Source organism: Streptomyces sp. NPDC057950 (genome assembly GCF_042887295.1).
Classification (GTDB): domain Bacteria; phylum Actinomycetota; class Actinomycetes; order Streptomycetales; family Streptomycetaceae; genus Streptomyces; species Streptomyces kaempferi.
Window position 1 is genome coordinate 1 of the sequence record NZ_JBHVPP010000015.1, and the last position, 228,086, is coordinate 228,086.

191 protein-coding genes, 1 tRNA gene and 5 pseudogenes (1 of these 197 running past the window's edge) are annotated in these 228,086 nt (G+C 71.3%); 94 read left to right on the forward strand and 103 right to left on the reverse strand.

Translation table 11 applies throughout. From position 1 onward, the window contains the following. Positions 1–200 (reverse strand): transposase (locus ACFVTC_RS24075; RefSeq protein ID WP_390130539.1); only part of this gene is annotated, 200 nt, incomplete at its 3' end. Positions 201–739: 539 nt separating this feature from the next. On the opposite strand from ACFVTC_RS24075, the gene ACFVTC_RS24080 reads away from it, so the two are divergent. After that, on the forward strand, positions 740–1,102 hold the full coding sequence (locus ACFVTC_RS24080) for a DUF6009 family protein (RefSeq protein WP_390130187.1): 363 nt from the start codon (positions 740–742) through the stop codon (positions 1,100–1,102). Between the two features lie 379 nt (positions 1,103–1,481). On the opposite strand, the gene ACFVTC_RS24085 is transcribed toward ACFVTC_RS24080, so the two are convergent. Then, a complete protein-coding gene (locus ACFVTC_RS24085; RefSeq protein ID WP_390130189.1) occupies positions 1,482–4,028 on the reverse strand; it encodes a tetratricopeptide repeat protein in 2,547 nt (848 codons plus the stop codon). 17 nt (positions 4,029–4,045) lie between these two features. Continuing rightward, entirely contained in the window at positions 4,046–4,480 is a 435-nt protein-coding gene (locus ACFVTC_RS24090; protein WP_390130191.1) for a hypothetical protein, read from the reverse strand. Positions 4,481–5,376: 896 nt separating this feature from the next. On the opposite strand from ACFVTC_RS24090, the gene ACFVTC_RS24095 reads away from it, so the two are divergent. From ACFVTC_RS24095 to ACFVTC_RS24115, 5 genes are all read left to right on the forward strand, one after another. After that, positions 5,377–5,922: a GIY-YIG nuclease family protein gene (locus ACFVTC_RS24095; protein WP_390130193.1), complete on the forward strand. Its 546-nt coding sequence runs from the start codon at positions 5,377–5,379 to the stop codon at positions 5,920–5,922. Between the two features lie 115 nt (positions 5,923–6,037). After that, on the forward strand, positions 6,038–6,322 hold the full coding sequence (locus tag ACFVTC_RS24100; RefSeq protein WP_390130196.1) for a hypothetical protein: 285 nt from the start codon (positions 6,038–6,040) through the stop codon (positions 6,320–6,322). A gap of 529 nt (positions 6,323–6,851) precedes the next feature. Next, positions 6,852–7,310, forward strand: a complete 459-nt coding sequence (locus ACFVTC_RS24105; RefSeq protein WP_390130198.1) for a hypothetical protein — start codon at positions 6,852–6,854, stop codon at positions 7,308–7,310. A gap of 40 nt (positions 7,311–7,350) precedes the next feature. Beyond that, positions 7,351–7,563, forward strand: a complete 213-nt coding sequence (locus tag ACFVTC_RS24110; protein WP_390130200.1) for a cold-shock protein — start codon at positions 7,351–7,353, stop codon at positions 7,561–7,563. Positions 7,564–8,686: 1,123 nt separating this feature from the next. Then, positions 8,687–8,929, forward strand: coding sequence for a hypothetical protein (locus ACFVTC_RS24115; protein WP_390130203.1), 243 nt, complete (start codon positions 8,687–8,689; stop codon positions 8,927–8,929). 12 nt (positions 8,930–8,941) lie between these two features. On the opposite strand, the gene ACFVTC_RS24120 is transcribed toward ACFVTC_RS24115, so the two are convergent. Then, the gene (locus ACFVTC_RS24120; RefSeq protein WP_390130204.1) at positions 8,942–9,274 is read right to left on the reverse strand and encodes an RRQRL motif-containing zinc-binding protein; all 333 of its coding nucleotides are present in this window, start codon (positions 9,272–9,274) and stop codon (positions 8,942–8,944) included. Between the two features lie 37 nt (positions 9,275–9,311). Between ACFVTC_RS24120 and ACFVTC_RS24125 the strand changes: the two genes are divergently transcribed. Further along, positions 9,312–9,500 (forward strand): hypothetical protein, encoded by a 189-nt coding sequence (locus ACFVTC_RS24125; RefSeq protein ID WP_390130206.1) that lies wholly within the window; start codon positions 9,312–9,314, stop codon positions 9,498–9,500. 679 nt (positions 9,501–10,179) lie between these two features. On the opposite strand, the gene ACFVTC_RS24130 is transcribed toward ACFVTC_RS24125, so the two are convergent. Next, a complete protein-coding gene (locus ACFVTC_RS24130) occupies positions 10,180–12,174 on the reverse strand; it encodes a YncE family protein (RefSeq protein WP_390130207.1) in 1,995 nt (664 codons plus the stop codon). Positions 12,175–13,007: 833 nt separating this feature from the next. Between ACFVTC_RS24130 and ACFVTC_RS24135 the strand changes: the two genes are divergently transcribed. Together ACFVTC_RS24135 and ACFVTC_RS24140 are read left to right on the forward strand one after the other, a co-directional pair. Then, positions 13,008–13,430: a (2Fe-2S) ferredoxin domain-containing protein gene (locus tag ACFVTC_RS24135; RefSeq protein ID WP_390130541.1), complete on the forward strand. Its 423-nt coding sequence runs from the start codon at positions 13,008–13,010 to the stop codon at positions 13,428–13,430. A gap of 165 nt (positions 13,431–13,595) precedes the next feature. Beyond that, entirely contained in the window at positions 13,596–15,539 is a 1,944-nt protein-coding gene (locus tag ACFVTC_RS24140; protein WP_390130543.1) for an NAD-binding protein, read from the forward strand. A 180-nt stretch (positions 15,540–15,719) separates the two neighbouring features. Here the strand turns inward: ACFVTC_RS24140 and ACFVTC_RS24145 are convergent, their stop codons facing one another. Further along, positions 15,720–17,582: a S9 family peptidase gene (locus tag ACFVTC_RS24145; protein WP_390130209.1), complete on the reverse strand. Its 1,863-nt coding sequence runs from the start codon at positions 17,580–17,582 to the stop codon at positions 15,720–15,722. Positions 17,583–17,770: 188 nt separating this feature from the next. Between ACFVTC_RS24145 and ACFVTC_RS24150 the strand changes: the two genes are divergently transcribed. After that, positions 17,771–18,679 carry an SURF1 family protein gene (locus ACFVTC_RS24150; protein ID WP_390130211.1) on the forward strand — a complete coding sequence of 303 codons (909 nt, stop codon included), beginning with the start codon at positions 17,771–17,773 and terminating at the stop codon, positions 18,677–18,679. A 147-nt stretch (positions 18,680–18,826) separates the two neighbouring features. Here the strand turns inward: ACFVTC_RS24150 and ACFVTC_RS24155 are convergent, their stop codons facing one another. The 7 genes from ACFVTC_RS24155 to ACFVTC_RS24185 form a co-directional block, all read right to left on the reverse strand. Then, a complete protein-coding gene (locus ACFVTC_RS24155; protein WP_390130213.1) occupies positions 18,827–19,963 on the reverse strand; it encodes a hypothetical protein in 1,137 nt (378 codons plus the stop codon). After that, positions 19,960–20,631 carry a SigE family RNA polymerase sigma factor gene (locus tag ACFVTC_RS24160; RefSeq protein ID WP_390130215.1) on the reverse strand — a complete coding sequence of 224 codons (672 nt, stop codon included), beginning with the start codon at positions 20,629–20,631 and terminating at the stop codon, positions 19,960–19,962. The genes ACFVTC_RS24155 and ACFVTC_RS24160 overlap by 4 nt, the downstream gene beginning before the upstream one ends. Before the next feature lie 434 nt (positions 20,632–21,065). Further along, positions 21,066–22,121, reverse strand: a complete 1,056-nt coding sequence (locus tag ACFVTC_RS24165) for an aspartate-semialdehyde dehydrogenase (RefSeq protein WP_390130218.1) — start codon at positions 22,119–22,121, stop codon at positions 21,066–21,068. 101 nt (positions 22,122–22,222) lie between these two features. Next, on the reverse strand, positions 22,223–23,500 hold the full coding sequence (locus tag ACFVTC_RS24170; RefSeq protein ID WP_390130219.1) for an aspartate kinase: 1,278 nt from the start codon (positions 23,498–23,500) through the stop codon (positions 22,223–22,225). Between the two features lie 381 nt (positions 23,501–23,881). Beyond that, complete coding sequence (locus ACFVTC_RS24175; RefSeq protein ID WP_168529247.1) at positions 23,882–24,541, reverse strand: DUF5063 domain-containing protein; 660 nt, start codon at positions 24,539–24,541, stop codon at positions 23,882–23,884. Continuing rightward, positions 24,534–25,133, reverse strand: a complete 600-nt coding sequence (gene recR / locus ACFVTC_RS24180) for a recombination mediator RecR (protein WP_189773119.1) — start codon at positions 25,131–25,133, stop codon at positions 24,534–24,536. The genes ACFVTC_RS24175 and recR overlap by 8 nt, the downstream gene beginning before the upstream one ends. A gap of 58 nt (positions 25,134–25,191) precedes the next feature. Next, on the reverse strand, positions 25,192–25,536 hold the full coding sequence (locus ACFVTC_RS24185) for a YbaB/EbfC family nucleoid-associated protein (RefSeq protein WP_356016571.1): 345 nt from the start codon (positions 25,534–25,536) through the stop codon (positions 25,192–25,194). A 335-nt stretch (positions 25,537–25,871) separates the two neighbouring features. Here ACFVTC_RS24185 and ACFVTC_RS24190 point away from each other — a divergent pair, with 335 nt between their 5' ends. Continuing rightward, the gene (locus tag ACFVTC_RS24190) at positions 25,872–26,618 is read left to right on the forward strand and encodes an SLATT domain-containing protein (RefSeq protein WP_390130223.1); all 747 of its coding nucleotides are present in this window, start codon (positions 25,872–25,874) and stop codon (positions 26,616–26,618) included. A 25-nt stretch (positions 26,619–26,643) separates the two neighbouring features. On the opposite strand, the gene ACFVTC_RS24195 is transcribed toward ACFVTC_RS24190, so the two are convergent. Beyond that, on the reverse strand, positions 26,644–28,197 hold the full coding sequence (locus ACFVTC_RS24195) for a PstS family phosphate ABC transporter substrate-binding protein (RefSeq protein WP_390130545.1): 1,554 nt from the start codon (positions 28,195–28,197) through the stop codon (positions 26,644–26,646). 140 nt (positions 28,198–28,337) lie between these two features. Beyond that, on the reverse strand, positions 28,338–30,281 hold the full coding sequence (locus tag ACFVTC_RS24200) for a serine/threonine-protein kinase (protein WP_390130225.1): 1,944 nt from the start codon (positions 30,279–30,281) through the stop codon (positions 28,338–28,340). 335 nt (positions 30,282–30,616) lie between these two features. On the opposite strand from ACFVTC_RS24200, the gene ACFVTC_RS24205 reads away from it, so the two are divergent. The 6 genes from ACFVTC_RS24205 (at position 30,617) to ACFVTC_RS24230 (ending at position 38,788) form a co-directional block, all read left to right on the forward strand. Continuing rightward, complete coding sequence (locus ACFVTC_RS24205) at positions 30,617–31,972, forward strand: aspartate aminotransferase family protein (protein ID WP_390130227.1); 1,356 nt, start codon at positions 30,617–30,619, stop codon at positions 31,970–31,972. Between the two features lie 209 nt (positions 31,973–32,181). Continuing rightward, positions 32,182–32,880, forward strand: a complete 699-nt coding sequence (locus tag ACFVTC_RS24210) for a GntR family transcriptional regulator (protein ID WP_390130228.1) — start codon at positions 32,182–32,184, stop codon at positions 32,878–32,880. Further along, complete coding sequence (locus ACFVTC_RS24215; RefSeq protein WP_390130230.1) at positions 32,877–35,345, forward strand: glycosyltransferase; 2,469 nt, start codon at positions 32,877–32,879, stop codon at positions 35,343–35,345. The genes ACFVTC_RS24210 and ACFVTC_RS24215 overlap by 4 nt, the downstream gene beginning before the upstream one ends. 66 nt (positions 35,346–35,411) lie before the next feature. Further along, positions 35,412–36,062 (forward strand): hypothetical protein, encoded by a 651-nt coding sequence (locus ACFVTC_RS24220; protein ID WP_390130232.1) that lies wholly within the window; start codon positions 35,412–35,414, stop codon positions 36,060–36,062. A gap of 1,011 nt (positions 36,063–37,073) precedes the next feature. Beyond that, on the forward strand, positions 37,074–38,003 hold the full coding sequence (locus ACFVTC_RS24225) for a hypothetical protein (protein ID WP_390130234.1): 930 nt from the start codon (positions 37,074–37,076) through the stop codon (positions 38,001–38,003). A 119-nt stretch (positions 38,004–38,122) separates the two neighbouring features. Beyond that, positions 38,123–38,788 carry a class F sortase gene (locus ACFVTC_RS24230; protein ID WP_390130236.1) on the forward strand — a complete coding sequence of 222 codons (666 nt, stop codon included), beginning with the start codon at positions 38,123–38,125 and terminating at the stop codon, positions 38,786–38,788. Between the two features lie 91 nt (positions 38,789–38,879). Here the strand turns inward: ACFVTC_RS24230 and ACFVTC_RS24235 are convergent, their stop codons facing one another. Then, positions 38,880–40,712 (reverse strand): bifunctional metallophosphatase/5'-nucleotidase, encoded by a 1,833-nt coding sequence (locus ACFVTC_RS24235; RefSeq protein ID WP_390130238.1) that lies wholly within the window; start codon positions 40,710–40,712, stop codon positions 38,880–38,882. 193 nt (positions 40,713–40,905) lie between these two features. Further along, positions 40,906–41,337, reverse strand: coding sequence for a hypothetical protein (locus tag ACFVTC_RS24240; protein WP_390130240.1), 432 nt, complete (start codon positions 41,335–41,337; stop codon positions 40,906–40,908). Positions 41,338–41,452: 115 nt separating this feature from the next. On the opposite strand from ACFVTC_RS24240, the gene ACFVTC_RS24245 reads away from it, so the two are divergent. Both ACFVTC_RS24245 and ACFVTC_RS24250 read left to right on the forward strand, forming a co-directional pair. Further along, on the forward strand, positions 41,453–42,298 hold the full coding sequence (locus ACFVTC_RS24245; RefSeq protein ID WP_390130242.1) for a helix-turn-helix transcriptional regulator: 846 nt from the start codon (positions 41,453–41,455) through the stop codon (positions 42,296–42,298). After that, complete coding sequence (locus ACFVTC_RS24250; RefSeq protein WP_390130244.1) at positions 42,295–42,489, forward strand: DUF397 domain-containing protein; 195 nt, start codon at positions 42,295–42,297, stop codon at positions 42,487–42,489. The genes ACFVTC_RS24245 and ACFVTC_RS24250 overlap by 4 nt, the downstream gene beginning before the upstream one ends. 63 nt (positions 42,490–42,552) lie before the next feature. Here ACFVTC_RS24250 and ACFVTC_RS24255 read toward each other — a convergent pair whose 3' ends face one another. Further along, positions 42,553–43,839, reverse strand: coding sequence for an adenylosuccinate synthase (locus ACFVTC_RS24255; RefSeq protein WP_153289429.1), 1,287 nt, complete (start codon positions 43,837–43,839; stop codon positions 42,553–42,555). Positions 43,840–44,030: 191 nt separating this feature from the next. Between ACFVTC_RS24255 and ACFVTC_RS24260 the strand changes: the two genes are divergently transcribed. Continuing rightward, a complete protein-coding gene (locus ACFVTC_RS24260; RefSeq protein WP_390130246.1) occupies positions 44,031–44,933 on the forward strand; it encodes a diacylglycerol kinase in 903 nt (300 codons plus the stop codon). Positions 44,934–44,950: 17 nt separating this feature from the next. Here ACFVTC_RS24260 and ACFVTC_RS24265 read toward each other — a convergent pair whose 3' ends face one another. After that, positions 44,951–45,454 carry a GbsR/MarR family transcriptional regulator gene (locus ACFVTC_RS24265; RefSeq protein WP_390130248.1) on the reverse strand — a complete coding sequence of 168 codons (504 nt, stop codon included), beginning with the start codon at positions 45,452–45,454 and terminating at the stop codon, positions 44,951–44,953. Between the two features lie 117 nt (positions 45,455–45,571). On the opposite strand from ACFVTC_RS24265, the gene ACFVTC_RS24270 reads away from it, so the two are divergent. After that, the gene (locus ACFVTC_RS24270) at positions 45,572–46,489 is read left to right on the forward strand and encodes an ATP-binding cassette domain-containing protein (RefSeq protein WP_390130250.1); all 918 of its coding nucleotides are present in this window, start codon (positions 45,572–45,574) and stop codon (positions 46,487–46,489) included. After that, entirely contained in the window at positions 46,486–48,090 is a 1,605-nt protein-coding gene (locus ACFVTC_RS24275) for an ABC transporter permease (protein ID WP_390130251.1), read from the forward strand. Before ACFVTC_RS24270 ends, ACFVTC_RS24275 begins: the two co-directional genes overlap by 4 nt. A 155-nt stretch (positions 48,091–48,245) precedes the next feature. Here the strand turns inward: ACFVTC_RS24275 and ACFVTC_RS24280 are convergent, their stop codons facing one another. From ACFVTC_RS24280 to ACFVTC_RS24300, 5 genes and pseudogenes are all read right to left on the reverse strand, one after another. After that, positions 48,246–49,466 (reverse strand): cytochrome P450, encoded by a 1,221-nt coding sequence (locus ACFVTC_RS24280; RefSeq protein ID WP_390130253.1) that lies wholly within the window; start codon positions 49,464–49,466, stop codon positions 48,246–48,248. 102 nt (positions 49,467–49,568) lie between these two features. Beyond that, positions 49,569–50,243: a response regulator gene (locus ACFVTC_RS24285; protein WP_390130255.1), complete on the reverse strand. Its 675-nt coding sequence runs from the start codon at positions 50,241–50,243 to the stop codon at positions 49,569–49,571. Next, entirely contained in the window at positions 50,240–51,595 is a 1,356-nt protein-coding gene (locus ACFVTC_RS24290) for a sensor histidine kinase (RefSeq protein ID WP_390130256.1), read from the reverse strand. The genes ACFVTC_RS24285 and ACFVTC_RS24290 overlap by 4 nt, the downstream gene beginning before the upstream one ends. A gap of 127 nt (positions 51,596–51,722) precedes the next feature. Beyond that, a pseudogene (locus ACFVTC_RS24295) lies at positions 51,723–51,926 on the reverse strand (LuxR C-terminal-related transcriptional regulator); the annotation flags it as partial. 1 nt (position 51,927) lies between these two features. After that, complete coding sequence (locus tag ACFVTC_RS24300; protein WP_390130257.1) at positions 51,928–52,821, reverse strand: alpha/beta hydrolase family protein; 894 nt, start codon at positions 52,819–52,821, stop codon at positions 51,928–51,930. 183 nt (positions 52,822–53,004) lie between these two features. On the opposite strand from ACFVTC_RS24300, the gene ACFVTC_RS24305 reads away from it, so the two are divergent. Further along, entirely contained in the window at positions 53,005–53,613 is a 609-nt protein-coding gene (locus tag ACFVTC_RS24305) for a TetR/AcrR family transcriptional regulator (protein ID WP_390130258.1), read from the forward strand. Positions 53,614–53,691: 78 nt separating this feature from the next. Here ACFVTC_RS24305 and kynU read toward each other — a convergent pair whose 3' ends face one another. The 10 genes from kynU to ACFVTC_RS24355 all read right to left on the reverse strand — a co-directional run bounded on the left by kynU (position 53,692) and on the right by ACFVTC_RS24355 (position 64,484). Further along, entirely contained in the window at positions 53,692–54,879 is a 1,188-nt protein-coding gene (gene kynU, locus ACFVTC_RS24310) for a kynureninase (protein WP_390130259.1), read from the reverse strand. Continuing rightward, a complete protein-coding gene (locus ACFVTC_RS24315; protein WP_390130261.1) occupies positions 54,872–55,720 on the reverse strand; it encodes a tryptophan 2,3-dioxygenase family protein in 849 nt (282 codons plus the stop codon). Before ACFVTC_RS24315 ends, kynU begins: the two co-directional genes overlap by 8 nt. A gap of 159 nt (positions 55,721–55,879) precedes the next feature. Further along, entirely contained in the window at positions 55,880–56,293 is a 414-nt protein-coding gene (locus ACFVTC_RS24320; protein ID WP_356797148.1) for a DUF3151 domain-containing protein, read from the reverse strand. 94 nt (positions 56,294–56,387) lie between these two features. Continuing rightward, complete coding sequence (locus ACFVTC_RS24325; RefSeq protein ID WP_390130264.1) at positions 56,388–57,923, reverse strand: MFS transporter; 1,536 nt, start codon at positions 57,921–57,923, stop codon at positions 56,388–56,390. 74 nt (positions 57,924–57,997) lie between these two features. Beyond that, the gene (gene fbaA, locus ACFVTC_RS24330) at positions 57,998–59,020 is read right to left on the reverse strand and encodes a class II fructose-bisphosphate aldolase (protein WP_168529218.1); all 1,023 of its coding nucleotides are present in this window, start codon (positions 59,018–59,020) and stop codon (positions 57,998–58,000) included. 196 nt (positions 59,021–59,216) lie between these two features. Next, positions 59,217–59,765, reverse strand: a complete 549-nt coding sequence (pyrE, locus tag ACFVTC_RS24335) for an orotate phosphoribosyltransferase (protein WP_168529217.1) — start codon at positions 59,763–59,765, stop codon at positions 59,217–59,219. A gap of 10 nt (positions 59,766–59,775) precedes the next feature. Further along, positions 59,776–60,564 carry an aldose 1-epimerase gene (locus ACFVTC_RS24340; RefSeq protein WP_390130267.1) on the reverse strand — a complete coding sequence of 263 codons (789 nt, stop codon included), beginning with the start codon at positions 60,562–60,564 and terminating at the stop codon, positions 59,776–59,778. A 549-nt stretch (positions 60,565–61,113) separates the two neighbouring features. Further along, positions 61,114–62,001, reverse strand: a complete 888-nt coding sequence (locus ACFVTC_RS24345) for an SRPBCC family protein (RefSeq protein ID WP_390130269.1) — start codon at positions 61,999–62,001, stop codon at positions 61,114–61,116. Between the two features lie 87 nt (positions 62,002–62,088). Further along, positions 62,089–63,732 (reverse strand): polyamine aminopropyltransferase, encoded by a 1,644-nt coding sequence (locus tag ACFVTC_RS24350; RefSeq protein WP_390130271.1) that lies wholly within the window; start codon positions 63,730–63,732, stop codon positions 62,089–62,091. Between the two features lie 209 nt (positions 63,733–63,941). Continuing rightward, positions 63,942–64,484 (reverse strand): DUF2617 family protein, encoded by a 543-nt coding sequence (locus ACFVTC_RS24355; protein WP_390130274.1) that lies wholly within the window; start codon positions 64,482–64,484, stop codon positions 63,942–63,944. Between the two features lie 1,020 nt (positions 64,485–65,504). Between ACFVTC_RS24355 and ACFVTC_RS24360 the strand changes: the two genes are divergently transcribed. Further along, a complete protein-coding gene (locus ACFVTC_RS24360) occupies positions 65,505–66,695 on the forward strand; it encodes a pyridoxal phosphate-dependent aminotransferase (protein ID WP_390130276.1) in 1,191 nt (396 codons plus the stop codon). Between the two features lie 180 nt (positions 66,696–66,875). Continuing rightward, a complete protein-coding gene (locus ACFVTC_RS24365) occupies positions 66,876–68,078 on the forward strand; it encodes a hypothetical protein (protein ID WP_390130278.1) in 1,203 nt (400 codons plus the stop codon). Positions 68,079–68,104: 26 nt separating this feature from the next. Here ACFVTC_RS24365 and ACFVTC_RS24370 read toward each other — a convergent pair whose 3' ends face one another. Beyond that, positions 68,105–68,635, reverse strand: a complete 531-nt coding sequence (locus tag ACFVTC_RS24370; RefSeq protein WP_153289451.1) for a YbjN domain-containing protein — start codon at positions 68,633–68,635, stop codon at positions 68,105–68,107. Between the two features lie 346 nt (positions 68,636–68,981). Further along, entirely contained in the window at positions 68,982–71,579 is a 2,598-nt protein-coding gene (gene clpB / locus ACFVTC_RS24375; RefSeq protein WP_390130282.1) for an ATP-dependent chaperone ClpB, read from the reverse strand. A gap of 170 nt (positions 71,580–71,749) precedes the next feature. Here clpB and ACFVTC_RS24380 point away from each other — a divergent pair, with 170 nt between their 5' ends. Beyond that, the gene (locus ACFVTC_RS24380; protein WP_390130284.1) at positions 71,750–72,163 is read left to right on the forward strand and encodes a pyridoxamine 5'-phosphate oxidase family protein; all 414 of its coding nucleotides are present in this window, start codon (positions 71,750–71,752) and stop codon (positions 72,161–72,163) included. Positions 72,164–72,333: 170 nt separating this feature from the next. On the opposite strand, the gene ACFVTC_RS24385 is transcribed toward ACFVTC_RS24380, so the two are convergent. Together ACFVTC_RS24385 and ACFVTC_RS24390 are read right to left on the reverse strand one after the other, a co-directional pair. Further along, complete coding sequence (locus tag ACFVTC_RS24385; protein WP_168533875.1) at positions 72,334–72,630, reverse strand: (2Fe-2S)-binding protein; 297 nt, start codon at positions 72,628–72,630, stop codon at positions 72,334–72,336. Positions 72,631–72,670: 40 nt separating this feature from the next. Next, positions 72,671–72,922 carry a hypothetical protein gene (locus ACFVTC_RS24390; RefSeq protein WP_390130286.1) on the reverse strand — a complete coding sequence of 84 codons (252 nt, stop codon included), beginning with the start codon at positions 72,920–72,922 and terminating at the stop codon, positions 72,671–72,673. A gap of 143 nt (positions 72,923–73,065) precedes the next feature. Between ACFVTC_RS24390 and ACFVTC_RS24395 the strand changes: the two genes are divergently transcribed. Further along, the gene (locus ACFVTC_RS24395; RefSeq protein ID WP_390130288.1) at positions 73,066–74,049 is read left to right on the forward strand and encodes a helix-turn-helix transcriptional regulator; all 984 of its coding nucleotides are present in this window, start codon (positions 73,066–73,068) and stop codon (positions 74,047–74,049) included. Here ACFVTC_RS24395 and ACFVTC_RS24400 read toward each other — a convergent pair. From ACFVTC_RS24400 to ACFVTC_RS24435, 8 genes are all read right to left on the reverse strand, one after another. After that, a complete protein-coding gene (locus ACFVTC_RS24400) occupies positions 74,012–75,046 on the reverse strand; it encodes a LuxR C-terminal-related transcriptional regulator (protein WP_390130291.1) in 1,035 nt (344 codons plus the stop codon). The genes ACFVTC_RS24395 and ACFVTC_RS24400 overlap by 38 nt on opposite strands. A gap of 803 nt (positions 75,047–75,849) precedes the next feature. Beyond that, complete coding sequence (locus tag ACFVTC_RS24405; RefSeq protein ID WP_390130293.1) at positions 75,850–76,380, reverse strand: hypothetical protein; 531 nt, start codon at positions 76,378–76,380, stop codon at positions 75,850–75,852. A 114-nt stretch (positions 76,381–76,494) separates the two neighbouring features. Further along, positions 76,495–77,565 (reverse strand): sugar ABC transporter substrate-binding protein, encoded by a 1,071-nt coding sequence (locus tag ACFVTC_RS24410; RefSeq protein ID WP_390130547.1) that lies wholly within the window; start codon positions 77,563–77,565, stop codon positions 76,495–76,497. 819 nt (positions 77,566–78,384) lie between these two features. Further along, complete coding sequence (locus ACFVTC_RS24415; protein WP_390130296.1) at positions 78,385–78,831, reverse strand: heat shock protein transcriptional repressor HspR; 447 nt, start codon at positions 78,829–78,831, stop codon at positions 78,385–78,387. A 4-nt stretch (positions 78,832–78,835) separates the two neighbouring features. Beyond that, positions 78,836–80,023 (reverse strand): molecular chaperone DnaJ, encoded by a 1,188-nt coding sequence (gene dnaJ / locus ACFVTC_RS24420; protein WP_390130299.1) that lies wholly within the window; start codon positions 80,021–80,023, stop codon positions 78,836–78,838. Positions 80,024–80,056: 33 nt separating this feature from the next. Further along, entirely contained in the window at positions 80,057–80,719 is a 663-nt protein-coding gene (grpE, locus tag ACFVTC_RS24425) for a nucleotide exchange factor GrpE (RefSeq protein ID WP_390130302.1), read from the reverse strand. Beyond that, a complete protein-coding gene (gene dnaK / locus ACFVTC_RS24430) occupies positions 80,716–82,557 on the reverse strand; it encodes a molecular chaperone DnaK (protein WP_390130304.1) in 1,842 nt (613 codons plus the stop codon). Before dnaK ends, grpE begins: the two co-directional genes overlap by 4 nt. A gap of 95 nt (positions 82,558–82,652) precedes the next feature. Beyond that, on the reverse strand, positions 82,653–83,672 hold the full coding sequence (locus ACFVTC_RS24435; protein ID WP_390130305.1) for an MraY family glycosyltransferase: 1,020 nt from the start codon (positions 83,670–83,672) through the stop codon (positions 82,653–82,655). A gap of 233 nt (positions 83,673–83,905) precedes the next feature. Between ACFVTC_RS24435 and ACFVTC_RS24440 the strand changes: the two genes are divergently transcribed. The 5 genes and pseudogenes from ACFVTC_RS24440 (at position 83,906) to ACFVTC_RS24460 (ending at position 92,662) form a co-directional block, all read left to right on the forward strand. Continuing rightward, positions 83,906–86,188 (forward strand): (Fe-S)-binding protein, encoded by a 2,283-nt coding sequence (locus tag ACFVTC_RS24440; protein ID WP_390130307.1) that lies wholly within the window; start codon positions 83,906–83,908, stop codon positions 86,186–86,188. A gap of 169 nt (positions 86,189–86,357) precedes the next feature. Beyond that, a pseudogene (locus tag ACFVTC_RS24445) lies at positions 86,358–87,122 on the forward strand (FG-GAP repeat protein); the annotation flags it as partial. Positions 87,123–87,476: 354 nt separating this feature from the next. Then, positions 87,477–88,505, forward strand: coding sequence for a YIP1 family protein (locus ACFVTC_RS24450; protein WP_390130308.1), 1,029 nt, complete (start codon positions 87,477–87,479; stop codon positions 88,503–88,505). Between the two features lie 288 nt (positions 88,506–88,793). After that, a complete protein-coding gene (locus ACFVTC_RS24455; RefSeq protein ID WP_390130310.1) occupies positions 88,794–89,681 on the forward strand; it encodes a hypothetical protein in 888 nt (295 codons plus the stop codon). A 389-nt stretch (positions 89,682–90,070) separates the two neighbouring features. Next, a complete protein-coding gene (locus ACFVTC_RS24460) occupies positions 90,071–92,662 on the forward strand; it encodes a helix-turn-helix transcriptional regulator (RefSeq protein ID WP_390130312.1) in 2,592 nt (863 codons plus the stop codon). Positions 92,663–93,252: 590 nt separating this feature from the next. Here the strand turns inward: ACFVTC_RS24460 and ACFVTC_RS24465 are convergent. Continuing rightward, complete coding sequence (locus ACFVTC_RS24465; RefSeq protein ID WP_390130315.1) at positions 93,253–93,618, reverse strand: hypothetical protein; 366 nt, start codon at positions 93,616–93,618, stop codon at positions 93,253–93,255. Positions 93,619–94,068: 450 nt separating this feature from the next. On the opposite strand from ACFVTC_RS24465, the gene ACFVTC_RS24470 reads away from it, so the two are divergent. From ACFVTC_RS24470 to ACFVTC_RS24480, 3 genes are all read left to right on the forward strand, one after another. Next, the gene (locus ACFVTC_RS24470) at positions 94,069–94,437 is read left to right on the forward strand and encodes a hypothetical protein (protein WP_390130549.1); all 369 of its coding nucleotides are present in this window, start codon (positions 94,069–94,071) and stop codon (positions 94,435–94,437) included. Positions 94,438–96,155: 1,718 nt separating this feature from the next. Beyond that, entirely contained in the window at positions 96,156–97,379 is a 1,224-nt protein-coding gene (locus ACFVTC_RS24475; protein WP_390130551.1) for a beta-propeller fold lactonase family protein, read from the forward strand. 1,423 nt (positions 97,380–98,802) lie between these two features. Beyond that, positions 98,803–99,729 (forward strand): hypothetical protein, encoded by a 927-nt coding sequence (locus ACFVTC_RS24480; protein WP_390130318.1) that lies wholly within the window; start codon positions 98,803–98,805, stop codon positions 99,727–99,729. Between the two features lie 262 nt (positions 99,730–99,991). On the opposite strand, the gene ACFVTC_RS24485 is transcribed toward ACFVTC_RS24480, so the two are convergent. From ACFVTC_RS24485 to dcd, 3 genes are all read right to left on the reverse strand, one after another. Further along, positions 99,992–101,200, reverse strand: coding sequence for a Kelch repeat-containing protein (locus ACFVTC_RS24485; RefSeq protein ID WP_390130321.1), 1,209 nt, complete (start codon positions 101,198–101,200; stop codon positions 99,992–99,994). Positions 101,201–101,418: 218 nt separating this feature from the next. After that, positions 101,419–101,928, reverse strand: coding sequence for a phosphoribosyltransferase (locus tag ACFVTC_RS24490; RefSeq protein ID WP_390130323.1), 510 nt, complete (start codon positions 101,926–101,928; stop codon positions 101,419–101,421). Between the two features lie 10 nt (positions 101,929–101,938). Beyond that, a complete protein-coding gene (gene dcd, locus ACFVTC_RS24495) occupies positions 101,939–102,514 on the reverse strand; it encodes a dCTP deaminase (RefSeq protein WP_168529197.1) in 576 nt (191 codons plus the stop codon). A 513-nt stretch (positions 102,515–103,027) separates the two neighbouring features. On the opposite strand from dcd, the gene ACFVTC_RS24500 reads away from it, so the two are divergent. Continuing rightward, positions 103,028–103,101, forward strand: a tRNA-Gly gene (locus tag ACFVTC_RS24500). Positions 103,102–103,293: 192 nt separating this feature from the next. Here the strand turns inward: ACFVTC_RS24500 and ACFVTC_RS24505 are convergent. The 4 genes and pseudogenes from ACFVTC_RS24505 to ACFVTC_RS24520 all read right to left on the reverse strand — a co-directional run bounded on the left by ACFVTC_RS24505 (position 103,294) and on the right by ACFVTC_RS24520 (position 108,233). Continuing rightward, complete coding sequence (locus ACFVTC_RS24505) at positions 103,294–103,968, reverse strand: hypothetical protein (protein ID WP_390130326.1); 675 nt, start codon at positions 103,966–103,968, stop codon at positions 103,294–103,296. Between the two features lie 508 nt (positions 103,969–104,476). Then, on the reverse strand, positions 104,477–105,160 hold the full coding sequence (locus tag ACFVTC_RS24510) for a response regulator (RefSeq protein WP_390130328.1): 684 nt from the start codon (positions 105,158–105,160) through the stop codon (positions 104,477–104,479). A 12-nt stretch (positions 105,161–105,172) separates the two neighbouring features. Continuing rightward, entirely contained in the window at positions 105,173–106,354 is a 1,182-nt protein-coding gene (locus ACFVTC_RS24515) for a sensor histidine kinase (protein WP_390130330.1), read from the reverse strand. 105 nt (positions 106,355–106,459) lie between these two features. Then, positions 106,460–108,233: pseudogene (locus ACFVTC_RS24520) on the reverse strand (MMPL family transporter). Positions 108,234–108,540: 307 nt separating this feature from the next. Between ACFVTC_RS24520 and ACFVTC_RS24525 the strand changes: the two are divergent. The 6 genes from ACFVTC_RS24525 to ACFVTC_RS24550 all read left to right on the forward strand — a co-directional run bounded on the left by ACFVTC_RS24525 (position 108,541) and on the right by ACFVTC_RS24550 (position 120,836). Beyond that, on the forward strand, positions 108,541–111,591 hold the full coding sequence (locus tag ACFVTC_RS24525) for an FG-GAP-like repeat-containing protein (protein WP_390130332.1): 3,051 nt from the start codon (positions 108,541–108,543) through the stop codon (positions 111,589–111,591). Positions 111,592–111,872: 281 nt separating this feature from the next. Continuing rightward, the gene (locus ACFVTC_RS24530; RefSeq protein WP_390130333.1) at positions 111,873–114,026 is read left to right on the forward strand and encodes a PQQ-binding-like beta-propeller repeat protein; all 2,154 of its coding nucleotides are present in this window, start codon (positions 111,873–111,875) and stop codon (positions 114,024–114,026) included. A 163-nt stretch (positions 114,027–114,189) separates the two neighbouring features. Beyond that, complete coding sequence (locus tag ACFVTC_RS24535) at positions 114,190–117,231, forward strand: FG-GAP-like repeat-containing protein (protein ID WP_390130335.1); 3,042 nt, start codon at positions 114,190–114,192, stop codon at positions 117,229–117,231. A gap of 603 nt (positions 117,232–117,834) precedes the next feature. After that, entirely contained in the window at positions 117,835–118,608 is a 774-nt protein-coding gene (locus tag ACFVTC_RS24540) for a polysaccharide deacetylase family protein (RefSeq protein WP_390130336.1), read from the forward strand. A 217-nt stretch (positions 118,609–118,825) separates the two neighbouring features. Beyond that, a complete protein-coding gene (locus ACFVTC_RS24545; RefSeq protein WP_390130552.1) occupies positions 118,826–119,743 on the forward strand; it encodes a hypothetical protein in 918 nt (305 codons plus the stop codon). Between the two features lie 97 nt (positions 119,744–119,840). Then, positions 119,841–120,836, forward strand: a complete 996-nt coding sequence (locus ACFVTC_RS24550) for an NAD-dependent epimerase/dehydratase family protein (RefSeq protein WP_390130338.1) — start codon at positions 119,841–119,843, stop codon at positions 120,834–120,836. 56 nt (positions 120,837–120,892) lie between these two features. Here ACFVTC_RS24550 and ACFVTC_RS24555 read toward each other — a convergent pair whose 3' ends face one another. Both ACFVTC_RS24555 and ACFVTC_RS24560 read right to left on the reverse strand, forming a co-directional pair. Then, positions 120,893–121,312: a DUF5994 family protein gene (locus ACFVTC_RS24555; protein WP_390130340.1), complete on the reverse strand. Its 420-nt coding sequence runs from the start codon at positions 121,310–121,312 to the stop codon at positions 120,893–120,895. Positions 121,313–121,494: 182 nt separating this feature from the next. Then, positions 121,495–121,830, reverse strand: a complete 336-nt coding sequence (locus ACFVTC_RS24560) for a hypothetical protein (RefSeq protein WP_390130342.1) — start codon at positions 121,828–121,830, stop codon at positions 121,495–121,497. Positions 121,831–122,102: 272 nt separating this feature from the next. Between ACFVTC_RS24560 and ACFVTC_RS24565 the strand changes: the two genes are divergently transcribed. Then, entirely contained in the window at positions 122,103–122,495 is a 393-nt protein-coding gene (locus ACFVTC_RS24565; RefSeq protein ID WP_390130343.1) for an STAS domain-containing protein, read from the forward strand. Positions 122,496–122,638: 143 nt separating this feature from the next. On the opposite strand, the gene ACFVTC_RS24570 is transcribed toward ACFVTC_RS24565, so the two are convergent. The 5 genes from ACFVTC_RS24570 to ACFVTC_RS24590 all read right to left on the reverse strand — a co-directional run bounded on the left by ACFVTC_RS24570 (position 122,639) and on the right by ACFVTC_RS24590 (position 127,980). Then, positions 122,639–123,670, reverse strand: coding sequence for a chitinase (locus ACFVTC_RS24570; RefSeq protein ID WP_390130345.1), 1,032 nt, complete (start codon positions 123,668–123,670; stop codon positions 122,639–122,641). Between the two features lie 285 nt (positions 123,671–123,955). Then, complete coding sequence (locus ACFVTC_RS24575; protein WP_390130347.1) at positions 123,956–124,702, reverse strand: anti-sigma factor domain-containing protein; 747 nt, start codon at positions 124,700–124,702, stop codon at positions 123,956–123,958. Then, complete coding sequence (locus tag ACFVTC_RS24580) at positions 124,699–125,283, reverse strand: sigma-70 family RNA polymerase sigma factor (RefSeq protein ID WP_390130348.1); 585 nt, start codon at positions 125,281–125,283, stop codon at positions 124,699–124,701. The genes ACFVTC_RS24575 and ACFVTC_RS24580 overlap by 4 nt, the downstream gene beginning before the upstream one ends. Before the next feature lie 202 nt (positions 125,284–125,485). Continuing rightward, a complete protein-coding gene (locus ACFVTC_RS24585; RefSeq protein WP_390130350.1) occupies positions 125,486–126,148 on the reverse strand; it encodes a fasciclin domain-containing protein in 663 nt (220 codons plus the stop codon). A 173-nt stretch (positions 126,149–126,321) separates the two neighbouring features. Next, positions 126,322–127,980 carry a molybdopterin-dependent oxidoreductase gene (locus ACFVTC_RS24590; RefSeq protein WP_390130351.1) on the reverse strand — a complete coding sequence of 553 codons (1,659 nt, stop codon included), beginning with the start codon at positions 127,978–127,980 and terminating at the stop codon, positions 126,322–126,324. A 374-nt stretch (positions 127,981–128,354) separates the two neighbouring features. On the opposite strand from ACFVTC_RS24590, the gene ACFVTC_RS24595 reads away from it, so the two are divergent. Next, a complete protein-coding gene (locus ACFVTC_RS24595) occupies positions 128,355–129,164 on the forward strand; it encodes a L,D-transpeptidase family protein (protein WP_390130353.1) in 810 nt (269 codons plus the stop codon). 41 nt (positions 129,165–129,205) lie between these two features. Here the strand turns inward: ACFVTC_RS24595 and ACFVTC_RS24600 are convergent, their stop codons facing one another. Further along, a complete protein-coding gene (locus ACFVTC_RS24600; protein ID WP_390130355.1) occupies positions 129,206–130,735 on the reverse strand; it encodes a hypothetical protein in 1,530 nt (509 codons plus the stop codon). Positions 130,736–131,110: 375 nt separating this feature from the next. On the opposite strand from ACFVTC_RS24600, the gene ACFVTC_RS24605 reads away from it, so the two are divergent. Both ACFVTC_RS24605 and ACFVTC_RS24610 read left to right on the forward strand, forming a co-directional pair. Continuing rightward, positions 131,111–131,647, forward strand: coding sequence for a universal stress protein (locus tag ACFVTC_RS24605; protein WP_390130357.1), 537 nt, complete (start codon positions 131,111–131,113; stop codon positions 131,645–131,647). A gap of 167 nt (positions 131,648–131,814) precedes the next feature. Then, on the forward strand, positions 131,815–132,207 hold the full coding sequence (locus ACFVTC_RS24610) for a molybdopterin-binding protein (protein ID WP_390130359.1): 393 nt from the start codon (positions 131,815–131,817) through the stop codon (positions 132,205–132,207). 36 nt (positions 132,208–132,243) lie between these two features. Here ACFVTC_RS24610 and ACFVTC_RS24615 read toward each other — a convergent pair whose 3' ends face one another. The 3 genes from ACFVTC_RS24615 to ACFVTC_RS24625 all read right to left on the reverse strand — a co-directional run bounded on the left by ACFVTC_RS24615 (position 132,244) and on the right by ACFVTC_RS24625 (position 135,048). Next, complete coding sequence (locus ACFVTC_RS24615; RefSeq protein ID WP_390130361.1) at positions 132,244–133,434, reverse strand: NAD-dependent formate dehydrogenase; 1,191 nt, start codon at positions 133,432–133,434, stop codon at positions 132,244–132,246. 106 nt (positions 133,435–133,540) lie between these two features. After that, entirely contained in the window at positions 133,541–134,476 is a 936-nt protein-coding gene (locus tag ACFVTC_RS24620) for a LysR substrate-binding domain-containing protein (RefSeq protein ID WP_390130363.1), read from the reverse strand. A gap of 86 nt (positions 134,477–134,562) precedes the next feature. Further along, complete coding sequence (locus ACFVTC_RS24625; RefSeq protein WP_390130364.1) at positions 134,563–135,048, reverse strand: molybdopterin-dependent oxidoreductase; 486 nt, start codon at positions 135,046–135,048, stop codon at positions 134,563–134,565. Positions 135,049–135,222: 174 nt separating this feature from the next. Between ACFVTC_RS24625 and modA the strand changes: the two genes are divergently transcribed. Genes modA through ACFVTC_RS24640 form a run of 3 tightly spaced genes read left to right on the forward strand, consistent with a single transcriptional unit; the run spans position 135,223 to position 138,220 of the window. Then, complete coding sequence (gene modA / locus ACFVTC_RS24630; protein WP_390130366.1) at positions 135,223–136,062, forward strand: molybdate ABC transporter substrate-binding protein; 840 nt, start codon at positions 135,223–135,225, stop codon at positions 136,060–136,062. After that, the gene (modB, locus tag ACFVTC_RS24635) at positions 136,059–136,958 is read left to right on the forward strand and encodes a molybdate ABC transporter permease subunit (RefSeq protein ID WP_390130368.1); all 900 of its coding nucleotides are present in this window, start codon (positions 136,059–136,061) and stop codon (positions 136,956–136,958) included. Before modA ends, modB begins: the two co-directional genes overlap by 4 nt. Beyond that, on the forward strand, positions 136,955–138,220 hold the full coding sequence (locus tag ACFVTC_RS24640; protein ID WP_390130370.1) for an ABC transporter ATP-binding protein: 1,266 nt from the start codon (positions 136,955–136,957) through the stop codon (positions 138,218–138,220). Before modB ends, ACFVTC_RS24640 begins: the two co-directional genes overlap by 4 nt. A 33-nt stretch (positions 138,221–138,253) precedes the next feature. Here ACFVTC_RS24640 and ACFVTC_RS24645 read toward each other — a convergent pair whose 3' ends face one another. Continuing rightward, positions 138,254–139,270, reverse strand: a complete 1,017-nt coding sequence (locus tag ACFVTC_RS24645; protein WP_168529176.1) for an FkbM family methyltransferase — start codon at positions 139,268–139,270, stop codon at positions 138,254–138,256. Positions 139,271–139,584: 314 nt separating this feature from the next. On the opposite strand from ACFVTC_RS24645, the gene ACFVTC_RS24650 reads away from it, so the two are divergent. After that, the gene (locus tag ACFVTC_RS24650; RefSeq protein ID WP_390130372.1) at positions 139,585–140,007 is read left to right on the forward strand and encodes an ATP-binding protein; all 423 of its coding nucleotides are present in this window, start codon (positions 139,585–139,587) and stop codon (positions 140,005–140,007) included. A 367-nt stretch (positions 140,008–140,374) separates the two neighbouring features. Here ACFVTC_RS24650 and ACFVTC_RS24655 read toward each other — a convergent pair whose 3' ends face one another. Together ACFVTC_RS24655 and ACFVTC_RS24660 are read right to left on the reverse strand one after the other, a co-directional pair. Beyond that, positions 140,375–140,653 (reverse strand): SCO5918 family protein, encoded by a 279-nt coding sequence (locus tag ACFVTC_RS24655; protein ID WP_390130374.1) that lies wholly within the window; start codon positions 140,651–140,653, stop codon positions 140,375–140,377. 236 nt (positions 140,654–140,889) lie between these two features. Further along, the gene (locus tag ACFVTC_RS24660; protein WP_010986199.1) at positions 140,890–141,093 is read right to left on the reverse strand and encodes a cold-shock protein; all 204 of its coding nucleotides are present in this window, start codon (positions 141,091–141,093) and stop codon (positions 140,890–140,892) included. Between the two features lie 744 nt (positions 141,094–141,837). On the opposite strand from ACFVTC_RS24660, the gene ACFVTC_RS24665 reads away from it, so the two are divergent. Together ACFVTC_RS24665 and ACFVTC_RS24670 are read left to right on the forward strand one after the other, a co-directional pair. After that, complete coding sequence (locus ACFVTC_RS24665) at positions 141,838–142,101, forward strand: hypothetical protein (RefSeq protein WP_390130376.1); 264 nt, start codon at positions 141,838–141,840, stop codon at positions 142,099–142,101. Between the two features lie 106 nt (positions 142,102–142,207). Then, positions 142,208–143,035 (forward strand): hypothetical protein, encoded by an 828-nt coding sequence (locus ACFVTC_RS24670; RefSeq protein ID WP_390130378.1) that lies wholly within the window; start codon positions 142,208–142,210, stop codon positions 143,033–143,035. Between the two features lie 133 nt (positions 143,036–143,168). Here the strand turns inward: ACFVTC_RS24670 and ACFVTC_RS24675 are convergent, their stop codons facing one another. Then, complete coding sequence (locus ACFVTC_RS24675) at positions 143,169–143,447, reverse strand: ribosomal protein L7/L12 (protein WP_390130380.1); 279 nt, start codon at positions 143,445–143,447, stop codon at positions 143,169–143,171. A gap of 10 nt (positions 143,448–143,457) precedes the next feature. Continuing rightward, positions 143,458–143,934: a MarR family winged helix-turn-helix transcriptional regulator gene (locus ACFVTC_RS24680; RefSeq protein ID WP_390130554.1), complete on the reverse strand. Its 477-nt coding sequence runs from the start codon at positions 143,932–143,934 to the stop codon at positions 143,458–143,460. Positions 143,935–144,005: 71 nt separating this feature from the next. Between ACFVTC_RS24680 and ACFVTC_RS24685 the strand changes: the two genes are divergently transcribed. Beyond that, positions 144,006–144,809 (forward strand): alpha/beta fold hydrolase, encoded by an 804-nt coding sequence (locus ACFVTC_RS24685; RefSeq protein ID WP_390130382.1) that lies wholly within the window; start codon positions 144,006–144,008, stop codon positions 144,807–144,809. On the opposite strand, the gene ACFVTC_RS24690 is transcribed toward ACFVTC_RS24685, so the two are convergent. Then, positions 144,776–145,525 (reverse strand): L,D-transpeptidase, encoded by a 750-nt coding sequence (locus ACFVTC_RS24690; RefSeq protein WP_390130383.1) that lies wholly within the window; start codon positions 145,523–145,525, stop codon positions 144,776–144,778. The two genes, ACFVTC_RS24685 and ACFVTC_RS24690, sit on opposite strands and share 34 nt — an antisense overlap. After that, entirely contained in the window at positions 145,515–146,117 is a 603-nt protein-coding gene (locus ACFVTC_RS24695) for a SigE family RNA polymerase sigma factor (RefSeq protein WP_390130385.1), read from the reverse strand. The genes ACFVTC_RS24690 and ACFVTC_RS24695 overlap by 11 nt, the downstream gene beginning before the upstream one ends. A 670-nt stretch (positions 146,118–146,787) precedes the next feature. Here ACFVTC_RS24695 and ACFVTC_RS24700 point away from each other — a divergent pair. The 5 genes and pseudogenes from ACFVTC_RS24700 (at position 146,788) to ACFVTC_RS24720 (ending at position 152,524) form a co-directional block, all read left to right on the forward strand. Next, the gene (locus ACFVTC_RS24700; protein ID WP_390130387.1) at positions 146,788–147,393 is read left to right on the forward strand and encodes a SigE family RNA polymerase sigma factor; all 606 of its coding nucleotides are present in this window, start codon (positions 146,788–146,790) and stop codon (positions 147,391–147,393) included. Further along, positions 147,390–148,178, forward strand: coding sequence for a hypothetical protein (locus ACFVTC_RS24705; RefSeq protein ID WP_390130389.1), 789 nt, complete (start codon positions 147,390–147,392; stop codon positions 148,176–148,178). Before ACFVTC_RS24700 ends, ACFVTC_RS24705 begins: the two co-directional genes overlap by 4 nt. A gap of 401 nt (positions 148,179–148,579) precedes the next feature. Next, positions 148,580–150,223, forward strand: coding sequence for a transglycosylase domain-containing protein (locus ACFVTC_RS24710; protein ID WP_390130391.1), 1,644 nt, complete (start codon positions 148,580–148,582; stop codon positions 150,221–150,223). Further along, positions 150,220–150,441 (forward strand): hypothetical protein, encoded by a 222-nt coding sequence (locus ACFVTC_RS24715; RefSeq protein ID WP_101399314.1) that lies wholly within the window; start codon positions 150,220–150,222, stop codon positions 150,439–150,441. The genes ACFVTC_RS24710 and ACFVTC_RS24715 overlap by 4 nt, the downstream gene beginning before the upstream one ends. A 248-nt stretch (positions 150,442–150,689) precedes the next feature. Continuing rightward, a pseudogene (locus ACFVTC_RS24720) lies at positions 150,690–152,524 on the forward strand (alkyl/aryl-sulfatase). Between the two features lie 114 nt (positions 152,525–152,638). Here the strand turns inward: ACFVTC_RS24720 and ACFVTC_RS24725 are convergent. Next, positions 152,639–153,982 (reverse strand): helix-turn-helix domain-containing protein, encoded by a 1,344-nt coding sequence (locus ACFVTC_RS24725; RefSeq protein WP_390130392.1) that lies wholly within the window; start codon positions 153,980–153,982, stop codon positions 152,639–152,641. Between the two features lie 151 nt (positions 153,983–154,133). Between ACFVTC_RS24725 and ACFVTC_RS24730 the strand changes: the two genes are divergently transcribed. Together ACFVTC_RS24730 and ACFVTC_RS24735 are read left to right on the forward strand one after the other, a co-directional pair. Continuing rightward, positions 154,134–154,316 (forward strand): hypothetical protein, encoded by a 183-nt coding sequence (locus tag ACFVTC_RS24730; RefSeq protein ID WP_168529169.1) that lies wholly within the window; start codon positions 154,134–154,136, stop codon positions 154,314–154,316. Positions 154,317–154,537: 221 nt separating this feature from the next. Continuing rightward, a complete protein-coding gene (locus ACFVTC_RS24735; RefSeq protein WP_390130394.1) occupies positions 154,538–155,791 on the forward strand; it encodes an amidohydrolase in 1,254 nt (417 codons plus the stop codon). A gap of 129 nt (positions 155,792–155,920) precedes the next feature. Here ACFVTC_RS24735 and ACFVTC_RS24740 read toward each other — a convergent pair whose 3' ends face one another. From ACFVTC_RS24740 to ACFVTC_RS24750, 3 genes are all read right to left on the reverse strand, one after another. Continuing rightward, positions 155,921–156,988 (reverse strand): hypothetical protein, encoded by a 1,068-nt coding sequence (locus tag ACFVTC_RS24740; protein WP_390130396.1) that lies wholly within the window; start codon positions 156,986–156,988, stop codon positions 155,921–155,923. Positions 156,989–157,070: 82 nt separating this feature from the next. After that, positions 157,071–158,270: a PP2C family protein-serine/threonine phosphatase gene (locus tag ACFVTC_RS24745; RefSeq protein WP_390130397.1), complete on the reverse strand. Its 1,200-nt coding sequence runs from the start codon at positions 158,268–158,270 to the stop codon at positions 157,071–157,073. A gap of 39 nt (positions 158,271–158,309) precedes the next feature. Then, positions 158,310–158,945 (reverse strand): NAD(P)-dependent oxidoreductase, encoded by a 636-nt coding sequence (locus ACFVTC_RS24750; RefSeq protein WP_390130399.1) that lies wholly within the window; start codon positions 158,943–158,945, stop codon positions 158,310–158,312. Positions 158,946–159,049: 104 nt separating this feature from the next. Between ACFVTC_RS24750 and ACFVTC_RS24755 the strand changes: the two genes are divergently transcribed. The 4 genes from ACFVTC_RS24755 to ACFVTC_RS24770 all read left to right on the forward strand — a co-directional run bounded on the left by ACFVTC_RS24755 (position 159,050) and on the right by ACFVTC_RS24770 (position 164,135). Continuing rightward, positions 159,050–159,505 (forward strand): hypothetical protein, encoded by a 456-nt coding sequence (locus ACFVTC_RS24755; protein ID WP_390130401.1) that lies wholly within the window; start codon positions 159,050–159,052, stop codon positions 159,503–159,505. A 303-nt stretch (positions 159,506–159,808) separates the two neighbouring features. After that, a complete protein-coding gene (locus tag ACFVTC_RS24760; RefSeq protein WP_390130403.1) occupies positions 159,809–160,708 on the forward strand; it encodes a hypothetical protein in 900 nt (299 codons plus the stop codon). 431 nt (positions 160,709–161,139) lie between these two features. Further along, complete coding sequence (locus ACFVTC_RS24765) at positions 161,140–162,150, forward strand: endonuclease/exonuclease/phosphatase family protein (RefSeq protein ID WP_390130405.1); 1,011 nt, start codon at positions 161,140–161,142, stop codon at positions 162,148–162,150. Between the two features lie 38 nt (positions 162,151–162,188). Continuing rightward, positions 162,189–164,135 (forward strand): FUSC family protein, encoded by a 1,947-nt coding sequence (locus tag ACFVTC_RS24770; protein WP_390130406.1) that lies wholly within the window; start codon positions 162,189–162,191, stop codon positions 164,133–164,135. Between the two features lie 159 nt (positions 164,136–164,294). On the opposite strand, the gene snpA is transcribed toward ACFVTC_RS24770, so the two are convergent. Continuing rightward, positions 164,295–165,002: a snapalysin gene (gene snpA, locus ACFVTC_RS24775; RefSeq protein ID WP_390130407.1), complete on the reverse strand. Its 708-nt coding sequence runs from the start codon at positions 165,000–165,002 to the stop codon at positions 164,295–164,297. A gap of 186 nt (positions 165,003–165,188) precedes the next feature. Here snpA and ACFVTC_RS24780 point away from each other — a divergent pair, with 186 nt between their 5' ends. The 5 genes from ACFVTC_RS24780 to ACFVTC_RS24800 all read left to right on the forward strand — a co-directional run bounded on the left by ACFVTC_RS24780 (position 165,189) and on the right by ACFVTC_RS24800 (position 171,646). Beyond that, positions 165,189–166,130, forward strand: coding sequence for a LysR family transcriptional regulator (locus ACFVTC_RS24780; protein ID WP_390130409.1), 942 nt, complete (start codon positions 165,189–165,191; stop codon positions 166,128–166,130). 307 nt (positions 166,131–166,437) lie between these two features. Beyond that, the gene (locus ACFVTC_RS24785; RefSeq protein ID WP_390130411.1) at positions 166,438–168,366 is read left to right on the forward strand and encodes a VWA domain-containing protein; all 1,929 of its coding nucleotides are present in this window, start codon (positions 166,438–166,440) and stop codon (positions 168,364–168,366) included. A 184-nt stretch (positions 168,367–168,550) separates the two neighbouring features. Further along, positions 168,551–170,272, forward strand: coding sequence for a methionine--tRNA ligase (gene metG / locus ACFVTC_RS24790; RefSeq protein WP_390130413.1), 1,722 nt, complete (start codon positions 168,551–168,553; stop codon positions 170,270–170,272). Between the two features lie 116 nt (positions 170,273–170,388). Next, on the forward strand, positions 170,389–170,865 hold the full coding sequence (locus tag ACFVTC_RS24795) for a hypothetical protein (RefSeq protein WP_390130415.1): 477 nt from the start codon (positions 170,389–170,391) through the stop codon (positions 170,863–170,865). A gap of 142 nt (positions 170,866–171,007) precedes the next feature. Beyond that, positions 171,008–171,646 carry a DUF7003 family protein gene (locus ACFVTC_RS24800; RefSeq protein WP_390130416.1) on the forward strand — a complete coding sequence of 213 codons (639 nt, stop codon included), beginning with the start codon at positions 171,008–171,010 and terminating at the stop codon, positions 171,644–171,646. Positions 171,647–172,081: 435 nt separating this feature from the next. On the opposite strand, the gene aspS is transcribed toward ACFVTC_RS24800, so the two are convergent. After that, the gene (gene aspS / locus ACFVTC_RS24805) at positions 172,082–173,845 is read right to left on the reverse strand and encodes an aspartate--tRNA ligase (protein ID WP_390130418.1); all 1,764 of its coding nucleotides are present in this window, start codon (positions 173,843–173,845) and stop codon (positions 172,082–172,084) included. A gap of 152 nt (positions 173,846–173,997) precedes the next feature. On the opposite strand from aspS, the gene ACFVTC_RS24810 reads away from it, so the two are divergent. Further along, complete coding sequence (locus ACFVTC_RS24810) at positions 173,998–176,154, forward strand: SpoIIE family protein phosphatase (RefSeq protein WP_390130420.1); 2,157 nt, start codon at positions 173,998–174,000, stop codon at positions 176,152–176,154. On the opposite strand, the gene ACFVTC_RS24815 is transcribed toward ACFVTC_RS24810, so the two are convergent. From ACFVTC_RS24815 to ACFVTC_RS24825, 3 genes are all read right to left on the reverse strand, one after another. Next, the gene (locus ACFVTC_RS24815; RefSeq protein WP_390130422.1) at positions 176,121–177,170 is read right to left on the reverse strand and encodes an AI-2E family transporter; all 1,050 of its coding nucleotides are present in this window, start codon (positions 177,168–177,170) and stop codon (positions 176,121–176,123) included. The two genes, ACFVTC_RS24810 and ACFVTC_RS24815, sit on opposite strands and share 34 nt — an antisense overlap. A 129-nt stretch (positions 177,171–177,299) precedes the next feature. Further along, positions 177,300–178,271: a pirin family protein gene (locus ACFVTC_RS24820; RefSeq protein ID WP_390130424.1), complete on the reverse strand. Its 972-nt coding sequence runs from the start codon at positions 178,269–178,271 to the stop codon at positions 177,300–177,302. 117 nt (positions 178,272–178,388) lie between these two features. Next, positions 178,389–178,856 carry an SseB family protein gene (locus tag ACFVTC_RS24825; protein WP_168529151.1) on the reverse strand — a complete coding sequence of 156 codons (468 nt, stop codon included), beginning with the start codon at positions 178,854–178,856 and terminating at the stop codon, positions 178,389–178,391. A 331-nt stretch (positions 178,857–179,187) separates the two neighbouring features. On the opposite strand from ACFVTC_RS24825, the gene ACFVTC_RS24830 reads away from it, so the two are divergent. The 3 genes from ACFVTC_RS24830 (at position 179,188) to ACFVTC_RS24840 (ending at position 183,133) form a co-directional block, all read left to right on the forward strand. Continuing rightward, positions 179,188–181,014 (forward strand): acyl-CoA dehydrogenase, encoded by a 1,827-nt coding sequence (locus ACFVTC_RS24830; protein WP_390130426.1) that lies wholly within the window; start codon positions 179,188–179,190, stop codon positions 181,012–181,014. A gap of 446 nt (positions 181,015–181,460) precedes the next feature. Further along, positions 181,461–182,765 (forward strand): M18 family aminopeptidase, encoded by a 1,305-nt coding sequence (locus ACFVTC_RS24835; protein WP_390130428.1) that lies wholly within the window; start codon positions 181,461–181,463, stop codon positions 182,763–182,765. Between the two features lie 134 nt (positions 182,766–182,899). Then, the gene (locus ACFVTC_RS24840; protein WP_390130430.1) at positions 182,900–183,133 is read left to right on the forward strand and encodes a DUF6458 family protein; all 234 of its coding nucleotides are present in this window, start codon (positions 182,900–182,902) and stop codon (positions 183,131–183,133) included. A 7-nt stretch (positions 183,134–183,140) separates the two neighbouring features. Here the strand turns inward: ACFVTC_RS24840 and ACFVTC_RS24845 are convergent, their stop codons facing one another. Further along, positions 183,141–184,979: a thioredoxin-like domain-containing protein gene (locus ACFVTC_RS24845; RefSeq protein ID WP_390130432.1), complete on the reverse strand. Its 1,839-nt coding sequence runs from the start codon at positions 184,977–184,979 to the stop codon at positions 183,141–183,143. Between the two features lie 376 nt (positions 184,980–185,355). Here ACFVTC_RS24845 and ACFVTC_RS24850 point away from each other — a divergent pair, with 376 nt between their 5' ends. Continuing rightward, entirely contained in the window at positions 185,356–185,937 is a 582-nt protein-coding gene (locus ACFVTC_RS24850) for a dihydrofolate reductase family protein (protein WP_390130433.1), read from the forward strand. 79 nt (positions 185,938–186,016) lie between these two features. Here ACFVTC_RS24850 and ACFVTC_RS24855 read toward each other — a convergent pair whose 3' ends face one another. Continuing rightward, complete coding sequence (locus ACFVTC_RS24855; protein WP_390130435.1) at positions 186,017–186,406, reverse strand: cupin domain-containing protein; 390 nt, start codon at positions 186,404–186,406, stop codon at positions 186,017–186,019. A gap of 51 nt (positions 186,407–186,457) precedes the next feature. Here ACFVTC_RS24855 and ACFVTC_RS24860 point away from each other — a divergent pair, with 51 nt between their 5' ends. Continuing rightward, the gene (locus ACFVTC_RS24860; RefSeq protein ID WP_390130436.1) at positions 186,458–187,477 is read left to right on the forward strand and encodes a GlxA family transcriptional regulator; all 1,020 of its coding nucleotides are present in this window, start codon (positions 186,458–186,460) and stop codon (positions 187,475–187,477) included. Then, positions 187,474–187,968: an LURP-one-related/scramblase family protein gene (locus ACFVTC_RS24865; RefSeq protein WP_390130438.1), complete on the forward strand. Its 495-nt coding sequence runs from the start codon at positions 187,474–187,476 to the stop codon at positions 187,966–187,968. Before ACFVTC_RS24860 ends, ACFVTC_RS24865 begins: the two co-directional genes overlap by 4 nt. A gap of 73 nt (positions 187,969–188,041) precedes the next feature. Here ACFVTC_RS24865 and ACFVTC_RS24870 read toward each other — a convergent pair whose 3' ends face one another. Then, positions 188,042–188,836 (reverse strand): carbon-nitrogen family hydrolase, encoded by a 795-nt coding sequence (locus ACFVTC_RS24870; RefSeq protein ID WP_390130439.1) that lies wholly within the window; start codon positions 188,834–188,836, stop codon positions 188,042–188,044. Between the two features lie 144 nt (positions 188,837–188,980). Here ACFVTC_RS24870 and ACFVTC_RS24875 point away from each other — a divergent pair, with 144 nt between their 5' ends. Then, complete coding sequence (locus ACFVTC_RS24875; RefSeq protein ID WP_390130440.1) at positions 188,981–189,805, forward strand: maleylpyruvate isomerase family mycothiol-dependent enzyme; 825 nt, start codon at positions 188,981–188,983, stop codon at positions 189,803–189,805. 127 nt (positions 189,806–189,932) lie between these two features. Here ACFVTC_RS24875 and ACFVTC_RS24880 read toward each other — a convergent pair whose 3' ends face one another. Beyond that, the gene (locus ACFVTC_RS24880; RefSeq protein ID WP_390130442.1) at positions 189,933–191,237 is read right to left on the reverse strand and encodes a nitrate/nitrite transporter; all 1,305 of its coding nucleotides are present in this window, start codon (positions 191,235–191,237) and stop codon (positions 189,933–189,935) included. Next, the gene (locus ACFVTC_RS24885) at positions 191,234–191,917 is read right to left on the reverse strand and encodes a GntR family transcriptional regulator (protein ID WP_390130444.1); all 684 of its coding nucleotides are present in this window, start codon (positions 191,915–191,917) and stop codon (positions 191,234–191,236) included. The genes ACFVTC_RS24880 and ACFVTC_RS24885 overlap by 4 nt, the downstream gene beginning before the upstream one ends. Before the next feature lie 232 nt (positions 191,918–192,149). On the opposite strand from ACFVTC_RS24885, the gene ACFVTC_RS24890 reads away from it, so the two are divergent. Then, positions 192,150–193,046, forward strand: a complete 897-nt coding sequence (locus ACFVTC_RS24890) for a D-alanyl-D-alanine carboxypeptidase family protein (RefSeq protein ID WP_390130445.1) — start codon at positions 192,150–192,152, stop codon at positions 193,044–193,046. A 284-nt stretch (positions 193,047–193,330) separates the two neighbouring features. Beyond that, positions 193,331–194,287 (forward strand): Bro-N domain-containing protein, encoded by a 957-nt coding sequence (locus ACFVTC_RS24895; RefSeq protein ID WP_390130447.1) that lies wholly within the window; start codon positions 193,331–193,333, stop codon positions 194,285–194,287. Between the two features lie 107 nt (positions 194,288–194,394). On the opposite strand, the gene ACFVTC_RS24900 is transcribed toward ACFVTC_RS24895, so the two are convergent. From ACFVTC_RS24900 to pdhA (ACFVTC_RS24910), 3 genes are read right to left on the reverse strand one after another with little or no spacing between them, the layout of a single operon-like run. After that, the gene (locus ACFVTC_RS24900; protein ID WP_390130449.1) at positions 194,395–195,837 is read right to left on the reverse strand and encodes a dihydrolipoamide acetyltransferase family protein; all 1,443 of its coding nucleotides are present in this window, start codon (positions 195,835–195,837) and stop codon (positions 194,395–194,397) included. A 10-nt stretch (positions 195,838–195,847) separates the two neighbouring features. Then, positions 195,848–196,828, reverse strand: coding sequence for an alpha-ketoacid dehydrogenase subunit beta (locus ACFVTC_RS24905; RefSeq protein WP_390130451.1), 981 nt, complete (start codon positions 196,826–196,828; stop codon positions 195,848–195,850). A gap of 2 nt (positions 196,829–196,830) precedes the next feature. Further along, on the reverse strand, positions 196,831–198,078 hold the full coding sequence (pdhA, locus tag ACFVTC_RS24910) for a pyruvate dehydrogenase (acetyl-transferring) E1 component subunit alpha (RefSeq protein ID WP_390130453.1): 1,248 nt from the start codon (positions 198,076–198,078) through the stop codon (positions 196,831–196,833). Between the two features lie 407 nt (positions 198,079–198,485). Here pdhA (ACFVTC_RS24910) and ACFVTC_RS24915 point away from each other — a divergent pair, with 407 nt between their 5' ends. The 3 genes from ACFVTC_RS24915 (at position 198,486) to ACFVTC_RS24925 (ending at position 201,049) form a co-directional block, all read left to right on the forward strand. Next, entirely contained in the window at positions 198,486–199,148 is a 663-nt protein-coding gene (locus tag ACFVTC_RS24915; protein WP_390130454.1) for a response regulator, read from the forward strand. A 113-nt stretch (positions 199,149–199,261) separates the two neighbouring features. Continuing rightward, the gene (locus tag ACFVTC_RS24920) at positions 199,262–199,684 is read left to right on the forward strand and encodes a pyridoxamine 5'-phosphate oxidase family protein (RefSeq protein WP_390130455.1); all 423 of its coding nucleotides are present in this window, start codon (positions 199,262–199,264) and stop codon (positions 199,682–199,684) included. A 75-nt stretch (positions 199,685–199,759) separates the two neighbouring features. Beyond that, positions 199,760–201,049: a phosphotransferase gene (locus tag ACFVTC_RS24925; RefSeq protein ID WP_390130457.1), complete on the forward strand. Its 1,290-nt coding sequence runs from the start codon at positions 199,760–199,762 to the stop codon at positions 201,047–201,049. A 148-nt stretch (positions 201,050–201,197) separates the two neighbouring features. Here ACFVTC_RS24925 and ACFVTC_RS24930 read toward each other — a convergent pair whose 3' ends face one another. Next, positions 201,198–202,760, reverse strand: a complete 1,563-nt coding sequence (locus ACFVTC_RS24930; RefSeq protein WP_390130459.1) for a protein kinase — start codon at positions 202,758–202,760, stop codon at positions 201,198–201,200. Positions 202,761–203,148: 388 nt separating this feature from the next. Between ACFVTC_RS24930 and ACFVTC_RS24935 the strand changes: the two genes are divergently transcribed. Next, positions 203,149–204,783 carry a protein kinase gene (locus ACFVTC_RS24935; protein WP_390130461.1) on the forward strand — a complete coding sequence of 545 codons (1,635 nt, stop codon included), beginning with the start codon at positions 203,149–203,151 and terminating at the stop codon, positions 204,781–204,783. Between the two features lie 163 nt (positions 204,784–204,946). Here the strand turns inward: ACFVTC_RS24935 and ACFVTC_RS24940 are convergent, their stop codons facing one another. Next, a complete protein-coding gene (locus tag ACFVTC_RS24940; RefSeq protein ID WP_168529127.1) occupies positions 204,947–205,489 on the reverse strand; it encodes a bacterial proteasome activator family protein in 543 nt (180 codons plus the stop codon). Positions 205,490–205,654: 165 nt separating this feature from the next. On the opposite strand from ACFVTC_RS24940, the gene ACFVTC_RS24945 reads away from it, so the two are divergent. Together ACFVTC_RS24945 and ACFVTC_RS24950 are read left to right on the forward strand one after the other, a co-directional pair. After that, positions 205,655–206,077 (forward strand): hypothetical protein, encoded by a 423-nt coding sequence (locus tag ACFVTC_RS24945; RefSeq protein WP_390130463.1) that lies wholly within the window; start codon positions 205,655–205,657, stop codon positions 206,075–206,077. A 37-nt stretch (positions 206,078–206,114) separates the two neighbouring features. Beyond that, on the forward strand, positions 206,115–206,429 hold the full coding sequence (locus ACFVTC_RS24950; RefSeq protein ID WP_390130465.1) for a hypothetical protein: 315 nt from the start codon (positions 206,115–206,117) through the stop codon (positions 206,427–206,429). Positions 206,430–206,493: 64 nt separating this feature from the next. On the opposite strand, the gene ACFVTC_RS24955 is transcribed toward ACFVTC_RS24950, so the two are convergent. Together ACFVTC_RS24955 and ACFVTC_RS24960 are read right to left on the reverse strand one after the other, a co-directional pair. Next, a complete protein-coding gene (locus ACFVTC_RS24955) occupies positions 206,494–207,474 on the reverse strand; it encodes an NAD(P)H-quinone oxidoreductase (RefSeq protein WP_390130467.1) in 981 nt (326 codons plus the stop codon). A 10-nt stretch (positions 207,475–207,484) separates the two neighbouring features. Then, positions 207,485–208,258 (reverse strand): annotated as a pseudogene (locus tag ACFVTC_RS24960) (potassium channel family protein); the annotation flags it as partial. Positions 208,259–208,494: 236 nt separating this feature from the next. On the opposite strand from ACFVTC_RS24960, the gene ACFVTC_RS24965 reads away from it, so the two are divergent. After that, positions 208,495–209,604 (forward strand): potassium channel family protein, encoded by a 1,110-nt coding sequence (locus ACFVTC_RS24965; RefSeq protein ID WP_390130469.1) that lies wholly within the window; start codon positions 208,495–208,497, stop codon positions 209,602–209,604. 192 nt (positions 209,605–209,796) lie between these two features. Further along, complete coding sequence (locus ACFVTC_RS24970; RefSeq protein ID WP_390130471.1) at positions 209,797–210,408, forward strand: hypothetical protein; 612 nt, start codon at positions 209,797–209,799, stop codon at positions 210,406–210,408. A 149-nt stretch (positions 210,409–210,557) separates the two neighbouring features. Here ACFVTC_RS24970 and ACFVTC_RS24975 read toward each other — a convergent pair whose 3' ends face one another. The 5 genes from ACFVTC_RS24975 to pdhA (ACFVTC_RS24995) are packed head-to-tail and all read right to left on the reverse strand — an operon-like array spanning position 210,558 to position 216,657. Beyond that, positions 210,558–211,994: a molybdopterin molybdotransferase MoeA gene (locus tag ACFVTC_RS24975; protein WP_390130473.1), complete on the reverse strand. Its 1,437-nt coding sequence runs from the start codon at positions 211,992–211,994 to the stop codon at positions 210,558–210,560. Continuing rightward, a complete protein-coding gene (locus ACFVTC_RS24980; protein WP_390130474.1) occupies positions 211,994–213,022 on the reverse strand; it encodes an NTP transferase domain-containing protein in 1,029 nt (342 codons plus the stop codon). The genes ACFVTC_RS24975 and ACFVTC_RS24980 overlap by 1 nt, the downstream gene beginning before the upstream one ends. A gap of 25 nt (positions 213,023–213,047) precedes the next feature. Further along, positions 213,048–214,490: a dihydrolipoamide acetyltransferase family protein gene (locus tag ACFVTC_RS24985; protein WP_390130476.1), complete on the reverse strand. Its 1,443-nt coding sequence runs from the start codon at positions 214,488–214,490 to the stop codon at positions 213,048–213,050. Then, complete coding sequence (locus tag ACFVTC_RS24990) at positions 214,490–215,494, reverse strand: alpha-ketoacid dehydrogenase subunit beta (RefSeq protein ID WP_356271886.1); 1,005 nt, start codon at positions 215,492–215,494, stop codon at positions 214,490–214,492. Before ACFVTC_RS24990 ends, ACFVTC_RS24985 begins: the two co-directional genes overlap by 1 nt. Further along, a complete protein-coding gene (gene pdhA / locus ACFVTC_RS24995; RefSeq protein WP_168529119.1) occupies positions 215,491–216,657 on the reverse strand; it encodes a pyruvate dehydrogenase (acetyl-transferring) E1 component subunit alpha in 1,167 nt (388 codons plus the stop codon). Before pdhA (ACFVTC_RS24995) ends, ACFVTC_RS24990 begins: the two co-directional genes overlap by 4 nt. Before the next feature lie 174 nt (positions 216,658–216,831). On the opposite strand from pdhA (ACFVTC_RS24995), the gene ACFVTC_RS25000 reads away from it, so the two are divergent. Next, on the forward strand, positions 216,832–217,332 hold the full coding sequence (locus ACFVTC_RS25000; protein WP_194280624.1) for an Lrp/AsnC family transcriptional regulator: 501 nt from the start codon (positions 216,832–216,834) through the stop codon (positions 217,330–217,332). 2 nt (positions 217,333–217,334) lie between these two features. Here the strand turns inward: ACFVTC_RS25000 and ACFVTC_RS25005 are convergent, their stop codons facing one another. Further along, a complete protein-coding gene (locus ACFVTC_RS25005; protein ID WP_390130479.1) occupies positions 217,335–217,925 on the reverse strand; it encodes a TetR/AcrR family transcriptional regulator in 591 nt (196 codons plus the stop codon). Further along, entirely contained in the window at positions 217,922–219,436 is a 1,515-nt protein-coding gene (locus tag ACFVTC_RS25010) for a 3-hydroxyacyl-CoA dehydrogenase (RefSeq protein WP_390130481.1), read from the reverse strand. Before ACFVTC_RS25010 ends, ACFVTC_RS25005 begins: the two co-directional genes overlap by 4 nt. Positions 219,437–219,584: 148 nt before the next feature. Here ACFVTC_RS25010 and paaN point away from each other — a divergent pair, with 148 nt between their 5' ends. Continuing rightward, on the forward strand, positions 219,585–221,291 hold the full coding sequence (paaN, locus tag ACFVTC_RS25015; protein WP_390130482.1) for a phenylacetic acid degradation protein PaaN: 1,707 nt from the start codon (positions 219,585–219,587) through the stop codon (positions 221,289–221,291). On the opposite strand, the gene ACFVTC_RS25020 is transcribed toward paaN, so the two are convergent. Genes ACFVTC_RS25020 through ACFVTC_RS25030 form a run of 3 tightly spaced genes read right to left on the reverse strand, consistent with a single transcriptional unit; the run spans position 221,288 to position 224,270 of the window. After that, positions 221,288–222,127: a TrmH family RNA methyltransferase gene (locus tag ACFVTC_RS25020; RefSeq protein WP_390130483.1), complete on the reverse strand. Its 840-nt coding sequence runs from the start codon at positions 222,125–222,127 to the stop codon at positions 221,288–221,290. The genes paaN and ACFVTC_RS25020 overlap by 4 nt on opposite strands. Then, the gene (locus tag ACFVTC_RS25025) at positions 222,124–223,353 is read right to left on the reverse strand and encodes an HTTM domain-containing protein (protein WP_390130485.1); all 1,230 of its coding nucleotides are present in this window, start codon (positions 223,351–223,353) and stop codon (positions 222,124–222,126) included. Before ACFVTC_RS25025 ends, ACFVTC_RS25020 begins: the two co-directional genes overlap by 4 nt. Next, a complete protein-coding gene (locus ACFVTC_RS25030) occupies positions 223,350–224,270 on the reverse strand; it encodes a DUF5819 family protein (RefSeq protein WP_390130487.1) in 921 nt (306 codons plus the stop codon). Before ACFVTC_RS25030 ends, ACFVTC_RS25025 begins: the two co-directional genes overlap by 4 nt. 259 nt (positions 224,271–224,529) lie before the next feature. Here ACFVTC_RS25030 and paaA point away from each other — a divergent pair, with 259 nt between their 5' ends. The 5 genes in view from paaA to ACFVTC_RS25055 are tightly spaced (at most 26 nt apart) and all read left to right on the forward strand, a layout consistent with a single transcriptional unit that may run on beyond the window. Beyond that, entirely contained in the window at positions 224,530–225,573 is a 1,044-nt protein-coding gene (paaA, locus tag ACFVTC_RS25035) for a 1,2-phenylacetyl-CoA epoxidase subunit PaaA (protein WP_390130489.1), read from the forward strand. Continuing rightward, complete coding sequence (gene paaB, locus ACFVTC_RS25040; protein ID WP_148009329.1) at positions 225,570–225,857, forward strand: 1,2-phenylacetyl-CoA epoxidase subunit PaaB; 288 nt, start codon at positions 225,570–225,572, stop codon at positions 225,855–225,857. Before paaA ends, paaB begins: the two co-directional genes overlap by 4 nt. 26 nt (positions 225,858–225,883) lie before the next feature. Then, positions 225,884–226,642 carry a 1,2-phenylacetyl-CoA epoxidase subunit PaaC gene (gene paaC / locus ACFVTC_RS25045; protein WP_390130491.1) on the forward strand — a complete coding sequence of 253 codons (759 nt, stop codon included), beginning with the start codon at positions 225,884–225,886 and terminating at the stop codon, positions 226,640–226,642. Beyond that, entirely contained in the window at positions 226,639–227,181 is a 543-nt protein-coding gene (gene paaD / locus ACFVTC_RS25050) for a 1,2-phenylacetyl-CoA epoxidase subunit PaaD (protein ID WP_390130556.1), read from the forward strand. The genes paaC and paaD overlap by 4 nt, the downstream gene beginning before the upstream one ends. Continuing rightward, positions 227,181–228,086, forward strand: partial view of a 2Fe-2S iron-sulfur cluster-binding protein gene (locus ACFVTC_RS25055; protein WP_390130492.1) — the 5' portion only. Its footprint extends 159 nt past the window's final position; the window shows 906 of its 1,065 coding nt (coding positions 1–906); it begins with the start codon at positions 227,181–227,183; the stop codon falls past the right edge of the window. The genes paaD and ACFVTC_RS25055 overlap by 1 nt, the downstream gene beginning before the upstream one ends.

The following is a 228,086-nucleotide window of genomic DNA, read 5'->3' on the forward strand; positions in this document are numbered from 1 at the left end:
CCTGACGGTCCGAACGACGCCGTCGGCAACTGCTGCCACGTGCAGCCCGAGCTCGACACGAAGATGATCGCGGCGAGAACTTCGCGGTCACCGTGCCGACGCCGACCACCGCCCTGAGGCCGGGATGGTGCCTCCGGCACCACACGCTGGAACAACTCCCACAACTCATCCGGCACCAGCCGCTCAACAATCCCCACCACGACGGGCAGCTTACCCAACCAAATGAGATGACTTCTTAGGCTGGCCTAGCTGCTTGGCGATCCCTGGTCGCCGGCTCTCGCGGCCTGCTCGCTGCGGACTATGCGTGGACGAGGCCGCGGCATGCACCTAAAAACCGGCAGTTGACCGAACGAGGCGGACCGTTCTCCTGGGCTTCCGCTACAGCCGGAGAGACCTGGGAAACTGCCACGGAAGAGTGGCTTGGGAGGCAAGAGTGGCTGGTCAGAGGGAGCGAAGCCAGCCTGCTGCAAAATCTGCCGGGCCCAGAGCCGGGCCGTCCTCGGGCCGTGCGAGGGCAGCCGGCGACGGCTGACAACGGCCAGCAACGACCAACGGGGCGCGGCAGACTGCCGCGCCCCGTTGCTACATCCGCCCAACTAAACCCACGTATCCAGCCACATCCGCGGGCGCCACTGCTCTATCGGGATCGACGTACCCGTGTAGAGCGGCCAGAAGTAGATGCTGTGTCCGCTCGGTGCGGCCACACTGTGGCTCGGACTCCGAGACTGCGGGAGGAACGATGGGTGAGACCTCAAAGGCCCTTGAGCATGAGGACGACATCGTCTGGACGGAGAACATCGAGCGGTTCGACTATGTCAGGCAGTCAGTCGAGTTGTCTGTCTCCACTCGCCGCCGTCCGGTCCCGTGGAGCGGTAGCGGCCGACGCGTCGGCTACGCAGTGCTTCGCTCAGACGCCCCGGCCGGGGACGTGCCCGGCAAATTCATCCGGCGGGTCTTCTGGGTCAAGGCGTACGACAGGTCCGAGCAGCCGGACGGAACGTACGAGAACTCAGCACCCAGCGAAGCGGTCGATCCTCGAACAGTCGCCCCAGGTGTTTGGGGTGAGCTCACCGAACGGGCGTGGGGAGCGCCCCTGCCCTAGTACAGGGATGACGTGTGCGGATGGCAGCGCTGCGAACCCACCCCGCAACCTCGCCCATCGCTGTGGAGAAATCCTGGAGAAGTTCTTGAGATAGAGGGCTCGGGGGGCCACCGGATACCGAGCCATCCCGATGCTCTGACCTGCATCTATGGCGTGAGGCTCAGGTCTGTGATCCTCCAGAGCCTAATTCGGGACGAAGAAGTCCCCGCGGAAGATGCCACCTGTGCGCTTCGATCCTCAGGGCCTGCCCAGGTCGTGGTACACAGCGGAGCACGCGCGGGCCTGCACTGCCGTGGGGTAGTTCGCCCTGAAGTATGACCGTCACGAATGACCGTGTCCGCGAGCGTCCCGTGTGAGCGCTCGCGGTACCAATAGCCGGTCAGGCGCCTGGTGGCGACGCTTCGGCGTTCGAGCGAGATGCGACGGCCGCTTTGTTGTCGCCCGCGCGGGTGTAGGCCGTGGCGGACTGTTCCCATGCATTCCTAACGTGGGACGGTTCGGCACCGGACGCCGTCAGGGTGGTGGCGAGCTCCCCCCATGCCTCTCCAGCGCGCCCCCAGTCCTCCTGGTGCGTCAGCATTTCGACCGCTTTCTCTCCTGCTGCGATTGCCTCTATATGCCGCTCAAGGCCGCGGCTGGCCACCCCGAGGTTGTTCCAGACTGCGGCTTGACTGTGGGTGTCGTCGCTCTGCTGGAAGAGGGCGAGGCTGGTCTGGTGAGCTTCGCGTGCCTCAGTGTGACGTTGGAGCTTTTGGAGAGCATTGCCGAGGCCGTTCAAGGCATCGGCTTGGCCGTGGGTGTCGCCGGTCTGCTGGAAGAGGTCGAGGCTGGCCTGGTGAGCTTCGCGTGCCTCAGTGTGACGTTGGAGCTTTTGGAGAGCATTGCCGAGGTTGTTCCAGGCACCCGCTTGGCCGTGGGTGTCGCCGGTCTGCTGGAAGAGGTCGAGGCTGGCCTGGTGAGCTTCGCGTGCCTCGGCGTGACGTTCGAGCCTTTGGAGAGCATTGCCGAGGTTGACCAAGACGAGGGCTCGGCTGTGAATGTCGTCGGTCTGCTGGAAGAGGGCGAGGCTGGTCTGGTGAGCTTCGTGTGACTCAGTGTGACGTTGGAGCTTTTGGAGAGCATTGCCGAGGTTGGTCCAGGCACCCGCTTGGCCGTGGATGTCGCCGGTCTGCTGGAAGAGGTCGAGGCTGGTCTGGTGAGCTTCGTATCCCTCGGCGTGACGTTCGAGACCACTCAACGTGCTGCCGAGGTTATTCCAGGCGTCGGCTTGGCCGTGGGTGTTGCCGGTCTGCTGGTAGAAGTCAAGAGCGGTCTGGTGAGCGTCGAGTGCCTCGGCGTGACGTTCGAGCTTTTGGAGAGCACTGCCGAGATTTCTCCAGGCACCGGCTTGGTTGAGACTGTCGCCGAGTGCCTGACAGGCTTCAAGGGCATGGGCGCGGACGGTGATCAGGTCCTGAAACCGCCGTCGCCAGTTCAGGTAGTGGCCGAGGGCGAACCCGAGGTCCAGGGCCGTCTGGGTGCGGGCATGGGTGTGCGTGGTGGCGAGGAGGTTCTCGCGTTCGGCGTCGAACCATTCCAGCGACTGTTGCCGTCCGGCGAACTGCGGCGACACGGCGTCGCCGGGCGGCCGGAGGTGGGTGTCGGCTGCTTCTGCGTGGCGGACGTAGTGGTCGGTGAGCCGGGTGCGGGCCTGTTCGTACCGTCGGCGGGGGGCACGGTCGCGGTCCATGGTGAGACGGGCCTGTTCCTGCGCGTGAACGCGCAGGAGATCGTGCATGGACCAGCGGTCGCGCGACTGGCTGTTCTGGATGAGCAGGCGCGCCTGGACAAGCTGCCGCAGCAACGGCACGACTTTGCCGGCCGGCTGGTCGGTGAGGGCCGCGACGCCGGGGGTGGAGATATCCGGGCCGGCGTGGAGGCCCAAGAGGCGGTAGAGGTCGGCCTGCTGAGGGGTGAGGCGGGTGAGGCATTCGTCGAAGACGGCGGTCACGTTGCGCTCGCCGTCGTCGAGACCGCCAAGACGGCTCCCGGCGTCGGTGAGCATCCGCACCCGCTCGGACAGCGGCTGACCGGGGTCGTCCGCGAGGAGCGCGGCGGCGATCTGCAGGGCCAGAGGCAAGTAGCCGCAGAGCGAGGCGAGTTCCTCTGCGGCAGCGGGCTCGTCCTGGACGCGCCTGTCGTCGGGGTCGGCGACCTCCAGCCGCTGTTGCAGGAGGTCCACGGCGGCATCCGGCTGGAGAGGATGGAGGTCGAACAGGCGGGCGCCGAGTCCGGGCAGGGTGTGCCGGGAGGTCACGAGCACCGCGTGGTGACGTGCCGGCAGCAGGGACCGGACCTGGTCCGACGTTGAGGCATTGTCCGCCAGGACCAGAACCCGCTGCCCCATACGCGCCAGGGCGTCGAGTTGGGACCGGTACAGCCCTTCCCGTTCGTCCAGCGTGGGCGGGATGTGATCGGCCGCGACACCAAGAGCCCGCAGCAGCGCCTCCAGGGCGTCCTCCGGCGAAACGGGGGTCGGGTCGTAGCCGCGCAGGTTCACCATCTGCACACCCGTGAACCAGCCCTTGTCGAGCGCGGCATTCCCCACAGCATGAGCAAGCGTGGTCTTGCCCACGCCCGGCAGCCCAGCGACCGACCCCACCACCGCACCCGCACCGCTCCCGGGGTCGAGCAGGGACAGAACCTTGGTGATCTCGTGCTCGCGGCCGGTGAACTCCTGCGGCAGACCCGGCAGAGCGTTCAGCGCCGTCGGCACCGCCGCGTACGCCTGCACGTTGATTCTCGTGTTCTGCGTCCCGCTGCCGAGCACCTGACTGCGTTCGAACGACGCCCCCGCGAAACCAACTCCAGCCCGTTGCCGCTGCCCGGGACGCTTGTCTCTTCTGCCGCCGCCCTTGCGTTTGCCGGACGTCTTCTTCGCCCCCATGCTTGCCGCCCGTGCCTCTACCGGTTGATCGTGTTGTTCTGCGTGCCGCTCCCGAGAATCTGGCTGTCGGTGAACGTCGCATTGCTGAAGTCGTTGTGCGTGCTCTGCACCGGTGCCTGGGCCTGCGCCTGCTGGACCAGAGCCTGCAACTCAGCCGCCACCTGCTGACGCTCTTCTTCCGGAAGCTGCTCCAGAAGCATCTCCAGACGGGTCTGCCAGCGGGTCACCAGAACGGTCTGCACCCGCTCCGCCCCTGCGCCGTCACCGGCCGACTCCAGCTCGGCCCGGGTCTGATCGAGCCGCTCGAGCTCGGCCTGCTCCCGTCCTGCCTCGCCGCGACCGAGGATCCGCGCGACACCACAACGGATCCCCTCCCACGCGTCCGTCCCCGCGGCCTGCACGATCGCCCCGCCACCGGCCGCCGCCGCCGCGATCAGTCCCTCGACCAACACAACAACACCCCCACAAAACAACGGACAAGAAACTCAGCTTAGGACGAGACCCCCACCCAATCAGCCGAAACACCAACCTCACGCCCGGCTGCCACGGGGGCGGCAGCAGAACGAGCGGGAGGCATCGCTGGCAAAACGCCGGGAGCCTGCGGCCCTCAGACGCATCGCAGCAGGTGTCGTGCCGCCATGGAGAAATCCTGGAGACGATCTTGAGATCGTGACCCCGGGGGGCCATCGGAGGCCAACGCACTCCAATGGCCTGACCTGCATCTTTGATACAGGGTTCAGGTCAGGGATCTTGCAGGGCCTAATTCGGGACGAAGAGGTCGTGGGTTCAAATCCCGCCACCCCGACAGCTACATCGCAGGTGAGGCCCGGTACTGAGAGATCAGTACCGGGCCTCACCTGTAGTGCGTGACTAACCGCGTGACTACGGCGAGGACCGGGCAGGGTGATACTCGGTGGCGGCGCCCTCAGGAGGCCATAGCGTCCTCTACGCCTCCCGGGTACACATCTGCCCCCAGAGCCGAACCGCGTGGCAGACCGCTTGCAAAGTGCGTGCCAGCGTCGTGCAGACGTCGCGCGCCCTCTTGATCCTTCCCGCGCGAAGGACGGCTCTCATCCCCTCCTCAGACCAGATCACGCCGTTCCCTCCGCTTGAGCATTCTGGTCGGAGAGCAGGGCTTCGGCGCTGCCGTACCAGTGGAACGGCCGGCCGCCCCCTGCCAGAGAGCGGCGGTCTGGTCGCCGACGCCATCGGCACCGACGGAGCGGGGGACCTCTCGTGTCGGCCAGCCTGGCCAGACGGCCACGCCGCGTGCGGTTCGGTGTGCGGCTACGGCCGACGCGCTCAGCCAGTAGCCTGCGACCGGCAGCTCTTCGACCTTGGAGGCTTCGTGGTTCACGCCACTCTCACCGCACCGGATCGGCTGTGGTCGGCGCAGGAAGCCTTGTTGCGTCCCAGCCCGGTGCCGGCGGCGGCCGGGGTCTACGGGTGGCACTTCGAACAGGCTCCCTCAGCCGACCTCGATGCCGGGCGCCTGCTCTACGTCGGCATAGCTCCGCGGTACATGGCGAACCGGACCAGCACGCAGAACCTTCGCAAGCGCGTGCGCTATCACTACCGGGGCAACGCGGCCGGATCGACGCTGCGTCTCACGCTCGGGTGTCTGCTCGGGATTGAGCTGCGTCGGGTGGGCAGCGGGACGCGAATGACCTTCGGCAAGGCCGGGGAAGCCGCCCTCTCCCAGTGGATGGCGGAGAACGCCCGCGTGTGCTGGATCGAGCACGACGAACCGTGGACGCTGGAGTCGGAACTCATCTCTCAACTCGACCTGCCGCTGAACCTCGACAAGAACCGCCACAACCCGTTCCACAGCCGCCTCAAGAGCTTGAGATCCCAAGCTCGCGAGCGCGCACGAGAGTTGGCCGTCAGCGCGTAGACCGTCCGCTGCTCTGACATCACCAACTGACATCAACGACGGCGAACGACGGCACACGGCGGTGGCCGGAGCGGGATGCGCGAGCGACCGGTAGGTCGTTCCCGCACTTCGCACCGTGCAGCGGTCGAACTTACAAGGCGGATGTCAGCGATTCGAAACCGTCCGCGCCCACCAGTCTCAGGACACGAACAAGGCCCAGGTCAACCGGTGCGACGCCGGAGACCTGGCCTTTGTGCCGGAGATCGTGGAGGCGGACGTCACCGAGACCGATCGTGGTGAGAGCGCGGAGCCAGATCCGCCGGAAGTTGTTCCGACGGAGGACACCGCTGCGGGCCCCGATGAAGACGAGCCCGGTTCGGCCGGCCTGCGCGCGCTCGGCCAGCCACGTCGAACAGCCTGAAGGCCTCAGAGGGCACCCTCACCGCCAAGGAGAGGTATGGCGTGTTGGTCATCAAGGAATCGGCAGCCAGATTGCCGATGGGCGCGCCGGCCATAGTCAGCTTGCCCAACTGGCCAAGGCCGGGCGGCAGACGCGATTACGGAACCACGCCAACACCCAGTCCCGCCCCGCCCCGCCCCAGGGTGATGCCTCCCCCTCACACACTGCACCGTCAAGGTGACCGCCTCGATGAAATATCCAACGGCGTACCCATGCCAGCACCGTGTGACGGGCCAGAGTCGGACCCAAGAGCGAATTGGCCGAAATTGAATGGGCACACTAAGTAATCCCGGAAGTTTAATTATTGACATAATTCCCTGATTCCGAGGTCGCGGCGTGTGACAGGAGGGGTGGTGGGCGCCAAACTGTGACCCCCGTCCCATTACGGTTTGTCACTTGGACTTTTCTTTGCCCTGGAACGTGAACCTCCATATCTGGTATCCGTCTAGCTTTCCGGAATGAATGAAGACTCCCTCCGGAAAGGATCTCGATGTTTTCACGCACCATGAAGCGGACGACGGCCTTCGCAGCCGCGACGGTTACAGCCCTGGGTCTGATGGCAGCCCAGTCGGGAGCAGCTGGCAACCCCCATGTTTATACGCCTCGAAATGCCTTCTACCAGGGGAACGATCCGCGGGGTAACTTCACGGCTCAGATCAAGTACGACACCGGAAAGTTCCAGATGGGCTGGCAGTTAAGTGCCGCCACTGCGGCCCTTGCCACAGGCCCCATGAATGAGACGGCCAACTTGACGTGCAATGGACGAAGGGTGACGCACGACAGTCACGGCGCCGTCGGTGCGCGATACTTCCTTCATATGTCGTCCTCTCTAGGTCGCGACATGACTCGCTGCAATTGGGAGCTGACGATCCATGAGACGTTCCCGATAGGACACAGCGGCACCCGAACCGTCGATGTCGACTTTCCATTCGTTGTGACCCTGGTCTGATCGTCCGACAGCTAGGCTTCGAGATTGCTAGAATCCAAGGATGACAAAGGCAGAAGTTCGTGTCTGGCACGAAGAAGAAGGCTGGGGCGTCATCGATTCCGAGGAAACTCCCGGAGGGTGTTGGGTACACTTCTCGGCAATCGAGATGTCTGGTTTCCACTTCCTCTCTGCCGGTGATCACGTCACCTTGGAGTGGGAGGCTGGTGAACAGGATGGCTTTCAGTTCCGAGCCGTTCGAGTAACGCGTGAATAGAGGTCCGCGTTGCAGGGTCGCCGCTCGGCAGGAGTGGCGACCCTGCATTCGTCGTATGAGGGAATCGCACCCCCATCGGCTTACATGAGCTTCCCCGGCTTCAACGGCGCCAGCCTGGAGGACAGTTTCGTCCTGGAGATCCAGGCAAGGCCGTGATCGAGTTTCTCGCAGTTCGTGAGCTCACTGGACCCGGCCAGAGCAGCATCAGGCCAGCGACGGGCGTCAGCGGAGAGCAGGACTGGGGCGGGATCCACACGCTGCGACAACTCGAGGTCGTCAGCAGCTCGAACGTGCCTGGGGAGCGATGAAGGTCGTTTCTCAGGAGCCGATCGCGCGGATAGAGGGCGGGCAGTTGATCTGCGGTACAGCAGCGAGGTACTGCGGCAGCAACCGATCATGACCCGCGATACGTCTGAGCGATCACTGCGACCGCTATGGCCTCCGTCGACCGCTCTCTCTAGAGCTGCGGATCAGAAGGTCAGCCTCGCGGCTGTTGCCTCGTCGACTGCCGAAACGGCTATCGACGCCAGTGCTTCGCTCTGACACTGCCTTTCGCTTCCCCTCGCCGCGGCCAGGACCGATCACGAGGTTCATGGTGTCAAGCATCGTCGTTCAGTTCACCGATCTCCTCCGCACCAGCGAGTACGACCTTTGGGAAAGTCTGCGGGAGGTTCTGCGGGGCCAGGGGCTCGATCCGGACCCGACGATTGTCGTCGACCTCCTGCCCGAGGGCCCCGATCATGAGGATGGCCAAGTCATCTCTGAGGACGGCCGAGTCTTCAGGTTCAGTCTCTTCTACGACCGAGCATCCGAGGACGGTGCCCGAAGTGCCACGCCGGGATGCCAGGCCACGGCTCGGCAACGACGGGCATCGGCCCCTCTTCCTGGCTGCCCCGCCCCGCCCCGGGTACCGCCCAAGACAACGCGGCGCGACGCGGCGTGCCGGTCCGGTCCGGGGCCATATCTCGCCCTGGCAGACCCCTTCGAGCTTGCGCGTCGTCTCTCGGATCGCACGATCCGGGAGACGAGTGTCGGGCTTGAACATGCTTGATTCCCTTCGTGGGGCCGGAGTTGGGGTGGGCGGGCAGAGTTGTCGCGTCCGCGGGAGCGATAAGGTCCGCGCATGGGTGGGGAGATGGAGGCGCACAGCGCCGCCGCAGGTGAAAGCAGCACGTCCGCGGGGAATGCCGAGCCGTCGAAGGCGCCGAGCACTGAGGACGGGTTCTCGTGGCGCCGTCTCGCCGGGCAGATAGCGGGCGCAGCGGTTGTCGTGGCGGTGGCAGCGGATCGGCTGGGCCTGCACTTCTTTCTGTTGCTCGCGCGTTTCGCCGTGCACGCGTATTCGTGGCTCGGCCTGGGGAACTGAGGCGGTCCCGCCTTACCCGATCGGGCCGGCGCAGGGTACGCAGGTGTCGAGTGAGGTGGGGATGACGTGTCCGGCGTCGCGCCGGCAGGCCGGGCAGGTGCGGCGGGCGCGCGTCATCGCCGCGTGAGCCCGCCACCGGCCCGGCGTCCTCGGTCGGACCGGTCGGGCGAGATCGACGCGGTGGAGGTAGGCGATCAGCGGCGGTCGGCCCCGGCCGCGGGGCCGTTCGAGCTGGGCGGCGAGGTCCTGACCGCCGGGGCGCATGTTGCGTGCCCTGAGTTGGCGGCGGGTGGCGTAGCCGTCCGGGGCGAGGCGCCAGCGGAACAGCGGCAGCGTCCCGCTCACGCGACGCGTTTCCACGCGGCCGGTAACCGGACCTCGGATGCGCAGTGGCCGGCCGCGCGGAACGAAGGTTCCGGCGAGCCAGCGGGACGGATGGCTCGCCCTCGGCTCGAAGGGATATTCCTTCAGCTGGGAGAAGCGTGCCCGCAACGGTGCCTGTAAATGGATCGTCTCCAACCACGGGACCGCCAAGCTCCCGGCGCTCTCGCCCTACATCGCCCACTCGTGAGCTGAGGACGATCTGATGAAGCTGCCCCTGCTGGCCGCCGGCCTGTCGGCCCTGGTGCTCGTGTCGGCCTGTTCCGGAGGGGCTCACCCCCGGGCGACCGCCACCCACGGGGCGACGCGGGCTCCGGCGAAAGCGACGACCGGGACGGGCGCGACCCCCTCGCAGATACAGACCCCGACGAGCCCGGATCGCCTTCCCGATCCGGTCCAGTCGCCACTCCCTGTCGGATCGAAGACGCTGTACACGAGAACGGGTCACGGTAAGGGCGGTGTCACGCTTCCCGCGTCAGCGGGGGAAGCCGCATCCATCACGGTGATGTGGACATGCGCCGGTCCCTCCGCTTTCGACGTCATCGCCGCCGGAAGGCGTCTCGCCGGGTCTCAGTGCGGTGACGGGACCGGCGTATTCACCGCCGGGATACCGCACGCCCGTATGCACGAACTGGCGTGGACCCTCTCAGCGGCCGATTCGGTGATCTGGCGAATCGTCGTCATCCAGCCACCCGGGAAAGAGAAACGAGCGCACTGAGACCTGGCGGAATCCGTCGCGTTCTTCGGCCGAGCTACGGGACGCGTTCTCGCGCCGGGCCACGCTCGTCAGGTGGGCGTCCGGGGCGCGGGGCTGCTTCGGGGGCAGACCCGCGCCCGTCACGTCAGGCTTCGGTGAGAGGTACCGGACGTCATCTGGTGAAGATGAAGTACTTCCAGGTCCCGTACGTCGTCGAGTTCACGTTGTCGCCCGACGAGGTGTCGATGTAGGACGACCGGATGCGGAAACGGACGCCCGTCGGCGGGGTGCCCGTGAGCTCGAGCGTGTCCTTGCCGCCCGAGCCGAGTACCAGGTACCCGGAGTAGGTGCCGCGCCAGGCACCCTGGTAGTAACCCTGCACCTCCACCTTGTACTTGCGGCCCGGGTACGGCGTCATCGTCGTGGTGTGGACGGGGTCCTTGGACTTGTGGAAGTAGCGGTACGTCTGGCTCCACGCCGTCTTGCTCGTGTAGTAGCCGCTGAGCGCGGTCGACACCTTGGCCTGCGCGCCGACCGTGCTGGTGGCCGTCGCGGGCGCGTACCGGGTGTCGCCGGTGAACTTGGCCGTGAGCTTGGTGTCACGGGTCAGGGAGAGGGTGACGGACAGGTTCCCGGAGGAGTCCACCGTCCCGGACTTGAGCAGCTTCTCGGGCTTGTCCGCGCCGTAGGGGTCGGCGTAGATCGCGACGGTGCGGTTCTTGTACGTCGTCCCCAGGTGCGCGGTGAACTTCACCGCGGTGTTGTACGCGTACACCTTGCGGTTGTTGTTGAGCGTCACCGTGGCCGCCGTGCGGGTGACGTTCACCGTGCTCGTGGCGGTGGCACCCGCGTGGTAGTCGTCGCCCGCGTAGGTCACCGTGTACGTGACCTTGCCGCCGGCCGGCGGGGTGTCGGCGAAGGAGTAGGAGCCGTCCGCGCCGACCGTCGCCGTGCCGAGCGGCTTGCCGGACGGGGACTCGGCGTCGGTGCGGCGGACGGAGACCGTGGCACCGGACGGGAACGCGGTGCCCGACGTCAACCTGCCGGTGACGGCGAGGGACTTGGCGCGGGTGGCGGTGGCAGGGGCCGTCGCCGTGAGGTCGGTCTCCGCCTTGGTCGGGTTGTCGAGGACGCGCAGCGAGTACACGTCCTTGTCGTTGTACGACACCGCGAACAGCTTGCCGGCGTCGGGCGCCCAGGCGAGACCCGAGGCCGCGAGGGTGTCGGAGCCGCTGCTGCCGCCGGTGTTCGGGAAGTCGTACTGCCGTACCGGCGTGGAGACGCCCGGCTCGAAGATGTGGACGTCCGGGTCGTACCAGGAGAAGGTGCCCGCGGCGACGGTGCCGTTCGGGGCGATGTCCACCGCGTTCGGGTAGGGGTTGGTGGTGTAGCTGCCGTCCTCCGACAGGTCCGAGAGCTTGAACACCTCCTGCTTGTAGGGGGCGCCGCTGGCCGTGACGACGTCCTTGCCGTCGGGAGTGACGGCGAGGTCGCTGAGGTTGCTGCTGTTGCCCGGATCGAAGGCGTACGCGGTGCGGTTCGCCGAGCCCGACGACACGTCGAACACGGCGAGTTCGACCGGGCTCTGCCCAGGGGCACCCGCCACGACGGTGCCCGGGGCGCCGGCCGAGGAGCCGAGGATCGGGGCGTCGTTCCAGGTACGGGTGGTGTCCTGGTGGAGGGCGACGACCGGGTCGCCGCCGCTCAGGTCGAGCGAACCGATGTTGCCGCGGCCGGCGCCGCGGTAGCCGAACCAGAGCTTGCCGCCGGCGAGGGCCGGGTATTCGGGCTGGGTGCCGTCGCCCGTCGGGTAGCGATGGGCCTCGGTGGTGGTCGCCGTGTCGATGGCGACGATCGCGTCGGCGTCCTCGACGGCCGCGTACAGGGTGCCGGAGTCGGCGGACAGTTCCAGGCCGCGGACGCCGGGCAACGACTCGACGGTGCCGACGACCGTGCCGCTGTAGTCGGTCGCGACGACCTTTCCGCTGGTCGGGTCGCTGACGAAGACCCGCTGGTGGACTCCGTCCACGACGACGTCCCCGGTCGACTTGATCGGCAGGACGGTGCTGGAGTCGGCCAGGGCGGGCGCGGCCGAGGTGACCGCGAGCGCGGCCGAGCTGAAGAAGACCGCGAGCGCTGTCGCGGCCGGAAGAGTGCGTATGCGCACGATGGTTTCGAACCCCCCGGAACGAAAAGAGCCCCTGTTGTTGAACTGGGGAAGTAAGCGGAGCCTAGGTCACGCCAGTGACAGCAGAGGCCGACCGGGGTCAACGATGATCAAAGAAGTAGGCGAGATCTCATCATTCCGCGTACGTATCCACCAAGAGCGGACACGTCCGACGCCGTCGTCGACGCGTCATACGCCGCCGGGCGCCTGGAAGCGGGCCGGGAGCCGAATCGCTCCCCGAGCGTCCGTCACCCGCTCGGGGAGCCAGGCAATTCCACCCGCGTACTCGTAGGTACAGGTGGTGGCTTCGGAGGCGACCAGGACCCACACCACCCAGGCCCCCGTTGCCCGGGGCCGAGGAGAGAATCGTGGCCGGACAGCTGCTCGCGTGGAATACCCGGCCTGAGCCCTGTGGATCCGGGGACGGGCGGGTCTGGGACCCCGAAGGAGGGCACGACGCCCACCGCCCCTCCTCGCACGGCCCCGTGCGGAGGCCGGCGGAGGGCATGTGACGAGTCCCGTACGACGTGTCCCTCACGGTCGGGGCGGCCGGCCCGCCCTCTCGTCGGGCCCCCGCTTCTCTCCCGGGACCGCCCCGGGACGCGGGATCCGTGCCGAGTGCCGTCAACTATCGTCTCCGGTGGGCGACATCCCGGACGACTTCCTGAACGACGTCCCGCCGAGCCCCGCGGAGCCGTACCCGCACGACCGCAAGGAGAGAGGTTTCGTTGACCGCCTCGCCCGCCGTGTCCCCTGTTCCGACGGACGCTTCCGGGACCGCCGCGGCCGCCGTCCTCCCGTCCCCCTCCGTCCCACCCGGGAACCCCCGTACGGTGGCTGTCGGCGCCGCAGGCTCGCGGCCCTGCACCCTGGTCGTCTGCCGGGGGTGCTGCTGCGGGGATCCGGTGAAGTATCCCGATGACGACCACGCCTGGCAGCTGGAGCGGCTGCGAGCCGGGGCCGAGGCGTCCGGCGGGCGGTTCGTGGTGCGGACCGTGGACTGTCTCGGGCCCTGCGACCAGGCCAACGTGGTGGTGGTGCAGCCTTCCGGGGAGGGGCGGCGCAGGGGGGCGCGGCCGACCTGGATCGGGTTCGCGATGGGTGACGACTGCACCGACGACCTGGTGGACTGGGCGGCCGCCGGAGGGCCGGGGGTCGCTCCGCCCCCGGTCGCGCTGGAGTTGCAGTTCGTCCGGCCGCCGCGCGAGGCACGGGCCCGAACCAGGACCCGTACCCGCGGCCGTACCCGCGGCTGAGTCCGTCCGTCCCGGGGCCGGTACCCGAGCTTCTGTCCCAACCGCTGCCGGGTGGACGCGACTTGTGCCGGGCGGCCGTGTGGAACCACGCGTCCCGGTACGGCACTCTTCTCCCTTGTGGGGACCCTTCCGTACCAAAGCCCGTCGCCCGAGCCCGCCGCGCACATGGTGGTGGCCGGGGACGACGCCCTGGCGCACCGGCTCGCCGCGGAACTGCGTGGTGTGTACGGCGAGCGGGTGACCCTCGTCGTCCCGCCCGCGCAGCGCCGCGTGCGCCCGCCGGTGGTCGGACGGGCCCGGGGCTCGACCCTCTTCGACCGGGTCTCCGCGGCGGTGAACCGGGCCGCCGGGAACGGTGAAGCGCCACCCGGCCGCACGACCGAACCACCGGGTTCCGAAAGGGTGCTGGAGGCCGCTGAGCTCACCGAGGCCGTGCTCGCCGAGGCGGGCGTCGAACGGGCGGCCGCCCTCGCGCTCGTCCACGACGACGACGAGGCCAACATCCGGGCCGCGCTCACCGCGCGCCGCCTCAACCCGCGGCTTCGGCTCGTCATCAGGCTCTACAACCGGCGCCTGGGCGAGCACATCAAGGAACTCCTCGACCAGGCGTCGGCGTTGGCCGCGGACGGGATCGACGACGGCACCACCGGCGGTGACGGGGGCGGGTTCGACGCGTCCACCACCGTGCTGTCCGACGCCGACACCGCCGCGCCCGCGCTCGCCGCGACCGCCGTCGCCGGCACCAGCAAGGTCGTCCAGACGGACGGGCTGATGCTGCGGGCGGTGGAACGGCCTCCGCCGGGGCCCGGCGAGGTCGCCGACCCCGGTCTGTGCACGCTCGCGCTGCTGTCCGCCACGACCAACGACCCCGCCGGGGCCGACGGTTCCGAGAGCAGCGGTCCGCAGGGGCCCCGGCTGCTGCCCGACGAGCGGGCGGTGGCCGCCGCCACCGGGCGCGGGACCGTCGTCCTGGAGACCGTGTCGTACACCGCTCCCGCGGTGTCCGGCGGGCGCAGCGTGCTGCCCTTCGGCTCGCTGCTGTCACGGCGGCTGCGCTGGTCGTTCGCCGGACTGGTGGGGTGTGTGATCGGGCTGGCGGTCGCCTCCATGGCCGTCACCAGGGAGCCTCCGCTCCAGGCGACCTATCTGACGCTGCTCGACCTCTTCGCCATCAACAATCCCGCCATCGGGGAACCGGTCGGACGGCAGGTCCTCCAACTCTTCTCCGGGCTCGTCGGGTTGCTGCTTCTTCCGGTGCTGCTCGCCGCGGTGCTGGAGGCGCTGGGTACGTTCCGGAGCGGGTCCGCGTTGCGCAAGCCGCCGCGGGGACTGTCCGGGCATGTGGTGCTGCTCGGGGTCGGCAAGATCGGTACGCGGGTGCTGGCGCGCCTGCGGGAGCTGAACATTCCCGTGGTGTGCGTGGAGGCCGACCCCGAGGCGCGGGGGCTGGCGCTGGCGCGGCGGCTGCGGGTGCCGGTGGTACTGGGGGATGTGACCCAGGAGGGCGTCCTGGAGGCCGCGAAGATCCACCGGGCGCACTCGTTGCTCGCGCTGACCAGCGCGGACACGACGAATCTGGAGGCCGCGCTGTACGCCCGTACGGTGCGGCCCGATCTGCGGGTGGTGCTGCGGCTGTACGACGACGACTTCGCGACCGCCGTGTACCGGACCCTGCGGGCCGCGCATCCGCAGGCGCTCACGCGGAGTCGCAGCGTGTCGCATCTGACCGCGCCCGCGTTCGCCGGAGCGATGATGGGGCGGCAGATCCTCGGGGCGATCCCGGTCGAACGGCGGGTGTTGCTGTTCGCGGCCATCGACGTGGGCGGGCATGCCCAGTTGGAGGGGCGGACCGTCGGGGAGGCGTTTCGGGCGGGGGCGTGGCGGGTGCTCGCGCTCGAGGCGGGGGTGGTGGGACGGCGGGATCCGGCGGGCGGAGGCGGGGGCGGCGGGGTGTCGCAGCGGGCGCCGAGCGGGCTGGTCTGGGATCTTCCCCCCTCCTACGTGCTGCGCGCGGAGGATCGGGTGGTCTTGGCGGCTACCCGGCGGGGGCTCGCGGAGTTGTTGGGGCGGCGGGTCCGGGAGCGGGCCGTAGGCCCTCCGGGCGAGTAGGGGCGGGGCCGGGCCCGTGGGCGGTGGGCGGTGGGCGGTGGTTGTCGTGGGCGGGCGCCCGTCTTCGCCGCCCACGCCCCCGCCCCGCATCCGCTGCCCCGGCCCGTCCCCGTCTTTCAGGAGGCTCCGCCCGGTCCTCACGGGTCCCCGCAGCCGGCGGACCCGTGAGGACCGCCCCTGTCAGGCCGGAAGGTGGGTCCGGGCGAAGTTCAGTTCCAGGTGGACCTGCTTGATGCGTTCGTCGACGACCAGGGACCCATGGCCGGCGTCGTAGCGGTAGACCTCGTGGACGGCTCCTCGGGCGGCGAGACGGTCGACGTAGTTCTCGACCTGGCGGATGGGGCAGCGGGGGTCGTTCACGCCGGCCGAGATGTAGACGGGGGCCTTGACCGCGTCGACGTACGTCAGGGGTGAGGACGCCTCGAAGCGCGCGGGAACCTCCTCCGGTGTGCCGCCCAGCAGGGTGCGGTCCATGGCCTTCAGGGCCTCCATCTCGTCGTGGTACGCCGTGACGTAGTCCGCGACCGGGACGGCGGCGATGCCGAGGCTCCAGGCATCCGGCTGGGTGCCCAGACCCAGCAGCGTGAGGTAGCCGCCCCAGGAGCCGCCGGTGAGGATCAGGCGCTCGGGGTCGGCGAGGCCGGACGTCACCGCCCACTCGCGGACCGCCGCGATGTCCTCCAGCTCGATGAGGCCCACCCGGTGCTTGAGGGCGTCCGTCCACTCCCGCCCGTACCCGGTCGAGCCCCGGTAGTTGACCCGCACCACCGCGTACCCGTGGTCCACCCAGGCCGCCGGGCCCGCCGCGAAGGAGTCGCTGTCGTGCCAGGTGGGGCCGCCGTGGATGTCGAAGACGGTGGGCAGCGGTCCCGTCACCCCGGCCGGCTTCTGGACCAGGGCGTGGACCCTGCCGCCGGGGCCGTCCACCCAGACGTCCTCCACGGGCACCGAACCCGGGGACTTCAGGCCGGGGGGATCGAGGATGACGCCGCCGGTCGTCGAGCGGACCGACGACGGTTCGGCCGCCGACGACCACAGGTACTCCACGCTGCCGTCGGGGCGGGCCGTCGCCCCGGACACCGTGCCCGCGGGGGTGGGCACGCGCAGCAGCCCGCCGGACGCCAGGTCGTAGCGCCACAGGTCGCTGCGGGCCTCGAAGCTGTGCGCGATCAGCAACGCCGATCCGTCCGGATACCACTCGGCGCCCACGTCGCCGGGCAGGTCGAGGGACAGGTCCGTCTCCTCGCCGGTCGCTACGTCCCACACCAGCGGCTCCCAACGGCCGCGCCGCTGGTGCCCGATGAGCAGCCGGGTGTCCCCGTCGACCGGGGCGAAGCCCAGCACCTCCAGGCCCAGTTCGACCGTGCCGCCCTTGCTGTCGTCGAGCTCGGCGACCGTCGATCCGTCCGGGCGCAGCACCCGCAGCGCCGAGTGCATCGCGTCGCCGTGCTCGGTGTGCTCCACGGCGATCAGGGAGCCGTCGTGGGAGAGGTCGCCGACGCCGGCCGACTCCCGGTGGCGGTAGATCTCCACGGGTTCCTCGCCGGAGCGGACCAGGTGGATCGTCGACCCGTCCTCGTCCGTCGAGCGGCCCACGACCGCCGTCCGACCGTCCCGGCCGATGGCCAGTCCTCCGGGGTAGGAGGGCTCCAGTCCCGGTGCGGCGGGCTCGTCGACGCCGGCGGCATCGGCCGTTCCACCGGTGGGAGCGGCGCCGCCGGCGACGGCCGCGGCGAAACGCTGCCGGCGCCAGATGCCGAACTCGTCGCCGTCCTTGTCGTCGAACCACCAGATCCATTCGCCGTCCGGGGAGAGCACCCCGTCCGTCGTACCGTTCGCCCGGTCGGTGATCTGGCGCTGCTCGCCCGTCTCACGGTCCCACGCGTACAGCTCGTAGGTTCCCGTCGCGTTGGAGACGAACAGCGAGCGGTGCGGGGCGTCCTCCGCCCAGTCCGGCAGCGACACCCTCGGTGCCCTGAAGCGCTTCTCCCAGTCGGGCATGGCCGCCTGCTGCTGCTCGACGGACCCGTTGCTCTCAGTCATGGCCCCATAGTGCCTGGCCCACCCGCCTTCGCGCCGACGAGGTCCCCAGCCTGTGGAAAACTCCGTCCCGATCCGTGCGCGACCCCCGCCCCACCCCGCCCGGCGACCGGTGCCGGACGGGCGGGACCGGACGCCGGGACCGGGCCCCGGAGCCCGGCCGCGCTCGGCGGCACCGTACCTTTGAGGTCGTGTACCGGTTCCTGCTGACGCCCCGCTGGTGGGGGATCAACGTCTTCGTGCTGTTGGCCATCCCCTTCTGCATCTTCATGGGGTCGTGGCAGTTGAGCCGGTTCGAGGCTCGGGTCCAGGACCAGCGCGACGCCGGTGAGCAGGCCGCGGCGGCCAGGACGGATCCGGCCCGACCGCTGCGCGAGCTGCTGCCCGTCGACAAGGACACGTCCGGCAAGCAGGCCGTCGCCACCGGCCGGTACGGCAAGCAACTGCTGGTGCCCGACCGCGAGCTGGGCGGCAGGCACGGGTACTACGTGCTGACGCTGCTGCGGACCGACGGCGGCCAGGCGCTGCCCGTCGTCCGGGGCTGGCTGCCCGGTACCGCGGATGCCGCGAAAGCGCCCGCCGCCCCGGCCGGCGAGGTGACCGTCACGGGCGCGTTGCAGGTCTCCGAGAGCCCGGGGTCGGACGGGGTGAGCGCCGCCGGCGGGCTTCCGGACGGGCAGACCGGCGCGATCAGCTCGGCCTCGCTGGTGAACCTGGTGCCGTACAAGGTCTATGACGCCTGGATCACCCTCGCGAAGGCCGACAGCGGGATGACGGCGGTGCCCGCGACGGCGCCGCAGGGCACCGGCCTGGACCTCAAGGCGTTCCAGAACCTCGGTTACACCGGCGAGTGGTTCGTCTTCGCGGGCTTCGTCGTCTTCATGTGGTTCCGGCTGCTGCGCCGCGAGGCCGAGTTCGCGCGGGACGCGGAGCTGGGTCTGATCCCCTCGGGGACGACGGATCAGGACGAGGAGACGGGCCGGGACCGGGAGCGGGACGCAGCCCCGGACGGAAGCGCGGACGGAACCCCGGACGGAAGCGCGGACGTAGTCCCGGACGGGGATCCGGTCCGGGACACCGCCGGAACCCCGGCTCCGTAGAGACTCGGACCCCGGCTCCGTAGAGACTCGGACCCCGGCTCCGTGGAGACCGAGGTCCCGGCTCCGTGGAGACCGAGGTCCCGGCTCCGTGACCGTGGACTCCCCGGCCCCGGTCCCGGGAACGCCCGGGTCCCGGCGCCGCCCCGCTCAGGACGCCGCCAGTATCCCCGTCCGGTAGACCGTGCCCGCGCATGCGCCGGACACCGTCGTCGAGGCGGTCGCGCCCGTGTCCGTCGCGTAGGAGAGGGTGACGCTGCCGTCGGCCACGCCGTCCGCCCTGAGGAGCTGGGCCGAGGTGCCCGTGCCGCCGGTGTCCGTGCCGGTACCGCCGGCCACGGCGGCCCCCTCCGTGGAGCTCGGATCCGGTGAGGGCTGACCCCCGCCGGTGGTCGGACAGGTCTCCGAGGGCACCCAGGCGAACTTCACGACGTACGAGACACTCGGCTGCAGCACCAGCGAGGCGACCTCCATGGAGGGGTCGGGCAGGCCGGTGGCCGCGTCGCCCGCCACATGGGTCACCACACTGATCTTGGACGAGTCCGCCGCCCCCTGTGCCAGGGTGCTGACGGCGCCCGCGCCGCTGACGGTGCAGCTGGTGCCGGAGACGTTCGAGACGCTGAAGGAGCCGTAGACCGTGCCGGCGGCGTCGGGGACGCCGACGGTGCTGGTGGCGCCGCCGAGCTGCGCGGCCGTGCACGCGGACGCGGTGGGCGCCGAGGCCGACGGATCGGGGCCGCCGGTGGCCGCCCCGGTGCCCGCCCCCTTGCCCTTGTCGGGCGCTCCCGTCCGGTCCTGCTTGCCATGGTCCCGGGATGTGCCGGAGCCGCCGCCCGCGGTGCTCTCGCCGCCGTCCGGGTTCTTGCCCTGGCTGGTGCCGCCCTGCGCCTGCGAGCTGTTGCCCGCGATGGACGGGTCGGCGTTCGACCCGGAGGCGTTCGAGACGTGCACCAGGGCCGGGACGGCCGTGCCGATGAAGAGCGCGGCGGCGGCCATGCCGACGAGTGCCTGGCGCTTGCGGGCCCGCCGGGCGGGCACCGCGCGGCGCAGATGCTCCAGCGTGCCGTCGGCGGGTTCGATCTCCTCGACCGCCTGGTGCAGCAGCCGGCGCAGCGCCACTTCGTCCGCGCCGAGGCTTTCGGAGCCCAGTTCGGCCGGGCCCTGTTCGTCGGGCTGTCCGTCGGGGCCGTGGTTCACAGTTCCGTTCCCAGCGTGCGATTGCCTGTGCTCGTGCTCCGGGCGCCGTTCCTCGTCACGGCGCCGCGCGTTCTCGTCGTACTCGCTCATGCCGGGGCCTCCATGGCCACACGGAGCGCCGCGATGCCGCGCGAGCCGTACGCCTTGACCGAGCCGAGCGATATCCCGAGGGTCTCGGCGACCTGCGCCTCGGTCATGTCCGCGAAGTAGCGCAGCACCAGGACCTCGCGCTGACGGCGCTGCAGGCCCTTCATGGCCTTCTTCAGCGCGTCGCGCTCCAGCAGGTCGTAGGCGCCCTCCTCGGCGCTCGCCATGTCCGGCATCGGCTTCGAGAGGAGCTTGAGGCCGAGGATGCGCCGACGCAGGGCGGACCGCGAGAGGTTGACGACGGTCTGGCGCAGATAGGCCAGCGTCTTCTCCGGGTCGCGGACGCGCTTGCGCGCCGAGTGCACCCGGATGAAGGCCTCCTGGACGACGTCCTCGCAGGAGGCGGTGTCGTCGAGCAGGAGCGCCGCGAGACCCAGGAGCGACCGGTAGTGGGCGCGGTAGGTCTCGGTCAGATGGTCGACCGTCGTGCCCGCGGCCGCGCTGCTGTCCTCAGCGCCGTCGCGCTGGCTCGGTATGCGGGCGGGCCGCGCTGCGGGCATGCGCGCGATCACCGGCATGCCGCCGGGCGCGCCGGGGCTGCGGAGTCGGCGGGGTGGACGCAGGGCCGTGCCCCTCGTCTGTACCGCGGTGAATTCGAGTACCTCTGCCACGCCAGTTGGACACGCGTCCCCCCGTCAGGGTTGTACGCGACGGGCATCACATTCGCTTCCGCCATCACTTCGGCCGAAACCCCCACCCGCGCACGCACCGCGACGTCCACTCTCACGCACACCGCGACACCCACCGGAACCGATGCCGCAACCCCCGCCGACGCGCCCGGCAGCGCGCCTGAAAGTGCACCGAAAGCCCTCATGCGTAAAAGCTCATCCCCTATGCCCCATGTGCCCTGCCGCCCCCGGACCACCCGCGCAGGGCTACCGCAAAGACGCTCCCCGCCCTGCGCACGGTTGCGGAGAACGGGGAGGGAAATCTTCGAACGCCGGGTGGGTCTTGTTCAAGTGGTACGGACCATTATTCCGGCCACACGACTCACACAGATCCTACAAACGAATCCCGCGATGACCAGGGAGTTTTTTCGCGGGCCTCAGGGCCGCGGCCGGGAGGCCGGGTGCCGAACCGACAGTTCCGCCGCCACCAGCTCGGCGATCTGCGCCGTGTTGAGCGCGGCGCCCTTGCGGAGGTTGTCGCCGCAGACGAAGAGTTCGAGGGCGGTCGGATCGTCGAGTGCCCGGCGGACGCGGCCGACCCAGGTCGGGTCGGTACCCACGACGTCGGCGGGAGTGGGGAACTCCCCGGCGGCCGGATCGTCGAACAGGACGACTCCGGGCGCGGTGGCCAGGATCTCCCGTGCTCTCGCCACCGTGACCCTGTCCTCGAAGCGGGCGTGGACGGTGAGGGAGTGCGTGGTGACGACCGGGACGCGGACGCAGGTCACGGCCACCGGCAGGTGGGGCAGTCCGAGGATCTTGCGGGACTCGTCCCGCACCTTCATCTCCTCCGAGGACCAGCCGTCCTCGCGCAGCGACCCGGCCCACGGTACGACGTTCAGCGCCACCGGCTCCGGGAACGGGCCGGTGTTGTCCCCCACGGCACGGCGCACGTCCCCGGGGCTGGTCCCCAGTTCCGTACCGGCGACCAGGGACAGCTGCTGGCGCAGGGTCTCGACGCCGGCGCGCCCGGCACCGCTCACCGCCTGGTAGCTGGAGACCACGAGCTCGCGCAGTCCGAACTCGGCGTGCAGCGCGCCGAGCGCCACGATCATGGAGAGGGTGGTGCAGTTCGGGTTGGCGATGATCCCGCGCGGACGCATCCGCGTGGTGTGCGGATTGACCTCGGGGACGACCAGGGGGACGTCCGGGTCCATCCGGAAGGCGCCCGAGTTGTCCACCACGATCACGCCCTTGGCCGCGGCGATCGGCGCCCAGTGCGCGGCCACCTCGTCGGGCACGTCGAACATCGCGACGTCGACCCCGTCGAGAGCGGCCTCGCTCAGTGCCGCCACCTCGACCTCCTCGCCACGCACGGCCAGCTTGCGGCCGGCCGAGCGCGGGGAGGCGAGCAGACGGATCTCGCCCCAGATGTCCGCGTGCTGGGACAGGATCTGGAGCATGACGCGGCCGACGGCCCCGGTCGCACCCACGACCGCGAGCGTCGGACGTCCGAGGCGTCCGGGGTGGCCGGAGTGACCGGAGTGACCGGGGAATCCGGAGTGTTCAGCCGGTCGCCCGGTCCGTTCGGCCATCAGCGGCCAGTGCCCCCGTAGACGACGGCCTCGTCGCTGTCGGAGTCGAGCCCGAAGGCGGTGTGCACGGCGCGTACGGCCTCCGGCACGTCGTCCGCGCGGGTCACGACCGAGATACGGATCTCGGAGGTCGAGATCAGCTCGATGTTGACCCCGGCCTCGCTGAGCGCCTCGAAGAAGCCGGCCGTGACACCCGGGTTCGTCTTCATGCCCGCGCCGACCAGCGAGATCTTGCCGATCTGGTCGTCGTAGCGCAGCGAGTCGAAGCCGATCACGCTCCTGGCCTTCTCCAGGGCGTCGATGGCCTTGCGGCCCTCGGTCTTGGGAAGGGTGAAGGAGATGTCCGTGAGGCCCGTGGAGGCCGCGGACACGTTCTGCACGACCATGTCGATGTTGACCTGGGCGTCGGCGATGGCCCGGAAGATCGAAGCGGCCTCGCCCGGCTTGTCCGGGACACCGACGACCGTGACCTTGGCCTCGGAGGTGTCGTGAGCGACACCGGAGATGATGGCCTGCTCCACCTTCTGGTCCCCTTGCTGGATCGGTGTGTTGCTGACCCAGGTGCCCTGCAGTCCGCTGAAGGACGAGCGCACGTGGATCGGGATGTTGTAGCGGCGGGCGTACTCCACACAGCGGTGGAGCAGCACCTTGGAGCCGGAGGCGGCGAGCTCCAGCATGTCCTCGAAGGCGATCCAGTCGATCTTCTTCGCCTTCTTCACCACCCGCGGGTCGGCGGTGAACACGCCGTCCACGTCGGTGTAGATCTCGCAGACCTCGGCGTCGAGCGCCGCGGCGAGCGCGACGGCCGTCGTGTCGGAGCCACCGCGCCCGAGCGTGGTGATGTCCTTCTTGTCCTGCGAGACGCCCTGGAACCCGGCGACGATGGCGATGTTGCCCTCGTCGAGGGCCGTCCGGATACGGCCGGGCGTGACGTCGATGATCCGCGCTTTGTTGTGGACCGAGTCGGTGATGACACCGGCCTGGCTGCCGGTGAACGACTGGGCGCTGTGGCCCAGGTTCTTGATCGCCATCGCCAGCAGGGCCATGGAGATCCGCTCTCCCGCGGTCAGCAGCATGTCGAACTCTCGCCCGCTGGGCATCGGAGACACCTGCTCGGCGAGATCGATCAGCTCGTCCGTCGTGTCGCCCATCGCGGAAACGACCACGACCACCTGGTGGCCGTTCTTCTTCGCTTCCACGATTCGCTTGGCGACGCGCTTGATGCCCTCGGCATCGGCTACGGAGGAACCTCCGTACTTCTGCACGACAAGGCCCACGTGCGCTCCTCGCTCCATCTGTCTCTGCACCGCACTACTGCGGTGCGCTCAGTTTAACGAGCGGCCGGATTTCCCCTCCGAAGTATCGCATCGTGAGATGTCCCGCTCACGACGTGATCACTGCGGACCGTCAGGTCGACCGAGGCCGTCAGGGATCCTCCGGCCGCTCCGAGCGGCATCTGCCCATGCCCCGGCCCCGCCACTCCGGAAAGTGCCCCGAGTCACACGGGACCGGTGTGACCCGGGTACCGGCGAGAGAGGGGCGCACGCCCGGCGCACCCGAGCTGCCCGAGCTGCTGGCGCGCGTGGAGCCCAGGGTGCGGGGTGCGTCGGAGCACCCGCCGGGCCTCCTGGGTCCGGCCGGATCCCGCCGCGGCCGGCCTACTTGGCCGTCCCCAGGCCCAGCGGGCCCCCGATCTCCTCGGCCATCACCCGGCCCGCCTCCTCGGCGAGGATCTCCTCGCCGAGGTCCTGGTCGGTGTCCAGGCCGTTCAGGTCGTCCAGGGGCTGGTTGAGCCGCACATGGGCGACCAGGGACTGCAGGGCGCGCAGGGCGGCCGAGGCGGTGGAGCCCCAGTTCGAGAAGTACGAGAACTGCCACCACCACAGCGCCTCGCTGGTGCGTCCGGCGCGGTAGTGGGCCATGCCGTGGCGCAGGTCCGTGAAGACGTCGGCGAAGTCGTCCGAGATCCGGCAGGCCACCGGGGCCTTGCGGGGCTCGTACGGGTCGAAGACCTCGGAGTAGACGTCGACCGGTTCCAGCATCACGGCCAGGCGCCGGCGCAGCTCGTCGACGTCCGGCTCCGGGCCGAGGTCCGGCTCGTAGGGCTCGTCGGGGACGATGTCCTCGTGCGCGCCCAGGCGGCCGCCGGCCAGGAGGAGTTGGGAGATCTCCAGGAGGAGGAAGGGAACCGCCGAGTCCGGCTCGTCGCCCTTGGCCACCTCGGTGACGGCGACCAGGAAGCTCTCCACCTGGTCCGCGATCTGGACCACGAAGTCGTCGGGGTCCTGGCTGGTGGCGTGCAGTGTGGCGTCAGACATCTAGGAGTCGTCTCCCCTCGAAGGCGCGGCCGAGCGTGACCTCGTCCGCGTATTCCAGGTCGCCACCCACCGGGAGGCCGCTGGCCAGGCGGGTGACCCTGAGGCCCATGGGCTTGATCATGCGGGCGAGATACGTGGCCGTGGCCTCGCCCTCCAGGTTCGGGTCGGTGGCCAGGATGAGTTCCGTGACCGCGCCGTCCGCGAGGCGGGCGAGGAGTTCCCTGATCCGCAGGTCGTCCGGGCCCACACCCTCGATCGGGCTGATCGCGCCGCCGAGCACGTGGTACTTCCCCCGGAACTCACGCGTCCGCTCGACCGCGACGACGTCCTTCGGTTCCTCGACCACGCAGATCACCGACAGGTCGCGGCGCGGGTCGCGGCAGATGTTGCACAGCTCCTCCTGTGCCACGTTGCCGCAGGTCGCGCAGAAGCGGACCTTCGCCTTGACCTCCATGAGGCACTGCGCGAGCCGGCGGACGTCCGTCGGCTCGGCCTGCAGGATGTGGAAGGCGATCCGCTGCGCGCTCTTGGGACCGACGCCGGGCAGCCGCCCCAACTCGTCGATGAGGTCCTGGACCACGCCTTCGTACAACGGACTGCCGCCCTTCCTGGATTCTTTCAGTACGTACGGTAGTTGGCCGCCGCCGGTCTTAGAAGGGCAGACCGGGGATGCCGCTGCCGCCGCCGAGGCCCTGGGCGAGCGGGCCGAGCTTCTGCTGCTGGAGCGCCTGCGCGTTCTCGTTCGCCGCCTGGACCGCCGCGACGACCAGATCGGCGAGCGTCTCCGTGTCCTCGGGGTCGACCGCCTTCGGGTCGATCACCAGGGCGCGGAGCTCGCCGGAGCCGGTCACCGTCGCCTTCACCAGGCCGCCGCCCGACTGGCCTTCCACCTCCGTGCGCCCGAGTTCCTCCTGCGCGTTCGCGAGGTCCTGCTGCATCTTCTGGGCCTGCTGGAGCAGCTGCTGCATGTTGGGCTGGCCACCACCGGGAATCACGATCAGCTCCTGGGTCGTACGGCTATCGGCACCACTGTCCGGACGGGGTTTTCCCGCTCAGCACGAGCCTACGTGGTCGACGGGCCGGTCGCCCCAGCACTCTTTCGAGTGATACCGCCCGTCCGCCTATACCTGACGAAGACCCTCTTCCGGGCGGAAAACCGGTGAAAACCGGGCCATCGCCACCCATTGGGCGGTAGGAAAGGGACGGCGCCTGCGCATCATGCGTCACGCGACATCACACAACGTCACTAGTTTTCGTCGGAGCCGTCGTCGCCGGAGTCGTGGCCCGCGTCGTCGTCGGCGTCATCGCCGTCGTCAGTAGGGAGTGCCGGGTGAGCCAGCCGGAGATGCAGCCCGAGGGGCCGCCCCAGGACGCTCGCAACGACGGGGCCGGCGGCCCCCGGCCGGGCGACCTGACCGGCCGGCCGCTCCCCCTCGGGGACTGGGGCGAACCGGCCGACCGGCTTCACGAGCTGTACCAGTGGGTGGAGCGGGGGGCTCTCGACACGGCGTCCTGGTACCTCGCGGACCGGGCGGGGAAGCGGTGGGCGGCCCGGGGTCTGCGGGGCGGAGCGGCGCTGGGAGCGATGGCCGGAGCCGCCCTGCCGCTGCTGGATCTCACCGGAGTGGTCGGTGGCGTGGCTCCCTGGGGGTATCTCGCGCTGCTGTTCGGGGTGGCGTGTGTGGCGGCCGACCGGTTCTTCGGGGTGACCTCCGGGTGGATAAGGGACGTGGCCACGGCGCAGGCCGTGCAGCGACGGCTCCAGGTGCTCCAGTTCGACTGGGCGTCCGAGAGCGTGCGGGAGGTGCTGGGGCCCGCGGAGGGGACCGCCGGTGAGGCGGCGGAGCGGTGTCTCGGCGTGCTGCGCAGGTTCTCGGAGGACGTCACGGAGCTGGTCCGGGCCGAGACCGCGGACTGGATGGTGGAGTTCCGCACCGGTTCCGCCCCCCTCGGCATCCAGTCCTCACCGGTCACCGGACCGAGGCCGGATGCGGGGGCGGCACAGGGCAGGTTCTCGGCGCCTCCGAACGGGGCCCGCCCGAACATGCCCCGTCAGCGCCCGCCGGAGTCGAGATGAGCCGGCTTCGGACCGGCTCGTCCCGTCACCCCCGCCCCCCGTCGTCGCACATCCGCAGCGCCTTCGCCGCCGAGCACGAAAGCTGGCCGTGGGCACGGATGACGCTCTCCCCGGTGCCCTGGACGACGTAGGCGAGGAAGCTCGCGGCGAGCGAGCCGGCCGGCGGGCGGTTGTAGGTGTAGGCGTACTCGACCCCGCGGTACGGGTAGTCGCTCCTGCCGTTCTCGATGTCGGCGACCGAGGCCGTGGCACCGTCGAGAGCCACGGGCCGCAGACCCTTGTGGCCGGTGGCGAGGGTGAGTTCGCTGTAGCCGATGGCGCCGGGGATCCCGGCCACGGTGTCCAGCACCTTTTGCGTGGAGTCGAGTTCGCAGCGCGTGACGGGGGCCGTGGCGTCGTCCTTGCCCACACAGTCCAGGGACGTGCTGGGGACTCGCTCCCAGGCTCCCAGGACCCGCCGCTGGAAGATCTGCCGGGTACCGGACTCGGCGTTGCGGCTGACGAGGACGACGGGCAGGTCGGGGAGCCTGGCGTCGAGCTGCCTCCAGCGCGTGATCCCACCGCGGTAGACGCGGCGTACGTCGTCCAGGGAGAGCCCCTGGCGAAGCCGGATGTCGTCGTTGACGACCAGGGTGAAGACGGACAGGGCGACCCGGGTCCCGAAGAGTTCCCGGGGCCCGTCGGCCGCGGGACCGTCGGAGAACGCGATCACGGACCCGGCGCTCCTCTCCGACCGGGCGCCCAGCGCGGCGAGGTCGTGGACCCCGGCTTCACTGCCGCGCGCGTCCATGGTGATGGCGGACCCCGCGCAGTGCTTCTCGTACTGCCGTGCCAGCTCCTGGATCGCGGGGGCGAAGGCCGTCGAGCCGGTGATCCTCAGCGTGCCCCTCTCACAGCCGATCGGGGCCGCGTTGTCGTCGCGCAGGACCACGATCGCGGCCAGGGTGACCACGCATGCCGTGAGCAGGACGGTGATGATCCGGGCCGCCCGGCTGAACAGGGGCAGCGTGTCGTCCGGCGTGGCGCTGCGGTTGGGGTGGACCTCGCCGTCCCGGATGCCGCCGACGATCCGTATCGGGCATCCCACGTCACCACCCGACAGCAGCACGAGCAGCTTGAAGTGCTCGCCCCGGTTGAGCGGGACACGCGGGATGCGCAGGGTGCCGCCCTCGTAGCTGAGCCCCGCAGCCGGGGTGAAGTGGTCCATGAGGTGGTCGGTGCCGGGCGGCTGGGTGACGGACACGCCCCGGATGGTGCGGTCGGTGAACACCGCGGTCAGACCGTGCCGTTCACGGCTCGTGTAGTCGTCCCCGGCGATGCTCTGCGAGCCGTCGTTCTCGATCCGCAGCAGCACCAGCGTGGCGTCCGCCATGCCCGGCGCCTCGTCGAACAGCCCGAGCCGCACGTTGGCGCGCCCCGAACGCACGTCGTCGCCCACCGGGTTGTCCATCTGCACCCGGTACCCGATCCGCTTGCGCCGCGGTACCCGGCGCTCGTACCAGACCATCACGGCAGAGGCGACGACACCGATCACGGCGGTCCCGACGGCCACTATGTTCTCTGCGCTCAGCCACTCCATCGCGAGCCACTCCCCCGAGCCCAACGGTGCGGTCACCGTACGACTCGGAGCGGGAACGCCCGGCGTACGCCGGATGAAGTCTCAGCGACCTTCCGCGCCGACCGCCCCGGCGTACGCCGCTTCCCGGGTACGTACGCCCGTCAGCCGCTCTTCGTGTACGTCAGGGCGTCGCCGGAGCCCGTGTTCACCCGGCGCAGAGTGCCGTCGGGCAGCAGGGTCACCTCGGAGGCGGCGCCCGGGGTGCAGGAGGAGAGCGGTTCGCCGGAGGAGACCTGGGAGGGACCGATCCGCAGCGGGCCGCCGGCGCCCGGGGCGGCGGTCAGTTCGGCCTGGAAGACGCAGTGGTACGTGCCGCTGCCGAGCGGGCCGTCCGCGGTGAGCGAGAGGACCGCGTCGCCGACCCCGCCCTGCTGGATGGTGAGCCGGCGCGTGTTGTGCCCCGTCGTGTTGTCGATGGAGGCGTCCCAGGTACCGAGGAACGCCTCCGGGACCGTCCCGCCCCCCGCCGACGGCGAGGCGGACGACTCGGAGGGGGCGGAGGAGGAGGCGGAGGCCGACGGCCCGGACTCCGTCGGACCCGGGGTCGTGGGCGCGGTGGTGGCCGGGGCCCCCTTGGAGTCGTCGGTGCCGTCGCCGCCGCCCCGCATCAGGGCGTAGACGGAGCCGCCCGCGCCGAGCGCGACGACCAGCGCCACGACGATCAGGGCGGCGGTGGAACGGCCGCTTCTGCGCGGCGGCTCCACGAGGTCGGGGACGGGCCCGCCACCGGGGCCGTACGGCGTCGTCGAGCCGTAGGCGCCCGGCGGAGCGCCCCAGCCGCCCTGTGGATAGCCGTACGCGGGCGGCCCCGTGGGACTGGGGTGCTGCTGGGGATAGCCGTACGCGGGGTGCTGGGCGGGCGGTGCGGCCGGCGGGGGCGTCCCGTGGAAGCCCCCGATCATCGTGGGGAGATGATCCGCGGAGCCCGGCTGCCCCGGCGGCGGGGTGGCGGCGTGCTCCGGGGAGACCTCGGGTACCGGCGCGGCGCCGGAGACGACGGGTTCGGCGGGTTCGGCGGGTTCGACGGGCGCATCGGGTGCGGCGGATGCCGCGGAAGGCTTGGACAGATCCACGACCGGGTCCGGGGCCCGCTCCGGGGCCGGCGGGAGCGCGGCGGGCGCCGCGTCCGGATTCTCCGTGTCCAGCAACCGCACCGCGTGCCGCCCCAGTTGGGCCACCAGCGCGCTCGGCAGCCACGGGTCACGGGACCGCCCGCCCGAGACGGTGTCCTCCGCGCCGGTCCGCTCCAGGATCTCGCCGAGCGAGGGCCGCGCCGCGGGGTCCTTGCGCAGACAGTGCCGTACGAGGTCGGCGAGCCCCTCCGGTACGCCCTCCAGGTCCGGGTCCTCCTGCGCGATGCGGAACATCATCGCGTGCACCCCGCTGCTCGTCGCCCCGAAGGGCAGCACGCCCGTGGCGGCGTACGACAGGACCGAACCCAGGCAGAAGATGTCGCACGCGGGCGTGACACGGTCGCCGCGGACCTGCTCGGGCGCCATGAAACCGGGAGACCCGACGAGCGCGCCGGTGCGGGTGAGGCCGCCGTCGGTGACGGTCTCCAGGGCGCGCGCGATCCCGAAGTCGATGACGCGCGGGCCGTCGATCGTCACCAGCACGTTGGAGGGCTTGAGGTCGCGGTGGATGAGGCCGGCCGCGTGGATGTCCTTCAGGGCGTGCGCGAGGCCGGCCGCGAGGATGCGCACGGAACGCTCCGGGAGCGCGCCGTGGTCGTGGCCGACGACGGTCTGCAGGCTGGGCCCGGCCACGTAACCGGTCGCGACCCACGGGATGTCGGCTTCCGTGTCCGCGTCCAGCACGGGCGCGGTCCAGTAGCCGCCGACCCTGCGCGCGGCCTGCACCTCCTGTCGGAAGCGGGCCCGGAATTCCTCCTGCTCGGCCAGTTCCTCGCGCACCAGTTTCACGGCGACGGTACGGCCGCGGTCGGAGCGTGCGAGATAGACGTTCCCCATCCCGCCGGCACCGAGCCGCGCCATCAGCCGGTACGCCCCGATCTGACGCGGGTCCCCGCCCCCCAGCTTCTCCATCGTCGCGCGCCCTCCCCCGTACGTCTGCAACAGCCCGAGGATAGTGCGGCCGTACGGGGAGGCGGGTGGGGTGGTGTCTACGGTTCCGTAACAGCGTCTGGCGCTTTCGTGACGCCCGTCGCGGGGCCGCCGGGCGTCACCGAGAGGTCGGCGGGCACCGCCGGGCGCCGCTCCGGCACCCGTCCCGGCCCACCCCGCCGTGTCCGCGCCAGCCGCCGTTGCGCCTCCGCGCCCGTCTCCGGGCCCCCACGCCCGACAGACTGTCGCGGAAAGCCCCGGACCGCAGACAGGACGCCGATATCGCGTCCGCTCCGTGGACACCTACGCTTCGGCGCATGACCTCTCAGCCCAACCCCCAGGTCGGCGCCGCAGTGAAGGCCGCGGACCGCGCGCACGTGTTCCACTCCTGGTCCGCGCAGGAGCTCATCGACCCGCTCGCCGTCGCCGGCGCGGAGGGATCGTATTTCTGGGACTACGAAGGCAAGCGGTATCTGGACTTCACCAGCGGGCTCGTCTTCACCAACATCGGCTACCAGCACCCGAAGGTCGTCGCCGCGATCCAGGAGCAGGCCGCCACGCTGTCGACGTTCGCGCCCGCCTTCGCCGTCGAGGCGCGCTCGGAGGCGGCCCGGCTGATCGCCGAGCGGACCCCGGGCGACCTGGACAAGATCTTCTTCACCAACGGCGGCGCCGAGGCCGTCGAGAACGCGACGCGGATGGCCCGGCTGCACACCGGGCGCCCGAAGATCCTCTCCGCGTACCGCTCGTACCACGGCGCCACCTCCACCGCGATCAACCTCACCGGTGACCCCCGGCGCTGGCCGAACGACATCGGCGCGGCCGGCGTCGTCCACTTCTGGGCGCCTTTCCTCTACCGCTCCCCCTTCCACGCGCAGGACGAGCGGCAGGAGTGCGAGCGGGCGCTCCAGCACCTGGAGGACACGATCGCCTTCGAGGGGCCGGCCACCATCGCGGCCGTCATCCTGGAGACGATCCCCGGCACGGCGGGCATCATGACGCCCCCGCCCGGTTACCTCGCCGGGGTACGGGAGATCTGCGACCGGTACGGGATCGTCTTCGTCCTGGACGAGGTCATGGCCGGGTTCGGCCGGACCGGCAAGTGGTTCGCCGCCGATCACTACGACGTGACGCCGGACCTGATGACCTTCGCCAAGGGCGTGAACTCCGGGTACGTGCCGCTGGGCGGCGTGGCCATCTCCGCGGAGATCGCGGAGACCTTCGCGCGTAGGCCCTACCCCGGGGGGCTCACGTACTCCGGGCATCCGCTGGCCTGCGCGGCGGCCGTCGCCACGATCAACGTGATGGAGGAGGAGGGCATCGTCGAGCAGGCCGCGCGGATCGGTGAGACGGTGCTCGGTCCCGGCCTGCGGGAGCTCGCCGAGCGGCATCCCAGTGTCGGCGAGGTGCGCGGTACGGGGGTCTTCTGGGCCCTTGAGCTGGTCAAGGACCGGGAGACGCGGGAGCCGCTGGTGCCGTACAACGCGTCGGGGACGGACAACGCGCCGATGGCGGCGTTCGGGGCGACCGCGAAGGCCCACGGTCTGTGGCCCTTCATCAACATGAACCGTACGCATGTCGTGCCGCCGTGCAACGTCACGGAGGGCGAGGCGAAGGAAGGGCTCGCCGTGCTGGACGCTGCGCTGGCCATAGCCGACGAATACACGGTCTGACGCCGGGGACTTTCCTCGCCCACGCCGCCCCCGCCCTCCCCCGTCATCCCCTGCCCGGGGGTCCGCCCTGGCGGGGTCGGGGGCGGAGCCGCAGGTACGGGGCGAGGAATCCCTTGCCGGAACCCCACCGCGTAAGGTGACGTGCTCATAGACGAAGCACACGCGCACGCACGCACGCGCACCCGTACGCGATGGGGGAGCGACACACCATGCCCGGCACCGGCGGCACTGGCGCCGTAACCCGCAGCACCCTGCGGCAGCAGATCGCCGACGCACTCCGCGACGAGGTGCTGGCGGGCCGCCTCCAGCCGGGGCAGGAGTTCACGGTGAAGGAGATCGCCGAGCAGTACGGCGTCTCCGCGACCCCGGTCCGCGAGGCCCTCGTCGACCTCTCGGCGCAGGGGCTGCTGGACGCGGACCAGCACCGCGGCTTCCGCGTGCACGAGTACTCCCCGGCCGACTTCCGCGGCATGGTCGAGGCCCGCAGCCTCGTCACGGACGGGATGTTCCACAGCCTCACCGAGGGCGACGGCATGAAACTGGCCGACGATCCACGCGTCCTCGCCGCCCTCGCGGGCGTCCGCCGCCGCGGTGAGGAGGCCCAGCGCGCCGCCGCCGCGGGCGACCTGAACATCCTCATCGGCTACGACCTCCGCTTCTGGCGCGAACTGAGCGCCCTCTTCGGCAACGCCTACCTGGCCGACTTCCTGCACCGCCTGCGTGTCCAGTCCTGGGTCTGCTCGGTGCAGCACCTCCGCCGGGTGGACGACCTGCGGGGGTATCTCTGGTCCGGGCACACGGAACTCGTGGACGCGCTCGCGCGGCGCGACCCGGAGACGGCGCATACGATCGTCACCGAGTACAACGCGCACTCCCTGGCCCTCATAGAACGCCTGGTCGCCGAATGAGCGCGCCACACGCCACGGACGTCATAGAGGACATGCCGGCCCCCGCCATCGACCTGTCGGTCGTCGTCCCCGCCTACAACGAGGAGCGACGGCTCGCGCCGACGCTCGACGCGATCATCGCGCACCTGAGCGACAACGAAAGCCGATTCGGCAGCTGGGAACTGATCGTCGTGGACGACGGCTCCACCGACGGCACCAAGGACGTCGTCGACACCGTCCGCGCTCGCGAACCCCGCGTCCAGCTCGTCACCAGTCCCCGCAACCGCGGCAAGGGCAACGCCCTGCGCCTGGGCGTCCTCGCCTCGTACGGCCGCCGCGTCCTCGTCACGGACGCCGACCTGGCCGCGCCGATCGAGGAGCTGGAACTGCTCGACAAGGCGCTCGGCGAGGACCACGCGGCCGCGATCGGCTCACGGGCCACGCCCGGCGCCACGATAGACACGCACCAGCACCGGCTGCGCGAGCTGCTGGGCCGCGCCGGGAACTTCCTGATACGCAGGGTCGCGGTGCCCGGCATACGCGACACCCAGTGCGGGTTCAAGCTCTTCGACGGGGAGCGGGCGCGGGAGGCGTTCGGCGCGTCGCGGCTCAACGGCTGGGGCATCGACGTGGAGGTGCTCCAGCACTTCCGCCGCTCGGGCTGGCCGGTGGCGGAGGTCCCGGTCCGCTGGTCCCACCAGCCCGGCTCGAAGGTGCGGCCCCTCGACTACGGCCGCGTCCTCGCCGAACTGGCCCTCCTCAAGGCCCGCTCCGTCCGGCCCGCGGACCTCCTCGCGGTCTCGCTCTTCCTCCTCATGGCGGTCGCCCTCTACTCCGGCCGCTGGGCGGACCCGAACGGCCGCTACCTCCCGGACTCGCTCCAGGACCAGAACCAGTGGGAGTGGTTCTTCGCGGTCACGGCGGACAACATCCGCCATCTCCACAACCCGCTGTTCACCACCCTCCAGGGCTTCCCGGACGGCGTGAACCTCATGGCCAACACGGTCATGCTGGGCCTGTCCGTCCCCTTCGCGCCGATCACCCTGCTGTTCGGCCCGGCGATCGCGCTCAGCCTCGTCATGACGCTGGGACTGGCCGCCACCGGCGCCGCCTGGTACTGGCTGATCGTCAAGCGGGTCGTGGGACACCGGGGCGCGGCGTTCGTCGGTGCCACGCTGGCCGCCTTCGCCCCGCCGATGGTCAGCCACGCCAACGCGCACCCGAACTTCATGATCCTGTTCATGGTCCCGCTGATCATCGACCGGGCGCTGCGGCTGTGCGCCGGCACCCGGGTCGTCCGGGACGGGATCGCGCTCGGTCTGATGGCGACGTACCAGATCTTCCTCGGCGAGGAGCCCCTGCTGCTCGCGTCGATGGGCATGGCGCTGTTCGCCCTCGGCTACGGGCTCGTCCGGCGCGACGCCGCCCGCGCCGCGTGGCGTCCGCTGCTCAACGGGCTGGCGGTGGCGGGGGCGGTGTGCCTGCCGATCGTCGCGTTCCCGCTGTACTGGCAGTTCGCGGGGCCGCAGAGCTACGGGAGCGTGCTCCACGGGGACAACGCCGGCAACAGCCCTCTCGCCCTGCTCTCCTTCGCCGAGCGCTCCCTGCTCGCCGGGAACGCCGACCGTGCGGGCGCGCTCTCGCTCAACCCCACCGAGCAGAACGCCTTCTACGGGTGGCCGCTGGCCGTGTTCGCCTTCGCGGTCGTCGTACGGCTGTGGGAGCGGGCGCTCGTCAAGGCCCTCGCCTTCACGGCGCTGGCCGCGGCCATGCTCTCACTGGGCCCGAAGTTCCGCATTCCGACGACCGACATCGTGCTGCCCGGACCCTGGGCGCTGCTGTCCGGCAAACCCCTCTTCGAGTCCGTCATCGAGGGACGGGTCGCGATGATCTGCGCGCCCGCGCTGGGGATGCTGGTGGCGGTCGCGATCGAGCGGCTGCTGAGCGCCCGCGGCACCGCCACCCAGTACTTCGGCGCGCTGGCCGTCGCCGCCGCGCTGCTCCCGCTCGTCCCGGCCCCTCTGAAGACGGTCGACCGGGCGCCGACCCCCGCCTTCTTCACCGACGGGACATGGCGGGCGTACGTCGACCCGGCCAGGGGCGAGTCCCTGGTGCCGGTGCCGCTGCCGGACCCTGGCGACGCGCAGGCGCTGCACTGGCAGACGGCGGCGGGCCTCGGCTTCCCCCTGCCCGGCGGGTATTTCAACGGCCCCTACGGGCCCGAGCACATCGGTATCTACGGCGCCTCGCCCCGCTTCACGTCCAACATGCTGCGCGACGTGCGGTACTCGGGCAGGGTCCCCGTGATCGGCAAGAACTGGCAGGCGCAGGCCCGCGCCGATTTCGCCTACTGGAAGGCGGGCGTGCTGGTGCTGGTCCCGCAGCCCCACCAGGACGAGCTGCGGGATGCCGTGGACAAGCTGGTGGGCCGCCCCGGCACGTGGGTGCACGGGGTGTGGGTATGGGATCTGCACGAGGGGGACTGAGGACGGGCCCCACGCATTACGCTTCCCTGACCACCGTGCTTCCCCAGGAGCTAGAGGAGCCGTCTGTTGGCCTGTGACCTGTGGCTTGTCCCGCTCGTCGACGTGCTGTGCCACACCCCCGACAACCCGTTCGCCGAGGAACTGGCGCTGTACGACAAGGTGCTGGGCGAGGCCGGGCTACCGCCGGTCCCCGTGTACGCCTACATGCCGGGGCTGTCCGGCGACGTCGCCCCGGTCGCGGGCTTCGACTACGACGCCCTGCACTTCCTGCGCCGGGCGTATCTGCTGCAGATGTGCGGTCTCGCGGTCACCCCGGTGGACGAACTCGGCGGAGACTACGAGCAGTTGCTGGAGATGTTCCAGACGAACGCCCAGCAGTCGCATCTGGTCTGGCACTACGACCACGCGGGCGCGTACGTGCCGGTCGACTTCCCGCACCCGCTCGCCAACGACGAACTCCTCGCCGGGGGCGGCCCGCTGGGTTCCTCCCACACGCTGCTGCGCGAGCTCGAGTTCGTGGCCCCTTCGATCGGCATCGACCCGGCCAATCCGCCGGCCGCCCCGCAGCCGCCGGCGGCCCCCACGGAGCTGGAGGAGCCGGCCGCTCCCGCCCCCTACGACGCGAGCCCCTTCGCCCGTGAGCGGCACGTCTGGCTGGGCCTGCACGCGGCGGCGACCCGGAGCCTCGCCCAGGGCTCGATGATCATCTTCAGCTGAGGCGCACCCCGGCCGGCCGGGGCGGGGCCCGCTCCGCGCGTCCCCCCTGGCGGCCGCCTCCGCGCCTCTCCGCCGCCCGGCCGCGGCATCGGACGCCCACGCATCCCGCGGCCGCCCCTCCGCGGCCGCGAGGCCCGCGCTGTCGTCCCTCCGCGGCCGCGAGGCCGGGCGCCTCGGAGACATCGGCGCCCGGCGCCGCCGGGCGCCGATGTACGCGCGCGAGGCAGCGTACGGCCGTCCCTCCGCGCGTCCGCGAGCCGTACCATCGCCCCTCCGCGCCTGCGGAGCCCGCACGCCGACCCCTGCGCGCCCGCGTACCCCCGACCGCCCCTCCGCGCCCGAGAGGCCGCTCCCTCGTCCCTCGATCACCTCCCCTCCGGCCCGGCCCCGCCCCGGCCTCCTCGCCCCCGCCGCACGCCGGTTCGCGGCCCCGCCGTCCCGGTCCGGTCGCGGCTGGCCCCGGCACGGTCCAGGGTCGGCCCCGGCGCGGTCCGGGGCCGGCTCCACCCTCGCTGGGCTCCGGGGCCGCCCGGACCCGCCGTGGTTTCGGGTCTGCCCCGCCCGGCCCGCCGCCCGGATGCCACGCACCCGTTCGCCGCACGCACGCACCCGGATGCCGCACACGCCAGGGGTGGGAGCCCTCGCCGTGCTGCCCCCACGGCCGTCCGTTCCCCCGGCCGAGGCGGTCCGAGGCCGGGCGGGACCGGCCGACGGTCACCGGAAGCGCGCAGTCGTGTTGCGACCGATCGGGTTGTGTCTGGGCCCGGACCGGCGTGGGACCCGACGGATGGTCCACGATGAAGTAGCAGGTCAGAGTGGTCGGGCGAGGTCCAGGGCGGCCTTGGGGCACCCGCCGGGCGACGCCGGGACGTGCGCCGGTTGCGCGGCTCGAGTGGTGAGCGGGCCGGGAGGGGCTGACGGTGGATCACGTCGGGGTCGGGTTCCCCACGTGCTGACAAATCGTCAGCGGCTCGGCTGCGACGGAAGGACTCGACAATGCGTTCTGCCCGCATGCTTCTCGCTACCGCGACGGCCACGGCCGCCCTCGCGATTGCCGCTCCCGGCGCCTTTGCCGCCACGGCGGGCGACGGTGGCCACGACGACTCCTCCTACAGCAACGAACAGGACGACGGCAGCAGGCACGAAAGGCCCAACGGCGGCATGCACACCGGCGGCGGCGCGCTCAACAAGGTGAAGATCGGTCCGCTCGCCACGGTGAAGGGCGGCACGCACACCAAGCTGAAGGGCGACGACCAGGGCGAGGAGGACGACTCGGACTGGGGCGGCGACTCCGACCAGGGCGGCAAGGGCTCCGGCCGTGGCGGGGACTCCGGCCGTGGCGGGGACTCCGGCCGTGGCGGGAACTCCGACCGTGGCGGGGACTCCGGCCGCGGTGGCGACTCCGGCCGTGACGACGAGGGCTCCGACCACGACAAGCCCCGGGGCGGCATGCACACCGGCGGCGGCGCGCTCAGCATGCGGAAGAGCGACGACTGGAACAAGGACGACGCGAAGTTCAACCCGGAGACCTACAAGAACGACAACGGGGGCAACGGCAACGGGAACGGCCGCGACAACGGCGGCAACGGCAACGGCCGGGACAACGGGGGCAACGGCAACGGCAACGGGAACGGGAACGGCCGCGACAACGGCGGGAACGGCAACGGGAACGGCAACGGGAACGGCAACGGGAACGGCCGCGACAACGGCGGCAACGGGAACGGCAACGGGTACAACAACGGCGGCAACGGCAACGGCAACGGGTACAACAATGGCGGCGGCAACGACTCGGGCCGCGACAAGCCGAACGGCGGCATCCACACCGGCGGCGGCGCGCTGGCCGGGAAGAGCGTCACCGCCGGCGGTCTCGCGGTCCTGACGCTCGGCGCGGCGGGCGTGTACGCGATGCGCCGCAGGAGCGCGGCGGGCGGCATGTCCTGACCGGTGCCCGGCGTCCCATCGGCCGAGGCCGCCGCGGGTCATCCCCGTCGTGACGGCCCGGCCGGGTTCCCCGCGTGCTGTACCCGCTCCGCTGCAGTGCCCTAGTGAGGTGGTCCCCGATGACAGCCCGGCTGTCCTCCCCTGCCGTGACCGAGTCCGTGCCGCAACGGCAGGGCTCCCGTTCCGGCGTGCCGTTCAGCGTCTGGTGCGCCGGAATCCTGCTTCTGGTGCTGGGCGTGTTCGGTGGGCACTCCAAACCGCCCGACGACTCCCGCACGCCCCACGACGCGGCCGCGCTCATGCCGTGGTCGACCCCGGTGCCGGGCAAGCACCTGCCGGAGTCCGCGCCGACCCGGCTGGTCATCCCGAAGATCGGGGTGGACGCGCCCTTCACGGCCCTCTCCGTCGACGCCAAGGGCCACCTCAACCCTCCGCCCGCGGACAACGTGAACATGGTCGGCTGGTACGCCGACGGAGTGACCCCGGGGGAAGCGGGGACCTCGATCATCGCCGGGCACGTGGACACGAAGACCTCGGCGGCCGTGTTCGCGAGACTCAGCTCGCTCAAGAAGGGGGACACCTTCAGGGTGGAGAAGGCGGACGGCCTGACGGCGTCCTTCGTGGTCGACGATGCCGAGACCTTCGAGAAGGACCACTTCCCCAACGACCGCGTGTACGCCGACACCCCGCAGGCCCAGGTCCGGCTGATCACCTGCGCCGGTGACTACGACCACAGCGCGAAGGACTACACGGAGAACCTGGTGGTCTTCGCCCACCTCGTCTGAACGGCGCCGCCGCGGCCGACGCCCCCGGCGGGAGGACGCCGACCGCGGCGCGCGGGCCGGTCGCGCGCGGCACCGGGCGGACGCGGGTGCCTCAGAACACCGGCGTCCCCTCCTGCGTCAGCTTCCAGTTGGCGTCGGCGAAGTCCGCCGGGTCGAGGGTGCCCTTGGACGTGACGTAGTCGATCATCAGCTGGCGGATCTCGTCGGTGGAGCTGTAGGCGATGTCGGCGGCCGCGATGTGCGGGTAGCCGCTGCCGCCGTTGGCGCGGTAGTTGTTGACGGCCACCACGAAGACCTGGTCGTCGGTCACCGCCGCGCCCTTGTGGCTGAGGTTCTTGATCCGGGAACCCTCGGCCTGGGCGATGTCGATGTCGTAGTCGACGCCCGCGGCGGTGTCGTACATGTAGTCCCAGAAGCTGTTGGCGTTGGTGAGGGTGGCGGTGTCCACCTTCGTGCCGGACGGGACCCGGTAGTAGTACTTCGCCGCGTACTCCAGGTAGTCCTTCAGCTGGGCGCCCGTGAGCTTCTTGCCGTAGAGGGTGTTGTCGTAGATGTAGAGCCCGGCCACGTCCCGGATGGTGACGTCGCCCTGCGGGATGTCCGCCGTACGGCTGAAGGGCGCGGCGACGGAGATGAGCGGGAGGGCCGCGTCGGCCGTCGACAGGCCGGTGGCGACGGCCGCCATCTGGACCTGGTGGATGAAGTCCATGACGGGGACGTCCTTCCAGCACGCCTCCGCCGCGGAGAGGTCGGCGGTGCAGGTGCCGACGGGCGTGTTCACGTATTTCACGACCAGCTCGTGGTCCGCCGTCAGGAGTTTGGTGATCTCCGCGTCCTCGGCGACGGTGTTGCTGTTGAGGGTCTGCGCCTTGGTGCTCGTCACCTTCCACTGACCGTGCGCGAGCTCCAGCTCGAAGTCGAAGACGGTCAGCCGCATGCCGTAGCAGTACGGCTCCGACAGGACGACGTCCTTGCCGGTCGCGGTGTTGGTGACCGTGTAGGAGGAGACCTCGGTGTGGGTGTGGCCGACGAGGATGGCGTCGATGCCGGGCACCTGCGCGGCGACCAGGTTCGAGGCGTTCTCGACGTACGGGAGCTCGTCGCCGTACGAGGACGACCCGTCGAGGCCGGAGTGGTCGGTGAGGAACACGACGTCGCAGCCCAGGGCGCGCATCCGCGGCACGTACTTCTTCGCCTGCTCCACGAGGCCCGTGAACGCCATCTTCCCGGAGACGTTGTCCTTGTCCCACAGGGCGATCCCGGGGTTGGTCAGCCCCAGGATGCCGACCTTGATGTCCGGGGCACCGGGGACCCGGATCCGCTTGACGGTGTACGGCTGGAAGGCGGGCCGGAGCGTCTTGGCGTCGAGCGCGTTGGCACCGAGCAGCGGGAAGTGGCACTGCTTCTCGAACCGGCGCAGGGTCTCGATGCCGTAGTTGAACTCGTGGTTGCCGAGCGCGGCGGCGTCGTACTTCATGGCGTTCATGGCGATCGCCATCGGGTGGACCGGGCCGCGCCTGCCACCGGCGCCGGTGATGGGGTCGACGCGGGCGTAGTAGTACGCGAGCGAGGTCCCCTGGATGATGTCGCCCGCGTCCACGAGCAGCACCCGGTCCGCGCCCTTCGCGGCCCGCTGCTGCTTGACCAGGGTGGCCACCCTGGCGACGCCCACGGAGTTGCCGGCCTTGTCCGTGTACGCAGCGTCGGTGTAGTAGTCCCAGTCGAAGACGTGGCTGTGCAGGTCGGTGGTGCCCAGGATGGAGAACGACCAGGTCCGGGGATTCTTCTCGGGCTTGCCGCCGACGGGATTGCGGTCCGCGGCCCGAGCCGGGGTCGCCGCGGCCGTCCCCGCCACGGCCACGGCCGCGCCGGTGACGGCGGACCTCTTCACGAACTCCCGGCGGTTCAGCGGGTTGACGGGCATACGGGGCTCCTGGAGACGGGGGTGACGCGGGCGGAGGAACGGGCCGTGCGGGCCGAACGGGGACTACACGCGTAGATCGTGGTCGGGTCCCGTCCCGTCCGGAACCAGGAGCAAGCCATGTCCAGGTCAAGGATGGGCATTCCGGGACCGGTCCGCATCTCGGCGCTCCCGGAATGCCCGCCGCACCGGCCGTTCAGCAGCCTTCCGCCACCGCGCGCAGCAGCAGGGTGTGGACGAGGTGGTAGCGCGCCGCGGGCCGGTAGCGCCAGGCCAGGGGCCAGGTCAGGCCGCCCAGCGCGGGCACCGGGATGTACGCGACGTGGTGCGGGCCCGCGGTGAGGCGGGTGACGCCCGGCGGCCACGAGCGGTGGGCGGTGCTGCCGGCGGGGACGAGGAAGTAGACGGCACGGCGCCCGCGGGCCTCCTCGACGACCGGGCCCGGGTTGCCCCCGGTCGCTCGCGCGAGGCGGTCGGCGACGGTGCGGCCGGGGTCTCCGTCCACCCGGACGGCGTCGAACTGGACACCGGCCTTGCGGAGTTGGATACCGGACGGCGGGATCCAGTCCGGGATCTCCGGGGTGACTGTGGGTAGCGGCAGGTTTACTTCGTCACTTTGCGTATCCATGAGGACAGTTTCCGCAGGCGGGGCTAGCGTTTCCATGACTCTGCGTCGACCGCTGACAACGGTGTGGATCGATGTGGGCTGCCTGGTGACCGGTTGAGTTCGGTTGAGTTCGGGGGTGACCGTGATGGCGCGGGCGGAGAACAAGGTGGAAGCGGGTGGGACGGCGCACATGGTCGCCGCCATGTCGAAGGCCTTCCGTGAACAACATCAGCTGACACAGGAGGAGTTGGGCAAGCAGATCGGTTACACGGCGTCCGCGATCAGCGCGATGGAGACGTGCGCGCAGCCGGCCAGCGACAAGATGCTCGTCAAGCTGGAGGAGGTGATCGGGGGTGGGTTCGGGTTGTTCGAGAAGGCTCGCAGGTTCGTGTTGCTGGAGAAATATCCGACGCGGTTCCGCGGCTTCTCGGAGATGGAGGCCGGAGCCGTGACGATCTCCTCGTACGAGACTTTGGTCGTCGACGGCTTGTTCCCGACCGAGGCGTACGCACGGGCGTTGATCGGCGGCAGCTTTCCACCGGTGTCCGAGCAGAAGCGGGAACAACTGGTCGAGGCGCGACTGACGCGCAGGCGACTCTTCGAACGGGAAGCCGTCCCGATGATCGAGCTGATCCTCGAAGAAAGCGTGCTGAAGAGGCCGTTCGGCAGCTGGGACATCATGCGCGGACAACTGCGGTCACTCGCCGAGGATGCCCGCCGGGACAACGTCTGTGTGCAGGTGCTCCCCATGGACCGTGGGCTGCGCGGAACCTACGCGGGCGATCGGGGTGCCATGAAGCTCGTGGTGACACAGGAACACGACCACGTCGTATACATGGAGATCGAGGACCAGGGCATTCTGGTCAGCGAACCTCCGCAGGTATCCCAACTCGCGCACCGCTATGCGAAGATCCGCGCACAGGCACTGAGTCCCGACGAATCCCTGCTCCTCATCGAGCAGTTGGCAGGAGAAGAACGATGACCCGCACCGGAGCACTGCGGTGGTTCAAGTCCAGCTACAGCGATGGCGGCGGCGGGAACTGCCTCGAAGTCGCCTACGAACACCGCCCCACGCGAGTGGCCGCCATCCACATCCGCGACTCCAAGAACCCCACCGGCCCCGCCCTCGCCCTCACCCCGGACGCCTGGCGCCGGTTCGCCGAGTCCGTCTGAGGGTCCCGGACACAGCACACCCCCGGGTCGGCCGAAGCCTCACCGGGGGCGCGCTCATGGGCCCTACGAGATGAACGAGTTGATCTCGATCGTCTCGTCGCGGCCGGGGCCGACCCCGATCGCGGAGATCGGCGCACCGGACATGTCCTCGAGCGCCCTGACGTACGCCTGGGCGTTCTTCGGCAGGTCGGAGAAGGACTTCGCCTTGGTGATGTCCTCGGACCAGCCCGGCAGGGTCTCGTAGATCGGCTTCGCGTGGTGGAAGTCGGTCTGGGAGTACGGAAGTTCCTCGACGCGCTTGCCGTCGATCTCGTACGCCACGCAGACCGGGATCTCGTCCCAGCCGGTCAGGACGTCCAGCTTGGTGAGGAAGAAGTCCGTCAGGCCGTTGACCCGGGTCGCGTAGCGGGCGATGACCGCGTCGAACCAGCCGCAGCGGCGGTCACGGCCGGTCGTGACGCCCCGCTCGCCGCCGATGCGACGCAGCGCGTCGCCGTCGGCGTCGAAGAGCTCGGTCGGGAACGGACCCGAGCCGACGCGGGTGGTGTACGCCTTCAGGATGCCGATGACCCGGCTGATCTTCGTCGGGCCGACGCCCGCACCGGTGCAGGCGCCACCGGCGGTCGGGTTGCTGGACGTGACGAAGGGGTACGTGCCGTGGTCGATGTCCAGCAGGGTGCCCTGGCCGCCCTCGAAGAGGACCACCTTGTTCTCGTCGAGCGCCTTGTTGAGCACCAGGACCGTGTCGGCCACGTACGGGCGCAGCCGCTCCGCGTACGTCAGCAGTTCCTCGACGACCTGGCCCGCCTCGATGGCGCGGCGGTTGAAGACCTTGGTGAGGAGCTGGTTCTTGCCGTCGAGGGCCGCCTCGACCTTCTGGGTCAGGATCGACTCGTCGTAGAGGTCCTGGACACGGATGCCGACGCGGTTGATCTTGTCCGCGTAGGTGGGCCCGATGCCCCGTCCCGTCGTACCGATCTTCCGCTTCCCGAGGAAGCGTTCCGTCACCTTGTCGACGGTGACGTTGTACGGCGTGATGATGTGAGCGTTTCCGCTGATCAGAAGCTTCGAGGTGTCGACGCCGCGCTCGTTCAGTCCGTTCAGCTCGGAGAACAGGACCGACGGGTCGACGACGACACCGTTTCCGATCACCGGAGTGCACTCCGGCGTGAGGATTCCGGAAGGGAGGAGGTGGAGGGCGTACTTCTGATCGCCCACGACTACCGTATGGCCGGCGTTGTTACCGCCCTGGTAGCGCACCACATAGTCCACGGATCCACCGAGCAGGTCGGTGGCCTTTCCCTTGCCTTCGTCACCCCACTGAGCACCGAGCAGCACAAGTGCGGGCACAGGCGTACACCCCTTCCGGGCGGGGCATGTCCAAGGTCGGGGACGTACGCGGCTGATTCTTTGCACAGCTGCGTACGCCGGCGACCACCTTTGGCCGCGACCGTCGGACCGGATGCCCCGGAATAGACGAAGCCCCTGGCGCAATAGCGCAAGGGGCTCTTGCACAAAGATGCTACCCGAGGAAGCGAGGCATGACCGAGGTGGCGGCTTCCGACCAGCTTCTGGTGGTCATCGACCCGGTCGCCCGTCGCCATGACGGTGAGTCGGTACGGATCGCAAAAGACGTGCTCAGCGCGGGTGCGGTCACCAAGGTGTGCCTCCCGGAGGGGCCCGAGGAATTCGCCCGCGCGCTGGCCCGCAGAGGGGCCCGCAGGCCGGTCGTCGTGGGCGACGACCGGACACTGCTGCGCGCCGTGTCCCTTTTGCACCGCCAACGAGATCTGGCCGTGTGCGGGTTGGCGCTGGTGCCCGTGGGGGGATCGCTCTCCCTGGCGCGGGCCCTGGGGGTGCCCATAGGAGCGGTGGCCGCGGCGCGGGCCGTGCTCGACGGGGTCGAGCGGCGGCTGGATCTGCTGGTCGACGACAGTGACGGGGTCGTGCTGGGGGCGCTGCGCATACCGCCGCTGGGTTCGCCGGTGCCGGTCTCGGACGGGGCCGAGGAGATGGGCGCCGACGCTCCTGAGGCGCATCCGTGGCTGCGTACCTGCCAGTCGTTGGTCCGTACGCTCGCCGCGCGGCCCGCGGGGGTGGCGTCGGGGCGGACGAGGGCGAGGGCCTGGGGACGGGTGGTGTCCCTGCCCGCCGGGCCGGGACCTTCTCGGCTGCGGGTCGAGGTCGACGGCGTGACCCTGGTCGATCTGGACCAGCCGGTGGAGACGGTGTCCGTGACACCGGGGGCCGCCGGGGGCGCGGAGGTGGAGGTGCGGCCGGTCTCCGTGGGGGCGCATGCCTCACCGTTGCGGATGGTGGGACAGCGGGTCACCGTGTCCGGGGCCGACTTCCGCTACCGGGCGGATTCGGTGGTCTCGGGGCCGGTGCGGACACGGACGTGGACGGTGCGGGAGGGCGGGTGGGGGCTGACCCTCCCGGGTTGAAGCCCGGCCGCGCGTCGTCAGTGGCCGCCGCCGCCGAACAGCTTCTCCCGGTGGGCGCGCCAGCGTTCCATCATCCCGGCGATCTCGCCGTCGACGAACTCGAAGAAGGCGAGGGTCTCGGCGAGCCGGCGTCCGGCGGGGGTCGTGGACCCGAGGCTCTCGACGCCCGCGCGCAGGGCCGTCTCCCAGCGCTTGAGCACGGCGTCACGGCTGGTCAGCGCCTCGTACCACTGGTCGCTGTGCACGCGGTACCGCTCGCGCCGGGAGCCGGGGTCCCGCTCGCGCGAGACCATGTGCTGCTGCGCGAGATAGCGCACCGCGCCGGAGACCGCGGCCGGACTGACCTGGAGCCGCTCGCCGAGTTCGGCGGAGGTCATGGCACCGGAGTCGGAGGCGAGCAGCGCCGCGAAGACCCGGGCGGGCATCCGCTGCATCCCGGCCTCGACGAGCTGCGCCGCGAAGCCCTCGACGAACTGCGAGACCACCTCCGGGTCCCGCTCCGCCGCACTCGGTCGCTCCATCTGTCGATCATCTCCCCTGTTCACGCGTCACCGTTCACGCGTCACCGTCGAGTCTATCCGGAGTTCATATGTTTCCTTACCTTCACAAATTTCTGAAAGAAGCGTACGTTCTGGATCATGACGAAGGCACACCTCGCCCTGGAGGTATCCGGACTGCACAAGTCGTTCGGCAGGACGCACGCACTGGACGGTCTCGACCTGCACGTCGAGGCCGGCGAGGTGCACGGCTTCCTCGGCCCGAACGGCTCCGGGAAGTCCACCACCCTCCGCGTCCTGCTCGGCCTGCTGCGGGCCGACGCGGGGACGGTAAGGCTGCTGGACGGGGACCCCTGGAAGGACGCGGTGGAACTGCACCGCCGGATCGCCTACGTCCCCGGCGACGTGACGCTGTGGCGGAACCTGTCCGGCGGCGAGGTCATCGACCTGTACGGACGGCTGCGCGGCGGCCTCGACCGGGGACGGCGCGGGGAGCTGATCGAGCGGTTCGAGCTCGACCCCACCAAGAAGGGCCGCACCTACTCGAAGGGCAACCGCCAGAAGGTCGCCCTCGTCGCCGCCTTCGCCTCGGACGTCGACCTGCTGATCCTCGACGAGCCCACCTCCGGCCTCGATCCGCTGATGGAGGAGGTCTTCCAGACCTGCGTCGAGGAGGAGCGCGACCGGGGCCGCACGATCCTGCTGTCCAGTCACATCCTCAGCGAGGTGGAGGAGCTCTGCGACCGGGTCAGCATCATCCGCAAGGGCCGCACCGTCGAGAGCGGCACGCTCGCCGAACTGCGCCACCTCACCCGTACCAGCGTCACCGCCGAACTCGCGGGCCCGCCGGGCGCCCTGGCCTCGCTGCCCGGGGTGCACGACATCGACGTACGGGGGACCCGGGTGCGGCTCCAGGTCGACACGGACAAGCTGAACGCCGTACTGCGCTCGCTCACCGACTCCGGCGTACGGTCCCTGGCCGCCACCCCGCCGACCCTGGAGGCGCTGTTCCTGCGGCACTACCAGGAGGACGCGCCCGCGGAGGCGATGGCGCGATGACCGCCACAGTCTTCGCGGTACGGACCGGAGGCACCCGCCAACTGGCCGGAACCGGCACCCTCCTGAGGTTCGCGCTGCGCCGCGACCGCGTGCTGACACCGCTGTGGACCGGTGTGATCGCGCTGATGGTCCTCTCGCTGCCGAACACGCTGAAGACGGTGTACGGCACCGCCGCCGAACGCGCCGGCCTGGCACGGCAGATGCTCACCGACAGCTCGCTGCGCGCCACCTACGGGCCGGTGTTCAGTGATTCCCTCGGCGGCCTCACCGCCTGGCGCGTGGGCGGCTACGCCGGTCTGTTCGCCGGGATCATGAGCCTGCTCGTCGTCGTCAGGCACACCCGTGACGAGGAGGAGAGCGGACGCCAGGAACTCCTCTCGTCGGCGATGGTGGGACGGCGTGCCCCGTTGACCGCGGCACTGCTGGCCGCCCTGGTCGCGAACGGCGCGCTCGCCGTGCTCATCGCGGGCGGACTGGCCGGCCAGGGCGCCCCGGGCGCCCTGGCGCTCGGCCTCGGCGTCGGGGGCGCCGGAATGGTCTTCGCCACGGCGGCGGCGATCGTCGCCCAGTTCACGCAGAGCGCGCGGCTGGCGAAGGGACTGACGGGCGGCGTCCTGGGCACGGCGTTCGTCCTGCGGGCGGCCGGTGACTCCGCCGCGACCGACGGTTCGTCCCCGCTGACCTGGGTGTCGCCGCTGGGCTGGCTGGAGAACGAGCGGCCGTTCGCGCAGGAGCGATGGTGGGTGCTGCTCCTGTTCGCCGGGGCCGTCGCCCTTCAGGGCGCACTCGCCTACGCGCTCACCGGGCGGCGCGACGTCGGCATGAGCTTCCTGCCGACACGGCCGGGCCCGGCCGCGGGGCGGCTCGGCACGGCCTGGGCACTGGCCTGGCGGCTGCAGCGCGGCGGTGTGCTCGGCTGGAGCCTCGGATTTTTCGCCGCCGGAGCCGCGTTCGGCGGGATCACCAAGGGCGCGTCCGACCTGGTCGGCGACAACGCCAGGACCCGCGAGATCATCGAGCGGATGGGCGGGCAGTCCGGGATCACGGACGCGTTCCTCGCCGCGATGACCGGCATGCTCGGGATGGTGGCCGCGCTGTACATCGTCTCCTCCGTGCTGCGACTGCACGGCGAGGAGACCTCCCAGCGGGCCGAACCGATCCTCGCGAACGCGGTGGGACGGCTGCGCTGGGCCGGCGGGCACCTGGTCATCGCCTTCGGCGGAGCGGTCCTGATCATGCTGCTGGGCGGGGCCGGTCTCGGGCTGGGCTACGGCCACGAGCCGGGGTCCGTCCTCGGCGCCTGCCTCCTCCAGATCCCGGCGGTCTGGACGCTGGGCGGCCTGGCGGTCCTCCTGTACGGGGTCTTCCCCCGGTCGGCACCCGGCGCCTGGGGCGCGGCGGGCCTCGTCCTCCTGCTGGGCTGGATCGGGCCCGCCCTGGACGTCCCCCAGGCACTCATGGACCTCTCCCCCTACGGTCACCTGCCCAAGCTGCCGGGCGGGGAGATGACCTGGACACCGGTGCTGGTCCTGACCGTCATCGCGGCGGTCCTGACCGGAGCCGGTCTGACGGCACTGCGTCGGCGGGACCTGAGCACCTGACGCCGGACACCCGCGGTCACCCACGGTCGCTCGCGGACACCTGTGGCCCCCGCGACGCGGGCGCGGGCGCCGGTGCGGCGGCACCGGGAACCCCGGACCGCCCCGGCCGCGTCCCTGCCGGTCGGGGGAGGGCACACCTGGTGGCCGCCGGCGGATCAGAGGGTCACGCTGAGTCCCTCGAGCCCTCGGATCACGAAGTTCGGCTTGCGTTCCGGCTCCGCCGCGAGGCGCAGCGTCGGGGCCAGTTCGAGCAACGCGCCCAGCGACGCCGCCAGTTCGATCCGGGCCAGCGGCGCGCCGATGCAGTAATGGATGCCCGCGCTGAAGGAGATGTGCGGGTTGTCGGTGCGCGAGAGGTCCAGCTCCCCGGGGCGGGTGAAGACCGCCGGGTCGTGGTTGGCGGAACCGAAGAGCAGGGCGATCTCCGCACCGCGCGGGATCGTCGTACCGTCGATCTCGATGTCGTCCAGCACCCACCGCTCGAACATCTGCAACGGGGTGTCGTAGCGCATCAGTTCCTCCACCGCCGTGGGGACCAGGGAGCGGTCGGCGCGCAGCTCGGCCAGCCGGTCGGGGTGGCGGAACAGCGTCCACCAGCCGTTCACCGTGGCGTTGACCGTCGCCTCGTGCCCCGCGTTCAGCAGCAGCACGCAAGTGGAGATCATCTCCTGCTCGGTGAGCCGGTCGCCCTCGTCGTGCGCGGCGATGAGCCCCGAGATCAGGTCGTCGCCCGGCTCCTTGCGGCGGGCCTCGATCAGTTCCCGCAGGTACTCCGTGAACTCGACCGACGCCCGTACCGCCCTGGCCGCCGTCTCCCGGGAGGGGTTCAGCTCGTACATCCCGCAGATGTCCGCCGACCACGGCCGCAGCGGCGCCCGGTCGGACTCCGGGATGCCCAGCATCTCGGCGATCACGGCGACCGGGAGCGGCTCGGCGACATCGGTGAGCAGATCGCCGCCGCCGGCCGCGACCAGACCGCCGACCAGTTCACCCGCCAGCCGCCGCACGTACGGTCCCAGCCGCTCGACGGTGCGCGGGGTGAACGCCTTGGAGACCAGGCGGCGGATCCTGGTGTGGTCCGGCGGCTCCAGGTCCAGCATTCCGTGGTCGTTGAGCACGTGGAACGGCTCGTGCTCGGGCGGAGGCGCCGTCCGCCCGAAGTCCTCGTGCGTGAAGCGGTGCTGATACGTCCGGCCCAGGCGCCGGTCCCGCAGCAGCGCCGACACGTCCGCGTGGTGCGGGATCAGCCACTGGTCGGTCGGCTCGTAGTGGTGGACCCGGCCGCGCGCGCGCAGTTCCGCGTACGCGGGGTACGGGTCCGCCAAGAACGCCGGGTCCCAGGGGTCGAAGGTCCCGGGGGTCTCCAAAGCTGCCATGACCGGACGCTAGCCCGCCGCACCCCCCTCTGACCAGGGGCGCCCCGGCGGACGACCCCCGGCCGCCCGCCCCGTGCCGCCTCCCGCCGGGACCGGACGGGGTCACCTGGGCGTGATCAGACGCGCCTCGTAGGCGAAGACCGCCGCCTGGGTGCGGTCCCGCAGCCCCAGCTTCACCAGGATGCGGCTCACGTGGGTCTTGATCGTGGACTCCGCCACGAACAGCCGCGAGGCGATCTCCGCGTTCGACAGACCCTGCGCGATCAGGACCAGCACCTCCGTCTCCCGTTCGGTCAGGTCGCCGTAGGCCGCCTGCGCCGTGGCCGACAGCCGCGGGGCGTCGGCGAGCTTGGAGAACTCGGTGATCAGCCGCCTGGTGACCGAGGGCGCGAGCAGCGCCTCGCCCGCCGCGACCACCCGTACCCCGTCGGCGAGCTGCCGCGCGGAGGCGTCCTTGAGCAGAAAGCCGGAGGCTCCCGCGCGCAGCGCCTGGTACACGTACTCGTCGAGGTCGAAGGTGGTGAGCACCAGCACCTTCGCGGTGCTGTCCGCGGCGACGATCTCCCGGGTCGCCTCGATGCCGTTCAGCTCCGGCATGCGGATGTCCATCAGCACGACGTCCGGTCCGAGTTCGCGGACCCGCTCGACCGCGTCCCGCCCGTTGACCGCCTCGCCGACCACCTCGATGTCCGGCATCGCGCCGAGCAGCACCGAGAACCCCTCGCGGACCATCACCTGGTCGTCGGCGATCAGTACGCGGATGGTGTCGCCCGTCATCCGGACTCCTCCGTCACGGGCACCGGCAGGAACACCGTCACCTCGTATCCGCCGTCGTCCGTCTCGCCCGTCGTCATCTCCCCGTCCAGCATCGTGACCCGCTCCCGCATGCCGGTGATGCCGTGGCCCGCGCCGTGCGTGGACTTCACCAGGTTCGCGGCCGGCGCGGGGCCGTTGACTATCCGCAGGCCGAGCCCGCCGAGGACGTAGCCGATCTCGACGCGGGCCGTGGCACCGGGCGCGTGCCGCAGCGCGTTGCTCAGTGCCTCCTGGACGATGCGGTACGCCGACAGCTCGACGCCCTGCGGGAGTTCGCGCACCGCACCCGTGACCACCTTCTCCACGCTCAGACCCGCGTCCCGCACATTGGCGAGCAGCGCTTCGAGATCGGCGAGGGTGGGCTGTGGGGCGTCCGGGGCCTCGTAGTCCTCGGCCCGTACGACACCTAGGACCCGGCGCAGCTCGGTGAGCGCCGCCACCGCGTTCTCCCGGATCGTGACGAAGGCCTGCTCCAGCTCGGGCGGCGGGTTCTCCACCCGGTAGGGCGCGGCCTCCGCCTGAATGGCGACCACCGACATGTGGTGGGCCACCACGTCGTGCAGCTCGCGCGCGATCGTCGTGCGCTCCTCCAACAAGGTGCGCTTGGAGCGCTCGTGCGCCGTCACCGACAGCTGGGCGGTCACCTCCCGCTCCGCCGCGCTGCGTACGTGCAGGACGGTGACGACCAGCAGGGCCAGCGCGGCGAGGAACAGCAGGACGACCGAGTCGGTCTCGTAGTGCCCGGCGCCGAAGAGGGTCTCGGCCGCCATCCCGTACAGCGCGGTCAGCACCCACATCCAGGCCGCGGTGCGCGGTCGTGTCCGCAGCGCCACGACCGTCAGCACCACCAGGTGGGAGACGAAGGCGCCGGGCGGCCAGGGCCAGTCGCCCCAGCTGCGGCTGAACACGGCCGCGAACGGTGTCGCCGCGAGGGAGAGCCAGAAGGCACCGACCGGCCGGACGAGCGTCAGCAGGACCGGGAGCAGTGCGAGGAGACCGGGCATCAGGCCGGGCACCAGACTCCGGGCGCCGGGGCCGACGTCGTTCGCGGTACTCGCGACGGCCATCGCGAACAGTCCGCACAGCACGGTGACGGCGTGCGGAGTCCAGGCCGCGTACCCCCTGACGCCCTCGGGGAGGCGTCGGGTGATCGGACCGTCCACCCGTATGCGCGGGAGCGGACGGTAGGCGAAGGCATCGTGGAGCAGGTCCTGCCGGAGTCCGCGCAGGGCGTCCACATCGAGCCGGAACTCCGGGCTGCGTGGCTTGGCCCCGCCCGGCGGCGTCTTCTGCGTCTGGGTCGTGTCGGTCACGTTCGAAACGGTAGGCCGCCCGCCGGGTCACCGTCGTCACCTGTGAGAAGGGTCCTGCCGGATCCGTCTCAGGTACTACGGGTACACCCGAGGGGGCGGCTGCCGGGCCCGCCCGGCCGCCCGGCACTCAGTACCCGGAGGGGCCCACCAGGCCCGACTCGTGGGCGAGGACAGCGGCCTGGGTGCGGTCGCGCAGGCCCGGTTTCACCGGGATGCGGCACACATGGGTCTCCACGGTCCGTTCGGCGACGACGAGGCACTCGGCGATCAGCGCGTCGCCCGTCGCCACCGCCCTCACCGCCTCGGCGAGCCGGTCGGCGGACGCGTCCTTGTCACCAGGCCAGTTGGGCGATCTCCTCGGCCACGACCGCGCACGCGTCCGCCGCCGGATCGATCAGCGGGAAGTGGCCGACGTCCTCCAGGAGCGTCAGACCGACCACCTCGCCGGCCCGTGCCGCGGCCTCGGCGTACGACTCGGCGACCGCCTGCGGCACGACGAGGTCGGCGCGGCCCTGTACGAGAGTCGTGGCGATGCCCGTGGGGAGCAGGTGGGCGGGGTCGGCGTAGGGCTGCCGTTCCGTGAACCGTGCCTCACCGCCCAGGAGTTGGCGGGCCGCTCCGGAGCACACGTCCAATTTCGCGGCGACCTGGAAGTCGGCGATCGGGGCGAGGGCGACGACGCCGCGCAGCGGGGCGGGGCGGTCGGTGCGCCAGGGGGCGTCCGCGGGCAGGACGTGCCGGGCGGCGGCCCACAGGGCGAGGTGGCCGCCGGCGGAGTGGCCGGTGATCACCGTGCGGTGGGGATCGACCCCCGGCAGATGCGCCTTCACCAGCGGGGGCAGCGCGTCGAGCGCCGCCGCGACGTCGTCGAAGGTGTCCGGCCAGCGGCCCGCCACCGGGCCCTCGCCGCCCTGTGAGGGGAGCACCGCGCCCCTGCGGTACTCGACATTGGCCACCGCGAAGCCGCGGCGGGCCAGGAAGTCCGCGAACGGGGTGATGTGCCGGCGGTCGTACGGGGCGCGCCAGGCACCGCCGTGCAGGACGACCACCAGCGGCACGGGCAGCGCGGGGTCGGGATCACGCGGGCCGTAGAAGTCGATCACCTGGTCGGGGTGGTCGCCGTACACGGCGGTGACGTCGGGGTCGACGGGCGGGTGGGAGAAGGCCGACGCCTCCTCGGCGGCGTCCCGTGCTGCGGCGTCCCGTGCTGCGGCGTCGTCCGACATGCTCCAACCTCTCAGCGGTGAAACGGATTTGGCGGACCGGGAGAGAGATCGTCCGTTGGCGGGGACGGTATCAGGCCCGTGACGTGCGCCTACACCCGGATGTCACGCTCGGTGAGGGCTAAACGGTTCCGGTGTTTCGTTACGCTGGGCGGGTACCGGCAGCCGATCGTGAGGGAGTCCGTCATGTCCGCCGAGCCCGGCACCGTGCGTCCCGGCGGGCGCACCGCCCGTGTCCGCGCGGCCGTACTGCGCGCCGCCGGGGACGTGCTCGCCGAGCAGGGCTTCGCCCATCTCGACCTCGCCGACGTGGCACGGCGGGCGGAGGTCGGCAAGACCACGGTGTACCGGCGGTGGGGGTCGGTGACGGGGCTGGTCGCCGACCTGCTCGGCGACATGGCGGAGCAGTCGCCGCCGCGCGCCGAGACCGGGTCCGTACTCGGTGATCTGCGCGCCAACGCCGCGCTGGTGCGGCGGACGCTGGCCGATGCCCGGCAGGGACCGCTGTTCCGCGCGGTGATCGCCGCGGCGACGTACGACGCCCGTACCGCGCGGGCGCTGCGGCGGTTCTACGAGGTACGGGTGGGCGAGTGGGCGCCGTGCGTGGAACAGGGAGTGGCCCGCGGCGAGTTGCCGGCCGGGACCGACCCCTCGCTGGTGCTGCGGGCGGTGTCGGCGCCCCTGTGCTGCACGCTGCTGACCACCGGCGTGGTGCCGGACGAGGCCGCCGCCGGCCGGGCGGCCGAGGCGGCGTTCGCGGCCGCGGTGTCCGGGGTGTACGTCGTCGGGGACTGACCCGGTGCGGCCGCCACGGGGGACGCACAAGGCTCCCTCCGCCGCGCCCGGCCCCCTCTCCCTCCGCCCACCGTTCCGCTAGCCCACCGTCTCCCCCAGCACCCGCGCCGCCCGCTCCACGTCGGCGAAACCCACGTACAGCGGGGTGAGGCCGAAGCGCAGGATGTCCGGACGGCGGAAGTCGCCGACCACACCGCGGTCGATGAGACGCTTCATCACGTCTCCCGCGTCCGCGCACCGCAGGGAGACCTGACTGCCGCGTTCGGCGTGGACCGACGGCGTCACGGACTCCACTCGGCCCCCGGGAACGTACGCCTCGACGCACTCCAGGAAGAAGTCGCCCAGCGCGAGCGACTTGGCCCTGACCGCGTCGACCGACACCCCGTCCCACACCTCCAGCGCCGCCTCCAGGGCCAGCATGGAGAGGATGTCCGGCGTACCGACCCGGCCCCGCAAAGCGCCCGGCGCGGGTATGAACTCCGCGCTCATGTCGAACGGGTTCGTGTGCGAGTTCCAGCCGGGCAGCGGGGAGTCGAAACGATCCTGCAGGCCGGCCCGGACGTAGAGGTACGCGGGCGAACCCGGCCCACCGTTCAGGTACTTGTAGGTGCAGCCGACCGCCAGGTCCACCCCGTGGGCGTCCAGGCCGACGGGCAGGGCGCCCGCGCTGTGGCAGAGGTCCCAGACCGCCAGGGCGCCCGCGTCGTGGATCGCGGACGTCAGCGCCGGCAGGTCGTGCAGCCGGCCGGTGCGGTAGTCGACGTGGTTCAGCAGCACCGCCGCCGTACGGGGCCCCACGGCTTCCGGCACCGCCGACGGCTCCACCGGCCGCAGCTCACAGCCCGTCAGCCGGGCCGCCGACGCCGCGATGTAGCCGTCCGACGGGAACGTCGTCGCGTCGACGACGATCTCGTCCCGCCCGGCACCGGCCAGCCGCACGGCCCCCACCAGCGCCTTGAAGACGTTCACGCTCGTCGAGTCACCGACCACGATCTGACCGGGCGCGGCGCCGACCAGGGGCGCGATACGGTCGCCGATCCGCTCCGGCGCCGTCCACCAGCCGCTCTCCTCCCAGGACCGGATCCGCAGCTCGCCCCACTGCCTGCGCACGACGTCGTCGACCCGGCCGGGGACGTTCACCGACAGCGCGCCGAGCGAGTTCCCGTCCAGGTACACCACATCGTCGAGCACGAACCGGTCGCGCAGCTTCGCGAGTTCGTCCGCGGCGTCCAGCGCCGCCGCCTTCCCGGCGTACGACTCAGACATGGCTGCGCGCCGTCCACAGCTCGGGGAACACGTTCTTCTGCGCGCGCTTCTCCAGCCAGGCCACCCCGGCGGAGCCGCCCGTGCCCGCCTTCGCGCCCATCGCGCGGCGCGTCGCGACGAGATGGTCGTTGCGCCATCGCCACACCAGCTCGGCGACGTCCGTCAGCGCCTCCCCGAGCCGGGCCAGGTCGTTCTCCTCGTCCCCGGAATAGAGCGCGGTCCACACCGCCTCCACCTCCGGCGAGGGCTCGTACCGCAGCGACACGTCCCGCTCCAGCACGGCGGCCGGGACCGCGTGACCGCGCCGCGCGAGCAGCCGCAGCACCTCGTCGTACAGGCTCGGCTCGTGCAGCGCCTTCTCCAGCTCGGCGTGCACCCGCGGCGCGCCCCGGTGCGGGACCAGCATGGACGCGGACTTCTCACCGAGCAGGAACTCCATCCGCCGGTACATCGCGGACTGGAATCCGGAGCCCTCGCCGAGGGCGGAGCGGTACGAGTTGAACTGCGCCGGCGTGAGCTGCGCGAGGGGCCGCCAGGACGCGTTCAGCGCCTCCAGCTCCCGCAGGGACCGCTTGAGGGCCGCCACGGCGACGGGCAGCCCGTCCTCGCGCAGCGCCTGCGCCGCGGTCTCCCACTCGTGCACGATGACCGTGAACCACAGCTCCATGACCTGGGTGGTCACCAGGAAGACCATCTCTCCGGGGTCGTCGGAGCGGATGTGCTGCAAGTGGGTGAGGACGTCCGCCTGGACGTAGTCCTCGTACGGCGTGGTGCCGTGGAAATCGAGATGCGGGGTCTCGGGCGCCTGGGCCACCGCGGGCCCGGTCGGCTGGGACGACATCGCTGTCTCCTGATACGTGCTCCGGGTAGCGGTCCGCCCCTGCCGTCATCGACACGGGGGCCCCGGTCCCCACCGGGAATCCTGCGCAATCGTCCCCCGAAAACGCAAGACCCGCCCGGTCACACCCGCCGGACGGGCCCCACGGGTTCCGCGACCCGACTAACCCAGCGTCTGCGCCGCCGTCGGCGAGGAGTCCTTCAGGAACTGGCTGCAGCGCTCGTACTCCTCCTTCTCGCCGATCGCCTGGGCGGCACGGGCGAGGGCGTTCAGGGCGCGCAGGAAACCACGGTTCGGCTCGTGCTCCCACGGCACCGGACCGTGGCCCTTCCAGCCGCTGCGCCGCAGGGAGTCCAGACCGCGGTGGTATCCCGTACGGGCGTACGCGTACGACTCGACGACACTGCCCCGCTCGTACGCCTCGTCGGCCAGCTGGGCCCAGGCGAGCGAGGACGTCGGGTACTTGGCGGCGACGTCCGCGGACGGCGTGCCGTTCGCGAGCAGCTCGCGCGGCTCCGGGTCGTCGGGCAGGTAGGTCGGGGGCGGTCCCCCGAGGAGGTTCTCGTGAATCGTCATGAGTTCCAGTCTGCTGCATCGCCGGTGCCCGGTGCCCCCCGGCCACCCTTGCGGAGCGTCCGGTTCCGCGGGCGCCGCCGGGCGGCCCGTCGGCTCAGGACGGGAGCCGTCCGGGGGCCGCCGAGCGCTGCGGCTCCAGCGGGGGCGTCGTCACACAGCCGTGCGTACGGCACTGGGGGCGGCGGCAGTCGGGCGCGGGCCGGCGCACGGTCGCGAAGGCCAGCACCGCCCCCACCACGAGCACGCCCGCGCACAGCGGCATCGCGCGCCGGAAGGCTGAGTCGAAGGCGTCCGCCGAGCGGTACGCCTCCGGGCCCATGCCGACCAGCACCGGCAGCGCCGCCACGGCGAGGAGACCGCCGACCCGGGCCGCCGCGTTGTTGATGCCGCTGGCCAGGCCCGCCCGGCCGGTGTCCACGGAGGCGAGAACGGTCGCGGTCAGCGGCGCGACGAGCGTCACCATGCCCGCGCCCATCACCAGGAGGGCGGGCAGTACGTCGCTGACGTACACGGCGTCCTTGCCCACCCGCAGCATCAGCAGCATGGCCATCGCGCACAGCAGCGGGCCCACCGTGAGCGGGATGCGCGGCCCGATGCGCTGCGCCAGCTCGCCGGAGCGGGCGGAGAACAGCAGCATCAGGGCGGTGGTGGGCAGCAGCGCCGTCCCCGCCTGCAGGGGCGAGTAGCCGGCCACGACCTGGAGCTGGAGCGCGGTCAGGAAGAAGAAGCCGCCGAAGGCCGCGTACACGCACAGGGTGACGAGGTTGACGGCCGTGAACTGCCGCGACGCGAAGATGTCCGGCGGCATCATCGGATCGGGCCGGCTCCGCTCGACGTGCACGAAGCCCACCCCGGCGGCCACACCCAGGACCGCCGACACCCAGACGAGCACGGACCCGCTGGTGGCCTCGATCAGGGCGTACGTCACCAGCGCGAGCGCCACCGCGCCGAGAAACGCGCCGAGCACGTCGAAGCCGCGGTGCGGCCGGCCGCCCGCGGGCTCCTTCTCCCGGCCGGGCGCGGCGGTGCTCCCGTCGGACTCCGGGACATGCCGCAGGGCCACGGGCACGCACACGAGCGCCAGCGGGATGTTCAGCAGGAAGACCCAGCGCCAGCCGGGGCCGTCCACCAGCCAGCCGCCGAGGAACGGGCCGACCGCCCCGCCGATGCCGCCGAAGCCCGACCACAGGCCGACGGCCTTCGCACGGTCGTCGGGATGGAAGGAGGCCTGGATGAGCGCGAGGGAGCCCGGGGTCAGCAGCGCTCCGCCGATGCCCTGCAGGGCGCGGGCCGCGATCAGCACGCCCGCGTTCGGCGCGAGCCCGCACAGCAGCGAGGCGGAGGCGAACCACATGACACCCAGGACGAACACCTTGCGGCGCCCGAAACGGTCCCCCAGCGAGCCGCCCAGCAGGATCAGCCCGGCCAGCGTCAGCATGTACGCGTTCACGGTCCACTGCAGGGCGGCCAGACTCGCGTCCAGGTCACGGCCGATCCGCGGCAGCGCGACGTTGACGACCGTCGAGTCCAGCATGGCCATGCTGGAGCCGAGCACGGTCGTCAGGAGGATCCACCTGCCCGCGGGCGAGGAGATCCGTACGGCCGGTGTTTCCTGCGAGGGCACAGCCATACTCCGGAGCATACGGAAGGGCCCGGCACCTTGGAGGTGCCGAGCCCTGACCGGAGTACGGCCGGCTGATCGCTTTACTTGATCCGCGTGCCCGTGGAGCGCAGCGCGGCACAGGCCTCGGTCACCCGCTGGGCCATGCCGGCCTCGGCCAGCTTGCCCCAGGTCCGCGGGTCGTAGGTCTTCTTGGAGCCGACCTCGCCGTCGACCTTCAGGACGCCGTCGTAGTTCCTGAACATGTGGTCGACGACCGGACGCGTGAACGCGTACTGGGTGTCGGTGTCGAGGTTCATCTTCACGACGCCGTTCTCCAGCGCGGTGGCGATCTCCTCGGCCGAGGAGCCGGAGCCGCCGTGGAAGACGAAGTCGAACGGGGACGCCGTGCCGAACTTGGCGGCGACGCCGTCGCTCAGTTCCTTCAGGAGCTCGGGGCGCAGGACGACGTTGCCCGGCTTGTAGACGCCGTGCACGTTGCCGAAGGACGCGGCGAGCAGGTAGCGGCCCTTCTCGCCCAGGCCGAGGGCCTCCGCGGTGCGGATCGCGTCGTCGACCGTGGTGTACAGGGAGTCGTTGATCTCGTGCGAGACACCGTCCTCCTCGCCACCGGTCGGGGTGATCTCGACCTCAAGGATGATCTTCGCGGCGGCGGCCTTCGCGAGCAGTTCCTGGCCGATGGCCAGGTTGTCGGCGAGGGTCTCGGCGGAGCCGTCCCACATGTGCGACTGGAACAGCGGGTTCTCGCCCCGGGCGACGCGCTCGGCGGAGATGTCGAGCAGCGGCCGGACGTAGGTGTCCAGCTTGTCCTTGGGGCAGTGGTCCGTGTGCAGCGCGACCGTGATGTCGTACTTGGCGGCGACGATGTACGCGAACTCGGCGAGCGCGACCGCGCCGGTCACCATGTCCTTCTTGTGCTGGCCGCCGAGGAACTCCGCGCCACCGGTGGACATCTGGATGATGCCGTCGCTCTCCGCCTCCGCGAAGCCGCGCAGCGCAGCGTGCAGGGTCTGGGAGGAGGTCACGTTGATGGCCGGGTAGGCGAACTTGCCTGCCTTCGCCCGGTCGAGCATCTCGGCGTAGACCTCGGGGGTTGCGATGGGCATCTGTCCGCTCCTTGTATGTGCGGGTGGCGTTCTGCTGCTTACGGCCCTGACCTAGGGGGCGACGTCATCGTCGGCCCCATCTTTCCAGACTTGACCCGGTGCTCCGGTCACCCTGTCCGCGATGCGGGACCCCGCGTGGGACGGGATCCCGGACCCGTCGTCGGCCAGGACTCAACTCGCTCCGGGGGAGGGCGAGTCAGTCCAGGCCCAACTCGTCCTTGGAGAAGGCGAAGAGGTACGGCACTCCGGCGCCGGCCTGGATCTTCTCGGCTGCGCCGGTCGCGCGGTCGACGATCGTCGCCACTGCGACGACCTCGGCGCCGGCCTCCCGGACCGCCTCGACGGCGGCGAGCGGGGAGCCGCCGGTGGTCGAGGTGTCCTCGACGACGAGCACCCGCCGCCCCCTGATCTCCGGGCCCTCCACACGGCGCTGCAGACCGTGCGCCTTGGCGGCCTTCCGCACGACGAAGGCGTCCAGCTTCCGGCCCCGGGCCGCGGCGGCGTGCATCATGGCCCCGGCGACGGGGTCGGCGCCCATGGTGAGGCCGCCCACCGCCTCGAAGTCCAGCCCGGCCGTCAGGTCGAGGAGCACCTGTCCGACCAGCGGCGCGGCCTCGCCGTCCAGCGTGACCCGGCGCAGGTCCACGTAGTAGTCGGCTTCCAGACCCGAGGAGAGGGTCACCTTGCCGTGCACCACGGCCTTGTCCTTGATCTGCTGCAGCAGCGCTCCGCGCACGTCACTCATGCCCGTCAGCTTAGAGGCGCCGCCAGCTCCAGGTCATGGACGCCTCCAGCGGCTCGATGGGGGTGACCAGGCGCGGGTGGGTGTTCAGCCCGTTCGGCGGGCCGGTCTGCGGCTCCACGCACACCGCCGCCTCCTGCTCGTCGTACACCACGACCCACTCCTCCCGGCTGGCCACCTTCAGCTCCAGCCGGCCGGGCCAGGTGAGCGTGACGTCGACGCCGCCGGGCATGCCGAAGCAGTCGTCCCAGGGGCTGGGGAGGGGGTCGATGCGGCGGCCGGTGGGCAGATGGTCCGCGCCGCGCTCCTCCTGCCAGGCGGGGGTGAAACCGACCTGGACGCCCTCTCCCCCCAGGGTCCGGTTGAACCACGGGTGCCAGCCGATCTGGGCGGGGAAGGAGGAGTCGTGCGTCTCCACGGACATGGTGAGCGTGAGGGCGTCCTCGGTCAGGGTGAATGCCTGGGTGACGCGGCCGGGGTGAGGCCAGGGCGCGACGAGGTCGTGCGTGATGACGGCCTCCCGCTCGTCGGCACGGGCGGTGCGCCAGGCGCCGTCGCGGGCGGTGCCGTGGATGGCGTGGGGCGGGGAGTTGAGGGGCATCTGGCGGACGGTCGCTCCGTCCTGGAAGCGGCCGTCGCGGATCCGGCCGCACCACGGGGTCATCGGGAAGCACCCGAACTTCGCACCCTGGCGCAGCAGTTCGACGCCGCCGACCTTCAGACTCCCGACCCGTCCGCCGTTGCCCGGCGTGACGGTCGCTTCCGCGTCGCCCGCGGTCAGCGTGATGTCTTCGTTACTCACGGAGTTGACCCTACTGGTCCGCATCTCCCGACCGGCCCCTACCGGGGGGCTGCCGCCGGTCGGCCCCTGTTCTCGGCCTGAACGGTCTCGCCCTCAGACGCCGGACGGGCTGAAGGACACACCCTCGCCCGGAACCACCCAGAACCGACCGGCGCCGGCCGCATCGCCAGCCCGTCCGCAACCTCCCGGCAGGGGCCCGCGTATTCAGCCCGTCCCCGACCTTCCAGAGCAGGCCCCGTCTCCAGCCCGTCCGCAACCCTCCGGCGCGGGCCCGCATCGCCAGCCCGTCCGCAACCTCCCGGCAGGGGCCCGCGTATTCAGCCCGTTCACGACCTTCCAGAGCAGGCCCCGTCTCCAGCCCGTCCGCAACCTTCCGGCACGGCCCCCATCGCCAGCCCCTCCGCGACCTTCCAGCGCGGGCCCGCGTATTCAGCCCGTCCGGCGTTTGAGGACGAGCCCTTCGGGCGATGCGGGGGTCCAGGGGGCGCGGCCCCTTGGCGGGGTCTGGGGCGGAGCCCCGGGGACGGACACCGGGCCCCCGGCAGGGGATCAGCGCCGCTTGCGCAACGCTCGGGTGACAACGATCGCCGAGGCCACGACGACCGCCGCCGCGGGAGCCGCCCAACGAAGCACCGCACGCCCCCCGTCGGCCTCCGGCGCCGGCACAGGCGCGTACCGCCCCCGCGGCGGCGCATGGTCGACCTCCTCCGCACTGCGCCCGATCATCGTCCGCCGCGCGTGCGCCGCCTCGGCGATGGAGTCCTCCCCGTCCACGGGGCCCGGAACCGTCGGAGCCGGTTCCTGGTCGTCCCCGGCACGGGGATCGAGGGACGGCGGCGGGACCTCGGCGTCGAAGGCGGGGTGCGTCACGTCGCCCCCGTCCTCGGACTCGCCCCAGGCCGCGGCCTCCGCCTCGGAACCACCCTCGGAACCGTCCTCGACCTCATCCTCAAAACCCGGCTCGCCCCCGGCCTCACCCTCGGATCCGGATCCACCCCCGGGGGCGGACGCGTCCTCCGTCCCCGCCGCCAGATTCTCCACGAACCGGTTCAGCAGCCGGGTCGCCGCCGTGGCGACCGTGGCCGGAGCGAGTTCCCCCAGGCGCCCGTCCGCCGTGGCGGTACCCGTGACGACGAGGGTGGTCCCGCCCTCGGCCGGCGCCAGACGGAGGGTGAGGGCGAGTTTCACCGTTCCGGTGCCACGGGCCTCCGCGCCGTCCCCCTCGACGGCGTACGCACCGTCGTCCTGGGCGACGACCCGCACCGCCCCGCGATAGGTGATGGTGTGGCCGCCGACGCGGACACGCAGGCGCCCGGAGACGGGCGCGGTGCCGGCGTCCTGCTGGAGCCCGGGTACCGCCCGGGCCACCCGCGCGGGATCGGCCAGCGCCTCCCTCAGCCGCTCGGCCAGAACCGGAACGAACACCTCATGCTCCATGTCGGCCGAGCCTACCCAGGCCGGTGCGAACCGCACCCGCGTATCACGGGATTCCCGCGTCATTCCCCCATTCCCCCGGCCCTCGTGTCAGTCGGAGTAGCGCGGATGCACCAGCGTGGACGGCGCCTCTCCCGTGATCCGGGTGAGCCGCGCGGCCCGCGCGTCCGCCGCGAGGGACCGCGGGGTGAGCGAGCGCAGAGCGGGCCCGCCGGGGTCCAGGCGCAGGGCCGTCCCCCTGGCGGACGCGAGGACGAACCCCCAGTCGCGCGGGGCCCTGGCCGCACCCGCCGTACGGTCGGGCCCGGCCGCGGAACCGGAGTCGCGCCCGCCCACCCGGTACGGGTCGGCGCGCAGCCCGGCGGCCCGCATCGTCGCCTCGACGGTCCAGAAGACACGGGGGCGCGCGGAGACCGGCCCGGCGTGCACCACCAGTCGCCCGCCGTCGGCCAGCGCCCGGCGCGTCAGCCCGTAGAACTCCTGCGAGTACAGCTTCGCGCTCGCCGTGATCCCGGGGTCCGGCAGGTCGGAGATCACCACGTCGTACGGGGGCGGGTCCCCGCGCAGCCAGCAGAAGGCGTCTGCGGTGAACACGTGCACCCGCGGGTCGTCGAACGCGTGGCCGTTGAGCGCCGACAGGGCCGGGTCGCGGCGGGCCAGCCCCACCACACCGGCGTCGCGGTCGACCACGTCGACCCGGCGGACGTCCGGATAGCGCAGCACCTCGCGGACCGCGAGTCCGTCGCCGCCACCGAGGACGAGCACGCGGGTGCGGCGCCCGTTCATCGCGGGGTGCACCAGGGCCTCGTGATAGCGGTGCTCGTCGCGGCCGCCGGCCCGCAGGCGTCCGTCGAGGAAGAGGCCGAGCGGACGTCCGTGCGTGCCCCCGGTGAGGACCACTTCCTGTACGCCGGTCCGCAGGGCCACCCGCACGTCCCTGCCGTACACCGCCTGCCGTGCCGCGTGTTCGAAGTCGTCGACGAGTAAGGCGGCCGCGGCGAGCAGGCCGAGGACCACCACGTTGGCGATCAGCAGGATCCAGCGCCCACGCCTGCTCAGGTCCCGGCGGAACAGGCCGAGGACGAGGGCACCGCCGACCAGCGCGTTCACCGCCCCGGTCAGCAGCGCCCCGGTCAGCTGACCGAGCTGGGGCAGCAGCAGGAAGGGAAAGGCCAGGCCTCCGACGAGGGCGCCGACGTAGTCCGCGGCGAAGAGGTCCGCCACCGCCCCGCCCGGGTCCTGGCGGCGGATGCGCTGTATCAGCTCCATGAGCAGGGGCACCTCGGCGCCGATCAGCAGGCCGATGGCGAGCGAGAAGGCGGCCAGCAGGTACCGGGACCCGCCCGCCCAGACGCCGCCCCAGCCGCCGGTCCACGCGAACACGGCGTACAGGGCCATCGCGCTGCATCCGCCGACCAGGGCGAGCGCGGCCTCGACCGCGCCGAAGCCGGCCGCCGCGCAGAGACGCAGACGCTTGGCGGCGAGGGAGCCGACCCCCATGGCGAAGACCATGACGGACAGCACGACCGATGCCTGGGTGACCGAGTCGCCGACCAGGTAGGAGGCGAGCGCGACGAGTTCGAGCTCGTACACGAGTCCGCAGGCCGCACAGACGAACACGCCCGCGAGGACGAGGAACCGGCCGGTGCCCGGACGGACGGGCAGCCGCGCCTGGCCCTGGACGCCCCAGGGCGGCGGCGCGCCGGGGGGAGCAGGCGCGTGCGGTTCGATCACGCTGGGAACGCTACGTCACAGCGACACTACGCCTCGTCACCCACACGTGTGGATCTCGCGCACGCCCGTATACGGCCACCGGGGCGGGTACGGGCGCCGTCCGGGGTCGTCACCCCGGCCCCCGGTTCGTCTCAACGGCCGTATCCCCCCGAGCCGGACCCGCGCGGCCCCGCGCGGCCCCGCGCGGCCCCGCACGACTTCATGCGCCCTCACACGCCGGACGCGCTGAGCAGATCGGCCTCGGCCGTCACCCGCACCCCCACCCTCGTCCGGGTCGCCACCAGCTGGCCGTCCTGCGGGTACGCGTGCCACGTGCGCCAGTGGACCTGGCCGTCGTGGCGCTGTGCCAGCAGGGCGGTGAAGGCGTGCGGGCTGCCGGGGAAGACGCCGACGAGTCCGTTGGGGTGGTCGGAGACCAGGGCCAGCAGTTCCTGGGCGCGCCCCGCGAAGGAGCCGCACGAAAGCGTCTCGACGCGCGCCGCGAACTCGTATTCCCAGTCGCCGACCCGCTTGGCCACGCCGAGAGGAAGGGGTGTGCTGCTGCCGGCGATACATGCGACGGTCTCCGAACAGCTGCCCCGCTCCTCCTCCAGGAGGACCTGGTGGGACGCGCCGAGGAGCCGCAACTGCAGTCTCGCTCCGTCGAGTTCGAGGTCGAGGGTGGCGAGCGCGGGCAACGGCTCGCGCCCCAGGGCCCACGCGAGGTCGGCCGCGCGCGTGTCGGTGTAGGCGGTGTTCAGGGTCGTGAGCATGGGTCGGCTCCGCTAGCACGCAAAGGGAGGTGGGGGTCCGGCGCACCCGGTCGGTATGGGGGGTCGACCCGGTCAGCCCGGTCGGCCCTGTCAGGAAGGGACGATCCGAGGGCCGCGTTGGCGATTTAGAGGGAATCATGAACTGTGGTGCCACCACAGCGTTTTTACCCAACTTCGTAGGGTTTCCATCCCCCCGAGGGCTCCACAGTTCAACTGTTCAACCACGCCGTGCGCCGGGCGCGCGGAAACGGAAGCCCGGTCCGGCCTCCCGGAGCGCGGCAACACGTGCCGGTCACGGCCCCCTCAAAGCCCCCGGACGGCTCGCGAAGGGAAGCTCCCGGCGGGCCGGGCGTTTTCTCGGAAAAATCCCGGCCGCACCCCGGCGCCACCTCCCGGCCCCCGGGCCCGGCCCCGCACGCGGAGGTGCCCGCCGGAAGCCGTTCCGGCGGGCACCTCCGCGCGCCGCGGACGCGCGGTCCGTGTGGAGCTCGGCTGCCCCGTGTCAGCTGCCTCCACCGCATCCGCCGCCGCCACCGCAGGACGACCCGCCTCCGCAGGACGAGCCGCCGCCGCACGACGAGTGACCGCCGCCGCACGAGTGACCGCCGTGATGACCCCCATGGTGCCCGCCGCCGGACGAGTCGCCCCCGCCTGCCCACCAGCTGCCGCCACCGCCGGTTCCGCCCCCCAGGAGGCTCCCGCCCGATCGGGAGCTCCCCGCCCTCATCGAACGGGCCTTCCCACGACCGCGGCGGGCGGCCCTGAGGCCGCCGACCAGGACAATGAAGAAGACCGCCAGGATGATGCCGATGACCATGGCGCCACCCTCCTTTCGTTCCCCCGAAGCGGCCCCCCGTGGGCGCCTCGCGTCGTGCGTGACAGGGGGATGCCCCCGCGCCTCGCCGCCCAAAGCAGAGTTGAGGAACTCCTGAGCATCAGAAGTCGAGGCGACCTCCGCCCGGGGTGCGGGCCGGGGCCCGACGGCTGGTGAGTTGAGGAACTCCCCAGCTTGGGCGCAGGATGACGGGCATGACCTCCAACGGCCGCCGTCCGCTGCTCAACCGCCGCCTCACCGAGTTCGGCACCACGATCTTCGCCGAGATGTCGGCCCTGGCGCTCAGCACCGACTCGATCAACCTCGGCCAGGGTTTCCCCGACACGGACGGGCCCGAGGAGGTCCGGGAAGCGGCCGTGCGGGCGCTGCGCGACGGACGCGGCAACCAGTACCCGCCGGGCCCCGGCGTACCCGAGCTGCGGACGGCGATCGCCGTGCACCAGAAGCACCACTACGGGCTGTCGTACGACCCCGACCGCGAGGTGCTGGTCACGGCGGGCGCCACCGAGGCCATCGCCGCGAGTCTGCTGGCCCTGGTGGAGCCCGGCGACGAGGTCATCGCCCTGGAGCCCTACTACGACTCGTACGCGGCCGGTATCGCGATGGCGGGCGGCACCCGGATCCCGGTCACCCTGCGCCCGCACGAGGGCCGCTTCCGGCTGGACCTCGACGAACTGCGCGACGCGGTCACGGACAACACCCGGCTGCTGCTCCTCAACACCCCGCACAACCCCACCGGCACCGTCCTCTCCCGCGAGGAGCTCGGCGAGATCGCGAAGCTCGCCGTCGAGCGGGACCTGCTCGTCGTGACGGACGAGGTGTACGAGCACCTCGTGTTCGACGACGCCGAGCACGTGCCGCTGGCCTCCTTCCCCGGGATGCGGGAGCGGACCGTCACCATCGGCAGCGCGGGCAAGACCTTCTCCTTCACCGGCTGGAAGGTCGGCTGGATCACCTCCACGCCGGACCTCGTCACCGCCGTACGGTCGGCGAAGCAGTTCCTGACGTACGTGGCCTCGGGACCGTTCCAGTACGCCGTGGCCGAGGCGCTCGCGCTGCCGGACACGTACTTCGAGGCGTTCCGTACGGACCTGCGGGCCAAGCGGGACGTGCTGGCCGCCGGGCTGACGGCGGCGGGGTTCGAGGTCTTCCGGCCGGCCGGCACGTACTTCGTCACCACCGACATCCGCCCGCTCGGCGAGAGCGACGGCTTCGCCTTCTGCCGCGCGCTGCCGGAGCGCGCCGGGGTCGTCGCCATCCCGAACGCGGTCTTCTACGACCACCGCGAGGAGGGCTCGCCCTTCGTGCGCTTCGCCTTCTGCAAGCGGACCGAGGTGCTGGAAGAGGCGGCCCGGCGGCTCCGGTCGGCCCACTAGGGCGTGTGGCGCGAGTCCCGCCCGCCTCGCGACGCCTGCCGGACGCGCGACCGGACTTTCGCGACACGCCCTAGCACGCGGGGTACGGCTCCCGCGGACGGCGCGCCGCGGCGGGGGAAACCGCACCCACGCGGATGCGCAACGCTCGCAAACGCCCCGTAACGGACGCAGAGTTCGGGTGTGACCCACGCCAGTACCCTTCCGGCTCCCGCCGTCCACAAGCCGGCTGACGGGGACCGTGCCCGCGCGGCGCGGTCCGGGCGGAGCGTGCCCGCCGTCGTGTACGCGCTGGGGCTGTTCGTCCTGGCCCGGGTGGTCGGTGTCCTGGTGCTCGCCGGGACCGCCCGAGCCCACGGCAAGCACCCCCTCGCCCTGCTCGGACGCTCCTGGGACTCCCTCTGGTACCTGGGGATCGCGGCGCACGGCTACGTACGCGCCCAGCACTTCAGACCCACCGTCGTCCACAGCGACCTGGCGTTCTTCCCGCTGTACCCGGGGCTCGTCCGGGCCGTCACGGCGGTGACCCCGCTCAGCGGGGGCGCGGCGGGACTGCTGGTGTCCTGGCTGGCCGCCGCGGCCGCCGCGTGCGGGATCTACGCGGTCGGGGCCCGGCTGCACGGTCGCGCGGTCGGCACCGCGCTCGTCCTGCTCTGGGGCCTGCTGCCGCACTCGGTGGTGCTGTCCCTGGCGTACACCGAGCCCGTCCTCACCGCCTTCGCCGCCTGGTCCCTGTACGCGGTGCTCACCGGACGCTGGCTGTGGGCCGGCACGCTGGCGGCGCTCGCGGGCCTGTCACGGCCGAACGGGTTCGCGGTCGCCGCGGCGGTCCTCGTGACGGCCGCCTGCGAGGTCTGGCGGCGGCGCGGCCGGAAAGTTCCCCACAGCCTGTGGACGGGCGCCGCGCTCGCGCCGCTCGGCTGGTGCGGCTATGTGCTGTGGGTGGGCCGCCGCCAGGGCGACCCGCTCGGCGGCTACTTCGAGGTGCAGCGGCTGTGGGGCTCGCGCTTCGACTTCGGCCTGGGCGCGCTGCGCTTCGTCAGGCACCTGCTGCTGCGCGGGGACCGCTTCGTGTTCCCCATGTCGCTGGTGATCGTGGCGGCGGCCGTGCTGCTGTACGCGCTGCTGATCGCGGACCGGGCGCCGCTGCCGCTGCTCGTCCACAGCGGCGTCCTGCTGCTGATCGCGCTCGGCGGCGCCGGGTTCTTCGAGTGCAAGCCGCGCTTCCTGCTGCCCGCGTTCCCGCTGCTGCTGCCACTGGCACGGGCGCTGGTGCGGACGGCAAGAGCCCGGCCCTGGCACGCCGTCCTGGTGGTCGGCGCCCTGGCCGGGCTCTCGTTCGCCTACGGCGCGTATCTCGTCGTCATCGCGCACACGCCGCTGTAGAACCTGGCGGAAAACCAGCGGGAGGACTACTCGTCGTCGTCCTCGGGCTTGTCCGCCTCGTTCACTTCCTGCTCCAGGCCGAGCTGCTCGACGAGCCACTTGTCGAACTCGATGGCGGCCCGCACCCAGCTGACCGTCGACGACACGAAGTGTTCGAGGGCGACGCCGGTGCCGATCAGCATCTGCGCCTCGCCGATCAGGCGGACGGTGCCGTCGTCGTGCGTGTGGGTGTAGACCTTCGGCCACAGCGTGCGGCGGTTCCAGTCGTCGATCGACTCCAGCAGCGTCGGCTTCTCGTCGATCTGGTGCGGCCGGTCGTAGAACGTCCGCACCGAGAAGACCTGCTGGTCTCCCTCGCCGCGGAACATGAAGTACGTACGGAACTCCTCCCACGGCGCCGCGAGGTCACCCTCGTCGTCGACGACGTACTTCAGCTCCATCTGGTCGAGGAGCTGCTTCACGAGGTCCTGATCCGGGACGACGGGGCCCGCCGGTCCGCCGGGCTGCGGCTCGGGCTGGCCCCCGAAATTCGGAATCGAGGACGGGTCGATGCTCACCGTGTATTTCCCTTCGTACGGATACCGCCATCCTCCCCCATCCGGGGCGGGGAGTGGCAACCCCTGACCGGGCCTGTCGGCCGGGGCGGCATGTTCTCGTCACCGGCGGCGGGGGCGGAATCCGTCGTCACGGCGGCGTGGGGCCCGGTACGGCGGCCTCGGGCCCTCGGTGGCACGGACCGGGCGGCGTGCGGACGGGGTGCCGTCCCCCTCCATGCCGGGCGCCGAACCGTTCACGAACGTGAACGAACGGGGTCCGGTACGAGGGCGGGGGTCGCCCGCCCTCGTCACCTGCGGCGTGTCACCCCGGGCACCTACCCGTGCCGAGCGGCCTCGCCCGCCGGCGTCACAGCGTCTTGCCGGTCGCGGGCCCCACGATCAGGCCGTCCCCGAAGGCGTCCACCCGGACCGTGTCCCCGTCCTTGACCTCGCCCGCCAGGATCTCCTTGGCGAGCCGGTCGCCGATCGCGGTCTGGACGAGACGGCGCAGCGGGCGCGCACCGTACGCCGGATCGTTGCCCTCGGTCGCGAGCCAGGCCAGGGCCGGATCGGTGACCTCCAGGGTGATCCGGCGCTGCGCCAGCCGCCCTGCGAGGCGCTGGATCTGGAGCCTGGCGATGCGCTCCAGCTCCTGCTTGTCGAGGGCGGAGAAGACCACCAGGTCGTCGAGCCGGTTGAGGAACTCCGGCTTGAAAGAGGCCCGGACGACCTCCAGCACCTGCTGCTTCTTCTCCTCCGCGGAGGTCAGCGGCTCCACCAGGTACTGACTGCCCAGGTTCGAGGTGAGGATCAGGATGGTGTTGCGGAAGTCGACCGTCCGCCCCTGTCCGTCCGTCAGCCGCCCGTCGTCCAGGACCTGGAGGAGGATGTCGAAGACCTCCGGGTGTGCCTTCTCGACCTCGTCGAGCAGGACGACGCTGTACGGGCGCCGGCGCACGGCCTCCGTGAGCTGGCCGCCCTCCTCGTACCCGATGTAGCCGGGCGGAGCGCCGACCAGCCGGGCGACGCTGTGCTTCTCCCCGTACTCGCTCATGTCGATGCGGATCATGGCCCGCTCGTCGTCGAAGAGGAAGTCCGCGAGGGCCTTGGCGAGTTCGGTCTTGCCGACGCCGGTCGGGCCGAGGAAGAGGAAGGATCCGGTGGGCCGGTCCGGGTCGGCGATTCCGGCGCGGGTGCGCCGTACGGCGTCGGACACGGCCTCCACGGCCTCGCTCTGGCCGATCAGCCGGCGGCCCAGCTCCTCCTCCATGCGCAGCAGCTTCTGCGTCTCGCCCTCCAGGAGCCGCCCGGCGGGGATGCCCGTCCAGGAGCCCACCACGTCGGCGATGTCGTCCGGGCCGACCTCTTCCTTCACCATCGTGTCGCCGGCGGCCTCCTCCTCCGCCTCGGAGGCTTCCTCCAGGTCCCGCTCCAGGGTGGGGATCTCGCCGTAGAGCAGCTTGCTGGCGGTGTCGAAGTCGCCGTCACGCTGGGCACGTTCGGCCTGACCGCGCAGCTCGTCGAGCTTCTCCTTGAGCTCACCGACGCGGTTGAGGGACTGCTTCTCCTTCTCCCAGCGGGCGGTCAGCCCGCGCAGCTCCTCCTCCCGGTCGGCGAGGTCGCGGCGCAGCTTCTCCAGACGCTCCTTGCTGGCGACGTCCGTCTCCTTGCTGAGCGCGAGTTCCTCCATCTTCAACCGGTCCACGGAGCGCTGGAGTTCGTCGATCTCGACCGGGGAGGAGTCGATCTCCATGCGCAGCCGGGACGCCGCCTCGTCGACGAGGTCGATGGCCTTGTCGGGCAGGAAGCGGGAGGTGATGTAGCGGTCGGAGAGGGTCGCGGCGGCCACCAGCGCGCTGTCCGCGATCACGACCTTGTGGTGGGCCTCGTAACGCCCCTTGAGTCCGCGCAGGATCGCGATGGTGTCCTCGACGCTCGGCTCGGCGACCAGGACCTGCTGGAAGCGGCGTTCCAGGGCGGGGTCCTTCTCGATCCGCTCGCGGTACTCGTCCAGGGTCGTGGCGCCGACCATGCGCAGCTCACCGCGGGCGAGCATGGGCTTGAGCATGTTGCCCGCGTCCATGGCGGAGTCGCCGCCGGCGCCCGCGCCCACCACCGTGTGCAGCTCGTCGATGAAGGTGATGATCTGCCCGTCGGAGTCCTTGATCTCGGCGAGGACGGTCTTGAGCCGCTCCTCGAACTCGCCGCGGTACTTCGCCCCGGCCACCATGGCGCCGAGGTCGAGCGAGACGAGCCGCTTGTTCTTGAGCGACTCGGGCACGTCGCCCTTCACGATCCGCTGGGCGAGGCCCTCCACGACGGCGGTCTTGCCGACGCCGGGCTCGCCGATGAGGACGGGGTTGTTCTTGGTGCGCCGGGACAGCACCTGCACGACCCGGCGGATCTCCTGGTCCCGGCCGATGACCGGGTCGAGCTTGCCGTCGCGCGCGGCGGCCGTGAAGTCCGTACCGAACTTTTCGAGTGCCTTGTACTGGCCCTCGGGATCCGGGGTCGTCACCCGGCGCCCTCCCCTGGTCTTCTGGAACGCCTCCAGCAGCTTCTTCGCACTGGCGCCCTGCTGCGAGAGTACGTCCCCGCTCCGGCCGCCCTTCGCGGCGACGCCGATGAGCAGATGCTCGGTGGACAGGTACTCGTCGCCGAGTTCCCTGGCCTTGTCGGCCGCCTCGGCGATGACCGCGAGGAGTTCGCGGTCGGGCTGCGGCGGCGCGACGGTGGAGCCGGTCACGCTGGGCAGGGCGGCCAGGACACGCTCGGTGGCGGCCCGTACGGAGGCCTGGTCGGCGTCGACGGCGGCCAGCAGATCGATGATGTTCTCGTTGTCCTGCCCCCCGAGCAGCGCGAGCAGCAGGTGTGCGGGGGTCAGATCCGGGTGCCCCGCGGACACGGCCCGGCTGGTGGCCGCGTTGATCGCATCCCGGCTCCTGTTGGTCAGCTCGGCGTCCACGTTCGCGTTCTCCTCCTGTGCACGGACTTCCTGAACAGACTTCCGGTACGGACTTCGCGTACGGAGTTCCCGTACGGACTGACTCAGCCAACGTACACAAAGTTGAGTCTATTCCACTCAAGGTGGCCCCGGGCGACTTACGGCGAACCGGGCGGGCTACATTTCGGACCATGGCCGCATATCCGGTGGACCCGCACGACCCCGATCCCGCCTACCTCGCCTTCTGGCGGGAGCGGCACCTGTGCACCTTGACCACGCTCCGGGCGGACGGCAGCCCGCATGTCGTCCCCGTCGGGGTCACCTACGATCCGGGGGCCGGTCTGGCCCGGGTCATCGCCGGCGGGTCCAGCGCCAAGGTGGGGCACGTGACGGCGGCGGGGCCCGGTGGCGCCCGGGTCGCGGTCTGCCAGGTGGACGGACGGCGGTGGGCGACGCTGGAGGGGCGCGCGACCGTCTCCGCCGAACCGTCGCGCGTCGCGGAGGCGGAGCGGCGGTACGCGGAACGGTACGGAAGGACACCCTCACCCAACCCGGCCCGGGTGGTGATCGAGATCAGACTGACCTCGGCGCTGGGGCGCGGCTGACTCAGGCCCGGGGGCGGTTCCGGCCTTGGTCACGCGCACGGGCCCGCGGGACGAGACTCGAATACCCGGATTTTTCGCCCAAAACTGCAGCGGCGTCACCGTGTTCAGGTCACGGTGACGCCGCTGCGGGGGGAAGTACCTGCGCGATCTACTACGACGGGGGAATCGCGTCAGGCACTGCGGGGGGTGGCTGAGATGGTCCTTACGTCCGGGGCTTCCGGCTCGGCCAGCTGATGGTCACGCTGATCGAGGTTCACAAAGATCATTCCGTACCGGATGGCACATCGCACCGGCTGCGGCGCGCCGCGCGGCCGTCGCAGACACCGGTACGCCCGTACGTCCTCGTCCTCGTCCCGGGTGACGACGACCGGCTCTCCGAACACGGTCACCATCAGCGAATCGCCGGTGTGCGGGATCGCGGTCGCCAGGTCGATGAAGTGCCAGCCGGAGCGGTAGGCGGTGGCCATCTCGCGACGGAAGGAGCGGTCGTCGGGGGGCGTCGTCACGTCAACTCCCGGAGCCGTCATCCGCCGCCGGAGTCACCACCACGTCGTTCGGGGCTGGCGCCGGCCAGTGACTGTCCGCCAGGGCACCGTTCGCGGCCGCCGTCGGCCAGTGACTGTCCGCCAGCACACCGTCCACGGCCACCGACGGCCAGTGACTGTCCGCCAGTACATCGCCCTTCGCCCCGGAGAGGCCGCCCAGCGCTCCGAATGCCACCACGGCGGAGAAGGCGGCGACAAGCACCGAGCGAAGCATTTTGTTACGCATAGTCGGCTTCGTCCTCACTTGAAAGTCCCGTCTTCCCCCGTCGAATAAGACGATGGCTCATTCGGGCACGTCGTGGCCACATAATCGATGCATCATGTTCCTGCACGTTCAGGACCCTGGGGGGTGGAGTTTTGGTGACACATCAGACGAATGCGACACATCCCCACAGTGTGACCCGGCTGTGCGAGGACGGAGGGCGTCTTTACGCGAACGCGCTGCGCATAGGACGTATCGCGCGCGCCGACGTGGAGTCCGCCCCCTGCTTGATGGAACTCTCACTCCTCCAACCCGATCCCGACGACGCGAACTGGCTGCGACCGGTTGCTCCTTCGGTGGCCCTGGCCCAGCGACTCAACCCCATAGAGCGCGAGATCACCGAACGCAGACGTCTCTCGATCGAGCTGAGCGACGCTTTCGAGCCGTTCATGGCTCTCAGTGTCCAAGGAGCGACGCCCACCCACTCCATCACGGTGCTGGAGGGCGGCGACCGCATCAACGCGGCGCTGAACCTGGCGACGGCCCAGTGCCAGAACGAGATGCTCACGATCCAGCCGAGCGACCGCGGCTCCGAGCGCAGCCTCCTCCAGGGACTGGAACGCGACCGGCCACTGATCGAACGTGGTGTGAAGATCCGGACGCTGTATCAGCACACCGCCCGCTACAGTCCCGACAAACTGGCCTACGTCGCACAGCTCTCCGACGGCAAGGTCGAGTACCGCACCATCGACGAACTGGTGGAGCGTCTCATCGTCTGCGACGAGAGCGTCGCCTTCATCCCCACCCGCGACGACCAGCAGGTCGCCCTGGAACTGCGCCACCCGGGACTCGTCCGCTACCTGATCAAGGTCTTCGAGTTCATCTGGGGCCGCGCCGTCCCGCTCACCGCCGGCGCCCCCTACGAGTCCGCCCCCGGCGGCATCACCAACATCCAGCACTCCATCGCCAAACTCCTGGTGGAGGGCCACGTGGACGAGGCCATCGCCCGCCGCCTCGGTATGAACGTCCGCACCTGCCGCGCCCACATCGCCAAGCTGGCCACCTCGCTCGGCAGCGGCAGCCGGGCCCAACTCGGCTATCTCATCGCCCAGTCGGGGATTCTGGACCAGGAGCACTGACCGGCAGGGGCTCCGGGGAGCGCGGCGGCCCGTCGAGCCCCGCCTGCGCGATCCGGACGCCCAACTGCGTACGGCTCGCCGCTCCCAGCGTCTCCGAGAGGCGTGCGATGTGCGCCCGGCAGGTCCGCACGCTGATCCCCAACCGCTCGGCGACCACCGCGTCCTGGTGCCCCTCGGCGAGCAACGCGGCGATCGAGCGCTCGCGATGGGTGATGCCGTCGATGCCGGTCTCCGGGAGCGGGGCGGCGAGCGGGACGGCCAGCCGCCACAGCCGCTCGAAGACCGTCACCAGGTAGTCGACCAGCGCCGGATGCCGCAGCTCCAGCGCGATCGTGCGGTCGTCGTTGGCGGGGATGAACGCCACCTTGCGGTCGAAGAGGATGAGCCGCTCCACCACTTCGTCGAGCGTCCGGGCCTCCGCCGCTCCCCCCATCATCTCCATGTAGTTGTGCAGGCCCTGGCCGTGCCGTGCCACGTGCGTGTACAGGTCCCGCATCCGCACGCCCCGCCTGCGCATCTCCAGCGCCCGGTGCAGACCCTCCGACAACTCGTCCTCGCGCCGGATGCCACCCGGCTGCACCGTCAGCACCTCGCTGGTGCACGCCTCGGTCGCCTCGTCCATCGCGGCGCGGATCCTGGGCAGCCCGTCGAGGACACGGATCGCCACCCCCTCGGCCTGGGCCTGCACGCGGCCGCCGAGCCCGGCGTACCACTCGAACGCCGTCACGGCGTCGCCCAACCGTGCCTGGCTCGCGCTGACCTCCTCGTACACACCCCGGATCAGCCGCGTCATGACCTCCTGCGGCGAGGTCGGCACCAGCCACCCCATGTCGTCGGGGTCCGGGTGCAGCAGCGCCAGCTCGACCAGGCAGGGCACCGCCTCCGCGTCACCGCGCGGCACCCGCCCGCGCCGCACGGCCCGGGAGTACACCCGGTCCCCGGCGTCGCACAGTCGGTCAGCGCCGTGCGGATGCCTGTCCGCCCCGTGCCCGGCCATCTCCCACCCCTGGCTCCAACCTCCGGCTCCAGCAACCTCCGTGATGCGACGCTGCGTACCGTCCACGGCGGAGCACTTCCGCACTGCGGGACCCGTGGCCCGCGTCTTCCGCAGCGCAACTATGCGCGGCCCCGACCGCCATCGCAACACGGGCGCGCCCCCCGCACGCCCCCACTCGCCCCCATACGTCCTGACATTTCCCCACCTCCGCACGGCACTCTGCAACAACATGACGGCGACACCCGCGCCGCCGGAGCCCACACCGGGGCCGCGACCATGGCGCCGTGACCCCGCGCGGGGTCATCGACCCCGGGAGGGACCGGCGGACCGGCGAAGGCGACGGTGAGCTCCCCGGACGGCGTGCGGGACGGCCCGGGGGGCCGCGTGCGGGACGGCGTGTGGGGCTGCGTGCGGGACGGCCCGGGGGACGGCGTGCGGGACGGCCCAGGGGGCCGCGCGCGGGACGGCCCGGGGGGACGGCGTGTGGAACGGCCCGGGGAGCGCACAGCCCGGGGTGCGCGCACGTGCCTGGGTGCCCGCACGGGCCTGGGTGCCCGCACGGGCCTGGGTGCCCGCACGGGCCTGGGTGCCCGCACCGCCCGGGGTCGGCTGCGCGCGGGCCTCCGGAGGCGCAACGCGTGCGCGGCGCGCGTTCAGCCGCGCCCGAGCCCGGTGACCGCCTCCCCCAACACGAAGACCAGGCGGGGCATTCGGGGCGGGTGGTTCCGGTCGTCTCCCGGGAGAGCGACGCCCCCGGCACCGCCCTCACCGCCTCCCGCTCCCGCTCCCGCGAGGGGCTCGCCTCAGGCAGCCGTGGCCCAGCTCCTGAGCAGCGCCTCCCGTGCGGCCCGCCAGGGCGTGACGCCGTCGCCCTCTGCGCTTCCCCACTCCAACAGCCGTGCCACGTCAGCCGTGCCCTCGACGAAGCGGTTCAACAGGTCCAGCGACAGCTCGTACTCGGACTGCACGTAGCCCCCGACGGCCGCCGTGTACACCGTCAGTTCGGCCTTCTCCTCGTCCGTGCCGACGTGGAGTTCGAAAGCGGGCGGTGCCTCACCGCCGCCCGTCGCCACGTCGAGGACCGTGTCCATCACGCTGTTCACCAGCCATCGCGTGCTGGAGCGCACCTGCACGTCGTGCACGGTGACCGCACGCACGTCCCGCCACGCCCAGAAGCCCTTCTGGTCCGTGCCCACGGCCTCCAGGCCCTCGGGAGTGAGCCGCACACCGCGCCCGTTCCCCGCGGGCTCGGCACCCACGTACACACTCTTCTCGGTGATCCAGAACAGGCCGATCATGGCCACGGGCGCCTCCAGTACGAACGCGTCGGACACGGTCTCCCGGTGAGACCCCGGCCTGCCCGGAACGGTTCACCCGGGCCGTGAGAGACGTACGCGCGGGAGCCCCCGGCCAGGGGCTCCCGCGCGTACGGGGCGGGACGGGACGGGCTACTTGATGTGGGCCGCCGCGCAGGCCGTCTTGTACTTGGCCGTGCAGATCTCCGCGGCGGTGTAGATGTCGTCCTGGAGGACCGTCTCCTTGACGTTGTCCTTGGTGAGGGCGACCACGGGCACGAGCTGGGACGGGATCTTCTTGGTCGTGGGGCTGTCGACCTTGTCGCGGGTCAGCGCGTCGAACTCGATCCCGCGGCCCTGGACCTTGGCCACGGCCATCTCGGCGGCGGCGGTCGCCTCCTGCGGGTACGACTTGTAGACGCTCATGTACTGGTCGCCCGCGAGGATCCGCTGCACGGCGTCGAGTTCGGCGTCCTGGCCGGTGACCGGCGGCACGTTGCTGACACCCATGGTCTTCATGGCGTCGATGACCGCGCCCGCGATGCCGTCGTTGGCGGAGTAGACACCGGCGATGTTGTTGATGCCGATGGCCGAGATCGCCTCCACCATGTTTTTCTTGGCGTTGACCGGGTCCCAGTCCTTGGTGTCGTACCTCCGCGCGATCTCGACCTTGCCGTCGAGCACGGACATGGCGCCCGCCTTGAACTGCGCCGCGTTCGGGTCGGTGAGCGAGCCGTTCATCATCACGATCTGCTTCGTGGCGGCGGCGGTGCCCAGCGCCTTCAGCAGTTCCTTGGCCTGCACCTCGCCGACGAGTTCGTTGTCGAAGGAGATGTACGCGTCGATCGGGCCCTGCGCCAGGCGGTCGTAGGCGATGACGGGGATACCCGCGGCCTTGGCCTTGCGCACGCCGCCCGCGATCGCCTTGGAGTCGACCGCGTCCACGAGGAGGACGTCGACCTTGTCGTCCACCAACTCCTGGAGCTGGGCGTTCTGCTTGCTCGCGCTCTGCTCGGCGTTGCGGTAGACGACCTCGCCCTTGCCGTTGGTGAGCTTCTTGACCTGCTCGTCGATGATCGGGTGATCGAACTTCTCGTAACGGGTGTTCCCCTTCTCGGGGAGAAGGAGACCCACCTTGATGTCGTCGCCCTTGGTCGGGCTCGCCTTGGAGTCGCTGCCGCCGATCCCGTCCACGACCCCGCAGCCGGCGAGTGAGACGGCCATCGCGGACGAGGCCAGGGCTATGGCCGTACGACGAAGCCGGGTGTTACGAGTGTTCACATCAGGTGCCTTCCGGGCGAGGTAGCTGCATTGCGACCCAGGTGGCTGAAAGCCAACGCGGCGATCACCTCAGCGTCAAGGAGTAACCACTTAACGAGATGGCAACAGCGTTCTGTGTTCCCCAAGTGAACACGATGGGAAGAGAGTGCACCTCCACTTCCACGTAACGCCTGCGGCCCACCTCGTTCCCACACACCCCGTCAAGGCCGGACAACCCCCGCCCCCGACCTGCGGACTTGAAGGCGGCCGAGCATCACCGCAGCTCCGGACGGACGGCCGCGAGCCCGGCCCGACACGACGTGACGGCCCGCACCGGGGGCGCAGTGATCTGCGTCACCCATGAACCCGCATGTCGCGCGCATCGCACAACTCCGGCCGCAATGACCGTTTATGTCTCGCCCGCCCACAAAGGGCAGTTCACGTGAACGTCGCTTTGTGGGGCACACCGAAGAAAACGGACCGCGGCGTCCGCGGTGCGGACTTGGCCGATTCGGACCCCTCTCGCGACACCCGCGCGACCGGCCCCCACCGCGACGTCACCACCACCCGGGGACGGACCGTCGGCCTCACCGTTCCCGCCGGCAAACCCCTGCCACGTCGATCGCGCCGCACGGCCCCTCCCGCGGACGTCGGGTCCCCCGCGCCTCCGCGGACAACTCGACGGCTCCTCGGACCACTTCGCGCGACGTGCGCGGCCCCGGACGCGGACACGCGAAGGGGCCGGGAGGTGATCCACCTCCCGGCCCCTTCGACGATCGGGAACTACTCCGGCGACCGCTTCGGCCGCCACACCACCAGCGCGCTCGTCTGCTGGACCTCCTGGTACGGGACCAGGTCCCGCCGGTAGGAGGCGTGCACGGCGGCCTCACGCTGCCGCATGGCCGTCGCCGCGCCGTCCAGGGCCGACTCCAGTTCCACGACACGGGACTGGAGCGCGGCGACCTGGTTCTCCAGCTCGATGATGCGTTTGATGCCGGCCAGGTTGATGCCCTCGTCCTGCGACAACTGCTGGACGGTGCGCAGCAGTTCGATGTCGCGGGCCGAGTAGCGCCGGCCGCGTCCCGGCGTGCGGTCCGGGGAGACCAGGCCGAGGCGGTCGTACTGGCGCAGGGTCTGCGGGTGCAGGCCGGAGAGCTGGGCCGCCACCGAGATGACGTAGACCGGGGTCTCCTCGGTCAGTTCATAGGGGTTTCGACGACGGCCGTCCATCTGCTCATGCTCCCTTCGCGGCCTGGAACAGCTCCGCACGCGGGTCCTCGTCCGCGGTTGCCTCGCGATACGCCTCCAGGGCGTCACGCGCCTTGCCCGACACGTCCGTGGGGACCGCGACCTCGACGGTGACGAGGAGGTCGCCGCGGGTGCCGTCCTTGCGGACCGCGCCCTTGCCGCGGGCCCGCATCGTACGGCCGTTGGGCGTGCCCGGGGGCAGTTTCAGGGTGACCGGGGGACCGCCCAGGGTCGGTACCCGCACCTCGCCGCCGAGGGCCGCCTCCGCGAAGGTGACGGGCACGGCGACGGTGAGGTTGTCGCCCTTGCGGCCGAAGACCGGGTGGGCGTCCACATGGACCGTGACGTACAGGTCACCGGCCGGGCCGCCCCGTTCGCCGGGCCCGCCCTTGCCGCGCAGCCGGATCCGCTGCGAGTCGGTGACGCCCGCCGGGATGCGGACCTGCATCGTGCGGGACGACTTGGCCCGACCGCTGCCCGAGCACTCCATGCAGGGGTGCTCGGCGATCAGACCGCGGCCCTTGCAGTCCGGGCAGGGGTCCGTCAGCGAGAACCCGCCGCCGGAGCCCCGCGCCACCTGGCCGGTGCCGACGCAGGTCGGGCACACACGCGGTGTGCCGTTCTTGTCGCCGGTGCCCGAACATGCCTTGCAGGGCGCCTGGGACGTCATCCGCAGCGGGACCGTCGCGCCGTCCACCGCCTCGGTGAAGCTCAGCGTCACCTCGGTGTCGATGTCCTGGCCGCGCCGGGGCTGGGTCCGGGCGCCGGTGCCCGCGCCGCCGCGGTTGAAAAGGCCCCCGAAGACGTCGCCTATGCCGCCGCCGAAGCCGCCGGTCCCGCCGCCCGCTCCGCCCTGGGCGCCGCCTCCGAAGAGGTCGCCCAGGTCGAAGTTGAAGTTGCCGCCGCCCGCCCCGGGCCCCGGACGGAAGCCGCCGTTGCCGAAGAGGGCGCGCGCCTCGTCGTACTCCTTGCGCTTCTTGGCGTCCCCGAGGATGTCGTTCGCCTCGGAGATCTCCTTGAAGCGCTCCTCGGCCTTGGCGTTGCCCTTGTTGGCGTCCGGGTGGAACTCGCGGGCGAGCTTCCGGTACGCCTTCTTGATCTCGGCCTCGGTGGCGTCCTTGGGGACGCCGAGGACCTTGTAGTAGTCCTTCTCGATGAAGTCCTTGGTGCTCATCCTCGACGTCCCTCCTTCCTCATCGTGTCAACGTCAGCCCTCGTCCGGGCCACCGTTCTCCTTGTCCTCGGCCGCCTCAGCCGTCGTGTCGTCGGACTTGACGGACTGTGCGCCGGGCTGCGGCTCGGCGACCGCCACCCGCGCGGGGCGGATGGTGCGCTCGCCGAAGCGATACCCGGGCTGGAGAATCGCCACGCACGTCGTCTCCGTGACGTCCGGCGCGTACGAGTGCATCAGGGCCTCGTGGATCATCGGGTCGAAGGGCTCGCCCTCCTTGCCGAACTGCTGAAGCCCCATCTTCGCCGCGACGGTCTCCAGCGACTCGGCCACCGACTTGAAACCGCCGACCAGTTCACCGTGTTCCCGCGCGCGGCCGATGTCGTCGAGGACGGGCAGGAGCTCGGTCAGGAGGCTCGAGACGGCGAGCTCCTTGACCGCGATCCGGTCGCGCTCGACCCGGCGGCGGTAGTTCTGGTACTCGGCCTGGAGCCGCTGGAGGTCCGCGGTGCGCTCACCGAGCGCCGTACGTACCTGGTCCAGCTGGGCCGTCAGACCGGCGGTCTGTGCTGCGGCTGATGCGTCCCCGGCCGGGGACGCCCCCTCCGCGGAGGGGGCGTCCTTCGGCTCGGCGTCTTCAGGGGTGGCGCCGGAGGGGACGTCAGGCTTCTCTTCGAAACCCGGGGTCTCCTCCGTCACGCGGCACCGTCCTTGCGGTCCTCGTCGACGATCTCGGCGTCCACGACGTCGTCGTCGGCCCTGGCCTGCTCGGCACCCTCGGCGCCACCGCCGGCCTGCGCGGCCTGGGCGTCGGCGTACATGGCCTGGCCCAGCTTCTGCGAGACGGCGGCGACCTTCTCGGTGGCCGTACGGATCTCGGCGGTGTCCTCGCCCTTGAGCGCGGCCTTCAGCTCCTCGACGGACGCCTCGACCTCGGTCTTGACGTCACCGGGGACCTTGTCCTCGTTGTCCTTGAGGAACTTCTCCGTCTGGTAGACGAGCTGCTCGCCCTGGTTGCGGGTCTCGGCGGCCTCGCGGCGGGCGTGGTCCTCCTCCGCGTACTTCTCGGCCTCTTCGCGCATCCGGTTGACCTCGTCCTTCGGCAGCGAGGAGCCGCCGGTGACGGTCATCTTCTGCTCCTTGCCCGTGCCCAGGTCCTTCGCGGTCACGTGCATGATGCCGTTGGCGTCGATGTCGAAGGCGACCTCGATCTGCGGGACGCCGCGGGGCGCCGGCGGCAGACCGGTCAGCTCGAACATCCCGAGCTTCTTGTTGTACGCCGCGATCTCGCGCTCGCCCTGGTAGACCTGGATCTGCACGGACGGCTGGTTGTCCTCGGCCGTCGTGAAGATCTCGGAACGCTTGGTCGGGATCGTGGTGTTGCGCTCGATGAGCTTCGTCATGATCCCTCCCTTGGTCTCGATGCCGAGGGACAGCGGGGTCACGTCGAGGAGCAGGACGTCCTTGACCTCACCCTTGAGGACACCGGCCTGCAGGGCGGCGCCGATGGCGACGACCTCGTCCGGGTTGACACCCTTGTTGGCCTCGTTGCCGCCGGTGAGCTCCTTGACGAGCTCGGCCACGGCCGGCATACGGGTGGAGCCACCGACGAGAACGACGTGGTCGATCTCGGACAGGTTGATGCCCGCGTCCTTGATGACGTTGTGGAACGGCGTCTTGCAGCGCTCCAGAAGGTCGGCCGTGAGCTGCTGGAACTGGGCGCGCGTGAGCTTCTCGTCCAGGTGCAGCGGGCCCTCGGCGGACGCCGTGATGTAGGGCAGGTTGATCGAGGTCTCGGTGGACGAGGACAGCTCGATCTTGGCCTTCTCCGCGGCCTCACGGAGGCGCTGGAGGGCCATCTTGTCCTTGGCGAGGTCCACACCGTGACCGGACTTGAACTGCTGCACCAGGTAGTCGACGACCCGCTGGTCCCAGTCGTCACCACCGAGGTGGTTGTCGCCGTTCGTGGCCTTCACCTCGACGACGCCGTCGCCGATCTCCAGGAGGGACACGTCGAAGGTGCCGCCACCGAGGTCGAAGACGAGGATCGTCTGGTCGTCCTTGTCCAGGCCGTACGCGAGCGCGGCGGCCGTGGGCTCGTTGACGATACGCAGGACGTTCAGGCCCGCGATCTCGCCGGCCTCCTTCGTCGCCTGACGCTCGGAGTCGTTGAAGTACGCCGGAACGGTGATGACCGCGTCCGTGACCTTCTCACCCAGGTACGCCTCGGCGTCGCGCTTCAGCTTCTGCAGGATGAAGGCGCTCATCTGCTGCGGGTTGAAGTGCTTCCCGTCGAGCTCGATCTTCCAGTCCGTACCCATGTGACGCTTCACCGAGCGGATGGTCCGGTCCACGTTCGTGACCGCCTGGCGCTTGGCGACCTCGCCGACGAGCACCTCACCGTTCTTGGCGAAGGCGACGACGGACGGCGTGGTCCTGGCACCCTCGGCGTTGGTGATGACGGTGGGCTCGCCGCCCTCCAGAACGCTGACGACGGAGTTAGTCGTGCCCAGGTCGATGCCGACCGCACGTGCCATTTCAATTCCTCCAGCAATGACTTGAGTGGAACGGACTCAAGTGTGCACGACGTCCCGCTCCCGGTCAACAGAGCTGAGTCGAGGGGGCTCAAGTCTTATCTGTTCCTTACACGCAGGTGGGCGCCGACCTGCGGCTTTCCCGAGAGGCTCGCCCCGTAAGCGGGAACACGAAGGAGTACCAGGACCATCCCGGCGGCGCCGCCCGCCACCCACAGGGCCGCCGTCGCCCCCACCCACCCCAGGTCGATCAGCATGCCGACGAGTGCACCCGCGAAGCCGGTGATCCCGGCGAGGACCGCGGCACCCTGCGCCGTGACACCGAGGTGCCGCAGCCGGTGGCCGAGATGGTCGGGAGCGCCGCTCAGCAGCGGACGCCCGGCCCGCTGCCGCGACACCAGCACCAGCACCGCGTCGGCGGTCACCACCGCCGTCAGCGCGAACACGGCCCCCACGCTCGGCCCGGCCCCCCGGCCGGCGTGCACCAGCACCGCGGCCGAGGCCAGCACGAACCCGGCGAACAGGCCGCCACAGCGCCCCGGCACGATCCGGGCGGGCGGCCAGCCGTGCATCAGGAACCCGGTCAGCGCGGCGGCCAGCACGCTCAGCAGCGTCGCCAGCCCGTCCATGACCTCGGCGGCCGCGCACCCGCTCAGGGCGAAGGCGGTCACCACGGCGACCGTCCCCATCACTCCGTCGGCGTGATCGAGGGAGGTGAATGCGTGCGTGACGAGGACGACCCATCCGACGGCCAGGAACCCCAAGGGCGGTCCCAGTTCGTCGAACGGCACGGTCAGCGCGGCCGCGGTGGTGACGGCGGCCGTCCGCACCGGGAGCGGTACGGGTCTCAGGTCGGCGACCAGGCCGAGGGCACCGACCACCATCCCGGCCACCAGCAGCCGCCCGGCCGCGGGGCCGAGCGGGGCCACGTCCGTCCAGTCGCCGGCCCCGGCGACGAACGCCGTCGCCACGATCACCGCCGGCCCGCCGAGCAGCGCGACCATGCGCCCCCGCCGCCGCTCCACCGCGCCGAGGCGCAGGGCGAGCGTCCGCAGCAGCGCGGCGAGCAGGGCGGCGAGGGACAGGGCGGCGATGGCAGCGGCGATTCCGTACAGCACAGCGCCAACTTAGGGTTGAATGTCTTAAATGTGCAGCAGATAACACGATCGGGTTTACGTGTCGGCCCCGCGACCCCGGGAAGAGACACCCCCGTCAGGCGACCCTCAGCGACGCAGATCACCGCACCCCTGACTACAGTGCGGCGCAAGAAGTGGGTAGTCTCAGACGGACTGCATAAGTTACCGCTTAGTAATCACACAAAGCCCCACCTCGCAGGCCCGAGGAGCCCCCAATGCAACTCGCCGCGATCATTGTGTCGCTGACCCTGACCGTGGTCGGCGTTGCGCTCATCGCCCGAGCCGTCGCGCAGATCTACCGGTTCATCAAGCTCGGCCAGCCCCTCCCGGCCGGATCCAGGACCGACGCCTGGAAGGCCCGCAGCATCACGCTGGCCAAGGAGTTCGTCGGCCACACCCGGATGAACCGGTGGGGGATCGTCGGTGTCGCGCACTGGTTCGTCGCCGTCGGCTTCCTGACCCTCGGCCTGACGATCGTCACGGCCTACGGTCAGCTGTTCAAGGCCGACTGGACGCTGCCCGTCCTCGGCGACTGGCTGCCGTACGAGCTGTACACCGAGTTCATCGCGCTGTTCACGACGCTCGGCATCCTCGTACTGATCGCGATCCGGCAGCTCAACCGGCCGTCGAAGCCGGGCCGCAAGTCGCGCTTCGCGGGCTCCAAGACCGGCCAGGCCTACTTCGTCGAGGCCGTCATCCTCGTCATCGGCCTCGCCATCATGACCCTGCGCGGTCTGGAGGGCGCGATCCACGGCGTCCACCACTACGAGGCCGCGTACTGGGCGTCGTACCCCCTGGTCGCCGCCTTCAAGGGCCTGAGCCTCGGCACCCTGCAGAACCTGGTCTACCTGACCGCCATGATCAAGCTCGGCGTCACCATGGGCTGGGCGATCACGGTCGGCCTCAACACCAACATGGGTGTCGCCTGGCACCGCTTCCTCGCCTTCCCGAACATCTGGTTCAAGCGGAACGCGGACGGCGCGACCGCGCTGGGCGGCCTGCTCCCGATGACCTCCGGCGGCAAGGACATCGACTTCACCGACCCCGGCGAGGACGACGTCTTCGGCGTCTCCCAGGTCGAGCAGTTCTCCTGGAAGGGCCTGCTGGACTTCTCCACCTGCACCGAGTGCGGCCGCTGCCAGTCGCAGTGCCCCGCCTGGAACACCGGCAAGCCGCTCTCCCCCAAGCTGCTGATCATGTCCCTCCGGGATCACGCGCACGCCAAGGCCCCCTACCTGCTCGCGGGCGGCGGCAAGGACATGGAGGGCAACGAGAAGGCCTCGGCCGAGGCCCTCGCGGACGTGCCCGCCGCGGCGCTGGCGGAGGCCGAACGGCCTCTCATCGGCACCGTCGAGGAGAACGGCGTCATCGACCCCGACGTCCTGTGGTCCTGCACCACCTGCGGCGCCTGCGTCGAGCAGTGCCCCGTCGACATCGAGCACATCGACCACATCGTCGACATGCGCCGCTACCAGGTGATGATCGAGAGCGCCTTCCCGTCCGAGGCGGGCACGATGCTCAAGAACCTGGAGAAGAAGGGCAACCCCTGGGGCCTGGCCAAGAAGCAGCGGCTGGAGTGGACCAAGGAGGTCGACTTCGAGATCCCCGTCGTCGGCCGCGACATCGAGGACCTCACCGAGGTCGAGTACCTGTACTGGGTCGGCTGCGCCGGCGCGCTGGAAGACCGCGCCAAGAAGACCACGAAGGCCTTCGCGGAACTGCTCCACATGGCGGGCGTCAAGTTCGCGATCATGGGCGGCGACGAGAAGTGCACCGGTGACTCCGCCCGGCGCCTCGGCAACGAGCCCCTGTTCCAGGAACTCGGCATGGAGAACGTGGCCGCGCTGAACATGGCGTTCGGCGAGGAGACGGACGACGAGGGCAACACCACCCCCGAGTCGAAGAAGCCGAAGTCGGCGAAGAAGATCGTCGCCACCTGCCCGCACTGCCTCAACACGATCGGCAACGAGTACCCGCAACTCGGCGGCGACTACGAGGTCATCCACCACACCCAGCTGCTCCAGCACCTCATCGACGAGGGCAAGCTGCTCCCGGTCACCCCGGTCGAGGGTCTGATCACGTACCACGACCCCTGCTACCTGGGCCGCCACAACAAGATCTACACGCCGCCGCGCGAGATCATGTCCGCCGTCCCGGGCCTGCGCCAGCAGGAGATGCACCGCCACAAGGAGCGCGGCTTCTGCTGCGGCGCCGGTGGTGCGCGGATGTGGATGGAGGAGCGGATCGGCAAGCGCATCAACAACGAGCGTGTCGACGAGGCGCTCTCCCTCAACCCGGACATCGTCTCCACCGCCTGCCCGTTCTGCCTCGTCATGCTGACCGACTCGGTCAACGGCAAGAAGAACGACGGCAAGGCCAAGGAGTCCATCCAGGTCGTCGACGTCGCACAGCTGCTGCTCGACTCCGTCAGGACGCCGGTCGATCCGGCGGGGGCCGCGGAGGCCGAGAGCGAGCCGGAGCCCGAACCGGTGAAGTAGACCGCGCACGCCCCGCGAACGCCGGAGGAGCTGATGACAGCACCTCCGGCGTTCCGCGTTCTCCCCGGCTCCTCCGCGTCCGGACTCCCTGGAGATCAACACAGCGGATGAACGGGCGCCTACGTGAGCGGCCGCGACGGCCACGGCCGCCGACTCCACGGTCGTCCCGGCGGCCGACTTCAACGGCGACGGCATCGGCGACGTCGCCTTCTCCGCCGAGGGCTACTACGTGCCCGGCACGGCGAACGGCCTGAGCGTGTCCGCCGCCAAGGCCCTGAAGGCCGGCATCATCACGGCCGTCGGCGACATCAACGGCGACGGCTTCGGCGACATCGTCAGCGGCGCGCCCTGGGACAACACCAAGCTCAGCGACGGCACGACCCCTCCGGACTCCGCGTACGGCGGCAAGGTGAACATCACCTACGGTTCCGCGTCCGGCCCTGCCGGGACCGCCGGGATCAGCCAAAACACCGGCAGTGTGCCCGGCACCGCGGAGAAGAACGACAGCTTCGGCTACGAGCTGGATCTCGGCGACATCAACCACGACGGCTACCAGGACCTCGTCGTCAGCACCGCGTACGAGGACCTCGACGGGCACGCGGACGCCGGCATGGTCACCGTCCTGTACGGCTCCGCGCACGGCGTCAACACCTCTTCCGGCGCCCAGGCCTTCGCGCAGAGCACTCCGGGTGTCCCGGGCAACGACGAGAAGGGCGACCTCTTCGGCCTGGACGTGAAGCTCGACGACGTGACCGGCGACGGCAGGGCCGACCTTCTGGTGGGCTCGTACGAGAACGCGGGCGACGGCACGATCACCTACCTGCCCTCCAACGGCACGAAGATCACCACGACCGGCTCCCGCTCCGTCTGGCCGGCCGACGCGGGCGTCTCGACCACGGGCACCCCGGCCTTCGGCGCCAATTTCGCGGACTGAGTCCGATTCCGACGCAGGCGCCTTCCTCCGGAGGGCGCTCTCCGGCGGAGAACGCGTGGCCGTACGGCCGGCCGCGTGGCATGGGCGCGTACGGCTCGCGTGACATGAGCCGTAGGGCCCGCGCGCCATGGCTCGTAGGGCCTGCACGCCATGGCTCGTAGGCCGGCGTGACTCGTACGGCCCATGCGGATGGCACCGATCGCACCGCACGCGACGCCACGCGACTCGGGCCGGGCCGGCACCTGCGGGCCCGGCCCGAGCTCCGCCGCCTCCAGCCCCGCCGGACATCCCTCACAAGGCCCCCATACAACCCCCGGACAACCCCCATTCGGCCCTTGTGCGGCCCCTTAGGGGATGTCACAGCTCGGACCCAAAGGCCGCCGCATGGGCCCGCGCCCGGCACGTCACTGTGCGGGACCAGGTACGTTCGATTACGTGGCTGGATTCAGGATCGGGCGGGGCCGGGACAACCGGGCCCCGCAAGCGCGACCGCAACAACACCAACCGTCGTACGGGCAGCAGGCACCGCAGGGAGGCCGGGAGCCGTACGGCTACCCGCCCGCGCCCTCGCAGCAGCAGCCGTACGGGGGTCAGCCCTACGGCGGCAACCAGCAGCCCTACGGTCATGGCCGGCAGGACGGCGGCCGACAGGGCGGCTGGCCCCAGGCCGGCGGCCCCGGCGGCGGTGAGCCGGAGTACTTCGGCGACGGACACCCGCAGCAGGGCCCGGACCCGTACGCGGCGAACAGCCCCGGCCACACCCAGGCGTTCTCGGTCGGCGAGGACCCGTACAGCCAGGGCGAGACCTACCGCGCGGGCCAGGCGGCGGCCCCGCCCGTGGGCCCCCGGCTGCACTGGAAGGACCTGCTGAGGGGCATCGTCCTCAGCCCCAAGCAGACGTTCCTGCAGATGCGCGACTACACGATGTGGGCTCCGGCCCTGATCGTGACGTTCCTCTACGGCCTGCTGGCGGTCTTCGGCTTCGACGGTGCCCGCCAGGACGTCATCAACGCCACGCTCCCCAACGCCGTCCCGATCGTCCTGACGACGGCTGTGGCGATCGTCATCAGCACGTTCATCCTGGGCGTGGTGACCCACACCCTGGCCCGCCAGCTCGGCGGCGACGGCGCCTGGCAGCCGACGGTCGGCCTCTCCATGCTGATCATGTCCATCACGGACACTCCGCGCCTGGTCGTCGCCATGTTCTTCGGCGGCGACGCGTCCTTCGTCCAGCTCCTCGGCTGGGTGACCTGGGTGGGGGCGGGCGCCCTGCTCACCCTCATGGTCAGCAGGTCCCACGACCTGCCCTGGCCCAAGGCCCTGGCCGCGTCGGCGATCCAGCTGATCGCGATCCTGTCGATCATCAAGCTGGGCACGTTCTGACGGACGATCCTCGGCGGGCACGCCACGCTACGCACGATAAGGGGCTTCTCCCAGGCCACACGGCACGGGAGGGGCCCCTTTTCCGTCACCCTCGTCGCGGCTCGACGGGCCGCGTGAGCCGAGGGGACGGGGGCTCCTCTCGGCTCTGGGCATCACACGACTCTCCGACTTCCAGGTCTGTTGTCCGACGGAGCAGGTCGGGCAGGGAAACACCTCCGTCGATCAGAACGTCGACTGCAATCAGAGACACGCTCCTGTGGCAACCTCGCCCTCGGCCGGGGCAGGCACGTGAAAGTCCGGAGGTCGGGTGACTTTATCCACCCGACCTCCGGACTTCGAAAGTCAGCCGTTGTTGTTGTTATTGTTGTTGTTCCCGCCTCCACCGTTGTTGTTGTTATTGTTGTTGTTGTTCCCGCCTCCACCGTTGTTGTTATTGTTATTGTTGTTGTTCCCTCCGCCTCCGTTGTTGTTATTGTTGTTGTTGTTGTTCCCACCTCCACCGTTGTTGTTGTTGTTATTGTTGTTGTTCCCGCCTCCGCCGTTGTTGTTGTTATTGTTGTTGTTGTTGGCTCGGCCTCCGTTGTTGTTGTTGTTATTGTTGTTGTTCCCGCCTCCGCCGTTGTTGTTGTTATTGTTGTTGTTGTTGGCTCGGCCTCCGCCGTTGTTGTTGTTATTGTTGTTGTTGTTGGCTCGGCCTCCGTTGTTGTTGTTGTTGTTATTGTTGTTGTTCCCGCCTCCGCCGTTGTTGTTGTTATTGTTGTTGTTGTTGTTGTTGTTGGCTCGGCCTCCGTTGTTGTTGTTATTGTTGTTGTTCCCGCCTCCGCCGTTGTTGTTGTTATTGTTGTTGTTGTTGTTGGCTCGGCCTCCGTTGTTGTTGTTGTTATTGTTGTTGTTCCCGCCCCGACGGTTGTTGTTGTTGTTGTTATTGTTGTTGTTGTTTCCGCCCCGTCGGTTGTTGTTGTTATTGTTGTTGTTGTTGTCGCTCGGCGCCGTCGCGTGAGTTCCTGTAGGCGCCGGAGCGGCGAAGGCGGCAGAGGGCAGCGTTGCACCTCCCGCAGCCAGAGCAACCGAAGCAGTCAGCATTGCCGCGCGCTTTGCGATCTTGTTGAGCATGATGATCCCTTTCCAATGCGTGTGGGTTTTCCGATTTGCAGCTCCATTGGATTACGGAAGTAATTCTCCGTAATATGCGCCGCCAGCCAAACAGGCCAGTCATGGCACTCGCACCACTCCGCGCTCCGGAATCTCATGGATCGACAGACGCCGGCAACATTCGCCTTGCGTGTTGTGGCCGGATTCACTGCCGGAGATATTTCGGAGGGGCGGTCGCGCCATATTCTCGGCGCTGGTCGATTTTAGCCGCGAACCGGTAGACCCGGTTTCTGGAACTCCTAGGCCAGCATGCTCCGCGGCAGTCGGTGGCACATCGGGTGAACACCCCAACTTCCACCTCCGCACACCCCACATCCCACCCCGGCATTCCGCGAACCACCCCACCCGCCGACCTGCCCTGGCCCATCTGGATCTTTTGCGCCACTCCGCCCACGGAGGGAAAATGGCTGGTGATGGACCTACTAGAGCGAAAGGCCGTGCTCCAGGACCTCACCGGTCACCTGCAGGCGACCGTGAGCGGCCCTGGACGCCTCGCACTCGTGCGGGGCGAGGCCGGCATCGGCAAGACCAGCGTCGTCCGCCGTCTGGCCCAGCTGGCCGACCCCCGTATCCGGGTGCTGGCCGGTGCTTGCGACCCGCTGGCGACACCCCGACCTCTGGGCCCTCTGATGGACTTGGCTCCACGCCTGGGACCGGCGGTACGCACGGCCCTGACCGGGGCCCTGGCCGGCACCTGCCGGTCCGACGAGGTCTTCGACTGCCTGCTCGCCGACCTGAGTGCCTATCCCAGCCTGCTGGTGCTGGAAGACGTCCACTGGGCCGACGAGGCCACCATGGATCTGCTGCGCCACCTGGTGCGGCGTCTGCCGAGCGTTCCGGCCCTGGTGGTGGCCACCTACCGCGACGACGAGGTCGGCCGCACCCACCACTTGACCGCCCTCCTCGGTACTCTGGCGGGCTATTCGTGGGTGCACCGACACGACCTGGCACCCCTGAGCCGCCCGGCCGTGGCCCGGCTGGCCACCGGCCACGCCGTCGACGTCGAACAGCTCTACCACGTCTCCGCGGGCAACCCGTTCATCGTCACCGAGATCCTGGCCTCCCCGGCCGAGACCATCCCGGCCACGGTGCGCGAGGCCGTGGCCGGCCGCCTGGCCGGCCTCTCGGCCGCCGCACGCACGGTCGTCGACGTGCTGGCCGTCCTGGGGCACCGGGTCTCGCCACCGCTGCTGGCCGGTGTCCTGCCGACCCCGGAGGAAGCACTCGAGGAGGCCGTGGCCTGCGGAATTGTCCGCACAGACGGACAGGCGACCGAATTCCGCCATGAGCTGACCCGGCTCGCGGTGCTGGAGACCGTCCCCGCCGCATGCCGGCTGCGGGTGCACCAGCAGGTGCTGGCAGCGATGCGGGCCGGCCCGGTCACCGCGGATGATCTGGCGCTGCTGGCCGATCATTCCGAGGCCGCCGGCGATCCGACCGCCGTCTTGGAGTACGCGCCCGCGGCGGCCGCCCATGCCGCCGCGACAGGCGCGCACCGGGAAGCGGCCGCCCAGTACGCCCGCGCCCTGCGGTACGCCGACGGCCTGCCGCTCGACCAGCAGACCTCCCTGCTGGAAGGCCATGCGCAGGCATGTCTCCTGTCGAGCCGACTGGACGAGGCGGTCGAATCCCGTCGTACGGCGGTGCGGCTGCGCCGTACGGCGGGCGACCGGCTGCGCGAGGGGGAGAACCTGCGCCGGCTGTCGTACACGCTGTGGCCCGCCGGACGGACCGCCGAGTCGGGACGGACCGCCCTGGACGCGGTGCGGGTGCTCGAAGAACTGGGACCCAACGCGGAGCTGTCCCTGGCGTACCTGAACCTCTGCCGGCTGGCCTGCTACGAACACGAGGCGGTGGCGGTGACCGCCGCGCACGCCGAGAAGGCGATCGCTCTCGGTGAGCGCTTCGGCGACGAGGGGGTGGTCGTCCAGGCGCGCTTCCACGCCGCGGCGGCACGGATGCTGAACGAAGGGTGCGGCTGGGAGGACTGCGAGCAGGCGGTGTCCAGCGCGATGGCACAGGATCTGCCGGTGGACGCGGCCTCCTGTGCGCTGGTCATGTGCTGGTTCGCCGCGCTGCGGCATGACGTCGACCGGACCACCGCGGCCGTGACCCGGGCGGAAACCCACTGCCTCGATCACGACCTGCTGTTCCACCTGCTGTGCACGAGGATCTGGGGCAGCTGGGGGCTGTTGAACCGGGGCCTGTGGACCCAGGCGTCCGATGCCGCACAGGAAGTGCTGTCCCATCCCCACTCACCACCGATCGTCAGAGCGCTGGCCTTCACCGTGCTGGGACTGGTGCGCGCCCGGCGGGGCAAGGCCCAGGTGTGGCCGCTGCTCGAGCAGGCGGCGAGCCTCGTGGACCCGGACTGCCTGATGGCCACGGGTCCGGGATGGGAGGCCCGGGTCGAGGCGGCCTGGCTGTCCGGTGACCACGAGCGGGTTCGGGCGGAGGCACGACGCGGTCTGGACGCGTTGGCGGATCGCAGTCATCCCTGGCTGTCCGGGGCGCTGGCCTGCTGGATCCGCCGCGCCGGAGGGACACCCCCGCAGGTGCCGGCGGCCGAACCCTACGCGCTCGAGCTGGCCGACGACTGGGCCGGCGCCGCGGCACGATGGGACGCGCTCGGCTGCCCGTACGACGCCGCGCTGGCCCGCCTCTCCGGCGACGGACCCGCACTGCACCAGGCACTGGCAGCCCTTGAGGCCCTAGGCGCCCGGCCGGCCGTGGCGCGGACCCGCACCGTGATGCGTGCCCGGGGCGTCCGCCCGATCCGGCGGGGCCCCCGGGCGGCCACCCGGGCCAATCCGTACGGTCTGACCAACCGGGAGCTGGACGTCCTGAAGCTGCTGCACGAGGACCTGACGGATGCCGAGATCGCGGCCCGTCTCTACATCACTCCCAAGACGGCCGGGCATCACGTCGGCGCGATACTGAGCAAACTCGGCGTCCACACCCGCCACGAAGCCGCTCGCAAACTCCACCATTCCGATCGCCGATAGGTGCGGGCAGGACCTTATTTCCGTGCTGCTGAATGGCGCCGGGGACGCGGAGAGCATCCGACGCACATCCACCCGGCGTGGGACAATGGAACGCATCAGTACACTCGCAGCCAGCTTCGGCTTTCAGGGTGATGGGAATGAAGAAAGCAGCCTTGCGGAGTGTCGGACTGGTCGTGGCCTGCTGTTCTTTGGCGCTGGGCGCACGGGGTGCGTCAGCAGGTGAAGCAGACGCTCGTTCTCGGAATTCGTGGAGCGTATCCACGAGTTCGGCACTTCAGTGCTATGCGACGCGCGGCAGCCCGAATGACATCGTGTGCTACCGGAATTCATGGAAGGCCGAGTTCAGACACGGGGACGTGGTCTACGTCCCCATTCTCATTCAGGTGCCCGCGCCTTCGCATCCGTCTGTGACGATCGTCGACAGTCTGAACGACATACGTCCGAGCGCCACGACTTCCGACTGAGGCCTCGGGCCGTCCACCCGGCGCCCACCCGGCCCCGCCGTGCCGACGACCGCTCGCCCTGTGACCGTCCGGAAGGTCCTGGCGCGTACACGGCGGCCCGGTCGGACCGTTGCCCGTTGCCTGCGGTCACCCGCGAGAGGAGAGTCCCCCCTCTCCCGGCTCCGTGCCGGTTGCCGACGGGATTGCCGACAGGACGGCGCGGAGCTTCGCCCCGAGCTCCACCCAGGACAGGTCCGGGCCCTCCAGCTCGACAACAGCACTCCAGACAGCGGGCAACTCGGTGAACTCCATGAACGGCTCCCGGTGCATACGGACCACCCGGGCCGGGGGAATCACGGCTCCCGGCGGGCTGTCCACCGGGAGCACCGAGTCACCGAGGAAGACCCCCCGCTCCAGACTGACGCTGCGGGCGTGGCAGACCACCCGGTGCGCCGAAGGACGCTCGTAGACGATCAACACGTGCAGCAGTCCCACGGGCTCAGTGCTCGTCATTGCGCGGGTGCCTCCTTCGGGGTCCTGGGCGGATGAGGGAGCGATGCTCACTGCACGGAAGGTCCCGCGCACATCAACGCTGTGATCACCCCTGCTCGCTCCTTGAAGCGGTGGTGTGTGTCCCGTCCCGTACAGCAGCGAAGTACAGCAACTCGGCGGACCAGAGGCAACCGACCGAGCCCCCCGCCGACCCCGCTGACCGGCCAACTGACGCCCAACGGACGCCGCCGCGCGCGTAGTTCGCGCCGAGGGGGATGGCCGGCCTCCTCGGGCGACCGCCAACGGTTCTTGCGTGCGACGCCGGACAACGGCGCGCTCTCGCCCGAGGCGGCTGATCCACCTGCCAATTCCTTTGCGCGGCCGAGCAGGTCACTCCTAGCGTGCAAGCGCACAGGAACCGTGCGCCGGGGCGGCGCGCCACACGAATGAGGAGGAAGCGCCGTGGGAGTCATGGTCTCGGTCAGGGGCTGGCTGGAGTGTGACGACAGACAACTGGCCCAGATCAAGGAGATCGTGGAAGCAGACGATCCGGAGCGCACCTACAGCGGGGGCTGGGCCTTCCCTCCCCGGCAGTACAACTCCGGCGGGTGGGCCTTCTACGGGGGCGACATCCGCGCGGTGTCACTGGACTGGTTCGAGGAGAGGTTGCGTCAGATCGCGCGGATCCCGGCCTCGTACCAGGATGACGAGTACGACGAGAGGCCCCGGGGGCTGTTTCTGGTCAGCCACGACGTCGACGGCATGAGCGAGTGGAGGGTCCACAGCGGCGGCTTGGTGATCGGCCTCCCGGATGGGGATTACCGCTACCTCGACGCCTAGTGCACGCCAGTAGTCACGCGCATGCCGGAGGCATAGGTTCACTTCGACCGCGAACGGCAAGGGCGGGGGCGTTCACTCGATGGCGAAGAAGCCGGTACGTGCAGCACTGGGCGATGTCTGGCTCAGCTGCCAGGTCTGCAAAGGGGATCTGTTCCGAGAGCGGGATGTCCTGCTCAACAGCACCGGCATGGAGTTCTTGAAGCTGGCCTGGGCCGACGAGAACGCCACCGGCCTGATCTGCTGGCGGTGCGGCTATGTCCACCTCTTCGTCAACAAGGACATCAGGCTCTACCGGGCGGACAAGTAATGGACCGCCTGCGGCGGCTGACCCCGACAAGCGCGAACGGCAGCGGTCGAGACCGGACCCACCCCCTTGAACGATCACCCGAGCCGCAGAAGCCGTTGGTCGACGTTGGTGGACCCCCGTGATCGACCTGATAGGGATGGGGCCACCGGTCCAAGCAGGGCCCCTGGGTTTCCTGGGACACCACCGACCTTCGCATCAACCCGGCCGCGTGCCAGACTGCCCTTCATGACTTACAGCCGAAAGGTCCATGCCGCGTAGGCGCCCATCACGCCTGCGGGCGGACAACAGGCGCTTTGCTCCGCATCGCCGCTATTCGAAGCTCGGTCGGATCTCTGGCCCAGCTCAGGCACAGGTCATTCAGTTGGAGCGGACTCGTCTCCGACCCGGCCTGGTCAAGCAAGCTCTCACTCGGTGGAATGCCATCGCCCGTGCTCCGTGGGATCAACTCCCCTCGCCGTTCAGCGATCGGTGCGGAGTTCCGGACTGTTGCCCGGAACCGGCGGACGAGCGAGATCTGCTGGAACTAGCGATCCGCGCTCTCCCCAGGAAGACCGCGCGGGAGCTCCGCGACATCGTGCAGCCTCTCGATCTAAAGATCCTCGAACGTCCCGACGCTGTGCCGTACGGCAACCCGCCTCATCGATGGTGGCAAGACGCCTTCTGATGACCATGCCCCATCGTCGATCCGGTGCCGTACCACAGCGAAGTACGGCAACCACCACGACCGCGGCCGACCACTACCGGCCCCGGTCGTCCGATTGACGTGCTCGCCAGACCTCGGCGTCCCTCACGCCCATAGTTCGCATCGAGGAGCGCGACCGACAGGAACACATCACGACCTCGATCAGAAACGTGATGTGTTCCAGGTCTGCACGGGCCCGCTTCAGGCCACCGGGGCGGGTCGGGGCGCGGCTGCGGACGGGTCGCAGCGCCTCCATGTTCGGCTTGGCTACCTCTCCGGAGCTATGTACCGGATGTACCGGAGGCAGAACACTCCAGGCATCAGTGCCTGTATGAGGGTAGTTGCCCGCACGTCATAAGTGCAGGTCAGCACCACTTTCGCTTGGCCCGGGAATGACGGGCGCGAGGCCGGCAGGTTCACGACCTCGCGTCCAGGGTGATGTCTCAGCGCCACACGCGTACGGCATGTGCGTAAGCGTTGTGGGTGCGCCGCCCCGCGCCGGATCAACGAATTCCTGAGCGATCCTTCTGCCGGATGATTGTCGTCGGAGGGTGCCCCTCCCGGCCCGTCGTGCTCACCGCGCCTGGGTCCAGTCGCCCGCCTCCGTGCCCCGGATCCTCCGGCTCGGTCGCGGCGCCCGACCGGGTGCGTCTCGGTGGAGCACACGAACATCCAGGCGACCGCCCCGGCCCATGGCCTGGACGGTCGCGCGCCTCCTCCGTGTCGAATATGACGAAGTGTCATAATACGTCCCATTCCGTCAACCCGGTCGAGAGGATTGCTGTGACCATCTGTCAAACCGTGAGGGGGGTGGGCGCGCAGGAGACCCTCCCGTCGTCGGCACCGCCTGATCTTCGAGTGCGTCGCTCGTGGTGGGACGGGTTGCTGCGGACGCTGGTGGCAGGTCTCGTCGTGGCGGCCGGCCTGGCCCTGCCCATGGTGGCCCCGCAGCCCGCCCAGGCCGTGCCGCCCGGCACCTACGCCTACGTCACCAACTTCAACGCCGACACGGTGTCGGTGATCAACACACGGACGAACACGGTGGCGGTCACGGTTCCCGTAGGCAATGCGCCGTGGGAAGTGGCGGTGTCGCCGAACGGCACCCGCGCCTACGTCACCAACCGCGCCGACGGCACGGTGTCCGTGATCAACACCGCGACCGACACGGTCGTCGCCACCGTCCCCGTCGGCCTTGAGCCCCTTGGAGTGGCGGTGTCGCCGGACGGCACCCGCGCCTACGTCACCAACTTCCGAGCCAACACGGTGTCCGTGATCAAGACGAGCACGAACACGGTCGTCGCCACCATCCCCGTCGGCGCTGCTCCCATCGGGGTGGCGGTGTCGCCGAACGGCACCCGCGCCTACATCACCAATTCCGACGCCGACACGGTGTCCGTGATCAAAACGGCGGCGAACAGGGTCGTCGCCACCATCCCCGTCGGCGCCTTCCCGTTCGGGGTGGCTGTGTCGCCGAACGGCACCCGCGCCTACGTCACCAATTTGAACGCCGACACGGTGTCCGTGATCAAAACGAAGACCAACACCGTCGTCGCCACCGTCCGCGTCGGCGATGCGCCCCAGGGGGTGGCGGTGTCGCCGAACGGCACCCGCGCCTACGTCACCAACGCCGACGCCGACACGGTGTCCGTGATCAAAACGGCGACGAACAGGGTCGTCGCGACCATCCCCGTCGGCAATGCGCCTCGAGAGGTGGCGGTGTCGCCGAACGGCACCCGCGCCTACGTCACCAACGCCAACGCCGACACCGTGTCCGTGATCAAAACGGCGACGAACAGGGTCGGCGCCACCATCCCCGTCGAGGACCTCCCGTTCGGGGTGGCGATCGGGGTCGTGCCCCGCCCAGGCCACGGCAAGCCGGGTCACGGTAAGCCGGGCCACGACCGGTCAACCACGGCCACCGTCCCGGCCCCCGGTAATCGCACACAGGCATGACGAACGCCCCGGCGCCGGCCGCCCACCCTCGGACCACCGACGCCGGGGCACCGCGTGACCACGCAACCCCGTCCTTGCGGAACTGCAACGCACCACAAGAAATGCCGAGCGCCGGGAAGGTGCTGGAGAGGATCGGCAAGTAATCGCGAGGGAGGCAATGGCACGGCTTGACTCAGCCCTGGGCCGAGATGCCAGTGGCTGGAGCAGCCTCTCGAGGACGCAACCGGCAGGTTGTCAGGGTCGGCCCCCCGCGGCCACGGGCGAGGGCACACAAGAATGCCGACTCGCCCAGGCGCAGGTCAGAGAGCTTCCTTCGATGGAGTGATCGGCTCGCCCGACTTACGTACCACCGGCAGAACGCTCCAGGCATCAGTGCCTGTATGAGGGTAGTTGCCGGCACGCCATAAGCGCAGGTCAGCACCATTTCGCTTGGCCCGAACACGACGAACGCGAGGCCGGCACGGCGGGGGCGCTCAGACTCCGGGATGGACGGGGCGCCGTTCGCGAGTGCTGGCCCACGGGGGCGTGCGTGGAGTGCTTCCGTCCCATCAGCCATCGACCCAGGCAGAGCCGAGCAGACGCGGCCCCTGGCGTCCAGGTCGTTCGTACAGTGGCGCGCTCCACCTGGACGCCAGGAACCACGCCCGCTCCACGGTGTGTGGGCCGACGGCAGACGGGATGGAAGCCGAGGAGGGTGGTGGGTGATGCGATCCGGCCGTGGCAGCGGTCGATGCGTCGAGCACGCGTTGAACCCTGGCCGACAGTCCGGGCGTGACTCCGGATGCGAGGACGATGGGCGAGCGATACCCTGCCCGGGTATTGTCCAGCCAGGCCGGTACGTGGACACGCGCAAGGAAGGGGAACGGCTGTGGATAGCGGACAGGCAGGCAACCGGCGAGTCGCCCGGCTGCTCGCGGTGTGCGCAGTCCTGTTCGGCCTGTTCTTCATGCATGGCGCTCCGGCCACTGCCGCCGGCGGCTGCCACGGGGCGATGCCAGCGATGTCCTCCTCACCGATGTCCGACGGCCATGACGTTGCCCCGGCGACCATGCGCCATGCACCGGACGCGCATCAGCCGGGCCTGAGCATGCGCCACGCGGATGCCTCGGGGATGTCCGGGGTCCTGTGCCTCTCCACACCGGCGTCCAAGCGAATCCCCCTGCCGACGCCGAGCCTGCTCGCGGTGGCCGCTCTCGCCGTGCTGGCTTGCTGGATGCCCGCAGGACTTCGGGCGGCGATGAGCCCGACGGGGCGGCGGGCTCCGCCGACTAGCGGACGGGATCTACTGCTTCAGGTGTGCATCGCACGGACGTGACACAGACACGACGCCGACTTTCGGCAACGGCCGCCGGTTCGGCCCCGTGTCCTGTTCACTTCCGCGCGCCACCGGTGTGGTGCGCCCACCCGGAAAGACCACCATTCGATGTTCGATTCATCTCGCTTCACCGTGCGCCGCCGTGCTGTCGCTGTGGCCGGTACGGCAGCCGCTCTCGCGCTGACTCTGGCCGCCTGCGGCTCCTCGGGCGACTCCTCGCCCATGCCCGGCATGGACCACGGCGCCAAGCCCTCCGCATCCTCGTCGCAGAGCGCATCACCCTCGATGGGTGACATGCCGGGCATGGACAACATGTCCGACGGGAACGGACTGTCCAACACCCAGGACGGCTACCGCCTCACCTCGAAGGACACGACCCTGCCGTTCGGCCAGCAGGCCGCCTACCGGTTCACAGTCACTGGCACGGGGGACAAGCCCGTCACCAGCTTCGCCCTCGACCAGACCAAGCGGATGCACTTCTACGCCATCCGCTCCGACCTGACCGGCTTCCAACACATCCACCCCACGATGGCCCCGGACGGCACCTGGACGGCCGATCTGACCTCCCTGGCACCCGGCTCCTGGCGCACGTTCGCCAGCTTCACACCCGACAGCGGGACAGGGAAGGGCAAGGACTTCGTTCTCAGCCGCACCGTCACCGTCCCCGGAAACGCCACGAAGACCCCGCTGCCCGCGCCGGCCACCACCGCGGAGGCCGACGGGTACACCGTCACCGTCCAGGGCGAACCGATGGCCGGCATGGCCCACCCCCTGAGCGTCAGCGTGTCCAAGGACGGCAAGCCGGTCACCGACCTTCAGCCCTACCTGGACACCTACGCCCACCTGACCGCCTTCCACGAGGGCAACCAGGAGTTCGCTCATCTCCACCCGACCACCAAGGTCACCGGCGACAACGGAGGCCCGGATTTGGCCTTCCACGCCGAACTGCCCACCGCAGGCAACTGGCGACTGTTCCTGCAGTTCCAGACCGGCGGCAAGCTCCACACCACTGCCCTGACCCTGCACGTCGGGTAACGCCCGGACGGGGCGCCGTCCCAGGCGGCGGCGCCCCGTCCGATTTTCAGGTCTGACACCAGCACCTGACACCAACAGACGCGAACGCGGGCGGTCGACGTCGAACCTCAGTGGCCAGCAGGACCAGGCAGACGACGGGTCGACCGACGTCGACGGGCCCTGGGACCGACCTGATAAGGATGAGGCCAGATCTCGAAGCATCGGCCTGTACGGGTGCCGACCACACTGGTGGCCGGCACCCGTCAACTGCCGCTGTGAACGGCTAGAACCTGGTCGGGTTGTACAACTCCGCCGATGCCAGGGGCCCGGAGCCGCCGGCAGCCAGGACCTTGCCGTTGGTGAGCAGGGTGGCCGTGAAGCCCGAGCGTGCCTGGTTCATGGAGCCGGTGGCGCGCCAGGTTCCGGTGAGCGGGTTGTACAACTCCGCCGAAGTCAGGAAGCCGGTGTCGTTGCCGCCGCCTGCGACCAGGACCCTTCCGTTGAGGAGCAGAGTCGCCGTCGGAAAGTCGCGGGCGTCGTGCATGGACCCGGTGATCCGCCAGGTACCCGTGTGGGGGTTGTAGACCTCCGCGGATGCCAGGGCGCCGACGTCGTTGTTGCCGCCGCCCGCGACCAGGACCCTGCCGCCGGGCAGGAGCGAGGCTGCCGCGTGCGAGCGGGCGTCGTGCATGGACCCGGTGACTCTCCACGTGCCGGTGCGCGGGTTGTACAGCTCCGCCGAGGTCTGGGGGTCGAAGTTGCCGTCCAGCCCGCCCGCGGTCAAAACCTTGCCGTCGTAGAGCCGCGTGAGGGTCTGCCGGGAGCGAGCGTTGTGCATGGACCCGGTGAGACGCCAGGTACCGGTACGAGGGTTGTACACCTCCGCCGACGCCAGATTCCCGGTGTCTCCACTGCCTCCCGCGGTCAGGGCCTTCCCGTCGGACAGCCGGGTCGCGGCCGCTTCGAAGCGTGCGTCGTGCAGGGAGCCGGTGACACGCCAGGTACCCGTGCGCGGGTCGTACAGCTCCGCGGACGCCAGGATGCCGGTGTCACCCAGACCCCCGGAGACCAGGACCTTGCCGTTGGGCAGCAGGACGGCCGTCGCGGCGGAGCGGGCGTGGTGCAGGGAGCCGGTGACACGCCAGGTACCCGTGCGCGGGTCGTACAGCTCCGCGGACGCCAGGTTGCTGGTGCTGCCGCTGCCGCCGGCGACCAGCACCTTGCCGTTGGGCAGCCGGGTCGCGGTCGCAGCGAAGCGCCCGGCGTGCATGGAACCGGTGACGCTCCAGGTGCCGGGAGCAGCCGCGGCACCGGACACCACGTGCGCGCGGGGAGCGGCGTGAGCGGGGGCCGTCAGCGAGACCAGGACCAAGCCGACCGCTGCCCACAGCGCGGCAGCAATGGCGAAGGCCCGCGATGCAGCAGGCCCGTAGGCCGGAGGGCGCGTGCCCCCGCCCGGCATACGACCCACTTTTCGCAGAAGGAGGTTCATGAACCCACTTTCTGCTGATATGAGGAGTTCTGGATGTTCATTCGTGCGTGCGTCCCGACAACACCACACGGACGGACGCGCCGGTCTGGACAGATCGCCGTCGGCATGTACCGGTCGGCAGCCGGCGACGGCTACCGGGCGCGCGGCCCCACAGCCGGTGTTCTCCGGAGAATCGGTCGCGTCACTCCAACCCGAGACCTGTGCACTTCGGGCCGGGGCTACAACGCCTCTGTGTTCGGCCTGGCTACCTCTCCGGACCTATGTACCGGAGGCAGAACACTCCACGGGAAGTTGATCCACTCGTCGGTCCGCTTCCACACGTACTCGCACTTCACGAGTGAGTGGGGCTTCTCGTAGATCACGGCGCTGCGGACCTCGGCGACGGTGTCGACGCAGAAGTCGTGGACGAGCTTGAGCGTCTTGCCCGTGTCGGCGACGTCGTCCGTGATCAGGACCTTCTTGTCGGAGAAGTCGATCACGTTGGGGACGGGGGCGAGCATGACGGGCATCTCGAGCGTGGTTCCGACGCCCGTGTAGAACTCGACGTTCACCAGGTGGATGTTCTTGCAGTCGAGGGCGTACGCGAGACCGCCCGCGACGAAGACACCGCCGCGCGCGATGGAGAGCACTATGTCCGGCTCGTACCCGTCGTCGACGATGGTCCGGGCGAGTTCGCGGACGGCGGTGCCGAACCGCTCGTAGGTGAGGTTCTCCCGCGCTCCGGTCATGCTCGCGCCCTCAGACCTGGGTCCGGTGGAAGTTGAGGAAGGACCGGGAGGCGGTCGGTCCGCGCTGCCCCTGGTAGCGGGAGCCGTACCGGTCGCTGCCGTACGGGAACTCGGCCGGCGAGCTGAGCTGGAACATGCACAGCTGCCCGATCTTCATGCCCGGCCAGAGCTTGATGGGCAGCGTCGCCAGGTTGGACAGCTCCAGGGTCACGTGCCCGGAGAAGCCGGGATCGATGAACCCCGCGGTGGAGTGCGTGACGAGGCCGAGCCGCCCGAGGGAGCTCTTGCCCTCGAGCCGCGAGGCGAGGTCGTCCGGCAGCGTGATGACCTCGTACGTACTGGCGAGGACGAACTCGCCGGGGTGCAGGATGAACGGCTCGTCACCCTCGGGCTCGACCAGCCGCGTCAGATCCGCCTGCTCGATGGAGGGGTCGATGTGGGGGTAGCGGTGATTCTCGAACACCCGGAAATAGCGGTCGAGCCGCACGTCGATACTCGACGGCTGCACCATGGATTCGTCGTACGGAGCGATCCGCACCCGGCCGGCGCCGATCTCGGCCCGGATGTCCTTGTCTGAGAGAAGCACGCCCCGAGGATACGCGTGGGGCTGCCCACAATTGTGGACAGCCCCACGCCTGCACCTGCTGAGACCGCTCGGCGGTTGCCGCTACTGCTTCTCCAACGCCACCGGAACGACGTTCCGCAGCCGCGCGCACCGCGGGCACCGGATCAATCGACCGGGTCCGAGCCGCTCGGCCTTCTGCATCGGGAACGAAGCGGTGCTGAACACGTGCCCCTCGGCACATCGGACGACGGTGCGCTCCATCAAGTCCACGGAGTCCCTTCCCCAAGAGCCTGCGTCAGGCACTGGCGTGACCGACGACGAAAGCCACATTACGGGATGAACGGGACGGCTCTCCAGGCGGCACTCCGACCCCGCCAGGACCCTCTCCCTCGCCTCCACCGTACGCCCCAACTCCGTTCCCCTGCAGCCGTGTCCATCCCCCGAAACGCGCGCCGGCCCCGCGGCTTCAGCGCCGGGGGCCAGGCATGAGGTAGAGTGAGCGGGCATTCGACACCGGCTCGGCCGGCGTCTTACGCGGGTGTAGTTTAGTGGTAGAACATCAGCTTCCCAAGCTGAGAGTGCGAGTTCGATTCTCGTCACCCGCTCCAATTCGAACCCCCAGGCCATCGGCCCGGGGGTTGTTTGTTGTCTATTCCAATTTGTGGGCGGCGTGCCCTCTGCGTGCCTAAGACGTCGTTCACGGCCCGTGCGGTAGCAGCCGAGGTCGCCGTTGACGGCGGGATGCGGGCCGGGGTGGCGGAGGAGGACGAGGGCTTCTTCCTGCTGTTCGACCAGACGCTTCAGTTGAAGGAATTCGCCGGCTCCGCGATCTCCAGGAACACAGCGGGAAGCGCGGCCTCCAGGACTTGCCTGCGTGGCAGGGAAAGGCCGAAGTATCGTTCGATGATCTCCAGTGCGGTGCGGTGCACTTCCCGGCGAGGCACATCGGCGTCTGGCAGGCCGGCAGCAGCCAGCATCTCCTCGACGCGTACCGCCACCTCGCGGTCACCGTTCACGCCGTCGTATCCCCATGAACCGTCCAGGTGGAGATTGAAGGCACACATGAGACGATCGTCATGGAGATAGGAGAACTGAGGCGGTACCGGCTTTCCGTTCTCCTCTTCGTATTCCAGCTGGAATACGTGTGCACCACCCCGAGAGACAGGTGGCCGCGGGCCGAACTCCGCTTGCCAGCCTCCGTACTTCACCACGAAGACCCATCCATCGATCTCTCCATAACGCAGACCTATTGCAGGGTAGGGGCCCGAAGGGCCGTCTTCCACGACATCGATCAGGTCCTTGCTGGTGAGGTGGGCCAGGCTACGCGCCGTGCGCGTCGGCCCGAACACTGTCGCGGTCAGCCGAGACACCAGCTCTTCGGCATCCAACCCTCGAGCGAGCACCACGCTGTAGCCACCGAAGGCGATCGCCTGGGGAGCGGCAAGCCATGCAATTCCATCGGTCATGGCGATCATCGTGACGCACCTCTGCCTGGCGTGTCACGAGGCCCCACGGCCACAATCCTCCAGCGAAGCCATTGCCCCTGACGCGTTCACTCGCCAACTGAAGTGCCGCGCCATATTCGAAACGGACGTGAACTCACGAACCGCCCTCTTGAAGCCTCAAGTCAGCGGCCTGCGGCTGGTTATTGACGAGCCGTCGCTGCGTTTCGCGGGCCTCTCACCGTCGACGACTGGGCACGCGGAGGGCACTAGTTCCTTGAGGCGGCAGCCGCCCGCATCGCAGCACGGCGCTGACCTGCTCTTCGGCATAGCCGGGCGAGAGGTCGGCACGGTCCGAGCCACCAGCCCGCCGATCCCGGACAACACTCCAGGTGAACCGATGAAACCCCCAGGTCGATGACCCGGGGGTTCTTTGCCGTCCGGACCGGTGGGCAGGGCGCGCCCTCGATCCCGGTCCACCGGCCCGCCACCGGGTGACCCCGCCGGCACGGCCGCGGCTTCCCGTATTTCCCGGTGTGAGTCAGCGAGTGGCGGGTGGTCCCGATTTCACGAGTCCCGACTGGTAGGCGGCAACGACGAGTTGGGCTCGGTCGCGGGCGTGGAGTTTGGTCATGGCGCGTTGGACGTGGGTGCGGATGGTCAGTGGGCTGAGGCAGAGGGTGTCCGCGATGTCCGTGTTGGACATACCGCGGGCAGCCATGATCATCACTTCTCGCTCGCGTGCGGTGAGCGAGCTGATCCGGTCCGGCAGCCCTGTGTCGGAGGCCGGCTCGGGTGTGACGAGAAAGCGGCTGACGAGCATCTTGGTGGCGGCCGGGGACAGCAGGGCGTCGCCGTCCGCGACGGTGCGGATCGCGCCGAGGAGGACGTCCGCGGTGACGTCCTTGCCGAGGAACCCGCTCGCTCCGGCGCGCAGCGCGCGGGCGACGTACTCGTCGGTCTCGAACGTGGTGAGGATGAGGATGCGCACGCCCGCGAGGGAAGGGTCGGCACAGATGGCGGTCGTGGCGGCAAGGCCGTCGGTGCCTGGCATGCGGATGTCCATGACGACGATGTCGGGGTGGAGTGTTCCCGCGAGGGTGACGGCCTCCGCGCCGTCCGACGCTTGACCGACGACTTCCAGGTCGTCGGCGGAGTCGATCAGGATGCGGAAGGTGTCCCTGAGGAGGGTGTGATCGTCTGCGAGGAGCACTCGGATGGTCATGGGGTTCCCGGATCAGAAGTTGAGGGGGAGCTCGGCGACGGCGGTGTACCCACCGTCGGGGCGGGGGCCCGCGGTGAATCGGCCTCCGGCGGACAGGGCACGTTCCCGCATGCCGATGAGTCCGTACCCGGAATTCACGGACACCGGGGCGGTGGTGGCCGGGTGTCCTCGCTCGTTGGTGATCTCGATCTTCAGTACGTCGTCCGTATAGGTCAGCGTCACTTGTGCCACAGGGGTTCCAGCGTGCTTGGAGACGTTGGTGAGTGCCTCTTGGACGATCCGGTAGGCGGTCAGGTCCACGGCGGGGGAGAGCGGCTGGGCCGCTCCCTCGGTCGTGACGGTGACATCGAGTCCCGCGGTCGCGAGCGACGCGACCATGGTGGGGAGCTGCTCGAGTTTCGGGGCCGGCTGGAGAGGCGAGTCGGAGTCCTCCGGGTGGCGCAGCAGCCCTACCGTCGCCTTCAGTTCGCGCAGGGCGGTGGCGGTCGTGCCGCTCAGGCCGGTGAGCATGTGCTCCGCCTGTTCGGGGTCGTCGCGGATGAGGTGCGCGGCGGTGGCCGCCTGGGCGTTGGCGAGGGTGAGGTGGTGGGCCACGACATCGTGGAGTTCGCGGGCGATGCGTACACGTTCCTCCGCCACCCGGCGCAGTGCCTCCTCCTCTCGGGTGTGTTCCGCGTGTTCGGCGCGGGCCCGCAGTGAGTCGGTGAACGCGCGGCGCAGCCGTAGAGCGGAACCCCAGGCGACGGGGAGGAGCAGTGCCAGAGCGGGGTTCAGGGTCACGATGATGAAGCTGGCGTAGCGGGGTGCCCGCACGATCGCGAGGGGGACCATGAGCACCACGACCCCGAGGCCGAAGAGGTGGGCGGTCCGGCGCTCGTCGAGGAGCGCCAGCCAGAACAACGCCACCATGACGGGGGCGAGCAGCAGCATGGTGGTGAGGTAGCCGAGACCCACCGCGGCGATGGCGCAGGCCCCGGTGACGACGACGACCGGGCGAGGACGGGTTCGTCGCCACAGCAGGGCGGCGGTGGCGACGACGCCCAGGACCAGCCCTGGCCACCAGGCGATCGGTTCCCTCACGTCCCACGTGCCGAGGAAGCTCGCGGAGGCCACGCAGGCGAGCACGAAGGTCAGCAGGGCCGCGTCCATGACGTGCGGGTGGTCGAGAGCGAAACGGCGGGCGGCGCTGGGCATCGCGGTCTCCGGTTGCAGTGGCTTTCGGACTCATGGTGGGGCATCCACCGGCGAAGGCCGGTGAGGGCCGCCCGGCGACATCGGGTGGCCCTCACCCAGGTGCACTCAGATTCCGGCGGTTTCCAGTGGCTTCTCGTCGGGCTGGGTCGCGGGGATGTCGCTTCGGGCGAGCGCTTCGCCTTCGATGTCGACGCGGGGGAGCGTGCGGTCGAGCCATCGGGGCAGCCACCAGGCCCGGTGGCCGAGGAGCGCTAGGACAGCAGGTACGAACGCCATGCGGACGACGAAGGCGTCGAAGAGGACGGCGATGGCGAGACCGAAACCGATCATCTTGATCATCGATTCCCCGGCGGTGATGAAGCCGGAGAACACACTCATCATGATCAGTGCTGCCGCGGCGACGACGCGTGCGCTGTGACCGAAGCCGGTGACCATGGCGTGGCCCGGGGTCTGGCCGTGGACATACGCCTCCCGCATGCGGGACACGAGGAATACCTGGTAGTCCATGGCCAGGCCGAAGACGATGCCGACGAGGAAGATCGGCATCATGCTCATGATCGGGCCGGTCTGTTCGACGCCGAGGAGGTCGGCGGCCCAGCCCCACTGGAAGACCGCGACGACCGCGCCCAGCGAGGCCAGGACGGACAGGAGGAACCCGACGGCCGCCTTGACGGGCACCAGGACGGAGCGGAAGACGACGAGCAGGAGCAGGAAGGCCAGCCCGACCACGACGGCCAGGTAGGGGATCAGCGCGCTCTGCATCTTCTGCGCGACATCGATGTTGGCCGCCGTCGTCCCGGTGACCTGGAACGTCGCGCCCGTCGCCCTCTCCAGCCCCGAGCGCTCACCGCGGATGGTCTGGACGAGATTCTTCGTCTCCTCGCTGGTGGGCGGGGTGGACGGCGTGGCGGAGAGGATCGCGGTGTCCCCGGCTTGGTTGAAGCGCGGCTCGGACACGGACACGACGCCGTCCGTCGAAGCGATCCTCTGCGCGATGGTGTTCACCGCTCCGGTCGCGTCGGGGGTGCGCTGAGCGTCGACCACGATGGTCAACGGGCCGTTGAAGCCGGGGCCGAAACCGTCCGCGAGGGCGTCGTAGGCACGTCGTTCGGTGGTGGAGGTGGGCTTGGCCTCGTCGCCGGAGGTGCCCAGCTGAAGATCGGCCACCGGCAGGGCGAGTGCTCCGAGACCGACGACGGACAGCAGGAGGACCGGCAGAGGGCGACGCAGCACGAAGCGGGCCCATCTCGATTCCTTGATGCCGACTGCCGCCTCCGTGACGGCCGCGAGGTGCTGCTCGTCCGATTGCCCGGCCGTGCGGACGCGGCGGCGCAGATGCCGGGGCATGACCGCGTTCGGCCAGAACCCGAGCAGCGCGGGAACCAGCGTCAGCGCGATGATCACGGACAGCAGGACCGCTCCGGCGGCGGCGAGCCGCCCTTTGGTGAGCATGGGGACGCCGACGATCGAGACCGCGAGGCCCAGCATGGTGGCGAGGGTCCCCGTCGAGGACGAGAGGCCGAAGGCACTTCGCCCGGAACGGGTCCACCACGCTCGCGACCTGGCTCCCGGCAGCTGCATCGGTGACCGTCTTCTCGATGGCCTGCCGGTTGTCGGCGGCCGTGACCCTCTGTCCGTCGGGCGCGACGAAGACGATACGTGCGCTCGCGCCGTCGGCTGCGGTTCCTGGGAAGCGCTGGTCGATGAGGTCGAAGGCCTTCTGGGATTCGATCCCCGGCATCGACGACGAGTCGTCGGCACCGGCAGCGGCGGTGAGGCCCTTGAAGCCGACGACGGCCAGGACGGCCATCCACAGCAGCAGGACCCAACGGCGTTTCCGGAAGGCCGTCCGGCCCAGCCGGTAGAGGAAGGACGCCATGACAGGGAAGCTCCACATCTGGTCTCGGGAATCTTCCGCAAGACTCCAGGACCAGGGCTGTTCCGTCGTCGTGCAGCTGCTGGCAATCCCCTCTACTGCACTCGCACTACTCCGGTCCGCCGGATCCGCACCGGGGAAGGACCCACCACCCGGGGCCGCAGGTCATGCGCAGGTAAAATGCTAGGATCCGGCCACTCGCCTGGGGGGTGTCTCAACGTCACGTGTGCCGCGCGTCCATGACCCGCGGCTGATGACGCATGCACAAGCCTCTCCGAGCCTTCGCCTACCGTCCTTGGAGAGGTCCTGCATGGGCAGACGTGCGCTCGTACGAGGCGCCACCGCCGCCACCGTTTCCTTCACGCTCGCCCTCGGGCTCGGCCCGCTCACGGCCGGCAGTGCGCACGGGGAGGCGGTCACCGGAGAGGTGATCGTGCCGGCCACCACGTCCATGGTTCCCAGGACGGGTCTGCTGAGCGCGGGGCCCTCGGGATTCCTCCGGTACGAGGAGGGCCGTGGCCAGCTGTGGACGACGTACGACGGTGTCGACACGGTCGTCGACGCCTCGGGCACGGACGCGTACGGCGTGACGAGTGCCGGCGCGGGTTCGGACGTCGTCGCCCACTTCGACAGCTCCGCCAGGGTCGTGACACTGCGGAACATGACCTCGGGTCAAGTCGGTACGGTCGCGCTGCCCGAGGGGCACTCCTACTTCAGCACGCTCGGGTCGACGGTCGTCACGACGACGGGGACCCCGGGCGACTCCCGGTGGCATCTGCTCGACGCCCGGGACGACGGCTCCCTCTCCGACCGCACGGTGGAGGGCGTGCCCTCCGGCGTCTACACGGAGTCCGCCGCCGGGCTGGGCGACGCGCGCGGACAGGTGGTGCAGTACCGGAAGGGCGACGACACCGTCACCGGGTGGCTCGACATCGGGCAGGCGCGCTTCACCGCCCTGCCGTACAGCATGCAGTCGTGGTACTACCTCGTCGCGCTCAGCCCCACCCACCTGGTGTGGTACGACAACGGCACCCTGCGCGTCGCCTCCCGCCAGAACCCGGCCGCCGCCGTACGGAGCGTGGCGGTCGGTGACATCACGCAGGTACTGGGCATCGTCGGCGACACCGTGATCGTGTCCCGCTACGACTCCTCCCTGGGCAGCAGGGACACCTACCGCGCGGTCTCGCGCGTCGAGGCCGTCCCCCTCGACGGATCCGCGCCGCGGACGCTGCTGGCCCGGACGTCCCGGCAGGCCGTGGCGACTCCGGACGGCGGGCTCCTGGTGGCGGGCGGCGCCGACCCGGACCACTGGGGCGTCTCCCTCGTCGAGGCCGCCGCGGGCGGCGGGGTCACCGTGCGCCGGATCGCGGACGCTTATCCGCCGAAGAGCGCCCACACGGTCTCTCAGTTCACCTTCGCCCAGGGCCGGCTGACGACCGTGGAACTGGACCCCGTGGGTGACTGGTCGTACCTCCACACCCGGGAGACCGGCGTGGCCGGGTCCCCCACGGCGGGGGCGCGCACCCCGCGCGGCCGCATCGTGGTGGAAGCCTACGCGGGAGGCCGCCCGCGTCTCCTCGACACCGGCGACGGCCGGACGGTCGTCTCCGGTCACGGCACGGGGGCCGCCGAGCAGCCCCAGGTCCTCGGGGCCGGCCGGTCGCTGCCCGGCACCCGGATCGACAGCTCCCGCACCTACCGGACCGCGACCGCCGCGAACGGCCGCTTCGCCGCCCTGGCCAGGCCGTACGACAGCGCCGGCAAGACGGAGACCCGGATCGTCGACCTCGATTCCGGACGCACCGTGTACACGACGACGGAGAGCGTACGGGCGATATGGGGCACCACCGTGTGGGTGATGTCCGGCAACGACACCGTGGTCCCCTACGACCTGCTGACCGGGAAGCAGGGCGAGCCCGTGTGGTTCGGTCGCGGCTGCCTGCTGAACGACTTCCAGGCGGTCGGCCGGTGGCTGCTGTGGAACTGCGTGCTCAACTCGGAGGGCCAGGGCGTCTACGACACCGTCACCAAGCGGAATCTGACGCTCGTGCAGGGTTCCGGCTGGGAGCAGGCACGGCTCGGTGACGGCTTCGTCGCGACGGCCGCGGCCGGACAGCTCAAGGTGATCGACGTGCGCGGCGGGACCCCCGTGGCGCACACCGCGGGCGAGTTCGAGGGCAACGCCTGGGACGTCGACCCGTACACCGGTGTGATCGCCCAGCTCCGCTCCGACAACTCCATCCGTCTGACCTCCAGCGACGTGCCCGTCTCCGCCCTCGCCCAGCGCGACGCCACCGTCGCCGCCTCGGCCGACGTCAAGGGCGGCACCGCGCAGTGGGGCCCGAAGTGGTGGCTGAACAAGCCGGCGGCCTCCTGGACCCTCGTGATCGGCGACAGGGCCGGCAAGACCGTACGCACGCTCTCCGGCGCTCTGACGCGCGGTGTGGTGAGCCCGGCCTGGAACGGCAAGGACGGCTCCGGCCGGCTGGTGCCCAATGGCGCCTACACCTGGAAGCTGACCGTCACCCCCGCGGACGGGCAGGGCGCGGCCCTGACGAGGACGGGTCCGGTCAAGGTCACCGGGGCCGCCGCGGTCCGCCGCGACTTCGTCGGGTCGGACGGCTTCGGCGAGCTGGCGACGCTCAACGGCTCCGGCGGCCTGACGTACCAGTACGGGACGGGCAAGGGGACGTTCACCGGCAAGGTGACGGGTTCCGGGTGGCCGACGACGGTGAAGGCGGTGCCCTTCGGCGACCTGAGCGGTGACCGCTGCAACGACGTGCTCGTGCGGTTCAGCAGCGGCTCGCTGCGCGCCTACCGGCCCGCGTGCGGGACGGCGGTGACGCCGTCCACCGCGTACACGTCGCTGGGCACGGGCTGGAACCAGTACGACGTGCTGACCTCGCCCGGGGACGTCAGCGGCGACGGCCGGGCCGACCTGATCGCCCGCCAGTCCTCGACCGGCGACGTCTACCTCTACAAGGCGACGAGCACGGGCACGTTCTCGGCCAGGGTGAAGATCGCGTCCAAGTGGACGGGGTACAAGAAGGTCGTGGGTGCCGGTGACCTCAACGGCGACGGTCACGGTGACCTGCTGGCCCAGGACAGGTCGAACGAACTGTGGCGCTACGACGGCACGGCGACCGGCACGTTCAAGGCCCGCGTGAAGGTCTTCAACGACTGGGGCTCGTCGTACGACGTGATCGTGGGCGTGGGAGACATCACCGGCGACGGCAGAGCCGACGTGGTCTCCCGCGACACCTCCGGCAACGTCTGGCGCAACAACGGCAACGGCGCCGGCTCCTTCGGCGGCCGCACGAGGATCGCCACCGGCTGGCAGGGATACAAGGGCTTGTTCTGAGCCCGGCTCCGCCGCCGCACGACGGGCCCGGACGACGCGTTTCGTCCGGGCCCGTCCCCTGCCCGACGTCCCGTGCCCGACGTCCCCGGCACGTCCTACGCGTCGCGGAAGAGCATGCTGCCGACGGCCAGAGCGCCGGCCCGCCCCGGCCACGGCACGGGGACACCGGGGCGGGGTGGGCGCGGCTCCGTCTCCGGCTCCGGCTCCGGCTCCGGCTCCGGGGAGGCAGGCCCTACTGTGATCCCCGTGAGGCAGACAGGCGCTGGGAAGGATGATCGGCGATGACGCCCCTGAGCACCGGGGACCCGGAGTCCATAGGCGGGTACACCCTTCTCGGCCGGCTCGGGGCGGGCGGCATGGGAGTCGTCTATCTGGGAGTCGCCGCCTCGGGACGGCAGGTCGCGGTCAAGCTCGTGCACGGGCCGTACGCCCAGGAGGAGGAGTTCCGGACGCGCTTCCGGCAGGAGATCGAGGCGGCGCGCAGAGTGAGCGGCGCCTTCACCGCTCCTGTCGTGGACGCCGACCCGGACGCCGACCAGCCGTGGATGGCGACGCTCTATGTGCCGGGGCTCAACCTCGCCGAAGTCGTGGAGAGGGACGGCCCGTTGAGCCTGCGGGAACTGCGCGCGCTGGGGCTGGGGCTCACCGATGCGCTGCGCGACATCCAGCGCGCGGGCCTGGTGCACCGGGACCTCAAACCGCGCAACGTCCTGATGACCGAGGACGGGCCGCGCGTCATCGACTTCGGCATATCGCGGGCTGCCGACCACCAGAGCCTCACCACGACCGGGCGGATGATCGGCACTCCGCCCTTCATGTCACCGGAACAACTGGCCGCTCCCCGGGACGTCACCCCGGCCTCGGACGTGTTCTCGCTGGGCTCGCTGCTGGTGTTCGCGGCCGTCGGCACGGGACCGTTCGACGCCGACAGCCCGTACATAACGGGCTATCAGGTGGTGTTCGGGACCCCGGACCTCGGCGGCGTGCCCGAGGCGCTCCTGGGCATTGTCGAACGCTGCCTGGACAAGGACCCCGCCGCACGGCCGGAACTGACGGACATACACCGCATGCTCCGGGCGCTGCCGGAATCCGGCGCCACCGGGCCCCCGAAGACCGGACAGTCCGCGAAACCCCGGCGCCGACCCGCTTCCCGGAGCGCGGCCACCCCCTCCGCGGGCGCCGCGACGGGCCTCGGTACCGGCGGGCGACGCCGGACCCGGATGCTGCTCACCGGCCTCGGTGCGGTGCTGGCCGTCACGGCGCTGGGTATCGGGGTGGGTGTCTCCGTGTCCGGCCCGGACACCCCCGCCACCGCCCCCGCCACCGCCTCGGCCAGCGCCCGGCCCGCGTCACTGCCCGACGGCTGGCGTCCGTGGCGGGCGGGACTGCGGTACGACGTGAAGGGTGTCCCTCTCGACTACGACAGCCCTGGATGTGTGGCGCAGGGAAGCGCCCTGTTCTGCGGCGGTACGGGTTTCACGGCCGCCAGGATCGACGCGGCCTCCGGCCGCACCCTGTGGCGGGCCGGCACCCGCCCTCAGGGGACGCAGCCGGTCGGCGTTCGCGACGGGCTGGTCTACATGTACGAGGAACCGGACGACAGGACCAGGCGCGTGGTGGCCCTCGACGCCGGTACCGGGCACCGGCGGTGGCAACGCGACATCAGCACCTCCGAGGAGGCCGTCCTGTACGACGGCGGACTGCTGACCCTGTCCCCCGACTCCTCTTCGTTCGTGGCTTACGGGCCTTCCGGAAAGGAACTGTGGCGGGCACCCTCCCTGGACGAGTACTGCGCTCCGTCGGTGCTGGGAGGTGCCCCCTACGCCCTGTGCTCGGCGGGCAGCGAGCCCGGACGGACCCCGCTCCGGCTGATGAAGCCCGGACCCGGCGGCCTGACCGGAACGGCCACACTGCCCAAGAAGGCTGAGGCGCTCGGCGCTGTCGACGGGCAACCCCTGTTCCTCGCCCCCCAGACCGCGAAGGACGTGTACGAAGCCGGGTACGAACGGCCGTACAACGCGCTGCTGCGGGTGGCCCCGGGAACCGGGCAGGTCAGACGGATACCGCTGGCACACCCGCTGAAGGGCGCGGCCACCCTCGTGGACGGCGTCGTCTACTTCGTCCGGTCCGACGGATCGGTCACCGCGGTGTCGGCGGACAGCGGCCGACAACTCTGGCGGAGGACGACGGACGTGGAGAGTCTGTCCGCGCCCGCGGTGTCGGCGACGTACAAGCGGGTCTATTTCTCCAACCGCTTCGGCCGTCTGCTGGCACTGGACAGCCGCACCGGAGCGGAGGTCTGGCGCACCTCCGCACTGGACGACCCCGGGGACAAAGTGCAGAGCTACCCGCCGCGCGTGCTGCTCGTCAAGGACGCGATCGTCGCGATGGCCGGTGACACGGCCTTCTCCCGGAGCCCCGACGGGCCCACCTGACCGGCCGGGGCGATCACCGCGCACCGTGCGGATCGTCCCTGGGCGTACGTCGGGCAGGTCCGGCAAGGTCATCTGTCATGTACCAGTGTTAATATCCGCCCGCTTGTTCGGGGGGATGGGGCCCTCCACCGGGGAGGGGAATCAAGTGACTCGTCATACCTTCATGCGTGGCTCCCTTGTCACGCTCATCGGGTTGGCGCTCTCTGCGTCGGCCGTGTCGCTGGTGGCGCCCGCGCACGCGGAGACCGCGACGGAGATCACCGTTCCGGCCACCATGCGCACCTCTCCGCGCACGGCGTATCTGCAGAGCGCGGGGGCTTCCGGCTTCCTCGAGTACCGCTCCGCCGCAGAGGGCTCCGGCCTCTGGTGGACCGGCTACGACGGCAGCCGGAAGCCGGTGGAAGGCGGCGAGAAACTCGCGCCGCGCACCGCGGGCGCGTACGGCACCGGTTCGGACATCGTCGCCCTTCGCCCGTCCCAGGGCAGTGGTGGGCAGGTCCTGCTCCGGGACATGGGAACCGGTACGACGGAGACCGTCGACGTCCCGGCGGGCCAGAGCTATCTGAAGACGTACGGACGTACTGTCCTGACCAGCACTTCGACAGGCGACGAACGGACTCAGCTCTTCCTGCTGCACGACGAGAGCGGCAGCACGGTGCAGAAGCCCGTGACCGGGTTCCCGGACGGGACGGTCTTCTCCTCCTTTCCCACGGGTTCCGCCTCCGGCATGCTCGTCGACTACAACGGCCCGGACGGGGTCACCCGGTACGCCTGGGTGGATGCGGAGTCCGGTGCCGCCACGCTCCTGCCTCCAACGGTGGCGAACCTCTCCACCGTGGTGGGATCCGACTACCTGGTCAGCTACAGCGGGTCCCGGGCGCGGGTGTACGCCCAGGGTGCCTACGACGCTCCCTCGCACGAGGTCGCCTTCCCCCACAACTCCGGGGACAAGATCCTCGGCGTCGTCGGTGACGCGCTCGTCGTCGCGCGGCGCGACGGATCCTCCGTCTGGAGTGTGTCGGCGCTGCCCTTCGACGGCTCCGCCGAGCTGCCCCTGTTCAAGCGGGCGGATCCCGCCGCTGTCGGGTCTCCCGACGGAGGCCTGGTCCTCGCCGGCGGGGAGTCCTCCCTGGACTACGGCATCGCCAAGGTCGAGGCGGGGGCCGACGGTCTGCCCAGGGCCCGCCGGATCGTGGGCCTTCCGGCCGTGCCCATGGGGATCGAGAGGTTCGATCTGAGCGGCGGTGAGCTGACGACCTACGAGTCCGGCGACGGGGCGACGCACCTGTACAGCCGCTCGCTGGCCACGACGGGGGCGCTGACGGCGGGCCCGCGCACGGACCGGGGAGCGACCCAGAGGTGCGGGGTCATGGCCGGGGACTACGGGAGCTGTCCCGACCTGATGGGTACGGGTGACGGCCGGGCGGTCCTCCACAACGCGGCCGGGGAGGTCTCCGTCCTGGACCGGGGGCAGTCCCTTCCCGGCACCGTGCTGGCCTCCGGCCTCCAGGACAACCATTTCCTCCTGGACGTCGAAGGCCGGTATGCGGCCTGGCACGGGCCCTCGCCCGCGGGAGACGGCCTGATCGTGGCGGACCTGGACGCGCGCAAGATCGTGCTCACCCGCACGGGCGCGGCCGACACGGGTGCCCCCGCCCTGTGGGGGGAAACGCTGTGGACGGCGACCAGGGACGGCGCCGTCACGGCCACGGAGATGCGTTCGGGCACCGCGATCACGTCGTTCCGGCTGGGCGGCAGCGGCTGCGGTCTGAGCGGCTTCCAGGCGGTCGGACGCTGGGTGTACTGGTCCGGATGGTGCGATCTTCCCCAGGGCGACGTGCGGAAGGCGTACGTGTACGACACCCGCAGGAAGACATCCATCGCCGTGCCCACCGGCGGAGAGACGCACCTGGGCGACGGCTTCCTGGTCACGCGTGACTCCGGAACCGGAGCGCTGGTCCTCACGGACGTCACGAGCGGCTCCGCGGTGAGCCGGACCCTGGCGGCCAAGGCCGGGGAGTGGGACGTCGATCCGTACACCGGCCTGGTCGGCTACGTGGACCAGACCTCTCAGGACATCCACGTCCTGCGGAGTGGCGTCACCGCCACGGACATCGCGGTGCTGGGAGCAAAGACGGAACCCTCGGTCGGCCTGGCGGACTCGTCGTCGTCGTGGGACGGCACGTGGTGGCTGTCGAAGCCGGCCGCGTCGTGGACGCTGGTGCTCAGGAACAAGGCGACCGGGGCCACCGTGCGGACACTGTCCGGCGGCGCCGCGCACGACGCGGTCCACACGTCCTGGAACGGCAGGACGTCGACGGGCGCGTATGTGCCCAACGGCACGTACAACTGGACGCTGACGGTGGCACCGGCCGACAAGCACGGTGCGTCGGCGACCGCGTCCGGCTCGCTGGCGTTGACCGGCGGTGCCGCGGTGAGACGCGATCACGTCGGGTCCGACGGCATCGGTGACCTGCTCACGCTCACCTCCCAGGGCGCGCTCTCCTTCCACCGGGGCGACGGTGCCGGGAAGTTCTCGACGAAGCCCTCGGCTTCGGGATGGCCGTCCTCGATCACGGCCGTGCCGTTCGGAGACCTGAACGGCGACCGCTGCGACGACGTGCTCGTGCGGTTCAGCAGCGGTGCGCTGCGGGCGTACCGTCCGGGGTGCGGCAAAGCCCTGACGACATCCACGCCGTACACCACGCTGGGAACGTCGGGCTGGACCCAGTACAACGTGCTGACCTCACCGGGCGACATCACCGGTGACGGCCGGGCGGACCTGATCGCCCGCCAGGCGTCCACCGGTGACATCTACCTGTACAAGGCCACGAGCACCGGAAAGCTCTCGGCGCGGGTGAAGATCTTCTCCAAGTGGTCCGGCTACAAGAAGATCATCGGCGTCGGCGACCTCAACGGTGACGGGTACGGGGACCTGCTGGCGCAGGACACGTCGAACAAGCTGTGGCGGTACGCGGGCACGGCGACCGGCGGCTTCAGGGCGCGGGTCAAGGTGGCCGACAACTGGGGCGCCTCCTACAACGTCGTGGTGGGCGCCGGCGACATCACCGGGGACGGGAAGGCGGACATCGTCTTCCGCGACACCTCCGGAAAGCTGTGGCGCGCCAACGGCGACGGCAAGGGCTCCTTCGGCCCTCGCACCGGGATCACCACCGGATGGCAGGGCTACAAGGCCCTGTACTGACCGCCCGTCACAGGTCGGGTCCGAGGAAGTGGCCGGCCCCGCCCACCACAGAGTCCGCGAGCTCACCGGGACCGGAGCGTGGGCCCGTGACGGACTGTCACACGAAGCTCTCCGGTCGCAGCCGCTCCGCGACAGCGTGCGCCTGCCCTCGACCCGCGTGAGAGGTGGTGCGCGGCCGGCTCTGGCAGGTCATCCGTTGGCGATCGACGAAGCCCGGCCGTCGGTTGGGTCCCGGACGTGTCTCCGGGCCGCCCCCTGACAGGCCGGGGATGCAAACCATTCTCTTCAGAGCTGGAACCCCCGGAAGCCGACCACGCGCTGAAACCATAGCCACAGCCACTGACAACGGGTCCTGCCAGCGATCCGCCCCGAGCCGGGAGCGCGGGTCCGGTTCTCGTCACCCGTTCCCCGTGAGCCGTCGAAACCCCCAGGCCCATGACCCGGGGCTGTCTCTTGTGCGCGTCCGGCCCGGTTGTCCGTGAACTCCCCCGGGATTGTCCGTGATCGGTAACGGACGCATCCCGTGACCGGGATCCTTCGTCCTGCCAAGTGGTCGCGACGCGACCGGGGATCGACGGGGCACTGGGCGGAAGCGGGGCGGACATGGCGCGGCACGGCGGAACACGGGGCTGGTACGGCAAGGTGGTCGGGGCGGCACTCGGGGTGACGGTGTTCGCCGTCGGTGCCTCGGTGTGGACCGCGCAGGCCGGCGCCGTGGGCGGCCCCTCGCCGAAGGCGACCGCGACGGCCGCGCCGCGCAGTGACGTCAGGACGGTCGCGATGACCATCGCGCACGCCTCGGACAAGGGGGCGCGCGGCGTCAACATCACCATCGACGACGGTCCCGACCCCGTGTGGACCCCCCAAGTCCTCGATGTGCTGCGGGAGTACGGGGTGAAGGCCACGTTCTGCATGGTGGGGACGCAGGCGCAGGCCCACCCGGATCTCGTGAAGAAGGTGGCCGCGGCCGGACACCGGCTCTGCGACCACACGGTGTCGCACGACACCGCGATGGACAAGAAGTCCCCGGCCTACCGGTCACAGCAGATACTCGACGCCGAGAGCATGATCACCAAGGCGTCCGGGGGCGTCCGGCCGATGTACTACCGGGCCCCCGGCGGCGCCTTCACCCCCGACAGCCGCAAGCTCGCCGCTTCCCGGGGCATGCGCCCGCTGGGCTGGAACGTGGACACCAAGGACTTCGAGCGGCCGGGCACGGACGCCATCGTCGCCACCGTCCGGCGCGAGCTCCCCAACGGGCCGACGCTCCTCTTCCACGACGCGGGAGGCGACCGCTCCCAGACCGTCGAAGCGCTGCGCCGGGTCCTGCCCTGGCTCAAGCAGCAGGGGTACTCCTTCGGCTTCCCCGTGCGCTGACCCACCGGCCCCTCCCTCGCGTGCCCCCGCGAGGCGGCGCGCCGTCCAACCGCCCTCCGCGGCCGAAGTGTTGCCGTGTCACGACGCTGCCACGGCGGTGTCCGGAAGGAACGACGGGCGTGACCTGCGGACCTGGGCAGCCCTCATAGTCGACACAGAGCGGGAGACCGGCAACGCCGTCGCCTCCCCACCGTCCCGCCGGAAGGAACCCCCCGTGATGAACCGCCACCTGCGCAAGGCCGTCCTCGCCTCCGTCGCGATCACCGCCGGGCTGCTGATGACGGCATGCCAGAGCGGCGGCGACACCCACTCGTCCGGCAAGAGCGGAACGGGCGCGACGGCCGTCGCGGCGAAGGTCTCGGACGCCGAGAACGCCAAGAACGCCAAGAACGCAGCCGACTCCAAGGGCGTCAGCGGCTCGTTCAAGAACGGCAGGGTCAGCTACCTCGCCCCGGGCAAGTACATAGTGTCCGTGCCCGGCCGGCAGGGCCAGGAGTTCTGGGTCGCCGACGACACCGAGGTCTACGGCACCGGCACGATCTGCGGCGAGGCGGGGGCCAAGGTGGACGCGCCCTGCACGCTGGACCAGTTGGAGGCGGCGACCAGGAAGGCCGCCGTGGGCGCCGACGTGCGGATGAAGAACGGCGTCGCGACCCTGGTGACCGAGCGGCGCGCCGCCCAGCAGGGCTCCGGATCCGGCTCGGGTTCCGGCTCGGGCTCGGGTTCCGGCACGGGCTCGGGTTCCGGCTCGGGCTCAGGTTCCGGCTCGGGCTCAGGTTCCGGCTCGGGCTCAGGTTCCGGCTCGGGCTCAGGTTCCGGCTCCGGCACCCGTGACACCGCCGTCGAGGGCATCGACAAGGGCAAGGGCGTCAACGGCACCTGGTTCGGCAACGTCTCCTTCGTCGCTCCGGGCAAGTACACGGTGTCCGACATGAAGGGCACCGAGCAGGAGTTCCTCGTCGCCGAGGACACCGAGATCGTGGGCTACGACGACGTCTGCGGTGACCCGGGCGCAGCCGGCCAGGACGGCACCAAGTGCACCGAGGACGAGCTGGAGACGGCCGCCAAGAAGGGCTTCGGCGCCGAGGTCGTGATCAGCAACGGCATCGCGACCAGCATCCGCGACGACCACTGAGTCCGGATCGGACGCGGACCGGGCGACGTCTTACGGAGCGGTGACATGCCCGGCGCGGCGCTGTGGCGGCGCGGGTCCGGGGCCTAACGTGCCCGGCATGCGTGTACTGGTCACCGGCGGTGCCGGGTTCATCGGGTCCCATGTCGTCGAGGCGCTGGCGCGAGACGGGCACGAACCCGTCGTGTTCGACCTGCGCGACGGCCAGGACGTGCGCGACGCCGCAGCGGTGGCGGCCGCGCTGCCGGGCGTGGACGCGGTCTGCCATCAGGCGGCGATGGTCGGGCTGGGAACGGGGTTCGGTGACGCGGTGGAGTACGTGTCGCGCAACGACCTCGGGACGGCGGTACTGCTGGCCGCCATGGCGGAGGCGGGAGTGCGGCGGCTCGTGCTCGCCGGGTCGATGGTGGTGTACGGGGAGGGGCGGTACGCGTGCGAGTGGCACGGGGTGGTGCGGCCGGGACCCCGGGCCGTGGCCGATCTGGACGCGGGACGGTTCGAACCCCGGTGCCCTCGGTGCGGTGAGGAACTGGCCCCGGGGCTCGTCGGCGAGGACGCGCCGGCCGACCCCCGCAACGTGTACGCGACGACCAAGCTGGCCCAGGAGCATCTGGCGGCGGCCTGGGCCCGGGCCACGGGCGGCTCGGCGGTGTCGCTGCGCTATCACAACGTCTACGGCCCCGGGATGCCGCGCGACACCCCGTACGCGGGCGTCGCCTCCTTCTTCCGGTCCGCCCTCGCCCACGGCAGGGCGCCGCGTGTCTTCGAGGACGGGCGCCAGCGACGGGACTTCGTGCACGTACGGGACGTGGCGGCGGCCAACGTGGCCGCGCTCACGGCCGGATCCGGGGACGGCGCGCTGACCGCGTACAACGCCGGCAGCGGGGAGCCGCACACGGTCGGGGAGATGGCACGGGCGCTGGCCGCCGCGTACGGCGGGCCCGAACCCGTGGTGACCGGTGAGTACCGTCTGGGCGACGTACGCCACATCACGGCGGACTCCTCCCGGCTCCGCGCCGACCTGGGGTGGAAAGCCGAGGTCGGGTTCGAGGTCGGGATGCGGGAGTTCGCCACGGCGAAGCTCCGCGGGGAGTGACGACGCGATCGGGGTCGCCCCTCGCGGATGCTGATCGCGGGCGGACTGCGGCCCGCTCACACCACGCCGTCCCCGATCGCGCCCACAGCGCCTTCCATGAGCGGGCCGGCCTCCTCCTCCGTGGCGGTGGGCGACACCACCAGGAGGTCCCACCGGCCTCGGCCGGGAGTCACCAGACAGACCGTGGGCGGGGCGTGCCGGGGGGTCGTCCGGCTCAGGCGCACGACCTCGCCTGCGACGAGCAGCCGGTCCGGGAACGGGGACCACTCGGCCCCGTCCACCACAACGCCCTCGATCCGCCCCCAGGAGCGCGGAAGTCCGCCGAGCAGCCAGGGCAGTTCGGCGGACAGGTCGTACGAGCGGGGCCACCACGCGCCGTCGATGGGCCGGGGCATGCGGCCGTGCTCGGGCTGCGCCGCCAGGCGCAGGCGGACACCGACCGGGGAGGACAGCGGGGGCGGCGGGGCGAGAGTCATCGGAGCTCCTGGGGCGGGGACGGAGGTGAGTGAAGCGCGGCGGCCGGGGCGGGGGGAAACGGGAGACTTCGGGCGCTCCCCGGCCTCGGTGACGACCGCGCGGCGGTGGTCCTCGCCCGCGCCTCCTGGACTGCTTCCGGGGAATGCGCGGGGGAGGCCGGGTGGTATCGGCGTCGGGGCCGTCAGACCGTCTCGCCCCGGTGGGTGCGGTCGGCGGGCGGCCTGCTGGTGTCCAGCCAGGGGCGGAGCGGTCCGGCGGTGTGCGAGGCGTCGAGCGTGAGGTGCAGTCGCGTGCCGGTTCCCGCGGGGCCGTCCGGATAGCTGCGCTGCTCGTCGCCGGCGAACAGCACCCGGAGCGCGTCCGCGACGCGCCGCGCCGCTTCGGGGTCCCTGGAGACGATGCGGACCTCCACCCGGCCCGACACGTCCGCCCGTACGTCGACGGAATGGGGGGAGTCCGCGCCGGGGGAGTCCGCGCGGTGCGGACCGGACGGGCCATGTGTGGCTTCGGACGTCATAGGGCGGAACCTGCCCCGGACCGGAGCGGCCCGTATCGGCTGCGCGGCGAGGACGAGACCGGTCCCGTCACCGGCATACGAGGTGCCCTCGGCTCCTCCACCGTACTCCTGACGGTCGCCGCGGCCGGCGCGACGCCAGGAGGCTCCGGCACCGGAGGTTCCGGCACGGGGACGCCCGCGGGCGGAGGAGTAGGGTTTTGTGTACCGAGAGTATTCCGTGCGCCGGCGTCCGCACCGGGTCGTTCCCGGCGAGTCCCCGGAACGGAGGCGTCATGTCGCTGCCCCGTCTGACCATCTACCGGCACGACCGGAGGAACCGGGCACTGATCACCCTGGTCGGTAGGATCGACCACGCCACGGCGCCCCGGGTGCGTGCCGCCCTGGACCGGTGCCTGGACGACGGCATCGGCACCATCGACGTCGATCTGACCCCCCTCGGCTCCTGCGACGACAGTGGTCTGAAGGTCTTCCTGGACGCGTCGGAGCACGCCGCCAGGGAGCACGCGTCGCTGCGGCTGCACCACCCCTCCCCCCAGACCTCACGGCTCCTCGCCCGCACCGGCGCCGCTCCCCGGCTCCTCGGCGCGCCGAGGGCTCCGGTGCCGCCGCCCCACCGGCGCGACCCCCGCGGAACGGCTTCCCCGTCGAGTCCGTACGGCATGTGAGACGGGCCGATCAGGGCGGAACAGCATGCCGTCGGGGCCCACCCGGATTCCGGGCGGGCCCCGACGGCGCCGCGGCCGCCCTCCCGAGCCGCGGCGGACGCCGTACGTGGACGCCCACCGCCGTCGGACGGCATGCGTGAGCGTCAGCGGCCGCCGTGTGTGAAGCGCTCGAAGGTGTGGCTGAAGTACCAGGTGTCCTGGGCGATTCCGGAGCAGGCGTTGGCGCCCGCGGTGCCCACGCAGCCGCCGTTGTCGCGCTGGAGGGCCCAGAAGGAGAGCGTGTTGATGCCCCTGGCCGCGGCCCACTTCTCGACCGCGACGGCGTCCTGGGTGGTGAAGGTCTCCTCGGGGCCGTAGTCGTCGATGCCGGGCATCACGGTGACGCCGATCGTGTTCCACAGCTTCGCCGGGGACTTCTCCGGGTGCAGCGCGGCCAGTTGGTCGTGCAGTCCGGTCGCGGCGGTCCTGGCGTCGGCCGCCATGTCGTGGGTGGCGCCGTCCCAGTAGTCGAAGGTCATGATGTTGACGACGTCCACGCGCGCGCCGTTGTCGACGGCGTTGCGCAGCAGGGCCACCCCGCTGGGCGCGAGACCGTTCGCGAAGGTGGGCAGTGTGTAGGAGAACTGCACGTGGTGACGGGTGCGTTCGGCCCAGCGCTGGACCTTGGCGATGGCCTTGTTGCGGCGGTCGACGCCGGCGGTGTTGTTGATCGAGTCGGCCTCGATGTCGAGGTCGATACGGGTGATGCCGTACGTCGTGACGAGACTCTCGTACACCTTCGCGATGGCGTCCACGCTGGTGCAGCTGTCGGCGAGTTCGGTGCCGGTGGTGTCGGCGCTGTAGCCGCCGAAGGACGGGATGACGTTGCCGCCGCGGGCCTGGATCCGGGCGATGTCCGCGCCGAAGGACGCCTTGTCGATCGGCTGGGCGGTGGCGCCGTTCCAGTACGCGGTGCACGAGCCCGGCGCGTCCGTCTGGAGGAAGGCCATCGTGAGGTACTTGTTGCCCGACGCGGCGGCGAGCGCGGCCGGGCTCTCGCCGGTCCACGCCTCGAAGTACGGCGCCGCCACGTGCGCGGGGAGCGGCTTCGGGGCGTGCGAGCGGGCCGGCGCCGCGGCCAGCGCACCGCCTCCGCCGAGGGCGACCAGCCCGGCGGACAGGGCGGTCACGGTCATGCAGGACAGCAAGGTGCGAAGCGGACCAGGTCGTCTCATTGACGCTCCCATGGTGGAAAAGAGCAGGCGGGATGAGCGGAAGGGCATCACCGTGGGAGCCTGCCGGGACGGTGCGCGCCGGAGGGCTCCCGCTGGACCAGGAACGAACAGCGACCATCGTTGGACTAGACCAATCGACTGTCAAGGTTCTTTACGGTGAACTGACCCAAACCGTGGGGTCGATGCTCCGGACCACGGGCGCGACACCCCCCGGACCGCCGACGCCACGTCGGCCCCCGCCCGCGCTCAGACGGGCAGCTCCATGAGGGCGACCGGTGCCGAGGTCGGGCGGGCCGAACCGCCGGCCGGTTCCACCGTGATGCCCACCGCGGAGGCCCCGCCGGGCGATCCGTCCAACAGCACGGCCTGCGTGGCCCGATGGGCGTCCATCAGCCCGGCCGGCCGCATGGTTCCGGAGTCGTCGAACCAGAGCTGGTAGACCTTGCCGCGGGGCGGTACCGCCATCCCCGAGGCCACGAAGGCCGCCTGGTCGCGGCTCCTGGAGACGAGGAGCGTGCCGGCCGCCCCGTCCGCGAGACGTACGTGGCGGGACGTCACGTCGGGGGCCGAGAGGACCGCCGCGAGGTCGTCCGCACGCTGCCGGGCCGCGCTCTCCCGCCGCCCCGCGTCGTCGGCCCTGGTGTGCTGCCAGACCGTGGTCCCGGCGAGCCCCGCGGCGGCCGCGACGCAGGCGGCCAGCGCCCAGCGTCCGAGCCGCCGGGTGAGCGCGCGGGACGGAGCGGGCAGGCGTACCCGCGGAACGTCCTGGCGGACGGCCGGGACCCGGGCCATGACCCTCGCCTTCATCGCGGGGTGCGGCGGAGCGGCGACCGCGAGCCCCAACCTGGCCGCCGCGGCCGTCAGTTCGGCCACCTCGCCGGCACAGGCCGCGCAGTCGGCGAGGTGTTCCTCGAACGCGGCGCGCTCCTGGTCCGGCAGGGCGTGCAGGGCGTACGCGCCGGTCAGGGTGTGCAGGTCGGCGGTGGTCGTCATGCGCTCACTCCCAGGCAGTCACGCAGTCGGATGAGACCGTCGCGCAGACGGGTCTTGACCGTCCCCAGCGGCACGGACAGTTGGGCGGCCACCTCGCGGTAGGTCAGTCCCCGGTAGTAGGCGAGCGTCACGGACTGGCGCTGCAGTTCCGTGAGTGTGCGCAGGCAGCGGCGTACCTGCTCGCGTTCGAGCCGGATCTCGACCTGCTCGGTCACCTCGTCGTACTCGGGCATCCGGTCGAGCAGCGCCGCCCGGTGGTCCCGGGCGGCCGTGGCCTCGGCGAAGCGGACCCGGTCCACGGCACGACGATGGGCCAGGGTGAGAACCCAGTTGATGGCGGTGCCGCGCGCCGCCTCGAAGCGGGGCGCGGTGCGCCACACCTCGACCAGGACGTCCTGGGTGACCTCCTCGGACTGGGCCCGGTCGCGCAGCACCGCGCGCACCACGCCGAGCACCGGGCCGGCGACGGCGTCGTAGAGGCCGGCGAACGCCTGCTCGTCGCCGCAGGCCACGGACCGCATCAACGCTTCCAGGTCGGGACGCCGGGACGGGTCGCTCCCGATGTACACGGCTTCTCTCACTTGGCCATCCTTCGGAGCACGCGGGCACGCGGACGGGGGGCCGGGGTGGCCCGGGGGGCCGGGGTGGCCAGGTGGCCCGGGGTGGCCAGGTGGCCCGGGGGGCCGGGTGGCCGGGGTGGCCGGGGTGGCCGGGCGTGCGGCCCGGCCACCCTCGTGCCCCTCCCCGTCACGGGAGTCGTGGTGCGGTGTCGGCTCGTCGGCGTCAGCTCTTCGGCATCAGCACGGTGTCGACGATGTAGACATTCGCGTTGGCGGTCCTGACGTTGCCGCAGACGACCTTGGAGGCGTCGTTGACCGTGTAGGACTCGCCGGAGCCCGCGGTGGCCAGCTTGGACTTCTCCAGCGTGGCGTAGGAGCCGCTCTCCAGGTCCTTGGGAGCGAGCTTCTGACCCACGACGTGGTACGTGAGGATCTTCGTCAGCTGCGCCTTGTCGGCCAGGACCTTGTCCAGGGTCGCCTTCGGGATCTTCGCGAAGGCGTCGTTGGTCGGCGCGAACACCGTGATGTTCTGCGCGCTGTTGAGCGTGTCCACCAGACCGGCCTTCTTCACCGCGGTGACCAGCGTGGACAGGGCCGGGTTGTTGGACGCGGCGGTCGCCACCGGGTCCTTGGCCATGCCGTTGAAGGAGCCCGCGCCGTTCTTCGGCACCGTGGCGCAGCCCGGCCCGAAGGGCTGCTCGGCGCCGGCCATGTCGCCGGAGCCGGTGGTGGCGCTGTCGGTCGCGGTGTCGCTCGCGGCGGTCGAGGACTTCCCGTTGTCGGAGGAGGCGCTGTCCTTGCCGCTGTCCGAGCAGGCGCTCAGGGCGAGGGGCAGGACGGCGGCCGCGGCGACGGCGAGGGCGGTACGGCGGAAACGGATGTTCATGGAGTTCTCCTAGGACGGCGCGGCGGAAGCCGCGTTCGAGGGGGAAATTTCGAAGGGGACGGAGGGAAGTCGGCGCAGGGGGAGGGAAGTTGAGGGAGGGAAGCCGGGGTCCGGGTGGGTGGAGCGCGCCGGTACTCCCTTACGGGTGCGTGGGGCGGCTCGGTGGGGGTCGCTCAGTCGACGGTCACCACCACCGAGTGCCGGCCACTGGCCCCGTCCGGGATGGTCCGGGCGCGCAGCGCGGTCTGCACCTGGCCGGTGCCGTCGGTGGCCCGGACGGTCAGGGTGTGGCCGCCCTTGGCCGCCTGCCAGGGAAAGGACCACTGCCGCCAGGTGTCGACGCTGTCCTCGGCGGCGAGACGGGCCTGCTGCCAGGGCCCGTCGTCGACACGCACCTCCACCTCACGGATGCCGCGGCGCTGGGCCCAGGCGACACCGGCGACCATCACCGTGCCCGCCCGAGGACGGGCGAACGGCTTGGGGGTGTCGATACGGGACTGGGTCTTGACCGGTGCCCTGCGTGCCCACTTCCGCTTCACCCAGTACGGGTCGTAGGCGTCGAAGGTGGTGAGCTCGATGTCCTGGATCCACTTGCAGGCGGATACGTAGCCGTAGAGACCGGGCACCACCATGCGGACCGGGAAGCCGTGTTCGAAGGGCAGCGGCCGGCCGTTCATACCGAAGGCGAGCAGGGCGTCCCGGCCGTCCATCACGTCGTCGACCGGGCTTCCGATCGTCATGCCGTCGACCGAGCGGGCGACCAGCTGATCGGCCGGACCGCCCTTCGAGGGGGGTGTCACCCCGCACTCGGCCAGCAGATCCGCCAGCCGCACCCCGATCCAGCGCGCGTTGCCCACGTAGGGGCCGCCTACCTCGTTGGACACACAGGTCAGCGTGATGTCGCGCTCGATCGCCGCACGGCGCAGCAGGTCGTCGAAGGAGAGCGACACCGGGCGGGTCACTCCCTTGCCGTGGATGCGCAGCCGCCAGGTGGTGGCGTCGACCTTGGGGACGACCAGGGCGGTGTCGACCCGGTAGAAGTCCTTGGTCGGCGTCACGAACGGACCGATGCCGGGAACCCTCAGCCGCGCGCCCGCGGGCACGGGGGCGGCCGGGGAGCCCGGCGCGGGCAGCAGCACGTGGGCGCGGGAGGCCACCGCGTCGCGGCCGCGGCTGCCGTTCAGCGACCGGCCCAGCGCCCCGGCACCGGTCGACGCCGCCGCGGCCGCGGTGGCCGCCACCAGAAAGCCGCGCCGGTCCCAGCCGGGTTCCCCCGGCGTGACGGCCGGGCCGACGGTGTCGTCGGCCGCCACGGGACGCTCCCCGTCCGGCCCGACGACCGGCGCGGCGTCGAGGGGCCCGCTCACCGCCGGACGGCCGGTGAGCCCGTACAGCAGCAGCCCGCCCACCAACGCGCCCGCCACGGACGGCAGGGCGTCGGCCGCGCCCGTGGAATCCGGGCGGCTGAGCGCGGCCGCCGCGCCCACGACACCGAATACGAGTACTCCGGCGGACCCGGTCCCGCGGTGGGCGAGCGCGAGAAGCCCGAGCAGGACCGCCAGGACGGCGAGCACGGCGAGAATTCCGAGTTGCAGAACGAGTTTGTCGTCCGTGCCGAAATGACGGATCGCCCAGTCCTTCACGGGCGCCGGGGTCCGGTCGATCGCCGCCGACCCCACGGCCACGATCGGACCGGCCTGTGGCCGCACGAACGCGGACACCAACTCGGCGAACGCCAGAGCCGCGTAACCGGCCAGCAGCCCGCTCAGCGCGGCCCGCGCCCGCCGCACCCACCGGATGCCGCGCCTCGACGTACTCGGTTCTTGTCTCACGGCCGGAATCCGAAGCAGAACAGTGCCGCGGATTGGTCACTCACCACATCGGAGGAATTTTCGTTTCCGACCAATCCGCGCCGCGTTCGGCTTCGAATAAAGACCCACGAACGTGACACGAAAGGGCCACGGAAGTTCCGCGCAGGGGCCGCGAATGAGCCCGGAAGGATCCGCGGGATTCATCGGAGAAAAGCCCTGGGTGAATACGGACGGGACGTCATGTGCGGACGTCGCAGCGGTCGGAGAACCACACGACGGCGTACGGGCGCGGGGCCGGCACGCGGGCCGGCACGCGGGGCGTGGGGCGCGGGGCACGGCCCCATTTCTCCGGCCCGCTGACCACTTCCTCACATGTCCCGTCCAGGATGATGATCATGCCTTTCTCCATCAACCGCACGGGCGGTGTCCGCCCGGGGCTGTCCGCGGTCGTCCTGGTCCTGTCCGTCGCCCTCACCGGATGCGGGGGCGGAACCGACTCCGTGGGCGGTGCACGGTCGTCGGCCGTCGGCACGGATGCCCCTGCCGCCACCTCCGGCACGACGCAGGCCAAGCCCTCGCGCCCTTCCGCGGACACCGGAGCGGCCGGCAGCGCCGACTCGGCGCGGCTGCCGGGCCTGGGCCCCCGTACGCTGGCCGCCGTTCCCGCGGAGGCGCGGCAGGTCGTCCTGGTCACCGGCCGCGGCAGGAACTCCCCGATATCCAAGGTGGCGCTGTACCGGCGTACGGACACGGGCTGGGCACCGGGAGCCGAGTGGCCCGCCCACAACGCGCTCAGGGGCTGGACGGACGACCACCACGCCGGTGACCTCCGCTCCCCCATCGGCGTGTTCGCCCTCACCGACGCGGGAGGGCTGCTGGCCGACCCCGGCAGCAAACTGCCGTACGACCGGTCGGGGGGCTTCACCACCGTCGGCACCGGCTTCGAGGGCGAACCGCTCGCGGGCTCCTTCGACTACGTCGTCGCGATCAACTACAACCGCCGGCCCGGCACTTCACCTCTCGACTGGACCCGCCCGCTCGGCGCGGGCCGCGGCGGTGGCATCTGGCTGCACGTGGACCACGGCGGCCCGACGCACGGCTGCGTCGGCCTCGCTCAGCGGCACATGAAGGAACTCCTGCTCACGCTCGACCCCGCCCTGCATCCCGTGGTCGTCATGGGTGACGCGACGTCCCTCGCCCGCTGACACCGGGGCGGCAGCCGGGCGGGGACTCCCTCCGCCCGGGGTCAGCCGGGGTGCGCCGGGCGGGTTCTCAGGGGCGTTTCGAGGGTCTTCTCCGTCAAGGGGTCGAGGAGTTTGGCGGGACCGGGCGGGGGCGCGGTACGCGGGGTGCTCGGGGTTCCCCGGGTCCGCGAGGCGCCGGGAGGCTGCGGAGTGCTCCGGGCGCCGGGGGTGCTGGGGGCGCCGGGCGTGCCCGGCGTGCTGGGGGCGCCGGGGGTGCTGGGCGTGCTGGGGGCGCTGGGCGTGCCTGAACTCCCCCGTGGGTTCCGGTCGTCCGGAGTGCGCCGCGTGTGCGGGACCCCGGAGGCGGGCCGTTCCGGCACGGCGGCGGCGGACTCTTCACGGGTGCGTCCGCCCGTGGGACGGGTTCCGATCAGGGACCGGTACGTCGCCGGGTGGACCACGAAGAACATCATCGCGGCGTGCAGCGGGGCCAGCAGGGGGGCCGTCAGCCGTTCCGTACGGCTCAGACCGGGTCTCAGGACGGCGTACAGCAGCGCTTCGGCCAGCGTGAACACCCCGACGGCCGCCAGGACGTGCAGGAGGAGGCCGGTAGAGCCGGTGCGCCGGACGCCGGCCACGAGGCCGAGGGACAGGAGGGGCAGCAGGGCCCCCGCGCCCAGCTCGACCAGCCGGGCGGTCCTGGCGGACCCGGGCAGGGCGAGGAGTTCCCAGGGGACAAGGCGCCGGACCGCCCTCGCCCGGCTCAACTGCTGCCGGTAGGTGTCGGCGAGGGTGCCGGGCGCGTCGGCGGTGACGTAGGCGCGCGGTACGGAGACCACCCGGCCGCGCGAGCGGGCGTAGCCGCACAGCTGGCGGTCGTCGTCGCCCCCGCCCTCGCCCGAGGCCACGTAGTGCTCCAGATGGTCGGACAGGACCGGCGCCCGGTACAGCGAGAGTCCGCCCGGGGCCGGGCGTGCCGCTCCCACGGCGGAGCGCAGTCCGCGGCCGAGCACGCACAGGACGAACAGTCTGAGGTCCGACAGACGGGCCGTGAGGCCGGCGTGACGGGCCCGGGTCAGAACGGTTCCGGTGCAGGCCTGGACGCGGGGGTCGTTCAGGACGCGCAGCATCTGCCACACCGCGTCCTTGTGGACCTCGGAGCCGGCGTCCACGGTGAGAACGTAGTCGAACGGCTCCCCGCGGTCGCGTAGTCGACGGACCACCGCGGCGCGGGCCGCGCGCCTGCCGCCGCCGGGCAGCCGGTGCCAGGTGACCGAGGGGTGGTCGAAGGGAGCGACGGGGAGGGCCGGTCCGTCGTCGACGACATGGACGGCGTCGACCGGCCGGGACTGGCCGGTCAGCGAGCGGACGGTCGCGTACAGCGGCTCGGCGGCGCCCTCGGCACGACCTCCTTCGCCCCCCGCGCCGTCACCACCGCCACCGCCACCGCCTTCGCCGACGCGCACGGAGACGATCGCCACCACGCGCCCCGGCGCGGCGCGCTTGTGTCTGCTGCCTGTCGGGAGCGCGGTGAGAGCCGTGCAGACCAGGACGGACACCGCCAGCAGGACGGGCCATGACTCAGCCGGCATGCCGCTTCTTCCCCGCGGCGCGGCGGTGACCCACCCCGCACGCGATGATCAGCACGACAGCGAACAAGATATTCATACTTCCCCCTCGTTACCCGCCCAAGGGTTCAACAGCGGCAAGGCCGCGGAAGGCCCTGTTGCCGTTTCGCGACATACAGGTGGTTGCGCGGATAAATGCGCGCCCCTCGCGCACGCCTCACACGCCGCGCGCCCTCGCCCCCACCGCCGCACCCGCACCCACTTCAGAACCGTGTCGCGAGTGTCAGGAACTGTCGTCTCCACGTTAGGTGAGGGCCAACACCGTGGCCCCGCGTCCTCCTGGCGCGTTCCATGGGACCCGGATGCCCGAGTGGACGTACGCCGAGGGGTGGGCCAGCGATGAGCGAGGCAGAGCGGCGACGCGTCGTGGTCGGGGTCAGCGGCTCGCTGGGCAGTCTCGCGGCCCTGCACCGGGGCGCGTTCGAGGCCCACCGGCGGGGCGTCGGGCTGCTGGCCGTGGGCGCCTGGGAACCGCCGCGAGGGGCGCTCGCCCACCCGAGTTCGATGCTCACACCGCCCATGGCCGAGTTCCGGCAGCTGGCGGACGAACGGCTGCGTACCGCCCTCGACTCGGCCTTCGGACTGGCCGGGCCGGGAGTCCCCCTGCGGGTGGTGGCCGTGTGGGACCGGCCGGGCCGCGCCCTGGTGCGGGCCGCCGACCGCGCCGGCGACCTCCTGGTGATCGGCGCCGGACGCCGCGGCAGGGTGCGCCGCGCGCTGTTCCCCTCGGTGGCGCGCTACTGCCTCGCGCACGCCGCCTGTCCGGTGCTGGCCGTACCCCGCTCCCCCCTGCACCGTGAACTGGCCGCGGTGCGACGCCGCGTCAGCCTGCGCCTGCCGCTGAACGCCGGCGAGCTGACGGACGACCGCCCCTGAGACCGCCCGCCCGGCGACCCGGGAAGGTTCGCCCCGCTCGGCCCGGCCGACCGTGCCCGGCGGACGGTGCCCGGCGGACGGTGCCCGGGGGCGACGTGCGCGACCTGTACCGACGTACGGCCGGCCTTGCTTGCAGACGCAAGGATCGCGTGCCTATGTTGGCGCGCATGCAGTCCTACACCATCGGCCAGGCCGCCCGGCTGCTCGGCGTGAGCCCGGACACCGCGCGGCGGTGGGCGGACGCCGGGCGCATCACCACGCGACGCGACGAGGGCGGGCGGCGTGTCATCGACGGGCGCGATCTCGCGGCCTTCTCCGTCGATCTGGCGAAGACCGGCGGGGAGGACGAGACCTCCTGCACCTCGGTGCGCAACGCGTTCCCCGGCATCGTCACCGCCGTCAAGCTCGGTGACGTGGCCGCCCAGGTGGAGATCCAGGCCGGACCGCACCGGCTGGTCTCGCTGCTGACCCGGGAGGCCGTCGAGGAACTCGGCCTGGAGGTCGGCATGGAGGCCACCGCCCGTGTGAAGTCCACCAACGTGCACATCGACCGCACGTAGACACGGGGGACGTCGGCGGGCGGTGGCCCCGCGTTCTCAGGACGTGGTCGTCGGTGGCGTGGTCGCGGCCGTCGCCGTCGAATAGGAGTGCGCCCCCGTGCCCGCGAGCCCGCCGCCGTCGACGATCAGGTACTCGTCCCGGATCGGCGTGCCCTCCAGCCACGACTCCAGGATCTCGCGGGTGCCCGCCGCGTAGCGGGCCTGGGCGGAGAGCGAGGAGCCGGAGATGTGCGGGGTCATGCCATGGTGCGGCACGGTGCGCCAGGGGTGGTCGGCCGGCGCGGGCTGCGGATACCAGACGTCACCCGCGTAGCCGGCCAACTGCCCACTGCGCAGCGCCCGTTCCACGGCGTCCCGGTCCACGATCAGGGCCCGCGCCGTGTTGATGAGATACGCGCCGCGCTTCATCGTGGCGAGCAGCTCGTCCCCGAACAGCCCCTCCGTCTCCGGGTGCAGTGGCGCGTTGACGGTGACGACGTCGCAGTGCGGCACCATGTCCGCGGTGGTCGGGTGGAAGGTCAGCCCGAGTTCCCGCTCGACCGCCTCCGGCAGCCGGTGCCGGTCGGTGTAGTGCAGTTTCACGTCGAAGGGCGCCAGGCGGCGCAGTACCGCGAGCCCGATGCGCCCGGCGGCGATCGTACCGACGTGCATGCCCTCCAGGTCGTACGAACGGGCGACGCAGTCCGCGATGTTCCAGCCGCCGTCCAGGACGACCTGGTGCGAGGGCAGGTAGTTGCGGACGAGGGAGAGCGTCATCATCACCACGTGCTCGGCGACGCTGATGCTGTTGCAGTACGTCACCTCGGCCACGGTGACGCCGTGCTCGATGGCCGCGTCGAGGTCGACGTGGTCGGAGCCGATGCCCGCCGTGACCGCCAGCTTCAGGTTCTTCGCGGCGGCGATCCGCTCGGGGGTCAGGTACGCCGGCCAGAACGGCTGCGAGATCACCACGTCCGCGTCGGGCAGTTCACGGTCGAAGACCGAAGCGTCACCGTCCTTGTCGGAGGTGACGACCAGGGTGTGTCCGCGTTCCTCCAGGAAGCGCCGCAGGCCCAGTTCGCCCGTCACGCTGCCGAGCAGATGGCCGGGGGTGAAGTCGGCCGCCTTGGGAGTGGGCGTGGTCTGCCCGCCGGGATAGTGGTCGATGGCGGGCAGGTCGTCGCGGGCGTACGTCGTCGGGTATCCGTCGGTCGGGTCGTCGTACAGCACACAGAGCACCTTGGCCATGGCGCGGCTCTCCTCAACTCCGGTTACGGAAGGTTGCCTTCACCATCCTCGGGGTCGATTCCGCAGGTCAAAGCGAACGTCGCTATGCGGAGATAGCCGACGGCTATCAACTCGGGCCGCCGCCCAGGTAGCTGGTCAGCAGGGCGTCCAGCGCGTCCCGCACGCCCGCCTCGCGCGCCACCTTCAGCAGGGCCTCCGCCAGCACGGACGGAGGGTCGTCCCGCGCCACCACGAGCCCCACCCGCGGTCCGTGCGCGGGCCCTTCGAGCGGCACCACCCGCATGCCCTCCGGTACGCCGAACATGTGCAGCCACGCATGCGAGATCACGCTGGACCAGCGGCCGTTCGGCAGCTGCGCGTACAGTCCGGCGACGCTGTCGGACTCGATCGTGGGCACGGCCGTCGCACCGTCGGCGGCGAAGCACTCGTCGATGATGCGCCGGTTGCGCATCCGGGGATTGAGCAGGCACAGCGGCAGGTCCGCCGCCCGTGACCAGCGGGCCGTCGACGCCGTGGCCAGCGGGCCGTCCACCGGTGTCAGCAGCACGTACCGCTCCTCGTACAGCGGGAAGCGCCGCATGTGCCGCAGCCCGTCGTCGTCGAGGTACGTCATCGCCGCGTCGAGTTCGAACTCGGCCAGCCCGTGGGAGATGTCCGCGGACGACAGGGACTCCAGACTGACCCGGACCCCCGGGTGACGCTCGCAGAACGGGGTGGTCAGGAGCGAGGCGGCGGGCAGGGCGGTGGGCACGATGCCCAGGCGCAGGGTCCCGGTCAGGCCGCCGCGCAGCGCCGACAGTTCCTGGTGCAGGGCGTCGCGCTCGGCGAGGATGCGGTGCGCCCAGGCCAGCACCACCTCGCCCTCCGGGGTCAGCCCCTCGTACCGCCGCCCCCGGCGCACGATCGGCACACCCAGTTCGTGTTCGAGGCGGCGGATCGCGGCGGACAGCGAGGGCTGCGAGACGAAGCAGGCCGCCGCCGCGCGGGCGAAGTGCCGCTCCCTGGCCAGCGCGACCAGGTACTCCAGCTGACGCAACAGCATGCGCGACCTCCCCCGAACGGCGACCCGCCGACCGCCGACCGCCGACCGCCGACCGCCGGCGGGTCAGGGTCGCAGACGGGTTCGCGTCACGTCCATGGACGGGAGGGGCCGTAGCGGCCGTCCACGTGGATGGTGTCGATCCCGCTGATGTGCCGCGCACCGCAGCGGTCCTGCGGCAGCACGAGCTGGGGGCCCGCCCGGTCCAGCGGGTCGCCGTCGATGCCGACCGCGAGGAGGACCGGGGCGTGCGCGAAGTCGGGGTCGATCTCGGCCCAGGTGAGCAGCGCGTGGTGGCCGTCCGCGCCGCCCACGGCGATGAGGAAGCGCAGGCGGTCCTTGCGGCGGGCGGGATCGAAGCCGGGACCGGCGTCACGCAGCACGTCGTGCAGCAGCGGGCCCTCGAAGCGGTGGTGCTGCACGCCGCTGGTGGCGCACTCGAAGCTGACCCGGGCCCGGTGCTGGGGCCACGCCAGCAGATCGGGCACGGTGAGCCGGGCCGGGCGGGCGAGGTCCCCGGTCAGGGCGACCGACGCCGGCGAGTACGCGGGCGGATGTGTCAGGGACCGGCTCACTGGGCACCACCTCCCGGAAAACGTACCCAGAGCGCCGTCCCGTCCAAACGCACATGCGGACACCCGAACGTTGATCGTGCGGCTCATGCGATTCGACAGGAGACTTATGGCTCGCATCTGCGAAAGTATGATCGGCGTAAGCATGCCTGAGGCCTCCGAGGGAGTACACCCGTGATGACCCGATCCGCGAGCCGAACCCGCCGCACCGGCCGGATGCTGCAGGTGGCCGGTGTCGGCGCCGCCGCGCTGCTGGCCCTGAGCGCCTGCTCCTCCGACTCCGACAGCTCCACGAAGTCCGACAGCACGAAGTCCGGTTCCTCCGCGAAGTCCGACAAGCCGTCGGGCACGGTGACGGTGTTCGCCGCCGCCTCCCTCAAGGAGAGCTTCACGACCCTGGGCAAGGACTTCGAGAAGGCCCACCCGGGTACGAAGGTGACCTTCAACTTCGGCGGCAGCGACACACTCGCCGCCGGCATCACCGGAGGCGCCCCGGCCGATGTGTTCGCCGCCGCGAGCCCGAAGACGATGGCCATCGTGACGGACAAGAGCGACGCGGTCGGCACTCCGGCCGTCTTCGTGCGCAACCAGCTGGAGATCGCGACCCTGCCCGGCAACCCGGACAAGGTCGCCTCCCTCAAGGACCTCACCAAGTCCGGCCTGAAGGTGGTGCTGTGCGACAAGACGGTGCCGTGCGGCGCCGCCGCGCAGAAGGCGCTGGACGCCAGCAGTCTCAAGCTCACCCCGGTCTCCTACGAGCAGGACGTCAAGAGCGCCCTGACGAAGGTGGAGCTGAAGGAGGCCGACGCCGCGGTCGTCTACAAGACCGATGTGAACGCCGCGGGTGACAAGGTGGAGGGCGTGGAGTTCCCCGAGTCGGCCAAGGCCATCAACGACTACCCGATCGTCCTCCTCAAGGACGCGCCCAACGCGGCCGCGGCCAAGGAGTTCATCGCGCTCGTGCAGTCCCCCGAGGGCCAGAAGGTGCTGACCGCGGCCGGCTTCCTCCAGCCGTGACCGAGCCGGACCGGGCGGACGCCGAGGTTCTCCCGCGGGGCGACGCTCCCGACGACGGACCTCGGCGGTCGCGTGTCCGGCCGGTTGTCCGGTCGGGTGTCCGGTCGGGCGTCCGGGGCGGGGTGCCGCTGCCGCTGCTGCTGCCGGCCCTCGTCGGTCTGGCGTTTCTGCTGCTGCCGCTGCTCGCCCTGCTCGTACGGGCTCCCTGGCGCGGCCTGCCGGACCTGCTGACGAGTACCGAGGTGTGGCAGGCCCTGCAGCTCTCCCTGGTCTGCGCGACCGCGGCCACCGGCGTGAGCCTGGTCCTGGGCGTGCCCCTGGCCTGGCTCCTCGCCCGCACCGACTTCCCCGGACGGGGCTTCGTCCGCGCACTGGTGACCCTGCCGCTCGTCCTGCCGCCCGTGGTCGGCGGTGTGGCGCTGCTCCTGGCACTGGGGCGCAACGGTGTCGTCGGCCAGTCGCTGGACGCCTGGTTCGGGATCACGCTGCCGTTCACCACGGCGGGGGTGGTGGTCGCGGAGACGTTCGTGGCGATGCCGTTCCTGGTCATCAGTGTGGAGGGCACGCTGCGGGCGGCCGACCCGCGGTACGAGGAGGCGGCCGCGACGCTCGGCGCCTCCCGGTTCACCGCGTTCCGCCGGGTCACGCTGCCGCTGATCGCGCCGGGCATCGCGGCGGGCGCCGTCCTCGCCTGGGCCCGCGCGCTCGGCGAGTTCGGGGCGACCATCACGTTCGCGGGCAATTTCCCCGGCCGTACGCAGACCATGCCGCTCGCCGTCTACCTGGCCCTGCAGAGCGACCCCGACGCCGCGATCGCGCTGAGCCTGGTGCTGCTCGTCGTGTCGATCGCGGTCCTCGCCGGGCTGCGGGACCGCTGGATGACGGGGGTGTCATGACGGGCGTGAACCCCGAGACCGGGGAGAACCCGGCGCCGGGGAACGGGCCGGCCGCCGCGGGCCGCCGCGCTCCGGGCGAAGGACAGTCCTGCGGCGACGGCCGGACACGGACCGGGCACCCCGGACCGGACCGGGAACCCGCGCCGCTCCGGAAACCCGAACCGGACCACGACCCGGCGCCGGCCGGAGGCACCGACCCGGCCGGGCACACCGCATCCGGGCAGGGCCTCGACGCCCGGCTCGTCGTCGACCGCGGCGCCTTCCACCTGGACGTGACGCTGAGCGCCGCCCCCGGAGACGTGGTCGCGCTCCTCGGGCCGAACGGCGCCGGGAAGACCACCGCGCTCCGGGCCCTGGCCGGTCTCACCCCGCTCTCGCACGGCGGCAGGCTCCGGCTGGACGGCGTCCGGCTGGACGGTACGCCGCCGGAGTCCCGTCCGGTCGGAGTCGTCTTCCAGGACTATCTGCTCTTCCCGCATCTGACGGCCCTGGACAACGTCGCGTTCGGGCCGCGCTGTCAGGGCGTGCCGAAGGCGGAGGCACGGGCGCGGGCCGCCGCCTGGCTGGACCGGATGGGCCTGGCCGACCACGCCGGCGCCAGACCGCGCCGGCTCTCCGGCGGCCAGGCACAGCGCGTCGCCCTCGCCCGCGCGCTGGCCGTCCGCCCCCGGCTGCTCCTGCTCGACGAGCCGCTCGCCGCACTCGACGCCCGTACCCGACTCGACGTGCGCGCCGGACTCCGGCGCCATCTCGCCGAGTTCGAGGCCGTGGCCGTGCTCGTCACCCACGACCCGCTCGACGCGATGGTGCTGGCCGACCGGCTGGTCGTCGTCGAGCACGGCCGGGTGGTCCAGGAGGGAACCCCCTCGGACATCGCCCGCCACCCGCGCACCGACTACATCGCCCAGCTGGTCGGCCTCAACCTCTACCGGGGCAGGGCCGAGGGCCACACCGTACGACTGGACGCGGGCCCGGCGATCACCACCACCGAGGAGCTGACCGGCCCCGTCTTCGTGGCGTTCCCGCCCGGCGCCGTCACCCTGTACCGCGACCGGCCGACCGGGTCCAGCGCGCGCAACCTGTGGCAGGGCGAGGTCGCGGGTCTGGAGACGCACGGCGACCAGATCCGCGTGGACCTCACCGGTGAACTCCCGCTGGCCGCCGACCTGACGACCGTCGCCGCGGCCGAACTCGGCCTGCACACGGGCGCACCGGTCTGGGCGACGGTCAAAGCCGCCCAGACGCACGCGTATCCGGCGTAGTACGTGCGGCGCCGGTGCCGGGACCGGCGCCGGTCACGCGGACGTGGCCTCCGGCACGGCGTCGGCACGCACCATCACACAGTCGAACTCGACGACCCGGCCGGTCGTCTCCTCACGCGTCACCGGGTACATGCCCGTGATCTCGAACCCGGCCTCCTCGTACGTGGCGATCGCCTCCCGCATCCGGGGGCTGCCCTCGTAGAGCCGCAGCGCGGCGACCTCCGACTGCATACCGACGAAGTCCGCGATCCGCTCGCCCGCGCCGGCGAACACCTCCAGGTCGTAGCCCTGGGTGTCCATCTTCAGGTAGGGGCGGGGGTCGGTGATGCCGTCGAGCGCCTTCTCCAGCATCCCGTCCAGCCGGCGGATCTCGATGTCCTCGGTACGGGTCTTGGCGAACCGGAGGTAGCGGTCCTTCCCGTAATCACTGGGCGGTAGGAGGGAGTTCATGGTGTTCCAGCCCACGTGGATGGACTGCGCGGAGTCCTCGCGGCCCAGCCCGACGTTGAACACCTGCCAGTCGTCGTCCTTCTCCGCGGCCCGCTCCAGCTTCTCGAATGCGTCCGCGGTGGGTTCGAAGGAGACGATGCGGCCGGTGTAGCCGAGCCTGCGCAGCCGACGACCGTACTGGCCCGCGTTGGCACCCACGTCGAAGACGCAGTTCACCCGGTACTTCTCCAGCAGGGCGGTCACGTGCTGGGTGCACAGATACTCGGCGGCCGCGATCTGGAAGCGGCGTTCGTCGGCCGCCGACGCCGTCTCGTCGACCAGCAACCGCCCGCCGGACTCACCGAAGGGCACGCTTCCCCAGGCATCGCCCTGCGCCGAGGACTCCCGGGCGACCACCCACATGTCGGCCTTCTTCTCCGGCCCCACGGCCGTGACCTCGTAGCGCCCTTGGCCGCGGGCGATCAGATCGGCCGTGCGCCCCACGGGCACGCGGGTGCGCCTGCCGCGTCGGTAGACCACCGCCGCGCCCGAACCGAGGTCGAGAACCTGCACGCCTATCCGGGGGAGCAGACCGAGCATTCTTCTGTAAAGGGTCGGCATCCCCACACCCTTGCAGAATCATGTGGGGAACGGGAGTTGCTCGAACAACTTTCGCGCGGAGGAACACTTGATGACAGTGCGTCGGCATCGGTCCGACGCGATCACCCCACCCGCACCCCCTCGCACGGGGAGAACGTCAGTGACCGTCTCCTGTACACCGTTGACGGGTTTGTGACCCCGATCGCCGGTTGCCGATCGCCGGGGGCGGGCATCACCCGGGGGCAGGACCGCCGCGCGCCGTTTCGCGCGGGGCCCGGCCGGCGGGGGTCCGGCCGCCGGGTACCTGGTGTCCTGGGAGGGGAAGTGAGGTTGTCATGCGTGCGCAGCAGCGCGCCGTCCGGCAGACCGCCCGCGTGGAGTACACCCTGCCACGCACGGCCGTTTCGGCAGGCAGGGCCCGCAGGTTGACGTCGGCGTTCCTGACCCGGCCGCGTCCGCGGACGGTGCCACCGACCGCCGACCAGGTCGACGACGCCACGCTCATCGCGTCCGAACTCGTCGCCAACGCCGTCCGGCACGGGCGTACCGGCTGCCGGCTGCGTCTGCAGGTGGGGCACGGGGGCGAAGTGACCGTCGAGGTCCACGACGACAGTCCGGGGCGGCCCCGGGTCGGCCTGGTGGACACCGAAGCGGAGAGCGGCCGCGGTCTCGCGATGGTGCAGCACCTCGCCCACCGCCTGGAGGTCGTCAGTACGGGCATGGGCGGCAAGACGGTCCGCGCGGTCCTGGCCGTGTAGCCCCGGCCCCGGCAGGCGTCGCCCGCCCGCTGGACCATGTATCGCGCCGTGTCCCGCCCGGTGTCCTCAACGACTGGTTCTGAGGGCTGTCCCGCTGCGGCCGCGCGAGGAGGACCTCAAAGCCGGGGGAAACGCGAACGCCCCGGGAGGGGACACCGGGGCGGTCGACCGCGCGAGGCAGGCGGGACTTTCGCAACACGCCCCTAAGGGCTGTCACGTAATCCCCGGTGGATCAGCGCGCGGCGTCAGATGCGGTGCATCGCAAGGCGGAGGGTCGTCCTCATACTGGGCTTATTCGGGCGATCCGACAACGCGGCGAGGTGCCGTAGCTGTCGTCGTGCGCCCGCCGGGGATTACGGGACAGCCCTTAGGCGGGTTCGGCCCAGCTGGGTACGGCGGTACGGGCGGGCGCGGCAGCGGGCCGGCACGTGAAGCCGAGCCGGGTGAGCGCACGGGCCACCTCGGCCTCGGTGAAGTCGCGGCGGTCCTGCCTGGTGATGATCTCGCCGACCTGCTTGACGGGGTAGGCGATCGGGCCGACGAGCACGGACGCGCCGGTGACGGACTCGGGCTCGACGCCCGCCATCGAGTGCTCGACCTCGCTCTTGATGAGGTCGAAGGGGAAACGGGCGATCACACAACGCATGGTGCCTCCGCGGGATGAAGTTTCGTGGCCCGGAAACTGGGCGAGGCGGGCCGGAAAGTGGGCACGGCGGACAGAAAATTCGCCGGAAATTCAATCCGGTACGAAACCAGCCGGGGGACGAAGCCCGGGTACGAAACCAAAAAAAGCAGGTGGCCGGGGCCCGCACCTCAGGGTGCAGGTCCCGGCCACCTGTAAGCGTCGGCCGACTCAGAAGTCAGGCGTCAGCGGGTCCCGGACTAGGCGGGGACGATGTTCTCCGCCTGGGGGCCCTTCTGGCCCTGCGTGACGTCGAAGGTCACCTTCTGGCCTTCCTGGAGCTCACGGAAGCCCTGGGTGGCGATGTTCGAGTAGTGGGCGAAGACGTCGGCGCCGCCGCCGTCCTGCTCGATGAAGCCGAAGCCCTTTTCCGCGTTGAACCACTTCACGGTGCCAGTAGCCATGTCAATCTCCTTCGGGGCAAAGCTCGAGGACCCACACTGTGCGGGTCCGCGTCGCCGCGATGTTGCCCCCTCCGGATAAAACCGGAAATTCAGAAGCGACCGACCGGTATGGACCGGAAAGACGCTCCAAGACTTTGGGAACCACAACTGCAACTGATATCGACACTAGCACGCCACGGCTCCGGAAGGGTGGCGCACTATCTCACCGCACTCCGGGGAATAAGGAACTGCCCCCTCGGCCGAGGCATTTTCTATCGCGGCCATGACAGATATTCCACGCCCTCCCGCACCGGATCCCCCGTGCCGGGGCCGGGTCCCCCTACGGACGGCTGGCGGAGCCGGGCCCCGCGACGCGACGTGCCGTCGGGACGGCTCCGCCGTCGTGACGGCACGACGGGCGCGCCCGGCCCGGCGTGTCGCGGCCGGCGTGTCGCGGCCGGCGGGCGACGGGCGACGGGCGACGGGCGACGGGCGACGGGCGACGGGCGACGGGCGAGGAGATCGCGTCGCACGCCACCCCGCACCCGGCCCGCACGCGACCCCGCACCCGCGCGGCCCGCGACCCCGCCCTCGCTCGCACTCGCCCTCGCCCTCGCCCTCGCCCCGAGTTGCCGCCACGCGACGAGGGGTGTGCGCTGGAGACCGGCCGACGGCCGCCCGGCCGACGGATTCACCTCGTACGGGTCCGGGACGGGACGCACCCCGTACGCCAGGGGGACGGCCCCGTACGACGCAGGAGAGCGCATGACGAGTGAGCCCGGTGCGGTGTCGGAGACCTTCGCGTTCGTGTGCCGGGGCTGCGGGCACACCTGGGAGGCGACGTTCCAGGTCATGTTCTTCACCGATCCGACCGACGCCGCCGGCCTGCACACGCAGGAGTACGTCGACGAGGACGGCGTCGCGATCAGGTCGCCGCTGACCGACGCCGTGTGCACACGGTGCGGAAGCCGCCGGGTGCGGGTGACGACGCCGGGCGCCGGGCGCCGGGCGCACGACCCGGCCGGCTGACGTCCGCGCGGCGGGTCACCCGGACGGGCCCGGTGCGCTGGTGGTGCGCCGCACCCGGTGGTGGCGTGGACGGAGACATCGCGCCCGCCGTCAGGAGGCCTCCGCCGTGAACCGTCCGCCGTACCGCCCCGCCTCCGTCCGCCCGCCGTCCCCCGTGCCGCGGCTGCTGGTCTGCGCCCTGGCGGTGGGCGTGCTGGGGTCGGCGGCCGCGTGCTCGAACGACGGCGGCGGCCGTACGGTCCCCGCCTCCCCGCTGGCCAAGGTGGCGCCCTCGCCCACCGCCACGCTCACCGAGGCCCAGGCCAGGACCGCGCTGATCACCAACGCGGACCTGCCCTCGCAGTGGACGGGGACGTCGGGTGCGGCGACCTGGCGGGACGGCCTGCTCAAGAGCAAGGTCGACGCGGCGGGCTTCGGCACGGACAAGAACGCCGCCGCCGACTGCCAGAAGCTGCTCGACGGCCTGTACGCCGAAGAGCTGCTCGGTCCGGCGAAGGGGACCAAGGCCGTCACCGGTTTCGACGACAGCAACAACCAGGCGCAGATGCACTACCAGGTCGCCGAGTACGGGCAGGCGGAGCTGAACAGGCAATTGGCGTGGGTGGCCACGCTGCCGCAGAAGTGCGCCGAGTTCACGGCGGTCGACGGGCAGGGCGGTCAGCAGAACATCCAGGTCGTCTCGACGCAGCTGCCCGCCGAGGGTGACGCCCGGCAGGGGCTGATGCTGACCATGAACGGACAGCTGGACGGCGAGCCCTCGACCCTGACCCTGGACATCGCCGCCGTGCGGGTCGGCGACAGCGCCCTCTTCCTCACCAACGGCGGCCTGGACGGCGCCGAGTCGGACTCCACCGCGCAGGCCGTCCAGCAGGGCACCTCACGGCTTCGGCAGGTACTCGAGGGAAAGACACCCGCCGCCAGCCCGACGAACTGACGCACCGCGCTCACGGGACCGGGCCGGCCGGGACGCGCACACCGAGCCGGTCCGGGCGGTCCGGGCCTTCCGTCCGCACCGGGCGCACGGCCGAGCACACCAGGCACACCAGGCACACCAGGCACACCAGGCGTTATTCCATCCGCTCGACCGCGTCCTTCGCCTCCTTGAGGCCCACGCCCGTGAACTCCCGGTACTCCTTGATCGCCTGGATCTTCCTGCCGTCCCGCACGAGCGCGGCCACCTGCTCCAGCTCCGGTTCGGTCTGCTGGACGCCCAGGTGGTCGAGGATCAGGTCGAGTTTCCGCTCGACGCGGGCGATCCTGCGGTCGGTGCGGCCCAGTCTTCCCTCCAGCCCCGCGTAGGTCGCGAAGACGATCATGACGAGGACGAAGAACCCGAGTATTCCCATGGGTCCGATCCTATGAAAGCGCCCCGCCGTCCACGCCCAGACGGCGCAACAGGCCCAGCAGTGCGACCCGCTCGTCCTCGTCCAGCGGCGCGAAGGACGCGGCGAGCACCTCGACCGCGACGGCACGCCCCGCCTCCAGGATCCGTTCGCCCGCCTCGGTGAGGTGGTGCTCGATCCGGCGGCCGCGGCCGGGGCGCCGCTCGACGAGGTGCTGGGCGGCGAGCCGGCCGGCCAGTGTGCCGAAGGACTGGTCGCCCTGGAAGGTCGCCATGGCCAGTTCGTGCGCGGAGGCACCGGGCGACCGCCCGATCGCGCGCAGCGCGTCCCACTGGGCGAGGGTCGTACCGACCGCCGCGAGGCGGGTGTCGAGTGCTCGGTGATGCCGGTACTGCGCCTCCTTCACGGCCCGCCCCAGCGTTTCGAGGTCGACCGCACCGCCGACGTGACCGTCCACGCGCTTCTCCTCCTCAGTCGTGCCACGAGTCATGCCACTCATGCCACGATTCTAATGCTGCGAATACGATTGCGTATATACGTATGCGTAGATACGGTGGGCGCGTGACCGACACCAGGACCCGTACCGTCCGCACCCGCCCCGACCTCCCGCTCACCCTCACCGAGAGCGGCCCCGAGGAAGGCCCTGTCGCCCTCGTCCTGCACGGCGGTGGCGGCCCCGCCACCGTCCAGGGCATCGCCGCACACCTGGCCGCCCGCATGCGGGTCGTGGTGCCCACGCACCCGGGCTGGAACGGGACCGAGCGCCCCGACTGGTTCACCGGCGTGGACGACCTCGCCCTCGCCTATCTGCACTGGCTCAAGGACGAGGGCCACCGCGACGTCCTCGTCGTGGGCTCCTCGCTCGGCGGCTGGACCGCCGCCGAGATGGCCTTCCGCGACGACGGCGACCGCATCACCCGTCTCGTGCTCGTCGACTCCGCCGGCGTGGACGTACCGGGCGAGCCGGTCCGTGACATCTTCGCCCTCGACCCGCGCGAGATCAGCACGTACTCCTTCCACGACCCGGCCCGCTTCGCCGTGGACCCCGCCGCCCTCACCGAGGAGCGGATCACCGCCCAGAAGGCCGACATGGCGACGCTGCGGGCGCTGTGCGGCGACCCGTACATGCACGACCCGAAGCTCCTGAACCGTCTCGGCCGGATCCGGGTCCCGGCGCTCGTGCTGTGGGGCGAGAGCGACCGCATCGTGACGCCCGCGTACGGGCGGGCGCTCGCCGCGGCGTTCGCCGACGCGCGCTTCGTGTCCGTGCCCGAGGCCGGCCATCTCCCGCACATCGAACAGCCCGCGGCGACGTTCGGCGCCCTCGACTCCTACCTGGACGGAACGGCCGTGGCGGTGGGCTGACGGCCTGCCGTGGGCTGCTCGCCCGTGCCGCCGACGGCCGGGGAAGCGCTGCCCCCCGCTGTCGGCGACACGGAGACCGAGTCCCCGATCTCGACCATCGCGCCCAGGTCCAACTGCCCGTACAGCCACTGCGCGTCGGCCGACCGCAGCCCGATCCAGCCGTCCGTGATGTCGTAGTTGCCGGGGGCCTTCTGGTCGGTGGAGAGGGCTCCGACGAAGTTCGTCGTCCCGTCCGCGGCGCGCAGTTCGATCACCCAGGGCACCTTCAGCGCATAGACGTCCTTCGGGCCCACCTCCAGGGTGGGCACCACCCGCACGTCCCGCTTCGCCACCACCGTCATCCGGCCCGTCGGCGTGGGGCGGCCGGGCATGCCCGCGGAGACCGGCATGTCGCGGCCCGCGGCCGTCAGCACCCGGCGGGCGAGATCGACGGTGGCACCGACCGTGACGGGCGTACGGGACGGGGCGGTGGGACTCGCCGCCGGGGACGGCCGCTCCCGCGTCCCGCCGTCACCGGGGTGCAGGGCCAGCAGCAGCGCGAGGCCCGCCGCGGCGCAGGCACCGGCGACGGACGCGGTCGCGGCCGTACGGCGGCCGCGCCGTCGGCGTACCGCCCGGAAGCGGATCTCGGCCCCGGACACCGGCGGCGGCGTCTCGCCGGAGGCGGCCAACTCGCGCAGGTCGGTGGCGAGTTCGGAGGCGGGTTCATCGGACACGGTCGTCCTCCCTCTTCCCCTCGTCCGCGGCAGCCGGGGCCACCGGGCCGCCGGAGGGCCTCGCGGTGTTCCCCCGCCGCCCTCCGTGCGCCTTCTTCCCCCGGTCGGCGGCCTCCCACTCGTCCGCCGCCAGTTCCCGTGCCAGTGCCGCCCGGCCGCGGGACAGCCGGGCCTTGACCGTGCCCACGGGGGCCCCGGTTTCGGAGGCTACCTGCTCGACGCTGAGGTCGCACAGATGGTGCAGGACCAGCGCCATCCGCTGCGCCTCGGGCAGCGTGCGCAGTGCGGCGACCAGCGCCGTGCGCTCGGGATCGGGCCCCGGAGCGTGCTCGGGCGGCGGGGTGCGGCGCACGAGCTCCAGCCAGCGGCGCGCGCGACGCCAGCGGCTCACCGCGAGCCGCATCGCCACAGTGCGGATCCACGCCTCCGGCGCCCCGTCGGCGAGGAACTCCCGCCGCCGGTCCCAGGCGCGGACGAACGCCTCCTGGACGACGTCCTGCGCCTCGCCGTGGTCCCCGGTGAACGCGAAGAGCTGTCCGGTCAGCCGGGGGAACGCGGCGGCGTAGAACGCGTCGAACTCTTCCTCGGTCATTCCTCCCGCAGCTTCCTCGGTCGTGCCCCCGCCGGAGAATCCCGGAATTTCCGCGGCCCCGTGCAACCCGGCCGAATGCGCCGTGCGTACAGGTCCCGTACGCCGCACATCGAAACACACCACAGGGGGAACCCGATGACGAGCGGAGTCAGGAGCCGTCGCCGCGCGGCCGGTTGGCCAGGGGCCGCGGTGTGCGCGCTCGTCCTCACCGGATGTCCGAAGGGGCCGACGGTGAGCGGCGCGGACACCGGGACCGGCGCGGCGGCGAACCGGGCCCGGCCTCCTCGCCCCACCGCCCCACGGCGGCGCCCGCCGCGGCCGAACGCGCCCGGACGAAGCACCGGTCACGGAGCACCGGTCGACGGCCGCACCATCCGTCGAGGGCTCCCAAAGCGCGGGCGGGGACCGCGATCCGCCGGAGGAGAAGCGGGTCGACGCGACCAACGTGGCGCGCCCGAGTTGCCCCGGCCGAGGACCGATCGGCCGAAGAACCCCTAGAACCCCGCCACCGGAGGAGTCGTCCGCTCATGAATGCCCACGACCCCGGTGACGAGGCCCGCGCCCGGTTCGGGCCGCGCTGAATCCGCGGGCGGGGGAGCCGAGTTGTTCAGGTCCCGGCTCCCCCGCACCGCACCTCCCCCACGTACCCGACCCCGAGGGACCGCCGGCCGTGCCCCACACCTCATCCGACGCCTCATCCGCCATACCCGCCGTTGAGGGCGACTTCACCGCCGCACCCGGCCGTGGAGGCGACTTCACGACGTACGCCACCGCGGCCTGGCCCCGCCTGGTCCGCACCGCGCACCTGCTCACCGGCGACCTCAAGGAGGCCGAGGATCTCGTCCTGGCGACGCTGGCGCGGGTCCGCACCCGCTGGCGGCGCATCCCGCACGACGACGTCGCCTTCTACGTACGGCGCGCACTGGTCGAGCATCATCTCGGCCGTACCCGCAGAAGACGCGTCACGCGTCTGCCGGCGCCCTTCCTGCCCGCGCGGCCGCGACGGCCCGCGCCCGGCCGCGCGGAGGCCGCCGCGGAACGGGACCAATTCGCCGGCCGGGCTCCCGAAGCGCTCGCGACCCTCACGGTCCTCACGGCGCGGCAGCGTGCCGTACTCGTGCTCCGCTACGGCGACGGGCTGAGCGAGGCCGAGACCGCCCAGTTGCTCGGCTGCTCCGGCGGCACGGTCCGCACGCTCGCGCGGCGCGGTCTGGAGTCACTGCGCGCCGATCCCTCCTTCGCTCTTCGCCACCCCGTCCCCGGAGCCCGTCCATGAAACGTCGTCGCAGGTCCGCAGCGATGTCGGCCGAGGCCGCGCGGCTGCGCGAGATATTCGCCGAGGCCGCCCGCGACGTGACTTCCTCGCCCGTCCCGCTGGCCGCCGTCGAGCGGGCCGCCCGCCGGCGCCGGCGGCGCCGCGCGGCCACCGTGGTGGGTTCCGCCTTCGCGTTGCTGGTGGTCCCGGCGGCCGCGGTGGCGCTGCGCGCGGGCGTCGGCGCGGGAGCGGACGCGGCCCGGGTGACGGGGCCGCCCGCCGGGCCCCGGGGCACGGTACGGGTGGTGGCGCCCGGGGAACGGGTGCGGATCGCGTCCGGCATCAAGGTCTGGCTCACCGAGGACGGCGGGCACTGGAACTCGCCCTGGAGTTCCGCGCCGCTCTTCCGCGGCGTCAAGGGCGACGGCATCGACGTCGGCACACCCGGCGTCACCCTCCAGGAAGAGGGCATCGGCGACAACGGCTACTTCGTGTCCGGCATCTACCACGGCAAGGAGGACGCGGCGCGCGTGCGGATCGAGACCACGGCGGGCGACGTCGACGGCACGGCACTCACCCTCGCGGGCAGCCCCCACTGGGGAGTCTGGTACGCGCTGGTGAGTCCACCGAAGACGCGGGAGACGCGGGAGACGCGGGGGACGAAGGCGCGGGAGGTGCTGAGGATGTCGGGGATGTCGGGCATGCCGATCAAACGGCAGTTCCACGGCGGTCCGACGAAAAGAGTCACGGTCACGGTGTACGACTCCGCGGGCAGGGTGATCGCGACCATGGAGTTCGCGACGTGAGCGGCGGGAACGTCGGCGCCGGCGAGAACGGCGAGAACGTCAGGAGCACGGCCCCGAGCCGCCCCGGGCGGACCGGCGCCACGGACGTGGCCGGACGGCCGCGCGCGGGCATCCGCGGGGACGGAAGGCCGCGCAGGAGGCCGGACGGAAGACCTCGCGGGAACAAAGACCGGGACCGGACGCCGGTCCCGGCCGAGGGGACGAGCACGACCACGGACCCTGGCACGAGCACGGGCACAGGCACGGCCACGGACGCGGATCCGAACGCAGACGCGCGCACGGACACGGGCACAGGCACGGGCACGGGCATAGGCACGGGCCCGAACGTCGGCACGACCCGGAGCAGAAGGATCCGCCGCTCCCGGGGCCGGCGCAGGCTCCGGGCCGGTCTGCGGCGCCGTATGGCCGACCGCCGTATCCGCGTCCGCCGCACGCGCGGCCGCCGTCTGCGTGGCGCGCTGATCGCCCTGCTCACCGTTCTCGCCCACCTCGTCGCCGCGGTCCTCGTCGCGTACCACCTCACGGTCATCCCCGAGCCGCACCCCGAGACGGCGATGCAGAGCACCGTCTTCGTCGACGACGACGGCGACTACCTGGGCCGGCGCGGGCCCGTCGACCGTCAGGAGATACCCCTCTCGCAGGTACCAGGACATGTCCGGGAGGCGGTGATCGCGGCAGAGAACCGTTCCTTCCGTTCGGACACGGGGATCTCCCCGAAGGCGATCACCCGGGCGGCCTGGGCGACGGTGAGCGGCGGCGGACGGCAGGGCGGGTCCACGATCACGCAGCAGTACGTGAAGAACGCCCTGCTCAGCCCGGAGCAGTCGCTGTACCGCAAGGCCCGTGAGGCCCTGATCGCGATCAAACTGGACCGCACCCGCTCGAAGGACGAGATCCTGGCCGGCTACCTCAACACGGTGTATTTCGGCCGCGGCGCGGCCGGCATCCAGTCCGCCGCCCGGAACTACTTCGGCGTCGATGCCAGGAACCTGACCGTGAGCCAGGGCGCGGCGCTCGCGGCCGTCATCAACATCCCCTCCTACTACGAGAAGGCCGGCTCCGACCCCGCGGTGACGGCGAAGCTGGTGGACCGCTGGGACTGGGTGCTGGACGCCATGGCGGACAGCCACGCCATCACGGCCGCCCAGCGCGCCGCGGCCCGCTTTCCCGCCTTCCGCTTCTATCCGCCGGGCGACACGGACGGTCAGCGCCAGTACCTGATCGACGTGGCGTCCGCCGAGGCCGCCGACCGACTCGGCATCACCGAGGACCAGCTCGCCCGCGGTGGCTACACGGTCCGTACCACCTTCGATCTGACGGCGCAGGACGCGACGGCGGAGCGGGTGGGCGACGCACCGCCCGCCAAGGGCGGCGCCCGGCTGCACACGGCCGTGGTGGCCCTGGTCCCGGGCGACGGCGCCGTCCGGATCCTGTACGGCGGCGCGGACTACGCCCGCCAGCCCTTCAACGACGCGGTGGACGGCGCGGTGGAGGCGGGCACGGCGCTGGAGCCCTTCTCCGGCACGAAGCTGCCGCCTCCGCTCGCCGGCCTCGCGCGCACCGCCGCCCCGACCCCGCTGCGGCTGGCCTCCGCGTACGCGACCGCGGCGGCGCACGGCACGTACGCGAAGCCGTACACGATCGCGCGGATCACCCGCGCGGGCCGCACCCTCTACAGCGCCCACCCGAACACCAGTACGGCGACGGCTGGGGGTGCCGCGGGGGTGTTGACCAAATTGATGCAGAGCCGGGCCGGCGGTCCTCCGGCCGTCCTCACGGGTGCCGCGGGCCCGCGCACCCTCTGGCGGACGACCTACGACGAACACCTCACCCTCACCGTGGCTCTCTTCGCGGAACACCCGGCCAAGGGCGGAAAGCCGGCCCTCCCGGCCCTGCTCCCCGGCACCGCCGAGGGGCTCTCCGCCCACATCTCGGAGGGCGCCTGGGCCAAGATCACCGGCACCTCCGGCGGCCCCTCTCCGGCCGAAGAAGGAAATCCGGGGCTTCCGATCGGCCAAACAAAGCCCATACTGGCTACACGATGACGAAACCCTCCGCGCCCCGGCGCCACCTGCCCACCAGCCCCTTCGCAGCCCCGGTCGTCCCCGTGGCCAAGGAATTCAGCCTCGGAGACCGTGTCTCCCACGACCAGTTCGGCCTGGGCACGATCATCGGCGTCGAAGAGGGCATCGCCATGCTCGTCGACTTCGGCTCCCGCCAGGCCCGCATCCTCAGCCCCTACACCCGGATGGACAGGCTCTGACCTGCACATTGCGCAGTACCCGCACCGCCGTCAGCACCCGCGACGCGTGCAGTACCCGACCCGACTGACACCACCGGACCCGGCCACCTCATCCCGCGGCTGCCCCATCCGCAGGTTGCCGGGTTTTCGGTGTGCGACGGGCCGGACGCCTCACCTCCCCGCCCGATGACGTGTTCCCGGGCCCCCTCCACCCCCTCGAACGGCCCACCCCGATGGTCCCGGGGCAGGGTGTCGCCGAGGGTGGGGGCATGGATGCCGCGGGCGAAGAGCTGCCGTTCGAGGATCTGACCGACTTCGAGAACGCGGATCGCGGGTTCATCGCGGCCCTGGTTCCCGGCGTGGTCCGGGACGCGGAGGGGCGGGTCGTCCATGACGCGGACGCCTACGCGTTCCTCGCGGACGACTGTCCGCCGACCGCGCACCCGAGTCTGTGGCGGCAGGCGCGCCTGTGCGCGCGGCAGGGCCTGTACGAGGTCACCGAGGGTGTGTACCAGGTGCGCGGGCTCGACCTGTCGAACATGACGCTCGTCGAGGGCCGTGAGGGTGTCGTCGTGATCGACCCGCTGATCTCGGCGGAGTGCGCCGCCGCCGCCCTCGCCCTCTACCGCGAGCACCGCGGACCGCGCCGCGTGACCGGGCTCGTCTACACCCACTCGCACGTCGACCACTTCGGCGGCGCCCGCGGTGTGCTGCCGCACGGCAGCGACAGCGGGGTGCCGGTACTCGCGCCCGTCGGCTTCCTGGAGCACGCGGTCAGCGAGAACGTCTTCGCCGGCAACGCGATGCTGCGCCGGGCGGTGTTCATGCACGGCGCCCGGCTGCCCAAGGGGCCCCGCGACCAGATCGGCACCGGGCTCGGCACCACCACCTCCACCGGCACCGTCACGCTCATCGCCCCGAACGTGGACGTCACCCGGACCGGGCAGGAGGAGACGGTGGACGGCGTGCGCTTCGTCTTCCAGCTCACCCCGGGGACGGAAGCGCCCGCCGAGATGAACTTCCTGCTGCGGACCAGCGCGCGCTGTGCGTGGCCGAGAACGCCAGTCACACCCTGCACAACGTGCTCACCCTGCGTGGCGCCCCGGTCCGCGACGCGCGCGTCTGGGCCCGCTACCTCGACGAGACCGTCGACCTGTTCGCCGACACGTACGACGTCGCGTTCGCCTCCCACAACTGGCCGACCTGGGGGCGTGAGAACGTCGTCCGGTTCCTCGCCGAACAGCGGGACCTCTACGCCTACCTGCACGACCAGACCCTGCGCCTCCTCAACAACGGCCTGACCGGCGCCGAGATCGCCGAGGAGCTGCAGCTGCCGCCCGCCCTGGAACGGTCCTGGCACGCACGCGGCTACTACGGCTCGCTCAGCCACAACGTCAAGGCCGTCTACCAGCGGTACATGGGCTGGTACGACGGGAACCCCGCCCACCTCTGGGAGCACCCGCCCACCGAACTGGCCTCCCGGTACGTGGAGTTGGCGGGCGGCCCGACGGAGACACTGGTGAAGGCACGGGCGTACGCGGACAACGGCGACCTCCGTTTCGCCGCCACCCTCCTCAACCACCTGGTCTTCGCCGACCCGTCGGACAGCGCGGCCCGGGAGACCCTCTCCGGTGTCTACGAACGGCTCGGGCACGGTGCCGAGAACGGCACCTGGCGCAACTACTACCTCACGGCCGCCCTGGAACTGCGCCGGGGCACGGCCGACACCGACATCGACACCGCGGGCTCCGAACTCACCTCCGCGCTCACCGTGAGCATGCTCCTCGACTCGCTCGCCGTCCGCATCGACGGCCCGCGCGCCTGGCACGAGCGCCTCACCCTCGACCTCGTCGTGACCGACGAGCAGCGCCGCCACCGCGTCAACCTCCACCACGGCGCGCTGACGCACCGCGGCATGCCGGTCCACCACGTACCGAAACCGCACGCGGGACTGACCCTGACCCTCACCCGGCCGGAACTGCGCGCCGTGCTGGAGGGGCGGGGCCTCGCGGGCATCGAGACGGACGGCGACCCCGCACTCCTGGACCGCCTCCTGTCGTACGCCACCGCGCCGGACCACGCGTTCCCCGTCGTGACCCCGTAGCGCCCTCGTACGGGCCCGTGGAGGCCGTACGAGGGGTCCGGGTGCGTAACCGGACCGCCCCCGCGCCCCCGCGCCCCCGCGCCCTCCGGGGCGCTCCAGCCCGCGCCACGCCGGTCAGAGCGGGGGCTGGGCGGGGGCCGGGCCGAGGGTGGTCGTGCCGGGAGCCGTACGGTGGCCCAGGCCCGTGCGATAGGCGTCGAGGGCAGCCTCCACCCGGCCGGTGCGCCGCAGGAGGTCTCCGAGCAGGCGGCAGAGGTCGGCCAGGTCGCCCGCCGCGCCGGCCCGCTCCAGCAGGCTCAGCGCCCTGACGTAGTGCTCCTCGGCGGTCTCGGTGTCCCGGGCGTCCTCGGCGATGATGCCGAGCAGCCGGTGCGCGCCCGCCGAGTGCACGGCGCCGCGCTCGGGACTGAGGTCGCCGAGCACCTCGTGAAGGAGAACGGCGGCTTCCGTCGACTTGCCGCGCCGGTGCAGCACGTCCGCCAGCTCGACGTTGACCTGGCTGGTGTAGAGAGCGGCCCGCTTGGCCGAGAGCATGACCTGCGCCTCGCGCAACTCGTCCTCGGCGCGCTCCAGTTCGCCGTTCTGCGCGTACAGGTATCCGCGCATCCAGTGACAGTTGGCGAGCTCCGTACGGATCTGGAGCTGGCGGTAGAGCTCGGCGGCCTTGGCGAGGGAGGCGTCGGCCTCCGCCATCCGGCCCTCGGCGATCATGGTGCGGGCCACCGAGCGGTGCATCCGGGCGACGAGCGCGGGATCGCCGACCTGCGGGGCGAGGGCGAGCGCGAACTCGGCGGCCTGGGCGGCGCGGGCGTGCGCGCCCATGTCCATGTAGGGCGCGATGACGCCGGTGTAGAGGAGCAGCAGCGCGTCCGGGTCGTGCATGCCGGTCCGGTTCAGCTCGTCCAGCGTGGACTCGAACAGGTAGCAGGAGTACCGGAGTTCCCCCGCGAGGTAGTGGGAGACGGCACGGCCGCGCAGGGCGGGCACCCGCTGGGGCAGCGGCGCGTCCCCGAGGCGCCGCTCCGACGCCTCGAACCGCTCCTGGGCTGTCTCCAGGTCCCCGGTCTCCAGGGCGCATTCGCCGAGCCCGAGCAGCGCGGCGGCCTGCTCGGCGACGAGTCCGTGCGTGTCCGCCTCCGCGAGGAGCACCGTGTACTGCTCCGCCGCGACCTCGGCCTCGCCGGTCGCGAGGGTGCGCTGCGCGTCGGTGAGCCGCAGCCGCAGACCGGTCGCGAGATGGGCCGGCCGGCCCGTCGCCAGCTCCTCGTACGCCACCCCGAGCCGCTCGGCTATGTGCCGCAGCGCGGGCTCCGAGGCGCGCACCCGCCCTGCCTCGAGCGTCGAGATGTAGGCGGGCGTGTACGCCGGTTCCGCCAATTGTTTCTGTGTCAGCCCGCGTTCTGTACGCAGCTGCTGGACCCTGCGCCCGATGACCTCCGGGCCGTCACGCTCCGCCATGGATTAAGCATGCCATTAAGTCCACTTAACCCGAGACGACTTTGACTAATATCCAACTCCCCTTGCGCCCCTTGCTCTTTGGTGCTCCGAGCCCCTACGTTAAGCGACGGGTTAAGCCCGCTTAATACGCCGCTGTTGTTGCGAGGTCGCCATGCTCCGACGTATTTCCGCTCGCTACTTCCGAGTGCTCGGTGCGGCGGTCATCGCCGTGGCCGCACTGGTCCTGGCGGCGAACGCGGGCCCGGCCAGGGCGGCCGATCCCGCCCCGGCCCTCCACCAGCAGGGCCCGGGACACACCGAGACGGCGTACGGCGACACCTCCTCGCGACCGTAGCGGCCGCGGCGGCCGCCCGCCCACACCCGCTCCTCACCGCCCCCGCCGTCCACAGGTGTGGACCGACGCACCGGAGGCGAACTCCCGTTGCCGACGGCACCCTTCGTCGGCGGCCCCGCGAGACCCGACCGTCCGGAAACCGCGTCCTCCCCCGCGGCGGACGGCGCGAACGGCCGCCGGCGGAACTCCCCCGTTCCGCCGGCGGCCTCTACCCTGACCCCGTGAACTCTCCCGCCGCACGCACCGCGCTGGACCTCACCGCCGACCTCCCGGTCCCCGCCCTGGAGGACTTCTACCGGGACCTGCACCGGCATCCGGAACTGTCGATGCGCGAGCACCGCACCGCCGCCGCCCTCGCCTGCCGGTTCCGCACGGCCGGGTTCGACACGGTCACCGGCATCGGGGGCACCGGGGTCGTCGGGATCCTGCGGAACGGGCCGGGACCCACCGTCCTGCTCCGCGCCGACATGGACGCGCTGCCGGTCCAGGAGGAGACCGGGCTGCCGTACGCGTCCACGACGCCCGGCGTGATGCACGCCTGCGGGCACGATCTGCACGTCACCTGGCTGGCGGGCGCGGCGCAGGCGCTCGCCGCCGGGCGCGACACCTGGTCGGGCACGCTGCTGGTGCTCGGCCAGCCCGCCGAGGAGACCGGCGAGGGCGCCGCGGCGATGATCGCGGACCACGTCTACGAGCGGTTCCCGCCGCCGGACGTGCTGCTCGCCCAGCACGCCGCGCCCGGCCCGACGGGGCTCTACGCCCACCGGCCCGGTCTCATCATGTCCGCCTCGACCGACGTGGACATCGTCGTGCACGGGCGGGGCGGGCACGGTTCACGCCCGGAGTCGACCGTCGACCCGGTCGTCACCGCCGCCTACCTGGTGACCCGGCTGCAGACCGTCGTCAGCCGGGAGATCGCGGCGCGCGAGCAGGCCGTCCTGACGGTGGGACGGATCGAGGCGGGCACCCGCCACAACATCATCCCCACCGAGGCCCGGATCGCCCTCAACCTGCGGACCCAGTCGGGCGAGGTACGGGAACGCATGATCGCGGCGATCCGGCGGATCGCGGCGGGCGAGTGCCTGGCGGCCGGCTGCCCGCGCGAACCCGACGTCATCGTCGCAAACAGCTTCCCCGTGACCGTCAACGACCCGGACACCGACGGGCGGATCGCCGCGGTGCACGGCGAGGTCTTCGGGACCGGGACGATCCTCGACCCGGGTCCGGCGATGGGCAGCGAGGACTTCCCGAGGCTCGCGGACGGGCGGATCCCGTACTCCTACTGGTTCGTCACGAGCACTCCGGCGGAGGTCTGGGACGCCGCTCCCGGCGACGACCTCATGGAGAAGTTCGCGGCCGTGCCCAGCAACCACAGTCCGCACTTCGCACCCGACCCGCGCACCCTCGCGCCGGGGGTACGGACGCTGGTGTCGGGGGCGCTCGCCTGCCTCACCGCTCCGGAAGGATCCGCCTGAGCGCCCGGTCCGGCCGCCGGCTCCGCGTCACCCGGCGCGTCCGCACCAAAAAGCGCCCGGAAGCAGCTCCTCGTCACCGGCTGACGTACCCGGCGTGATCCGGCGGCCCGCTTCCCCCCGCGAGGACCGTCACACCTGGGCCTCCAGCCGGCTGAGCCGGCCCTGCACGTGGTCCAGCGCACCCTGCCGGCGCCCCGGCACCCGCAGCCGCAACCCGGCCAGCGCGAGCCCCAGTTCACGGGCGCGCAGCGGGTCGTCGACACGGCCCCACTGATGATGGGCCCGGTCCACGGCCGACTCCACGGACGGGGCGTCGGCGGGCTGTCCCGCGTCCAGGCGCGCGGTCGCCACCGCCAGCCAGACGCGGCAGCTCCCGGCCGCGTCACCCGCGAGCATCGCCAGGTCCGCGCGGACCTCCGCCCAGTGCAGGGCCTGCTCGGACGCGGTGCCCCAGGTGCGGACCGCCTCCTGTTCCCAGCGCGCGGCCAGCGCCGCGGCCTCTTCGTGCCGGCCCGCCCGCGCGGCAGCGGTGATCGCGGCGTGCGGGTCCGGCGCCGCGGGCACCCGCGCGTCCACCGCCAGCACGATCCCCGGCCGCCCGCCCTCCGCGTCGCCGCGGGCCAGCGCCTGCTCGTGCAACAGCGGCAGCGCGGGCCGGTGACCGCTGCGCAGGATGGTGGCGACGGCCTTCATGTACGCCGGTGACGCCACCGTGCGCCGGGGCGGCGGCGGCGCCACCCGCCCGTACAGGCCGACGCCCGTCCCCACCGGCAGGGTGCTCGTGGCGAGGTACTCCCAGCTCTCCGCGTCGGCGTGCAGGTCGACCAGGAGCGCGGTGGTGCCCGGCGGACGCAGCCGGAGCTCCTCGGCGATCCAGTGCCAGGGGAAGGCCGTGTAGCGGACGGTCGCCGGGGTGGTGCGGGCGAGCGCGAGATGAGGGAGGCGCTGGCGGCGGTCCAGTTGGAGCTGGCCGGTCACGAACACCGTCAGCGGGCCGGGTGCCGTCGCCGCGGCACGCAGCCGGGTCAGGACGGCCTGCGGCTCCAGCGGGTCGGCCAGTTCGACCACGTTCGCCGTGTCCGTGCCGGACAGCACCGCGGGGGAGACGGCCGCGAGGACGGGGAGCACCGACGCCGCGTCCACCAGACACCCCTTGCCCATCGGCGAGGCCGCGAGGAGCAGCACGGTTCCGGGCATGGTTGCCTCCCCATCGATCACGTACGCCAGCACCGTAACCGCTGCGCCTGCAAAGGGGGGACGACAGTCGCGCAAACGCCCCCTATGGCTGGCTTGTGCCGCTTCCGCCGGCGCCGGCGCCCGTCCGCCGCCGCACCGCGAAGATCGTCGTGTCGTCGGAGAGGCGTCCCCCGCAGTGCCGCAGCGTGCCGTCACGGACGAGTTCGACGAGGCGTTGCGGATCGGCGGTGGCCGGGTCCGCGGCGAGGGCGCCGGCCACCCGTTCGCGGAGCGGGAAGAACACGCCGTCGGCGTCACGGGCCTCGGTCACCCCGTCCGTCACCAGGAGCAGGGTTTCACCGGGTGCCAGCACGACCGTCAGGACGAGGGGCCGGTCGGCGGTCAGGGCGGCGAGGCCCAGTGGCAGGCCGTGGCCCGGCGGCAGGTCGCGCACGCCCTCGGGGGCGACCACCAGCGGGGGTTCGTGGCCGAAGTTGACGAACTCCACGGTGTCCCGGTCGTCCTGGGGGAAGCCGACGAGGACGCCGGTGGCGAAACGTTCCCAGTCGTCACGGTCGAGCGCCGCCCGGTAGCGCACATGCCGGAGCATGCGCACCTCCAGCCGGTCGGCGACCGTGTCGAGCGCGGGCTCGTGGTAGGCCGCCTCCCGGAACGTGCCGAGCAGCGCGGCCGCCGCCTCCACCGCCCCGAGCCCCTTGCCCTGGACGTCGCCGAGCAGCAGCCGGGTACCGCGGGGGCCGGGCTGGATGTCGTAGAAGTCGCCGCCGACGCGGGCCTCGCTGTCCGCGGCGAGGTACACGGCCGCGTGGTCGAGGCCGCCCCAGCCGGCCGGCATCGGGCGCAGCACGGTGCGCCGGGTCGTCTCGGCGACGTCCAGCATGTGCAGCATGCGCCGTTCGCCGCGGACCCGGACCGCGCAGGCCAGGATCGCGAGGAGGCCGCCCAGGGCGACGAGGATGAAGTCGGGCAGCCCCGTCCGGTACTGGTACGACCAGGACTTGTCCACCGCGAAGTAGGTGAGGAGCGAGAGGCACGCGAAGGCGGCCGTGCCCCACACTCCGCAGATCGCCGCCGCGATGCCCGGGACGAGCACGATCCAGGAGATCATCCGGAACGCGCCCGAGGTGTTCCAGTCGGCCGCCGCGATCCCGCCGAGCAGCACCGCGGGCGGCACCCACGCGACGCTGCGTCCGCGCAGCCTCAGGAGCTTCTGCCGCTGGACCGGATCGGCCCGTCCGGCCTGGGGCGCCAGCGGGCCGAGCGGGGGTAGCCAGTCGCCCACCTCGCCGTACCGCCTGTCCTTGTCGGCGCGCGGCCGATGTCAGTACGCCACCGACATCCGGGCACGCGGGTGGGTGGGCGTCTCCAGCTCGTCGACGAAGGCGACCGCGTAGTCCTCGGCGCTGATCCGGCTGTTGCCCTGGTCGTCGGTGAGCATCCGGTCGCCGCCGGTCCGGAACCGGCCGGTGCGCCGGCCGGGGGCGATCTCCGCGGCGGGCGAGACGTAGGTCCAGTCGAGGTCGTCGACGGTGCGGTAGTAGGTGAGGGCGTCGCGGTGTGCGAGCGCCTCCGCCAGAACGGTCTCGGGGAAGCCCGGCCGGTCGCAGAGCTCCTGTCCGGGCGCGACCTCCAGACTGCCCGCGCCTCCGACGACCACGAGCCGTGCCACGCCCGCCGCACGCGTACCGTCCACGAGCGCGTGGTTCAGGGCGAGGAAGGGGCCCGTGAGATCCGCGCTGTCCCTCGGCGGTACGCACGCCGAGGCGACCGCGTCGGCGCCCGCGGTCAGTTCGCTCACCTTCGCCGCGTCGGCGGCGTCCGCGGCGGTGGCGGTGACCCCGGGGACCGGGGACCGTCCGGACCTGCTGACCGCCAGGACACGGTGGCCGCGCTCCAACGCCTCGGTGGCGATACGGCTGCCGACCATGCCGGTGGCGCCGAAGAGTACGAGCTTCATGGAAGTCAGCGAAACACGGGGCCAGGGCACCCGCATCCCGACTTGCCAGGCGTCCGGGCGAGGTGTGCTCTGGAAGGCAGGGGCGAGGAGAGAGGAGTGCTCCCATGGCTCACGCGGCACATGCCTCATCGGCGTCGGGGACACGGCACACATCACGGACGCCACGGCCCTCGGACGTCTTCGACGCCCGCACCCACACCGTCGCACAGCGGGCGGTACCCGTGCTCGGCGGGCTCGTCTACGGATTCTGGGCCGCGGCCATCAACCGCAGCGGCGGTCCGATCACGGGCTGGAACGTCCTGTTCGGGTTCGTGAGCGCGATCGTGTTCGCCGCGGCCTGCACCGGCGTCCTCATGGTGGCGCCCCTGTTGAGGCGCGAACTGCACGCGGTGCTGTGGGCCGTGTTCGCGGGCCTCGCGTTCGGCTTCATCTACAGCCAGGCCGATCACAGCGTGTGGCGGTCCACGATGATGTCGCTGGCGGTCGCGTTCGGCGTGTTCGCCGTGAACTTCTACCGCTACTACACCCATGAGGACGGAGCGGGTCATCGCGTGGGCTGACGTCCCGCCCGCGTCGTATGTGGTGCACGAGACCCCGGCGGCCGCCGGGGTCTCGTGCACCTCCCTCACTCACCTACCTCCTGGGACGCCGGTCCCAGGAGCCACGGGGCGTGATGGCCACGCCTGGTTCTTCCGGATTCCAGGAAACACCCGTTCGGGTGAGCCCTCCACCGGAGCGGGCGGAGCCCGTGTGCCGCCCGGCCTCCCCGAGGGGTGCCGTCCGGGCCCCGTTCGGCTTGTCGCATGCGCCCATATGCAGTCACACCGCTCGCGCCCGGCTCCGCCCGGCCTTTGCCTGAGGGGGTGTCCCCTCGTGCCCGGAGCGTCCTGTCGGCCGTTCTGATCGTCCTCGCCTGTCTGCTCGCGCCACTCGGCGCGCTGTCCGGCTGGGCGATGTACGGCATCGGCGACAGCGGGCGGTACGAGGCCACGGTGGCGCCCCTCGCCTCCGACTCGGACGTGCGGGAGGCGATCGCCTCGGCCGTCACGGACGGGATCCTGCGCGAGGTCCACGTGGGCGCACCGCTCCAGAAGCCGGTGAACCACTTCGTACGGGACGCGGTGCGTTCGTTCACCCAGACCCCGGCGTTCCGCACGGCGTGGCAGGCGGTGAACCGGGCCGCGCACGACGCCGTGATGCGGGCGCTGCACAGCGACCGCGAGGAGGCCGTGACCATCGACCTCGCGCCGGTCGCCGAGCGGGTCAAGAGCCAACTCACGGTCCAGCACATGCCTTTGGCGAACCGGATCCCCGTCGAGCACACCGAGATCACGGTGTTGCCGCCCGAGGACCTGAACCAGCTCCGGAAGGGGTTCCACGTGCTTGAATTCGCCGGCTTCTGGCTGCCGGCCACGGCAGCCGTCCTCGCCGTGACGGGCATCCTGGTCGCCGTGTGCCGCAGACGGGCGGTGCTGGCCACCGGACTCGGGACGGCGCTGGGCGCCGCGCTGCTCGGTGTCGCGATCGCCGTCGGCCGCCGGCTCACGCTCGCCGACCTGCCGGCCGACGTGTCCCCCAGTGCGGCGGGCGCGGTCTACGACGCCCTCACCGGCACCCTCCGCCTCGTCTCCTGGCTGCTGCTCGCCCTCGGTGTCGTGGTGGCGTCGACCGCGCTGCTCACCGCCGCGTACGGGCGCCGCCGGCGAGCGGCCGCGGCGCCCGCGCAAGCCGCGGCGGACCAGCCGACACAAGTCCGAGCCTGACGGCACAGGTCCGGGCCCGAGGGCGTCCGGGCCCGACGGCGTCCAGGCCCGACGGCGTCCGGGTCGCCGCGTCCGCGCGCTCGGCGGGGACCAGCCGCTCCACCGTCTCCCGTCGGCGATCCCGCGATCCGGTGATCCCGCGATTCCGAGATCCGGCGATCCCGCGATCCGGCGACCCGGCGATCCCGCGATCCGGCGACCCGGCGATCCGGCGATCCCGCGATCCGGCGGAACTGCCTCCAGGGGTGAGGCATCCCGCCGTCCGCGCTCCGGAGCGACGGGCCGCCGCGACGGCCCGACCCGCTCCGGTAGGACCACGAGCCTGCCCGACAAGCCCACTCGAAGAAGTGACGCCCGTCCCCACGTGAGCGCACCACCCGCTGTCTGAGGGAGGATTCGGGCATCCCACACGGACGAGTGGAGGGCCGGGCGTGGACACTGCGGCAGCGGAACGGGCGGACGAGCGGCGGTCACGGCCACGGCGGCCGGCCGGCCGGAGAGCCGGATCCTGGGTGTCCGGCGCACTGCTCACCGGCGTGAGTGTCGTCGTGGGCTGCCGGGCGGCCGACACCGACGGCATCACCCCCGTGCCCCAACTGCTCGCCTTCCTGCCATGGCTGCTCGCTCCCCTCGGTCTGGCCCTGCTGCTGGCCCTGTTCGCGCGCTGGCGGACCGGGATGGTGTGGGGCGTGCTGGTGCTGGCGGCGATCGCCTGGTTCACGGAGCCGTACGGGAAGACCCGCGAGCCCGTCGGCAGTCCCGTCGCCGAGCTGCGGGTGCTGGCCTCCAACGTGCAGTTCGGCAGGGGAACCCCCGCGCTCATCGCCGCCGTCCGGCGCGAGCGGCCGGCCATCGTGTTCGTCGAGGAATGCGAGTACGCCTGCTCCCGGGCACTGCGCGACGCCTTCCAGCGGGCCGACGGCCCCTATCCGTACCGGGAGTCCGTCGAGGGCGCCGGCTCCGACGGTTCGGTCATCATGAGCCGCTTCCCGCTCACGAAGGCCGCCGGCATCCGGGCCACGATGGGGATGCCGGGGGCCGTGGCCGACATCGACGGCCACCCCGTACGGATCCAGCTCGCGCATCCCGAGCCCCCGTTGCCGGGACAGGTCGGCCTCTGGCGCCACGAACTCGGCGAACTGCGCGCCTACGCGGCCGCCGACGAGGCCACCCCCACCCTGATCGCCGGGGACTTCAACGCCTCCCAGGACCACGCCGCCTTCCGCCACCTCCTCGACACCGGCCTGCGCGACGGCTCCCGTCTCGCCGGCTCCCCGCGCACCCCCAGCTGGCCGGCCCGCACCACCCCCGCCCTCGGCGCCCAGATCGACCATGTCCTGGTCTCCGAGGAGTTCTCCGCGACCGGTGCCGTCTTCCTCACGGTGGCCGGCAGCGACCACCGCGCCCTGCTCGTCGATCTCACCCTCCACCAGCCCGGATGAGTCCGGGGAGGGCTCTGTGAAACGGTCATAATGGGCCCATGCCCCGCCAGTTGCCCAGTGCCCTCACTCCTCCCGACTGGCTGGTCAGGAACCTCCGCCCGCAGAACGCCCCCGTCTCCCGCGCCGCGGTCGTCCGCGCCGCGGTCGCGATGTCCCTGCCGCTGGCGATCGGCCTCGCCGTGGGCCGGCCCGCGTACGGGGCACTCGCCTCCATGGGCGCCCTGTCCGGCGTCATCGGCGACACCGCCGACGCGTACCGCATGCGCATCCTCACCATCGCCGTCCCCCAGCTCTTCGGCGCGGTCGGTGTCACCATCGGCGCGCTCGCCTTCGGCCACGGCTGGATCACCGTCACCGCCGTCACCGCCGTCGCGCTCGTCTCGGGGATGTTCTCGACGATCGGCTCCGTCGCCTCCGTGTCCGGACTGCTGCTCCTCCTCAACTGTGTGATCGGTGCCGGGCTGCCGTTGCCGGGCCCGTGGTGGCTGGCGCCCGTCCTGATGTCCGGCGGCGGCCTGCTGGTCCTCGCGCTGGCCCTGCTCGCGTGGCCGCTGCGCTCGGGCGTGCCCGAACGGGTCGCGGTCGCGGACACGTACCGGGCGGTGGCGGACCTGCTCGCCGCGAGCGGCACCGACGCGTACGACGACCGCCGCCACGCCGTCACCCAGTCCCTCAACCAGTCCTACGACCTCGTCCTCGCCCGGCGCGCCCGCCACCACGGCCGCAACCCGGACCTGGCCCGGCTGCTGGCCCAGCTGAACGCCGTCACCCCCGTCGTGGAGAGCGCCCCGGCCGCCCACCAGTACGGGCGCGGGCACGCCGAGCCGCTGCCCTCCGAGGTGCCCGCCGCCGTACGCCATCTCGCGGACGCCGTCGAGACCGGGTACACCGGCCCGACAGGCCTCAGGCTCCCCGTCCCCACCAACGAGACCGCGCGTGCCGTCGACCACGCCTTGACCCATGCCGCCGACGTCGTCACCGGCCGGACCCCCGACACGCGCACGGCCGACGACCCCCTCGGCCGACCCGCCCGCCTGGGCGTCCGCGCGGTGCGCTCCGCCCGCGACGTCCTCCTGTCCTCCGGGTCCTGGCGCTACGGTCTGCGGCTGGCCGTCTGCATCGGTCTCGCGCAGGCCCTGGTCTCACTCGTGCCGGTGGCCCGCTCCTACTGGGTCGCCCTCACCATCACCTTCGTGATGAAGCCCGATTTCGGGTCGGTCTTCTCACGGGCGCTGATGCGCGCGCTCGGCACGGTGGCGGGGCTCGTCGTCGCGGCCGTCGTCCTGGCCGCGGTACCGCTCGGCTGGTGGGACGTGCCGGTCATGGTCGTCCTCGCCCCGCTCATCCCGGTTCTCGGCGCGCGCGGCTACGGCCATCAGACCGCCGCCGTCACCCCGGTGATCCTGCTCCTGTCCGACGTCCTCAACCACCAGGGCACCGCCCTGCTCGTCCCGCGGCTCGTGGACTCCCTCATGGGATGCGCGATCGCGCTCGTCGCGGGCTACCTGCTGTGGCCGGAGAGCTGGCACACCCGTGTCGGCGACCGGCTCGCCGACACGGTCGCGGGCACCGCCCGTTATGTGGAGTACGCCTCCAGGGAGGACGCCGACCCCGCCGAACGCGCCCGTATGCGGCGCCGCCTCCACCGCGACCTGTCCGGCATCCGCACCGAGTTCCAGCGGGCCCTGAGCGAACCCCCGCCCAACGGCCGGCGCGCCGCCGCCTGGCTTCCGCTCGTCGTCGCCGTCGAGCGGATCGTCGACGCGACCACCGCGGCCGGGGTACGGATCCGGCACGGGGCCCAGCGTCCGTCGGCCGCCGAGTTCGCACAGGTGGCCCTGCAACTGCGGGAACTGTCCGAGGGGCTGCGCGAGACGGACGTGCTCGTCGCCGTCCGTACGGATCTCACCGGTCCGGCCGGCAGTGTGCTGGAACCCCTCCGGCAGGAGGTCGCCGCGGCCCGCGCGATCGCGTCACCTCACTGAACGACCGGGCGCGGCCGGGGGAGCGGGGGCGCGGACCCGGCACGGACCGGACGCGGACCCGGACCCGGACCCGGACCCGGAAAGAACGGCGGTGCGGGCCGCCCGTGCAGGGGGCGGCCCGCACCCGTGGGGGGTGGGGCTGGTGGAGGCCGGTGGGAACTAGGACGTCGCCTTGGCCAAGGCCTTGTCCAGCGCCTGCGCGAAGCCGTTGGCCCACAGCTGGTTGACACGCGACCGCTCGGCCGCGTTGGGGTTCGCGTTGGTGCAGGAGGGACCGGGGCCGCCGCCCGACATCAACTCGCTGCACGGGCCGGAGTAGTGGTCGGGCAGACCGAGGACATGGCCGGTCTCGTGCGCGGTGATGCGGATCGGGTTGTACTGCTCGCTCTGTGCGTAGTCCAGGAAGACGTACCCGCTGCCGTGGCCGTCCGTCGAGGCGTACGAGCCGCGCGAGTCGTTGCCCTCGCGGTAGGTGAAGTCCGCGCTCGACGCCGAGCCGGACTGGAGCTTCACGTTCGCCACCGCGCCGTTCCATATCGCGGCGCTGCGCGCTATCTCGGTACTGAAGGAGGGCGCGCGGGAGGCGTTGTAGATCACGGTGACGGCCGCCGCGCTGCTCGGGTTCGCGGCGCGCTTCTCGGCGACGGATTTGATGACCGCCGCGAAGAACGCCTGGTTGGCCTTGCTCTCCTCGGCGGAACCCGCGTAGGCGGAGAAGCCGGGGAGGGCGGAGTGTCCGGCGTGGACGGCGTCCCGCGCGGGGACGGGAGCCGCCACGGCGGGGACCGTGCCGAACCCGGCGGCCGCGAGGCCCAGACCGAGCGCGGCCGCGAGTACGGCCTTGGACTTGGGCAGGGGAGCTCTCATCGATGACTCCTTGTGTGGGGGGGTGAAGTCGTCACCGTGAGTTTCGGTGCCTGTGCGGCTGCTGTGATGATGGCAAGTGGCGATAGGCCAGGACTATCGGCCCGCGGAAGGCCGTCCAACTCGCCCGTTCCGCGTGGGGTTTGTGCGTCTGGTGCAACGTCTGCTTCCGACTTAGGCTCCGCAGGCATGGAGCTTGAGGTCAGGCACCTCCGCGCGCTGTGCGCCATCGCCGACACCGGCAGCCTGCACCGCGCCGCGCGCCTGCTCGGCGTCGCCCAGCCCTCGTTGAGCACCCAGCTGCGCAGGATCGAACAGGAGCTGGGCGGTGAGCTGTTCATCCGCGAACGGAGCGGCTGCCGCCCCACTCCGCTCGGCCGGATCGTGCTCGGCCGGGCCCGCCCGCTGGTGGCCGAAATGCGGTCCCTGGTCGCCGAGGCGCGGGCCGCCGCCGCGGACGGACTCCAGCTGCGTATCGGCTCCACCGCGAGCCGCGCGCTCGCGGGCTGGCTGCGCCGGCTGCGCGAACACCGCCAGGAGCCGCTCCTCCAGATGGACGTGTCCGCGAACGCCCTGCTCAACCTGGTCGCCGAGGGACGGCTCGACGTCGCCTTCGTGCACGAGGTGGAGGGCTGCCCCCTGCGCATCCCGGACGGACTGCGGCTGCGCGTCCTGGTCGAGCGCGAGCCCCAGTTCGTCTCCCTGCCCAACGACCACCCGGCCGCCGTGCGTCCCGTCGTCCACCTCTCCGAGCTGGCCCAGGACCGCTGGATGGTGGACCCCACGGTCGACGGGGAGTGGGACGCCGTGCACCGGATGCTGCGCTCCGCCGGGCTCAACCCCCGGGTCCTGCACGGCGACTACCACACCGCCGCCTCCCTGGTCGCCACCGGCGAGGTCGTCACGGTCTGCCAGCCCACCCGCCAGTCCGGCCCCGAGACGGCCGTGCGCCCCCTGCACGGCGACCCGCTCGGCGTACGACTGCTGCTCGCAGCCCGTACGGAGACGGAACTGGACGGCGTCTACCCGGAACTCGCGGATGCCTACGAGGAGACGGCACGGCAGGCGCCCGCGTACCGTGAGTGGCTGGAACACGGCGGTTCGGGAACCCCGGTCCCCGCCCTCCCGTGAACGTCGGCCGGTCTTCGGCGGGCTTCCTGTGTGAGGATGTGGGCCACGGCAGCAGTCTGCGCACTTTACTTTCCCCATGCGATTCCATGACCTGGACTTGGCGTAGGGGAGATGTGGGCGCGGGGGTGCGGTGGCCCGATGAACGTGCGGTGAACCCGTGGGATCCGTAGGGGTCTTGATAACGCTCTTGACACCGCTACCTGTCGGTACCCGACCCTGCCCAAGATCGCCGACAGCGGCCGCTAACCTTACGTGTCCGTCCTGGCCAGGGATTGACGGGCTTCAACTCATGCGAAGGGTTGCGCACATGGGCATTCTCACTCTCCTGCGGAACGCGTTCGGCCGCTCACGCCAGGGGCGTGACGCCGACGCGGAGACCTCGCGGGAAGCTTCGGCTCCCTCGGTTTCGGCCCCGGAGGCCGAACACGTTCCTTCGCAGGAGGCCGAACCGGTCTCCGCGCCGATCCCCTCCCAGGCGGCCGAACGGGCCCCCGCGGAGACCGAACCGAAGATCCCCGCGCCTTCGTCCGAACCGAAGCCGGGGCCGACGTCGTCGGTGGTCGACGAGCTGGTGTCGGCGGCGTTCGACAACGTCACGGTCCCCAAGCCGGCGGAGTCGACGGAGTCGGCCAAGGCGACGAGGTCCTCCGGGCCGCAGACGGGGACGACCTCTTCTCCGGAGACGGTGGCCGAGGCCGCGCCCACGGACGAGGTCGAGGCGGGGGCGGAGGCCGGGGTCGAGGCTCGGGCCGAGGCGGAGGCGAAGCCCGAGGGTGCGGTCGAGCCCGTGGCCGAGGCGGCGCCCACCAGCGAGGTCGAGGCGGATGCCGAGGTCGTCGCCGAGCCCGAAGCCGTGACCGAGCCCGAGGCCGAGGCGGCGCCCACCAGCGAGGTCGAGGCGGATGCCGAGGTCGTCGCCGAGCCCGAAGCCGTGACCGAGCCCGAGGCCGTGACCGAGGCGGACGCCGGTGCCGACGCAGCCGCCGTGGCCGGGCCCGAGGCCGAGGTCATCGCCGAGGCCGAACCCGCGGCCGAGGACACGCCCAAGGCCGAGATCGAGCCTGCGGCCGAGCCCTCGGTCGAGCCCTCGGTCGAGGCCGAGGCCGTGGCCCAGCCCTCGATCGAGGCCGAGCCCGTGGCCGAAGCCGAGGTGGCAGTCGCACCCGAGGCCGAGCCGGACGCCGAGGCCGCCGCCGAGGTCGAGCCCAAGACCGAGACCGCCGCCGAGCCCAAGGTCGAGGCCGAGGTCACTCCCGAGCCCAAGGTCGAGGCCGAGGTCACCCCCGAGCCGGAGGCCGAGGTCGAGACCACGCCCGGGACCGAGGCCGCGCCCGAGGTCGACGCCGAAGCCGCGGTCGTGGCCGAGGCCGAAGCCGTGGTGGAGGCGGTCGCGCCCGGGACCGAGCCGGTTGTCGAGGCTCCCGAGGTCTCCGAGCCGGAGGCCGAGGAGCCCGCCGCCGCGAGTGCTCCGGCGGCGGAACCGGTCGCGCAGACCGAATCCGAGCCCGAGCCGGCTCTCGAAACCGTCGCCGCGCAGGCCGCCGAACCCGCGGCCGACGCCGACGCCACGGCTCCCGCCGTCCCCCTCGCCCACGTCCAGTCGACCGCCGCGACCCTCACCACCGCGTACCGGGAAGCCGCCGCCACCCTCGAGAAGCAGAACCTCACCGGCGCCCGCGCCAAGGTCTACCTCGTCCTGGACCGCTCCGCGTCGATGCGCGCGTACTACAAGGACGGCTCCGCCCAGGCCCTCGGTGAGCAGGCCCTCGCCCTCGCCGCGCACCTCGACCCCGAGGCCACGGTCCCGGTCGTCTTCTTCTCCACCGAGCTCGACGGCACCGGCGAGCTCACCCTCGCCGACCACGAGAACAAGGTCGACGAGCTCCACGGCGCCCTCGGCCGGATGGGCCGTACCAGCTATCACGTCGCCGTACAGGAAGTCCTCGCCCAGCACGAGAAGTCGCAGAACCCCGCGGCCCCCGCGCTCGTGATCTTCCAGACGGACGGCGCCCCGGACGCCAAGACCCCGGCCACCCTGGCGCTCACCGAGGCGGCCGCGACCCACCCCGCCGTCTTCTTCTCCTTCGTCGCCTTCGGCGAGCACGAGAACAAGGCGTTCGACTACCTGCGCAAGCTGAAGACCGCCAACGCGTCCTTCTTCCACGCGGGCCCCACCCCCCGCGAACTGACGGACGCCGAGGTCTACGAGGGCGTCCTGGCGAACTGGCGCCCGTAGGCGGCGCCGGCACCCCGCCGGAACCCCAGCGCGAACCACCGGAGGCCGCCCGCTTCCCATCCCTTAAAACGGGAGGCGGGCGGCCCACCCATGTCGGCTACGATTTCAAGGTTCGTAAGACGACCGGCGACCTGATCGGAACCGCCGGCCGTCACCCCACGTAGCGACTTGGGAGCAGCCCGCGATGGCTCGACACCTCATCACCAGCGCCCTTCCGTACATCAACGGGATCAAGCACCTGGGCAACATGGTGGGGTCCATGCTCCCGGCGGACGTGTACTCCCGCTACCTTCGCCAGCGCGGCCACGACGTGCTGTACATCTGCGCGACGGACGAGCACGGCACCCCGGCCGAGCTGGCGGCGAAGGAGCGGGGCATCCCCGTCGACGCGTTCTGCGCGCAGGCGCACGACGCCCAGAAGGCCGTCTACGACGGCTTCGAGCTGGCCTTCGACTACTTCGGCCGCAGCTCGAGCGAGCAGAACCGCGAGATCACCCAGCACTTCGCCCGCCGCCTGAACGAGAACGGCTTCATCGAGGAGCGCGCGATCCGTCAGGTGTACTCGCCGACGGACGGCCGCTTCCTCCCGGACCGCTACGTCGAGGGCACCTGCCCGCACTGCGGCTACGACAAGGCGCGCGGCGACCAGTGCGAGAACTGCACGCGCGTCCTGGACCCGACCGACCTGATCAACCCGCGTTCGGCGATCTCCGGCTCGACGGACCTCGAGGTCCGCGAGACGAAGCACCTCTTCCTGCTCCAGTCGAAGCTGCAGCACGAGGTCGAGGCCTGGGTCTCCCGGCACGAGGAGGAGTGGCCGCAGCTGGCGTCCTCCATCGCCCGCAAGTGGCTGACCGAGGGTCTGCACGACCGCGCGATCACCCGCGACCTGGACTGGGGCGTCCCGGTGCCCGCCGACACCTGGCCGGAACTGGCCGCCGAGGGCAAGGTCTTCTACGTCTGGTTCGACGCCCCGATCGAGTACATCGGCGCGACGAAGGAGTGGGCGGACGCGGCGCCCGCCGGCGAGACCCGCGACTGGAAGTCCTGGTGGTACGAGGCCGACGACACGGTCCTCTACACGGAGTTCATGGCGAAGGACAACGTCCCCTTCCACACGGTGATGTTCCCGGCCACGGAGCTCGGTGTCCGCGAGCCCTGGAAGAAGGTCGACTACGTCAAGGCCTTCAACTGGCTGACGTACTACGGCGGGAAGTTCTCCACGTCGCAGAAGCGCGGCGTCTTCACCGACCACGCGCTGGACATCCTGCCCGCGGACTACTGGCGCTACTTCCTCATCGCCAACGCCCCCGAGTCGGACGACTCGTCCTTCACCTGGGAGCACTTCACCACCACGGTCAACAAGGACCTCGCCGACACCCTCGGCAACTTCGTCAACCGCGTCCTGTCCTTCTCCAGGAAGCGCTTCGGCGACGAGGTCCCGGCGGGCGCGGCGGCCGGTGAGGCGGAGGCCAAGCTCGGCGAGGAGATCGCCGGTCTGCTCTCCGAGTACGAGACCCAGATGGAGGCCCTCCAGTTCCGCAAGGCGGCGGCGGCGCTGCGTGCCCTGTGGTCGGCGGGCAACTCCTACCTGGAGGAGAAGGCCCCCTGGCTGGAGATCAAGACCGACCCCGACGGCGCGGCCCTGACCCTGCGCACGGCGATGAACCTGATCCACCTCTACTCGGTGGTCTCGGAGCCCTTCATCCCCGCCTCCGCCAAGGCGATGCGCTCCGCGTTCGCGCTGGCGGACGACACGGCGGCGTGGGTGTCCGCGGACGAGGCGAAGTCCCTGGACGCCGTGCCGGCGGGCACCGCGTTCACCGTGCCCCCGGTGCTCTTCGCCAAGATCACGGACGAGGACCTGGAGTCGTACAAGGAGCGCTTCGGCGGCGCTCCTGAGTAGTCCGGACAGCAGGAGCGGGGCCCGGCGTCACTCGATGCCGGGCCCCGCTGCCGTGTCCGACGGCCGGAAACCGACCCCGATGGTGACATGCGCGCGCCCACCCGTATGGTTTCGCCATGGCAGTCCCTCCGGTCATCCCGATCGCCTACGAGCCGAAGTCCCGCACCGAGACCATAGGTCACTACGCGGACGGCCAGTTCCTGGCGTCGGTCACCTACGCATTCCCCGAGGGGTACCGGCCCGACGACGGCTGGGAAGAGCACAAGCGCCTCTACACGGTGCTGCACACCTTCGACTCCCAGGGCCACTACCGCGACTCCGAGATCTGGTGCGCGGGCACCTGGGCCGAGCAGCAACTGACCCCGGACGGCGAGAGTTCGGTCCTCTCCCTGGCCAGGGCCCATCTGGCGAAACTCCTGCGGAGCCTGCCCCGGCGCTCCTACACGGACATCGCGGTCCGCCCCTTCCAACTCATCGTCGACGGCGTGCTCTTCGGCCTGGTGATCAAGAAGGACGAGGAGGAGACCTGGGCCGAGCTCTACCCGGACCGCCTCGGCTTCGCGGACCCGTGGGACGGCACATACGACACCTGAGTCCCGCGCACGGCCATCGGCACTCCGGCGTCGGCCGGGCCCCCGCCTGATTCGGAAGCAGCCGCCGGAGGACGCGGCACACGGACCCGTTCTGAGCGGGCCCGGTCCCATCGGCTCGCACCGGCCTGCCTACCCTGGCTCCGTGATCACCACTTCGTCGGTCCTCGGACAGTTCGATCTCTGCGCGGACCGGGCGGCGTTCCCCGATCTCGACAACGGCTACTACCACCCCGTCGACGCGCGGATCCACGTCCTCGGCGACGGCACGCGCTGGGCCGTGGTCGCCGAACTGCTCGGCTACAACCCGCGCGGCGGCAACCTCATCGACGTCATGCACCGCTTCGGCAACTGCCTCACCCGCGGTGAGCCCGGGTTCGGCGCCTTCCTGGACCGGGTGGACAACATGACGGAGGTCGACCCCGAGGGCACGGGGGTCTACGCCGGAGGAGCCCCCGTGGTCGTCCGGGGGACCGCGCTCACGGTCGGCGCCGACGCCGGCACCCCCCTGCAGGACGTGTTCCGCCTGCTCGCCCCGCAGAACAAGGGGCTTCTCCTGGCAGACGCGGCGGAACTCAGGGCCGACCTCCCCGCCGACCTGCCCGTACTGCTGCGGCTCGACGAATGGAACCAGCCGGAAGATCTCTGGGACACCCTGCCGAGCGCCCACGAGACCTTCCGGCTGATCGCCGACGTACTGAACTCCTCCGACGCGGCCCGGTACCGGCCGACGCTCCCGCCCAACACCCACTGGTCCCACTGGCCCGACGCCGGAACACTCTGACCAGGACCGGACACCGCTGGGACGAACCCTCGCGTCAGCTCACCGAAGCCGACGCCGCCCCGCCCGGCACCGTGTCCGTGCTGTCGTACGTCTCGTCCGGGGTCACGCCCGACGTCAGGCGCGCGCACTCCCCTCGCCTGGCGCTTCCCGTCGTACGTGAGGTACAGGAGCCCGCCCGGACGACCGTTCTGCGGGTAGATCGCGTCCTCGGTCGGCTCGGCGTGCCCACCCCCGTGCCGCCGGAGGCGCCGCCGGACGGAGGCTCGCCCGTGGGCGTGCCCGAGGGGGCGCCGGGCGGGGACCCGGAGGGCGGCGTACCCCAGCGACGCCAGGGACGACACCGGTCAGCACCATGGGTACGGGCTGTGGTTGCACGCGGCACACAGAAGTGGCCCGGAACCGGCGACGGTTCCGGGCCACTCCGTGGACCGGGCCCTACTTCGGCTGCGGCTTGCGCACCGAGAGGTGCAGCTCCCGCAGACGGGTCTCGTCCAGCTCCGTCGGCGCGCCCATCATCAGGTCCTGCGCGTTGCCGTTCAGCGGGAACGCGATGGTCTCGCGGATGTTCGGCTCGTCCGCGAGGAGCATGACGATGCGGTCGACGCCCGGGGCGATGCCGCCGTGCGGCGGGGCGCCGAAGCGGAAGGCGCGGAGCATGCCGGCGAACTGCTCCTCGACGGTCTCACGGTCGTAGCCCGCGATCTCGAAGGCCTTGAGCATGATGTCGGGCTCGTGGTTACGGATCGCGCCGGAGGACAGCTCGACGCCGTTGCAGACGATGTCGTACTGCCAGCCCAGGATGTCCAGCGGGTCCTGGGTCTCCAGGGCCTCAAGGCCACCCTGGGGCATCGAGAACGGGTTGTGCGAGAAGTCGATCTTCCCGGTGTCCTCGTCCTTCTCGTACATCGGGAAGTCGACGATCCAGCAGAACCGGAAGACGTTCTCCTCGAAGTTGCCCGAGCGCTTCGCGGCCTCGACCCGCACCGCGCCCATGATCTTCGAGACCTCGTCGAACTCGCCCGCGCCGAAGAACACCGCGTGGCCCGGGGCCAGCGACAGCCGCTTCGTCAGCTCCGCCACGTTCTCCTCGGTCAGGAACTTGGCGATCGGGCCCGTCAGCGAGCCGTCCTCGCCCACCCGCACCCAGGCCAGGCCCTTCGCGCCCTGCTCGACCGCGTAGTCGCCGAGGCCGTCGAAGAACTTCCGCGTCTGGCCGGAGACGTCCGGCACCGGCAGCGCGCGCACGTGCTTGCCGGCGAAAGCCTTGAACTCCGAGCCCGCGAAGATGTCGGTGATGTCGGCCAGCTCCAGCTGGGCCCGCAGATCCGGCTTGTCGGAGCCGTACTTCAGCATCGACTCACGGAACGGGATCCGCGGGAACGGGGAGGTGACGTGACGGTCACCGCCGAACTCCTCGAAGAGCTCCGTCATCAGCTTCTCGATCGGCTGGAAGACGTCCTCCTGCTCGACGAAGGACATCTCCACGTCGAGCTGGTAGAACTCGCCCGGCGAGCGGTCCGCACGCGCGTCCTCGTCGCGGAAACAAGGCGCGATCTGGAAGTAGCGGTCGAAGCCGGAGATCATCAGAAGCTGCTTGAACTGCTGCGGCGCCTGCGGCAGCGCGTAGAACCTGCCCGGGTTGAGCCGGGACGGCACGACGAAGTCGCGGGCACCCTCCGGGGAGGTGGCGCTGAGGATCGGCGTCGCCATCTCGTTGAAGCCCAGCGCCGTCATCTTGTGACGGATCGCGGAGATCACGGCCGTACGCAGCAGGATGTTGCGGTGCATGCGCTCGCGGCGCAGGTCGAGGAAGCGGTACTCCAGGCGCCGCTCCTCGTTGACGCCGTCCTCGGCGTTGATGGTGAACGGGAGCGGAGCGGCCGCGCCGAGCAGCTCGACGTCGCTCACCTCGACCTCGACCTCGCCGGTGGGCAGGTCGGGGTTGACGTTCTCCGCGCCGCGGGAGACGACCCTGCCGTCGACGCGGACCGTCGACTCCTTGGAGACCTTGTCGAGGGCCTCGTAGGCGGGGGTGCCGGGGCGGGCGACGAGCTGCGTGATGCCGTAGTGATCACGCAGATCGATGAAGAGGATGCCGCCCAGGTCTCGGCGATTGTGCAGCCAGCCGCTCAGCCGGACGTCGCTGTCGACGTCAGAGGCGCGGAGCTCGCCGCAGGTGTGGGACCTGTACCGATGCATCGTCGTTCATCCAGTCTTCGCGGATCGGGGTCTGTTTCACGTGAAACCTCCGGGCGCGGGCCCGGACCCCCCAAGGGTACCGGCCACCCAAAGATCACCACTCCGAATACTCTCGGTGGCACCCACCGATCACCTCTTCATACAGTGGTCCAATGCGCACTGGTGAGCCCCTGCCCGCCGTGGGGGACGTCCTGGCCGCCCTCGCGACCGGCCTGTGGCGCTGGGACAACGCTCAGGGGCTGGTCACCCTCGACGCGGAGGCCGCCCGCCTCCTCGGCCTGCCCGCGGAGGCGGTGACGCTCACCGAGGCCGCCGTGCGCGCCCGGTTCCACCCGGCCGACTGGAACGAGGTCGCCGGCGTCGTCCAGCTCGCCGTCGTCGAGGACACGCTCGCCGAGGTGCGGTTGCGCGTCATGAACGAGCACGGCCGGGTGCTGCGGACCGCGCGCAGCCGCTCCAAGCCGACGATCGATCCGGAGACCGGGGAGTTCCAGCTGTTCGGCACCCTCCAGGAGGTCACGGAGCCCTCCCCCGGCACCGCCGCGCGCACCCCGGTCACCGGTGACTGGCGCCGCTCGCGCGAGGCGTTCCTGCTGGACGCGGGGCGGGCCCTGGCCGAGGCCCGGTCGACGGCGGAGGTGCTGCGGGTCGCGGCCGGCCTGTCGATGCCCGGGTTCTCGCCGGACGGACTGGCCGTCTTCGGCGCCGAGGGCGACCGGCTCACCGTCGTCGGGCACCACGGACAGCAGCCCGGGGACGAGGGCCCCTTCACCCATATGTCGCTGGCCACGGACTATCCGGCGGCGGAGGTGGTCCGCACGGGACGGGCCGTCTATCTCTCCTCCCCCGAGAACTACAAGGAGCGCTATCCCGTCTCCTGGCCGCTGGCCAGGCACTTCGGCCGGGAGTCGTGGGCCTTTCTCCCGCTGACCGTCGCGGGCCGCACGATGGGCGCGTGGATGGCGGCGTTCATGTACCCCGTCCGCTTCACGCCCGACGAACGCTCGGTGCTGACGACCGTCGCCCGGATGCTCGCGCAGGCCCTCTCTCGGGCGGGCGCCGCCGAGACGGAACGGGAGCTCACGGACGGTCTGCAGCGCTCGATGATGCCCACCCTGGGCCCTCGGACGCCCGGCATGGGCATCGCCGCGCGCTACGTCCCCACCGGCGGCGGTCTCCAGGTCGGCGGCGACTGGTACGACATGATCCCGCTGCCGGCCGGCCGCTTCGCGCTCGTCATCGGCGACGTCCAGGGCCACGACGTGCGCGCCGCCGGGCTGATGGGCCAGCTCCGCATCGCCCTGCGCGCCTACGCCTCCGAGGGCCACCGCCCGGACGCGGTCCTCTCCCGCGCGTCACGGTTCCTGTACGGGGTCACGGACTCGGTGACGCACGGCTCCAGCGGGCAGGACGCCGGCAGAGCCGCGGACGTCCGCTTCGCGACCTGTCTGTACGTCGAGGTGGACCCGGCGACCGGGCTGCTGGACTTCGCCCGCGCGGGGCATCCGGACCCGGCGATACGCATGGCCGACGGGACGGTGCTGATGCGCCCCACGGCGGGCGGACTGCCGCTCGGCATCGATCCGGACGCCGACTACCCGACGACCCGGCTCGGCCTGGAGCCCGGCGAGACCATGCTGATCTGCACCGACGGACTGATCGAGACCGGCGGCCACGACCTCGACACCGGCTGGCGCCGCATCCGCCGGATCCTGGAGTCCCACGACGGCGACCTGGAGGAGCTCGCCGACGCGCTGGTCCAGGGCGTGCACGGGCCCTCCTCGCACCACACCCCGGGACCGCTGGCCGACCGGCGTGAGGACGACATCGCGCTGGTGCTGCTGTCCCGCCAGGGCCTGGGCGCGGACGACGACACGCTCGCGGCGGCGGCTCCGCCCACGACACGCCGTACCGCGCTGACCGTCGCGCAGGCCGCGCCCGAGCGGATCGCGGACGCCCGCCAGCAGGTGCGCGAGCTGCTGCACGACTGGGACTCGGAGGACCAGCGGGACTCCGCGGTCCTTCTCGTCTCCGAGATCCTGACCAACGTCCTGGTGCACACCGACGACGACGCGCTGCTGGTCGCCGAGGTGACCGGCGGGCCGGGCGACCGCCGGATGCGGGTGGAGGTCACGGACGCGAGCGACGACCTGCCGCACCGGCGCCATCCCGGTGAACTGGCGTCCTCCGGGCGGGGACTGGTGCTCGTGGAGGTCCTCGCGGAGGCCTGGGGCGTGGACCCGCGCGGCGAGGGCAAGAGCATCTGGTTCGAGTTCTACGAGTCGTCCACGACCAGGCCCGACGCGTAGCGCCTGCGCAGCTCCGAGATCACCCCGAAGGCGGCCGCCGTCAGCGGTACGGAGAACAGCATCCCCAGGATCCCCGCGACGGACGCGCCCGCCGTGATCGCCAGCAGCACGACCGCCGGGTGCATCTGCACGGTGCGGCTCTGGATCATCGGCTGCAGCACGTGCCCTTCCAGCACCTGCACGGCGAGGACGACCCCGAGCGCCCACAGCGCGATCACCAGCCCCCGGTCGGCGAGCGCGACCAGCACCGCCACCGCGCCGGAGATGAACGCGCCCAGGTAGGGGATGTACGCGCCCACGAAGACGAGCGCGCCGAGCCCGACCGCACCCGGGACGCGCAGGATCAGCAGCCCGACGGTGATGCACAGGGCGTCGATCAGGGCGATGAGGGTGGTCCCGCGCATGAAGCCCTCGACGGCTCCGAAGGCGCGGCGGGCCATGGCCTCCACGGTGTCGGCGGTGCCGTGCGGCGAGAGCGAGCGCAGCAGGCCGGCGGCGCGGTGGGAGTCGCGGAGGAAGAAGAAGACGAGCAGCAGGGCCAGCACGGCCACGGCGATGCTCTCGCCGACCAGGCTGACCCCGCTGATCACGTTGGACGCGGCCGCCCCGCCGAACTTGGTCAGCAGCTCCCTGGAGTGCGAGGTGAGGTCGTCGAGGGAGGTGCCGGGCGCGCCGAAGTGCTCGGCGAGAGACCGCGCGGCCTGTTTGAGCGAGGCCAGGATCTGGTCCCCGGTGTCGATGAGCGCGGCGACGACGATGTAGACCGCCCCGCCCACCACCACGACGACCGCGACACAGGTGAGCCCCGCGGCCAGTGACCGCTGCACCCGCATGCTCACCAGCCGCCGGTACAGCGGCCGCAGCAGCGCGGTGCCCAGCAGCGCGAGCAGCACGGGCACGACCGCCGTCCGCAGCTGCCCGCACAGCCGGATCCCGACCCACGCCACACCGGCGACGAGCAGGATCACGACACACCAGGCCGCCAGTCGCCGTACGCCCTCGGAGAGTAGCTGCACCTCTCCACCCGACCACGCGAAGGGCGGGCCGTCCTCTCGGGACGGCCCGCCCGGGTGACGCGGTGTCAGACGCGCGCGGTCGCGGGGGCGTACGGCGTCGGGATCGTACGGCGCGTGGGCCGTACGTCCTTACAGCCCGCGCTCGGACATTCCGTGCACCGCCGGGATGGTGCCCAGGCGGCCCTTCTGGAAGTCCTCGAAGGCCTGCTGCAGCTCCTCGCGGGTGTTCATCACGAAGGGGCCGTAGTGGGCCATGGGCTCACGGATCGGCTGTCCGCCGAGGAGGACGACCTCCAGGTCCGGGGTGTTCGCGTCCTGCTTCTCGTCCGCGCGGACGGTCAGTGAGCCGCCCGCGCCGAAGACCGCGGTCTGGCCGGTGCGGACCGGACGGCGCTCCGTGCCGACGCTGCCGCGTCCGGCGAGGACGTAGGCGAGACCGTTGAAGTCCTCGCGCCAGGGCAGGGTGATCTCGGCGCCGGGCGCCACGGTCGCGTGGACCATGGTGATCGGCGTGTGCGTGACACCGGGGCCCTCGTGGCCGTCGAGCTCACCGGCGATGACACGCAGCAGCGCGCCGCCGTCGGGGGTGCTCAGCAGCTGCACCGAGCGCCCGCGGATGTCCTGGTACCTCGGGGCCATCATCTTGTCCTTGGCCGGGAGGTTCACCCACAGCTGGAGGCCGTGGAAGAGGCCGCCGGACATGACGAGCGACTCCGGCGGGGCCTCGATGTGCAGGAGGCCGGCGCCGGCGGTCATCCACTGGGTGTCCCCGTCGGTGATGGTGCCGCCCCCACCGTTGGAGTCCTGGTGGTCGAAGATCCCGTCGATGATGTAGGTCACGGTCTCGAAGCCGCGGTGCGGGTGCCAGGGGGTGCCCTTGGGCTCTCCCGGCGCGTACTCCACCTCACCCATCTGGTCCATCATGATGAACGGGTCGAGGTGGCGGTAGTTGATCCCGGCGAACGCGCGACGGACCGGGAATCCCTCGCCCTCGAAGCCGCTGGGCGCGGTCGTCACGGTGAGCACGGGACGGGCCACGGCGTCGGCCGGCGCCACCACACGGGGAAGGGTCAGCGGGTTTTCGACGGTCACTGCAGGCATGTCGGTACCTCCTTGTGCTTCGAGTTTAGTTGATCGTTGAACTTTCTGCCACCCGTAACGGCGGACGCCCGGAGGGAATTCCCTCCGGGCGTCCGCGATGATCCGTGAGCGGCAGGACTAGCCGTACATGCGGCGCATGGCGAAGTCCACCATCTGCTCCACGGCCTTCGCGTCGAAGACCATGCGGTGCTCACCCTCCATGTCGAGCACGAAGCCGTAGCCGGTGGGCAGCAGGTCGATCACCTCCGCACCGGTGATCACGAAGAACTTGGACTCCTTGCCGGCGTACCGGCGCAGCTCCTTGAGCGAGCTGAACATGGGGATGACCGGCTGCTGGGTGTTGTGCAACGCCAGGAAACCGGGGTTGTCGCCGCGCGGGCAGTAGACCTTCGAGGTGGCGAAGACCTGCTGGAAGTCCTCCGCGGAGAGCGATCCTGTCGTGAAGGCGCGGACCGCGTCCGCCAGCGACGGCGGGGACGGCTCGGGATAGAGCGGCGGCTGCTGGCCGTAGCCGCCGGGCATCTGCTGCTGCGGCTGGGCGTACTGCTGCTGCTGAGCGCCCGCGTTCTGGTCGTAGCCGTACATGCGGCAAAGACTAGTGGGCGCGGCCTCCGGGGGAGTCACGGACGGCCCATCCCCGCACCCGGCCGCCGGCCCCGCCCGTCCATCGGCGCCCCGGACTCACCCCGCGTACAGCTCCCCACCGGAGTCCGGGCCGCGCGCGACAGGGGTGGTGACCGATTTCGGCCCGCGTCCCGCCCGCGTCCGGCTGAAGTCCCGTTAGAGCCTCATCACATATGGACCGTCAGGGGTTGATTCTTATTACCGACGGGTAGCATCATCGTAGCTACTTGCTGGTACGTGTAACGAGGCTGCGAGTACCTCCGCCTCCCCGAACCCTTACGGAGCCGTCGCCATGGGGCACTACAAGTCGAATCTCCGCGACATCGAGTTCAACCTCTTCGAGGTGCTCGGGCGCGACAAGCTGTACGGCACCGGACCGTTCGCGGAGATGGACACGGACACCGCCAAGAGCATCCTGGAGGAGCTCACGCGCCTCTCGGAGAACGAGCTGGCCGCGTCCTTCACCGACGCCGACCGCAACCCTCCCGTCTTCGACCCCGAGACCAACACCGCGCCGGTCCCGGCCTCCTTCAAGAAGTCGTACCAGGCGTTCATGGACTCCGAGTACTGGCGTCTGGGCCTGCCCGAGGAGATCGGCGGCTCCACCGCCCCCCGCTCCCTCATCTGGGCCTACGCGGAGCTCGTGCTCGGCGCCAACCCGGCCGTCTGGATGTACTCCTCGGGCCCGGCCTTCGCCGGCATCCTCTTCGAGGAGGGCACCGAGGTCCAGAAGCACATCGCGAAGATCGCCGTCGACAAGCAGTGGGGCTCCACCATGGTCCTCACCGAGCCCGACGCGGGCTCGGACGTCGGCGCCGGCCGCACCAAGGCCGTCCAGCAGGCGGACGGCTCCTGGCACATCGAGGGCGTCAAGCGCTTCATCACGTCCGGTGAGCACGACATGTCGGAGAACATCCTCCACTACGTGCTCGCCCGCCCCGAGGGCGCCGGACCGGGCACCAAGGGCCTCTCCCTCTTCCTCGTCCCGAAGTACGAGTTCGACTTCGAGACCGGCGAGCTGGGCGCGCGCAACGGCGCGTACGCGACGAACGTCGAGCACAAGATGGGCCTGAAGGCGTCCAACACCTGCGAGATGACCTTCGGCGACCGTCACCCGGCCAAGGGCTGGCTGATCGGCGACAAGCACGACGGCATCCGCCAGATGTTCCGCATCATCGAGTTCGCCCGCATGATGGTCGGCACGAAGGCCATCTCGACCCTGTCGACGGGCTACCTGAACGCGCTGGAGTACGCCAAGGAGCGCGTCCAGGGCCCCGACCTCGCGAACTTCATGGACAAGACCGCGCCCAAGGTCACCATCACGCACCACCCGGACGTGCGCCGCTCGCTGATGACGCAGAAGGCGTACGCCGAGGGCATGCGCGCCCTGGTGCTGCACACCGCGGCGATCCAGGACGACATCCAGGTCAAGGAGGCCGCCGGCGAGGACACCGCCGCGCTGGAGGCCCTCAACGACCTGCTCCTGCCGATCGTGAAGGGCTACGGCTCCGAGAAGGGCTACGAGCAGCTCGCCCAGTCCCTGCAGACCTTCGGCGGCTCCGGCTTCCTGCAGGAGTACCCGATCGAGCAGTACATCCGCGACGCCAAGATCGACACCCTGTACGAGGGCACCACCGCGATCCAGGGCCAGGACTTCTTCTTCCGGAAGATCGTCCGCAACCAGGGCGCGGCACTGAACTCGCTCGCCGAGGACATCAAGCAGTTCCTGGCGCTCGCCACCGGCGGCGAGGAGCTGTCCACGGCACGCGAGCAGCTCGCCAAGGCGGCCGTCGAGCTGGAGGCCATCGTCGGCCTCATGCTCACCGACCTCGCCGCGACCGAGCAGGACGTCAAGAACATCTACAAGGTGGGCCTGAACACCACCCGCCTCCTCCTCGCCTCCGGCGACGTGGTCGTCGGCTACCTGCTGCTGCGCGGTGCCGCGGTCGCCGCCGAGAAGCTGGAGACGGCGTCGGCGAAGGACAGGCCCTTCTACACCGGCAAGATCGCCGCCGCGAAGTTCTTCGCCGCGAACGTCCTGCCCGGCGTCACCGGCGTGCGCAAGCTGGCCGAGGGCGTGGACCTGGACCTGATGGAGCTGGACGAAGCGGCGTTCTGAGTTCGAGCCCCCTCGGCGACCGCTCGGCGCCCACCAGGCGCCCACTCGACGGCCCGCTCCCGGATTCGTTTCCGGGGGCGGGCCGTTCGGCACGGCGGAGAGGACGGCGCCCGGACGGGCCCCTCGTCGGGATGCCCGCACACGAGGTGCCTGAACGAGGCGCCTGAACCGGGTGCCTCAACTGAACGCCGAAACAGGAGGACCAGGGGCGCAGAGGGGGCGTATAAAGGGGCGCGCGATTCCATACGCGCCGGGGCGTGAAATTCTGGAGGCCCCCGCGGCGGGCCGGAACACGGGTGGCGTCTCCCCTCCCGCACCGTGGTCCCCAAGCGGGTACCACTCGGGAACGTCCAGCTCCAGCCAGATGTCCGCCCTTCACATCCCCCTTACGAGAGCCCGCTCACCATCCCGGGGAGGGGGCCCCCGAGCGTCGTTAAGGTGAACTCATGAGCTACCCAGCCCGCTTCGACCGCGGCCACACCGACGACCTCATGACCTTCCTGGCGGCGAGCCCCACGCCGTACCACGCCGTGGCGAACGCCGCCGAGCGGCTGGAGAAGGCCGGATTCCGTCAGGTCGCCGAAACCGACGCGTGGGACGGCACGAGCGGCGGGAAGTTCGTGCTGCGCGGCGGCGCGATCGTCGCGTGGTACGTGCCCGAGGGTGCCGGACCGCACACCCCCTTCCGGATCGTGGGCGCGCACACCGACTCCCCCAACCTGCGCGTCAAGCCGCAGCCGGACACCGGGGCGCACGGCTGGCGCCAGGTGGCCGTGGAGATCTACGGCGGACCGCTGCTGAACTCCTGGCTGGACCGCGACCTCGGGCTGGCCGGCCGGCTGGCGCTGCGTGACGGCTCGACGCGCCTGGTCAACATCGACCGGCCGTTGCTGCGCGTCCCCCAGCTGGCCGTCCACCTCGACCGTTCCGTCTCCACCGAGGGACTCAAGCTCGACAAGCAGCGCCACCTCCAACCCGTCTGGGGCCTGGGCGACGCCGACGAGGGCGGCCTGATCGCGTTCCTGGAGGAGGAATCGGGTCTGCAGGCCGGCGAGATCACCGGCTGGGACCTGATGACCCACTCCGTCGAACCGCCGGCCTACCTGGGCCGCGACAAGGAGCTGCTGGCCGGCCCCCGCATGGACAACCTGCTGTCCGTGCACGCGGGCACGGCGGCGCTGGTCGCCGTGGCCACGGCCGCGGGCACCGGCTCAGAGCTCCCGTACATCCCCGTCCTCGCGGCCTTCGACCACGAGGAGAACGGCTCGCAGAGCGACACCGGCGCCGACGGCCCACTGCTCGGCGGCGTGCTCGAACGCTCGGTGTTCGCACGGGGCGGCACGTACGAGGACCGGGCACGCTCCTTCGCGGGCACCGTCTGTCTCTCCTCCGACACCGGCCACGCCGTCCACCCCAACTACGCGGAGCGGCACGACCCGACGCACCACCCGCGCGCCAACGGCGGCCCCATCCTCAAGGTGAACGTCAACAACCGCTACGCCACCGACGGTGCGGGCCGCGCGGTGTTCGCCGCCGCCTGCGAGAAGGCCGGCGTCGACTTCCAGTCCTTCGTCTCCAACAACTCCATGCCCTGCGGCACCACCATCGGCCCGATCACCGCGGCCCGCCACGGCATCAAGACCATCGACATCGGTGTGGCCATCCTCTCGATGCACAGCGTCCGCGAACTGTGCGGCGCCGACGACCCGTTCCTGCTGGCCAACGCGCTGGTGGCGTTCCTGGAGGGCTAGTCCTCGCGCACGGACGCCGAACGCAACGGTGCCACCGAGCGACGAGTGAGCGCCTCCGCATGTCTCGCGGAGTCCCGGGTACTCGGAACGAGCCCGGAAAGACCGCGAGTTGCTACTCCAAGGAGGCGACACCCATGGGCCTGGGCGGCTGCATCATCCTGATCGGCGCGGGGGCCATCCTCACGTTCGCGACCGACTGGCACATGAAGGGGGTCAACCTCGATCTGGTCGGCATCATCTTCATGGTCGTCGGACTGATCGGGGTCCTGACGTTCAACAGCATCGCGAGGAGGCGGCGCGTGGTGGTGCCGCCGAGCACCCCGGTGATCGAGGAGGAGCGGCACCACCGCGGCGGATACGGCGTGTGACCGCGGGTCAGTCGTCCATCCCCGCCAGCACCAGCGGCAGCCGTCGCGCACCGCCCGCGGTGAGGCGGACCGGCACACCCCAGTCCTGCTGGTGGACGTGGCAGGCCGGGTACTCGTTCGACGGATCGTCGTCGCAGGACGCGGCCATCGCGGAGACGTGCAGGACACCCTCCGTGACGGCCGGGTTCAGCTCCAGAGCCCGCGAGAGGTCCGTGCCCGCCCCCTCGCCGTCGAGCAACAGCTCGGGCGGGGTCGAGGAGACGAGCAGCCGGGTCGACGGACCGTAGCGGGTGTCCAGCTTCTGGCCCGCCGGAGCCTGGAAGATCACGTCCAACCGGAGCCCGCCCGGGGCGACTTCGGTGGCGGCACGCTGCGTGCGATGGGCCACCGACTCCACCCTCACGGCCTCCTCGGGCAGGCGCAGCCGGGTCAGCCGGTGCCTGGCGGACTCGACGACCACGATGTCGTCCCCGACCAGGACCGCGTCGCTCGGCTCCCGCAAGTCCGTGGCCAGTGTGGTCACTTCGCCCGTCGCCGGATCGTAGCGGCGCAGCGCGTGGTTGTACGTGTCGCTGATCGCTACCGAGCCGTCGGGCAGCGCCGTCACGCCCAACGGATGCTGGAGCAGGGCCTGTTCGGCGGCGCCGTCGCGGTGCCCGAAGTCGAACAGACCGGTGCCGACGGCGGTGTGCACACCGCCGTCGAGGCCGACCCAACGCAGCGCCGAGGTCTCGGAGTCGGCCACCCACAGCCGGTCGGCGGTGGCCGCCAGCCCGGACGGCTGGGCGAACCACGCCTCGGCCGGCGGCCCGTCGACGAGTCCCTCGTTCGTCGTGCCCGCGGCGACCCCGACGGTCCCGTCCGCCGGGTCGTACGCCCACAGCTGGTGCACCCCGGCCATCGCGATCCAGACCCTGCCGCCGAAGAACGCCACGTCCCACGGCGAGGACAGGTCGACCTCGCGCGCCGGGCCGGACGTCGGCGAGCCCTGCCACCACTGCCGGCCGGTCCCCGCGAGGGTCGTGACCTCGCCGGTCGCGAGGTCGACGCGGCGCAGGGCGTGATTCACGGTGTCGGCCACCACGACCGCGCCGTCGGCGTCCTCACCGAGCAGCGCCAGTCCCTGCGGCTCGCTGAACCCGGCCGCGTCGGCCGGTCCGTCCACGAACCCGCGCACGCCGGACCCGATGCGCCGTACGACCGTCTCGCCGTCCGCCTCGAGCTCCACCAGCTGATGCCGGGTCGTGTCGCTGACCAGGAAGTTCCCGTTCGGCAGGGCGAGCGCCTTGCCGGGGAAACGGAGCGCGGTCGGCTCGGGCTCCGGCGCCACATAGGGACCGTCCCCGCGCCGCAGCGTCCCCTTGGCCGCGTGCTCCGCCTCCAGCTCCTCCACCAGCCGGGCGATCGCGTGCGCGTGCCCCTCCCCGGCGTGCTGCGCGACGACGTAACCCTCGGGGTCGATCACCACGAGGGTCGGCCAGGCCCGCACCGCGTACTGCTTCCAGGTGGCGAGCTCGGGGTCGTCCAGCACCGGGTGCTCGACGCCGTACCGCTCGACGGCGTCCACGACCGCCTGGTGCTCGGCCTCGTGCACGAACTTCGGCGAGTGCACCCCGATGATCACCACGGTGTCCCGGTGCTTCTCCTCCAGCTCCCGCAGCTCGTCCAGGACGTGCAGGCAGTTGATGCAGCAGAAGGTCCAGAAATCGAGGATGACCACGCGTCCTCGCAGGTCGGCGAGGGTGAGTGTGTTGCCTCCGGTGTTCAGCCAGCCGCCCTTGCCGATCAGCTCGGGGGCGCGGACACGGACACGGCGGGGCGCGGGGGCGGGGGCGGCGTCGTTCATGCTTCAAGCATGCCATCCGGGTGTGCGAGCCGGATCGAGCGTGTACGGCTGGGGCCTGGGCGCAGCGGAGCAACCGTCGGCTGAGGCCGGGAGAGATCGCCACTGGCGAAGCAGCGCGGACGGCGCAGGTGGTCCTGACACCGCCGGAACGTACGCCCGGAGAAGGGGCGAGAATGCGACCAGGCCCACTTCGGCCAGGGGTTCCGGGCGTTCACCGGGATCACGCCGGCCCGGTACGTCGAAGTCCGGCGGCGGTTCCCGCGCGGACATCCCCGCCACGCGCCGGCCGGATGCCGCTGCCGGCCGATTGATTTCCTACCGGAGCGACAGCTCACCACACGCTAATTTGGGGCACCCCGAAGCAGAGGAGAACCCCGTGGGCAAGGTGGTCCTGTACAGCTCGGTGTCGGTGGACGGCTTCGTCGCGGACGAGAACGACCAGCCCGGACCGCTGTTCGACTGGTTGACCGGCGGTGACGTCCCGTTGGACGAGAGCGGCGAGGTGAAGGTGTCGCAGACGTCCTACGACTACATCCGGCCGTACTGGGACCAGATCGGGGTGACACTCGTCGGCCGCCACGTCTTCGACATGACGGACGGCTGGGACGGGAAGCCCCCGGGCGGGATCGACCACGTGGTCGTCGTGACGCACCGGCCGGAGCCCGAGGGCTGGGACCCCGAGGCGCCGTTCCACTTCGTCGACGGCGTCGAGGCGGCCATGGCCAAGGCGCAGGAGCTCGCGGGTGACCGCGTGGTCGAGGTCGCCGCCGGCGACGTCGGTGGCCAGGTTCTTGCCGCGGGCCTGATCGACGAGGTGCGCATGGACGTCGTACCCGTCGTGTTCGGGTCCGGCAAGCGCTACTTCGGGTCGGTCCGGGCGCAGCACCTGTTGGAGGATCCCGACGTGGTGATTCAGGGCGACCGGGTGCTGCACCTGCGCTACCGGGTGCGCCGTTGACGTGTGGGAAGCCGGCACCGGCCGACCCGCGCCGAAATGGATCCGGGCAATCCGGCGAGGGCTCTGCAGCCCCGGCCGATCACAGGGCATGCCCCCGGGTCGCGTCCACATGGTCCGGGATCTCGTCGTGGTGGTCGCCGACGGTGAGGGTGCCCGTGGGTTCGAACATCAGGATCGCGGCGCCGGCCGGTGCACTCGGCCTGTGTTCGGTGCCGCGCGGGACGGTGAAGACGGAGCCCTTGGGGAGGACGACGGTCCGCTCGCCGGCCGGCCCCCGCAGGGCGATGGTCAGCTCGCCCTCCAGGACCAGGAAGAACTCGTCCGTGTGGTCGTGCGTGTGCCAGAGGTGCTCACCCTCGACCTTGGCCACGCGTACGTCGTAGTCGTTGACGGCGGTGACGATCCGGGGGCTCCACAGATCGGAGAAGGAGGCGAGGGCGGCGGTCAGGGAGACGGGTTCGTTGGCCATGCCGTCATCCTCGGCCTGGCCGGACACGTCCACGAGTGCTAGAAATCGCACATGCCGCAAGGATCCTCGCACCCCGCCCTCGGGGGCACCCCCGGGACCGCCGCGCACCGGGTCGTCCTGATCGTCGACGAGAACTCCAATCCCTTCGAGATGAGCTGTGCCATCGAGGTCTTCGGGCTGCGCAGGCCCGAGCTGGGGCGGGAGCTGTACGACTTCCGGCTGTGCGCGGCCACCGGGAGCACCCGGATGCGGGACGGGTTCTTCACGCTCACCGACGTCGCAGGGCTGGACGCGGCCGAGGACGCCGACACGCTGATCGTGCCGAACCGGCCCGACACCGACGCGCCACGTTCCCCCGAGGTTCTGGACGCCATACGCCGGGCGCACACGCGGGGCGCGCGGCTGATCGGATTCTGCTCCGGCGCATTCACGCTCGCGGAGGCCGGTCTGCTGGACGGGCGGCGGGCGGCCTGTCACTGGATGTGGGCGCCGTCGTTCCGGGCGCGGTTCCCGGAGGTGCGGCTGGAGCCGGACGTGCTGTTCGTCGACGACGGGGACATCCTCACGGCGTCCGGCAGCGCGTCGGCGCTCGACCTCGGCCTGCACGTCGTACGGCGCGACCACGGCGCCGAGATCGCCAACGCGGTCAGCCGACGGCTGGTCTTCGCCGCGCACCGCGACGGCGGGCAGCGGCAGTTCGTCGAGCGCCCCGTGCCCGACGTACCGGACGAGTCCCTCGCACCCCTGCTGACCTGGGCACGGGAGCGGCTCGGCGAACCCCTCACGGTGGGCGGCCTCGCGGCGCGCGCGGCACTCAGCCCGGCCACCTTGCACCGGCGCTTCCGGGCCCAGCTCGGGACCACCCCGCTGGCGTGGCTGACCGCGGAGCGGGTCGCACTGGCCTGCCGCCTCATCGAGCGGGGCGAACACCGGATCGAGGTCGTCGCGCGGCGCAGCGGCCTCGGTACCGCGGCGAACCTCAGGACGCGGCTGCGGCGGGAGACGGGACTGAGCCCATCGGCCTACAGACGGCGTTTCGGACCGGCCACCGGGGAAGCCGTGACGGTATGAGATTCCTCGTGCGCGACCGGCTCCTCGGCTTCGGTGACGACTACTGGATCGAGGACGAGCACGGCGACAAGGTGTTCCTCGTGGACGGCAAGGCGATGCGGCTGCGGGACACCTTCGAGCTGAAGGACACCCGCGGGCGCGTCCTCATCGACATCCACGAGAAGATGTTCGCCCTGCGGGACACGATGGTCATCGAGAGGGACGGCGAGACGCTGGCCACCATCCGGCGCAAGCGGCTCTCCCTGCTGCGCAACCACTACCGGGTGACCCTGGTGGACGGTACGGAGCTCGACGTCAGCGGGAAGATCCTGGACCGGGAGTTCGGGATCGACTACGACGGGGAGCTGCTGGCGCAGATCTCGCGGCGGTGGCTGCGGGTGCGGGAGACCTACGGCGTCGACGTCGTCCGGGACGACGCGGACACCGCGCTGCTGATCGCGGTGGCGGTCTGCGTGATCCACCTGGCGGAGAAGGAGCACGGCGCGGACTGACACCGGCACGGTGGCGTGCCCTGCCCTGCCGTGCCGTGCCGCGGGCGCCTGCCGCCGGCGTCGACGACGTGCGTCAGCCGCGGGGTGGCGCGAGACCCAGTACGCGGTCCTTGAGCGCGGGGAACTGCTCCCTCGTCGTCGCCACCTTCCCGGGGTCGAACTCGACCCTGAGGACCTCCTCGTCACGGCCCGCCTCCGCGAGGACCTCGCCCCACGGATCGACCACGATCGAGTGACCGGCCTGGGGAACGTCCGCGTGGGTGCCGGCCGTTCCACAGGCGAGTACGAACGCCTGGTTCTCCACCGCGCGGGCCCGCGCGAGGAGGGTCCAGTGGGCGCGGCGACGCTCGGGCCAGCCCGCGGGGACGACGAAGGTCTCGGCGCCCGCGTCGACGAGCCCGCGGAAGAGCTCGGGGAAGCGGAGGTCGTAGCAGGTGGCGAAGCCGACGGTGGTCTCCGGGAGGCGGACCGTCACCAGCTCGCCGCCCGCGCCCATCAGTACCGCCTCGCCCTTGTCGAAGCCGAAGCGGTGGACCTTGCGGTAGGCGGCGGCGAGGTCGCCGGAAGGGGAGAAGACTAGGGAGGTGTTGTAGAGCGTTCCGTCCGGGGCGCGTTCCGGGACCGAGCCGGCGTGCAGCCACACGCCCGCGTCGCTCGCCGCCTTCGCCATGACCTCGGCGGTCGGCCCCTCCAGGGTCTCCGACTCCGCGGCGAACGACTCGTAGGCGAACGCCCCCGTGGTCCACAGCTCGGGGAGCACCACCAGGTCCACTCCGGCTTGTTCTCGTACCAGAGCCGCCACCCGCCGCCGACGCGAATCGACCGATTCGGTGGCTTTTACGTCGATCTGGAGCAGAGAGGCGCGCACACTACCACCGTCCTGGCATTCGAGCCGTCCATACGGGCCTACGATCGTCACACGAAAGCACTGCCGGGGTGCCTCACAGCAGCGTAACTTAGCGTTCCAAGACACCCACTGCCCGCGTACCGACCGCCCGAGGGGTCCCGTTCCGTGAGTCTGCATCCGAGCCTTCAGTCCTACGCCGACGCCTGGGCCCACTCCATCGAAGCGATAACCGAACTGGTGTCGCCGCTGGTGGAGGGCGAATGGAACCGGCGTACGCCCTGCCCGGGCTGGTCGGTACGGGACCTGGTGTCGCACGTGATCGGGCTCGACTGCGAGATGCTGGGCGATCCGCGGCCGATCCACACGCTCCCCCGGGACCTGTTCCACGTCACGAACGAGCACCAGCGCTACATGGAGATGCAGGTCGATGTGCGCCGCCACCACACGGCGCCCGAGATGACCTCCGAGCTGGAGTACACGATCATCCGCCGCAACCGTCAGCTGCGGAACGAGTCACGGCAGCCGGACGCCAAGGTACGCGGTCCGCTCGGCACCGAGGTGACCCTCGAACGCGCCATGCTGAACCGTGCGTTCGACGTGTGGGTGCACGAGCAGGACCTCCGGACCACCCTCGGCCGGCCGGGCAACCTCGACTCCCCGGGCGCGCAGATCGTCCGCGACCAGCTGCTCGCCGCGCTGCCGAAGGTGGTCGCCAAGCACGCTGGGGCGCCCGCGCAGTCGGCGGTCGTCTTCGATGTCCACGGGCCCGTGGAGTTCCTGCGCACGGTGCGCGTCGACGCCGAGGGGCGCGGCTCGATAGACGGTGCCCCCTCCCTCGGCCCGGCCGCGACCCTCACCCTCGACTGGGAGACCTTCTTCCGTCTGGCCTGCGGGCGGGTGACCCCCGACGCCGTCTCCGACCGCATCAAGACCGAGGGCGACCCGGAGCTGACCACGGCGATCCTCCGCAACTTCACGGTCACGCCGTAACGGGCGGCGGGCCCGGAGGAATCCAGGGCCCGCGGCGAAGGCCCCGGGAACGGCGGGGGCCGGTCGACCCCGCCCGAGCGGAGCCGAGAGCTCGGGGAAAGGGCGGGGCGGGGAGCCCCGGCGGTGACTACGCCGGAACGTGCACCGTCTCCACCCGGCTCGCGACCAGGCGCTCCCGCTCCCTGCGCGCCGCCTCCTTGCGCAGCCGGAAGATCTGGCTCAGCCCGACCGCCTGAAGGACGAACACCGCGGAGAACGCGATCCGGTAGTTGTCCCCGGTCGAGTCCAGCAGCACCCCGATCGCGAACAGCGTCGTCATGGAGGCGACGAAACCACCCATGTTGGTGATCCCGGACGCGGTCCCCTGCCGCTCGGGCGGATTCGCGGGCCGCGCGAAGTCGAATCCGATCATGGAAGCCGGCCCGCAGGCGCCCAGCACGGCGCACAGCGCCACCAGCAGCCACATCGGCGCGTGCTGCCCGGGGTAGGCCACCGCGCTCGCCCACGCCACCGCGGTCGCCGACACCGTCCCGAGCGCCAACGGCAGCCGCGCCGCGTGGTGCCGGGCGACGATCTGCCCGTACACGAGCCCGACGAACATGTTGGACAGGACGACGAGGGTGAGCAGCTCACCGGCCGTCGCCCGCGACAGTCCCTCCGCCTCGACCAGGAACGGCATGCCCCACAGCAGGAGGAACACCATCGCCGGGAACTGCGTCGTGAAGTGCACCCACATGCCCAGCCGGGTGCCGGGCTCGCGCCAGGACGCCAGGATCTGCCGGCGCACATAGGCGGCGCCCTGGTGCGGGAACGGCTCCGGCTCGTGGCCCTCGGGGTGGTCCTTGAGGAAGAGGAGCAGCAGGACGAGGACGACCACGCCCGCCGACGCGCTGCCCGCGAACGCCGCCGTCCACCCGACCCCGTGCAGCAGACGCGCGATCGCTAGGGTCGACACGAGGTTGCCCGCCATGCCGACGAGCCCCGCGAGCTGGGCGACCAACGGCCCGCGCCGGGCCGGGAACCAGCGGGTGCCCAGCCGCAGCACGCTGATGAACGTCATGGCGTCCCCGCAGCCCAGCAGGGCCCGCGAGGCCAGCGCCATCCCGTACGAGGACGAGAACGCGAAGCCCAGCTGTCCCGCCGTGAACAGCACGACGCCGAAGGTCAGCACCCGCTTGGTGCCGAGCCGGTCGACGAGCAGCCCGACCGGTATCTGCATGCCGGCGTAGACGAGGAGTTGGAGGATCGAGAAGGTGGAGAGGGCGGAGGCGTTGACGTGGAAGCGGTCCGCGGCGTCGAGTCCGGCCACCCCGAGCGACGTACGGAAGATGACCGCGACGAAGTAGACGGCGACACCGATGCCCCAGACGCCGACGGCGCGGCGCCCGCCGGGTGGATCACCCGGCAGCGACACGGCCGAGTGGGAGCTCATCGCACCTCTCCCCGCGCCAGGTTCGAGAACCAGCTGACGTGGCGGTGGACGATGCCGACCGCCGCCTCCGCGTCCCCGGAGCGCAGGGCTTCGAGGATCTCCTCGTGCTCGGTGAGCGTCTTGGTGATCCGGTCGGGGTGCGCGTGCATGACGGCCACTCCCATCCTCAACTGACGGTCGCGGAGCTGGTCGTAGAGCCGGGAGAGAATGTCGTTGGCGCCACTGCGGACGATCTCCGCGTGGAAGCAGCGGTCGGTGACGGCGGCGCCCGCCAGGTCGCCCGCGGCGGCCTGTTCCTTCTGCTGGGCGAGAAGTTCCTCCAGCCGCGCGATGAGCCGCGGCGGCGCCGGTACGGCCTTGCGGACCGCGTGCTCCTCGACGAGCTGGCGGGTCTCGACCACGTCCGCGATCTCCTGCGCGGAGACGGGCAGGACGAGCGCGCCCTTCTTCGGGTAGAGCCTGATCAGGCCCTCGGCCTCGAGCCGGAGCAGCGCCTCGCGCACCGGTGTGCGGGACACCCCGACGGCGTCGGCGAGTTCGCCCTCCGTGAGCAGCGTCCCCCCTTCGTAACGGCGTTCCAGGACACCCTGCTTGACGTGGGCGTAGACACGGTCGGCGGCGGGCGGCTGTTTCACCGGGGGGACGGCGGGCGGGGCGGACACGGGTGGAGCGGCAGGCATGCGCACATCATAGATACAACACGCACGCATCACGGTTTCCCGTCCAGGATGCGGACCGGCGCGACCCGGCGGCTTCTCACGCGTTCACCTTGGGGCTCCCGACGTAACCCACGTCACATCATCAAGTTCCCCTTTCCGTGCATCCCTTTGGGGGCGTGGGGAGTCCGTACGTGAGACGGCACTGCCATGTGCCGTTCTCCCAGGGGCATTTCGCGCATTCGGAGCGTTCATTTTGATTACCGGCATTAAGGGCACGCGTTTCCGCAAGGCCGCCGCTGTGGCCGTCACGACCGGCGCCGTTCTGGCCGCCGGAGCCTTCGGCGCGGCACCCGCGGGTGCCGTGACCACGCCCACGATCGCCGCCAAGGGCGGCTACGTGATGAACAACGGCACGGCCAAGACCCTCTACACCAAGGCCGCGGACACCCAGCGTTCCACCGGTTCCACCACCAAGATCATGACCGCCAAGGTCGTCCTCTCGCAGTCGAACCTGAACCTGGACTCCAAGGTCACGATCCAGAAGGCGTACAGCGACTACATCGTCGCCAACACCGCCTCCTCCGCCCACCTGATCGTCGGCGACAAGGTCACCGTCCGTCAGCTCCTCTACGGTCTGATGCTGCCGTCCGGCTGCGACGCCGCGTACGCGCTGGCGGACAAGTACGGCTCGGGCTCCACCCGTGCCGCCCGTGTGAAGTCGTTCATCGGCAAGATGAACAGCACGGCGAAGTCCCTCGGCATGACGAGGACCAAGTTCGACTCGTTCGACGGCATCGGCAACGGCCACAACTACTCGACCCCGCGCGACCTGACGAAGCTCGCCAGCAGCGCGATGAAGAACAGCACGTTCAAGACGGTCGTGAAGACGAAGTCGTACACGGCGAAGACCGTCACGAAGACCGGCAGCACCCGCACCATGGCCGCGTGGACCAACACCAACGGTCTGCTCAGCAGCTACAGCGGCACCATCGGCGTGAAGACGGGCTCCGGCCCCGAGGCCAAGTACTGCCTCGTCTTCGCCGCCACCCGGGGCGGCAAGACGGTCATCGGCACCGTCCTCGCCTCGACGTCCATCCCGGCCCGCGAGTCGGACGCGAAGAAGCTGATGAGCTACGCCTTCGCCAAGTAGTCGCCTCGCGCGGGGATGACGACTCCCGGCGCAAGGGAGAGTCACGAGGAACGGGCGCAAGGAAACAGGGGCCTGCCGCACACCAGCGGCGGGCCCCTGTCCTTCGCCCGCGGCGCCGGCGGGTGCGGCAGGTGCGGCAGGTGCGGCAGGTGCCACCGTCATACACACGGCCTTGGTCACGCGCCGTGGAATCGATGATCTTTCCCCCGCAATCATGAACGTCCCGGTTCCGGCTGGCATATTCGATTTGCTCCGTTCTACGTTCCGCGACGGAGGTGGTTCACATGAACGAACCCAGCAAGCGGCCCAGTTCGGCAGAGCGCCGCGAGGCGATCGACATCAGCGACTTCGTGTACGCGGCGACCGGTGACCGGATCCGGAGGCTGACCATGCCGGACGGAAACCACTGGTTCCCGTCCGTCGACGTCTGCAAGGAGTTGGGCTACACGACGCCCCGAAAGGCACTCCTCGACCACGTCCCGGAGCAGCATCGAGACAATCTCGAGACAGTGACTGGAGGTCACGGTCTCAGCGTTCCCGCAGGTAGGACATGGCGCCGAGACTTGCAGCTGATCGACCTCCAGGGTCTGATCCTTCTCGTCAACGCCTGCACCAAGCCCGCCTGCGCCCCCTTCAAGCAGTGGGTCGCGGAGGTCATCGAGACCGTCCAGCGAGAGGGTTCCTACACCCTCGTAGAGGCCGAGGTGCAGCCCGCCGACCCGGGCGCGCCCATCGCCTACGCCATGCCCGAACAGGTCGCCGACGCCATCGTCCGGCTGGAGGAGCGCAACCTGCGGGCGGACGAGCAGCACGCCGTCGCCCGGCAGGAGTCGCTCACGCTGCAGCGGTCCATGGTCGAGATGCAGCGCGAGACGCTCGCCGCGCAGCGGGCCATCGCCGAGGCGATGGGACGGATCGCGAACCGGCTCGACGTCCTCTCCCTCGACCGTCCGGCGCCCACCGCCGGCCTCTCCGCGAACCCGGTCGCCGAGTCCGTCCTCGCCGACTGGCGGCAGCGGCTGAGCGTGACCTCCGACGTGTGGGCGGTGGCGGTCGTGATCGTGCCCGTCCTGGTCGAGGAGGGTGAGCTGCGTCAGCCGCTCGACTCCATCGCGGCCCGTACCGGACTCTCCGTGCAGCGTGTCAACGACTGTCTGCGCATGCTGCGCAGACACGCCTGTATCCGGTCCCGGGGCGGCAGCGAGAACGGAGCGCCCGTCTACGTGCTCCAGCGTTCCTGACCCGGAGCACGGGAAGAGGGGTCGGTCGCAACAGGAATTTGCGGCCGGCCCCTCCTCGTCGAACCTATCCGATCGACGCGGTCCCCGCGTCCGGTTTCACCCCTGGTTCACGCCCAGGTGATGAGCCGCTTCGGCTGCTCCAGGATCGCCGCCACGTCGGCGAGGACCTTGGAGCCCAGCTCGCCGTCGACCAGGCGGTGGTCGAAGGAGAGGGCGAGCGTCGTCACCTGACGCGGCTTCACCTTGCCCTTGTGGACCCAGGGCTGGAGCTTGATCGCACCGATCGCGAGGATCGCCGACTCGCCGGGGTTGAGGATCGGCGTGCCGGTGTCGACGCCGAAGACGCCGACGTTGGTGATCGTCACCGTGCCGCCCTGCATGGCGGCCGGTGAGGTCCTGCCCTCGCGGGCCGTCGCCACCAGCTCGCCCAGGGACTCGGCGAGCTGGGGCAGCGTCTTGGTGTGCGCGTCCTTGATGTTCGGGACGAGCAGACCACGGGGTGTGGCGGCGGCGATGCCCAGGTTCACGTAGTGCTTGAGGACGATCTCCTGGGCCGCCTCGTCCCAGGACGCGTTGACGTCCGGGTTGCGCTTGATCGCCACCAGCAGGGCCTTGGCGATGAGCAGCAGCGGGTTCACGCGCAGACCCGCGAGATCCTTGTCCTGCTTGAGCTCCTCGACGAGCCTCATCGTGCGCGTCACGTCGACCGTCACGAACTCGGTGACGTGCGGAGCGGTGAACGCCGAGCCGACCATCGCGGTGGCGGTGGCCTTGCGGACCCCCTTCACCGGGATACGGGTCTCCCGCACCGCGTCGTACGGGGCGACCGGGGCGGGCGCCTGGAGGCGGGCGGCCGTCACGGTCTCCTCGACGGACGTCTGCGGGGCCGGCACCGGTGCGGGCACCACCGCCGCGTGGACGTCCTCGCGGGTGATGACGCCGCCCGGCCCCGACGGTGTGACCGTCGTCAGGTCGACCCCGAGGTCCTTGGCGAGCTTGCGGACCGGGGGCTTCGCCAGCGGGCGCGGCCTGCCGTGTCCGTTGAGCTCGCCCTGGATCGCGGTGGCCGCGTGGAACACCTCGGACTGTTGCGGGGGGACCTCGGCGCCCTTGCGGGGGCGTCGCTTGGTGGAGGACTCCGCCACGCCGTACCCGACGAGGACCGGCTTGCGGCCCTCGGACTTGGGCTCCCCGTCGGCGGGAACCGCCGGGGACGGCGGCGTCGCGGGGACGGGCTCGGCGGCCGTGGTCACCGCGGGCGCCGACGGCACCGGCGGTGCTGCTCCGGCCACCTCCACCGCGATGATCACCTGGCCCACGTCCACCGTCGTCCCCTCGGGGAAGCGCAGTTCGCGCACCACGCCGTCGTAGGGGATGGGCAGCTCGACCGCGGCCTTGGCGGTCTCGACCTCGCACACGACCTGGCCGTCGGTGACGGTGTCACCGGGCTGGACGTACCACTTGAGGATCTCCGCCTCGGTGAGTCCCTCGCCCACATCGGGCATCTTGAACTCGCGGAGCCCCGACGCGTTCTCAGTCATCGTCGTCACGACCCTCTCCTCAGTACGCCAGCGAGCGGTCGACGGCGTCGAGCACCCGGTCGAGGCCCGGAAGGTACTCGTCCTCCAGGCGTGCCGGCGGATAGGGGGCGTGGTAGCCCCCGACCCGCAGGACGGGTGCCTCCAGGTGGTAGAAGCACCGCTCCGTGATGCGGGCGGCGATCTCCGCGCCCGTGCCCAGGAACACCGGGGCCTCGTGCACCACGACCAGGTGGCGGGTCTTCTCCACCGAGGTCTGGACGGAGTCGAAGTCGATGGGCGACATCGAGCGCAGGTCCAGGACCTCGATCGACTTGCCCTCCTCCTGGGCGGCCGCCGCGGCCTCCAGGCAGACCTTCACCATCGGGCCGTACGCGGCGAGCGTCAGGTCGCTGCCCTCGCGGGCCACGACCGCCTTGTGCAGCGGGCCGGGGATGGCGTCGGTGTTGACCTCGCCCTTGTCCCAGTAGCGCCGCTTGGGCTCGAAGAAGATCACCGGGTCGTCGCTCTGGATGGCCTGCTGCATCATCCAGTAGGCGTCGCTCGCGTTCGACGGGGAGACCACCTTGAGGCCCGCGACGTGCGCGAAGAGCGCCTCGGGGGACTCGGAGTGGTGCTCCACCGCGCCGATGCCGCCGCCGTAGGGGATACGGATGACGACGGGGAGCTTGATCTTGCCGAGCGCCCGCGCGTGCATCTTCGCGAGCTGCGTGACGATCTGGTCGTACGCCGGGAAGACGAATCCGTCGAACTGGATCTCCACCACCGGGCGGTAGCCCCGCAGGGCGAGGCCGATCGCCGTGCCGACGATGCCCGACTCGGCGAGCGGGGTGTCGATGACCCGGTCCTCGCCGAAGTCCTTCTGGAGGCCGTCCGTGACCCGGAAGACACCGCCGAGCTTGCCGACGTCCTCACCCATGATCAGGACCTTGGGGTCGGCGTCGAGGGCCGTGCGCAGCGACTCGTTGATCGCCTTGGCCAGCGCCATCTTTTCCGCAGCCATCGCTACTTGCCCTCCCCTTCGTCCGCGAACGACGCCTGGTAGGCGGCGAACTGGGCTCGCTCCTCGTCGACGAGCGCGTGCCCGTCCGCGTACACGTTCTCGAAGATCGCGAGGTGGTCGGGGTCCGGCATGGCCCGGACGACTTCGCGTACTCGTTTGCCCAACGTCTCGCTCTCGACCTCGAGTTCCGCGAAGAATCCCTCGTCCGCGTGGTTCGAGGCCTCCAGGTACGCGCGAAGGCGCAGGATCGGGTCCTTCGCCTCCCAGGACTCGCGCTCCTCGTCCGCCCGGTACTTGGTCGGGTCGTCGGAGGTGGTGTGCGCGCCCATGCGGTACGTGTACGCCTCGACGAGCGTGGGTCCCTCGCCGCGGCGGGCCCGCTCCAGCGCCCACTTCGTCACGGCCAGGCAGGCCAGGACGTCGTTGCCGTCGACGCGGACGCCCGGGAAGCCGTAGCCCTGCGCGCGCTGGTAGAGCGGGACGCGGGTCTGCTTCTCGGTGGGCTCGGAGATCGCCCACTGGTTGTTCTGGCAGAAGAACACGACGGGCGCGTTGTAGACCGCGGAGAAGGTGAACGATTCGGCGACGTCGCCCTGGCTGGAGGCGCCGTCCCCGAAGTACGCGATCACGGCCGAGTCCGCGCCGTCCTTGGCGATGCCCATGGCGTAGCCGGTGGCGTGCAGCGTCTGCGAGCCGATGACGATCGTGTACAGGTGGAAGTTGTTGCCGTTCGGGTCCCAGCCGCCGTTGTTCACACCCCGGAACATGCCGAGCAGGTTGGTCGGGTCGACCCCGCGGCACCAGGCGACGCCGTGCTCGCGGTAGGTCGGGAAGACGTAGTCGTCGTCACGGGTGGCGCGGCCCGAACCGATCTGGGCGGCCTCCTGGCCGAGCATCGAGGCCCACAGGCCCAGCTCGCCCTGGCGCTGCAGAGAGGTGGCCTCGGCGTCGAAGCGGCGGCTCAGCACCATGTCCCGGTACAGGCCGCGCAGCTCCTCCGGGGTGATGTCGGCGACGTACGGGTCGTACGTGGCGTCCGCGACCCGCTCGCCCTCCGGCGTCAGCAGCTGGACGAGTTCGGGGTCCGCGCCCGAAGTACCCGGTGACTTCTTGCCGGCCGCGCCGGTGCCCTTGCCGGCTGCCGTCCTGCTCGCGGCGGTCTTTGAACCGGCCGTACTGGCGCCGCTTTTCGCAGCGGTCGTACCGGCGCTGCGTCGCGGCTTGCGCGCGGCAGTGCTCTCCACGGTCACGTGTGCTCCTCCGTCGGTCCGGCCCCCGGGGTTGCCGGGTGGCTGGGTTCCCTCTTGCTCGTCGAGAGCTCGAGGGAGCGGCTCGCCGTTCCAGTACCCGTGCACGGGGTGGGTGCCACTCGGCCGGAACAGGCGTGACAGGTGCCCCGGCGAGCGCCCTGCATCGGTCACGTTACCCAGTGCTCCACATTTCTGTGAAACCCCTCCTGACCTGCGTTTTTGCTTGGATTTCCAAGTACTTTTTAGTCGGATTTCCAAGTAGTTCGCGCGGGTCGGGAACAGTTGCTGGTCACAGCACTGGTCGCAGCCTTGCAGGGGGCCGGAACACCGGCACGTTATCCCGGCCACCCCGGGCACGGGAAGAGTGGACTTCCACGGGGCCGAGGGTGGTGTGTGACACTTACTTTGTGCCCGAAAACGGAAAAATTACCGTATTTCTCGTCGATGACCACGAGGTGGTGCGACGCGGGGTCCACGAGTTGCTCTCCGTGGAGGACGGCATCGAAGTGGTCGGCGAGGCCGGGACGGCGGCCGACGCGCTGGTACGGATCCCGGCCACGCATCCGGACGTCGCGGTGCTCGACGTGCGGCTCCCGGACGGCAGCGGCGTGGAGGTCTGCCGCGAGATCCGGTCCGCCGACGAGTCCGTCAAATGCCTGATGCTGACCTCCTACGCCGATGACGAGGCGCTCTTCGACGCGATCATGGCGGGTGCGTCGGGCTATGTGCTGAAGGCGATCCGCGGTGGTGAACTGCTGGCGGCCGTGCGCGATGTCGCGGCCGGGAAGTCCCTGCTCGACCCGGAGGCCACGGCCCGGGTCCTGGAACGGCTGCGCGACGGCGGCCCCCGCGGCGACGACCGGCTCGCCCACCTCACCGAGCAGGAACGCAGGATCCTCGACCTGATCGGCGAGGGGCTGACCAACCGCGCGATAGGCGAGCGGCTGCATCTCGCCGAGAAGACGATCAAGAACTATGTGTCGAGCCTGCTGTCCAAGCTGGGCATGGAACGACGCTCCCAGGCGGCCGCCTATGTGGCACGCATCCAGGCGGAGAAGCAGCACCGCTGACGAACCCGGGTCGGCGCGGGAGCGGGGCCCGCGGGTCCGTCCGGGACCTATGGCCCCTTCTCCCGGGACGGGCGGCTCTTGTCCGGCCCGTTCGGATGCCGAAGATTTGAAGGATGCCCACCGACGAACAGCTCGCCGTGGACCTGATGCGCCGCACCGATCACGGTCGCGTCGCCGCCAGCCGGCACGCGCTGCCCCTGCTCGCGTCGGCCCGCCACATCGTGGTGGAGGGGCGCGTGCTGCTGCGCATGCACCGGGGCTGCGGAAGCCACCAGGCGTGCGTCGGCGGCGTCATCGCCTACGGCACCGACAACCTGGGTTCCGCGCGGCCCGGCGAGAGCCTGTGGTCCGTGCAGATCGTGGGCCGGTGCGAGGCGGTCGAGCCGACCGCCGCCGAGCGGGAGCGTTTCGGACCCGCCCCGCGCCTCGTGGACGGCGAACGCTTCGACCCGGTCTATCTGGGCGTCACACCCCAGTTCTGCACCGTGCACTCCACGGACGATGGCCCGGAACGGCAGTTCCAGCACATCCTGTGACCATCTCGTGATCAAAGATGACTGTGTGTGACAAACGCAGGTCAGGGGCGTGCGGGGTGCCCTAGCATCTGGCGCGTGCCGCGCTCATCCGTACCCATTCCTGTGATTCACGCGCCCCCTCTGGGCGCCCTCCTCCGCCAGTACGCCGCCGGGTCCGCGCTGACCTGCGACCCCGTCGAACAGGGGCTGCTCAACCGGGGCTACCGGCTGCGCACCACACACGGCCGCTATTTCCTCAAGCACCATTTCGACCCCGAGACGGCCGACCCCGCCGCGATCGCCCGCCAGCACCGGGCGACCCAGCGTCTCGCGGATCTCGGCGTTCCCGTCGCCCCGCCGCTGGCCGGCACCGACGGGCGCACGGTCGCCGTCGTCGGGGGCCACGCGTACGCGCTGCACCCCTGGATCGACGGCGGGCACCGGCACGGCGGTCAGCTCACCACGGCGCAGTGCGCCCGGCTGGGGGCCCTCCTCGGGGTCGTCCACGCGAGTCTGGAACGGGTGATGGAGCGGGTGATGGCGACACAGGGACGCGCCCCGGCGAAACCGGCCGCCGACGCCGGGCCCGGCCAGGACCAGGACCGGGCCGAGGACCAGGCCGAGGACCAGGCCGAGGACCAGGCCGAGGACCAGTCGCTGAAGGGAAACACCCACGAGCCGGCCGGGACGACGCCCGAGGGGACGCCGGACAGGGGCCGGGGGCCACGGGACAGGGCCCGGGTGGCGCCGGAGGGGGCGGAGGGCGCCGGTCCCACCGGGAGCACCGCAGCCCGCGCCCGTGAGGGCACCGACCCGGCCCGGGGCGCCGATCCCGCCGACACCTTCGCGCTCATCGACCGCCTGCTCGCCAGGGTGCGCAGCCACCGCCCGCCGGACGCCTTCGACGAACTGGCCCGGCACCGGCTCCTGGAACGGCGCGCCCTCCTGGAGAAACACGCCGACCGGCGGCCTCCGCAGGGCGGCTCGGTGGGCTGGGTGCACGGCGACTTCCACCCGTTCAACCTGCTCTACCGCGACGGCGAACCGGCCGCGATCGTCGACTGGGACCGGCTGGGCGTCCACCCCCGCGCCGAGGAGGCCGTACGCGCCGCGATGATCTTCTTCGTGCGCCCGGTCGGCGCGCTCGACCTGGCCAAGGTGCGGGCCTACGCGCGCGCGTACCGGCGCGCGGCGGGCGCGGGGCCCGCCGAACTGGCGGCCGCCGTGCACCGCGTGTGGTGGGAGCGTCTCAACGACTTCTGGATGCTGCGCTGGCACTACGAGCGCGGCGACACCCGTGCCGACCCCCAGTTCCCGGCCGCCTCGGCGCTGGCGGTGTGGTGGACGCGGGAGTACGACGCGGTGTGCGAGGCGTTCACGGGCTGATCCGCGGCCGGATGGCACCCCGGGAACACGCCGGGAGACGGCCAGGACACCCCCCGAGAGCGCTCCACAGGCCCGGAGACGCCCACGCGCGCGTGGCGCCCGTCTCCGGGCCTCACGCGCGCGTGGGGGGCGTTTCGGTCGGATCCCCTCAAGGATTCGCGGTGTCGCCCTGGGTGTCGCCGCCGCCGTCTCCGGTGGGGTCCGGAGACACCGGCGCGTCGCTGCTCGGCTCGTTCGACGGTTGCGAGGGCGTCGACTTCGTCGGGGTGTCCGAGGGCTCGTCGGACGGCTCGTCCGTGGGCCGGCTGCTGTAGCTCTCGGACGGGGTGTCCGACGGCGTGTAGTGCGAACCCGGGTCCGAGCCCGTGCCGTTGTCCGTGGAACTGTCCGTCGAGGTGTCCGTCGAGTCGTCGCTCGGGCTCGCGCTGGTCTCGTCGCCCTTGTCGGACGGCGTGGCCGCGGGCGACTGGGTCGTACCGGTGCCGCCGGTGCCGCCGCCACCGTTGTGGTTGAGCGCGAGCGCGACACCCGCGGCGATCGCGATCACCGCGAGCACCGCGAGGATCCACAGCTTGCCGCGGCCGCCGCCCCCGTTGCCGTGCCCCTCGAATCCGCCGTCGTCCCCGCCGCCGTACGGCGGGATGATCGGCGCCGGGATCTGCGTCGTGCCGGAGTCGCCCGGGTGCGGCAGCGCGGTCGTGCCCGCGAAGCCCGACGCCGGGGTGTGCAGGCCCTCGTGCACGGTGACCGGCCCGGTGTTCCAGGTGCCGGTGTGTCCGCCCTGGTCGTACAGCATCTGGAGGCCGTACTGGACGAGCCCGCGCATCTCCTCGGCGGTCTGGAACCGGTCGTCCGGCTCCTTCGCGAGCGAGCGCATGACCAGTCCGTCGAGCTCCGGCGGCGCCGCCGCCGCGACCTCGGACGGCGGGACCGGGATGTCCTGGACGTGCTGGTAGACCACCGACAACGGCGTCTCACCGGTGAACGGCGGCCGCAGCGCGAGGAGTTCGTAGAGCAGGCAGCCGGTCGCGTACAGGTCGGAGCGGTGGTCGACGGCCTTGCCGAGCGCCTGCTCCGGGGAGAGGTACTGCGGGGTGCCCATGACCATGCCGGTCTGGGTCATCGTCGACTGCGCGCCGTGCAGGGCGCGCGCGATGCCGAAGTCCATCACCTTCACGGCACCGGTCTGCGTGATGATCACGTTGGCCGGCTTGATGTCGCGGTGCACGATGCCGTGCTGGTGCGAGTAGGCCAGCGCCTCCAGCACACCCGAGACGATGATCAGCGCCTGCTCGGGCCCGGGGGCCTCGGCGTTGATGAGCAGGTCACGGATGGTGCGGCCCTCGACCAGCTCCATCACGATGTACGGGACGACCCCGTGCCCGACCACGTCCTCGCCGGAGTCGTACACGGCGACGACGGCGTGGTGGTTGAGTCCGGCCACCGACTGGGCCTCGCGCGTGAAGCGGGCCTTCGAGACGGGGTCCTCGGCCAGGTCCGAGCGGAGCAGTTTGACCGCGACGGTGCGCCCGAGACGCACGTCCTCGGCCGCGAACACCTCGGCCATGCCGCCCCGGCCTAGTCTGTGGGTCAACCGATACCGGCCATCCCCCACAAGTCCGCCGTTACCCCACATCTCCGGCGCATCTGACATACCGCCGCCAGTCGCCTCGGGGTCGGACGGGCCCTGAGCGCGCTGCTGCTGTGCCATCAGTCCTCGCCGTCGTTTCTGCCCGCGGTCTGCGCGGTGGTTGTTACGGTCTCCGTCGAGCCACGCTACAGGCTCGGCGCGGGGTGCCGGTCCGAGATGGGATCGAGATGGACCGGTCATCCAACCCGCCCCGGGTACCCGCGCGCAAATCCTGTGTACCGCCCGTACGGCACCTGTAACGCTTCCGCGACGCTTCTTTCGCGTACGGTCACGGAACGGGCACCGAGCTTGACGTGTCACCGCCCTCGGGCAGACTTGGCCGGGAATCAGCCAATCGATCACCGGAGCACCGGTGATCACAGTCGATCGATTCGATCACAGTCAATCGATCACGGACCGCGGGAGCAACCAGCCGACGCTGCCGCCGTGCCGATGGGGGACGCAGAACATGAGCCAGGACGGCGCACAGGGCCGGTACGCGGGGCGCGCGGTCGCCGGCGGCCGCTACCAGCTGCGCGATCTGCTCGGCGAGGGCGGCATGGCCTCGGTGCATCTCGCGTACGACTCGGTGCTCGACCGCCAGGTGGCGATCAAGACGCTCCACACGGAGCTCGGCCGTGAGCAGGCCTTCCGCGAGCGTTTCCGCCGCGAGGCCCAGTCGGTGGCCAAGCTCACGCACACGAACATCGTCTCGGTCTTCGACACCGGCGAGGACAACCTCAACGGCATGACGACGCCGTACATCGTCATGGAGTACATCGAGGGCAAGCCGCTCGGCTCGGTCCTCGACGCGGACATCCAGCAGTACGGCGCCATGCCCGCCGACAAGGCCCTGAAGATCACCGCGGACGTGCTGGCCGCCCTGGAGATCAGCCACGAGATGGGCCTGGTCCACCGGGACATCAAGCCGGGCAACGTCATGATGACCAAGCGCAACGTCGTCAAGGTCATGGACTTCGGCATCGCCCGCGCCATGCAGTCCGGCGTCACCTCCATGACGCAGACCGGCATGGTCGTCGGCACCCCGCAGTACCTCTCTCCCGAGCAGGCGCTCGGCAGGGGCGTGGACGCCCGCTCCGACCTGTACTCGGTCGGCATCATGCTGTTCCAACTGGTCACCGGACGGCTGCCGTTCGAGGCGGACTCACCGCTGGCCATCGCGTACGCGCACGTCCAGGAGGAGCCGGTCGCGCCCTCCTCGGTCAACCGCTCGCTGCCGCCGGCCGTGGACGCGCTGGTCGCCCGAGCACTGAGGAAGAACCCGAACGAGCGCTTCCCGAGCGCCGAGGCGATGCGCGACGAGTGCCTGCGCGTGGCCCAGTCGCTCCAGGCCGTCCCGCCGAGCATCGTCCCCGGCGCCAGGACGTCGAGCGGCGCGGGCGTGGGCGCCGCCGTCTTCCCGCCGGTCGACCAGTCGTCGATGCCGACACCGGGTCCCGTGCAGACCCCGTACCAGCCGGGCCCCTACGGCGCGCCGACCCCGCCCCCCACGGCCTCCCCGGCGTACGGCTATCCCCAGCAGGGCGGCTACCAGCCGGCCCCGCAGACCACGCCGTACGCCCAGCAGCACGGTGTGCCGACCCCGCCGCCGTACAACCTCGCGCCCCAGCACGGGACGTCCGCCCCGGGCGGTCCGGGGGCCCGCAGGAGCAACAAGGGGGTCGTCGTCGGGTCGATCATCGTCGCGATCGTCGCGGTCGGCGGCCTGCTCACCGCCCTCTCGATGAACGGCGGCGGCAGCGACGACAAGGGGGGCGGCGGCACGAGCACGCCGCCGTCCGTGGTGGCGAGCCACCGGGGTCCGGACACCGGGAAGACGATCGACACGGAGAAGTGCACGGATCCGCAGGAGTCGTACGACGACCCGGACAAGATCCAGGTCCCGGACTTCACCTACCGGTACATCAAGTCGGTCAAGTCCTGCTTCCAGGCCGCGGGCTGGCGGATGAAGGAGACCCCCGTCGACGAGAACACGTACGGCGAGGGCACGGTCATGGAGCAGTTCCCCAGCGCCGGAACGGACGTCGACCCGAAGGACATGCCCGACATCGAGCTGAAGGTCTCGACCGGCGACCCGTCCTGAACGGCCGGTGACGACCGGTACCCGCCGATCGGTGCCACCGGTCGCCGACGACGGGTGACCACCCGCTCGACGGCCAAAAGCAGGAAACGGGCCCGGCACTTCCGTGCCGGGCCCGCCGTGTCCGTGCCGTCGCCCGATTCCGGCCCCGCGGTGCCGCCGGGACCTACAGGTACGGGCCGCCCGACCGGCCGCCCGTGCGCGGATCCTCGTCGCCTTCCATGCCGCCGACGCCCGGCGGAAGGGCACGGCGCATCTGCTCCAGCTGTGCCCTGGCCGCCATCTGCTGCGCGAACAGGGTCGTCTGGATTCCGTGGAAGAGACCTTCGAGCCAGCCCACCAGCTGGGCCTGCGCGATCCGCAGCTCGGCGTCGCTGGGGGTCGCGTCGTGGGTGAAGGGCAGTGAGAGCCGTTCCAGTTCCTCGACCAGTTCGGGTGCCAGGCCGTCCTCCAGCTCCTTCACGGAGCTGGCGTGGATCTCCTTGAGCCGGACCCGGCTCGCCTCGTCCAGGGGCGCGGCGCGCACCTCTTCGAGGAGTTGCTTGATCATGCTCCCGATGCGCATGACCTTGGCTGGCTGTTCGACCATCTCTGTCACCGGGACCTCGCGGGAGTCCTCGTCACCGGTGCCACCGAGAGCCATTCCGTCCTGGCCCACGACCAGGATCTGGGGGTTCTCCGGCGACCTTTCGTTCCTCGGCATCTCCATGCCGCCATTGTCTCGCACCCCTCCACCTCATCACGGTGGCGCCCCCCGCACAGAGTGATCCACCCGGCCGGTCACCGTCGAGATGCCGGGAAGAGGGCCTCATGTGAGGCTTGCCCCAATGATCATGGGACTCCTCTACCGGGAGGGGGTCACCGGCGTGACTCCATGGCTCGGCCCACCCCGCGGGCTGATATTGCTGCTGATCTTGGCGACCACCGTGGCATCCCCCTTCTGGGCCGCCTCGTACGCGGCCGCGTCCTCCGCGCCACCGGCCACCTCGCCGCCCGCTTCGTCCTCCGCGTCTCCGTCCCGACGGCCGTCCGCGTCTCCGTCCCGCCGGCCGTCCGCGTCCCCGTCCCGCCGGCCGACGTCCGCACCGTCCCGTCGGCCGACCGCCTCCCCGCCCCGCTCGCCATCCGCCCCGCCCTCGCGATCCGCCCCGCCCTCGCGCTCACCGTCGCGCACGCCCTCGCGCACGCCATCCGTCTCGGCCGCCGCCTCGGCCCTCGGATCCTCCCCCGGATCGGCGCACGACCACGCCCACGCGCCGTCCGTCGCGGAGGCCGCCGGGCCCACACCGGCCGCTGAGGACTCCCGCGCGGGAAGCGACGCGGGAGCGGGCCGGGTGCGGCCGGGACGCGAGGAGAGGAACCAGCGGGAGGGTGAGAACGACGAGGACACCGCCCCGACGTACACCGACCGGGACCCCGCCCAGGAGGACACCGGATCCGGCACCCCGCAGGACAGCGTGGGCGGGACGGGAGACGTCACCACCGGGCCGCCGCAGAACGCGGCCGTCCCCGCCGAGCAGCACGTCGTCGGCCCCGGCACCGCGCCGGCACGGCCGACGTTCCGGATCCTGCCCCTGGGCGGCGGTCTGATCCTCATCGGCCTCGGGCTGGGGATGGCCTTCGTCGCCCTGCGCCTGCGGCGCGGCTGACCGGCCCACCCCGCCACGCCCGCCGTCGCCGGCCCCCGTGAGCGCGGGCGACGGTAGGCACGCGTCAGGGAGCGATGAGCAGCACCTTGCCGATGTGGCCGCTCTCCTCGAGGATCCGGTGCGCCGCGGCGGCCTCGCTCATCGGCAGCTCGCGGTCGACCACCGGGCGCACGTGACCGGAGTCGATCAACGGCCACACGTGCTCGCGTACGGCCGCCACGATCGCCGCCTTCTCACCGAGCGGACGGGCGCGCAGCGAGGTCGCGCTGACGGCGGCCCGCTTGACGAGGAGCGCGCCGATGTTCAGTTCGCCCTTGGCACCGCCCTGCAGACCGATGATCGCGAGCCGTCCGTTGACGGCGAGGGCCCGCACGTTGCGGTCGAGGTACTTGGCGCCCATGTTGTCGAGGATGACGTCGGCCCCCGCCCCGTCCGTGGCCCGCTCGATCTCCTCGACGAAGTCCTGCTCGCGGTAGTTGATCAGGATGTCCGCGCCGAGCTCGGCGCAGAAGTCGAGTTTGTCCTTGGTTCCCGCCGTGACGGCGACCTTCGCGCCCACGGCCTTGGCGAGCTGGATCCCCATGGTGCCGATGCCGCTGGTGCCGCCGTGCAGGAGCAGGGTCTCGCCCGGACGCAAGTGGGAGATCATGAAGACGTTCGACCACACGGTGCAGGCCACCTCGGGCAGTGCCGCCGCCTGCTTGAGTTCCAGGCCGTCGGGCACGGGCAGCAGCTGTGCGGCCGGGACGACGACCTTCTCGGCGTACCCGCCGCCCGAGAGCAGCGCGCACACCTCGTCACCGACGGCCCAGCCCGAGACACCGGGCCCGGTCTCGACGATGCGTCCCGCGCATTCGAGGCCGGGGTAGGGGGACGCTCCGGGCGGCGGGTCGTAGAAGCCCTGCCGCTGCATCAGGTCGGCGCGGTTGACCGCGCTCGCCACCACCTCGACGAGAACTTCGCCCTCGCCGGGCACGGGGTCCGGGACCTCGTCCCACACCAGCGCCTCGGGCCCACCAGGTTCAGGAATCGTGATCGCGTACATGAGGGCGACGCTACTCCTGCGGGAGGGAACGGGTGCCCGGCGCCACCGCTGGACGCGGAGCGACCCGCACGATCGTGATGAGCCGGTCGGTCAGCTGGAGCGTCCCGACGGCCGGATCGTCGTAGCCCAGCACGCGATGCCCCCGTACGACGCTCACCACCAGGTCGTCGGTCTCGCGTACGCCCTTGCCCACCTCGGCCTTTATGACCGGACGTTCGACGATCTCGAGCCCGCTGCCCTGCTGGATGAGGTCCTCCATGACCAGGCCCGCGCTGGGGCTGAGCACGGAGAGTCCGAGGAGCCGTCCCGCCGCGCTGGCGCTGGTGATGACGGCGTCGGCGCCCGACTGGCGCAGCAGCGGCGCGTTCTCCTCCTCGCGCACCGCGGCGACGATCTTCGCCTGGCGGTTGAGCTGCCGGGCGGTCAGCGTGACCAGCACGGCCGTGTCGTCGCGCTGGGTCGCGATGATGATCTGCCGCGCCTTCTGGACCTCGGCCCGCACCAGCACGTCGCTGCGGGTCGCGTCCCCGACGACCCCCGTGTATCCGTCGGCCGTCGCCGCGTCGACCGCCTCGGAGCTGGGGTCGACGACCACGACCTGTTCCTTCCTCAGCCCCGTGGCACAGACGGTCTGCACCGCCGACCGCCCCTTGGTCCCGAAGCCGACGACAACCGTGTGGTCCCTCAAGGCCCGCCCCCTCCAGCAGTCTTCCGAACGCGCCCCATGAACCTGGCGACGGTGCCGACGGTACTGCCAACGGGTGCGACGCCACTGCCGACGGGACGGCGAGCCCGCGTTCCTCCCGAGGGCGCCCGGCTCGCCTTCCGGCGGTTCCGGTCGCGGTCGTACGCGCGGTCGGGGCGGTCGGGGGCGAGGTCGCGTCCTGCCGGGAAGGGGGAGCGGCGTGCCGGATTCCGCGGACCGCGTGCCGGATTCCGTGGACTGCCTGCCGGGGGACGTTCGTCCGGGACCATGGTCACCGTGCTGACCGACCGGATCAACGCCGCAGGGGGCAAGCCATGAACCACGAGAAGCAGCCTCTCCCCAGACCCGAGAGGTTCTCGATCCTCCGATCCCTCTGGTACCGGTCGCGGGGCGAGGCCAGGGAGGACGCCGAAGCCGGACGCTCCATCACCATGCCCGCCGAGAAGGCGCTGCCACCGCTCCAGCAGGTTCTGCGGCGACTGGCCATGGCGCTGTTGGTGCTGGCCGTGACGACGCTTCTCGTCTGGGTCGACCGTGACGGCTACAACGACAACGCGGACGGCCGCGTCGACTTCCTGGACGCCGCGTACTACGCCACCGTCACCCTCTCGACCACCGGGTACGGCGACATCACCCCGGTGAGCGACGCCGCCCGGCTCACCAACATCCTCGTCATCACGCCGCTGCGCGTGTTGTTCCTGATCATCCTGGTCGGCACCACGCTCGAGGTCCTGACGGAACGCACCCGCCAGCAGGTGCGCGTCCACCGGTGGCGTTCGCGTATGCGGGATCACGTCGTGGTCGTCGGATACGGCACCAAGGGGAGGCACGCCGTCGAGTCACTGCTGGGCCAGGGCATGGCGAAGGACCACATCGTCGTCGTCGATCCGCAGCGCAAGGCGGTCGAGGCCGCAGGCAACGACGGGCTCGTGGCCGTGCTCGGGGACGCGACACGCACCGACACCCTTCGCAAGGCCGAGTTGCAGACGGCCGCACGCGTCATCGTCGCCCCGCAGCGCGACGACACCGCGGCACTGGTCACGCTCACCGCGCGCCAGCTCAACAAGCGGGCGACTCTCGTCGTCGCGGTCCGGGAGGACGAGAACGTCCCCCTGATCAGACAGAGCGGGGCGGACACGGTGGTCACGAGTTCCAGTTCGGCCGGCCGTCTCCTCGGCGTGTCCGTGGCCAGCCCGCACGCGGCCGACACCCTGGAGGACCTGATGACCCACGGCAGCGGACTCGATCTCGTCGAACGCGCGGTGGCCGAGGACGAGGTGGGCCGCTCTCCTCGCGAGTGTTCCGATCTCGTCGTCGCCGTCGTACGGCGCAAGCGGGTGTTGGACTACACCGACCCGCAGGCCGCGGTCCTTCAGGCCGGGGACCGGGTGATCAGCATCAGGCAGGGCCTTCCGAGCAGTTGACCGGCCGGGACACGCTGACGACACACCAGATACCCCTCTCTGTCGTGGTATGCGGCGCGTTCTGCTTTTGCACCCGTCCGGTCCCCCGACATCACACGTTGGACATGCCCGATATGACAGCTATTGCAGGCATTAGTACGTTCAACGCAGGTCGGCTGTCCGGCCGACATCTCCGAGGCAGAGAGAAGTCCCATGCCCACGCGTACTTTCGCCGTGGCCGCCGCCGTAGGCGCAGCGGCCTTCGCCACCACCGGCATCACCTACGCCTCGCCCACCGAGTCCACGCAGGCCGCCCCGGCCGTCCAGCGGGCGGTCTCCTCCGTCCAGAAGGCGGCGCCGCCCGTCCAGAAGGCGGCACCGTCCGCCAAGAAGGCCGTCCCCGCCACGCCTCCCCTCGACGGCGGCGTCGCGAGCAGGAACAAGGGTGAGGGCGGCGAGGGCGGCGATCGCGAAGGCGGCGACCGCGGAGGCCGCGGCTCGGACCACGAGGGGCCCGGGTACATCTACTTCAACGAGCGGACGTACTCCGGCTCCATCGAGGGCTGCATCGCCGCCGCCAGCGGGCTGGGCGCCAACAGCTTCAGCATCTACAACGACAGCCGGAGGACCGTCGAGGTCTACCGCGGGTTCAACTGCAACGGCGGCTCCCCGGTGGCCACCGTCGGCCCCCACGGTGCCACCCACGGCGTCGTGACCAGTCCCGTCAACGGAGACGCGTTCGGGACCGACGCACTGATCGCCGGTGCCATGTTCGGTGACGACGGCGTCGTGGGCAGCTTCCGGGTGATCCACGACGAGTGGTGACAGGCCGCCGGTTCGGCCGCACGGCCAACCGCCGGTTCAGCCGTCATCCCTCCCGGACGGTCCGGGCACCGTGCGGACGTTTCACGTGAAACACGCCCCGATCCCTCCCACTGCCCGGAGCATGAGCCGACTCCGGCCGGCGCCCTGGCTCATGCGGAGCAGGTACCGCCGCCGGCCAACGCCCAGGGCAGATCGAGGAGTTCCAGCTCCTGCCCGGGGCGGGCGCCACCGGGTGGAACGATCGCGAGGGCATCGGCGGCGGCGATGCCGCGCAGCATGGCCGGACCGTTGTAGCGCAGCGGAACCGCCTGATCGCCGTGGAGGGTGACGGGGATGAGCCGGGTGTCGTAGGGGTGCCCGTGCACACCGTCCCTGACGGGCAGCGTGTACGGCTCCGGCGCCACCCGCCCCGCCAGGATGCGCAGGAGCGGCTCGGCGAGTGTGAGCAGGCCGGAGATGGCCGCCAGGGGGTTGCCGGGCAGGCCGACGAGATGCTGGTTCTCCTTGGTGCGGGCCAGCAGCATGGGGTGGCCGGGTCGTACCTCGACCCCGTCGACGAGGAGAGGGGCGCCGAGACGGCTCAGGGTGGGATGTACGTGGTCGAGGGGGCCCGCGGCGGTGCCGCCGGTCGTGACGATCAGGTCGGCGCCGGAGCCGGTGATCGCCTTGTGCAGGGCTTTGGCGTCGTCGCCCAGTCTGCGCACGGCCACGACGTCGGCCCCGAGCGCGCGCAGCCAGGGCGGCAGCATCGGGCCGAGCGCGTCCCGGATCAGGCCCTCCTGGGGGAGTCCCTTGGTGAGCAACTCGTCACCGAGGACGAGGACTTCGACGCGTGCGCGGGGGATGACGGCGAGGGTGTCGTATCCGGCGGCCGCGGCGAGGCCGAGCACGGCGGGAGTCACCAGCGCGCCGGTGGGCAGAAGCTGGTCGCCGCTGCGGCATTCCTGGCCGCGCGGCCGGATGTCCTGCCCGTGCACGACCGAGGGCGTTCCTCCGGGCCGCCCGGAGCCGAGGTCTCCGGGGAGGGTCGCGTGCAGCCGCCCCTTGTCGTCGATGCGTCCGTGTTCGCTGCGCAGGACTGCGGTGGCGTCCCGCGGCACGCGTGCGCCGGTGGCGATGCGCACCGCCTCGCCGTCGGTGAGGTGCTCCGGCTTCGCGTGGCCCGCGAGGACGCCCTCCTCACGGACGTCCCAGGGGCCGGGGCCGGCCACCGCCCAGCCGTCCATCGCGGAGGTGTCGAAGGACGGCAGGTCCGTGAGCGCCGTGAGCGGCGCGGCGGTCACCAGGCCCAGGGCGGCGTCCAGGGGGACGGAGACGGGAGCGCGGCGCGGCACTGCACGGGCCGCCCGTTCGGCGATGGTACGGGCGCCGGGCCAGGGGGTGGCGTTGTGCTGTCCGCCGCGCTCGCTGCGCGTGGTGTGCGGGGGGATCTCGGTCTCGGGCGCGAGCGCGGGTGTGCGGGCCGCGGCGTCGCCGTGGCCTCGCCCGGGGTCCGCCGAGCGTCGGGGGTCCTTGACCAAGGCCAGGGCCTCCTCCACGTCGAAGTCGTCGGTGTCCCGGCCGACGCGGGCGCCCGGCGAGGTCATCAGGCGTCCGGGGCGGCGTCGGAGCCGGGTTCGGCGGCGGAGGGCGTGGGGGCGTGAGATCCGGGTTCGGCGCCGGATCCTGTTCCGGGCTCGACACCGGATCCTGTTCCGGGCTCGGCGCCGGGAGTGTCCCCGGGGGTGTCCTCGTCGGCCCAGCGCAGCGCCAGCGCCCCGGCCTTGCGGGCGGCCTCGGCCACGGCCTCCGGGCCTCCCCCGGCCCGCGCGGCCGCGTATCCCACGAGGAACGTGGTCAGCGGTGCCGCGGGCCGCGCCACTCCGTGCGCGGCGTCGCGGGCCAGATCGAGCAGGACGCCGGTGTCGACGTCCAGATCGATGCCCAGCTCGTCCTTGACTGCGGAAATCCATTCATCCAACACGTGCCCATGCTCCCTGATACGTGACCGGGCGGCGGCGATGTCGTCCCAGGTGTCGCAGTCGAAGGACGCGACGGGGTCGGAGATGCGGGTGAGATCCAGCGCGGCGGTGAGCCGTCGCAGCGGCAGGCCGGTGAGTCCGCCGTGCGCGGCGGCGAGCGCGGCCAGCTCCCGGCGCAGGGCTCCCGCGCGGTACGCGGCCACGAGCGGCTGGTCGCGGCCCTCGGGGTCGCTGAGCAGTACACCGTCGGGGTGCCCCGGGCCGCGCGGGCCGTCGCTCCCCCGCAGGGTGTCCAGCAGGCGTCCCACCGTCTCCTCGTCCAGGAACGGAAGGTCGGCGGAGAGCACCACGACGTCCGCCGCCGACGTGCGGCGCAGTCCGGCGTCGAGCGCGGCCAGCGGCCCCCCGCCGGGCGGCTCCTCGCGCGCCCATCGCACGGGGCGCGCGGTGGCTCTGGGCTCGGCCACGACCACCGTGGTGGTGGCCGCGGCACAGGCGGCGAGCACCCGGTCGAGCAACGGGCGCCCGCCCACCCGCACCCCGGGTTTGTCCGCGCCGCCCAGCCGCCGGGCCGCACCACCCGCGAGCACGACGGCGTCGTAGGGGTCGGCGTCGTACGGGGCGGCGGTGCCCGGTGGCTCGTACGCGGTCATTCCCCGAGTATGCGGGCCGGGGCGATCACAGGGAACGCAGGAGCACCGCCGGCTGTTCGACGCAGTCCGCCACGTACCGCAGGAAGCCGCCCGCCGTGCCGCCGTCGCACACCCGGTGGTCGAAGGTCAGCGAGAGCTGGACGACCTGTCGCACCGCCAGCTCGCCCTGGTGCACCCAGGGTTTGGGGATGATCCGGCCGACGCCGAGCATGGCCGCCTCGGGGTGGTTGATGATCGGCGTGGAGCCGTCGACGCCGAACACCCCGTAGTTGTTCAGCGTGAAGGTGCCGCCCGTGAGGTCGCCGGGGGTCAGGGTCCCCGTCCGAGCGGCCTCGGTCAGCCGGGCGAACTCGGCGCTCAGCGACTGCGCGTCGCGGGTGTGCGCGTCCCGGACGACGGGGACGACGAGGCCGCGTTCGGTCTGTGCCGCGAAGCCGAGGTGGACGTGGCCGAGCCGGACGATCTCGCGGGCTTCCATGTCGACGGTCGAGTTGAGTTCAGGGTGGCGGGCCAGCGCGGCGGTGCAGATCCGGGCCAGCAGCGCGAGCAGGGAGATCTTCGGACCGCCGGCCGCGTTCATCGCCGCGCGGGCGGCGAGGAGTTCGGTCGCGTCGGCGTCCACCCAGCAGGTCGCGTCGGGGATCTCGTGCCGGCTGCGGGAGAGCTTGTCGGCGACGGCGCCGCGGATGCCGCGCAGGGGAACCCTGGTGCCGTCCGCCGCCGCGGCGGGGGTGGTACCGGGCGGGCGGGGGACCGCGAGGGTCTCCGGCTGCCGGGTGGTGCCCCCGGCCGAGCGCGACGCGTGCTCCACGTCCGCCCGCAGGATCAGTCCGTCGGGGCCGGAGCCCGTCAGTTCCCTCAGGTCCAGGCCGTTCTCCCGGGCGATCCTGCGCACCAGCGGGGAGATGACGGGGACGGGACCGGTCGCCCGTGCCCCCGCGTTCCCGTGCCCTCGACCGTCCGTCAGTCCCCGTGCGTCGGTGCGATCCGACGCCGCCGTCCGGGCGCCGGGGCCCCGGCCCGTGCCGAGCGGTCCGGGCGTACCGTCCGCTCCCCGGGCCGCGGCCGTGGAGCCGCCGTTCGACAGCGCTCCCCCGGCGGGCCTTACGGGTGCGACCGGGCTGGTGCGCACCCTCCTGCGCCGCGCCACAGGCGCCCCCGTGCCGTAGCCCACGAGCACATTGCCGGACCCTTCGTCGGCGCCGCCGGAGACAGGCGCGTCGCCGCCGACCGCGACCGTCAGCAGGGGGGAGCCGACCGGCAGCTCCGTGCCCTCCTCGCCGAAGCGGGCTGTGACCACACCCCCGTAGGGACACGGGACCTCGACCATCGCCTTGGCGGTCTCGACCTCCACGACGGGCTGGTCGACGGCGACGACGTCACCGACCTCCACGAGCCAGCGGACGATCTCCGCCTCCGTGAGGCCCTCTCCGAGATCGGGGAGCTTGAACTCCAGCACCTGGGCCATCAGTTGCCCGCCTCCCACTGCAGACGCGCCACGGCGTCCAGGATCCGGTCGACGCCGGGCAGATGGTGCCGCTCCAGCATCGGCGGCGGATACGGGATGTCGAACCCGGCCACGCGCAGCACCGGCGCCTCCAGGTGGTGGAAACATCGCTCGCTCACCCGGGCCGCTATCTCCCCGCCGGGGCCGCCGTAACCGCCCGACTCGTGCACGACGACCGCGCGGCCGGTCCGCCGCACCGACGCCGCCACCGTCTCGTCGTCGAAGGGGACGAGGGAGCGCAGATCGACGACCTCGAGGTCCCAGCCCTCGGCCCGCGCGGCCTCGGCGGCCTCCAGGCAGACGGGCACGGACGGCCCATAGGTGATGAGCGTGGCGCTGCGGCCCGGCCGGCGCACCACCGCACGGCCTATCGGCTCCACGGACCGCGGCTCGTCGGGGTTCCAGGAGTCCTTCGACCAGTACAGCCGCTTGGGTTCCAGGAAGACGACCGGATCGTCGGAGGCGATGGAGGCGCGCAGCAGCCCGTAGGCGTCGGCGACCGTCGCGGGCGTGACGACATGAAGCCCCGGAGTCGCCATGTAGTACGCCTCGGAGGAGTCGCTGTGGTGCTCGACGCCGCCGATTCCGCCGCCGTACGGGACACGGATGGTCAGGGGCAGCGGCATGGCGCCGCGGGTGCGGTTGCGCATCCGCGCGACGTGCGAGATCAACTGCTCGAAGGCCGGGTAGGCGAAGGCGTCGAACTGCATCTCCACGACCGGCCGCAGCCCGTACATCGCCATGCCGACGGCCGTGCCGAGGATGCCGGCCTCGGCGAGCGGGGTGTCCGTGCAGCGGTCCTCGCCGAACTCCTTGGCGAGCCCGTCGGTGACGCGGAAGACCCCGCCGAGGGTGCCGACGTCCTCGCCCATGACGTGCACGCTCGGGTCGGCGGCCATGGCGTCGCGCAGCGCGCGGGTGAGTGCCTGCGCCATGGTGGCGGGTTTGAGGGCGACGGTGGTCATCGGCCCCTGCCTTCCGACTCGGATCCGGCGGCGGAGTCCGGCTCGGCCTCGGCCGCCAGCTCCGCACGCAGCTGTGCTTCCTGTTCGCGCAGTTGCGGTGTGGGCTCGGCATACACATGGGCGAACAGGTCCATGGGGTCGAGCACCGGGTCCTGGTTCATCCGGGCGCGCAGGTCCGCGGCCATCGTCTCGGCGGCCTCACGGGCGGCCTGTATTCCCTCCTCGTCGAGGAGACCGCGCTCGGTCAGCTCCTGCTCCAGGAGCACGATCGGGTCGTGCGCGCGCCAGGTCTCGACCTCGGAGTCGCCGCGGTAGCGGGTGGCGTCGTCGGCGTTCGTATGGGCCTCGATGCGGTACGTCACGGCCTCGACGAGTGTCGGGCCGCCGCCCGCGCGCGCGTGGCGCACGGCGTCGCTCAGGACCTCGTGCACGGCCGCCGCGTCGTTCCCGTCGACCAGGCGTCCGGGCATTCCGTAGCCGACGGCCTTGTGGGCCAGCGACGGAGCCGCGGTCTGCTTGTCGAGCGGGACGGAGATGGCGAAGCCGTTGTTCTGGACGAGGAAGACGACCGGGGCCTGCCACACGGCGGCGAAGTTCAGCGCCTCGTGGAAGTCGCCCTCGCTGGTGCCGCCGTCGCCCACCAGGGCGAGCGCGACCACGTCGTCACCCTTGAGACGGGCGGCGTGCGCGAGGCCCACCGCGTGCGGAAGCTGGGTGGCGAGCGGGGTGCACAGGGGGGCGATGCGGTGCTCGCGGGGGTCGTACCCGGTGTGCCAGTCGCCGCGCAGGAGGGTCAGGGCCTGGACGGGGTCGAGGCCGCGGGCGACGGCGGCGAGGGTGTCGCGGTAGCTGGGGAAGAGCCAGTCGCGCTCCTCCAGGACGAGCGCGGCGGCGACCTCACAGGCCTCCTGGCCCGTGCTGGAGGGGTAGACCGCGAGGCGGCCCTGCTTGGTGAGAGCCGTGGCCTGCGTGTTGTAGCGGCGGCCTCGCACCAGCTCCGTGTACAGACGGCGCAGCAGATCCGGGTCGACCTGTGCGGCCGCTTCGGTGCCGAGGACGCGATGGGGCAGCGCGTCGGGCAGCAGCGGCGCGGGGTCGGTGCGGGGCTGCCAGGCGGGCGGCGGCGTGGGCCGGTAAGCACCTCGCTGCTCCATGACCGTCATGACGGCACCTCCTCGTGGGAGCGGCTCGGGACGCATCACGGTTGTGATGCGCCTCACCTACCGATTGTTCGGTCGTCGGCACATTTTGGCTACAGGCCGCCGCAGGCTGTGGACAAACGGTTCTGCACAGCCTGAGATGGACGCAGTACGTCCATGGTAGGGAGGCGGGGGGACATGGCACCTGAACAAATGGCCGAGCCGCCGGGGGCCGGCGCCGTCGCACCGCCCGCCCGTCCGCTCGACGCGATCGACCAGGACATCCTGCAGATGCTCCAGGCGGACGGCCGCGCCTCCATACGTTCCGTGGCCGAACGGGTCCACGTGTCCCGCGCCAATGCCTACGCGCGGATCAACCGCCTCATCGAGGACGGCGTGATCCGCGGCTTCGGGGCGCGCGTCGACCACGAACGCGCCGGACAGGGCACCTCCGCGTACATCACCCTCAAGATCGTGCAGAACTCCTGGCGCACGGTGCGCGAGCAGCTGCGGGTGCTCCCCGGGGCCTCCCACATCGCGCTGGTGGGCGGTGATTTCGACGTGCTGCTGCTGGTCCACACGCCTGACAACAGGGCGCTGCGCGAGCTGGTCCTCACCCGGCTCCAGGCGATCCCGGAGGTGCTCAGCTCGCGGACGCTGCTGGTCTTCGAGGAGGAGGACCTGGAGCCGGAGGGCTGAGATCAGCCCTCGGCCCTGAGTCCCCCGAAGACCACCTGAACGACCGCGTCGGCCACCTCACGCTCGCCCATGCCCCGCGCGTCCGGCCGGTACCACTCCACGATCGAGTTGATCATCCCGAAGACGAGCCTGGTCGCGAGCCGGACCTCCACGTCGCTGCGCACGTCCCCGTCGGCCGCCGCGTCCTTCAGCAGCTCCGCCACCCGGTGGTCGAAGTCGCGGCGCCGCTCCAGGGCCCACCGCTCGGTGACCGTGTTGCCGCGCACGCGCAGCAGCAGGGTCACGTACGGCAGCTCGGCGGTGAGCACCTCGACCATCCGCCGTACGACGTACTCCAGGCGCTCCACGGCGCGCCCCACGCACGCGTGCTCCTCGTCGAGGATCTCGAAGAGGCCGTCGAGAGCACGGCTGACGGCTCGCCGCAGCAGCTCCTCCTTGCCCGCGACATGGTGGTAGATCGACGACTTGGAGATGCCGGCCGCCTTGGAGAGGTGCTCCATCGAGGTGCCGTCGTAGCCGCGCTGGTTGAAGACCTGGACGGCGACGGAGAGCAGTGTCTCCGGGGTGTACGTGTCGCGCTTGGCGGTGGTCATGAGGTGCCCTCCCGCTTCTCGGTGGCGTGCCCGTGGCGGTACAGCGCCAGCGACGGGGCGTAACGGCCGGAGGGCTCGCGCAGGTGCAGCTCCTCCAGGAGGTCGTGCGCCCAGGTCCTGCCGAGCCTGCGGCACCACTCGAAGGGCCCCAGGGGGTAGTTGACCCCCAGGCGCATCGCGGTGTCGACGTCCTCCTCGGTGGCCACTCCCTTGGCGACGGCGTCGTGCGCCAGGTCGACGATGCGGGCCACGGTCCGGGCGACGATCATGCCGGGGGCGTCCCCGATGACGCTGACGTCCTTGCCCAGCGCCTGGAAGAGGCCGATGGCCTCCGCGACCGTCTGGGGCGCGGTGTCCTGTGAGGCGGACAGGGCGATGCGGGTGGCCCTCCGGTAGTCCAGCGCCAGGTCGAAGTAGACGACGTCGCGGAACTCGATCGAGGTCTGGCCGTCGGCGAGGACCAGCTGGCCGCCGCTGGGCAGCAGCAGGCGGCTGCCGTGGTCCTCCTCGTCCTCGCGGACCTGGATGCCGGCCTCGCGGATCAGGGCGAGCAGCTCGCAGGCCGGTCCGAGGTCGCCCTCGACGACGACGTGGGCGGGCGGCTGCGCCTTCTCGGCGGTGTGGGGCTCGGGGCGTTCGGCGTCGTCCCCGTAGTCGTACCAGCCGTGTCCGGTCTTGCGGCCGTGCCGGCCGGACTCGACGAGCCGCCGCTGCGCGAGCGAGGGGGTGAAGCGCAGGTCCTGGAAGAATGCCTGCCACACGGAGTGCGTGACGGACTCGTTGACGTCCTGGCCGATCAGGTCGGTGAGCTCGAAGGCGCCCATCCTGAAGCCGCCGGACTCGCGCAGGACCGCGTCGATGGTGGCGGGATCGGCGGCCTGCGACTCGTACACCGCGAAGGCCTCGGCGTAGAAGGGCCGCGCGATGCGGTTGACGATGAAGCCGGGGGTGTCGGCACAGGCGACCGGGGTCTTCCCCCAGGCGCGTGCCGTCTCGTACGCGCGCGTGGCCGACGAGAAGTCGGTCGCGTACCCGGAGACGACCTCCACGAGGGGCAGCAGCGGCGCGGGGTTGAAGAAGTGCAGTCCGACCAGACGGCCGGGGTTGCGCAGGGCGCCCCCGATGGCGGTGACGGACAGGGACGAGGTGTTGGTGGCGAGCAGGCAGTCGTCCTCGACGATCTCCTCGATATCGCGGAACAGCTTCTGCTTGACGTCGAGTTGTTCGAGGACCGCCTCCACGACGAGCGCGCAGTCCGCAAGCTCGTCGAGGCTCCGCGCGGGTCGCAGCCGCTCGCGCGCGGCGTCCCTGTCGGCGCCGCTGAACCGCCCCTTCTCGACCAGCCGGTCCAGGCGCGCGCCGATCGCTTCGGCCGCCGCGTCGGCACGGCCCGCGAGGGTGTCGTAGAGCCGCACGGGGTGGCCCGCGACCAGCGCGACCTGGGCGATGCCCTGGCCCATGGTGCCGGTGCCGACGACGGCCACGGGGCTGTTGAGGTCGAGTGCTGTCATGCTCGCGATCCTCCCGCACAGGGTTTTCCACAGATGCGGCGGACCCCCTTGTCCCGACCGATCGTTCGGTTACTCTAACTCTGACTGTCCGTTCCTGCCCAGCTCGCGAGCGCGATGAAGCGCTCCTGAGACGAGGAGTTGGTCCCCGATGGCCGCCGAACTCACCGCGCACCAGTTGATCGCCCAGCACCGGCCCACCCTCGACCAGGCGCTGGAGGCGATCCGCACACGCGCGTTCTGGTCCCCCCATCCCGAACATCCCAAGGCATACGGTGAGAACGGCAGTCTGAGCATGGCCGAGGGCAAGGCCGCCTTCGACGCCGTCCTCGGCACCCGCGTCGACCTCGGCCAGCCGGGCACCGACGACTGGGTGGGCGGCGAGGTCTCGCCGTACGGCATCGAGCTGGACGTCACCTACCCGCACGCGGACATCGACGTGCTGCTTCCCGCCATGCGGACCGGTCAGCGCGCCTGGCGCGACGCGGGCGCGGAGACACGCGCGGTGGTCTGTCTGGAGATCCTCAAGCGGATCGCCGACCGGACGCACGAATTCGCGCACGCCGTGATGCACACCAGCGGCCAGGCGTTCATGATGGCGTTCCAGGCGGGCGGCCCGCACGCACAGGACCGTGGACTGGAAGCGGTGGCGTACGCGTACGCGGAGCAGATCCGCACCCCGGACACCGCGGAGTGGACCAAGCCCCAGGGCAAGCGCGACCCGATCACGCTCACCAAGCAGTTCACCCCGGTCCCGCGCGGCATCGCACTCGTCATCGGCTGCAACACCTTCCCCACGTGGAACGGCTATCCGGGCCTGTTCGCCTCCCTGGCCACCGGCAACGCGGTCCTGGTGAAGCCCCACCCGCGCGCGGTGCTGCCGCTCGCGCTGACCGTGCGCATCGCGCGCGAGGTGCTCGCCGAGGCGGGCTTCGACCCGAACCTGGTGGCGCTGGCCGCCGAGCGCCCCGGAGAGGGCATCGCCAAGACCCTGGCCACCCGCCCCGAGATCCGGATCATCGACTACACCGGCTCGACGGCGTTCGGCGACTGGCTGGAGACCCACGCCCGCCAGGCGCAGGTCTACACCGAGAAGGCCGGCGTCAACACGGTGATCGTGGAGTCGACCGCCGACTACAAGGGCATGCTGTCCAACCTCGCCTTCTCCCTCTCCCTGTACAGCGGCCAGATGTGCACGACCCCGCAGAACCTCCTCATCCCGCGGGACGGCATCCGTACGGACGAGGGCCCCAAGTCGTACGACGAGGTGGTGGCCGACCTCGCCCGGTCGGTCGGCGGACTCCTCGGGGACGACGCCCGGGCCAATGGACTGCTCGGCGCCATCGTGAACCCGGACGTGAAGGCCCGCCTCGAGGCCGCCGCCGGCCTCGGCGAGGTCGCCCTCCCCTCCCGGGAGATCAGCAACCCCGAGTTCCCCGACGCCGTCGTCCGGACGCCGGTGATCGTGAAGCTCGACGGCGCCCGCAAGTACTGGGAGGGTACGGACGACGAAGCCGCCTACATGAGCGAGTGCTTCGGCCCGGTCTCCTTCACGGTCGCGGTCGACTCGGCGGCGGACGCCGTGGAACTGCTGCGCAGGACCGTCCGGGACAAGGGCGCGATGACCGTCGGCGCGTACACCACCGACGAGGAGTTCGAGCAGGCCGTCCAGGAGGTCTGCCTGGAGGAGTCCGCCCAGCTCTCCCTGAACCTCACGGGCGGCGTGTACGTCAACCAGACGGCGGCCTTCTCCGACTTCCACGGCTCCGGCGGCAACCCGGCGGCGAACGCGGCCCTGTGCGACGGGGCGTTCGTGGCGAACCGCTTCCGGGTGGTCGAGGTGCGGCGCGAGGCCTAGGAACTGATCGGTGCGCCCCCGGCGGCGCTCCAGTGGAACAGCGTCATGGCCACACTGGTCGCGAGGTTGTAGCTGGAGACCTGGGGGCGCATCGGCAGTGACACCAGATGGTCGGCGCGCGCCCGCAGTTCGGGGGAGAGACCGCTGCGTTCGGAGCCGAACGCGAGCAGGGCGTCGTCCGGGAGCTTCGTCCCCCGAATGTCCTCGCCCTCCGGATCGAGGGCGAACACCGGCCCCGGCGGCAGCTCCGCGACCGTCAGCCGCTCCACGGCGGTCGCGAAGTGCAGGCCGGCCCCGCCGCGCACCACCGTCGGGTGCCAGGGATCGAGGGTGCCCGTCGTGACGACCCCGGTCGCGCCGAAGCCCGCCGCGAGCCGGATCACGGCACCCGCGTTGCCGAGGTTGCGCGGCTGGTCGAGCACCACCACGGGCGCGGTGCGGGGCGTGGCCGCCAGCGCCCGCAGACCGGCCTCCCTGGAGGGACGTACGGCCAGCGCGGCGACCGCCGTGGGGTGCGGACGCGGGACCAGCGACCGATAGGTGGCCTCCGGGACCTCCACCAACAGGCCGTCCAGGGCGTCGCGCACGTCCGGGGCCAGCTCGTCGGCGAGGGCCAGCGCCGCCCGCCGGTCGCCGGTGACCGCCGTCAGGACCTCGGCCCGGAAACGCACCGCGTGCTTGAGGGCGTGGAAGCCGTCGAGCAGGACGGCTGCGTCGGCGAGCCGGTGCCAGGTGCCCACGGCGTCCTTCGCGCGGTCGCGGTCCTCCCTGCCGTCGTGGTCGTCGGCGCGGGCGTGGCCGTCGGCGGGGTCGTGGTCGTCAGCGGGGTCCTTCATGCGGTGAAGCCTACGTGCGGGTCCTCGGAGGCGTCCGGAGTGCGCGGGCCCCGTGCGCGCTGCCCCGGCAGCTCGGGGGCGCCGCCCGGGAGCAGCCGGCCACGCGCGCGCAGCGCCAGTCCGCCGAGCCGTCGCAGGAAGGACGTCGGCAGGAACACCGAGTCGGCGGCGATCATCGCGAGCGAGAAGAACGGCAGTCCGAGGACCACGGCGATCACGGTGTGCTCGATGATCATCGCCGCCAGCAGGACGTTCTTGACCCGCCGGTTGAACAGGGTGAAGGGGAAGGCGACCTGCACGACGACCGTCCCGTAGGTCACCAGCATCACGATCGTGCCGTGTGCGGCCAGCAGGTCGGACAGGGCCGGCCAGGGCGAGAAGTAGTCGAGGTGGAGCGGGTAGTAGACGGCGGTGCCGTCCTGCCAGCGCGAGCCCTGGATCTTGTACCAGCCCGCCGTCGCGTAGATCAGGCACGCTTCGGCCATGATCACGAACAGGGCCGCGTTGTGCACCGTGTTGGCGACCACGTCGAGCAGGATCCGCGGCTGCGGGGTGCGCGCGCGGCGACCGACGGCCCACCACAGCGCGTGCGCCGCCCACAGTCCCCAGAAGACCGTCAGCCAGCCGCCGCCGAGGTGTCCCGTGACGGTCACCGCCGCCAGCGACAGGCCGAGCCCCGTCCACAGGGCGGGGCCGACCCGGTCCGGGCCCGCGGCCCGGGAGGTCTCTCCCCGCGCGCGGGCCTCCGCCGCGAGCCGCGCCCGCCGGGCGTCCAGCGACCACACCTGTCCGCAGCGCGTGCCCACCAGGTAGATCGCCATCAGGTGGATGACGTTGTCCCCGCCGTCCCCCATGAAGATGCTGCGGTTCTGCAGCGAGAGCACGCCGATCATGAACAGCACGGACATCGTGCGGGTCCGCCAGCCCAGCAGCAGCAGGACGCTGGAGAGCACGGCCACGGCGTAGACGGTCTCGAACCACACCTGGCTGTCGGACCACATCAGGGCCGTGAAGGCGTGGTTGTCCGCGACGAGCCGCTCGGCGAGGTCCCAGCTCCAGGGGCCGTCGGGCCCGTACATCTCCTGGCGGTTGGGGAACTCGCGCAACAGGAACAGCAGCCAGGTGGCGGCGAAGCCGACGCGGATCACGGCGGCCTGGTACGGGCCCAGCGCGGTGTCGGTGACCCGGGTGATGGCGCGCGCGACGGGCGCGGCGAATCGGTTCATCGGGCGCTCGCCTCCGTCGTCCGGGTGTCCGTCAGGTCCTCCTCGGGGACCGTCCACCAGGGCAGCTCTCGCAGGACGGGCTTGTCGGACACCTGCTCATCGCTCCACTCGGGGGGCCGCACGCTGGTGGTACGGGAGCGGACCTGGACGCGTTCGACGACGGCGCCCTTGCCGCCCGCCCCCTCACGGTCGAGGCGCAGCAGCACGACACGGCGCAGATAGCGTTCCGAGAGGTTGCCGCGCAGGCCCACCGGGCGGTTCTCGTTGTCGTGCGTGCCGGCGTAGAAGTCCCAGGCCCGGCGCAGTTCGTTCTGCTGGGTGTGGCTCGGGAGCGGATTGCCGTGGATGGCCGCGCCGTCGAGCGCGGACAGGTCGTACCAGCCGGTCTCGGTGGCGCCGCCGTCCGCGGCACGTATCCGGGCGCGGACCTGGACGTCGATGTTCTGCTGCAGCGGATTGGGGGCGAAGAGCTTCCAGTTCTGCTCGAACTCGGGGTAGATCCACTCGTCGATCGCCCTGCCGTGCTGCTTGGTGACCGTGTTCGAGGGCGCGACGTGCAGAAACACCATGCCGAGATGCACGCAGGCGACGACCGCGACGACGGCGAGGGCGAACGCCGCGGCGATCTGGTGGCGCAGGGAGAGCGCGGCTATGCCGGTGAGGGCGGGCACGGGGACGCCCACCGGGTATGCGGGAGGAGTCTCGGTGGCAGGGCCTCCCGACGCGGGCTCCTGGGCCGGGGCCGCGCGGCCGCCCGGCTCCGGCGCGGGCGCGACGGGGGACGCGTCGTCCGGCACGGCACCGGCGGAGACGGGGCCCTCGCGCGGGGGGCCGCCGCCGACGGGGCTCTCGCGCAGGGGGCCGCCGGGCCCGTCCGGCCCGTGTCGGGCGTTCGAGCCCTCGTCGTACGCGTCCATTCCGCCCCGCTTCCGATCCCGGTCCGATTCCCGCCGCCGGGCACGCGGCGCCCGGGTCCCGCGCACTAGCACTCCGCGGCGTGCGCACGGGAACCGTACTCAGGCCCGGCCCCCCGGCACAGCCCCGTCCGGCACACCGGTCACAACAGTCTCCCCGAGGTTATCCACAGCGGTTGACACCTTACGGCGCCCGTCCCACCATTGAATCGACAGAACCGAACGATCGGTCGGTCGGGAGCGAGAGGTCGAGGGGGACCGCATGGCGACAGCAGCAGCGCATCGCACGGCCCGTACGCAGGCGGCAGGACCCGCGGGCGAAGCCGGGTCCACGGCGGCGTACGAGGCCGTTTTCGACGCCTCGGTGGCAGCCGACGAACGCATCGAGCCCCGCGACTGGATGCCCGACGCCTACCGTTCCACGCTGGTCCGGCAGATCGCCCAGCACGCCCACTCCGAGATCATCGGCATGCAGCCGGAGGCCAACTGGATCACGCGCGCGCCCTCGCTGCGCCGCAAGGCGATCCTGATGGCCAAGGTCCAGGACGAGGCGGGGCACGGGCTCTATCTCTACAGCGCGGCCGAAACGCTCGGCACCAGCCGCGAGGAGCTGCTCGACAAGCTGCACACCGGCCGCCAGAAGTACTCGTCGATCTTCAACTACCCGACGCTGACCTGGGCGGACGTCGGCGCCATCGGCTGGCTGGTGGACGGCGCGGCGATCACCAACCAGGTCCCCCTGTGCCGCTGCTCGTACGGGCCCTACGCACGCGCGATGGTCCGCGTCTGCAAGGAGGAGTCCTTCCACCAGCGTCAGGGGTACGAGCTGCTGCTGGCCCTCAGCCGCGGCACCCCCGCGCAGCACGAGATGGCCCAGGACGCGGTGAACCGCTGGTGGTGGCCCTCCCTGATGATGTTCGGCCCGCCCGACGACGAGTCCTCGCACTCCGCGCAGTCCATGGCCTGGAAGATCAAGCGCCATTCGAACGACGAGCTGCGCCAGCGCTTCGTGGACATCTGCGTTCCCCAGGCCAAGTCACTCGGCCTGACCCTGCCGGACCCGGACCTGGTGTGGAACGAGGAGCGGGGCCAGCACGACTTCGGCCCGATCGACTGGACGGAGTTCTGGGAGGTCCTCAAGGGCAACGGCCCGTGCAACGACCAGCGCATCACGCAGCGCAGGCGGGCCCACGAAGAGGGTGCGTGGGTGAGGGAGGCGGCCGCGGCCTACGCGGACAAGCACACCGCCGGTCCGGCCCGGGAGATACCCGGCTCGGCCGACGCGAACGGGAAGGCGCGCGCATGACCACCAACGACTGGCCGCTGTGGGAGGTCTTCGTGCGCTCGCGCCGCGGGCTCTCGCACACCCACGCAGGCAGCCTGCACGCACCGGACGCCGAGCTGGCCCTGCGCAACGCGCGCGATCTGTACACGCGCCGCGGCGAGGGCATCTCGATCTGGGTCGTCCCGTCCGCCGCGATCACCGCGTCCTCACCGGACGAGAAGGACCCGTTCTTCGAGCCGTCCGCCGACAAGCCCTACCGCCACCCGACGTTCTACGAGATCCCGGAAGGGGTGAAGCACCTGTGACGAACGCACCCAGCACTCACACGCCCATGGCCGGAGGGTCCCCGTCGGAGCCGTCCACGGCGCCCGCCGCGTCCGGGTCGGTGACCGCCGCGGCCCTCGCCCTCGGGGACGACGCCCTGGTGCTCTCGCACCGCCTGGGGGAGTGGGCCGGCCACGCGCCCGTCCTGGAAGAGGAAGTGGCCCTGGCCAACATCGCGTTGGACCTGCTCGGCCAGGCCAGGGTGCTGCTGTCCATGGCCGGCGACGAGGACGAACTGGCGTATCTGCGCGAGGAGCGCGCCTTCCGCAACCTCCAGCTCGTCGAGCAGCCGGGTGGCGACTTCGCGCACACCATCGCCCGTCAGCTGTACTTCTCCACCTACCAGCGACTCCTGTACGCGCAACTCGCCGCCGGGGAGAGCGTGTTCGCCCCGCTCGCGGCGAAGGCCGTCAAGGAGGTCGCCTACCACCAGGACCACGCCGAACAGTGGACCCTGCGACTCGGCGACGGCACGGACGTCAGTCATGAGCGGATGCGACGGGCCTGCGAGGCTCTGTGGCGGTTCACGGGAGAGATGTTCCAGCCGGTCGAGGGCGTCGACGTCGACTGGGACGCGATCAGGGCCGGTTGGCTCGAGTCCGTCACGGACGTCCTGCGGCGCGCGACGCTGGAGATCCCCGAAGGTCCGCAGTCCGGAGCGTGGGCCGCGGGAGCGGGACGCCAGGGACTGCACACCGAGTCCTTCGGGCGGATGCTCGCCGAGATGCAGCACCTGCACCGCAGCCACCCGGGGGCGTCATGGTGACCACGACCACCGCCCTGGAGGAGGAACTGCGCAGACTGGCCGGGTCCGTTCCCGACCCGGAGCTGCCCGTGCTCACCCTGGAGGACCTGGGCGTACTGCGCGCCGTGCGCGTCCGGGGCGAGGGTGCCGTCGACGTGGAGCTGACGCCGACGTACACCGGCTGTCCGGCAGTCGAGGCGATGGCCACGGACATCGAGCGCGTACTGCACGAGCACGGAGTGCGGGAGGTGTCCGTACGGACGGTGCTCAGCCCGGCCTGGTCGACGGACGACATCTCGGACGAAGGACGCCGCAAGCTGCGGGAGTTCGGGATAGCGCCGCCGCGTGGCGGGCGGGAGCCGGGTCCGGTGGCGGTCGGACTGGGACCGACGCGCACGGTCACACGGACGGCGTCCCAGGACACCGACGAGCCCGTGTGCTGTCCGCACTGCGGGTCGGCCGACACCGAACTGCTCAGCCGCTTCTCGTCGACCGCGTGCAAGGCACTGCGGCGCTGTCTGTCCTGCCGTGAACCGTTCGACCACTTCAAGGAGTTGTGATGGCCCGCTTCCACCCGCTCCCGGTGGCCGCCGTCGACCGGCTCACCGACGACTCGGTGGCCCTGACCTTCGCGGTGCCGGCCGCCCTGCGCGCCGCGTACCGGCACGCCGCGGGTCAGCACCTCGCGCTGCGGCGCACGGCCGACGGCACGGAGATCCGGCGCACCTACTCCATCTGTTCCCCCGCACCCGCCCCGGGCGACGAGGGCCCGCTCACCCTGCGGGTCGGGGTGCGCCTGGTCGACGGCGGAGCGTTCTCGACGTACGCGCTCAAGGAGATCGCCGTCGGCGACGAGGTGGAGGTGATGACACCGGCGGGCCGGTTCACGCTGGAACCGGCGGCCGGGCTGTACGCGGCCGTGGTCGGCGGCAGCGGGATCACACCGGTGCTGTCGATCGTCGCGACGCTGCTGGCGCGCGAGCCCGAGGCCCGGTTCTGCCTGATACGCAGCGACCGGACGTCCGCGTCGACGATGTTCCTGGAGGAGGTCGCCGACCTCAAGGACCGCTTTCCACAGCGGTTCCAGCTGGTCACGGCGCTCTCCCGGGAGGAACAGCAGGCCGGGCTGCCGTCAGGGCGTCTCGACCAGGAGCGGCTGGCACAGCTGCTCCCGGCTCTGCTGCCCGTGGACCGGGTGGCGGGATGGTTCCTGTGCGGGCCGTTCGGTCTGGTGCAGGGAGCCGAGCGCGCTCTGCGCGGGCTGGGTGTGGGGCGGGCCCGGATCCACGAGGAGATCTTCCACGTGGACGGCGGAGACGAGAAGACTCCCGGCGTACCGGCTCCCGCGCACAGCACGGTGACGGCACGGCTCGACGGCCGCGGAGGGACCTGGCCCGTCGAGGACGGCGAATCGCTCCTGGACGCGGTGCTGCGCAACCGGCCGGACGCTCCCTACGCCTGCAAG

What these genes read in the sequence shown, in the direction of transcription:
- ACFVTC_RS24675 (WP_390130380.1), bottom strand. Translation starts at nt 143,447, where the DNA reads ATGGGAATACTCGGGTTCTTCGTCCTCGTCATGATCGTCTTCGCGACC.
- ACFVTC_RS24555 (WP_390130340.1), bottom strand. Translation starts at nt 121,312, where the DNA reads ATGACTCTCGCCCCGCCGCCCCCGCTGTCCTCCCCGGTCGGTGTCCGC.
- ACFVTC_RS25010 (WP_390130481.1), bottom strand. Translation starts at nt 219,436, where the DNA reads ATGACAGCACTCGACCTCAACAGCCCCGTGGCCGTCGTCGGCACCGGC.
- ACFVTC_RS24990 (WP_356271886.1), bottom strand. Translation starts at nt 215,494, where the DNA reads ATGACCACCGTCGCCCTCAAACCCGCCACCATGGCGCAGGCACTCACC.
- ACFVTC_RS24280 (WP_390130253.1), bottom strand. Translation starts at nt 49,466, where the DNA reads ATGGCAGCTTTGGAGACCCCCGGGACCTTCGACCCCTGGGACCCGGCG.
- ACFVTC_RS24305 (WP_390130258.1), top strand. Translation starts at nt 53,005, where the DNA reads ATGTCCGCCGAGCCCGGCACCGTGCGTCCCGGCGGGCGCACCGCCCGT.
- ACFVTC_RS24660 (WP_010986199.1), bottom strand. Translation starts at nt 141,093, where the DNA reads ATGGCTACTGGCACCGTGAAGTGGTTCAACGCGGAAAAGGGCTTCGGC.
- ACFVTC_RS24540 (WP_390130336.1), top strand. Translation starts at nt 117,835, where the DNA reads ATGGCGCGGCACGGCGGAACACGGGGCTGGTACGGCAAGGTGGTCGGG.
- ACFVTC_RS24665 (WP_390130376.1), top strand. Translation starts at nt 141,838, where the DNA reads ATGACGAGTGAGCCCGGTGCGGTGTCGGAGACCTTCGCGTTCGTGTGC.
- ACFVTC_RS24530 (WP_390130333.1), top strand. Translation starts at nt 111,873, where the DNA reads ATGACGCCCCTGAGCACCGGGGACCCGGAGTCCATAGGCGGGTACACC.
- ACFVTC_RS24525 (WP_390130332.1), top strand. Translation starts at nt 108,541, where the DNA reads ATGGGCAGACGTGCGCTCGTACGAGGCGCCACCGCCGCCACCGTTTCC.
- ACFVTC_RS24955 (WP_390130467.1), bottom strand. Translation starts at nt 207,474, where the DNA reads ATGTACGCGATCACGATTCCTGAACCTGGTGGGCCCGAGGCGCTGGTG.
- ACFVTC_RS24485 (WP_390130321.1), bottom strand. Translation starts at nt 101,200, where the DNA reads ATGAACCTCCTTCTGCGAAAAGTGGGTCGTATGCCGGGCGGGGGCACG.
- ACFVTC_RS25025 (WP_390130485.1), bottom strand. Translation starts at nt 223,353, where the DNA reads ATGAACCGATTCGCCGCGCCCGTCGCGCGCGCCATCACCCGGGTCACC.
- ACFVTC_RS24615 (WP_390130361.1), bottom strand. Translation starts at nt 133,434, where the DNA reads ATGGCCAAGGTGCTCTGTGTGCTGTACGACGACCCGACCGACGGATAC.
- ACFVTC_RS24770 (WP_390130406.1), top strand. Translation starts at nt 162,189, where the DNA reads ATGCCCCGCCAGTTGCCCAGTGCCCTCACTCCTCCCGACTGGCTGGTC.
- paaA (WP_390130489.1), top strand. Translation starts at nt 224,530, where the DNA reads ATGGCGACAGCAGCAGCGCATCGCACGGCCCGTACGCAGGCGGCAGGA.
- ACFVTC_RS24985 (WP_390130476.1), bottom strand. Translation starts at nt 214,490, where the DNA reads ATGGCCCAGGTGCTGGAGTTCAAGCTCCCCGATCTCGGAGAGGGCCTC.
- ACFVTC_RS24195 (WP_390130545.1), bottom strand. Translation starts at nt 28,197, where the DNA reads ATGGAGTGGCTGAGCGCAGAGAACATAGTGGCCGTCGGGACCGCCGTG.
- ACFVTC_RS24415 (WP_390130296.1), bottom strand. Translation starts at nt 78,831, where the DNA reads ATGGACGGCCGTCGTCGAAACCCCTATGAACTGACCGAGGAGACCCCG.
- ACFVTC_RS24845 (WP_390130432.1), bottom strand. Translation starts at nt 184,979, where the DNA reads ATGAACGACGCCGCCCCCGCCCCCGCGCCCCGCCGTGTCCGTGTCCGC.
- ACFVTC_RS24380 (WP_390130284.1), top strand. Translation starts at nt 71,750, where the DNA reads ATGGCCGCATATCCGGTGGACCCGCACGACCCCGATCCCGCCTACCTC.
- ACFVTC_RS24895 (WP_390130447.1), top strand. Translation starts at nt 193,331, where the DNA reads ATGAACGAACCCAGCAAGCGGCCCAGTTCGGCAGAGCGCCGCGAGGCG.
- ACFVTC_RS24275 (WP_390130251.1), top strand. Translation starts at nt 46,486, where the DNA reads ATGACCGCCACAGTCTTCGCGGTACGGACCGGAGGCACCCGCCAACTG.
- ACFVTC_RS24835 (WP_390130428.1), top strand. Translation starts at nt 181,461, where the DNA reads ATGAGCTACCCAGCCCGCTTCGACCGCGGCCACACCGACGACCTCATG.
- ACFVTC_RS24385 (WP_168533875.1), bottom strand. Translation starts at nt 72,630, where the DNA reads ATGGCCACCGCCTACCGCTCCGGCTGGCACTTCATCGACCTGGCGACC.
- paaB (WP_148009329.1), top strand. Translation starts at nt 225,570, where the DNA reads ATGACCACCAACGACTGGCCGCTGTGGGAGGTCTTCGTGCGCTCGCGC.
- ACFVTC_RS24620 (WP_390130363.1), bottom strand. Translation starts at nt 134,476, where the DNA reads ATGCTGTTGCGTCAGCTGGAGTACCTGGTCGCGCTGGCCAGGGAGCGG.
- ACFVTC_RS24810 (WP_390130420.1), top strand. Translation starts at nt 173,998, where the DNA reads ATGCGCACTGGTGAGCCCCTGCCCGCCGTGGGGGACGTCCTGGCCGCC.
- fbaA (WP_168529218.1), bottom strand. Translation starts at nt 59,020, where the DNA reads ATGCCCATCGCAACCCCCGAGGTCTACGCCGAGATGCTCGACCGGGCG.
- ACFVTC_RS24785 (WP_390130411.1), top strand. Translation starts at nt 166,438, where the DNA reads ATGGGCATTCTCACTCTCCTGCGGAACGCGTTCGGCCGCTCACGCCAG.
- ACFVTC_RS24235 (WP_390130238.1), bottom strand. Translation starts at nt 40,712, where the DNA reads ATGCCCGTCAACCCGCTGAACCGCCGGGAGTTCGTGAAGAGGTCCGCC.
- ACFVTC_RS24085 (WP_390130189.1), bottom strand. Translation starts at nt 4,028, where the DNA reads ATGGGGGCGAAGAAGACGTCCGGCAAACGCAAGGGCGGCGGCAGAAGA.
- ACFVTC_RS24205 (WP_390130227.1), top strand. Translation starts at nt 30,617, where the DNA reads ATGACCTCTCAGCCCAACCCCCAGGTCGGCGCCGCAGTGAAGGCCGCG.
- ACFVTC_RS24585 (WP_390130350.1), bottom strand. Translation starts at nt 126,148, where the DNA reads ATGAACATCCGTTTCCGCCGTACCGCCCTCGCCGTCGCCGCGGCCGCC.
- ACFVTC_RS24970 (WP_390130471.1), top strand. Translation starts at nt 209,797, where the DNA reads ATGCCCACGCGTACTTTCGCCGTGGCCGCCGCCGTAGGCGCAGCGGCC.
- ACFVTC_RS24605 (WP_390130357.1), top strand. Translation starts at nt 131,111, where the DNA reads ATGAGCGAGGCAGAGCGGCGACGCGTCGTGGTCGGGGTCAGCGGCTCG.
- ACFVTC_RS24115 (WP_390130203.1), top strand. Translation starts at nt 8,687, where the DNA reads ATGGGTGGGGAGATGGAGGCGCACAGCGCCGCCGCAGGTGAAAGCAGC.
- ACFVTC_RS24595 (WP_390130353.1), top strand. Translation starts at nt 128,355, where the DNA reads ATGCCTTTCTCCATCAACCGCACGGGCGGTGTCCGCCCGGGGCTGTCC.
- ACFVTC_RS24975 (WP_390130473.1), bottom strand. Translation starts at nt 211,994, where the DNA reads ATGACCTCGCCGGGCGCCCGCGTCGGCCGGGACACCGACGACTTCGAC.
- ACFVTC_RS24490 (WP_390130323.1), bottom strand. Translation starts at nt 101,928, where the DNA reads ATGACCGGAGCGCGGGAGAACCTCACCTACGAGCGGTTCGGCACCGCC.
- ACFVTC_RS24080 (WP_390130187.1), top strand. Translation starts at nt 740, where the DNA reads ATGGGTGAGACCTCAAAGGCCCTTGAGCATGAGGACGACATCGTCTGG.
- ACFVTC_RS24905 (WP_390130451.1), bottom strand. Translation starts at nt 196,828, where the DNA reads ATGGCTGCGGAAAAGATGGCGCTGGCCAAGGCGATCAACGAGTCGCTG.
- ACFVTC_RS24565 (WP_390130343.1), top strand. Translation starts at nt 122,103, where the DNA reads ATGTCGCTGCCCCGTCTGACCATCTACCGGCACGACCGGAGGAACCGG.
- ACFVTC_RS24265 (WP_390130248.1), bottom strand. Translation starts at nt 45,454, where the DNA reads ATGGAGCGACCGAGTGCGGCGGAGCGGGACCCGGAGGTGGTCTCGCAG.
- ACFVTC_RS24860 (WP_390130436.1), top strand. Translation starts at nt 186,458, where the DNA reads ATGCCGCAAGGATCCTCGCACCCCGCCCTCGGGGGCACCCCCGGGACC.
- ACFVTC_RS24505 (WP_390130326.1), bottom strand. Translation starts at nt 103,968, where the DNA reads ATGATCGCCATGACCGATGGAATTGCATGGCTTGCCGCTCCCCAGGCG.
- snpA (WP_390130407.1), bottom strand. Translation starts at nt 165,002, where the DNA reads ATGAGAGCTCCCCTGCCCAAGTCCAAGGCCGTACTCGCGGCCGCGCTC.
- ACFVTC_RS24830 (WP_390130426.1), top strand. Translation starts at nt 179,188, where the DNA reads ATGGGGCACTACAAGTCGAATCTCCGCGACATCGAGTTCAACCTCTTC.
- ACFVTC_RS24480 (WP_390130318.1), top strand. Translation starts at nt 98,803, where the DNA reads ATGTTCGATTCATCTCGCTTCACCGTGCGCCGCCGTGCTGTCGCTGTG.
- ACFVTC_RS25030 (WP_390130487.1), bottom strand. Translation starts at nt 224,270, where the DNA reads ATGGACGCGTACGACGAGGGCTCGAACGCCCGACACGGGCCGGACGGG.
- ACFVTC_RS24780 (WP_390130409.1), top strand. Translation starts at nt 165,189, where the DNA reads ATGGAGCTTGAGGTCAGGCACCTCCGCGCGCTGTGCGCCATCGCCGAC.
- modA (WP_390130366.1), top strand. Translation starts at nt 135,223, where the DNA reads ATGACCCGATCCGCGAGCCGAACCCGCCGCACCGGCCGGATGCTGCAG.
- ACFVTC_RS24125 (WP_390130206.1), top strand. Translation starts at nt 9,312, where the DNA reads ATGCGCAGTGGCCGGCCGCGCGGAACGAAGGTTCCGGCGAGCCAGCGG.
- ACFVTC_RS24725 (WP_390130392.1), bottom strand. Translation starts at nt 153,982, where the DNA reads ATGGCGGAGCGTGACGGCCCGGAGGTCATCGGGCGCAGGGTCCAGCAG.
- metG (WP_390130413.1), top strand. Translation starts at nt 168,551, where the DNA reads ATGGCTCGACACCTCATCACCAGCGCCCTTCCGTACATCAACGGGATC.
- ACFVTC_RS24440 (WP_390130307.1), top strand. Translation starts at nt 83,906, where the DNA reads ATGCAACTCGCCGCGATCATTGTGTCGCTGACCCTGACCGTGGTCGGC.
- ACFVTC_RS24250 (WP_390130244.1), top strand. Translation starts at nt 42,295, where the DNA reads ATGACCCGCACCGGAGCACTGCGGTGGTTCAAGTCCAGCTACAGCGAT.
- ACFVTC_RS24325 (WP_390130264.1), bottom strand. Translation starts at nt 57,923, where the DNA reads ATGGCTGTGCCCTCGCAGGAAACACCGGCCGTACGGATCTCCTCGCCC.
- ACFVTC_RS24175 (WP_168529247.1), bottom strand. Translation starts at nt 24,541, where the DNA reads ATGTCTGACGCCACACTGCACGCCACCAGCCAGGACCCCGACGACTTC.
- ACFVTC_RS24650 (WP_390130372.1), top strand. Translation starts at nt 139,585, where the DNA reads ATGCGTGCGCAGCAGCGCGCCGTCCGGCAGACCGCCCGCGTGGAGTAC.
- ACFVTC_RS24885 (WP_390130444.1), bottom strand. Translation starts at nt 191,917, where the DNA reads ATGCCTGCCGCTCCACCCGTGTCCGCCCCGCCCGCCGTCCCCCCGGTG.
- ACFVTC_RS24400 (WP_390130291.1), bottom strand. Translation starts at nt 75,046, where the DNA reads ATGGCCGGGCACGGGGCGGACAGGCATCCGCACGGCGCTGACCGACTG.
- ACFVTC_RS24410 (WP_390130547.1), bottom strand. Translation starts at nt 77,565, where the DNA reads ATGGCCGTCTCACTCGCCGGCTGCGGGGTCGTGGACGGGATCGGCGGC.
- ACFVTC_RS24510 (WP_390130328.1), bottom strand. Translation starts at nt 105,160, where the DNA reads ATGACCATCCGAGTGCTCCTCGCAGACGATCACACCCTCCTCAGGGAC.
- ACFVTC_RS24240 (WP_390130240.1), bottom strand. Translation starts at nt 41,337, where the DNA reads ATGGATACGCAAAGTGACGAAGTAAACCTGCCGCTACCCACAGTCACC.
- ACFVTC_RS24315 (WP_390130261.1), bottom strand. Translation starts at nt 55,720, where the DNA reads ATGTCGTCCCAGCCGACCGGGCCCGCGGTGGCCCAGGCGCCCGAGACC.
- ACFVTC_RS24210 (WP_390130228.1), top strand. Translation starts at nt 32,182, where the DNA reads ATGCCCGGCACCGGCGGCACTGGCGCCGTAACCCGCAGCACCCTGCGG.
- ACFVTC_RS24755 (WP_390130401.1), top strand. Translation starts at nt 159,050, where the DNA reads ATGGCTCACGCGGCACATGCCTCATCGGCGTCGGGGACACGGCACACA.
- ACFVTC_RS24515 (WP_390130330.1), bottom strand. Translation starts at nt 106,354, where the DNA reads ATGCCCAGCGCCGCCCGCCGTTTCGCTCTCGACCACCCGCACGTCATG.
- ACFVTC_RS24840 (WP_390130430.1), top strand. Translation starts at nt 182,900, where the DNA reads ATGGGCCTGGGCGGCTGCATCATCCTGATCGGCGCGGGGGCCATCCTC.
- ACFVTC_RS24750 (WP_390130399.1), bottom strand. Translation starts at nt 158,945, where the DNA reads ATGAAGCTCGTACTCTTCGGCGCCACCGGCATGGTCGGCAGCCGTATC.
- ACFVTC_RS24285 (WP_390130255.1), bottom strand. Translation starts at nt 50,243, where the DNA reads ATGACGGGCGACACCATCCGCGTACTGATCGCCGACGACCAGGTGATG.
- ACFVTC_RS24980 (WP_390130474.1), bottom strand. Translation starts at nt 213,022, where the DNA reads ATGACCGCGTACGAGCCACCGGGCACCGCCGCCCCGTACGACGCCGAC.
- ACFVTC_RS24460 (WP_390130312.1), top strand. Translation starts at nt 90,071, where the DNA reads ATGGACCTACTAGAGCGAAAGGCCGTGCTCCAGGACCTCACCGGTCAC.
- ACFVTC_RS24200 (WP_390130225.1), bottom strand. Translation starts at nt 30,281, where the DNA reads ATGGAGAAGCTGGGGGGCGGGGACCCGCGTCAGATCGGGGCGTACCGG.
- ACFVTC_RS24105 (WP_390130198.1), top strand. Translation starts at nt 6,852, where the DNA reads ATGTTTTCACGCACCATGAAGCGGACGACGGCCTTCGCAGCCGCGACG.
- ACFVTC_RS24795 (WP_390130415.1), top strand. Translation starts at nt 170,389, where the DNA reads ATGGCAGTCCCTCCGGTCATCCCGATCGCCTACGAGCCGAAGTCCCGC.
- ACFVTC_RS24225 (WP_390130234.1), top strand. Translation starts at nt 37,074, where the DNA reads ATGCTTCTCGCTACCGCGACGGCCACGGCCGCCCTCGCGATTGCCGCT.
- ACFVTC_RS24345 (WP_390130269.1), bottom strand. Translation starts at nt 62,001, where the DNA reads ATGGAGCATGAGGTGTTCGTTCCGGTTCTGGCCGAGCGGCTGAGGGAG.
- ACFVTC_RS24360 (WP_390130276.1), top strand. Translation starts at nt 65,505, where the DNA reads ATGACGGGCATGACCTCCAACGGCCGCCGTCCGCTGCTCAACCGCCGC.
- ACFVTC_RS24730 (WP_168529169.1), top strand. Translation starts at nt 154,134, where the DNA reads ATGCTCCGACGTATTTCCGCTCGCTACTTCCGAGTGCTCGGTGCGGCG.
- ACFVTC_RS24260 (WP_390130246.1), top strand. Translation starts at nt 44,031, where the DNA reads ATGACCGAGGTGGCGGCTTCCGACCAGCTTCTGGTGGTCATCGACCCG.
- ACFVTC_RS24740 (WP_390130396.1), bottom strand. Translation starts at nt 156,988, where the DNA reads ATGCCCGGAACCGTGCTGCTCCTCGCGGCCTCGCCGATGGGCAAGGGG.
- ACFVTC_RS24550 (WP_390130338.1), top strand. Translation starts at nt 119,841, where the DNA reads ATGCGTGTACTGGTCACCGGCGGTGCCGGGTTCATCGGGTCCCATGTC.
- ACFVTC_RS24825 (WP_168529151.1), bottom strand. Translation starts at nt 178,856, where the DNA reads ATGTACGGCTACGACCAGAACGCGGGCGCTCAGCAGCAGCAGTACGCC.
- ACFVTC_RS25005 (WP_390130479.1), bottom strand. Translation starts at nt 217,925, where the DNA reads ATGACCACCGCCAAGCGCGACACGTACACCCCGGAGACACTGCTCTCC.
- ACFVTC_RS24715 (WP_101399314.1), top strand. Translation starts at nt 150,220, where the DNA reads ATGACGAAACCCTCCGCGCCCCGGCGCCACCTGCCCACCAGCCCCTTC.
- ACFVTC_RS24820 (WP_390130424.1), bottom strand. Translation starts at nt 178,271, where the DNA reads ATGCCTGCAGTGACCGTCGAAAACCCGCTGACCCTTCCCCGTGTGGTG.
- kynU (WP_390130259.1), bottom strand. Translation starts at nt 54,879, where the DNA reads ATGTCTGAGTCGTACGCCGGGAAGGCGGCGGCGCTGGACGCCGCGGAC.
- pdhA (WP_168529119.1), bottom strand. Translation starts at nt 216,657, where the DNA reads ATGACGGTCATGGAGCAGCGAGGTGCTTACCGGCCCACGCCGCCGCCC.
- ACFVTC_RS24930 (WP_390130459.1), bottom strand. Translation starts at nt 202,760, where the DNA reads ATGGCACAGCAGCAGCGCGCTCAGGGCCCGTCCGACCCCGAGGCGACT.
- ACFVTC_RS24535 (WP_390130335.1), top strand. Translation starts at nt 114,190, where the DNA reads ATGCGTGGCTCCCTTGTCACGCTCATCGGGTTGGCGCTCTCTGCGTCG.
- ACFVTC_RS24465 (WP_390130315.1), bottom strand. Translation starts at nt 93,618, where the DNA reads ATGACGAGCACTGAGCCCGTGGGACTGCTGCACGTGTTGATCGTCTAC.
- ACFVTC_RS24945 (WP_390130463.1), top strand. Translation starts at nt 205,655, where the DNA reads ATGGCTCGGCCCACCCCGCGGGCTGATATTGCTGCTGATCTTGGCGAC.
- ACFVTC_RS24865 (WP_390130438.1), top strand. Translation starts at nt 187,474, where the DNA reads ATGAGATTCCTCGTGCGCGACCGGCTCCTCGGCTTCGGTGACGACTAC.
- ACFVTC_RS24695 (WP_390130385.1), bottom strand. Translation starts at nt 146,117, where the DNA reads ATGACCGAGGAAGAGTTCGACGCGTTCTACGCCGCCGCGTTCCCCCGG.
- ACFVTC_RS24610 (WP_390130359.1), top strand. Translation starts at nt 131,815, where the DNA reads ATGCAGTCCTACACCATCGGCCAGGCCGCCCGGCTGCTCGGCGTGAGC.
- ACFVTC_RS24320 (WP_356797148.1), bottom strand. Translation starts at nt 56,293, where the DNA reads ATGACGATTCACGAGAACCTCCTCGGGGGACCGCCCCCGACCTACCTG.
- ACFVTC_RS24110 (WP_390130200.1), top strand. Translation starts at nt 7,351, where the DNA reads ATGACAAAGGCAGAAGTTCGTGTCTGGCACGAAGAAGAAGGCTGGGGC.
- ACFVTC_RS24680 (WP_390130554.1), bottom strand. Translation starts at nt 143,934, where the DNA reads ATGACTCGTGGCACGACTGAGGAGGAGAAGCGCGTGGACGGTCACGTC.
- ACFVTC_RS24140 (WP_390130543.1), top strand. Translation starts at nt 13,596, where the DNA reads ATGGTGGTGGCCGGGGACGACGCCCTGGCGCACCGGCTCGCCGCGGAA.
- ACFVTC_RS24920 (WP_390130455.1), top strand. Translation starts at nt 199,262, where the DNA reads ATGCCCACCGACGAACAGCTCGCCGTGGACCTGATGCGCCGCACCGAT.
- ACFVTC_RS24155 (WP_390130213.1), bottom strand. Translation starts at nt 19,963, where the DNA reads ATGAGCGAGTACGACGAGAACGCGCGGCGCCGTGACGAGGAACGGCGC.
- ACFVTC_RS24600 (WP_390130355.1), bottom strand. Translation starts at nt 130,735, where the DNA reads ATGCCGGCTGAGTCATGGCCCGTCCTGCTGGCGGTGTCCGTCCTGGTC.
- ACFVTC_RS24545 (WP_390130552.1), top strand. Translation starts at nt 118,826, where the DNA reads ATGAACCGCCACCTGCGCAAGGCCGTCCTCGCCTCCGTCGCGATCACC.
- ACFVTC_RS24270 (WP_390130250.1), top strand. Translation starts at nt 45,572, where the DNA reads ATGACGAAGGCACACCTCGCCCTGGAGGTATCCGGACTGCACAAGTCG.
- ACFVTC_RS24575 (WP_390130347.1), bottom strand. Translation starts at nt 124,702, where the DNA reads ATGACGACCACCGCCGACCTGCACACCCTGACCGGCGCGTACGCCCTG.
- ACFVTC_RS24475 (WP_390130551.1), top strand. Translation starts at nt 96,156, where the DNA reads ATGACGAAGTGTCATAATACGTCCCATTCCGTCAACCCGGTCGAGAGG.
- ACFVTC_RS24965 (WP_390130469.1), top strand. Translation starts at nt 208,495, where the DNA reads ATGAACCACGAGAAGCAGCCTCTCCCCAGACCCGAGAGGTTCTCGATC.
- ACFVTC_RS24300 (WP_390130257.1), bottom strand. Translation starts at nt 52,821, where the DNA reads ATGTCGGACGACGCCGCAGCACGGGACGCCGCAGCACGGGACGCCGCC.
- paaN (WP_390130482.1), top strand. Translation starts at nt 219,585, where the DNA reads ATGGCCGCCGAACTCACCGCGCACCAGTTGATCGCCCAGCACCGGCCC.
- ACFVTC_RS24940 (WP_168529127.1), bottom strand. Translation starts at nt 205,489, where the DNA reads ATGGAGATGCCGAGGAACGAAAGGTCGCCGGAGAACCCCCAGATCCTG.
- ACFVTC_RS24215 (WP_390130230.1), top strand. Translation starts at nt 32,877, where the DNA reads ATGAGCGCGCCACACGCCACGGACGTCATAGAGGACATGCCGGCCCCC.
- ACFVTC_RS24560 (WP_390130342.1), bottom strand. Translation starts at nt 121,830, where the DNA reads ATGACGTCCGAAGCCACACATGGCCCGTCCGGTCCGCACCGCGCGGAC.
- aspS (WP_390130418.1), bottom strand. Translation starts at nt 173,845, where the DNA reads ATGCATCGGTACAGGTCCCACACCTGCGGCGAGCTCCGCGCCTCTGAC.
- pyrE (WP_168529217.1), bottom strand. Translation starts at nt 59,765, where the DNA reads ATGAGTGACGTGCGCGGAGCGCTGCTGCAGCAGATCAAGGACAAGGCC.
- ACFVTC_RS25020 (WP_390130483.1), bottom strand. Translation starts at nt 222,127, where the DNA reads ATGAAGGACCCCGCTGACGACCACGACCCCGCCGACGGCCACGCCCGC.
- ACFVTC_RS24855 (WP_390130435.1), bottom strand. Translation starts at nt 186,406, where the DNA reads ATGGCCAACGAACCCGTCTCCCTGACCGCCGCCCTCGCCTCCTTCTCC.
- ACFVTC_RS24450 (WP_390130308.1), top strand. Translation starts at nt 87,477, where the DNA reads ATGTCACAGCTCGGACCCAAAGGCCGCCGCATGGGCCCGCGCCCGGCA.
- ACFVTC_RS24655 (WP_390130374.1), bottom strand. Translation starts at nt 140,653, where the DNA reads ATGCGTTGTGTGATCGCCCGTTTCCCCTTCGACCTCATCAAGAGCGAG.
- ACFVTC_RS24645 (WP_168529176.1), bottom strand. Translation starts at nt 139,270, where the DNA reads ATGCCGACCCTTTACAGAAGAATGCTCGGTCTGCTCCCCCGGATAGGC.
- ACFVTC_RS24470 (WP_390130549.1), top strand. Translation starts at nt 94,069, where the DNA reads ATGGTCTCGGTCAGGGGCTGGCTGGAGTGTGACGACAGACAACTGGCC.
- ACFVTC_RS24935 (WP_390130461.1), top strand. Translation starts at nt 203,149, where the DNA reads ATGAGCCAGGACGGCGCACAGGGCCGGTACGCGGGGCGCGCGGTCGCC.
- ACFVTC_RS24880 (WP_390130442.1), bottom strand. Translation starts at nt 191,237, where the DNA reads ATGAGCTCCCACTCGGCCGTGTCGCTGCCGGGTGATCCACCCGGCGGG.
- ACFVTC_RS24230 (WP_390130236.1), top strand. Translation starts at nt 38,123, where the DNA reads ATGACAGCCCGGCTGTCCTCCCCTGCCGTGACCGAGTCCGTGCCGCAA.
- ACFVTC_RS24640 (WP_390130370.1), top strand. Translation starts at nt 136,955, where the DNA reads ATGACGGGCGTGAACCCCGAGACCGGGGAGAACCCGGCGCCGGGGAAC.
- ACFVTC_RS24145 (WP_390130209.1), bottom strand. Translation starts at nt 17,582, where the DNA reads ATGACTGAGAGCAACGGGTCCGTCGAGCAGCAGCAGGCGGCCATGCCC.
- ACFVTC_RS24390 (WP_390130286.1), bottom strand. Translation starts at nt 72,922, where the DNA reads ATGCTTCGCTCGGTGCTTGTCGCCGCCTTCTCCGCCGTGGTGGCATTC.
- ACFVTC_RS24570 (WP_390130345.1), bottom strand. Translation starts at nt 123,670, where the DNA reads ATGACCGTGACCGCCCTGTCCGCCGGGCTGGTCGCCCTCGGCGGAGGC.
- paaC (WP_390130491.1), top strand. Translation starts at nt 225,884, where the DNA reads ATGGCCGGAGGGTCCCCGTCGGAGCCGTCCACGGCGCCCGCCGCGTCC.
- ACFVTC_RS24705 (WP_390130389.1), top strand. Translation starts at nt 147,390, where the DNA reads ATGAAACGTCGTCGCAGGTCCGCAGCGATGTCGGCCGAGGCCGCGCGG.
- ACFVTC_RS24710 (WP_390130391.1), top strand. Translation starts at nt 148,580, where the DNA reads ATGGCCGACCGCCGTATCCGCGTCCGCCGCACGCGCGGCCGCCGTCTG.
- dnaJ (WP_390130299.1), bottom strand. Translation starts at nt 80,023, where the DNA reads ATGAGCACCAAGGACTTCATCGAGAAGGACTACTACAAGGTCCTCGGC.
- ACFVTC_RS25000 (WP_194280624.1), top strand. Translation starts at nt 216,832, where the DNA reads ATGGCACCTGAACAAATGGCCGAGCCGCCGGGGGCCGGCGCCGTCGCA.
- ACFVTC_RS24355 (WP_390130274.1), bottom strand. Translation starts at nt 64,484, where the DNA reads ATGCTCACGACCCTGAACACCGCCTACACCGACACGCGCGCGGCCGAC.
- dnaK (WP_390130304.1), bottom strand. Translation starts at nt 82,557, where the DNA reads ATGGCACGTGCGGTCGGCATCGACCTGGGCACGACTAACTCCGTCGTC.